This is a genomic window from Tropicimonas sp. S265A (genome assembly GCF_049800835.1).
Taxonomy (GTDB): Bacteria; Pseudomonadota; Alphaproteobacteria; order Rhodobacterales; family Rhodobacteraceae; genus Dinoroseobacter.
The window spans coordinates 1-219,622 of the sequence record NZ_JBNAFU010000006.1; the positions used below are offsets into that span (position 1 = coordinate 1).

227 protein-coding genes (1 of these 227 cut by a window edge) are annotated in these 219,622 nt (G+C 62.0%); 136 read left to right on the top strand and 91 right to left on the bottom strand.

Features of this window, described 5'->3' with window-relative positions:
• Positions 1 to 394: 394 nt before the first annotated feature.
• The 7 genes from paaB (at position 395) to ACP15N_RS14255 (ending at position 5,862) form a co-directional block, all read left to right on the top strand.
• On the top strand, positions 395 to 679 hold the full coding sequence (gene paaB, locus ACP15N_RS14225) for a 1,2-phenylacetyl-CoA epoxidase subunit PaaB (RefSeq protein ID WP_425092982.1): 285 nt from the start codon (positions 395 to 397) through the stop codon (positions 677 to 679).
• Entirely contained in the window at positions 679 to 1,419 is a 741-nt protein-coding gene (paaC, locus tag ACP15N_RS14230; protein ID WP_425092983.1) for a 1,2-phenylacetyl-CoA epoxidase subunit PaaC, read from the top strand. Before paaB ends, paaC begins: the two co-directional genes overlap by 1 nt.
• Complete coding sequence (paaD, locus tag ACP15N_RS14235; RefSeq protein ID WP_425092984.1) at positions 1,413 to 1,898, top strand: 1,2-phenylacetyl-CoA epoxidase subunit PaaD; 486 nt, start codon at positions 1,413 to 1,415, stop codon at positions 1,896 to 1,898. Before paaC ends, paaD begins: the two co-directional genes overlap by 7 nt.
• A 7-nt stretch (positions 1,899 to 1,905) precedes the next feature.
• The gene (locus ACP15N_RS14240) at positions 1,906 to 2,952 is read left to right on the top strand and encodes a 2Fe-2S iron-sulfur cluster-binding protein (RefSeq protein WP_425092985.1); all 1,047 of its coding nucleotides are present in this window, start codon (positions 1,906 to 1,908) and stop codon (positions 2,950 to 2,952) included.
• Between the two features lie 75 nt (positions 2,953 to 3,027).
• Positions 3,028 to 4,497: an AMP nucleosidase gene (locus ACP15N_RS14245; RefSeq protein WP_425092986.1), complete on the top strand. Its 1,470-nt coding sequence runs from the start codon at positions 3,028 to 3,030 to the stop codon at positions 4,495 to 4,497.
• Between the two features lie 132 nt (positions 4,498 to 4,629).
• The gene (locus ACP15N_RS14250) at positions 4,630 to 4,920 is read left to right on the top strand and encodes an HU family DNA-binding protein (protein ID WP_425092987.1); all 291 of its coding nucleotides are present in this window, start codon (positions 4,630 to 4,632) and stop codon (positions 4,918 to 4,920) included.
• A gap of 66 nt (positions 4,921 to 4,986) precedes the next feature.
• Positions 4,987 to 5,862: a DMT family transporter gene (locus ACP15N_RS14255; protein WP_425092988.1), complete on the top strand. Its 876-nt coding sequence runs from the start codon at positions 4,987 to 4,989 to the stop codon at positions 5,860 to 5,862.
• On the opposite strand, the gene ACP15N_RS14260 is transcribed toward ACP15N_RS14255, so the two are convergent.
• From ACP15N_RS14260 to ACP15N_RS14275, 4 genes are read right to left on the bottom strand one after another with little or no spacing between them, the layout of a single operon-like run.
• The gene (locus ACP15N_RS14260; RefSeq protein WP_425092989.1) at positions 5,859 to 6,338 is read right to left on the bottom strand and encodes a DUF6505 family protein; all 480 of its coding nucleotides are present in this window, start codon (positions 6,336 to 6,338) and stop codon (positions 5,859 to 5,861) included. The two genes, ACP15N_RS14255 and ACP15N_RS14260, sit on opposite strands and share 4 nt — an antisense overlap.
• A complete protein-coding gene (locus ACP15N_RS14265; RefSeq protein ID WP_425092990.1) occupies positions 6,335 to 7,084 on the bottom strand; it encodes a DUF4444 domain-containing protein in 750 nt (249 codons plus the stop codon). Before ACP15N_RS14265 ends, ACP15N_RS14260 begins: the two co-directional genes overlap by 4 nt.
• Positions 7,081 to 8,154: an Mrp/NBP35 family ATP-binding protein gene (locus ACP15N_RS14270; protein WP_425092991.1), complete on the bottom strand. Its 1,074-nt coding sequence runs from the start codon at positions 8,152 to 8,154 to the stop codon at positions 7,081 to 7,083. The genes ACP15N_RS14265 and ACP15N_RS14270 overlap by 4 nt, the downstream gene beginning before the upstream one ends.
• A complete protein-coding gene (locus ACP15N_RS14275) occupies positions 8,151 to 8,348 on the bottom strand; it encodes a DUF6494 family protein (protein ID WP_425092992.1) in 198 nt (65 codons plus the stop codon). The genes ACP15N_RS14270 and ACP15N_RS14275 overlap by 4 nt, the downstream gene beginning before the upstream one ends.
• An 88-nt stretch (positions 8,349 to 8,436) precedes the next feature.
• Between ACP15N_RS14275 and ACP15N_RS14280 the strand changes: the two genes are divergently transcribed.
• Positions 8,437 to 9,201, top strand: coding sequence for a hypothetical protein (locus ACP15N_RS14280; RefSeq protein ID WP_425092993.1), 765 nt, complete (start codon positions 8,437 to 8,439; stop codon positions 9,199 to 9,201).
• On the opposite strand, the gene ACP15N_RS14285 is transcribed toward ACP15N_RS14280, so the two are convergent.
• Positions 9,195 to 11,156 carry a 4Fe-4S binding protein gene (locus ACP15N_RS14285; RefSeq protein WP_425092994.1) on the bottom strand — a complete coding sequence of 654 codons (1,962 nt, stop codon included), beginning with the start codon at positions 11,154 to 11,156 and terminating at the stop codon, positions 9,195 to 9,197. The two genes, ACP15N_RS14280 and ACP15N_RS14285, sit on opposite strands and share 7 nt — an antisense overlap.
• 374 nt (positions 11,157 to 11,530) lie before the next feature.
• On the opposite strand from ACP15N_RS14285, the gene ACP15N_RS14290 reads away from it, so the two are divergent.
• The 10 genes from ACP15N_RS14290 to ACP15N_RS14335 all read left to right on the top strand — a co-directional run bounded on the left by ACP15N_RS14290 (position 11,531) and on the right by ACP15N_RS14335 (position 21,155).
• Positions 11,531 to 12,076, top strand: coding sequence for a DUF3305 domain-containing protein (locus ACP15N_RS14290; protein WP_425092995.1), 546 nt, complete (start codon positions 11,531 to 11,533; stop codon positions 12,074 to 12,076).
• Positions 12,073 to 12,720 carry a DUF3306 domain-containing protein gene (locus ACP15N_RS14295; protein ID WP_425092996.1) on the top strand — a complete coding sequence of 216 codons (648 nt, stop codon included), beginning with the start codon at positions 12,073 to 12,075 and terminating at the stop codon, positions 12,718 to 12,720. The genes ACP15N_RS14290 and ACP15N_RS14295 overlap by 4 nt, the downstream gene beginning before the upstream one ends.
• 29 nt (positions 12,721 to 12,749) lie before the next feature.
• Positions 12,750 to 13,358, top strand: a complete 609-nt coding sequence (locus ACP15N_RS14300; RefSeq protein WP_425092997.1) for a TorD/DmsD family molecular chaperone — start codon at positions 12,750 to 12,752, stop codon at positions 13,356 to 13,358.
• A gap of 50 nt (positions 13,359 to 13,408) precedes the next feature.
• Entirely contained in the window at positions 13,409 to 13,606 is a 198-nt protein-coding gene (locus ACP15N_RS14305) for a twin-arginine translocation signal domain-containing protein (protein ID WP_425092998.1), read from the top strand.
• Positions 13,607 to 13,754: 148 nt separating this feature from the next.
• Complete coding sequence (locus ACP15N_RS14310) at positions 13,755 to 16,649, top strand: formate dehydrogenase subunit alpha (protein WP_425092999.1); 2,895 nt, start codon at positions 13,755 to 13,757, stop codon at positions 16,647 to 16,649.
• A gap of 12 nt (positions 16,650 to 16,661) precedes the next feature.
• Positions 16,662 to 17,255 (top strand): formate dehydrogenase FDH3 subunit beta, encoded by a 594-nt coding sequence (gene fdh3B / locus ACP15N_RS14315; protein ID WP_425093000.1) that lies wholly within the window; start codon positions 16,662 to 16,664, stop codon positions 17,253 to 17,255.
• 158 nt (positions 17,256 to 17,413) lie between these two features.
• Complete coding sequence (locus ACP15N_RS14320) at positions 17,414 to 18,391, top strand: hypothetical protein (RefSeq protein ID WP_425093001.1); 978 nt, start codon at positions 17,414 to 17,416, stop codon at positions 18,389 to 18,391.
• A 115-nt stretch (positions 18,392 to 18,506) separates the two neighbouring features.
• Positions 18,507 to 19,715: a formate dehydrogenase subunit gamma gene (locus tag ACP15N_RS14325; protein ID WP_425093002.1), complete on the top strand. Its 1,209-nt coding sequence runs from the start codon at positions 18,507 to 18,509 to the stop codon at positions 19,713 to 19,715.
• Between the two features lie 7 nt (positions 19,716 to 19,722).
• On the top strand, positions 19,723 to 21,030 hold the full coding sequence (locus tag ACP15N_RS14330) for a c-type cytochrome (RefSeq protein ID WP_425093003.1): 1,308 nt from the start codon (positions 19,723 to 19,725) through the stop codon (positions 21,028 to 21,030).
• Entirely contained in the window at positions 21,027 to 21,155 is a 129-nt protein-coding gene (locus tag ACP15N_RS14335; RefSeq protein ID WP_425093004.1) for a hypothetical protein, read from the top strand. Before ACP15N_RS14330 ends, ACP15N_RS14335 begins: the two co-directional genes overlap by 4 nt.
• 75 nt (positions 21,156 to 21,230) lie before the next feature.
• Here ACP15N_RS14335 and ACP15N_RS14340 read toward each other — a convergent pair whose 3' ends face one another.
• Genes ACP15N_RS14340 through ACP15N_RS14350 form a run of 3 tightly spaced genes read right to left on the bottom strand, consistent with a single transcriptional unit; the run spans position 21,231 to position 24,474 of the window.
• Positions 21,231 to 23,012 (bottom strand): bifunctional molybdopterin-guanine dinucleotide biosynthesis adaptor protein MobB/molybdopterin molybdotransferase MoeA, encoded by a 1,782-nt coding sequence (locus ACP15N_RS14340; protein ID WP_425093005.1) that lies wholly within the window; start codon positions 23,010 to 23,012, stop codon positions 21,231 to 21,233.
• On the bottom strand, positions 23,009 to 23,635 hold the full coding sequence (gene mobA / locus ACP15N_RS14345) for a molybdenum cofactor guanylyltransferase MobA (protein WP_425093006.1): 627 nt from the start codon (positions 23,633 to 23,635) through the stop codon (positions 23,009 to 23,011). Before mobA ends, ACP15N_RS14340 begins: the two co-directional genes overlap by 4 nt.
• The gene (locus tag ACP15N_RS14350) at positions 23,632 to 24,474 is read right to left on the bottom strand and encodes a formate dehydrogenase accessory sulfurtransferase FdhD (protein WP_425093207.1); all 843 of its coding nucleotides are present in this window, start codon (positions 24,472 to 24,474) and stop codon (positions 23,632 to 23,634) included. Before ACP15N_RS14350 ends, mobA begins: the two co-directional genes overlap by 4 nt.
• A gap of 212 nt (positions 24,475 to 24,686) precedes the next feature.
• Between ACP15N_RS14350 and ACP15N_RS14355 the strand changes: the two genes are divergently transcribed.
• From ACP15N_RS14355 to ACP15N_RS14365, 3 genes are read left to right on the top strand one after another with little or no spacing between them, the layout of a single operon-like run.
• Positions 24,687 to 24,977 carry a hypothetical protein gene (locus tag ACP15N_RS14355; protein ID WP_425093007.1) on the top strand — a complete coding sequence of 97 codons (291 nt, stop codon included), beginning with the start codon at positions 24,687 to 24,689 and terminating at the stop codon, positions 24,975 to 24,977.
• The gene (locus ACP15N_RS14360) at positions 24,977 to 25,585 is read left to right on the top strand and encodes a glutathione S-transferase (protein ID WP_425093208.1); all 609 of its coding nucleotides are present in this window, start codon (positions 24,977 to 24,979) and stop codon (positions 25,583 to 25,585) included. The genes ACP15N_RS14355 and ACP15N_RS14360 overlap by 1 nt, the downstream gene beginning before the upstream one ends.
• On the top strand, positions 25,585 to 26,160 hold the full coding sequence (locus ACP15N_RS14365) for a PQQ-dependent catabolism-associated CXXCW motif protein (protein WP_425093008.1): 576 nt from the start codon (positions 25,585 to 25,587) through the stop codon (positions 26,158 to 26,160). The genes ACP15N_RS14360 and ACP15N_RS14365 overlap by 1 nt, the downstream gene beginning before the upstream one ends.
• Here ACP15N_RS14365 and ACP15N_RS14370 read toward each other — a convergent pair.
• Complete coding sequence (locus ACP15N_RS14370; protein WP_425093009.1) at positions 26,157 to 27,098, bottom strand: quinoprotein relay system zinc metallohydrolase 1; 942 nt, start codon at positions 27,096 to 27,098, stop codon at positions 26,157 to 26,159. The genes ACP15N_RS14365 and ACP15N_RS14370 overlap by 4 nt on opposite strands.
• On the bottom strand, positions 27,098 to 27,886 hold the full coding sequence (locus ACP15N_RS14375) for a quinoprotein dehydrogenase-associated SoxYZ-like carrier (RefSeq protein WP_425093010.1): 789 nt from the start codon (positions 27,884 to 27,886) through the stop codon (positions 27,098 to 27,100). Before ACP15N_RS14375 ends, ACP15N_RS14370 begins: the two co-directional genes overlap by 1 nt.
• Before the next feature lie 416 nt (positions 27,887 to 28,302).
• Between ACP15N_RS14375 and petA the strand changes: the two genes are divergently transcribed.
• The 6 genes from petA (at position 28,303) to ACP15N_RS14405 (ending at position 34,292) form a co-directional block, all read left to right on the top strand.
• Positions 28,303 to 28,878, top strand: coding sequence for a ubiquinol-cytochrome c reductase iron-sulfur subunit (gene petA, locus ACP15N_RS14380; protein WP_425093011.1), 576 nt, complete (start codon positions 28,303 to 28,305; stop codon positions 28,876 to 28,878).
• A gap of 15 nt (positions 28,879 to 28,893) precedes the next feature.
• Positions 28,894 to 30,243, top strand: a complete 1,350-nt coding sequence (locus ACP15N_RS14385; RefSeq protein WP_425093012.1) for a cytochrome b — start codon at positions 28,894 to 28,896, stop codon at positions 30,241 to 30,243.
• Positions 30,244 to 30,267: 24 nt separating this feature from the next.
• Positions 30,268 to 31,062, top strand: a complete 795-nt coding sequence (locus ACP15N_RS14390; protein ID WP_425093013.1) for a cytochrome c1 — start codon at positions 30,268 to 30,270, stop codon at positions 31,060 to 31,062.
• Positions 31,063 to 31,214: 152 nt separating this feature from the next.
• Entirely contained in the window at positions 31,215 to 32,318 is a 1,104-nt protein-coding gene (aroC, locus tag ACP15N_RS14395; RefSeq protein WP_425093014.1) for a chorismate synthase, read from the top strand.
• Between the two features lie 125 nt (positions 32,319 to 32,443).
• Entirely contained in the window at positions 32,444 to 33,136 is a 693-nt protein-coding gene (locus tag ACP15N_RS14400) for a Crp/Fnr family transcriptional regulator (RefSeq protein ID WP_425093015.1), read from the top strand.
• A gap of 52 nt (positions 33,137 to 33,188) precedes the next feature.
• Complete coding sequence (locus ACP15N_RS14405; RefSeq protein WP_425093016.1) at positions 33,189 to 34,292, top strand: CaiB/BaiF CoA transferase family protein; 1,104 nt, start codon at positions 33,189 to 33,191, stop codon at positions 34,290 to 34,292.
• Here ACP15N_RS14405 and ACP15N_RS14410 read toward each other — a convergent pair.
• From ACP15N_RS14410 to ACP15N_RS14430, 5 genes are read right to left on the bottom strand one after another with little or no spacing between them, the layout of a single operon-like run.
• On the bottom strand, positions 34,289 to 35,512 hold the full coding sequence (locus tag ACP15N_RS14410) for a Coenzyme F420 hydrogenase/dehydrogenase, beta subunit C-terminal domain (protein WP_425093017.1): 1,224 nt from the start codon (positions 35,510 to 35,512) through the stop codon (positions 34,289 to 34,291). The two genes, ACP15N_RS14405 and ACP15N_RS14410, sit on opposite strands and share 4 nt — an antisense overlap.
• A gap of 50 nt (positions 35,513 to 35,562) precedes the next feature.
• A complete protein-coding gene (locus ACP15N_RS14415; protein ID WP_425093018.1) occupies positions 35,563 to 36,327 on the bottom strand; it encodes a peptidase in 765 nt (254 codons plus the stop codon).
• A gap of 37 nt (positions 36,328 to 36,364) precedes the next feature.
• Positions 36,365 to 37,207 carry a transglutaminase family protein gene (locus ACP15N_RS14420; protein ID WP_425093019.1) on the bottom strand — a complete coding sequence of 281 codons (843 nt, stop codon included), beginning with the start codon at positions 37,205 to 37,207 and terminating at the stop codon, positions 36,365 to 36,367.
• Complete coding sequence (locus ACP15N_RS14425; protein ID WP_425093020.1) at positions 37,200 to 38,141, bottom strand: alpha-E domain-containing protein; 942 nt, start codon at positions 38,139 to 38,141, stop codon at positions 37,200 to 37,202. The genes ACP15N_RS14420 and ACP15N_RS14425 overlap by 8 nt, the downstream gene beginning before the upstream one ends.
• A gap of 2 nt (positions 38,142 to 38,143) precedes the next feature.
• Complete coding sequence (locus tag ACP15N_RS14430; protein WP_425093021.1) at positions 38,144 to 39,571, bottom strand: circularly permuted type 2 ATP-grasp protein; 1,428 nt, start codon at positions 39,569 to 39,571, stop codon at positions 38,144 to 38,146.
• A 174-nt stretch (positions 39,572 to 39,745) separates the two neighbouring features.
• Here ACP15N_RS14430 and ACP15N_RS14435 point away from each other — a divergent pair, with 174 nt between their 5' ends.
• The 4 genes from ACP15N_RS14435 (at position 39,746) to ACP15N_RS14450 (ending at position 43,316) form a co-directional block, all read left to right on the top strand.
• Positions 39,746 to 40,798, top strand: coding sequence for a glycosyltransferase family 4 protein (locus ACP15N_RS14435; protein WP_425093022.1), 1,053 nt, complete (start codon positions 39,746 to 39,748; stop codon positions 40,796 to 40,798).
• A gap of 77 nt (positions 40,799 to 40,875) precedes the next feature.
• Positions 40,876 to 41,898 carry an aspartate-semialdehyde dehydrogenase gene (locus ACP15N_RS14440; RefSeq protein WP_425093023.1) on the top strand — a complete coding sequence of 341 codons (1,023 nt, stop codon included), beginning with the start codon at positions 40,876 to 40,878 and terminating at the stop codon, positions 41,896 to 41,898.
• 18 nt (positions 41,899 to 41,916) lie between these two features.
• Positions 41,917 to 42,570, top strand: a complete 654-nt coding sequence (locus ACP15N_RS14445; protein WP_425093024.1) for a hypothetical protein — start codon at positions 41,917 to 41,919, stop codon at positions 42,568 to 42,570.
• Positions 42,571 to 42,704: 134 nt separating this feature from the next.
• Positions 42,705 to 43,316: a hypothetical protein gene (locus ACP15N_RS14450; RefSeq protein ID WP_425093025.1), complete on the top strand. Its 612-nt coding sequence runs from the start codon at positions 42,705 to 42,707 to the stop codon at positions 43,314 to 43,316.
• Positions 43,317 to 43,320: 4 nt separating this feature from the next.
• Here the strand turns inward: ACP15N_RS14450 and ACP15N_RS14455 are convergent, their stop codons facing one another.
• The 3 genes from ACP15N_RS14455 to ACP15N_RS14465 form a co-directional block, all read right to left on the bottom strand.
• Complete coding sequence (locus ACP15N_RS14455) at positions 43,321 to 43,632, bottom strand: P-II family nitrogen regulator (protein ID WP_425093026.1); 312 nt, start codon at positions 43,630 to 43,632, stop codon at positions 43,321 to 43,323.
• 4 nt (positions 43,633 to 43,636) lie between these two features.
• Positions 43,637 to 44,617, bottom strand: coding sequence for a sodium-dependent bicarbonate transport family permease (locus ACP15N_RS14460; protein ID WP_425093027.1), 981 nt, complete (start codon positions 44,615 to 44,617; stop codon positions 43,637 to 43,639).
• A 91-nt stretch (positions 44,618 to 44,708) separates the two neighbouring features.
• Positions 44,709 to 45,356 (bottom strand): carbonic anhydrase, encoded by a 648-nt coding sequence (locus ACP15N_RS14465; protein ID WP_425093028.1) that lies wholly within the window; start codon positions 45,354 to 45,356, stop codon positions 44,709 to 44,711.
• A 141-nt stretch (positions 45,357 to 45,497) separates the two neighbouring features.
• On the opposite strand from ACP15N_RS14465, the gene ACP15N_RS14470 reads away from it, so the two are divergent.
• The 3 genes from ACP15N_RS14470 (at position 45,498) to ACP15N_RS14480 (ending at position 48,212) form a co-directional block, all read left to right on the top strand.
• Entirely contained in the window at positions 45,498 to 45,920 is a 423-nt protein-coding gene (locus ACP15N_RS14470; protein ID WP_425093029.1) for a hypothetical protein, read from the top strand.
• Positions 45,921 to 46,005: 85 nt separating this feature from the next.
• Positions 46,006 to 47,391, top strand: a complete 1,386-nt coding sequence (locus ACP15N_RS14475) for a leucyl aminopeptidase family protein (RefSeq protein WP_425093030.1) — start codon at positions 46,006 to 46,008, stop codon at positions 47,389 to 47,391.
• A complete protein-coding gene (locus ACP15N_RS14480) occupies positions 47,388 to 48,212 on the top strand; it encodes a C40 family peptidase (RefSeq protein WP_425093031.1) in 825 nt (274 codons plus the stop codon). The genes ACP15N_RS14475 and ACP15N_RS14480 overlap by 4 nt, the downstream gene beginning before the upstream one ends.
• Here the strand turns inward: ACP15N_RS14480 and ACP15N_RS14485 are convergent.
• The 3 genes from ACP15N_RS14485 to paaZ all read right to left on the bottom strand — a co-directional run bounded on the left by ACP15N_RS14485 (position 48,209) and on the right by paaZ (position 51,667).
• A complete protein-coding gene (locus tag ACP15N_RS14485; protein ID WP_425093032.1) occupies positions 48,209 to 48,556 on the bottom strand; it encodes a DUF2794 domain-containing protein in 348 nt (115 codons plus the stop codon). The two genes, ACP15N_RS14480 and ACP15N_RS14485, sit on opposite strands and share 4 nt — an antisense overlap.
• Before the next feature lie 299 nt (positions 48,557 to 48,855).
• Positions 48,856 to 49,656: a hypothetical protein gene (locus tag ACP15N_RS14490; protein ID WP_425093033.1), complete on the bottom strand. Its 801-nt coding sequence runs from the start codon at positions 49,654 to 49,656 to the stop codon at positions 48,856 to 48,858.
• Positions 49,637 to 51,667, bottom strand: coding sequence for a phenylacetic acid degradation bifunctional protein PaaZ (paaZ, locus tag ACP15N_RS14495; protein WP_425093034.1), 2,031 nt, complete (start codon positions 51,665 to 51,667; stop codon positions 49,637 to 49,639). The genes ACP15N_RS14490 and paaZ overlap by 20 nt, the downstream gene beginning before the upstream one ends.
• 106 nt (positions 51,668 to 51,773) lie before the next feature.
• Here paaZ and paaI point away from each other — a divergent pair, with 106 nt between their 5' ends.
• From paaI to ACP15N_RS14520, 5 genes are all read left to right on the top strand, one after another.
• Complete coding sequence (gene paaI / locus ACP15N_RS14500) at positions 51,774 to 52,205, top strand: hydroxyphenylacetyl-CoA thioesterase PaaI (RefSeq protein ID WP_425093035.1); 432 nt, start codon at positions 51,774 to 51,776, stop codon at positions 52,203 to 52,205.
• Positions 52,206 to 53,507 carry a phenylacetate--CoA ligase PaaK gene (gene paaK, locus ACP15N_RS14505; protein WP_425093036.1) on the top strand — a complete coding sequence of 434 codons (1,302 nt, stop codon included), beginning with the start codon at positions 52,206 to 52,208 and terminating at the stop codon, positions 53,505 to 53,507.
• 257 nt (positions 53,508 to 53,764) lie between these two features.
• Positions 53,765 to 54,916: a helix-turn-helix transcriptional regulator gene (locus ACP15N_RS14510; RefSeq protein WP_425093037.1), complete on the top strand. Its 1,152-nt coding sequence runs from the start codon at positions 53,765 to 53,767 to the stop codon at positions 54,914 to 54,916.
• A 117-nt stretch (positions 54,917 to 55,033) separates the two neighbouring features.
• Positions 55,034 to 55,375, top strand: a complete 342-nt coding sequence (locus ACP15N_RS14515; RefSeq protein WP_425093038.1) for a hypothetical protein — start codon at positions 55,034 to 55,036, stop codon at positions 55,373 to 55,375.
• Between the two features lie 250 nt (positions 55,376 to 55,625).
• The gene (locus ACP15N_RS14520) at positions 55,626 to 56,015 is read left to right on the top strand and encodes a DUF1801 domain-containing protein (protein WP_425093039.1); all 390 of its coding nucleotides are present in this window, start codon (positions 55,626 to 55,628) and stop codon (positions 56,013 to 56,015) included.
• Between the two features lie 119 nt (positions 56,016 to 56,134).
• Here the strand turns inward: ACP15N_RS14520 and ACP15N_RS14525 are convergent, their stop codons facing one another.
• Entirely contained in the window at positions 56,135 to 57,637 is a 1,503-nt protein-coding gene (locus tag ACP15N_RS14525; RefSeq protein ID WP_425093040.1) for a caspase family protein, read from the bottom strand.
• Between the two features lie 242 nt (positions 57,638 to 57,879).
• On the opposite strand from ACP15N_RS14525, the gene ACP15N_RS14530 reads away from it, so the two are divergent.
• Both ACP15N_RS14530 and ACP15N_RS14535 read left to right on the top strand, forming a co-directional pair.
• Positions 57,880 to 58,404, top strand: a complete 525-nt coding sequence (locus ACP15N_RS14530; protein WP_425093041.1) for a hypothetical protein — start codon at positions 57,880 to 57,882, stop codon at positions 58,402 to 58,404.
• Complete coding sequence (locus ACP15N_RS14535; RefSeq protein ID WP_425093042.1) at positions 58,365 to 59,873, top strand: alpha/beta hydrolase; 1,509 nt, start codon at positions 58,365 to 58,367, stop codon at positions 59,871 to 59,873. Before ACP15N_RS14530 ends, ACP15N_RS14535 begins: the two co-directional genes overlap by 40 nt.
• Before the next feature lie 155 nt (positions 59,874 to 60,028).
• Here ACP15N_RS14535 and ACP15N_RS14540 read toward each other — a convergent pair whose 3' ends face one another.
• Both ACP15N_RS14540 and ACP15N_RS14545 read right to left on the bottom strand, forming a co-directional pair.
• Positions 60,029 to 63,418, bottom strand: coding sequence for a D-Ala-D-Ala carboxypeptidase family metallohydrolase (locus ACP15N_RS14540; protein WP_425093043.1), 3,390 nt, complete (start codon positions 63,416 to 63,418; stop codon positions 60,029 to 60,031).
• Between the two features lie 35 nt (positions 63,419 to 63,453).
• Complete coding sequence (locus ACP15N_RS14545; RefSeq protein ID WP_425093044.1) at positions 63,454 to 65,667, bottom strand: hypothetical protein; 2,214 nt, start codon at positions 65,665 to 65,667, stop codon at positions 63,454 to 63,456.
• Between the two features lie 381 nt (positions 65,668 to 66,048).
• Between ACP15N_RS14545 and ACP15N_RS14550 the strand changes: the two genes are divergently transcribed.
• A complete protein-coding gene (locus ACP15N_RS14550; protein WP_425093045.1) occupies positions 66,049 to 67,419 on the top strand; it encodes a uracil-xanthine permease family protein in 1,371 nt (456 codons plus the stop codon).
• A 54-nt stretch (positions 67,420 to 67,473) separates the two neighbouring features.
• On the opposite strand, the gene ACP15N_RS14555 is transcribed toward ACP15N_RS14550, so the two are convergent.
• From ACP15N_RS14555 to ACP15N_RS14565, 3 genes are all read right to left on the bottom strand, one after another.
• Positions 67,474 to 68,028, bottom strand: a complete 555-nt coding sequence (locus ACP15N_RS14555) for a tetratricopeptide repeat protein (protein ID WP_425093046.1) — start codon at positions 68,026 to 68,028, stop codon at positions 67,474 to 67,476.
• 171 nt (positions 68,029 to 68,199) lie between these two features.
• Positions 68,200 to 68,973 (bottom strand): winged helix-turn-helix domain-containing protein, encoded by a 774-nt coding sequence (locus ACP15N_RS14560; RefSeq protein WP_425093047.1) that lies wholly within the window; start codon positions 68,971 to 68,973, stop codon positions 68,200 to 68,202.
• A 219-nt stretch (positions 68,974 to 69,192) separates the two neighbouring features.
• Positions 69,193 to 70,188, bottom strand: coding sequence for a hypothetical protein (locus ACP15N_RS14565; protein WP_425093048.1), 996 nt, complete (start codon positions 70,186 to 70,188; stop codon positions 69,193 to 69,195).
• A gap of 313 nt (positions 70,189 to 70,501) precedes the next feature.
• On the opposite strand from ACP15N_RS14565, the gene ACP15N_RS14570 reads away from it, so the two are divergent.
• From ACP15N_RS14570 to rlmN, 3 genes are all read left to right on the top strand, one after another.
• The gene (locus tag ACP15N_RS14570; RefSeq protein WP_425093049.1) at positions 70,502 to 71,005 is read left to right on the top strand and encodes a phage tail protein; all 504 of its coding nucleotides are present in this window, start codon (positions 70,502 to 70,504) and stop codon (positions 71,003 to 71,005) included.
• A gap of 213 nt (positions 71,006 to 71,218) precedes the next feature.
• Positions 71,219 to 72,085 carry a cobalamin B12-binding domain-containing protein gene (locus ACP15N_RS14575; protein WP_425093050.1) on the top strand — a complete coding sequence of 289 codons (867 nt, stop codon included), beginning with the start codon at positions 71,219 to 71,221 and terminating at the stop codon, positions 72,083 to 72,085.
• A gap of 64 nt (positions 72,086 to 72,149) precedes the next feature.
• Positions 72,150 to 73,340 (top strand): 23S rRNA (adenine(2503)-C(2))-methyltransferase RlmN, encoded by a 1,191-nt coding sequence (rlmN, locus tag ACP15N_RS14580; protein ID WP_425093051.1) that lies wholly within the window; start codon positions 72,150 to 72,152, stop codon positions 73,338 to 73,340.
• 6 nt (positions 73,341 to 73,346) lie between these two features.
• On the opposite strand, the gene ACP15N_RS14585 is transcribed toward rlmN, so the two are convergent.
• Positions 73,347 to 74,195 (bottom strand): LOG family protein, encoded by an 849-nt coding sequence (locus tag ACP15N_RS14585; protein ID WP_425093052.1) that lies wholly within the window; start codon positions 74,193 to 74,195, stop codon positions 73,347 to 73,349.
• Positions 74,196 to 74,353: 158 nt separating this feature from the next.
• On the opposite strand from ACP15N_RS14585, the gene ACP15N_RS14590 reads away from it, so the two are divergent.
• The 13 genes from ACP15N_RS14590 to lpxK all read left to right on the top strand — a co-directional run bounded on the left by ACP15N_RS14590 (position 74,354) and on the right by lpxK (position 87,604).
• Positions 74,354 to 74,986: a hypothetical protein gene (locus tag ACP15N_RS14590; protein WP_425093053.1), complete on the top strand. Its 633-nt coding sequence runs from the start codon at positions 74,354 to 74,356 to the stop codon at positions 74,984 to 74,986.
• Positions 74,987 to 75,105: 119 nt separating this feature from the next.
• Positions 75,106 to 75,933, top strand: a complete 828-nt coding sequence (gene dapD / locus ACP15N_RS14595; protein WP_425093054.1) for a 2,3,4,5-tetrahydropyridine-2,6-dicarboxylate N-succinyltransferase — start codon at positions 75,106 to 75,108, stop codon at positions 75,931 to 75,933.
• Positions 75,934 to 75,959: 26 nt separating this feature from the next.
• Positions 75,960 to 76,592: a LysE family translocator gene (locus tag ACP15N_RS14600; RefSeq protein WP_425093055.1), complete on the top strand. Its 633-nt coding sequence runs from the start codon at positions 75,960 to 75,962 to the stop codon at positions 76,590 to 76,592.
• Entirely contained in the window at positions 76,589 to 76,924 is a 336-nt protein-coding gene (locus ACP15N_RS14605; protein ID WP_425093056.1) for a hypothetical protein, read from the top strand. The genes ACP15N_RS14600 and ACP15N_RS14605 overlap by 4 nt, the downstream gene beginning before the upstream one ends.
• 1 nt (position 76,925) lies before the next feature.
• Complete coding sequence (gene dapE, locus ACP15N_RS14610; RefSeq protein ID WP_425093057.1) at positions 76,926 to 78,068, top strand: succinyl-diaminopimelate desuccinylase; 1,143 nt, start codon at positions 76,926 to 76,928, stop codon at positions 78,066 to 78,068.
• A complete protein-coding gene (locus ACP15N_RS14615; RefSeq protein WP_425093058.1) occupies positions 78,065 to 78,493 on the top strand; it encodes a GNAT family N-acetyltransferase in 429 nt (142 codons plus the stop codon). Before dapE ends, ACP15N_RS14615 begins: the two co-directional genes overlap by 4 nt.
• 2 nt (positions 78,494 to 78,495) lie before the next feature.
• Positions 78,496 to 79,071, top strand: a complete 576-nt coding sequence (locus tag ACP15N_RS14620; RefSeq protein WP_425093059.1) for a TIGR04282 family arsenosugar biosynthesis glycosyltransferase — start codon at positions 78,496 to 78,498, stop codon at positions 79,069 to 79,071.
• A gap of 41 nt (positions 79,072 to 79,112) precedes the next feature.
• A complete protein-coding gene (gene rnr / locus ACP15N_RS14625) occupies positions 79,113 to 81,365 on the top strand; it encodes a ribonuclease R (protein WP_425093060.1) in 2,253 nt (750 codons plus the stop codon).
• Between the two features lie 115 nt (positions 81,366 to 81,480).
• Positions 81,481 to 82,773, top strand: a complete 1,293-nt coding sequence (locus tag ACP15N_RS14630) for a lytic murein transglycosylase (protein WP_425093061.1) — start codon at positions 81,481 to 81,483, stop codon at positions 82,771 to 82,773.
• Positions 82,773 to 83,243: a DM13 domain-containing protein gene (locus tag ACP15N_RS14635; protein WP_425093062.1), complete on the top strand. Its 471-nt coding sequence runs from the start codon at positions 82,773 to 82,775 to the stop codon at positions 83,241 to 83,243. The genes ACP15N_RS14630 and ACP15N_RS14635 overlap by 1 nt, the downstream gene beginning before the upstream one ends.
• Positions 83,244 to 83,328: 85 nt before the next feature.
• Positions 83,329 to 85,149 carry a translational GTPase TypA gene (gene typA, locus ACP15N_RS14640; RefSeq protein ID WP_425093063.1) on the top strand — a complete coding sequence of 607 codons (1,821 nt, stop codon included), beginning with the start codon at positions 83,329 to 83,331 and terminating at the stop codon, positions 85,147 to 85,149.
• Between the two features lie 128 nt (positions 85,150 to 85,277).
• On the top strand, positions 85,278 to 86,597 hold the full coding sequence (locus tag ACP15N_RS14645; RefSeq protein WP_425093064.1) for a 3-deoxy-D-manno-octulosonic acid transferase: 1,320 nt from the start codon (positions 85,278 to 85,280) through the stop codon (positions 86,595 to 86,597).
• On the top strand, positions 86,597 to 87,604 hold the full coding sequence (gene lpxK, locus ACP15N_RS14650) for a tetraacyldisaccharide 4'-kinase (RefSeq protein ID WP_425093065.1): 1,008 nt from the start codon (positions 86,597 to 86,599) through the stop codon (positions 87,602 to 87,604). The genes ACP15N_RS14645 and lpxK overlap by 1 nt, the downstream gene beginning before the upstream one ends.
• On the opposite strand, the gene ACP15N_RS14655 is transcribed toward lpxK, so the two are convergent.
• Together ACP15N_RS14655 and ACP15N_RS14660 are read right to left on the bottom strand one after the other, a co-directional pair.
• The gene (locus tag ACP15N_RS14655) at positions 87,601 to 88,269 is read right to left on the bottom strand and encodes a DsbA family protein (protein ID WP_425093066.1); all 669 of its coding nucleotides are present in this window, start codon (positions 88,267 to 88,269) and stop codon (positions 87,601 to 87,603) included. The two genes, lpxK and ACP15N_RS14655, sit on opposite strands and share 4 nt — an antisense overlap.
• A 17-nt stretch (positions 88,270 to 88,286) precedes the next feature.
• Positions 88,287 to 88,787 carry a DUF721 domain-containing protein gene (locus ACP15N_RS14660; protein ID WP_425093067.1) on the bottom strand — a complete coding sequence of 167 codons (501 nt, stop codon included), beginning with the start codon at positions 88,785 to 88,787 and terminating at the stop codon, positions 88,287 to 88,289.
• An 84-nt stretch (positions 88,788 to 88,871) separates the two neighbouring features.
• Here ACP15N_RS14660 and mutY point away from each other — a divergent pair, with 84 nt between their 5' ends.
• Together mutY and ACP15N_RS14670 are read left to right on the top strand one after the other, a co-directional pair.
• Entirely contained in the window at positions 88,872 to 89,954 is a 1,083-nt protein-coding gene (gene mutY, locus ACP15N_RS14665) for an A/G-specific adenine glycosylase (RefSeq protein ID WP_425093068.1), read from the top strand.
• Between the two features lie 49 nt (positions 89,955 to 90,003).
• Positions 90,004 to 91,137, top strand: coding sequence for an alkane 1-monooxygenase (locus tag ACP15N_RS14670; protein WP_425093069.1), 1,134 nt, complete (start codon positions 90,004 to 90,006; stop codon positions 91,135 to 91,137).
• Here the strand turns inward: ACP15N_RS14670 and ACP15N_RS14675 are convergent.
• From ACP15N_RS14675 to ACP15N_RS14695, 5 genes are all read right to left on the bottom strand, one after another.
• On the bottom strand, positions 91,134 to 91,775 hold the full coding sequence (locus ACP15N_RS14675; RefSeq protein WP_425093070.1) for an NAD(P)-dependent oxidoreductase: 642 nt from the start codon (positions 91,773 to 91,775) through the stop codon (positions 91,134 to 91,136). The two genes, ACP15N_RS14670 and ACP15N_RS14675, sit on opposite strands and share 4 nt — an antisense overlap.
• 96 nt (positions 91,776 to 91,871) lie before the next feature.
• Complete coding sequence (locus ACP15N_RS14680) at positions 91,872 to 92,543, bottom strand: cupin domain-containing protein (protein WP_425093071.1); 672 nt, start codon at positions 92,541 to 92,543, stop codon at positions 91,872 to 91,874.
• 146 nt (positions 92,544 to 92,689) lie between these two features.
• A complete protein-coding gene (locus tag ACP15N_RS14685) occupies positions 92,690 to 93,796 on the bottom strand; it encodes a site-specific DNA-methyltransferase (RefSeq protein ID WP_425093072.1) in 1,107 nt (368 codons plus the stop codon).
• 94 nt (positions 93,797 to 93,890) lie between these two features.
• Positions 93,891 to 94,508, bottom strand: a complete 618-nt coding sequence (locus ACP15N_RS14690; protein ID WP_425093073.1) for a ribonuclease HII — start codon at positions 94,506 to 94,508, stop codon at positions 93,891 to 93,893.
• Positions 94,509 to 94,606: 98 nt separating this feature from the next.
• Positions 94,607 to 95,104 (bottom strand): hypothetical protein, encoded by a 498-nt coding sequence (locus ACP15N_RS14695; protein WP_425093074.1) that lies wholly within the window; start codon positions 95,102 to 95,104, stop codon positions 94,607 to 94,609.
• Between the two features lie 123 nt (positions 95,105 to 95,227).
• Here ACP15N_RS14695 and ACP15N_RS14700 point away from each other — a divergent pair, with 123 nt between their 5' ends.
• Together ACP15N_RS14700 and ACP15N_RS14705 are read left to right on the top strand one after the other, a co-directional pair.
• Positions 95,228 to 95,512: a hypothetical protein gene (locus tag ACP15N_RS14700; RefSeq protein ID WP_425093075.1), complete on the top strand. Its 285-nt coding sequence runs from the start codon at positions 95,228 to 95,230 to the stop codon at positions 95,510 to 95,512.
• Positions 95,484 to 96,188: a winged helix-turn-helix domain-containing protein gene (locus ACP15N_RS14705; RefSeq protein WP_425093076.1), complete on the top strand. Its 705-nt coding sequence runs from the start codon at positions 95,484 to 95,486 to the stop codon at positions 96,186 to 96,188. The genes ACP15N_RS14700 and ACP15N_RS14705 overlap by 29 nt, the downstream gene beginning before the upstream one ends.
• A 3-nt stretch (positions 96,189 to 96,191) precedes the next feature.
• On the opposite strand, the gene ACP15N_RS14710 is transcribed toward ACP15N_RS14705, so the two are convergent.
• Both ACP15N_RS14710 and ACP15N_RS14715 read right to left on the bottom strand, forming a co-directional pair.
• Entirely contained in the window at positions 96,192 to 96,935 is a 744-nt protein-coding gene (locus ACP15N_RS14710) for an enoyl-CoA hydratase/isomerase family protein (protein ID WP_425093077.1), read from the bottom strand.
• Positions 96,932 to 97,690 (bottom strand): SDR family oxidoreductase, encoded by a 759-nt coding sequence (locus ACP15N_RS14715; RefSeq protein WP_425093078.1) that lies wholly within the window; start codon positions 97,688 to 97,690, stop codon positions 96,932 to 96,934. Before ACP15N_RS14715 ends, ACP15N_RS14710 begins: the two co-directional genes overlap by 4 nt.
• Positions 97,691 to 97,785: 95 nt before the next feature.
• Here ACP15N_RS14715 and ACP15N_RS14720 point away from each other — a divergent pair, with 95 nt between their 5' ends.
• The 3 genes from ACP15N_RS14720 (at position 97,786) to ACP15N_RS14730 (ending at position 101,493) form a co-directional block, all read left to right on the top strand.
• Complete coding sequence (locus ACP15N_RS14720; RefSeq protein WP_425093079.1) at positions 97,786 to 99,297, top strand: DUF2125 domain-containing protein; 1,512 nt, start codon at positions 97,786 to 97,788, stop codon at positions 99,295 to 99,297.
• Positions 99,298 to 99,365: 68 nt separating this feature from the next.
• The gene (locus ACP15N_RS14725; RefSeq protein WP_425093080.1) at positions 99,366 to 100,712 is read left to right on the top strand and encodes a TldD/PmbA family protein; all 1,347 of its coding nucleotides are present in this window, start codon (positions 99,366 to 99,368) and stop codon (positions 100,710 to 100,712) included.
• On the top strand, positions 100,699 to 101,493 hold the full coding sequence (locus tag ACP15N_RS14730) for a 3'(2'),5'-bisphosphate nucleotidase CysQ (protein ID WP_425093081.1): 795 nt from the start codon (positions 100,699 to 100,701) through the stop codon (positions 101,491 to 101,493). The genes ACP15N_RS14725 and ACP15N_RS14730 overlap by 14 nt, the downstream gene beginning before the upstream one ends.
• A 51-nt stretch (positions 101,494 to 101,544) precedes the next feature.
• Here ACP15N_RS14730 and ACP15N_RS14735 read toward each other — a convergent pair whose 3' ends face one another.
• Positions 101,545 to 101,871 carry an HNH endonuclease gene (locus tag ACP15N_RS14735; RefSeq protein ID WP_425093082.1) on the bottom strand — a complete coding sequence of 109 codons (327 nt, stop codon included), beginning with the start codon at positions 101,869 to 101,871 and terminating at the stop codon, positions 101,545 to 101,547.
• Between the two features lie 55 nt (positions 101,872 to 101,926).
• Between ACP15N_RS14735 and ACP15N_RS14740 the strand changes: the two genes are divergently transcribed.
• Entirely contained in the window at positions 101,927 to 103,108 is a 1,182-nt protein-coding gene (locus ACP15N_RS14740) for a TIGR03862 family flavoprotein (RefSeq protein WP_425093083.1), read from the top strand.
• On the opposite strand, the gene ACP15N_RS14745 is transcribed toward ACP15N_RS14740, so the two are convergent.
• From ACP15N_RS14745 to ACP15N_RS14765, 5 genes are all read right to left on the bottom strand, one after another.
• Positions 103,097 to 103,690 (bottom strand): glutathione S-transferase family protein, encoded by a 594-nt coding sequence (locus ACP15N_RS14745; RefSeq protein WP_425093084.1) that lies wholly within the window; start codon positions 103,688 to 103,690, stop codon positions 103,097 to 103,099. The genes ACP15N_RS14740 and ACP15N_RS14745 overlap by 12 nt on opposite strands.
• Positions 103,691 to 103,702: 12 nt before the next feature.
• Positions 103,703 to 104,734: a DNA polymerase III subunit delta gene (gene holA, locus ACP15N_RS14750; RefSeq protein WP_425093085.1), complete on the bottom strand. Its 1,032-nt coding sequence runs from the start codon at positions 104,732 to 104,734 to the stop codon at positions 103,703 to 103,705.
• Positions 104,731 to 105,234 carry an LPS assembly lipoprotein LptE gene (locus ACP15N_RS14755; RefSeq protein WP_425093086.1) on the bottom strand — a complete coding sequence of 168 codons (504 nt, stop codon included), beginning with the start codon at positions 105,232 to 105,234 and terminating at the stop codon, positions 104,731 to 104,733. Before ACP15N_RS14755 ends, holA begins: the two co-directional genes overlap by 4 nt.
• On the bottom strand, positions 105,221 to 107,782 hold the full coding sequence (gene leuS, locus ACP15N_RS14760; protein WP_425093087.1) for a leucine--tRNA ligase: 2,562 nt from the start codon (positions 107,780 to 107,782) through the stop codon (positions 105,221 to 105,223). Before leuS ends, ACP15N_RS14755 begins: the two co-directional genes overlap by 14 nt.
• A 174-nt stretch (positions 107,783 to 107,956) precedes the next feature.
• Positions 107,957 to 108,436: a DUF3576 domain-containing protein gene (locus ACP15N_RS14765; RefSeq protein WP_425093088.1), complete on the bottom strand. Its 480-nt coding sequence runs from the start codon at positions 108,434 to 108,436 to the stop codon at positions 107,957 to 107,959.
• Positions 108,437 to 108,719: 283 nt separating this feature from the next.
• Here ACP15N_RS14765 and ACP15N_RS14770 point away from each other — a divergent pair, with 283 nt between their 5' ends.
• Together ACP15N_RS14770 and ACP15N_RS14775 are read left to right on the top strand one after the other, a co-directional pair.
• Positions 108,720 to 109,721, top strand: a complete 1,002-nt coding sequence (locus tag ACP15N_RS14770) for a porin (RefSeq protein WP_425093089.1) — start codon at positions 108,720 to 108,722, stop codon at positions 109,719 to 109,721.
• Between the two features lie 91 nt (positions 109,722 to 109,812).
• On the top strand, positions 109,813 to 110,466 hold the full coding sequence (locus ACP15N_RS14775) for a YggS family pyridoxal phosphate-dependent enzyme (protein ID WP_425093090.1): 654 nt from the start codon (positions 109,813 to 109,815) through the stop codon (positions 110,464 to 110,466).
• A 34-nt stretch (positions 110,467 to 110,500) separates the two neighbouring features.
• Here ACP15N_RS14775 and ACP15N_RS14780 read toward each other — a convergent pair whose 3' ends face one another.
• The 4 genes from ACP15N_RS14780 to ACP15N_RS14795 form a co-directional block, all read right to left on the bottom strand.
• Entirely contained in the window at positions 110,501 to 111,280 is a 780-nt protein-coding gene (locus ACP15N_RS14780) for a transporter substrate-binding domain-containing protein (RefSeq protein ID WP_425093091.1), read from the bottom strand.
• Between the two features lie 26 nt (positions 111,281 to 111,306).
• Positions 111,307 to 112,014 (bottom strand): amino acid ABC transporter permease, encoded by a 708-nt coding sequence (locus ACP15N_RS14785; RefSeq protein WP_425093092.1) that lies wholly within the window; start codon positions 112,012 to 112,014, stop codon positions 111,307 to 111,309.
• Positions 112,011 to 112,688, bottom strand: coding sequence for an amino acid ABC transporter permease (locus tag ACP15N_RS14790; protein ID WP_425093093.1), 678 nt, complete (start codon positions 112,686 to 112,688; stop codon positions 112,011 to 112,013). Before ACP15N_RS14790 ends, ACP15N_RS14785 begins: the two co-directional genes overlap by 4 nt.
• 313 nt (positions 112,689 to 113,001) lie before the next feature.
• Complete coding sequence (locus ACP15N_RS14795) at positions 113,002 to 113,688, bottom strand: response regulator transcription factor (protein ID WP_425093094.1); 687 nt, start codon at positions 113,686 to 113,688, stop codon at positions 113,002 to 113,004.
• Positions 113,689 to 113,849: 161 nt separating this feature from the next.
• On the opposite strand from ACP15N_RS14795, the gene ribA reads away from it, so the two are divergent.
• From ribA to ACP15N_RS14815, 4 genes are read left to right on the top strand one after another with little or no spacing between them, the layout of a single operon-like run.
• Positions 113,850 to 114,935, top strand: coding sequence for a GTP cyclohydrolase II (ribA, locus tag ACP15N_RS14800; RefSeq protein WP_425093095.1), 1,086 nt, complete (start codon positions 113,850 to 113,852; stop codon positions 114,933 to 114,935).
• Between the two features lie 25 nt (positions 114,936 to 114,960).
• Entirely contained in the window at positions 114,961 to 115,374 is a 414-nt protein-coding gene (locus ACP15N_RS14805) for a GFA family protein (RefSeq protein WP_425093096.1), read from the top strand.
• Positions 115,371 to 115,868 carry a L,D-transpeptidase family protein gene (locus ACP15N_RS14810; RefSeq protein WP_425093097.1) on the top strand — a complete coding sequence of 166 codons (498 nt, stop codon included), beginning with the start codon at positions 115,371 to 115,373 and terminating at the stop codon, positions 115,866 to 115,868. Before ACP15N_RS14805 ends, ACP15N_RS14810 begins: the two co-directional genes overlap by 4 nt.
• Positions 115,869 to 115,925: 57 nt before the next feature.
• A complete protein-coding gene (locus ACP15N_RS14815; protein ID WP_425093098.1) occupies positions 115,926 to 116,714 on the top strand; it encodes an exodeoxyribonuclease III in 789 nt (262 codons plus the stop codon).
• Here ACP15N_RS14815 and ACP15N_RS14820 read toward each other — a convergent pair.
• The gene (locus ACP15N_RS14820; protein WP_425093099.1) at positions 116,711 to 117,229 is read right to left on the bottom strand and encodes a DUF6653 family protein; all 519 of its coding nucleotides are present in this window, start codon (positions 117,227 to 117,229) and stop codon (positions 116,711 to 116,713) included. The two genes, ACP15N_RS14815 and ACP15N_RS14820, sit on opposite strands and share 4 nt — an antisense overlap.
• 94 nt (positions 117,230 to 117,323) lie before the next feature.
• Here ACP15N_RS14820 and ACP15N_RS14825 point away from each other — a divergent pair, with 94 nt between their 5' ends.
• Genes ACP15N_RS14825 through ACP15N_RS14835 form a run of 3 tightly spaced genes read left to right on the top strand, consistent with a single transcriptional unit; the run spans position 117,324 to position 119,119 of the window.
• On the top strand, positions 117,324 to 118,247 hold the full coding sequence (locus ACP15N_RS14825; protein WP_425093100.1) for a tetratricopeptide repeat protein: 924 nt from the start codon (positions 117,324 to 117,326) through the stop codon (positions 118,245 to 118,247).
• Between the two features lie 27 nt (positions 118,248 to 118,274).
• Positions 118,275 to 118,922: an LON peptidase substrate-binding domain-containing protein gene (locus ACP15N_RS14830; protein ID WP_425093101.1), complete on the top strand. Its 648-nt coding sequence runs from the start codon at positions 118,275 to 118,277 to the stop codon at positions 118,920 to 118,922.
• On the top strand, positions 118,919 to 119,119 hold the full coding sequence (locus ACP15N_RS14835; RefSeq protein ID WP_425093102.1) for a Trm112 family protein: 201 nt from the start codon (positions 118,919 to 118,921) through the stop codon (positions 119,117 to 119,119). The genes ACP15N_RS14830 and ACP15N_RS14835 overlap by 4 nt, the downstream gene beginning before the upstream one ends.
• A gap of 16 nt (positions 119,120 to 119,135) precedes the next feature.
• Here the strand turns inward: ACP15N_RS14835 and ACP15N_RS14840 are convergent, their stop codons facing one another.
• Together ACP15N_RS14840 and ACP15N_RS14845 are read right to left on the bottom strand one after the other, a co-directional pair.
• Positions 119,136 to 120,464 (bottom strand): DUF3179 domain-containing (seleno)protein, encoded by a 1,329-nt coding sequence (locus ACP15N_RS14840; protein WP_425093103.1) that lies wholly within the window; start codon positions 120,462 to 120,464, stop codon positions 119,136 to 119,138.
• Between the two features lie 217 nt (positions 120,465 to 120,681).
• Positions 120,682 to 121,944: an FAD-dependent monooxygenase gene (locus tag ACP15N_RS14845; RefSeq protein WP_425093104.1), complete on the bottom strand. Its 1,263-nt coding sequence runs from the start codon at positions 121,942 to 121,944 to the stop codon at positions 120,682 to 120,684.
• Positions 121,945 to 122,003: 59 nt separating this feature from the next.
• Here ACP15N_RS14845 and ACP15N_RS14850 point away from each other — a divergent pair, with 59 nt between their 5' ends.
• The 5 genes from ACP15N_RS14850 to ACP15N_RS14870 all read left to right on the top strand — a co-directional run bounded on the left by ACP15N_RS14850 (position 122,004) and on the right by ACP15N_RS14870 (position 129,390).
• Positions 122,004 to 123,332 (top strand): amidase, encoded by a 1,329-nt coding sequence (locus ACP15N_RS14850; RefSeq protein ID WP_425093105.1) that lies wholly within the window; start codon positions 122,004 to 122,006, stop codon positions 123,330 to 123,332.
• Positions 123,333 to 123,450: 118 nt separating this feature from the next.
• Positions 123,451 to 124,635 (top strand): aminotransferase class I/II-fold pyridoxal phosphate-dependent enzyme, encoded by a 1,185-nt coding sequence (locus ACP15N_RS14855; RefSeq protein ID WP_425093209.1) that lies wholly within the window; start codon positions 123,451 to 123,453, stop codon positions 124,633 to 124,635.
• Between the two features lie 13 nt (positions 124,636 to 124,648).
• Positions 124,649 to 127,531, top strand: a complete 2,883-nt coding sequence (locus ACP15N_RS14860; protein ID WP_425093106.1) for a DNA translocase FtsK 4TM domain-containing protein — start codon at positions 124,649 to 124,651, stop codon at positions 127,529 to 127,531.
• A gap of 102 nt (positions 127,532 to 127,633) precedes the next feature.
• A complete protein-coding gene (locus tag ACP15N_RS14865) occupies positions 127,634 to 128,704 on the top strand; it encodes a Hint domain-containing protein (RefSeq protein ID WP_425093107.1) in 1,071 nt (356 codons plus the stop codon).
• Positions 128,705 to 128,784: 80 nt separating this feature from the next.
• Positions 128,785 to 129,390, top strand: a complete 606-nt coding sequence (locus ACP15N_RS14870) for a LolA family protein (protein WP_425093108.1) — start codon at positions 128,785 to 128,787, stop codon at positions 129,388 to 129,390.
• 13 nt (positions 129,391 to 129,403) lie between these two features.
• Here ACP15N_RS14870 and ACP15N_RS14875 read toward each other — a convergent pair whose 3' ends face one another.
• Complete coding sequence (locus ACP15N_RS14875) at positions 129,404 to 129,988, bottom strand: lytic transglycosylase (RefSeq protein ID WP_425093109.1); 585 nt, start codon at positions 129,986 to 129,988, stop codon at positions 129,404 to 129,406.
• 85 nt (positions 129,989 to 130,073) lie between these two features.
• Positions 130,074 to 130,955, bottom strand: a complete 882-nt coding sequence (locus ACP15N_RS14880; RefSeq protein WP_425093110.1) for an AEC family transporter — start codon at positions 130,953 to 130,955, stop codon at positions 130,074 to 130,076.
• 84 nt (positions 130,956 to 131,039) lie between these two features.
• Between ACP15N_RS14880 and hspQ the strand changes: the two genes are divergently transcribed.
• Positions 131,040 to 131,366, top strand: coding sequence for a heat shock protein HspQ (gene hspQ, locus ACP15N_RS14885; protein ID WP_425093111.1), 327 nt, complete (start codon positions 131,040 to 131,042; stop codon positions 131,364 to 131,366).
• A gap of 12 nt (positions 131,367 to 131,378) precedes the next feature.
• On the opposite strand, the gene ACP15N_RS14890 is transcribed toward hspQ, so the two are convergent.
• The 4 genes from ACP15N_RS14890 to ACP15N_RS14905 form a co-directional block, all read right to left on the bottom strand.
• Complete coding sequence (locus ACP15N_RS14890; protein WP_425093112.1) at positions 131,379 to 131,768, bottom strand: rhodanese-like domain-containing protein; 390 nt, start codon at positions 131,766 to 131,768, stop codon at positions 131,379 to 131,381.
• Between the two features lie 13 nt (positions 131,769 to 131,781).
• On the bottom strand, positions 131,782 to 133,365 hold the full coding sequence (locus ACP15N_RS14895; RefSeq protein WP_425093113.1) for a gamma-glutamyltransferase family protein: 1,584 nt from the start codon (positions 133,363 to 133,365) through the stop codon (positions 131,782 to 131,784).
• Between the two features lie 111 nt (positions 133,366 to 133,476).
• Positions 133,477 to 133,920, bottom strand: coding sequence for an ATP-binding protein (locus ACP15N_RS14900; protein ID WP_425093114.1), 444 nt, complete (start codon positions 133,918 to 133,920; stop codon positions 133,477 to 133,479).
• A 38-nt stretch (positions 133,921 to 133,958) separates the two neighbouring features.
• Entirely contained in the window at positions 133,959 to 134,288 is a 330-nt protein-coding gene (locus ACP15N_RS14905; RefSeq protein WP_425093115.1) for an STAS domain-containing protein, read from the bottom strand.
• 109 nt (positions 134,289 to 134,397) lie between these two features.
• Here ACP15N_RS14905 and ACP15N_RS14910 point away from each other — a divergent pair, with 109 nt between their 5' ends.
• Together ACP15N_RS14910 and ACP15N_RS14915 are read left to right on the top strand one after the other, a co-directional pair.
• Entirely contained in the window at positions 134,398 to 135,570 is a 1,173-nt protein-coding gene (locus ACP15N_RS14910; RefSeq protein WP_425093116.1) for an acetyl-CoA C-acyltransferase, read from the top strand.
• Entirely contained in the window at positions 135,567 to 136,031 is a 465-nt protein-coding gene (locus ACP15N_RS14915; RefSeq protein ID WP_425093117.1) for a GAF domain-containing protein, read from the top strand. Before ACP15N_RS14910 ends, ACP15N_RS14915 begins: the two co-directional genes overlap by 4 nt.
• On the opposite strand, the gene ACP15N_RS14920 is transcribed toward ACP15N_RS14915, so the two are convergent.
• Positions 136,016 to 136,627: a LysE family translocator gene (locus ACP15N_RS14920; RefSeq protein ID WP_425093118.1), complete on the bottom strand. Its 612-nt coding sequence runs from the start codon at positions 136,625 to 136,627 to the stop codon at positions 136,016 to 136,018. The two genes, ACP15N_RS14915 and ACP15N_RS14920, sit on opposite strands and share 16 nt — an antisense overlap.
• A gap of 59 nt (positions 136,628 to 136,686) precedes the next feature.
• On the opposite strand from ACP15N_RS14920, the gene ACP15N_RS14925 reads away from it, so the two are divergent.
• From ACP15N_RS14925 to ACP15N_RS14945, 5 genes are all read left to right on the top strand, one after another.
• Positions 136,687 to 137,346 carry an RluA family pseudouridine synthase gene (locus ACP15N_RS14925; RefSeq protein WP_425093119.1) on the top strand — a complete coding sequence of 220 codons (660 nt, stop codon included), beginning with the start codon at positions 136,687 to 136,689 and terminating at the stop codon, positions 137,344 to 137,346.
• A gap of 503 nt (positions 137,347 to 137,849) precedes the next feature.
• On the top strand, positions 137,850 to 138,515 hold the full coding sequence (gene pgsA, locus ACP15N_RS14930; RefSeq protein ID WP_425093120.1) for a CDP-diacylglycerol--glycerol-3-phosphate 3-phosphatidyltransferase: 666 nt from the start codon (positions 137,850 to 137,852) through the stop codon (positions 138,513 to 138,515).
• Positions 138,512 to 138,763 carry a molybdopterin converting factor subunit 1 gene (gene moaD / locus ACP15N_RS14935; protein WP_425093121.1) on the top strand — a complete coding sequence of 84 codons (252 nt, stop codon included), beginning with the start codon at positions 138,512 to 138,514 and terminating at the stop codon, positions 138,761 to 138,763. Before pgsA ends, moaD begins: the two co-directional genes overlap by 4 nt.
• A 1-nt stretch (position 138,764) precedes the next feature.
• Positions 138,765 to 139,211, top strand: coding sequence for a molybdenum cofactor biosynthesis protein MoaE (locus ACP15N_RS14940; RefSeq protein WP_425093122.1), 447 nt, complete (start codon positions 138,765 to 138,767; stop codon positions 139,209 to 139,211).
• A gap of 546 nt (positions 139,212 to 139,757) precedes the next feature.
• Positions 139,758 to 141,845, top strand: coding sequence for an autotransporter outer membrane beta-barrel domain-containing protein (locus tag ACP15N_RS14945; protein WP_425093123.1), 2,088 nt, complete (start codon positions 139,758 to 139,760; stop codon positions 141,843 to 141,845).
• Between the two features lie 602 nt (positions 141,846 to 142,447).
• Here ACP15N_RS14945 and ACP15N_RS14950 read toward each other — a convergent pair.
• Positions 142,448 to 142,858, bottom strand: a complete 411-nt coding sequence (locus tag ACP15N_RS14950; protein ID WP_425093124.1) for a hypothetical protein — start codon at positions 142,856 to 142,858, stop codon at positions 142,448 to 142,450.
• Positions 142,859 to 142,974: 116 nt separating this feature from the next.
• Between ACP15N_RS14950 and ACP15N_RS14955 the strand changes: the two genes are divergently transcribed.
• On the top strand, positions 142,975 to 143,652 hold the full coding sequence (locus tag ACP15N_RS14955; protein ID WP_425093125.1) for a winged helix-turn-helix transcriptional regulator: 678 nt from the start codon (positions 142,975 to 142,977) through the stop codon (positions 143,650 to 143,652).
• Positions 143,653 to 143,982: 330 nt separating this feature from the next.
• On the opposite strand, the gene ACP15N_RS14960 is transcribed toward ACP15N_RS14955, so the two are convergent.
• Positions 143,983 to 145,995, bottom strand: coding sequence for a molybdopterin-containing oxidoreductase family protein (locus tag ACP15N_RS14960; RefSeq protein ID WP_425093210.1), 2,013 nt, complete (start codon positions 145,993 to 145,995; stop codon positions 143,983 to 143,985).
• Between the two features lie 328 nt (positions 145,996 to 146,323).
• On the opposite strand from ACP15N_RS14960, the gene ACP15N_RS14965 reads away from it, so the two are divergent.
• The 3 genes from ACP15N_RS14965 to ACP15N_RS14975 all read left to right on the top strand — a co-directional run bounded on the left by ACP15N_RS14965 (position 146,324) and on the right by ACP15N_RS14975 (position 149,339).
• A complete protein-coding gene (locus tag ACP15N_RS14965) occupies positions 146,324 to 147,292 on the top strand; it encodes a TRAP transporter substrate-binding protein (protein ID WP_425093126.1) in 969 nt (322 codons plus the stop codon).
• A gap of 157 nt (positions 147,293 to 147,449) precedes the next feature.
• Positions 147,450 to 147,953, top strand: coding sequence for a TRAP transporter small permease (locus tag ACP15N_RS14970; RefSeq protein WP_425093127.1), 504 nt, complete (start codon positions 147,450 to 147,452; stop codon positions 147,951 to 147,953).
• 81 nt (positions 147,954 to 148,034) lie between these two features.
• Complete coding sequence (locus ACP15N_RS14975; RefSeq protein WP_425093128.1) at positions 148,035 to 149,339, top strand: TRAP transporter large permease; 1,305 nt, start codon at positions 148,035 to 148,037, stop codon at positions 149,337 to 149,339.
• A 218-nt stretch (positions 149,340 to 149,557) separates the two neighbouring features.
• Here the strand turns inward: ACP15N_RS14975 and ACP15N_RS14980 are convergent, their stop codons facing one another.
• From ACP15N_RS14980 to ubiA, 3 genes are all read right to left on the bottom strand, one after another.
• Positions 149,558 to 149,887 carry a hypothetical protein gene (locus ACP15N_RS14980; RefSeq protein ID WP_425093129.1) on the bottom strand — a complete coding sequence of 110 codons (330 nt, stop codon included), beginning with the start codon at positions 149,885 to 149,887 and terminating at the stop codon, positions 149,558 to 149,560.
• Complete coding sequence (locus ACP15N_RS14985) at positions 149,880 to 151,751, bottom strand: OmpA family protein (RefSeq protein WP_425093130.1); 1,872 nt, start codon at positions 151,749 to 151,751, stop codon at positions 149,880 to 149,882. The genes ACP15N_RS14980 and ACP15N_RS14985 overlap by 8 nt, the downstream gene beginning before the upstream one ends.
• Positions 151,752 to 151,813: 62 nt before the next feature.
• Complete coding sequence (ubiA, locus tag ACP15N_RS14990) at positions 151,814 to 152,779, bottom strand: 4-hydroxybenzoate octaprenyltransferase (protein ID WP_425093211.1); 966 nt, start codon at positions 152,777 to 152,779, stop codon at positions 151,814 to 151,816.
• A 13-nt stretch (positions 152,780 to 152,792) separates the two neighbouring features.
• Here ubiA and ACP15N_RS14995 point away from each other — a divergent pair, with 13 nt between their 5' ends.
• The 3 genes from ACP15N_RS14995 to ACP15N_RS15005 all read left to right on the top strand — a co-directional run bounded on the left by ACP15N_RS14995 (position 152,793) and on the right by ACP15N_RS15005 (position 155,593).
• Positions 152,793 to 153,527, top strand: coding sequence for a 16S rRNA (uracil(1498)-N(3))-methyltransferase (locus tag ACP15N_RS14995; protein ID WP_425093131.1), 735 nt, complete (start codon positions 152,793 to 152,795; stop codon positions 153,525 to 153,527).
• 115 nt (positions 153,528 to 153,642) lie between these two features.
• The gene (locus ACP15N_RS15000; RefSeq protein ID WP_425093132.1) at positions 153,643 to 154,191 is read left to right on the top strand and encodes a hypothetical protein; all 549 of its coding nucleotides are present in this window, start codon (positions 153,643 to 153,645) and stop codon (positions 154,189 to 154,191) included.
• A 31-nt stretch (positions 154,192 to 154,222) separates the two neighbouring features.
• Positions 154,223 to 155,593, top strand: a complete 1,371-nt coding sequence (locus tag ACP15N_RS15005; protein WP_425093133.1) for a glutamate--cysteine ligase — start codon at positions 154,223 to 154,225, stop codon at positions 155,591 to 155,593.
• Between the two features lie 9 nt (positions 155,594 to 155,602).
• Here the strand turns inward: ACP15N_RS15005 and ACP15N_RS15010 are convergent, their stop codons facing one another.
• From ACP15N_RS15010 to ACP15N_RS15035, 6 genes are all read right to left on the bottom strand, one after another.
• A complete protein-coding gene (locus ACP15N_RS15010; protein WP_425093134.1) occupies positions 155,603 to 156,130 on the bottom strand; it encodes a DUF805 domain-containing protein in 528 nt (175 codons plus the stop codon).
• Positions 156,131 to 156,291: 161 nt separating this feature from the next.
• Complete coding sequence (gene plsY / locus ACP15N_RS15015; RefSeq protein WP_425093135.1) at positions 156,292 to 156,897, bottom strand: glycerol-3-phosphate 1-O-acyltransferase PlsY; 606 nt, start codon at positions 156,895 to 156,897, stop codon at positions 156,292 to 156,294.
• On the bottom strand, positions 156,897 to 158,183 hold the full coding sequence (pyrC, locus tag ACP15N_RS15020) for a dihydroorotase (RefSeq protein ID WP_425093136.1): 1,287 nt from the start codon (positions 158,181 to 158,183) through the stop codon (positions 156,897 to 156,899). The genes plsY and pyrC overlap by 1 nt, the downstream gene beginning before the upstream one ends.
• Positions 158,180 to 158,758, bottom strand: a complete 579-nt coding sequence (locus ACP15N_RS15025) for a hypothetical protein (protein WP_425093137.1) — start codon at positions 158,756 to 158,758, stop codon at positions 158,180 to 158,182. Before ACP15N_RS15025 ends, pyrC begins: the two co-directional genes overlap by 4 nt.
• Positions 158,755 to 159,093, bottom strand: a complete 339-nt coding sequence (locus ACP15N_RS15030; protein ID WP_425093138.1) for a hypothetical protein — start codon at positions 159,091 to 159,093, stop codon at positions 158,755 to 158,757. The genes ACP15N_RS15025 and ACP15N_RS15030 overlap by 4 nt, the downstream gene beginning before the upstream one ends.
• A gap of 62 nt (positions 159,094 to 159,155) precedes the next feature.
• A complete protein-coding gene (locus ACP15N_RS15035; RefSeq protein WP_425093139.1) occupies positions 159,156 to 160,106 on the bottom strand; it encodes an aspartate carbamoyltransferase catalytic subunit in 951 nt (316 codons plus the stop codon).
• Between the two features lie 116 nt (positions 160,107 to 160,222).
• On the opposite strand from ACP15N_RS15035, the gene ACP15N_RS15040 reads away from it, so the two are divergent.
• Positions 160,223 to 161,005, top strand: a complete 783-nt coding sequence (locus ACP15N_RS15040; RefSeq protein ID WP_425093140.1) for a uracil-DNA glycosylase — start codon at positions 160,223 to 160,225, stop codon at positions 161,003 to 161,005.
• A gap of 15 nt (positions 161,006 to 161,020) precedes the next feature.
• On the top strand, positions 161,021 to 161,563 hold the full coding sequence (gene moaB / locus ACP15N_RS15045; protein WP_425093141.1) for a molybdenum cofactor biosynthesis protein B: 543 nt from the start codon (positions 161,021 to 161,023) through the stop codon (positions 161,561 to 161,563).
• A 4-nt stretch (positions 161,564 to 161,567) separates the two neighbouring features.
• Here the strand turns inward: moaB and ACP15N_RS15050 are convergent, their stop codons facing one another.
• The 4 genes from ACP15N_RS15050 to ACP15N_RS15065 form a co-directional block, all read right to left on the bottom strand.
• On the bottom strand, positions 161,568 to 162,167 hold the full coding sequence (locus ACP15N_RS15050; protein ID WP_425093142.1) for a hypothetical protein: 600 nt from the start codon (positions 162,165 to 162,167) through the stop codon (positions 161,568 to 161,570).
• 26 nt (positions 162,168 to 162,193) lie between these two features.
• Positions 162,194 to 162,328, bottom strand: coding sequence for an aa3-type cytochrome c oxidase subunit IV (locus tag ACP15N_RS15055; RefSeq protein ID WP_425093143.1), 135 nt, complete (start codon positions 162,326 to 162,328; stop codon positions 162,194 to 162,196).
• Between the two features lie 82 nt (positions 162,329 to 162,410).
• Positions 162,411 to 163,481, bottom strand: coding sequence for an MBL fold metallo-hydrolase (locus tag ACP15N_RS15060; RefSeq protein ID WP_425093144.1), 1,071 nt, complete (start codon positions 163,479 to 163,481; stop codon positions 162,411 to 162,413).
• Positions 163,481 to 165,196, bottom strand: a complete 1,716-nt coding sequence (locus ACP15N_RS15065) for an acyl-CoA dehydrogenase (protein ID WP_425093145.1) — start codon at positions 165,194 to 165,196, stop codon at positions 163,481 to 163,483. Before ACP15N_RS15065 ends, ACP15N_RS15060 begins: the two co-directional genes overlap by 1 nt.
• Before the next feature lie 150 nt (positions 165,197 to 165,346).
• Between ACP15N_RS15065 and ACP15N_RS15070 the strand changes: the two genes are divergently transcribed.
• Entirely contained in the window at positions 165,347 to 166,312 is a 966-nt protein-coding gene (locus ACP15N_RS15070; protein ID WP_425093212.1) for an L-threonylcarbamoyladenylate synthase, read from the top strand.
• On the opposite strand, the gene ACP15N_RS15075 is transcribed toward ACP15N_RS15070, so the two are convergent.
• Positions 166,309 to 166,809, bottom strand: a complete 501-nt coding sequence (locus tag ACP15N_RS15075; protein WP_425093146.1) for an Lrp/AsnC family transcriptional regulator — start codon at positions 166,807 to 166,809, stop codon at positions 166,309 to 166,311. The genes ACP15N_RS15070 and ACP15N_RS15075 overlap by 4 nt on opposite strands.
• Before the next feature lie 63 nt (positions 166,810 to 166,872).
• Here ACP15N_RS15075 and ACP15N_RS15080 point away from each other — a divergent pair, with 63 nt between their 5' ends.
• On the top strand, positions 166,873 to 167,082 hold the full coding sequence (locus tag ACP15N_RS15080) for a DUF6356 family protein (RefSeq protein WP_425093147.1): 210 nt from the start codon (positions 166,873 to 166,875) through the stop codon (positions 167,080 to 167,082).
• Positions 167,083 to 167,091: 9 nt separating this feature from the next.
• Here ACP15N_RS15080 and ACP15N_RS15085 read toward each other — a convergent pair whose 3' ends face one another.
• Positions 167,092 to 167,661: a YqgE/AlgH family protein gene (locus tag ACP15N_RS15085; RefSeq protein WP_425093213.1), complete on the bottom strand. Its 570-nt coding sequence runs from the start codon at positions 167,659 to 167,661 to the stop codon at positions 167,092 to 167,094.
• A gap of 133 nt (positions 167,662 to 167,794) precedes the next feature.
• Between ACP15N_RS15085 and ACP15N_RS15090 the strand changes: the two genes are divergently transcribed.
• The gene (locus tag ACP15N_RS15090; RefSeq protein ID WP_425093148.1) at positions 167,795 to 168,604 is read left to right on the top strand and encodes a protein-disulfide reductase DsbD domain-containing protein; all 810 of its coding nucleotides are present in this window, start codon (positions 167,795 to 167,797) and stop codon (positions 168,602 to 168,604) included.
• Here ACP15N_RS15090 and ACP15N_RS15095 read toward each other — a convergent pair.
• From ACP15N_RS15095 to greA, 6 genes are all read right to left on the bottom strand, one after another.
• The gene (locus ACP15N_RS15095) at positions 168,574 to 171,993 is read right to left on the bottom strand and encodes an efflux RND transporter permease subunit (RefSeq protein ID WP_425093149.1); all 3,420 of its coding nucleotides are present in this window, start codon (positions 171,991 to 171,993) and stop codon (positions 168,574 to 168,576) included. The genes ACP15N_RS15090 and ACP15N_RS15095 overlap by 31 nt on opposite strands.
• Entirely contained in the window at positions 171,971 to 173,449 is a 1,479-nt protein-coding gene (locus ACP15N_RS15100; protein ID WP_425093150.1) for an efflux RND transporter periplasmic adaptor subunit, read from the bottom strand. Before ACP15N_RS15100 ends, ACP15N_RS15095 begins: the two co-directional genes overlap by 23 nt.
• A gap of 76 nt (positions 173,450 to 173,525) precedes the next feature.
• A complete protein-coding gene (locus ACP15N_RS15105) occupies positions 173,526 to 173,858 on the bottom strand; it encodes an AzlD domain-containing protein (RefSeq protein ID WP_425093151.1) in 333 nt (110 codons plus the stop codon).
• A complete protein-coding gene (locus tag ACP15N_RS15110) occupies positions 173,855 to 174,559 on the bottom strand; it encodes an AzlC family ABC transporter permease (protein WP_425093152.1) in 705 nt (234 codons plus the stop codon). The genes ACP15N_RS15105 and ACP15N_RS15110 overlap by 4 nt, the downstream gene beginning before the upstream one ends.
• A gap of 52 nt (positions 174,560 to 174,611) precedes the next feature.
• Positions 174,612 to 175,655, bottom strand: coding sequence for a hypothetical protein (locus ACP15N_RS15115; protein WP_425093153.1), 1,044 nt, complete (start codon positions 175,653 to 175,655; stop codon positions 174,612 to 174,614).
• Between the two features lie 27 nt (positions 175,656 to 175,682).
• Positions 175,683 to 176,153 (bottom strand): transcription elongation factor GreA, encoded by a 471-nt coding sequence (greA, locus tag ACP15N_RS15120; protein ID WP_425093154.1) that lies wholly within the window; start codon positions 176,151 to 176,153, stop codon positions 175,683 to 175,685.
• A gap of 223 nt (positions 176,154 to 176,376) precedes the next feature.
• Between greA and ACP15N_RS15125 the strand changes: the two genes are divergently transcribed.
• From ACP15N_RS15125 to ACP15N_RS15135, 3 genes are all read left to right on the top strand, one after another.
• Positions 176,377 to 178,026 (top strand): electron transfer flavoprotein-ubiquinone oxidoreductase, encoded by a 1,650-nt coding sequence (locus ACP15N_RS15125; RefSeq protein WP_425093155.1) that lies wholly within the window; start codon positions 176,377 to 176,379, stop codon positions 178,024 to 178,026.
• A 114-nt stretch (positions 178,027 to 178,140) separates the two neighbouring features.
• Positions 178,141 to 179,829 (top strand): tetratricopeptide repeat protein, encoded by a 1,689-nt coding sequence (locus tag ACP15N_RS15130; RefSeq protein WP_425093156.1) that lies wholly within the window; start codon positions 178,141 to 178,143, stop codon positions 179,827 to 179,829.
• Positions 179,816 to 180,742 (top strand): 4-(cytidine 5'-diphospho)-2-C-methyl-D-erythritol kinase, encoded by a 927-nt coding sequence (locus tag ACP15N_RS15135; RefSeq protein WP_425093157.1) that lies wholly within the window; start codon positions 179,816 to 179,818, stop codon positions 180,740 to 180,742. The genes ACP15N_RS15130 and ACP15N_RS15135 overlap by 14 nt, the downstream gene beginning before the upstream one ends.
• A 5-nt stretch (positions 180,743 to 180,747) precedes the next feature.
• Here ACP15N_RS15135 and ACP15N_RS15140 read toward each other — a convergent pair whose 3' ends face one another.
• Complete coding sequence (locus ACP15N_RS15140) at positions 180,748 to 181,752, bottom strand: polyprenyl synthetase family protein (protein WP_425093158.1); 1,005 nt, start codon at positions 181,750 to 181,752, stop codon at positions 180,748 to 180,750.
• A 55-nt stretch (positions 181,753 to 181,807) separates the two neighbouring features.
• Between ACP15N_RS15140 and ACP15N_RS15145 the strand changes: the two genes are divergently transcribed.
• The 3 genes from ACP15N_RS15145 to ACP15N_RS15155 all read left to right on the top strand — a co-directional run bounded on the left by ACP15N_RS15145 (position 181,808) and on the right by ACP15N_RS15155 (position 183,053).
• Positions 181,808 to 182,029: a DUF2007 domain-containing protein gene (locus ACP15N_RS15145; protein ID WP_425093159.1), complete on the top strand. Its 222-nt coding sequence runs from the start codon at positions 181,808 to 181,810 to the stop codon at positions 182,027 to 182,029.
• Positions 182,026 to 182,793, top strand: coding sequence for a tRNA1(Val) (adenine(37)-N6)-methyltransferase (locus tag ACP15N_RS15150; RefSeq protein ID WP_425093160.1), 768 nt, complete (start codon positions 182,026 to 182,028; stop codon positions 182,791 to 182,793). The genes ACP15N_RS15145 and ACP15N_RS15150 overlap by 4 nt, the downstream gene beginning before the upstream one ends.
• Positions 182,794 to 182,885: 92 nt before the next feature.
• Positions 182,886 to 183,053, top strand: a complete 168-nt coding sequence (locus ACP15N_RS15155; RefSeq protein WP_425093161.1) for a YdcH family protein — start codon at positions 182,886 to 182,888, stop codon at positions 183,051 to 183,053.
• Between the two features lie 62 nt (positions 183,054 to 183,115).
• Here ACP15N_RS15155 and ACP15N_RS15160 read toward each other — a convergent pair whose 3' ends face one another.
• Positions 183,116 to 184,069, bottom strand: coding sequence for a transcriptional regulator GcvA (locus ACP15N_RS15160; RefSeq protein ID WP_425093162.1), 954 nt, complete (start codon positions 184,067 to 184,069; stop codon positions 183,116 to 183,118).
• Between ACP15N_RS15160 and ACP15N_RS15165 the strand changes: the two genes are divergently transcribed.
• The gene (locus ACP15N_RS15165) at positions 184,048 to 184,314 is read left to right on the top strand and encodes a hypothetical protein (RefSeq protein ID WP_425093163.1); all 267 of its coding nucleotides are present in this window, start codon (positions 184,048 to 184,050) and stop codon (positions 184,312 to 184,314) included. The genes ACP15N_RS15160 and ACP15N_RS15165 overlap by 22 nt on opposite strands.
• Before the next feature lie 52 nt (positions 184,315 to 184,366).
• On the opposite strand, the gene phbB is transcribed toward ACP15N_RS15165, so the two are convergent.
• From phbB to ACP15N_RS15180, 3 genes are all read right to left on the bottom strand, one after another.
• Positions 184,367 to 185,089: an acetoacetyl-CoA reductase gene (phbB, locus tag ACP15N_RS15170; protein WP_425093164.1), complete on the bottom strand. Its 723-nt coding sequence runs from the start codon at positions 185,087 to 185,089 to the stop codon at positions 184,367 to 184,369.
• A gap of 108 nt (positions 185,090 to 185,197) precedes the next feature.
• Complete coding sequence (locus tag ACP15N_RS15175; protein ID WP_425093165.1) at positions 185,198 to 186,373, bottom strand: acetyl-CoA C-acetyltransferase; 1,176 nt, start codon at positions 186,371 to 186,373, stop codon at positions 185,198 to 185,200.
• A gap of 327 nt (positions 186,374 to 186,700) precedes the next feature.
• On the bottom strand, positions 186,701 to 187,537 hold the full coding sequence (locus ACP15N_RS15180; protein WP_425093166.1) for an EAL domain-containing protein: 837 nt from the start codon (positions 187,535 to 187,537) through the stop codon (positions 186,701 to 186,703).
• A 123-nt stretch (positions 187,538 to 187,660) separates the two neighbouring features.
• Here ACP15N_RS15180 and ACP15N_RS15185 point away from each other — a divergent pair, with 123 nt between their 5' ends.
• Complete coding sequence (locus ACP15N_RS15185) at positions 187,661 to 188,224, top strand: DNA-3-methyladenine glycosylase I (RefSeq protein ID WP_425093167.1); 564 nt, start codon at positions 187,661 to 187,663, stop codon at positions 188,222 to 188,224.
• Here ACP15N_RS15185 and ACP15N_RS15190 read toward each other — a convergent pair.
• Complete coding sequence (locus ACP15N_RS15190; RefSeq protein WP_425093168.1) at positions 188,221 to 188,772, bottom strand: TlpA family protein disulfide reductase; 552 nt, start codon at positions 188,770 to 188,772, stop codon at positions 188,221 to 188,223. The two genes, ACP15N_RS15185 and ACP15N_RS15190, sit on opposite strands and share 4 nt — an antisense overlap.
• A gap of 32 nt (positions 188,773 to 188,804) precedes the next feature.
• Between ACP15N_RS15190 and argH the strand changes: the two genes are divergently transcribed.
• From argH to ACP15N_RS15215, 5 genes are all read left to right on the top strand, one after another.
• Positions 188,805 to 190,199 carry an argininosuccinate lyase gene (gene argH / locus ACP15N_RS15195; protein ID WP_425093169.1) on the top strand — a complete coding sequence of 465 codons (1,395 nt, stop codon included), beginning with the start codon at positions 188,805 to 188,807 and terminating at the stop codon, positions 190,197 to 190,199.
• Positions 190,196 to 190,342: a hypothetical protein gene (locus ACP15N_RS15200; RefSeq protein ID WP_425093170.1), complete on the top strand. Its 147-nt coding sequence runs from the start codon at positions 190,196 to 190,198 to the stop codon at positions 190,340 to 190,342. The genes argH and ACP15N_RS15200 overlap by 4 nt, the downstream gene beginning before the upstream one ends.
• A complete protein-coding gene (locus ACP15N_RS15205; protein ID WP_425093171.1) occupies positions 190,342 to 190,668 on the top strand; it encodes a DUF2834 domain-containing protein in 327 nt (108 codons plus the stop codon). Before ACP15N_RS15200 ends, ACP15N_RS15205 begins: the two co-directional genes overlap by 1 nt.
• Before the next feature lie 80 nt (positions 190,669 to 190,748).
• On the top strand, positions 190,749 to 192,014 hold the full coding sequence (lysA, locus tag ACP15N_RS15210; protein ID WP_425093172.1) for a diaminopimelate decarboxylase: 1,266 nt from the start codon (positions 190,749 to 190,751) through the stop codon (positions 192,012 to 192,014).
• A 32-nt stretch (positions 192,015 to 192,046) separates the two neighbouring features.
• Positions 192,047 to 194,725, top strand: a complete 2,679-nt coding sequence (locus tag ACP15N_RS15215; RefSeq protein WP_425093173.1) for a TIGR02302 family protein — start codon at positions 192,047 to 192,049, stop codon at positions 194,723 to 194,725.
• 14 nt (positions 194,726 to 194,739) lie between these two features.
• Here ACP15N_RS15215 and ACP15N_RS15220 read toward each other — a convergent pair whose 3' ends face one another.
• Positions 194,740 to 195,540: a zinc-ribbon domain-containing protein gene (locus ACP15N_RS15220; RefSeq protein ID WP_425093174.1), complete on the bottom strand. Its 801-nt coding sequence runs from the start codon at positions 195,538 to 195,540 to the stop codon at positions 194,740 to 194,742.
• A 173-nt stretch (positions 195,541 to 195,713) separates the two neighbouring features.
• On the opposite strand from ACP15N_RS15220, the gene ACP15N_RS15225 reads away from it, so the two are divergent.
• The 5 genes from ACP15N_RS15225 (at position 195,714) to ACP15N_RS15245 (ending at position 199,886) form a co-directional block, all read left to right on the top strand.
• Complete coding sequence (locus tag ACP15N_RS15225) at positions 195,714 to 196,385, top strand: cell division ATP-binding protein FtsE (protein ID WP_425093175.1); 672 nt, start codon at positions 195,714 to 195,716, stop codon at positions 196,383 to 196,385.
• A complete protein-coding gene (locus tag ACP15N_RS15230) occupies positions 196,382 to 197,263 on the top strand; it encodes a cell division protein FtsX (RefSeq protein ID WP_425093176.1) in 882 nt (293 codons plus the stop codon). Before ACP15N_RS15225 ends, ACP15N_RS15230 begins: the two co-directional genes overlap by 4 nt.
• The gene (locus ACP15N_RS15235; protein ID WP_425093177.1) at positions 197,263 to 198,018 is read left to right on the top strand and encodes a lysophospholipid acyltransferase family protein; all 756 of its coding nucleotides are present in this window, start codon (positions 197,263 to 197,265) and stop codon (positions 198,016 to 198,018) included. Before ACP15N_RS15230 ends, ACP15N_RS15235 begins: the two co-directional genes overlap by 1 nt.
• 110 nt (positions 198,019 to 198,128) lie before the next feature.
• A complete protein-coding gene (locus ACP15N_RS15240; protein WP_425093178.1) occupies positions 198,129 to 199,085 on the top strand; it encodes an L-malyl-CoA/beta-methylmalyl-CoA lyase in 957 nt (318 codons plus the stop codon).
• A gap of 147 nt (positions 199,086 to 199,232) precedes the next feature.
• Positions 199,233 to 199,886 (top strand): peroxiredoxin, encoded by a 654-nt coding sequence (locus ACP15N_RS15245; protein WP_425093180.1) that lies wholly within the window; start codon positions 199,233 to 199,235, stop codon positions 199,884 to 199,886.
• Here ACP15N_RS15245 and truB read toward each other — a convergent pair.
• Both truB and rbfA read right to left on the bottom strand, forming a co-directional pair.
• Positions 199,883 to 200,794 (bottom strand): tRNA pseudouridine(55) synthase TruB, encoded by a 912-nt coding sequence (gene truB, locus ACP15N_RS15250; RefSeq protein ID WP_425093181.1) that lies wholly within the window; start codon positions 200,792 to 200,794, stop codon positions 199,883 to 199,885. The two genes, ACP15N_RS15245 and truB, sit on opposite strands and share 4 nt — an antisense overlap.
• Before the next feature lie 3 nt (positions 200,795 to 200,797).
• Positions 200,798 to 201,208, bottom strand: a complete 411-nt coding sequence (rbfA, locus tag ACP15N_RS15255; protein WP_425093182.1) for a 30S ribosome-binding factor RbfA — start codon at positions 201,206 to 201,208, stop codon at positions 200,798 to 200,800.
• 122 nt (positions 201,209 to 201,330) lie between these two features.
• On the opposite strand from rbfA, the gene dapB reads away from it, so the two are divergent.
• Positions 201,331 to 202,140, top strand: a complete 810-nt coding sequence (dapB, locus tag ACP15N_RS15260; protein WP_425093183.1) for a 4-hydroxy-tetrahydrodipicolinate reductase — start codon at positions 201,331 to 201,333, stop codon at positions 202,138 to 202,140.
• Positions 202,141 to 202,266: 126 nt separating this feature from the next.
• Positions 202,267 to 202,644 carry a dihydrodipicolinate reductase gene (locus ACP15N_RS15265; RefSeq protein WP_425093184.1) on the top strand — a complete coding sequence of 126 codons (378 nt, stop codon included), beginning with the start codon at positions 202,267 to 202,269 and terminating at the stop codon, positions 202,642 to 202,644.
• Positions 202,645 to 202,655: 11 nt separating this feature from the next.
• On the opposite strand, the gene ACP15N_RS15270 is transcribed toward ACP15N_RS15265, so the two are convergent.
• On the bottom strand, positions 202,656 to 202,883 hold the full coding sequence (locus tag ACP15N_RS15270) for a DUF1674 domain-containing protein (protein ID WP_425093185.1): 228 nt from the start codon (positions 202,881 to 202,883) through the stop codon (positions 202,656 to 202,658).
• Positions 202,884 to 202,918: 35 nt separating this feature from the next.
• On the opposite strand from ACP15N_RS15270, the gene ACP15N_RS15275 reads away from it, so the two are divergent.
• From ACP15N_RS15275 to ACP15N_RS15315, 9 genes are all read left to right on the top strand, one after another.
• The gene (locus ACP15N_RS15275) at positions 202,919 to 204,244 is read left to right on the top strand and encodes an RsmB/NOP family class I SAM-dependent RNA methyltransferase (protein WP_425093186.1); all 1,326 of its coding nucleotides are present in this window, start codon (positions 202,919 to 202,921) and stop codon (positions 204,242 to 204,244) included.
• 82 nt (positions 204,245 to 204,326) lie between these two features.
• On the top strand, positions 204,327 to 206,042 hold the full coding sequence (locus ACP15N_RS15280; RefSeq protein ID WP_425093187.1) for a heparinase II/III family protein: 1,716 nt from the start codon (positions 204,327 to 204,329) through the stop codon (positions 206,040 to 206,042).
• 83 nt (positions 206,043 to 206,125) lie between these two features.
• Positions 206,126 to 207,715, top strand: a complete 1,590-nt coding sequence (gene purH / locus ACP15N_RS15285) for a bifunctional phosphoribosylaminoimidazolecarboxamide formyltransferase/IMP cyclohydrolase (RefSeq protein WP_425093188.1) — start codon at positions 206,126 to 206,128, stop codon at positions 207,713 to 207,715.
• A 4-nt stretch (positions 207,716 to 207,719) separates the two neighbouring features.
• Positions 207,720 to 208,193, top strand: coding sequence for a signal peptidase II (gene lspA, locus ACP15N_RS15290; protein ID WP_425093189.1), 474 nt, complete (start codon positions 207,720 to 207,722; stop codon positions 208,191 to 208,193).
• 50 nt (positions 208,194 to 208,243) lie between these two features.
• The gene (locus ACP15N_RS15295; RefSeq protein WP_425093190.1) at positions 208,244 to 208,789 is read left to right on the top strand and encodes a DUF3035 domain-containing protein; all 546 of its coding nucleotides are present in this window, start codon (positions 208,244 to 208,246) and stop codon (positions 208,787 to 208,789) included.
• A 77-nt stretch (positions 208,790 to 208,866) separates the two neighbouring features.
• Positions 208,867 to 210,216: a M16 family metallopeptidase gene (locus ACP15N_RS15300; protein ID WP_425093191.1), complete on the top strand. Its 1,350-nt coding sequence runs from the start codon at positions 208,867 to 208,869 to the stop codon at positions 210,214 to 210,216.
• Entirely contained in the window at positions 210,213 to 211,526 is a 1,314-nt protein-coding gene (locus ACP15N_RS15305) for a M16 family metallopeptidase (RefSeq protein WP_425093192.1), read from the top strand. The genes ACP15N_RS15300 and ACP15N_RS15305 overlap by 4 nt, the downstream gene beginning before the upstream one ends.
• A 39-nt stretch (positions 211,527 to 211,565) precedes the next feature.
• Positions 211,566 to 213,413 (top strand): DNA mismatch repair endonuclease MutL, encoded by a 1,848-nt coding sequence (gene mutL / locus ACP15N_RS15310; RefSeq protein WP_425093193.1) that lies wholly within the window; start codon positions 211,566 to 211,568, stop codon positions 213,411 to 213,413.
• Complete coding sequence (locus tag ACP15N_RS15315; protein WP_425093194.1) at positions 213,410 to 214,648, top strand: DNA recombination protein RmuC; 1,239 nt, start codon at positions 213,410 to 213,412, stop codon at positions 214,646 to 214,648. The genes mutL and ACP15N_RS15315 overlap by 4 nt, the downstream gene beginning before the upstream one ends.
• Here the strand turns inward: ACP15N_RS15315 and ACP15N_RS15320 are convergent.
• Positions 214,632 to 215,279 carry a ribonuclease T2 family protein gene (locus ACP15N_RS15320; RefSeq protein WP_425093195.1) on the bottom strand — a complete coding sequence of 216 codons (648 nt, stop codon included), beginning with the start codon at positions 215,277 to 215,279 and terminating at the stop codon, positions 214,632 to 214,634. The genes ACP15N_RS15315 and ACP15N_RS15320 overlap by 17 nt on opposite strands.
• Positions 215,280 to 215,438: 159 nt before the next feature.
• Here ACP15N_RS15320 and ACP15N_RS15325 point away from each other — a divergent pair, with 159 nt between their 5' ends.
• The 7 genes from ACP15N_RS15325 to rplL all read left to right on the top strand — a co-directional run.
• Positions 215,439 to 216,191, top strand: coding sequence for a DUF1013 domain-containing protein (locus tag ACP15N_RS15325; protein WP_425093196.1), 753 nt, complete (start codon positions 215,439 to 215,441; stop codon positions 216,189 to 216,191).
• A 73-nt stretch (positions 216,192 to 216,264) separates the two neighbouring features.
• Positions 216,265 to 216,465 carry a preprotein translocase subunit SecE gene (secE, locus tag ACP15N_RS15330; RefSeq protein ID WP_425093197.1) on the top strand — a complete coding sequence of 67 codons (201 nt, stop codon included), beginning with the start codon at positions 216,265 to 216,267 and terminating at the stop codon, positions 216,463 to 216,465.
• Positions 216,466 to 216,691: 226 nt separating this feature from the next.
• On the top strand, positions 216,692 to 217,225 hold the full coding sequence (nusG, locus tag ACP15N_RS15335; RefSeq protein WP_425093198.1) for a transcription termination/antitermination protein NusG: 534 nt from the start codon (positions 216,692 to 216,694) through the stop codon (positions 217,223 to 217,225).
• A gap of 105 nt (positions 217,226 to 217,330) precedes the next feature.
• On the top strand, positions 217,331 to 217,783 hold the full coding sequence (rplK, locus tag ACP15N_RS15340) for a 50S ribosomal protein L11 (RefSeq protein ID WP_425093199.1): 453 nt from the start codon (positions 217,331 to 217,333) through the stop codon (positions 217,781 to 217,783).
• Positions 217,784 to 217,786: 3 nt separating this feature from the next.
• A complete protein-coding gene (rplA, locus tag ACP15N_RS15345; protein ID WP_425093200.1) occupies positions 217,787 to 218,485 on the top strand; it encodes a 50S ribosomal protein L1 in 699 nt (232 codons plus the stop codon).
• Between the two features lie 461 nt (positions 218,486 to 218,946).
• The gene (gene rplJ, locus ACP15N_RS15350; RefSeq protein WP_425093201.1) at positions 218,947 to 219,465 is read left to right on the top strand and encodes a 50S ribosomal protein L10; all 519 of its coding nucleotides are present in this window, start codon (positions 218,947 to 218,949) and stop codon (positions 219,463 to 219,465) included.
• Positions 219,466 to 219,537: 72 nt separating this feature from the next.
• A protein-coding gene (gene rplL, locus ACP15N_RS15355; RefSeq protein ID WP_425093202.1) for a 50S ribosomal protein L7/L12 crosses the window boundary here: on the top strand, positions 219,538 to 219,622 show its beginning. It continues 299 nt past the right edge of the window; only the first 85 of its 384 coding nucleotides appear in the window; the start codon lies at positions 219,538 to 219,540; its stop codon lies off the right edge, out of view.

Genomic DNA, 219,622 nt, shown 5'->3' on the forward strand with positions numbered 1-219,622 from the left:
GCCCATGCGCGAACGCGCGCCGCCCGCACGGCAGCACTGGTGGCTGTGTTTGGTAAGCGTGGGGCGCTGCCCCTCGCGCTCCCCGAGGTATTTGGGCACAAAAGAAGGGACAGGGCATGGTTCAGGCAATGCGGAGTGCGATCCCGCTGTTGGAGGTGGCAGCGTCCGGTCCCAACCGCGAAGCCTGCGCCGGACCCGGGATTGTTTGGGGTGCGACCTTGGCTGACGATCGCCTTGGCGGCGCGCACCTTTGGTGCGCCCGGCACGGAGATCTCTTGCGAGGACCGCGAATGGCACGGATGCCAGAGGACGCGCCGCCTGTCGGCCGAGATGTTTCCACCGCGCACCGGGGCGGCCAAAGCGTCGGCCCGGGGGCGGACAGAGGAGCGGCTTAATGGCCGGGGATACGCCACTTTGGGAGGTTTTTATCCGTCCTCGCAACGGGCTCGCGCACAAGCATGTCGGGTCTTTGCATGCCGCCGATGAGGTGCTGGCCTTGCAGGCGGCACGCGATGTCTATACGCGCCGCGGGGAAGGCACGTCCATCTGGGTCGTACCTTCCGAGGCGATCACGGCCTCTGACCCGAACGCAGCGGAAGAGATGTTCGATCCGGCGGCGGACAAGGTTTATCGCCACCCGAGTTTCTACGACATACCCGACGACGTGGGGCACATGTGATGGTCCATCTTGCGCTGATCGAGTTGGCAGACGATCACCTGATTCTCGGGCACAGGTTGTCGGAATGGTGTGGCCACGCGCCGATGCTGGAAGAGGACCTCGCGCTGCCGAACATGGCGCTGGATCTGATCGGCACGGCGCGTACGCTCTACTCCCATGCGGCCGTGCTCGAAGGGGCAGGGCGGAGTGAGGATGATCTGGCGTTTCTGCGGGTGGAGCGGGAATATCGCAACCTGCTGCTGGTAGAGCGTCCCAACGGGGATTTCGCCCAGACGATGCTTCGGCAGCTCTACTTCGCGGCATTCATGGCTCCGTACTGGCACGCGGCACTGGACAGCCGTGATGACATTGTGCGCGGTGTTGCAGGGAAAGCCGCCAAAGAAATGGCTTACCATATCCGCCATGCGGGTGAATGGGTGATCCGCCTCGGCGATGGGACCGAGGAAAGTGCTTCGCGGATGGCCTTCGCGGTGGAGGAATTGCACCGTTTCACCGAAGAGTTGTTCGAGACATCCGACGTTGGCGGCGCTGCCCACCACGAGGGCGTTCTTCCGGACCGATCGGCTTTGCGCCCTGCATGGGCTGCGACCATTGCAGAAGTGTTCGACCAGTCCGGGCTGCAAGTTCCTGAGGTTTTTGCCCAGACCGGTGGACGCGTGGGTCTGCACGGGGAATGTCTTGGGCATCTTCTGGCGGAGATGCAGTACATGCAGCGCGTGTATCCGGGGGCGCAATGGTAGTGGTGTTGGATCAGGCCAGGGCGTGGGCCGCGGCAGCCGCGGTTCCCGACCCGGAGGTCCCCTGCGTGACCGTCGCTGAGCTGGGCATTTTGCGATGGGTTGAGCTGCGCGATGGAGTGGCAGTTGCGGGGGTGTCGCCGACCTACTCCGGGTGTCCGGCCGTTCTGGCGATCGAGCTGGCGATCGAAGCCGCCTTGCGGGAGGCCGGGTTCGAGGCGGAGGTGCAGCGCGTTCTAGCCCCGCCATGGACGACGGACTGGATCACCGAGACGGGTCGCGAAAAGCTTCGGAAATATGGAATTGCGCCCCCCGAAGGCACAGCTGGCAAGGGCGCACTTTTCGCCGATCCCATTGTGCCGTGTCCCCGCTGCGGCGCGCGTCAGACGGAAAAGATCAGCGCGTTCGGGTCGACAGCTTGCAAAGCACAGTACCGGTGCATGACCTGTGCCGAACCATTCGATTACTTCAAATGCATCTGAGGCACTTGTGTTCCATCCGTTGACCATATCGGAGGTGCGGGCAGAAGGGACCGAGGCGGTGGCCCTTACCTTCGACGTGCCGGAGAGTCTAACCCGGGCGTTTGCCTTTCAACCCGGGCAATTCCTGACACTGCGCGCCGAAATCGGTGGCGCTGACCTACGGCGCAGCTACTCGATCGCTGCCGCGCCGGGTGCGGGTTTGACTGTTGGCGTACGCCATGTCCTGGGCGGTGCCTTTTCAAGCTTCGCGCAGGGTTTGAAAGCGGGCGATACGCTCCAGGTAATGCCGCCGGAAGGGCGGTTTGTCTGGAACGGAGCACAGAATGTCCTGTTGATCGCGGCGGGCTCAGGCGTCACTCCCATGGTGTCGATTGCCGAGGCGGCCCTGGCGGACGGGGCCGAAGTCGCACTGGTCTATGGCAACCGCCGGACCGATACGATCATGTTTCGCAGCGCGCTCGAAGCGCTCAAGGACAAACATCTCGACCGTTTAAGCCTGATCCATGTCCTGAGCAGGGAACCTCAGGATGTGGCGCTGTTTTCCGGTCGCATCACATCTGACAGGATCCTGGCCCTTACCGACGCCGGGCTGATCGCGCCGTCCGACGCGGACGCGATCTATATTTGCGGCCCGCAAGCGATGACCGCGGGCGTGGAGAGCGCCTTGACCCGGCTGGACGTGCCAGAGGAGCGGATCAGGACCGAACTTTTCACGACGATGGACGGGTTTGTCTTGCCAACACCATCCGTCACGCGGGCCAGCGCGGAGGGCGACGTGCCCATCACCCTGAAACTGGACGGCGCCGAGCGGCAGATCACCATGACGCCGGAGGACGTATCCGTTCTTGCGGCTGCGGCGCGGGCGGGGCTGGAACTGCCGTATTCTTGCCGGGGGGGAATGTGTTGCACCTGCCGGTGCCGCGTGACCGAGGGCAGTACCGACATGGCCGCGAACTACTCGCTGGAGCCTTGGGAGCTTGAGGCCGGGTTCACGCTTGCCTGCCAGGCCCGGCCGACATCGGCAACGCTTGCGCTGGATTTCGACGCAGTTTGACCGACCGGCCAGTTTCGGGTTGCGAAGCCTGTCGTGCTGGCCTCATCCTGCACCCACCGGAACACGGAGCACGCCATGACCAGCCTGATCGAAACGCCGTCCTCTGCAGACCTGCAGAGCTTCGACGACGCTGAGGCAGCGGTCGCACAGCTTCAGAACCTCTATACCGAAGCAACGACATTCCTGAGCGACCGGTTCTCCGAGGCCGTAAAGGGGGGCGTGCCGGATCGCCGCTACAGGGCGTTCTACCCCGAGATCCGCGTCACAACGACTTCGTTTGGCCAGATCGACAGCCGTTTGTCTTTTGGCCATGTGGCGGAACCGGGCCGGTATTCGACCACCGTGACACGCCCGGATCTGTTCGCGAACTACCTGCGTCAGCAGATCGATCTGCTGATCAAGAACCACGGGATCACGGTAGAGGTTGGCCCTTCGACGACGCCGATCCCCTTGCATTTCGCGATGGGGGTCGGGGCCGAGGTGGCCGTGCCGCAAGAAGGTGTGCTGAGCTTCACCTTGCGGGACGTGTTCGATGTGCCAGACCTCTCCACAACCAACGACGCCATCGTCAATGGCTATGAGTTCGTACACGAGGACGGGTCCGGCCCCCTTGCTCCGTTCACCGCGCAGCGCATCGACTACTCACTGGCCCGCTTGCAGCACTATACCGCCACGGCGGCCGAGCACTTCCAGAACTACGTGCTGTTCACGAATTACCAGTTTTACGTCGACGAGTTCATCGCCTTCGCCCGCGCGGCTCTGGCCGATCCCGACAGCGGCTACACATCCTTCGTCGCCCCGGGCAATCAGGTGATCACCGACCCTGATGGCGTGATCGAGACGTTGCCGAAACCGCCACAGATGCCGACCTATCATCTGACCTGCGCAAAGGGTGCCGGGATCACCCTCGTCAATATCGGGGTGGGGCCGTCGAACGCGAAAACCGCCACGGACCATATTGCCGTGTTGCGCCCGCACGCCTGGTTGATGCTGGGACACTGTGCGGGTTTGCGAAACACGCAGAGTCTTGGGGATTTCGTTCTGGCACATGCCTATCTGCGCGAGGATCACGTGCTGGATGACGACCTGCCGATCTGGGTGCCGATCCCGGCGTTGGCGGAGATTCAGATCGCGCTGGAACACGCGGTCGAAGAGGTCAGCGAACTGACGGGTTACGATCTGAAACGGATCATGCGCACAGGCACGGTGGCTACCATCGACAACCGCAACTGGGAGTTGCGCGACCAGTCCGGCCCGGTGCAGCGGCTGAGCCAATCGCGCGCCATCGCCCTCGATATGGAAAGCGCCACGATCGCGGCAAATGGGTTCAGGTTTCGGGTCCCCTACGGAACGCTCTTGTGCGTTTCGGACAAGCCGCTCCATGGGGAGTTGAAGCTGCCGGGCATGGCCAGTGCGTTTTATACAACGCAGGTGCAACGCCATTTGAAAATCGGTATCCGCGCCATGGAGTCCCTACGTGAAACGCCGCTGGAGCGCATTCATTCCCGAAAACTGCGCAGCTTCACCGAGACCGCGTTCCTTTGACCTAGGGTAAAGCGCCAGAAACCGCGTTTTTCAGTGATTTTCGGCGAATCCGCTCTTGTTTCGCCTGCGAATCGCTTGTTTAGCTATGGCACCAGCTTCTGGATAAGAAGAATACGCTACAGGGAGAGACAGATGGCGCAGAAACCGCTCACAAAAACGCAACTCGTGGCTGCATTGGCCGAGGGTGCAGACATGGACAAGAAATCCGCAGGTGCGGCTCTTGATGCATTGATCAAGATCATCACGGATGAGGTGTCCGGCGGCGGCGCAGTCACCCTGCCCGGGATCGGCAAAGTCTATTGCCGCGAGCGCCCTGAGCGTATGGTCCGCAACCCAGCAACGGGTGAGCAGATCAAGAAAGACGCCGACAAGGTGGTCAAGGTGACCATCGCAAAGGCACTGAAAGACAGCGTCAACGGCTGATCCAGCCCGCATCACATGACGATCAAGGGGCCGCCATCGCGCGGCCCGTTTTTTTGGAAGACCGCGATGGACCTGCGTGCAATCGGAATGGGGTTTGCCTTTGCCCTTATGTGGTCGAGCGCGTTTACATCGGCTCGAATTATCGTGGCGGCCGCCCCCCCTCTGACCACGCTGTCGCTGCGGTTCTTCGCCTCCGGTCTGTTGGCGGTGCTGATTGCCCGCATGCTTGGCCAGAGCTTTCGCCTGACCCCGGCGCAATGGCGCGCGACCATCCTGTTCGGCATCTGCCAGAACGCGCTGTACCTCGGCATGAACTTCGTCGCGATGCAGACGGTGGAGGCGTCTCTGGCCGCGATCATCGCCTCCACGATGCCGTTGGTGGTGGGGTTGGTCGGCTGGCTGGTTCTCCGCGAACGGATCGGCTGGATGGGGCAGGCCGGTCTGATCCTGGGCGTCATCGGCGTTGTGATCATCATGGGCGCACGCCTGCAAGCCGGGGTCGACATCTGGGGTGTGGTGTTGTGCGTGATCGGGGTGCTGGCACTGGGCTTCGCCACGCTCGCCTTGCGCAGCGCCTCGTCCGGCGGAAACCTGATGGCCGTCGTCGGCTTGCAGATGCTGATCGGCGGGGCAGTTCTTGCCGTATTCGGTGCGCCGTTCGAGGCTTGGGAGGTTACCTGGAGTTGGCAACTGATCGCGGCGTTCACCTATACCACCCTCGTCCCCGGTTTGGCGGCGACGTTTGTGTGGTTCCTGTTGGTGGAGCGGATCGGCGCAGTTCGTGCGGCGACCTTTCACTTCCTCAACCCGGTCTTCGGCGTGGCTATCGCAGCGGCACTTCTGGGTGAAAGCCTGAGCCTGCGCGACGTGGTCGGGGTGGTCGTTGTGACGGTAGCAATCCTGCTGGTACAGCTCGCACGTGGGGATGCGAAACAGACCTAGTCGTCGAGCGATCCATGAATGGCAAACTGCTCAAGCCCGGCAGCCTCGGCCTGAATGGAGCGATAGCTTTCTCGCACGCCGGATTCCGTCAGTTCGCGCGCCACGGTCAGCAATGTGTTGGGGTCATGATCCTCGCACAACTCCACCATCTGCGCGATCTCGTCCTTGGCAACACCCATTGCCGCTTCGACCGACGGGGCTCCGTAGAGGTCCACGAAATGCCGGGCAAGAGCTTGTTCCAGCCATGTGATTTCGGCGGGTTCCACCTGCGTTACAGCCACAAATGTCACGCGGCCGAAGGTTTCCATCCCGAGCCACCCATTTGCGAAAGCCTGCCGCGCCTTTCCTTCCAGATCCGCTTCTGCCCAGTTGGAAAACTCGAACCCGCCCGAGATGCACCACTCGCCCGTGCGCGCAGGGCTGTGGAAGATGCGCGTGTCGCTCTCGTCAAAATGAATGGCACGGGCAAGTTTCATCTTTCGTTTCCTTTCTCAAGTAGCTTGCGCAGGGGCAGGACATGTGTGTCCTCCCCCTGCCGCAGCAGCATCCCGAAATGCTCGTCCACGCCCATGAACGTGCCCTTGTATCCCGTGCCCCCCAGCGTGAAATCCACGTCCTCTCCGACGCTGCGAGCCAGCCCGCGCCACTCGGTATGCAAGGCGCGGGGGCCCTCGGACTCGAGCCGGCTGATCCAGACAAGCGTATGGCGGACCCACGCCTCCAGCAGGTGGATCGTGTCCACCTCTGCGCAGCCTTCCTCGAAAAGACAGGTGTCCTCGGGCGTCAGACCGGGTGTGTCAGGATCGGGTGGCATGACCGGCAGCGTCAGACCGACCACGATCCAGTCTGGCTCTGCCGTGCCGTCGGATGTCGACGCGGCAACGCTCAACTGCCCGCAGCGCGCGCCGTTGACATAGATTTGACCGTCCCAGCTCAGGTGTACGCCAACCTCGGGCGGGGCAAGTGCGCCGAGCGCGTTCTGAAACCCGACGCCGCAGGCCTTGAACACCGGCATTGCCTCGTCCAGCGGTTGCTCGGGGGCGAAGACGATCGCCGCTTTCATGTCGGTCGCCGCAGGGGCGTAGACCACAAGCCCGGCATCGCACCCCAGCGCGGCTTCCGCGCAGGCCTTTGTGAACGGATCGATACCCGCCGAAACTTCCAGCCCGGAAAAAAGGGGCGGAAAGTGCGGCTCGGTGGGCTTGAGTTCCAGATCGCTCATGCGTTGCCGTCGACGATCAACTGTTTGGCGACCTTGCGGAAGGCCTCGGCCTGCGGTGATTGCGGCTGGCTGACCACCACCGGCGCCCCGCCATCGGCAGCCTGGCGGATCGCGATGTTCAGCGGGATTTCGGCCATGACCGGAACGCCGAGCTTTGCGGCTTCGGCCTTCACACCGCCATTGCCGAACACATGCTCCTCATGCCCGCAATTCGAACAGACATGGGTGGACATGTTTTCGATCATCCCGAGGATCGGTGTGCCAAGCTTGTTGAACATGTCGATCCCCTTGCGCGCATCCAGAAGCGCGATGTCCTGCGGGGTCGATACGATCACCGCGCCGGTCACATCGGCTTTCTGCGCAAGCGTCATCTGCACATCTCCGGTGCCGGGCGGCAGGTCGACCAGCAGGATATCGAGCGCGCCCCACTGCACCTGGTTCAGCATCTGCTGCAAGGCCCCCATCAACATCGGTCCACGCCAGACAACCGCTTCGTTCTCACCGGTCATCAGGCCAAGCGACATCATCGTGACGCCGTGGTTGCGCATCGGCAGGATGGTCTTGCCATCCGGGCTGGCCGGACGGCCCGAAATGCCCAGCATCCGCGGTTGGCTGGGGCCGTAGACATCCGCATCCAGCAGGCCCACGCGGCGGCCCTCTGCGGCCAGGGCGCAGGCGAGGTTTGCCGTGACGGTGGATTTGCCGACGCCACCCTTGCCCGAGGCGATTGCGACGATCCGATCAATGCCGGGGATCTTCTGCGGGCCCTTTGGCTCTGCCGCCTTCGCCTTGCCGGATTTCAGATCCGGTGGTGCCGCCGGAGAGGAGTGCGCGGTCAGCACGGCGGAGACCGACGCGACGCCCTCAAGCGCCTTCAATCTGGCTTCGGCCTCGGCCCGCGCGGGTTCGATCTGCTTGGCCCGGGTCGGGTCGACCTCGATCACGAAGCGCACCGCCCCGTCGTCGACTGTCAATGCGCGCACCATTCCCGACGAAACCAGATCGCCACCGCCTGTTGGATCCTGAACCTGTTTCAGGGTTTCCAGTACGTCCTCACGGGTCACGCTCATGCGGCCGGACCTTTGATCTTGCCGGTCACGACATGCTCCAGATCAAGGCCGTCAATGGTCAGCACGACCTTGGCCTCATAGGTTTTGCCCGTACCGCCATCTGCCCCGCGGATCGCGTCCTCGATCGCCTGTTGGGAGGTCACGCCGACCTGCTTGAGGAACTTCCGCATGCTCATGTTGAACTCGTCGCTCATCCGATTACCCCTTCTTTTCCACCCGTTGACGGGTCTTTGATCTGACGTTTAGTCTTGAGGCCCGCATCCCCGGAACGGGAGGTCCCCGATGCCCATATCCCGCTTGCGCAAGGTCCTTGCCACTATTGGTCTGAGTTGTGTGCTCGCGCAACCACTGGCCGCAGAGGACAAGGCGTTCACGTTGCAAGTCGCGCCCGACCTGATGGAGAGCGGACTCGTAAACTACATTGTGCCGCGTTTTTCGATGAAAACCGGTATTCGTGTGACGGTGGAGCCGCTGGATGCGGCACCGGGCAGCGCCGCGCAGTTCGGCCCGGATGTCGGGGCTCCCGTGATTGCCCGAGCCGGAACGGATTACGGGATTGCCGTGCCCGAAAACGACGCCGGGGCGGTGCGGTTCGAAGCGTGGCTGCGGGGGGAGGTCGGACAAAGAACCATGGCGGCTTTCGCTCCGGAAACAGGGGCGTCTTTTGAGCCGGTCACGGACCGGCCTGAGCCGGAGCCGGACCTCGACATGTCCGTCGATGTCAGCCGCGGGATTGAACTGTCTCTTGCCCATTGCGGGCGCTGCCACGTAATCGGCCCACAGAACAGGATGAACGGGATCGACAGCACGCCCTCGTTTGGCGTGTTGCGCACACTCTCGGACTGGCAGCGGCGGTTCGAAACGTTCTACTTGCTGAACCCGCACCCCGCCTTTACCCAGATCACGGAGGTGACCGAGGCGTTCCCCTTGAACCGCCCGTCGCCCATCGTTCCGGTGGAAATCACGTTGGAGGATCTGGACGAGATCCTTGCCTTCGTGGCCCGGATGGAACCGGCAGAGTTGGGCGCGCCGATCCGGCATCAGTGATCCTTGCGGTCGCTGTAGTAATCGTCGGTCGTGCGCACGCGCGGGCGCTCACCGCCTTCAAACGGATTGTTGGTGCTGTGGTACTGCGCCTGCACCCTGCAATTGTCGCACATACGGATCATCCGGCCCTGATCGGATGATGCGAACATCGGGTGTTTGCCCTCAAGCTGCGCGACGATCCTGTCGATGGTTGATTTCACGCCGAACAGTGCGCCGCACTCGATGCAGGCGGCGGGTTCTTCCTCGTTCTTGACGACTTCCTGCAACGCACTGTCAGCAAGGTTGAACTGCGGCACCAGTTCGATTGCATTCTCGGGGCAGATATTCGCGCAAAGACCGCATTGCAGGCAGGCGGCTTCCTGGAAGTTCAGTTGTGGTTTGTCTTCGGTGTCGGTCAGCGCGCCAGACGGGCACAGCGAGACGCAGGACAGGCACAGGGTGCAGCTGTCCTGATTGACCAGCACCGCGCCATAAGGGGACCCCGCAGGCAGTGGGAGGGTTTCGTCGGACCCGGGCCGCAGGGCCTGCGCGGCCAGTCGCGTGATCTGGCGCCGGTCCCCCATCGGCAACACGGGGGCGGCACCATTTGGCACAGGTACAGCCTCGTAGAAGGCTTCGGACATCGCATCCGGATCAGCTACATCCAGAAGCGCCATGCGCGGCGTATCACTCAGGGCGTTTGCAAGGTTGGTCTCCCGCTCCAGCGCCTCGCGCTCAGTCGTGGGCGACAGCAACACGGTCACGCCCGCGAACCCGGAGGCCAGCGCGCCCAGTGTTTCCGCATGCCCGAAGCCCGACACTTTTTCGAGGGCAAGGGGGATAATGTGGGCGGGCAGGCCCCGCCCGAACCGGGCGGCAAGACGGATCATCTCTGCCCCGTGCGTGTCGTCGTGCACCAGCAGGACGGGGTCCGTTCCACCGGCTTTTGCGTACGTCCCGGCGAGTGTCTGCACCCGCTGCATAAGGAACGGCACGGGCGGGTCCTGCGCGGTGATCGCGCCGGACGGGCACAAAGCGGCACAAGCCCCGCACCCTGCGCACACCATCGGGTCGATCGCCACGTGGTCCCCATTGGGCGTGATCGCGCCCGTGGGGCAGATGTCCAGACAGTTTGTACAGGCGGTCTGCTCGGCCCTCGAATGGGCGCACAGGTGTTCTGCCAACCCCACATAAAGCGGCTTTTCAAATGTGCCGATCAGATGACTGGCCGCCATGACGCTGGCCGCAACGGCGGCGGGGCTGCCGGGATCGGCGCGCAGATAGCCTTCGCGTTTTTCGGGGGCCGGGAACAGAGGCGTGCCACCGCGCAGATCGAGGATCAGGTCACAGGTGGACTGCGCGCCATCGCGCGGCTCGCTCAGTGTCAGGGCACCACGCCCACCGGGCCGTACTTGTTGCAACTGATCAATCCGCAGGGAAAACCCCCCAAGCGCCCCTGCTGCCGATTTGAGCTGCCCGACGATCACGTCGTAGCGCCGTGTCAGCGGCAACTCGACCGCCGGGTCCGTGACCAGCACGGTGACGCTCAGGTGATCCGCCACCTGTTCGGCAGCGGCAAATGCGGTCTCTTGCGCGCCAAGGATCAGGCACATGCCTTCGCTGATAACATCGACCGCCGGGGTCAACGGCGCCTCAAGGATAGCTTCGGCGGCAAGGGCGGCCATTTTCGGGCCGGCGTCCGCACCCTCGTCCGACCAGCCAGCCCGATCGCGCAGATCGACAAGCGCGGGTGCCTCCATGCCCAGTTCAGCGGCAATCTCGGTGAACAGTTCGGCTTCCTGTGTGCAGGCCACGAGCGCATCGCCAGAGTTGATCTCTGCCGCAAGCTGCTCTGTCTGGTGCATACACAGGCCCGTGTAAACCTTGGAGCAAGCCAACCCGGTTGCGTCTGCAACCATTTCTGCGTTCACGGTCTGGCTGCCAAGGCAGTCACACAAAACCAGTTTTTTGGTCATTCCATCCCCCTCGGGCCGGTCGTTCTGGCGTACAGGCGTACCGGCGCGTGGCACGGTAGCCACGATTTTCGCATGGGGTAAAGCCGTTTCACGTATCTGCGAATCGGCTTCTGCGCCGCAGCAGGGTTTGCCGCATTGCAGAAGCGATTCCTTAAACAGGTATACACAACTCAGCTTTTATCTGCAAAACCAGAACATTGGCCGTATACAGCGGTCGACAATTCGCAGCTGCGACGCCAAGTGCTTGATCACGGTCAAATTTTTGCTTTGCGATTGGGTGTGTTTCAGGCCAGTCTGGGACACGCGGGCTGCATGATCAGACCAATACAGCTCGAATCGGAGGGAAGATTCTGCCTACGAACGACAGATGCACGGTGATCCCGGTGGGCGTCGTTGTGCGCCGTGTGCCGGGTGTTACGCGCTGGGCGAAATGGTCATGGCGAGCAGTTGCTGTCTTGCCGGGCGCACCGGACGCTGACTGGGTCGAGCTGCGCCGCGAAGGCGACAGTGTCGAGTATCACGCGGCGACTGTCCCCATGGAATTGTGGCGCACGGATACGGACGCGTACCAGACAGCGCTCAACACCGACCAGCCATCGGTCTATATCGTGATGCGAGAAACCCCCGAAGCAGAAGAGGGGCAGCAACTGGCCGTTCATCTTGTCACGGCGTCGCCCTACGATGCACAGGATTACACTGACAGTGGCGAAGAGATCGTGGAGAGGGTGCCGATGCCCCCGCAACTGATCGCGTTTCTGCGTGACTTTATAGCAGAGCACCACGAGGACGAAGTTTTCGTGAAACGTCGGCGCGACAAGCACCGCATGGACCGCGTCGAAGACGGAAAGGGCGATGCGCGCATCTCGCAGATGTCCGACGTATTCCGGGCTCCTCGCCGCAAGGCCGGAGGGCTGCATTGACCGAGACCCGCTCAGATTTCTGGTCCCGTCGCAAGGCTCGGGTCGAGCAGGAGGTCGAAGACGACCGCCGCGCGGACGAGGCCGCGGCACGCGCAGCGCGCGAGGCCGAACTCGAAGAGAAGTCAGATGCGGAAATCCTCGCCGATCTTGACCTGCCCGATCCGGACACGCTGGAAAAAGGTGACGACTTCTCGGTATTCATGAAGCAGGTCGTGCCCGAACGTATTCGGCGCCGCGCGCTGCGCAAGCTGTGGCTGTCCAACCCCGTGCTCGCCAACCTCGATGCGCTGGTCGAGTACGGCGAGGATTATACGGACGCGGCAACCGTGGTGGAGAACTTGTCCACGACCTATCAGGTCGGCAAGGGCATGCTGGCCCATGTGCAGGAAATGGAGCGTCAGGCTGCCGCCAAGGAGGCTGCGGCCATTGCGCCCTCAGATGAGCCTGAGGCCGAAACCGAAGAATCCCAAGAACCCAAAGAAACGCTGACCGAACAGGTCGTTGACGCCGATCTGGACACGGATGAAGATGCTGCACCCGCGACTTTGGTCGCAGTTGATGAAACACCCATTAGCGCCGAAACCTGTGAGGATGGGTCATCTTTGATGGCCCGGCGTCGCATGCGCTTTGATTTCACGTCCTGATGGACAGGCGTGAGCAGGAGAGGACCGACATGACCGCAACGGCTGAAAATATCCAGATCGCCGAGGAGGACGCTCTGCGCGCCGATCTGTATGATTTTCTCGGCGTACTGCTCGCGCACCCGCCGTCCGCCGATCTGCTGAAGCAGGCAGAGGGTCTTACCGGTGATGACAGTGACCTCGGGCAAGCCATTCAGGCACTCTCCCGGATCGCCAAAGCCACCAATGCTCGCAGCGTCGAGTCGGAGTTCAACACGCTTTTCATCGGTCTGGGACGTGGGGAGCTTTTGCCCTACGCCAGCTACTACCTTACCGGGTTTTTGAACGAGAAACCCCTGGCCACGCTGCGGTCCGATATGGCGCGGCTCGCGATCACCCGGGCGCAGAACGTCTACGAGCCCGAAGACAATATCGCCAGCCTGATGGAGATGATGGCCGGCATGATCCGGGGGCGGTTTGGCAAGCCTGCGGACATCGCGCAGCAAAAAGAGTTTTTCAACAAGCACATCGGCCTCTGGGCCGGACATTTCTTTGCCGACCTCGAGGCGGCGAAGAACTCGGTGTTCTATGCGGCTGTCGGGGCGACCGGCAAGGCCTTCATGGAGATCGAGAGTCACGCGTTCCGGATGACAACGGAATAGGACCGGAGCAAGGCCGGGCGTCAGCCGGCTAGGACACACGGAGGAGACACATGAGCAAAGCCCCAAAAACTGGCGAAGCCGCCAGCCGCCGCGATTTTCTGAAATTCGCGTCGACATCGGTGCCAGCCGCAGCAGCCGCGGTCGCGCTTTCGCCCGATGCGGCCGAAGCCGCTACGGAGACAGCCGCAGGCGAAGGCCTGCGCGATACAGCGCACACCCGCGCGTATTTCGACAGCGCCCGCTTCTAGGCGCCCCATGACCGCCGTCGCCCGGGCCCCCGGACGCTGGCATGATCCGTTTCAGGCGACTGGTTGCGTGACGCCCGACTGTCTGAAGCCAACATGAGACCAAGCACGCCCACACGCAGACCGTGTGACGCACGCAAGGAGAACGCAAATGCTCAGGAAAAAGACCAACGGGGTTGCGCGACGCCCCCAGCGGACGACCCTCCTGTCCAATATCGCCGAGAAGACCGTCGACAGACGCAGCTTCCTGCGCACATCCGGACTGGCCATCGGTGGCCTGGCCGCGATCGGCGCGACCGGCGGGACAGTAACAAAGGCCAACGCAGCGACCGCCGCTGACGGGGCCGTAACGACCGTGAAATCAGTTTGCACCCACTGCTCGGTCGGGTGCACCGTCATTGCCGAAGTGCAGAATGGCGTCTGGACGGGCCAGGAACCCGGCTGGGACAGCCCGTTCAACCTCGGCGCGCACTGCGCCAAAGGCGCGGCCGTTCGCGAGCACGCCCATGGCGAGCGCCGCCTCAAGTATCCGATGAAAAAGGAGAACGGGGAATGGAAGCGCATCAGCTGGGAACAGGCGATCAACGAGATCGGCGACGGCATGATGAACATCCGCGAAGAGAGCGGACCTGACAGCGTCTACTGGCTCGGCTCGGCCAAGCACAACAACGAACAGGCCTACCTGTTCCGCAAGTTCGCTGCCTACTGGGGCACGAACAACGTGGATCACCAGGCCCGCATCTGTCACTCCACGACCGTTGCCGGTGTTGCGAATACATGGGGCTACGGCGCCATGACCAACTCCTACAATGACATCCACAACTCCAAGGCCATCTTCATCATCGGCGGCAACCCTGCCGAGGCGCACCCCGTCTCGCTGCTGCACGTTCTGAAGGCCAAGGAAGAGAACAACGCACCGCTGATCGTGTGCGACCCGCGCTTCACGCGCACGGCCGCGCATGCTGACGAGTATGTGCGCATGCGTCCGGGCTCGGACGTGGCCCTGGTCTGGGGTATCCTCTACCACATCTTCGAGAACGGCTGGGAGGACAAGGAGTTCATCCGCACCCGTGTGTGGGGCATGGACCAGATCAAGGAAGAAGTGGCCAAATGGACCCCGGAAGAGGTCGAGCGTGTCACCGACGTGCCGGGCAGCCAGCTGCGCCGGGTCGCCAAGACGCTCGCGAACAGCCGTCCGGGCACCGTGATCTGGTGTATGGGCGGAACGCAGCACACCACGGGCAACAACAACACCCGCGCCTACTGCATCCTTCAGCTTGCGCTGGGGAACATGGGCACCTCCGGTGGCGGTACCAACATCTTCCGCGGCCACGACAACGTGCAAGGCGCTACCGACCTTGGCGTTCTGTCCCACACACTGCCGGGCTACTACGGCCTGTCGGCAGGCGCTTGGGGCCACTGGAGCCGGGTCTGGGGTGAAGACCTCGACTGGCTGAAGGGTCAGTTCCAGACCGTTCAGGGCGCGGATGGCAAGGACAAGAACCTGATGAACCTGACGGGCATTCCGGTGTCCCGCTGGATCGACGGTATTCTTGAAGATGCCGAGAACATGGACCAGCCGAACAACGTGCGCGCGATGGTTCTGTGGGGTCACGCCCCGAACTCTCAGACCCGCATGAAGGAAATGAAGACGGCGATGGAAAAGCTCGACATGCTTGTCGTGATTGATCCCTTCCCGACTGTTTCCGCGGTGCTGCATGATCGGACCGATGGCGTTTACCTGCTGCCGGCGGCGACCCAGTTCGAGACGTATGGCTCGGTCACGGCGTCCAACCGCTCGATCCAGTGGCGCGACAAGATCATGGACCCGCTCTTTGAGTCCAAGACCGACCACGAGATCATCGGTCTGTTCGCCAACAAGTTCGGCTTTGCCGACCGGTTCTTCCGCAACATCGATATGGACGACGAGAACACGCCGAACATCGAAAGTGTCACGCGGGAGTTCAACTCCGGCATGTGGACGGTGGGGTACACCGGCCAGTCGCCAGAGCGGATCAAGCTGCACATGGCCAACCAGCACACGTTCGACAGAACCACGCTGAAGGCTCTGGGCGGACCCGCAGACGGCGATTACTACGGGATGCCGTGGCCGTGCTGGGGCACGCCCGAGATGAAGCACCCGGGTACGCCGAACCTCTATGACATGTCCAAGCCGGTGGCTGAGGGCGGTCTGACATTCCGGGCCCGTTTCGGCGTGGAACGGGACGGTGACAACCTGCTGGCCGAAGGCGTCTACTCGGTGGGATCGGAAATCCAGGACGGATATCCCGAATTCACCATGCAGATGCTGATGGATCTCGGCTGGGACGGTGACCTGACCGCGGACGAGAAAGCCGCGATCGATGCGGTCGCCGGTCCGAAGACCAACTGGAAGACCGACCTCTCGGGCGGCATCCAGCGGGTCGCCATCGAGCATGGCTGCGCGCCCTTCGGGAACGCCAAGGCCCGCGCGGTGGTCTGGACCTTCCCGGATCCGGTACCGGTGCACCGGGAGCCGCTGTATTCCAGCCGGCGCGATCTCGTGGCCGACTATCCGACCTACGAGGACCGGAAGTTCTATCGTCTTCCCACGATGTACGCATCGATCCAGAAGAACGATTACTCCAAGGACTATCCGATCATCCTCACCTCCGGTCGTCTGGTCGAATACGAAGGCGGCGGGGACGAGACCCGGTCGAACCCCTGGCTTGCCGAGCTTCAGCAGGACATGTTCGTCGAGATCAACCCGCGTGACGCCAACAACCTCGGGGTTCGTGACGGCGCGCAGGTCTGGGTCGAAGGCCCCGAAGGCGGCAAGGTCAAGGTCATGGCCATGGTCACCGAACGGGTCGGTGCGGGCGTTGCCTTCATGCCGTTCCACTTCGGTGGGCATTTCGAGGGTGACGATCTGCGGTCCAAGTACCCCGAAGGTGCGGATCCGTATGTGCTGGGTGAATCCACCAACACGGCACAGACCTACGGCTATGACTCAGTAACCCAGATGCAAGAGACGAAAGCCACGCTCTGCAAAATCTGGGCAGCGTAAGGAGAGAGAAGAATGGCTAGAGCTAAGTTCCTCTGTGACGCCGAGCGCTGCATCGAATGCAATGCCTGTGTCACGGCGTGCAAGAACGAGCATGAGGTGCCGTGGGGCATCAACCGCCGCCGGGTCGTTACCATCAATGATGGCAGCCCCGGGGAACGGTCGATCTCCGTCGCCTGTATGCACTGTTCTGATGCGCCTTGTATGGCAGTGTGCCCCGTGGACTGCTTCTACCAGACCGACGACGGTGTGGTGCTGCACTCCAAGGACCTCTGCATCGGGTGTGGTTACTGCTTCTACGCGTGCCCCTTCGGCGCGCCGCAGTTCCCGCAGGCCGGCAACTTCGGTAGCCGCGGCAAGATGGACAAGTGTACCTTCTGCGCCGGTGGCCCCGAAGAAACCCACTCCACTGCGGAGTTCGCCAAATACGGACGCAACCGGGTCGCGGAAGGCAAACTGCCGATCTGCGCCGAGATGTGCTCCACCAAGGCGCTTCTGGCAGGTGACGGCGACGTCGTCTCGGGCATCTACCGCGAACGCGTGGTGGCCCGCGGCTTCGGCTCCGGAGCATGGGGCTGGGGTACGGCCTATGACCAGAAAGACGGCTGATCCAGCCTGAGAGAAACGAGAAACGCCTCGGAGCAATCCGGGGCGTTTTTCTGTTTGCATACAGCATGTTGATAGACGCCGGGAAATACGTCAGTGTTTGTTAATACAAGATCTTCAGTGTCCCCGAATCCAGTATGTGAAGTCAGATCAAACCGCACATGACAGATCCCGCGCGCCCGTTTGCCGGGCCCGATCCCAAGTTTCTTGCCATCATGGCGTGGAATCAACGCTGGACGGAACGGCAAAAAAGCTGTGCGCTGGCGGAACAGGCCAAGGCGCTCAGCTCCACCGATGGACAGCAGGACCGCGCCACCATTGCAAGCGCGTTGCGCACCCTTGCGTGGCAGGCGAAGTGGCGGGGGGATTTCGACACGACAGCGCAACTGTGCATGCGCGGAAAGCGCTACGCGTCCCGCACGTCCTCCCCATACATTCTCGCAGACCTCTATTCGCTGCTCGGGGTCGTGCATTACTCGGCAGGGCGCCGGGACATCGCCTCCAACATGGTCAAACGGGGGTTCGAGTTGCTCGACGCTGGCGCACCTCCGGAGACCCGGGTTGACCTGCTTGTCACACGCTCGACCGTCTTGCGCTACCGTGGGCGCCTGTCTGAGGCGCGCGGGGCACTGGCCAGCGCGCGCGATCTTGCCGAAGGGATCGAATCTGCGCGCGTCGAACACAACTACGCGCGCATGCTCAACCACGAGGGCGCTCATGCCGAGGCGGCCATGCTGGGTGAAAAGGCCCTGGCCGTTGCAGAGTCCGCGCAGGCGGCCGTGCTTCTACCCTATATCTACGAAGTTCTTGGGACATCGTTGATCGCGCTCGATAGCTTGGAGCGCGCGGTGGTCATCCTCGAAAAAGGGCTGGATGTGGCAAGGGCTGGTCATGACTTGCGCGCGCAGTGTCAGATCCTGAACCAGTACGGCATCGCGGCAAAGAAGCTCGGCGATATCGATGCGGCCACCAAAGCGCTCAGCGACGGTATCGGGCTGGCGACCGAAATGGGCTACAGCCTCTGGAAGCGGGCTTTCGCGGTCGCGCTTGGTGAATTGTATGAAACGCAAGGGGCCTACCGCGACGCCGCGGAGGCATACAAGACCGCCTTGGAATTGCAGGAAAACATCCGCGATTGAAACCATGGTCGCGCTTGCCCGTGGGCCTGTTTTCTGTTGGTATGCGACGAGACGAAAAGCTTACTCTAGAGGGCAGCTTATGCCCCGCCCACCAGACAACAGAGGGAGGACACCCATGCTTCGTAGTCTCTTGGCGTTGATTGTGACCCTGACCATGGCCAGCGGCGCCTTTGCGCAGGACGCGCCGGCGGCAGCAGAGCCGGACCGCGCCGCGACGGGCGGGGCACCAACCCTTGAGGACATTCTCGCGCGTCAGCGCGGCGAGGATGTGGATTTCTCCTATCGTCTCGACAGTTCCGGAACCGCTTCGGCCGGAATCTCCGAGCAACTCGGCACGCTCGGCGGCGCCTCGGACAGCGATGTGTACCTCGCACTGCGCTACGGCACGGCGGACGTCACCGTGTCTTCACGCGCCCCGGCGGCCGGTGTTCTGATCCAGGATCGCGGCATGTGGTGGTACCAGTTCCGCGAAGGCCCGCTTCTGACTTACGGCGGCTGGCTGCTGCTTGGCACGCTTGGCCTACTGGCGCTGTTCTACCTGATCCGGGGCAAGATACGGATCGATGGGGAAAGAACCGGCCGCACGATCGAACGGTTCGATGCTCTCGAACGTTTCAGCCACTGGCTGCTGGCGGGCTCTTTCATCGTTTTGGGGATCACCGGCCTGATCTCGCTTTTCGGGCGGCTCTACATCATCCCGATCGTGGGCAGAGACAGCTTCTCAACGGTCGCTCTGGCCAGCAAATGGGTGCACAACAACATCTCCTGGGCGTTCATGCTGGCGGTTGTCATGGTCACCCTGCTCTGGATCCGTCACAACATCCCAAACAAGACCGATCTTGTCTGGCTCTCCAAGGGCGGTGGCATTTTCAAAAAGGGCGTGCACCCGCCTGCCAAGAAGTTCAATGCCGGTCAGAAGGTGATCTTCTGGTCCGTGGTGTTGCTGGGTGGATCGATCTCGGTCTCCGGTCTGTCTCTGCTTTTCCCGTTCGAATTGCCGATGTTCGCCGCCACGTTCGAGAAACTCAACGCGACCGGCATCCCGCAGATGATCGGCCTCGGCGTCTTGCCGGAGCAAATGGCCCCGCACGAAGAGATGCAGTACGCGCAGCTTTGGCATTCCATCGTCGCATTCATCATGATGGCGATCATCATTGCGCATATCTACATCGGCTCGGTCGGGATGGAGGGGGCCTATGACGCAATGGGCTCCGGACAGGTCGAAGAACAGTGGGCGAAGGAACACCACTCGCTGTGGGTCGAGGAGGTTCAGGCCAAGCAGGCCTCTCCGAAGGGTGGCGGTGCCGCAACCCCGGCAGAGTAGACCTGACATGACAATGCGGGCGATCTTCGCCGCGGTTCTGATCGCCTTGCCGGGGGGCACTTCGGCAGGCGATTTCTTCACGCTCAAGGGCCATGGCGGCCCGATCATGAGCGTGTCGGTCGCGCCTTCCGGCCAGATTGCGACCGCCAGTTTCGACAACTCCGTCGGGCTTTGGAACGACGGCGCGCCAAAATGGCTCGAAGGGCACGAGGCAGCGGTCAAATCCGTGCTGTTTCTAGATGATACCGCGCTGGTGTCGGCGGGCGATGACTTCGCGCTTTGGCTCTGGGATGCGCGCACGGGACAGGGCCGCGAACTCGGTCGCCACAAGGGGCAGGTGATCGGGTTGGCTGCTTCGCCCGGCGGAGACCTCGTGGCGACCGCCAGTTGGGACGGCACGATCGGCCTTTGGCCGCTCGATGGCGGCTCTGCCCGGTTTCTTGAGGGGCATGATGCCGGGGTCAACGATGTGGTTTTTGTCGAGGGGGGCGCTGCGCTCTTGTCGGCCTCCAGTGATGGAACCATCCGGCGTTGGGAGATATCGGATGCGCCAACGTCGCGCGTGATCCTCAAGCACGGGTTTGGCGTGAACCGTCTGATTGCGGACGAAGACGCAGGCTGGCTGGCCTACGGATCTGTGGATGGGGTGACGCGGATCGTGGATCTGGACACGCAGACCGAGGTGATCGACCTGACCCTCGGCCGCCGTCCGATCCTCGCATTGGCCCGTGCGCCGCGCGGGGATTTGCTGGCGACCGGAGATGGCGAAGGGTATATCACCGTCTTCAACACCGCCGACTGGTCCGTCGCCACAGACTTCCGCGCCACCACGCGGGGTCCGATCTGGGCGCTGGCGTTTTCGCTCGACGGGGGCAACATCCATGCGGGCGGTTTGGACGAGGCGATGTATTCCTGGCCATCGGACCGCGCGTCCGACAGCCCGCAGATGGACGTGGAGGGCAAGCCGTTCCTCCAAGGCACCCAGACCGCCAGCAACGGCGAGCGGCAGTTCAAGCGAAAATGCGCAATCTGCCATACGCTTACGCCCGATGGACAACGGCGGGCAGGGCCATCCCTGCATGCCGTGTTCGGCCGCCCTGCCGGAGCCGTGCCGGGCTATGCGTATTCCGACGCGCTGACGGACACGGACATCATTTGGGATGACACGACCATCGACAAGCTTTTCGATCTGGGACCGGATATCTATACACCGGGGTCGAAGATGCCAATGCAACGCATAACCGAGCCGCAGGACAGGCGCGACCTGATCGCGTATCTGCGGGTGCAAACGGATCCAGAGGGAGGGGAGCAATGAAACCAATCATGCTGGCAATGGTGGCCATGTGCGTCATCAGCGTGGGGGCGTATGTCGTGCTGGGCGAGGTCGGTGTGACCACCGAGAGCCAGGGGACAAGTTCGTCAAACGTGCGTCTGGATTGACAGGGGCCTGTGACCTGCGGCGCACAGGGCCCTCGACGAGGATTTTTTCGGATTTGAATGGGTGTCCGCCGCGCGTCAGCTCGAGAAGAGCGCGCTGTAAGGCAGGAACCGCACGGGGGTGCCGGGCGAGACATCGACCGCGTGGTCCGGCAGTTCTACAAGCCCGTCGGCCCAACTCAGACCGCTGATCCGGCCCGAGCCTTCGGACTTGAACACCTCGGCCCTGCCATCTTCGGTCAGGCGCGCGCGCAGGTATTCCCTTCGGCCCGGCTTCTTCGACTTCGCGAAAGCGGCGGGCACTTGTGTCGCATGCGGTCTGAGCCAGGTGCCACCGCCGAGCACGGACAGCGCCGGGCGCGCGAAGATCAGCGCGCAGACGAGGGCGGCAACCGGATTGCCCGGCAGGCCGAAAATCGGGACGCCCTGCCACTGGCCAAGCGCCAGTGGGCGCCCGGGCTTCAGCGCGATCCGCCATGCCGCCATCGCGCCCTCGTCGCGCAGGATAGCGGACATGTGGTCCTCGTCCCCGGCCGACGCGCCGCCGGACGTCAAGATCACATCCACCTCGTCCGCCGCGCGGTCGAGAATCTTGCGCAGGGTATCGCGGTCATCGGGCGCATGGCCCAGGTCAACCGGCGTTGCGTGCCAGCCAGCCGCCAGTGCCAGGAGCATTGGTCGGTTCGCGTCATAGGTGCGGGCAGGGTCCAGCGTGCTGCCGGGTGCGGCGAGTTCGTCCCCGGTGGAGAGTATGCCGACACGCAGGCGGCGCCAGACGGGGACCGACGCCAGACCCGTAGCCGCCAACAGCGCGAGGTCCGGCGCGCGCAGCCGGTGCCCGGCCGGCAAAAGGGGCGCGCCGGCATCCACGTCTTCGCCCGCGCGGCGCGTGTTGGCCCCGGCTTTCAGGCCGGCCTCGAACGCGATGTGGCCGTCCTTGGCGGTCACGTCTTCCTCAAGGATCACGGTGTCCACGCCCGGCGGCAGAGGCGCGCCGGTCAGGATACGCAGGGCGCTCCCCGGCGCCAGCACGCCGCCATAGGGCCCGCCGGCAGCCGCGCGCCCGTCCGCAAGGGGCAGAACCTGCGCGCCTGTGCTCAAGCTGTCGTGGGTGAACCCGTACCCATCCACGGCAGAGTTTGCGCAGGGCGGATTGGCCCGCACGGCTTGCACGTCCGACGCCAGTATGCGCCCGAGCGCGTCATGGGCCGGAAGCGTTTCCTGTCCGACCACCGGGGACAGCGTCTGCCGCAACCGATCCAACGCCACATCCACCGGAGTCCAGTCGACGCCGGGGGGCAGCGCAAAGCAATCGTTCTTGAGGCGTTGTGGCGGGGCAATCTCGGGCAGCGGTGGTGGGGTCTGTGCGAGCCCCGTCTCACGCAGGATGAAGTCTGCTATCTCGGCCGTATCGTCGAGGTTCAGAACCGGCACGGTCAGGCCCTCGGGCACTGAATTGCTGGCAACGGCGCGCACGGACGCGTCCTGTCTGGCCAGCAGGTCACGGCCGGTTTCCACGCGGTGCGCTTCGACCTTGGGGTGGTTGTGCCGCTTGTAGCCTTCGATAAGGATCAGATCTACGGGGCTCATCTTCGGCAGCAGAACATCGATCTCGGCTTCGGGCGCGTCGCGCAACTCGTGCATCATTGCCCACCGCTTGCGCGAGGCGAGCACCACCTCCACCGCGCCGGCCTGCCGGTGGCGGTGGCTGTCCTTGCCCGGCTGGTCCACATCGACGTTGTGGTGTGCATGCTTGACGGTCGACACCCGCAAGCCCCGGCCCGAGATCTCGGCCACAAGCCGTTCCATCAGCCCGGTCTTGCCCGAGTTCTTCCAGCCCACGACGCCGAAAACCTTCATGCTTGTGCTTTCTCCAGTCGGGCGCGAGCCGCGGTCAGATCGTCCGGCGTGTTCACATTGAAAAACGGGTCGGGGCCGGGCTCTTCGAACAACGCCGTGGCGCACCCGTGCCGGTCGGTCCAAAGCACGACCTTGCGGAGACCGCCCCCGAGTGCCGCGCGCAAGTCGTCTCGCAACGCCACCGGCCAAAGTCCAAAGGTCGGGTGGCGCCCAAGCCCGCTCTTGCGCCCGGCATCGGGGGAGGCGGCCAGTGCGATGGGCTGCCCGGTCTGGACGCGTGCGGCCTGTAACCGTGCCACAAGATCCGTTGGGAAAAACGGGGTGTCGGCGGCGACTGTCACGATTGCCTCCGCTCCCTGCCCGGCGGCCCAGTCTAGCCCGGCCAAAACTCCGGCCAGGGGGCCCGCGAACCCCTCTATGGTGTCCGGCAACACCGGAAGCCCCCAATCCGCGAAGCGGGCGGGGTCGCCATTCGCGTTCAAGGCCACGGGATTGGCCTGCGGGGCCAGTCGGTCGATCACATGGCCAAGGATCGGTTTGCCGCCCAGATCGCGCAAGCCCTTGTCGCCGCCACCCATGCGCGTGGCCAGGCCTCCGGCCAGAATGACGCCCGGCAGTGTCACGCGCGTGCGCTCTTGCGCCGGTGGCGTGGGTCTTCGTCTGCGGCAGCGTTCACATCGGCGTCCCAGATCAGGCGGTCCGCGCCTGAAAGACACGTGAACCGCTTGCCCCGCATCCGTCCGATCAGCGTCAGATCGATCTGCTGGGCGATCTCCACCCCCCAAGCGGTAAAGCCCGAGCGGGAGGCGAGGATCGGAATGCCCATCAAGGCCGTCTTGATCACCATTTCGGAGGTCAGCCGCCCGGTCGTGTAGAGGATCTTGTCCGCGCCCGACACCCCCTCGGCCCGCATCCAACCCGCGATCTTGTCCACTGCGTTATGGCGTCCGACATCCTCCATGTAGACCAGCGGCTGGTCGCCCTTGCACAGCACCGTTCCGTGGATCGCGCCGGCCTCAAGGTACAGCGACGGGGTCTGGTTGATCTTCGCCGACAGCGTGTAGAGCCACGAGGTCCGCAAGGTCGCGTCCGGCAGGGTCAGCCCCTCCAGACCTTCCATGATGTCGCCGAACACGGTGCCGACGGCACAGCCGGAGGTGCGCGTCTTTTTCGAAAGCTTTTCTTCGTAGTTGGTTTCTGTTTCGGTGCGGATGATGACGACGTCCAGATCCTCGTCATACTCGATCCCGGTCACGGTCTCGTCGTCCGACAGCATGCCCTGATTGCGCAGGAACCCAAGCGCCAGATACTCGGGGTAATCCCCGATGGTCATGGCAGTCACGATTTCCCGGCTGTTGAGGAAGATCGTCAACGGGCGCTCCTCGACCACGTTCACCTGACCCGTCGCGCCGGTTTGGTCCAGCCCCTCCACCGCGCGGGTCAGCCCGGCGCGCGCTGGCATCGGTGCGATGATGTACCCGTCGGTGTGGTCAGCCACGGTCGCCCCCTCGGCAAAATCCTGACAAGGAAACACAGGTTTCCAAGTGCGGGTCAACTAGGGCCACTCCGCGCGCGGGTGTCAAGCAGTCGACGCACTGCCGAAATCGCCAAGATTGGATTTCCCGCTTAACAGCGACGTTCCGGCTCCCTACATTGACGGGAGGAGGATCAAACATGGCTATCCCCATTCTGCCCATTGCGGGCGCAGTTCTGAAATACGGCCCCGTTGCGGCCGCCAGCCTCGCCGCACTGGCCTATATGCGGGCGCAACCCGCGCACGCGGATGAACGGGCCGAAGACCTGCTGGATGAGGTGGACGAGGGGCTCAATGCCACCCGGTCACACGAGGGTCGGCAACTCAATACCCGCGCCCGCACGCGCCGGGTGATCCGCGTCGGCTCCAAGGGGCCGGGGGTCGAGGTGGACGCAGCCTTTCTCGGACGGGTACGGATGCGCCGCGTATGATGCAACTGCTGGGCTCCCCGGCCTCTCCGTTCGTGCGAAAGGTGCGCGTTCTGCTCGCCGAGACGGGCCATGAAGACGAAGTGCAGATGGTTGGCGTGGTCGCTGCTGCCATCGGGCCTGTGGACGAGGCGCTGCTCGCGGCAAACCCTTTGGGCAAACTTCCAACGCTGCTGCGCGAAGATGGTCCTGCAATCTATGACAGCAGGGTGATCTGCCGCTATCTGGATGAAAAGTTCGGCCTCGATGCCTATCCGACCCACAGCAAATACGAGATGCTGACGCTCGAGGCGACGGCGGATGCGATCATGGATGCCGGTGTCGCGATGGTGTACGAGCGCCGACTGCGCCCCGCAGAGATCGTGTTTGAAGACTATATCGAAGGGCAGTGGCGCAAGATCGACCGCGCGCTTGACGCGGTGGAGGCCCGTTGGATGAGCCACCTGTCCGGCCCGGTGGACATGAGCCACATCGCCATGGGCTGCGCGCTCGGCTACCTCGATTTCCGCCACGCGGATCGGGACTGGCGCACCGGACGCCCCACTTTGGCGGCGTGGGCCGAGGGCTTTGCGGACCGCCCGTCCATGGTCGAGACGGCGCCCGAGGGCTGATGCTGCTGCGTGCGGTGTTGCTGTGCGCGTTTGCGCTGCCCGCCTCAGCGGAACCCTATGCCAGCATCCAGGACCGCCGCCCGGACCTTTTTCATCCAGAAACCGGCTACCGCATTGCACGGCAGCGCGCGCCCACGCCCGAGGATATTCCCGCACCCGCGCAGCTTGTCGATGCAGCAGAGGCCCGCGCATTGATCGAAGCAGGCGCGCTGGCGCTGGATGTCTATGGTGCCAGCTACTCACGATTTGACGAACTGGACGGGACGTGGCTTGTGTCCGAACAGCGGCTCAGCCTGCCGGGCGCGCTCTGGCTGCCCGAGACGGGGCGCGGCACGCTCAACGAGACGATGGAAAGCTACCTCCGCACGAATCTCGCCAAGGCGACGGCTGGCAACCGCGATCACCCTCTGGTGGTCTTTTGCATCGCAGATTGCTGGATGAGCTGGAACGCAGCGCAGCGCCTGTCCAACCTCGGCTACACACAGGTCTACTGGTATCGGCTCGGGACAGACGGTTGGCGCGATGAAGGGTGGGCGCTTGTGCCGATCGACCCGGTGCCCGTCACCGTGGACTAGTTCGCGCGCGGCAGAACCTCGCGCTCGATCCCCGGGAACAGATGCGCGACCGACCGCTCGAACTCCTGCGGCTGCGCGCCCATGGCCGCGTATTCCGCGGGCAGCGGGGCTTGCATGATCTCCACCATGTCCAGACCCGTTGCGGCCGCCGTGCGCAACGTGTCGTCCAGCCAAAGCAGGTATGCGCGTGTTTGTGCGAGTGCCGCGCCAGTGCGGTCCAGCGGGCCGTGGCCGGGCAGAATGGATGCGGCTTGTGCCTGCTCCAGCGTACCAAGCGCTTCCTGCCAGACCGCCAGATCGGCGTGGGGCGTGGTCGGCGCGCGGTCATGGAAAACCAGATCGCCGGTGATCAGCGTGCCCGTCTGACTGTCGAGCAGCGCCAGATCGGCCGTGGTGTGGCCCGCAAGCGGAAGCGTGGTGAAGCTGCGCCCGTCCAGGACCACGCCCCCGCCCATCAACACGTTGCGCGGGATAACGGGCTCTGTCCCGCGCATCCAGTCGCCCAGAAGCCGGTACATGTTGTCGGCAAACGCGTCCGCGTCGGCCTGCATGGCCGAAATCGTCTCGCCGAGCGCGTAGAGGGGGACATCCGCGAAGACCTGGTTACCGAAGAAATGGTCCGGGTGGTGATGCGTGTTCACAACTGCCGACACACCGCGAAAATCCAGCCCCTCGACCACCGCCTTCAACGCCTCGCCATAACGCAGCGACGACCCGGTATCGACGACGATGATGCCGGTGTCGCCCTGGACCAGCGCGATGTTCACGATGGCGCCGCCGTTTTCCATCGAGAAGTAGTCGCGCACGCCCTCGATCATCCACACCCCGTCGCCCACGGCCACAGGTGTCAGGTCGTAGGTCAGGGGGCGCGCGGCCTGAGCCGGGCGCACGAGTGCAGCGGCGCTCAGAAGCGCCAGCGCCTGCCGTCTGCTGGGCATCAGTGCGTCTCGGAGGTGGTCAAGGTGCCCTTGATCCGGTTGCCGTTGTTGTCGCGCCCGGCCACGTGCAGGACGTTCGGCGTTGCGTCGTCCTCGAAATAGAACGTGAAGGCCGGGTCCTCGTTCACCGGTTCGTACAGGTCCATGTGCGCGACCTGCGTGCCCGCGTCATCGGTCAGGGCAAGTCCTTCGATGATGAAAACCGGAATATCCCCGGCCAGCCCGGTATCCATCGGGTGGTCCACGATCATGCGCGCCCGGTCGGACCCTGCGAAGATCCGGCCGTGCATTTCGCCAAGCCGATCATACCAGTCGGCATTTGCATAAGCGACCGCAGGCGCGCTGCACCCGCCGCCCGCCGCATCGATATAGGTGGACCCGACATGCCAGACGCCATCCTCTGTCTGCACCGAGGCGCGGATCGCCGTGCCTTGATCCACCTTGAACCGCAGCGAGATTTTCGGGGCCGCGGTGTCGGGGTAATAGGTCATGATATGCGGGATCGGACCGTAATCAGCCGAAATCACCATCTTGACCACCTTTTGATCCAGCGCCGTGGCATCGACCAGCAAGGGTACGTTCACCGTGTCTTCGGCGACCTTGGGGGCATGCAGGACGACGCGGTCGTCGAACTGAATTGCCTCCGGGTCGTCCAGAAGATGCTTTTGATGGTAGCTCCACATGCCCGACTTCATCGGGTCTTCCAGCGGGACGCGTACCTCGTCGATCGCAAAGGCAGGGCCGGCCAACAGGCCAAGCAGGGCAAACGTGGATACAAAACGGCTCATGGGTCCCTCCGCAGCGTGTGCCGACCCGTCCTCGGACCGGCGCTTTGATCCGTGTATCAAATTTGCGGTCCGAACGCTACGAAACGAAGGTCTCAGACCCGCTAACGTCCGCGTGAGTATCTTGTATTTCAGAATCAGCTTGAATGGCAGCCGATTCCCTGAAAAGACGCGCGCCAGCATCGGGCGAGAGGGGGTCCCGGGGGTGCCGCACTGCGGCATGACGTCTTGCGCAACGCCGTTAGCGATAGCAACCCGGCGTTTTGACCTGTAATGGCCAAGCTGCGACAAAACTGCGCTCCTATGTCCCCTCGACGGGTGTCGACCCGCGCCTATAACCACCCATGAGTTGGGCCGCGCTATGGTGTGGCCCTCCGTCATTCAGGCGCCATCCCGCGCCCCCGAGAAGGAGAAACCACGTGTCCCACGCAGAAGACCACGAAGGCTCGCGGCGCGACTTTCTGTACTACGCGACCGCCGGGGCAGGCGCCGTTACCGCGGGCGCTGCAATCTGGCCGATGATCAACCAGATGAACCCGTCCGCTGATGTGCAGGCGCTGTCCTCGATCCAGGTGGACGTCGGCGGCGTCGCCGAAGGCACGCAGATTTCGGTCATGTTCCTCGGCAAGCCCGTGTTCATCCGGCTCCGCACGCCAACAGAAATCGACGAGGCGCGTGCTGTTTCGCTCGACGAGCTTCCCGACCAAAGCGCGCGCAACGCCAATGACGAGGCCGCGGATGCGCTGGATGAGAACCGCTCTTTTGGCGAGAACGGCGAATGGCTGATCATGCAGGGCGTGTGTACGCACCTCGGCTGCGTGCCGCTGAACGATGCCGGTGATTTCGTGGGCTCCGGCGGTGTCGGTGGCTGGTTCTGCCCCTGCCACGGCTCTCACTACGACACGTCCGGCCGCATCCGTCGCGGCCCCGCGCCCGAGAACCTGCCGGTTCCGATGGTGCAGTTCATCGACGAAACAACAATTCAACTCGGTTAAGGGAGAAGAATAGACATGTCTGGCATCCCGCACGACCATTACGAGCCGAAGACCGGCGGAGAGAAGTGGATTCACTCTCGTCTGCCGATCGTCGGTTTGATGTACGACACCATCATGATCCCCACCCCCAAGAACCTCAACTGGATGTGGATCTGGGGTATCGTGCTGACCTTCTGCCTCGTGTTGCAGATCGTCACCGGCATCATTCTCGTGATGCACTACACCCCGCACGTGGATCTTGCCTTCGCCTCCGTAGAGCACATCATGCGCAACGTGAATGGCGGCCACATGATCCGGTACCTGCACATGAACGGCGCGTCGTTGTTCTTCGTTGCAGTCTATCTGCACATTTTCCGCGGCCTCTACTACGGGTCCTACAAGGCCCCGCGCGAGATCACATGGATCATCGGCATGCTCATCTACCTGATGATGATGGGCACGGCGTTCATGGGCTACGTTCTGCCCTGGGGTCAGATGTCCTTCTGGGGCGCGACCGTGATCACCGGCCTCTTCGGCGCCATCCCGTTCGTGGGTGACGCGCTGCAGACATGGCTGCTGGGCGGACCGGCTGTGGACAACGCCACGCTGACGCGCTTCTTCTCGCTGCACTACCTGCTGCCCTTCGTGATTGCGGGCCTCGTGATCGTGCATATCTGGGCCTTCCACACCACGGGCAACAACAACCCGACGGGTGTCGAAGTGCGCCGCACCTCGAAGGAAGAAGCCGAACGTGACACGCTGCCGTTCTGGCCCTACTTCGTGATGAAGGACCTGTTCGCGCTGGCCGTGATCATGGTGGTATTCTTCGCCATCGTGGGCTTCATGCCGAACTACCTCGGCCACCCCGATAACTACATCGAGGCGAACCCGCTGGTCACGCCGGCGCACATCGTGCCCGAATGGTACTTCTTGCCGTTCTACGCGATCCTGCGCGCCTTTGACGACACGGTCTGGGTCGTCCAGCTGGCAGGCTTCCTGACAGGTGGCATCATCGATGCGAAGTTCTTCGGCGTGCTGGCCATGTTCGGGTCCATCGCGGTAATGGCTGTCGTGCCGTGGCTTGACACATCTTCCGTGCGGTCGGGCCGCTACCGTCCGATGTTCAAGGCATGGTTCTGGGTGTTTGTGGTGAACTTCTTCGTCCTGATGTGGGTCGGTGCAATGCCTGCCGAAGGCATCTATCCGATCATCGCCCTGATCGGTTCGGCCTACTGGTTCGCGTATTTTCTGATCATCCTCCCGCTTCTGGGTGTGATCGAGAAACCGCTGCCGCAGCCTGCCACCATCGAAGACGACTTCAAAGCCCATTACGGCAAGGCGGACTCCGCCGACGGGTCGGCCACCGCGCCGACGCCGGCCGAATAACCGGGCGAGAGAGAGGATCACACAATGATCAAACAACTCGCAATCGCAGCCACGGCGCTCTCCCTGTCCGGGGGGGCTGTCCTGGCCGCTGGCGGTGCGGGAGAGGTCGAAGACTACGCCTTCTCGTTCGAAGGCCCCTTCGGCACCTACGACACGATGCAACTTCAGCGTGGCCTTCAGGTCTACACCGAGGTCTGCGCAGCCTGCCATGGTCTGAAGCATGTCGCGTTCCGCAACCTGTCCGACGCAGGCGGCCCGGAACTGCCTGTGGACCAGATGCGCGCCTACGCTGAATTCTACGAAGTGTTCGACGAAGAACTGGATGACTTCCGTCCAGCCGGACCGACCGACCACTTCCCGGAATCCTCGCTTGAGAACGCACCGGACCTCAGCCTCATGGCGAAGGGACGCGCAGGCTTCTCCGGACCCTATGGCACCGGGATCAGCCAGCTGTTCAATGGCATGGGTGGCGCAGAATACATCGCTTCGCTGCTGGTCAAGTACACCGGCTCCGAAAAGGAAGAGGCGGGTACCGTACTCTACGGCAATGATGCCTACGGCGGATACTTTGCCATGGCACAACCGCTTTGGGGCGACGATGTCGAGTACCAGGACGGGACCGAAGCCACGATCGAACAGCAGGCCAAAGACGTCGCGGCCTTCCTGATGTGGACCGCTGAGCCCAAACTGAATGCGCGCAAGGAAGCTGGCTTTACCGCCGTGGCGTTTCTTGTGGTGCTGTCGGTCCTCTTGTACCTGACCAACAAGCGCATCTGGGCGCCGGTCAAGCGCAAGGTCAAAGGCCAGCCCGCAGAGTAATCTGCATCGCCTGTACCAGATCGAAACGCGCTCCGGATCCGGGGCGCGTTTTTTTCGTTGCGATCCGCCCGGGGCACACGCGGGCTTGAGGCCGCACCGCTTGACGGCTAGACCAAGCGCGCGCCCGTTCGCGCCCTCGTATCGGAGATCCCATGTCGCTTAACAGTTTTGGTCACTTGTTCCGCGTCACCACCTGGGGCGAAAGCCACGGGCCCGCGCTCGGGGCCACGGTGGATGGCTGCCCGCCCGGCGTGCCGGTGACGGCACAGGCGTTGCAGCACTGGCTGGACCAACGCAAGCCCGGTCAGAACAAGTATACCACTCAGCGCCGCGAGGCCGACGCGGTGGAGATCCTGTCCGGCGTGTTCGAAGGTCTCAGCACCGGCACCCCGATCCAGCTGATGATCCGCAACACCGACCAGCGCTCCAAGGATTACGGCGATATCGCCGAGAAATTCCGCCCCGGACATGCGGACATCACGTACTGGCAGAAATACGGTATCCGGGACTATCGAGGTGGGGGGCGGTCCAGCGCGCGTGAGACTGCTGCGCGTGTGGCTGCGGGCGGCGTTGCGCGCGCGGCTTTGGGGGTTTTGGCACCGGGGCTGAAGATTACCGGCTACATGACCCGCATGGGCACGCACGGCATAGACCGCGCCCGGTTCGACTGGGACGAGATCGCGCGCAACCCATTCTGGACGCCCGACCCGCAGGCGGCTCAGGACTGGGCCGAATACCTGGACGGTCTGCGCAAGTCCGGCAGTTCCGTCGGTGCCGTGATCGAGGTTGTCGCGCGGGGGGTGCCTGCGGGGCTTGGCGCGCCGATCTACGGCAAGCTCGACACCGACCTCGCCGCCGCGATGATGTCCATCAACGCCGTCAAGGGCGTGGAGATTGGCGAGGGCATGGCCGCAGCGGAACTGACGGGCGAGGCCAACGCCGACGAGATCTCAATGGGGCCCGACGGACCGGAATACAGCTCCAACCACGCGGGCGGCATTCTGGGCGGGATTTCGACCGGCCAGGATGTGGTCGTCCGGTTTGCGGTCAAACCGACCTCCTCGATCCTTCAAACGCGCAAAACGATTACCAAATCGGGTGATGCGGCCGAGATCATCACCAAGGGCCGCCATGACCCTTGCGTTGGTATTCGGGCTGTTCCGGTGGGCGAAGCGATGATGGCATGCGTGCTCCTCGACCACGTTTTGCTGCATCGCGGCCAAATCGGCGACGGTCCGCGCGGCAATATCGGATAATCAGTTACATAAGGGCCGCACACGACAAAAGTCTATAGTGCGGTGCGGGTTTTGTTGACTCAGGTCAAGGCGCATTTTGCAGGTGCAGCATTAGTCTGTCTCACGTGAAAACGAAGGGAAAGACGATGGGCCCAACCGTCGAGGAAACTGCAATCCGAAGTCTGCTGGCCGACAGCGGCTGGTCGCAACTGCCACAAGCCTGTCTCGAAGACGTTCTTGCAGCAGGTACGATCGTGCAACTGGCCCAAGACGATGTCTTGCCCGGGCGCGTCGCGATCGTGCTGCAAGGCGTGATCGGCGCCTTTCGGGGCGATGACCTTGCGCAAGCTGCCGTGACGGCCCTGTATTTCCCCCGCGATCTGATCGAGTTGGATGACTTGCCGGATGACGGGGTGGACATGCTCGTTGCGATGCGTCCTGCGCAGGTGCTCAGCCTGCCCGCATCCGCGTTGCATGCCGCAATGCACAAACACGCGCCGCTCGCACAGGAGGTTCTGACCCGCGTCAAGCGACAGGCCCACGACCTGCGGGAGCATGTCGCCGAACTCACGGGCAAGGCGCCCGAGCATCGGCTTGCCTCTTTCCTGATCTGGGTATCCGAAGTGACCGATCCGACCGGCGATCAATTGAGTTTCGAACTGCCGATGCGCCGCTACGACATGGCCCGCTATCTTGGGATGCAGCCTGAGACGCTCAGCCGCAAGATCAAGGCGCTGCTGGCGACGGGCGCGATTTCGTTGCGCACACCCAGCAACATGGTGATCGAGGATCGCGAAGCCCTTGTCAGTCTCGCCCGTTCGGCGCGCCGCGCCGCCTGAGCCCGGTTGCAACCGCCGGTCGCCGCGCTAGGCTGCGCTGCGGGGGGATGGCATGACACCATTGGAAGGACTGAAAGTCGTCGACATGGCGCGCATTCTTGCGGGGCCCTGGATCGGTCAGGCACTTGCGGACCTTGGGGCGGACGTGACCAAGATCGAAAGCCCGCAGGGCGACGACACACGACACTGGGGCCCGCCCTTCATCGAACGGGACGGGGATCGCTCAGCGGCCTACTTCTACGCCGCCAACCGTGGCAAGCGCAGCGTGATCGCCGATTTGCGTACCGAAGCCGGACAGCAGATCGTACGTGATCTGGTTGCAGGGGCCGATATCCTGATCGAGAATTTCAAGGTTGGCGGGCTTGCGAAATACGGCCTCGATTATGCCAGTCTCAGCGCGCTCAATCCCCGGCTGATCTATTGCTCTGTTACCGGGTTCGGGCAGGACGGCCCCTACGCGGATCGTGCGGGCTATGACTTTCTGTTGCAGGGCATGTCGGGGCTGATGTCCATCACCGGGGAACCTGACGGCATGCCCCAGAAATACGGCGTGGCGGTTACGGATCTCGCCACCGGGCTCTACGGCGCCGTGGGTATTCTGGCGGCGGTCGAACAGCGCCACCGCACCGGGCGCGGGCAATACATCGACATGTCGCTGCTGGACTGCGCGACAGCCTTGCTGGCCAATCAGGCGATGAACTATTTCGCCACCGGCACCGCGCCCACGCGCCACGGCAATGCACACATGAACATCGTCCCCTATCAGGTGTTCGAGACCGCCGATGGCCACATCATCATCACGGCGGGCAATGACGGGCAGTACGCGCGCCTGTGCGGTGTGCTGGGCATCGCCGTCGCGCCCGAGCACGCCACCAACCAGCAACGGGTGGAGGACCGCGCCGTTCTGGTCCCGCAACTTGCCCACCTGATCCGCACCTGGGCCTCGGCGGACCTGCTGGCCGCGCTGGAGGCTGCGACCGTGCCCGCAGGGCCGATCAACACGATCGATCAGGTTTTCGACGATCCCCAGATCAAGGCGCGCGGCCTTCAGATCGCGCCCGAAGACGTGCAGGGCGTGCGGGGCCCGTGGAAATTCTCGGACGCGCAGCTTGCGTTGGACCGCACAGCGCCGATCCTTCCGAAAGAGGGGCGCTAACGCTCCCCGTCCTGCGGGGTCAGGTCATAGGGTTCCGCCAGCTTCCAGACATGGTCGGGCACCATCGTGCGCATGCGTTTGGGTTTCTCGCGGCGCAGATGCAGAATTGTCTCGACCGCCTTCATCTCCACCCGGGCGCGGGCAAACTCCAGACCGCGTGGCCCGATCTTCGGCATCAGCCACGCCACGATCCCGCGCGCCCAGTCGGGCATCTTGCGCAAGGGAAGCCCCCCGGCGGCCCGCGCGGTGTTGGCGGCAAACCCCTTGACGGATCCGGCACGCTTGCCCGCACTACCGGGGTCAGACAGCGTCACCTCATCCTTGATCCGGTCCAGAATTTCCGCGCCACGCGCATTGCGCACGATCAGCCATTGCGCGCCAGTCCCCGCCATGTATCCCACGGTGATATCCGCCAGCGCATTGGTGTAATCCACACACGTACGGCAGGTCAGCGGAAAGAAATCGCGCGGCAGGTCCGACAAAGGCAGTTTCAGGAACGGCACCTCGCGCACGGTCCCGTCGTCAAAGCGCATCTCAACATGATAGTCGGCGCGAAACTCCAGATAGGACACGGTGTCCGGTGCATCGGTCAGGCGGCTCAGGAAGCCGTGAAAATTCTCGGTCGTGGTGTTGTCCGAACAGGGCGTCCCGATCACGTACAGCCGCTCCAGCCCCAGCTCTGCCTCGATCGCGCGCAGGGCGTAGACCTGACAGGGGATGCCGATCACCGCGATACGTTTGTGACCGGCGGCCTGTGCCGGTTCAAGCGCGGCCAGTAGCGGCGCGTACCCCATGCGCATGCCGCGCACATCAGCCATCCGCGCCGGGTCGGTGACGATCACCGGGCGCGGGCGCCAACGGTCCTGCGCGTCGGGCCCCATGCACAAGACCGCGTCTACCGCGCCATCCTCCAGCAGCTTCTGCGCGAGCCGTGTGGTGATCCCGGTCCATTGCGCCCCGGGCGCGGGCGGGGTCAGTGCGGCGCGGTACATGGCACGGTAGGGGCCGAAAAAGCGCTCATCCCCCCGCGTGATGTCGCGCGCGCGCCCATGTATACGGGTCTCTGCCGCCGGGTAATCGGGCTGGATGAACTGACAGGCTACGCCACACGATCCGGCCCGCGCGGTGCGCGACAACCCGCAATCCGTGCACATGTTGCGCTCAGCCGCCGGCGCGACGGATGGAACGACAAAGCCGGCGTCATGGGAGTGATCGAGCATGCGGGTACCTGTGGTCTGTCACACCACGATGATCCGTCCCCGGCAAACTGTCAAGACAAGTTGACAGTCTCGCTGTCGGAGGGCGCGCGCTTGTAATCCGGCAGGCTGAGGAACGCGGTTTTCAGTGCCTCGCCCCAGCCGTTGGAAATCAGTTCGAAATACGGGTCTCCGCGCTCGATCCGGGCGGCGTAGCCAAGTTCCAGCGCATCGGTTTCGATCACCTGCAGGTCGATCGGCAGATCCACCGACAGGTTGGCCTTGATTGTCGAATCGAAACTCACCAGCAGAAGCTTGATCGCGTCTTCGAAAGACATGGCCGGATCATAGGCGCGCAGAATGATCGGGCGGCCATACTTGGTCTCGCCGATCTGGAAGAACGGGGTGTCATCACTGGCCTCGACGAAATTGCCCTCGGGATAGACCAGAAACAGGCGCGGCTCGCCCCCGGCGATCTGGCCGCCGACGATCATCGTGGCGTTGAACGCGCTGTCTGCCGTCGCGCCGGTGTTGGCGTTCGCCTGGATAACCTCGCGCAGCGTGTCGCCGACAAGCCGGGCGACCTGGAACATCGACGGGGCCTCGAAAATCGACGGGGCGCGGTCGCCCGGCGCTTTCATCCGCTCGTCCAGCAGGCTGATCACCGATTGCGTGGTTGCCAGGTTTCCCGCCGTCATCACCGTGATGGCGCGTTCGCCGGGTTTTTCCCACGACATCATCTTGCGAAAGGTGGAAATGTTGTCGACCCCGGCATTGGTGCGCGTGTCCGACATAAACAGGATGCCCCGGTTCATCCGAAGCCCGACGCAGTACGTCATGTTTTCTCACGCCCCTCTGGTGGCTTTGAGACCGCCTTCACCCGGTCTGTGACTGAGTCTGTATCGACCCTGCCGTCTGAACCTGCAACGTGACTTTTAGGTCTTCTTTTGCCGATCCCAGACGCATGCCGGAAATGGGCGCGGCTTGCGCATAGTCAAGACCGGTGGCCACTCGCACATAGCGTGCATCGGGCGATTGCGCGTTGGCGATGTCGAACCCGACCCACCCCAGCCCGTCCACATGCGCCTCCGCCCACGCATGGGTGGCGTCCTGATCCACGCGGTCTTCCATCATCAGGTACCCCGAGACGTAGCGCGCCGGAACGCCAAGCGCGCGCGCGGCGGTCACAAAAATATGGGCGTGGTCCTGACAGACGCCCTGACCGGTCGTGATCGCCTCTTCGGCAGTGGTGCCGGAATGGGTCTCTCCGGGGGTATAGGCCACCTCGGACAGGATATGCGCGGACAAACGGTGCAACTGGTCCAGCACGGTCCCGCTTGTGTCGAACCCCTTCAGAAGTCGCCGCGTTGCCGGGCCAGCGGCGGTCAATTCGGTGCCGCGCAGAAACATCCACAGCGGCATGTACCCGCTGTGCTGGCCCACCACGCCGGACGTGTCGGTCACTTCCACCTCGCCTTCGCAGTGGATCAGGATTTCCGTTGCGCCACCGTCGAAACTGATCAGGTTCACGTGATTCATGTGAGCGTCATCGAATGTCACCTGCGCCGTCGCGCCTTCGAGCGTGACCGCCCAGGATTTCACCTGCTGCGTTTCGCGCGACTTTGGTGTCAGCCGCAACTGTTGCAAGGCATAGGGCACCGGTTCGTCGTAGTGATAAGACGTCCGGTGCGTGATCTTGAGGTTCAGAGTTTCAGCCATAGAAACGGTAATCCTGCTCAATCTGTTGCCCCAGCATGGCATTGAAGCGGAGGAAATCCTGGATGAATTCGTGCAAACCGCCTTCGAACACCATGTCGATGGAACTGGCGCGCATCCGGGTGCACATGGCTTCCGCCGTATCATGGCAGGGCAAGTTCGTGCCGTACTGCTCCTTGAGGTAGCCGAGATTGTCGTTCATCTTGCTGGCGCAGAATTTCAGCGACCGCGGCAGGCGCCCGTCGAGGATCAGAAACTCCGCGATCTCGGATGGGCCGATATCCGGGCCATAGGTGTGGCGGTATGCGCTTTCGGCAGAGACCGAGCGCAGGATCGTCTCCCACTGCACATTGTCCAGCGATGACCCAACAAAATGCGCCGATGGCAGCAGCACGTAGTATTTGACATCGAGGATGCGCGCGGTGTTGTCCGCGCGTTCGATGAAGGTGCCGATCCGGGCAAAGTCATAAATGTCGTTGCGCAGCATCGTGCCGTGCAACGCCCCCCGCACGAGGGCGGATCGCTGCCGGATGGTGCCCAGAACGTTCGGCAGGTCGCGATCAGGGATGCGGCGCGCCAGAACCTCCTTGAACACCAGAAAGCACTCGTTCACGGCCTCCCACACCTCGCGGGTCAGGGCGGTGCGCACCAGCCTGGCGTTGTCCCGTGCGGTGCTGATCACCGACAATACCGAAGAGGGGTTGTCGCGGTCACGCAGCAGGAAATCGACCACGTCGGGACCGTTATGCGCGTCGTATTTGGCGTCAAACCCCGCCCGGACCCCGGACGTCGCCAGCACGGAAGTCCACTCATTGCTGGAGGATGCGCCCCGTGTCAGCGCGATCCGGTGGCCTGCATCGACAAGCCGGGCCGTGTTCTCGGCGCGTTCCAGATACCGAAACATCCAGAACAGGCCACCTGCGGTTTTTCCCAACATGCTCAGTCCTCCAGCACCCAGGTGTCCTTGGTGCCGCCGCCCTGACTGGAATTGACGACCAGCGATCCCTTTTTCAGCGCCACGCGGGTCAGACCCCCGGGCGCAATGTGGATCTTCTTGGGCGAGACCAGAACAAAGGGCCGCAGATCGACGTGGCGCGGGGCCAGTCCGGCCTTGGTAAAGATTGGCACCGTGGACAGGCTCAGCGTGGGCTGGGCGATGTAATTGTCCGGCTTGGCGATCAGCTTGTCGCGGAAGGCCGCGATCTCCTTCTTGCTGGCGGCAGGGCCCACAAGCATGCCGTAGCCGCCTGACCCGTGCACCTCCTTCACGACCAACTCGGACAGATTGTCCAGGACATAGGCCAACGCCTCTGCCTCGTTGCACCGGTACGTCGGCACGTTTTTCAGGATCGCAGGCTCGCCGGTGTAGAACTCGACGATTTCCGGCATGTAGGAATAGATCGCCTTGTCATCGGCGATGCCTGTCCCCGGCGCATTGGCAATGGTGATCCCGCCCGCGCGGTAGACATCGAGGATTCCGGGCACGCCCAGCAAGCTGTCTGGGCGGAAGTTCAGCGGGTCGAGGTAATCGTCATCGACCCGACGATAGAGCACATCGATTGGCGTGTAGCCTTCGGTCGTGCGCATCGCGACGCGCCCGTCGATCACGCGCAGGTCATGGCCTTCGACCAGATCGCCGCCCATCTGGTCGGCCAGAAACGCGTGCTCGTAATACGCCGAATTATGAATTCCTGGCGTCAGCACCCCCACCACCGGGCGCCCGGTGCACGCAGGCGGTATGCAATCGGTCAGGGACCGACGCAGGTTCTGGGGGTAATCGCTGACCGACCGCACCCGGTTTGCGCTGAAAAGCTCCGGGAACATCTGAAGCATCGTCTCCCGGTTCTCCAGCATGTAGGACACGCCGGACGGGGTGCGCGCATTGTCTTCCAGCACATAGAAGTCATCCTCGCCGGTGCGCACCAGATCGGTGCCGACGATATGGGTATAGACCCCACCCGGCGGGCTCACCCCGATCATCTCGGGGATGAAGGCATCGTTGTTGGCGATCATCTCGGCGGGCAGGCGGCCTGCGCGGATGATCTCCTGCCGGTGGTAGATATCATGCAGGAACGCGTTGATCGCGCGCACGCGCTGCTCAATCCCACGCTCCAGCTTGGCCCATTCGCGGCCAGAGATGATGCGCGGCACGATGTCGAACGGGATCAGCCGTTCATTCGCCTCCTCGCGCCCGTAGACGTTGAACGTGATACCGGTCAGCCGGAACACGTCCTCTGCCTCGCGCGCTTTCTTGCGCAGCCGGGCCGTGTCTTCGGATGAAAACCATTGATTGAACTGGTGATACGGAGCGCGGGGATCCGAGCCGCCCCGCCCCATCATTTCGTCAAAATAGGTATCGTCTCCCATGGGATGACGCTAACGCCTTTTAACTAACTTGCAATAGGCAGGCCAAAGCCCGTCGGATGGGAATGGCTCCACAGGCGTGTCGATTAGTTTGTAGGCGAAGCGCCTGTTTATTACGCACCCGAAGCGCGCGAGATCGCGTTTGCGTGCCGTTCCGCGATGGCATAGGCACACGGCATGTCGGATGATCTGCCCCTGTCGGACCTTGCGGTTCTCGCCCCCAACCTGAAACGGCGCCTGTCCGGCGTAACCTCCACGATTGTGCGACTCGTGCCCATTCAGGCAGACCAGATCGGCATCCGTGCGACCGGTCCGGGCCTGCCTGCGGACGTGCCGCAATTTCCCCTGGCGCGGTGCTTTTCCCTGCCGCGTGATCGCTGGCGGGTCTGGCACGCACGGCGCAACACGGAAATGGCGCTGGGCCTGATCCTGCGTCGGGTCTTTCGGCGCAAATTCAAACTCTTGTTCACCTCCGCTGCGCAACGCCACCACACCGGGTTCACCAAGCACCTGATCGGACAGATGGACGCGGTGATCGCCACCACCAGCAAGGCCGCGTCCTATCTGGACCGTCCGGCGACCGTGATCATGCACGGGGTGGATACGCAGGTTTTTCAACCGGCCGAGGATCGCACCGTGCTGAAATCACGGCTTGGGCTGGGCGAGGGGCCCCTGATCGGCTGCTTCGGCCGTATCCGTCACCAGAAGGGCACCGATGTTCTGATCGATGCGCTCTGCGAGGTGCTGCCAGAGATACCGCAGGCACAGGCGGTCATTCTTGGGCGGGCCTTGCCCAAGGAGCAGGACTTTCTGGACGCCCTCAAGACGCAAGTGTCCGAGGCCGGCCTGTCCGACCGCATCCACTTCAAGGGCGAGGTGCCGTGGGATCAGGTCGTTGCGCATTACAAGGCGTTGGACCTCTATATCGCGCCACAACGCTGGGAGGGGTTCGGCCTTACCCCGCTGGAGGCGATGGCGTGCGGGGTGCCGGTTCTGGCCACCCCTGTCGGAGCGTTTGACGAGATCATCATGCCGGGTCAGACCGGGGACATTCTGCCCATTGCGGATGTCTCGGCTCTCGAAAGCGCGATGCGGGAGTGGTTGGGCGACCCGGACGCTCTGTCTGCCGCGCGCCCGCGATGCCGTGCCCACGTCACCGAGAATTACGCGATCGAAGGGGAAGCCGCGCGCATCATCGCCGTCTACCGCGAGCTTTTGGCCACGCCTTGAGTCCCGCGACGCCGCGCCTCTTCCCACCGGGCGTGGCTTCCGCTATCAGCGCCTCGTTAACCTGAGGAGACCCGAAAATGGGCTACAGAGTCGTCGTCGCAGGCGCCACGGGCAACGTGGGCCGCGAAATGCTAAACATCCTGGCCGAGCGCCAGTTTCCGGTGGATGAAATTGCCGTGTTGGCCAGCCGCAAGTCGCTGGGCACGGAAGTCACCTTTGGCGAGACGACCCTGAAAACCCAGGACCTGGACACGTTCGATTTCGCGGGCTGGGACATGGCGCTTTTTGCGATCGGCTCTGACGCCACGAAGAAGTACGCGCCCAAAGCCGCTAAGGTCGGCTGCGTGGTGATCGATAACTCCTCGCTCTATCGCTACGACCCCGACATCCCGCTCGTCGTGCCGGAGGTGAACCCCGAAGCCGTCGAGGATTACAAGAAAAAGGGCATCATCGCGAACCCGAACTGCTCCACCGCGCAGATGGTCGTGGCGCTCAAGCCGCTGCATGACCGGGCGCGGATCAAGCGGGTGGTGGTCAGCACCTATCAATCGGTGTCTGGCGCCGGCAAGCAGGGTATGGACGAGCTCTGGGATCAGACCAAGGCCGTCTACAATCCGACGGATGATCTCAAGGTCAACAAGTTCCAGAAGCAGATCGCCTTCAACGTGATCCCGCATATCGACGTTTTCCTTGATGACGGGTCAACGAAGGAAGAATGGAAGATGGTCGCCGAGACCAAGAAGATCGTCGACCCCAAGATCAAGGTCACCGCGACATGCGTGCGCGTACCGGTTTTTGTCGGCCATTCCGAGGCGATCAACATCGAGTTCGAAGACTTCATTGACGAAGACGAGGTCCGGGATATCCTTCGGGAAGCGCCGGGGATCATGGTCGTCGATAAGCGCGAAGATGGTGGGTATATCACGCCGGTGGAGTGTGTAGGGGACTTTGCGACGTTTATCAGCCGCATCCGTCAGGACAGCACGATCGACAACGGGATCAACCTGTGGTGCGTGTCTGACAACCTGCGCAAGGGTGCCGCGCTGAATGCCGTGCAAATCGCCGAAACACTGGGCAACCGGGTGCTGAAGAAAGCCTGATCGGGCAAGGGGGCGGAAGTGAAGCGTATCGTGTGGCGGGCCCTGTGCGGGCTGTCGTTTTCTGTGTGTGTAGCGGCTGCCGCCCCGGCATTTTCGGATACGCCTTCCCCGGCCCCCGAGGCCGTGGTCGTTTCGGATCCCGTCACGGACTCGGTGCGGCCCAACGGTCTGACCTATTACGCGTCCGTGTTTGCCGGAAACATCACCGATCAGGATTTCCACGAGATCCTGATCGAGCCCTGGGAGACCGATTTTCTGGACAGTCACATGGTCGGCGTTGCGCTCGGGTTTGAACGTCCGACCCGCTGGTCACGCGTCGATCTGGGCGGCGAGGTGCAGCTGGTCAAATGGTTCGGGGATCAGGATCACTGGGAATTCAACGTCATGCCGGTCGTCGGACGCTACCGGTTTGACGGGTCCGCCTGGCTCTTGCGCAGCCTGTCCTTCGGGCTTGGGTTCAGCTATGCCTCCGAAGTGCCCGTGGAAGAGGTAATCGACGACGGCGAAAGCAACCGGTTCATGATCTACTGGGCAGCGGAGGCCGAGTTTGGGCGCACCGATTCCAAATACACGCCCTTCATCAAGCTTCATCACCGGTCCAACGCCTTCGGACTGGTGGAAGAAGACGCAGGCTCCAACACGCTTGCTTTGGGTCTGCGCCGTCGGTTCTGACCCGTCGCCTGGCCAGTCATACAGCCGTTACATTTCGCCGACACGCTGTCAGCACCCCCGGTATTGGTCCGCTATGGCCGCGTGCCTCACGCGAGGTCGCGGTGGTGTTTTCAGGCGGATAACGGGGGTGAAGCATGTGGCGTATGCGTTGCGGTCATCTGGGTCTGTTGGGCCTTCTGGCCCTGCCATCCACGCTGGTGCACGCCAACACGTCGGGGGCAGACCGGTCCCGTGCGGATGACACGACGTTCTACGTGTCCGGCTTTGCCGGGCAACTCACCGAAAACGTTCATCATGAGGTGCTGCTGACCCCGTGGGACGTCGAGTTCCTCGACAGCTTCCTGCTTGGCGCGGCAGTCGGGGTTGAGCGCCCCAGCCCATGGGCGCAGGTCGATCTGGGCGCGGAACTGCAATTGGTGAAATGGACCGGCAATCAGCACCATTGGGAGCTGAACGCCATACCGATCATCGGGCGCTACCGCTTCGATGGCCGCGCCGGTCCGCTGCGCAGCCTCGCCTTCGGGGTGGGGTTCAGCTACGCCTCCGCGATCCCGACCGAAGAAGTGATCCGCGACGGTGAAAGCAACCGGTTCCTGATCTATTGGAAGGCAGAGGCCGAGTTCGGACCGCCCGATGCCGCGGTCAGCCCGTTCATCAAGTTGCACCACCGCTCCAACGCGTTCGGCCTGATCGAGGAAGAAGCCGGGTCAAACACCGTGGCCGTCGGGTTGCGTCGCCGCTTCTGAACGCTCAGAACCGCTCGGCCCGCAGGACCTCGCAATCGCCGACCGTGACCACGCCGATATGCTTGTCGACCACCTCGAACGCGGCCTCCAGCAGCGCGTCGAGCCGGTCGGGGCGAATGATGCAGACGACCTGCACCATGCCGCCCGCCCGGCCCACCTGACCCTCGCGGCTCCATTTGCCGGACCTGCCTGACCCGCCCAGAACCGGCAGGATCGAAAAGCCGGTCACGCCTGCCTTGATCAGCGCGTCGCTCAGGCGGCGCTCCATCGGGGCTTCGATGATGATCGCCACGCGTTTTGCTTTGTGGGTTTGCATGGGCTCAGCCTCCGGTCATGGCGGACGCGACAGCCACGTAGATCGGGATGCCAAGCGTCAGGTTGAATGGGAAGGTAACCCCGAGCGACAGGGTCAGATAAATCGATGGGTTCGCCTCGGGCAGGGCCACGCGCATCGCCGCCGGCACCGCGATATAGGAGGCGGAGGCCGAGAGCGTCATGAACAACACCACCCCGCCTGTCGACAGGCCGAGCAACAGCCCGACCATCAGGCCAAAGCTCGCGCCGATCAGCGGCATGATCAGCCCGAAACCGAACACAGGCGCGGTCATCACGCCGCGCGCCTGCCGCAGCCCACGCCCCGCAACCAGACCCATATCCAGCAGGAACAGGCACAAAACCCCCTGGAATGGCGAGATGATGAAGGGCGCGATCTGCTCCAGCCCGTCCGCGCCGGTGATCCAGCCGATGGCAAAGGCCCCGACCAGCAGCACGATGGATCCGTTCAGCAAGATTTCCCGCCACAGCTCCGCATCCATCCGGCCCCCGCCCCCCGATGTGCGGCTGACAAGGAACAGCGCTGCCACGATGGCCGGCGCCTCCATCACGGCGGCCACGGCCACCATGTACCCCTCGGACGCGATCCCTTGCCCGTTCAGGACCGAGGTCGCGGCCACAAACGTCACGATCGAGATGGAGCCGTAATGCGCCGCCACCGCCGCAGCATCGAGTGTGCTGAGTTTCGTCATCACCCGCAGCAGGCCAAAGGCCACGAACGGAATACAGAAAGACAGAACCGCCCCAGCCAGAAGCGCGCCGATCAGCGCCGCATCCAGCCCGTTCGCGGCCACCGCCGCCCCGCCCTTGAACCCGATGGCGAACAGCAGGTAGATCGACATCCCCTTCGCCACGGCCTCGGGCACGGTCAGTTCCGACCGCGCAAGGGCGGCCACCAGACCCAGCGCAAAACTCAGGATGATGGGCGAGCCGAGATTGTTCGCCGCCAGCGACAGGATGCCATCCATGCGTCACGTCCCCCGTGAAACTGCCCCGCGTTTTCGCGGAAATTTCACGCGGTATAGGGCCGCCCCCGACCAATGGCCAGCCCACCAAGGCTCAGACCGCCTCAAATTCCTTTTCGGGGCTGAGTTCGTAGAGCTTGCTCTCACCGATATCATTCCAGAGCCCGTGCAGCGTCAGGTCACCCCGTTCCACAGCCTCCCGGATGTAGGGAAACGTCATCAGGTTCTCGAGGCTGACCGCAATCCCCTCTTTCTCAAGGCGCTCGTTCGGCACCGCGTTCGCGCCGGGCTCTGTCACCCGTTCAAACCCGGGCCGCAGAATCTCCAGCCAGCGCCCGATGAAACTCTCGCGCTGCTCCAGTTCAGGCGCGTTGCCCGAACACATGTCGATACACCCGCGCACACCCCCGCAATCGGAATGGCCCATCACGATGATATGGGCGACTTTCAGATGCTTGACCGCGTATTCCAGCGCCGACGAGGTGCAGAAATGCTCCCCCTCGGGATTATAGGGCGGCACGAGGTTCGCGATGTTGCGGTGCACGAAAATCTCACCCGAGTCCGCGCCGAAAATATTCGGCAGGTGCACGCGGCTGTCGCAGCACGCCACCAGCATCGCGCGCGGGCGCTGCCCTTCCTCGGCCAATCGCTTGTACCAATACCGGTTCTCATCATGGGCGGTCGCACGCCAGCCATGATAGCGCTGCGCCAGGTATCCGGGCAGCGGTTTCGCAAGGAGCATTGGGGCCTCTCCTTCATGTTTCCTGTCCCTTCATAGCGCGGGTTTGCTGAAAATCCGATGGATTAAATCAGCGCGGGGAAAGGCGGCGTTCATTTTGGTGGGGCAGGGTGCGGCTCGTGGGCTAAAAAATACGAGGGTGCTATGCGACAGGCAAACGCTGCGCAGCAATTTTACACATGCGGGCGCGATCAGGTGATCGTGCTGCAACCATCCGAGCCAATCGTGCTGGATCAGGACCGGGTCGTCGAGATGTTCGTCGATCTGGGTGAACTGGGCGCACAGCAAACCGTGTCCGCCACGTTGGAGGATATCCGGGCCCGTGTGGACCAGATGTCCGCCGAATATGCGCAAGGCACGTGGCGGGGGCTGGTCGATCTGGCGACCGAGGTGTCGGCGCTGGCCGGGTCGATCGGCTTCATTTCCTGCAAGACCGTGGCGGAGTCCGTGATGACCTGTGCGGCGGACCGGCGGGCCAATGATGTGCCGTCGCTCATGGCGCGCCTGAACCGCGTATGTGCCATTCCGCGTGCGGACAACTGGGGCATGCAGGGGCTGTCGGGCTGATCTGACATCGCCCCGGTGTGCAGGGTTGGGCTTGCAGGAACCGGGGCAACATCTACTCTGGCGGCACGTCAATTTCGGAGCCGCCATGACATCCCTGACCTTTGCAGACGCTGATACCCCCGCCATTCCCGTGCACGTGGTGCCGGAGGCGGGGCTGGAGGCATGGCAAGCAGATGCGCCAGCGGCCTGGGTCACTCTGTCAGAGGCGCAGGGATTTTCCGGGAAACTGGGGCAAACCCTGATCCTGCCTGGGCAGGACGGCGCGATCGACGCTGTTCTTGCGGGCTACGGCACGGAGGCTGCGCGCGCGCGCAAGCGGTTCGCGTTGGCGTCGGTCGCGGCCAAGCTTCCTGCGGGCACGTACCGGTTGGCCGGGCTCGACGAAGTCGCAACGCTGGCAGAGGAAAGCCTGGGCTGGTTGCTGTCGGGTTACAAGTTCACGCGGTATGCGGGCAAACCGGCGGATGGCGCGCTGTTGCAGGCCGACCCGCGCCTTGACGCGCCCCGGCTTGAGGCGATCGCGGCGGGCGAAGTGCTCACCCGCGATCTGATCAACACGCCCGCCAACGACATGGGCCCAGAAGAGCTTGAAGCTGCCGCGCAAACCCTCGCGGATCGCACCGGGGCAACGTGTCACGTGATCCGCGATGGTGATCTTCTGGCCGAAAACCTGCCGCTGATCCACACGGTCGGGCGCGCCTCCCCGCGCCGCCCCCGGCTGATCGACCTGCGCTGGGGCGGAACGGGTCCGAAGCTGACGCTGGTGGGCAAGGGGGTGTGTTTCGACACCGGCGGGCTCAACCTCAAACCTGGCGGGTCGATGGCGTTGATGAAAAAGGACATGGGCGGGTCCGCAACGGTGCTGGGGCTGGCGCAGATGATCGTGGACACCAAACTGCCCGTACAGTTGCGCGTGCTCATCCCGGCGGTGGAAAACGCGGTCAGCGGCGCAGCCTTTCGGCCCGGCGATGTGCTGACGGCCCGCAACGGCCTGACGGTCGAGATTAACAACACCGACGCCGAAGGCCGCCTTGTGCTGGCCGATGCGTTGGCGCTCGCCGCCGAGGATGCGCCGGACCTGATCGTCTCAATGGCCACGCTGACCGGGGCCGCGCGGGTGGCCGTTGGCCCTGACCTTGCGCCGTACTACACCACCGATCCTGCCCATGCCGCAGCCCTGTCCGCGGCTGCGCACGACGTGCGCGACCCGGTCTGGCAACTCCCCTTCCACGCGCCCTATGAGGATATGATCGAACCCGGCATCGCCGATCTCGACAATGCCCCCTCGGGCGGGTTTGCAGGCTCGATCACCGCCGCGCTGTTCCTGCGCAGGTTCACCGGCGGGCTGGGCTACATGCATTTCGACATCTACGGCTGGCAACCCAGCGCCGCACCCGCGCGGCCCAAAGGCGGCGTGGGGCAGGGGGCCCGTGCACTGCTCGCCGCCTTGCCGAAAATCCTGAACCTGTGACCCGTGATCGGCGCCTCTGGCCCTGCAACGGGCGGGTCGCGCTGGACAGCCTGCGCGGGCAGGTGGACGCTGACATGTTCGTTCCCGGCACACCGGCCATGGTGGAGGTTGCAGAGGTTCCGCTCTGGCGCACGCCCGAAGGCGGTGTCGACAAGGTGCTGCTCCACGGGGAATCCGTCACGGTGATCGAGGACGCACCCATCGCCTTTGTCCGTTCGGACTGGGATGGGTATGTCGGCTATGTGCCCGAGATCGCACTTGCCCGCGCCGTGCAGGCCACGCACCGGATCACCGCGCCTGCCAGCCATATCTACACCGCACCTGATATCAAATCTCCCCCACGCATGGCGCTGTCACTGGGGGCGGAGCTGGCAGTCACGGCCACGACAGGCCGCTTTGCGGAAACCCGTGACGGCTTTGTTCCGACCCGGCACATCACGCCCGTGGACCGCAGCGTTCCAGCCCCGGAGACGCTGCGCGCGCTGATCGGCACACCCTATCTCTGGGGCGGCAACAGTTATCTGGGCATTGATTGTTCGGGGCTCGTGCAACTGGCTTTTCGCCTTGCGGGCATCGCCTGCCCGCGTGACAGCGACCAGCAGGAGGCGGCGTTCCCCGCCACGCAATCCGACCCGCGGGCGGGCGATCTGATATTCTGGCGCGGACATGTCGGGATCATGCTGACCGACACCGACCTGATCCACGCGAACGCATATCACATGGCCGTCGCCGTGGAGCCGCTGTCCCAGGCCCGCGCGCGTATCGCTGCAGGGGAATTCGGTCAGGTCACGTCGATCCGACGCATTCCGGGGTTTTTCTAGTCCACCGACCGGATGAGCTTTTTCTCAAGCACGCGCAGCACGGTGCGCAGATCATGCCCGCGCTTCAGAACACGCCCATCCATGCTGATCACTGCATATTGCCCCTGCTTGTTCGCGAGCTTGGGCCGTTTCTCTATCCGATACAGCGGGTTTTCCGCCGTGCGCCGAAACACCGAGAACACCGCGACCTCCCGCAGGCTGGAGATCCCGTAGTCCCGCCACTCGCCTGCCGCCACCATCCGCCCGTAAAGGGACAGAATCACCCCAAGCTCCTTGCGGTGAAAGGAAATCTGGTCAGGCGGCGGGGCGGGGCGCGTAAACGGGATAGGGGTCTGGATAACCATGGCAATGATGGTGGGCCTATCCGGGTGATAAATCAAGGTTCCGCAGCATTCGGAAACAATGCCCAGAAATTGCCGTAAAAAGACCCTTGGCCAGCCCCCGTCTGCCCCAGCCTCCGCCACGGTGGACCAGCATATTCAACTTATCGGAGCAGCGATGCTCCACCCCCCGGGGCCGGTGTTCTTTCATAGCCCCCACCCAGCACATCACCTCGGGGGAGGTTATTCACTGTAAGGCGCCTCGCTCCAACCAGCGGGGCGTCTTGCCATTCAGGGGGCGTCGACAGGGTTCGGTTTGCGCCTCAGACCCGTCCGAACCGCGGCGGGGAAACGGTCTTGAAGGGCACCATCGGGTCCAACCCGTCCGCCGCACTGTCCAGCCAGGCCTCCGACGCCGGAAACAAGGCCGCATAGGCCGCCGCCACCTCTGCGCGCGGGTCGGTTCCCGGCAGAGGCTGGGGAAACCGCAGCGCATAGCGCCGCCACCGATGCATCAGCAGTACGCGCGCGGCCATCGCCTCCAGCGGGGTCAGGTCGACCGCCTGTTCCGGTGGCAAAACGGCCAGATCCCTGACCAGCAGATCACGCGCCTGCCGATGTTCCGGCGACAGGATCGCGTCGGGCAGGGGGCGGGACGGCGTGTCCTGCAAATAGCCCGTTGTTGCAGGGGGCGAGGGGGCCTGCATCACGGGCGCCAGCCACGCGGCGGGCCCGATCTGCAGTGCGTGCCCGTTCGGGGCCGCACCAAGATGCAGCGCCCAGGTGTCAGAGGTTTCAGGGGGGGCGTAAATACGGTCCATCGCCTTCAGCGTTTCAGCGAGGGCGCGGTCCGACAGGTTATACAGGCTCGCGCGTCCGATCCTGCGCCGCGTGACCCAACCATCGCGTCCCAGCCGCGACAACGCGGTGCGCGTCGTGCCCGCCTCCACCCCGATACGCGCCATCAGAACCTGCAGGCGTGCCAAGGGCAACTCTCCGCCCCGTGGCACGATCGCATCCCCGAACACGGTGACGATCATCGACCAGACACGCGGTCGGCGGCCCTCGTGCAGGGTGGCGATCAGTGGGGCAAGCGGGTCGGGCTCAGCCGGTCGGTCGGTCATAGGCTACCATCGTCAAAAGCTCGTAGGTCGCAACCTCCGCGTCCTTGTGATTGACCAGAGTCACGTGCCAGCGCACCTCACCGTACTCCTCGGTCCGGCGGGTCTTGCGGCGCGCCACCAGCCGCACGCGGATGCGGTCTCCGGGGCTGACGGGTTGCTGGAAACTCAGCCCGTTCAGCCCGGTATTGGCCAGAACCGGCCCCGGGTCCGGTTGCACGAACAGCCCGGCGGCAAAAGACAGCAGCAAGTATCCATGCGCCACGCGGCCCGGAAAGAACGGGTTTGCCTGCGCGGCGTCCTCGTCCATGTGCGCGTAAAACGTATCGCCGGTGAAATGGGCGAAGGTCTCGATATCCGCAAGCGTCACCTCGCGCGGGTCGGTCCACAGGGTGTGGCCGATCTCGACCTCCGTGAAGGTCAGCTGGAAAGGATGTGCCGGAGGGTCCAGTTCCACCGCGCCGGGCACCCATTGGCCCGTGACCCCGGTCAGAATCTCTGGGCTGCCCTGCACGGCCACGCGCTGCATGTAATGCAGCACGCCACGGACGCCGCCCATCTCCTCGCCGCCGCCCGCGCGCCCCGGTCCGCCATGGGTCATGTGCGGCAACGGCGACCCATGGCCCGTCGCCTCCGCCGCGCTGTCGCGGTTGTTGATGTAGATCCGCCCGTGCCATGCGCCGATCTCCTGCACCACATGGGCGGCCACGTCCCGGTCATGGGTGAAGACCGACGCCACGAGCGAGCCGGCCCCGCGATTGGCCAGCGCGCAGGCATGGGGTAGATCGCGATAGGGCAACAGGGTGGAGACCGGGCCAAACGCCTCCGTCGCGTGGACATGGCGCGCGGCATCCGGATCATCGCAGGCAAAGAGCATGGGCGGCACAAACGCCCCGGCCTCCGGGTCTGCACCAAGGCAGTCAAACGCCGTCGCATCGCCGTGGACCGCGCGCGCCTCGGACCCGATCAACGCGGCCTTCTCCAACACGTCACGCCGCTGCGCGTCCGAGACGAGCGCGCCCATCGTCACCCCCTCAACCTCCGGGTCGCCGATCCGCACTTTGGCGAGCTTGGCGCTCAGCGCCTCGCCCACCGGGCCCAGCAGCCCTTCGGGCACGATCAGCCGCCGGGTTGCGGTGCATTTCTGACCGGCTTTCGTGGTGATTTCCCGCGCGGCCTCCTTGATGAACAGGTCAAACTCCGCGCTGCCCAGGCCCGCGTCCGGCCCAAGAACGGACGCGTTCAGACTGTCCTGCTCCGCAATAAACCGCGCGCCTGCGCCGACCTGCCCGCGCAGCAGCGCGGCCGTCGCGGCAGAACCGGTAAAACTCACCACGTCCTGTGGGCCCAGCCGGTCCAGCAGGTCGCCCGTGTCCCCCAGCACCAGCTGCAGCGCCCCCTCCGGCAGCAGGCCCGACCGCAGGATCAACCGCACTGCGGCTTCGGCCAGATACGCCGTGGTGGTGGCAGGTTTCACGATGCACGGGACACCCGCCAGCATCGCAGGCGCCAGCTTTTCCAGCATCCCCCAGACCGGGAAGTTGAACGCATTGATCTGCACCGCCACCCCCCGCAGCGGCACCGCGACGTGCTGGCCCAGAAACGTGCCATTGCGACTGAGTTGTTCCGTGGCTCCGTCGAGGTAGACATGCCCCTCCGGCATCTCCCGCCGCCCCTTGGAGGCAAAGACAAACACCGTCCCGATCCCGCCGTCGATGTCGATCCAGCCATCCTTGCGGGTCGCGCCGGACCACGGGTTTAGCGCATAGAGCGTCTCTTTCTCGGCGTCCAGAAACTGCGCCAATGCCTTGAGCATCCGCGCGCGCTGGTGGAAGTCCATGGCGCGCAGGGCCGGGCCGCCCACCTCGCGCGCGTGGCGCAACACAGCTTCTGCCTCCCAGCCTGCGCCGCCTGCGCGGGCCACGGCCACGCCAGTGACCGCAGATCGGATCTGACGGGCCGCTGCGCCCGGGCCAATCCACTGCCCCTCCAGATAACTCGCAAGATCCAGCATGTCCTTCCCTTCGGGCCACAGCCTAGGGGGCCGGTGCCGCCCGATGCAACCGGCTTGACCCGCGTGGCGCTCTGTCCCACGCTGCCCCCGACCTTGGGGAGAGGCCATGAAACCACAGGACAGAGCAGAAGCCAGCGCCGCCGCCCTGCTTGCGGAGGACGCAGCCAGCCGCAGCCTCGGGATCACGCTCGAACACGTGGCCCCGGGGTTTGCCGCGATGACCATGCGGGTGGAAGACTGGCTTCTGAATGGCCACGGCATCTGCCATGGCGGATTCGTCTTCACGCTCGCTGACACCGCCTTCGCGGTGGCCTGCAACTCCTACAACCGCCGCGTCGTCGCCCAGCACAACGTGATCACCTACCTTGCCCCGGGCCTGCGCGGCACCACCCTGCGCGCCGAAGCGATAGAGATTTCGCGCACGGGCCGCTCCGGCCTCTACGATGTCAGCGTCTGGGATGGCCAAACCAAGATCGCCGAGTTTCGCGGTGCTTCCCGCGAGGTCTCGGGCCGTCATTTCAACGAGGCGGAGGGGTAGATGGACGACCTCACACCCCCCCGTGACAGCCTCGATCCGATCGAGATCGCCTCCCGCGATGAAATCGAAGCGCTCCAGCTCGACCGCCTCAAATGGTCCCTGCGCCACGCCTATGACAACGTTGCCCACTACCGCGTGGGCTTCGACGCGGCCGGCGTCCACCCCGACGACCTGACCGACCTTTCGGACCTCGCCCGCTTCCCCTTCACCGAAAAACAGCACCTACGCGACAACTACCCGTTCGGCATGTTCGCCGTCCCGCAATCCCGCATTGCACGCCTCCACGCCTCCTCGGGCACCACCGGCAAACCCACCGTCGTCGGCTACACCGCCCGCGACATCGACACCTGGTCGCAGGTCGTCGCCCGCTCCATGCGCGCCGCGGGCACCCGCCCGGGCGACACCGTCCACATCGCCTACGGCTACGGCCTCTTCACCGGCGGGCTCGGGGCGCATTACGGCGCCGAACGCCTCGGCTGCACGGTCGTCCCGGTCTCCGGCGGCATGACCCCGCGCCAGGTGACCTTGATCGAGGATTTCGCCCCCACGACCCTCATGGTCACCCCGTCCTACGCGCTCTCCATCCTCGACGAATACCGCGCCCAGGGCCTCGACCCCCGCCAAAGCCCGCTCAAGGTCGGCATCTTCGGCGCTGAACCCTGGACCAACGCCATGCGCGCCGAGATCGAGCAGGCCTTCGACATGCACGCGGTCGACATCTACGGCCTGTCCGAGGTCATCGGCCCCGGTGTGGCCAACGAATGCGTCGAAACCAAAGACGGCCTGCACATCTGGGAAGACCACTTCTACCCCGAGATCATCGACCCCGACACCGGCGCCGTCCTGCCCGAGGGCGAACTGGGCGAGCTGGTCTTCACGTCGCTCACGAAAGAGGCGTTCCCGATCATCCGCTACCGCACCCGCGACCTCACCCGCCTCCTGCCCGGCACCGCGCGATCGATGCGCCGGATGGAGAAGGTCACGGGCCGCTCCGACGACATGATCATCCTGCGTGGCGTCAACGTTTTCCCCACCCAGATCGAGGAGCAACTGATCGCGACCGAGGGCCTCGCCCCCCACTTCCAACTCGAACTCACGCGAGAGGGCCGCATGGACACCATGACCGTCCACGTCGAACCCCTCCCCGGCGTCACCGACAACGCGCGATTGGTGCATCTGGCCGCGGAGCTGAAAGGCCGGATCAAGGATTATGTCGGGTTGAGCGTTGCCGTGAAGCTCCACGAGACCGGGCAGGTGGCAAGGTCACAGGGGAAGGCGGTCAGGGTTGTGGATGGGCGGTAGACTACAAGGGCGCAAGCCCCTTTCGCTCGCTCAAAAGGCCTCAGCATCCCCGCCATTCGGCCCTGAGATTAAGTGACAATGAGCATCAGTTCTTCGAGAAGCGCTCATTTTTGACACGCGAAACTCATTCGCTAGACTGGACGCTTAGGTCTTTGTTGGTCGAGATGCGCGTGAGGCGCTTTTTTTACCGATCAGGATGTGTGCCAACTTGGCGGTACAGCTGTGTGGCAAGGCTGAGAATAACGGATCGGTAAATTTTGTACGCACGAACAGTCACTTCAATTTATGACGCTGCTATTGATGGTAAGTACTGGCAAGGCGCTTTGGATTGTCTCGCTGGCCTAATCGATGCGCGCGCTATCATACTCTATGAATTTCCATCAATATCAGAGTTGAAATATAGACTCGAAGAAACGAATTCCTACGTTTCCAAAGTCTCAGATGTCTTACATGAATACAACGAGATGGTCGCCCAAGGTCGAGGGTCGGGATATGATCAGGAGGGTTTGGGCACCACGCACGCAACCGATGTTGGCACGGTGCTGTACGATACTGATGTTTGGACCCTCGACGACGTTCATCGAATGCGACCCGAGATGATTTTAAATATGCGCGCTGGCGTGTATCGTCGTGCCCTTGTGAATCTCTCGAATGATCCAAATTCGTTGCGTGGACTCGTACTGATGTACGGTCGCGAGAGGGACGCTGGTTTGCCGAGTAGTATCAAGAGCGTTGTTCCCGAACTCGTCCCTCATTTCGTGAAAGCGATTGAAGTAAATCGCTTCACTCATGAGCTACAGAGAAAGTATCAAGCTGTCCTGTCTGTTCTGGACAAGGTGGCGACCGGAGTAATGGTGCTTTCGCCTACCGGTGATGTCATCCTCTCGAACAGAACTGCCAAGGAGGTTGCTGAAGCAGACGAGGGAATAGCCATAACCAGATCTGGAAATCTGGCATTTCGCAACCCGGATACAGGTGCTGAATTCCGTGAAAAGGTCCGAAGCGTTAGTCAGACAGCGGCTGGCGAGAACTCTGATACCGGTAGGCGGGTCCTTATTGCAACGGCAAGCAATGACACGCCTATCATTGCACTGATCGCCCCCCTTCGCGATGCCAATATGGAGATTGAAAAGGGGCTCACCGGAGCGCTTGTGACGCTAATTGACCCAAAGCGCGAGGTCAAAATCGAACTCGAGACGTTGGCGCGCGCGTACAAACTTACACCTTCGGAGTTGCGAGCGGCCGGATACTTGGTCAAAGGCCTGTCAAACTCGGCAATTTCGGAGCGTTTGGATCGCAGTCCGGAGACCATAAAAACGCAACTGAGTTCAATCTATCAGAAATGTGGTTGCAAGAACCGAATTGAATTCCTCTGGAGGGTGTTTCAGCTCTCTCCTCCCATTCTCTAGGGACAGAAACCAGAGACATCAGCACAAGGACATCCCCCGACCGGGGGAAGCCCGGGCCTAAACTGTTGGCAATTATACCATCCACGAAATGTGCTCATGTCGGAGGTAAAGATAGTTATGAAAGTACAGGTTCGAATGGTGGTCGCTTGCAGCATGCTTGCTGCGTTAGCGGCATGCGAAACGCCACAGCCTTCTGCTCCTTTTGAAACAGTTCTGGACAGAACGATTACAGATGCTGAAGGCGTGACGCTCTCAATTGCGTCCGACGGCACGTATACGGGTACCGCACCAGGAAACGTCTCGTTTGGCGGCACGTGGGATCTTGAGGGTGGTCAATGGTGCGAAAACCTCAATCGCCGGTCAGGTGAAGTGAAGCGGACCTGCTATGACTACAATGTCCAATCCGGTGGCGTTGCATTCACGGAAGCGGGGGAAGCCCCACGGTTCTTTGCCTTTTGATCTGCCTTCCCAAGCATTGGCCTTACGCTTGCGAACCTCTCGGTGGGATTGGGTAACGCACGACTGAATTTGGTTCTATGCAAGGCTTGTAATCCGCCCCGTCGAAAAAGGACGCGGGCGGATTTCTTTCCACACCTCCAGAGCAGTGTCCAATACAGCACCCACACGTTGGCCGGTGGCAAAGCTCAGTTGTCAGGCATTGTCCGGTCATTAAACTCGTAGTTCCTGAAATGCTCTACCGTGTTGCCGGATGAAACCCACAACCATCCCCGCCTACCACGCCACGCTGTCCCCATCCGACCGGGCGATATGCGAGGTGTTGCGGGACCGGATTGATGCGGGTCTTTCCGAGGGCGTATCAAAGATGTGGCATGCCAATCCCGTTACCTTTCTCAACGAAAACCCTGTGGTCGGCTACTCCAAGCTCAAGACCTGCGTGCGGCTGTTCTTCTGGTCGGGGCAGTCTTTCACCACCCCCGGTCTGACCCCCTCCGGCAGTTTCAAGGCCGCCGAGGTGCGCTACACGGATGTCTCCCAGATCGACCAAGACGCCCTCACCGCGTGGCTCGCCGAGGCGCGGGAGGTGCAGTGGGATTACAAGAACATCACCCGCAACAAGGGGCGGCTGACCCGCCTTTGAGCCCCCAAGAGTTTTGCTACAAAAATTTAAAACGGCCCTCTCAGGACTGCCACAAAACGTACAAAACGCGCCCAAACCTTGCGGCGGGGTTAATTTTTCCGCGCCGCGCAGGCCAGCCGTCAGTTGCAGAAATACGGGTTGGTCGTCCGGACGTTTGAGTTCGAAATCATGCACCCTTCGCTATTGTCCGCCGGACGCGCCGGTTCTGCCGCCGGGGCCTGTGCAGGCGCGCGCGCCGGCGCCCGCGGGGTGCTGGGTTGCGCGGCCCGGCGTGCGGCAGCAGCGGCCGCCCGACGCGCCTCGGCTGCGGCTTCGGCCTTGCGTCGGTGCTCTCTCACCTGTGCTTCGGGCACAGCCAGCGCGATAGAGTCGAGGAGGAATTCATCAATTAAATCAAGGCCTCCAAGCCCGTTTTGGGACCGGTAGTCCAGCACCGCAGCGCGGGTGCGCGCGCCCACTAGGCCATCCTCCACGCCCGCGTCATGCCCCAGAATGTTCAGACGCGCCTGCAGGTCGCGCGCCTCTGCGCGGCTCAACTCGACCGGTTCGGGGTCCAGCAAGCGTTGCACCGGCAAGTCCACCGGCGGCAGCGCGGCCACTTCCGTCTCAGGCTCCGGCGCAGGCTGTGGAACCGGTGCGGGCACCACCTCCGCCGGCGGTGTCAGCGCCGCCAGTCGCACTTCCGCCAGCCGCCGGAACGACCCCTGCGGAAAGGTTTCCAGGTAAGCGCGCAACTCATTGGGATCATTGGTGTTTTGAATGGCTTCCCAGAAGGCGATCTCGGTCATTGGCTGCGCCACAGCCGGGGTTGGTTGCTCGATCTGGTCCGGGCATGGCCCCGCCAGACAGACCCGCCCCAGCACCTCGTCATAGTAGGCCGGGCGTTGGCCATGCCCGACGGACTGTGCCAACTGGTTCACCGCCCGCTGCGTAGTCTTGAAGGCCGTCTGGATGTCCTGATCCTTGCCCAACTCATCGATAAAGTGGCGTGAGAACACCGAGTACGGGCTCGTGTCATTCTCCGACAGGCGGTCGAGCGCCGTCTGCCCCGCCCCTGCGGAGAACGCGATGAACGTCCCCCTCGGGGCCTTCACCAGCGCAAGCCCACGTTCCATGCCCACCGAACGGCTTCCGTCCTCGTGCTTGAACGGGTTGTTGCGGCATGCGTCGATGATCGCGATGGCCAGGCTCGCTCCCCTGGACTTGATCTCGTCCACGACCCCGTTCACCCCGTTGCGCAGCGGGAAGCTTTCCGCCGCGATCAGCGTGGGCGAGGCGTAGGCGGGCACGTCCGTCGGGATCAGGTAATTCTCCCGACCGTCGCTCCATCCGTGCCCGGCGTAGACGAACGCCACGATATCACCGGCCATGATCGTGTCATAGAACGCCGACAGCGACCGCCGCATGCCCCGTGCATCGCGGTCTTCGACATGCGTGACCTCGAACCCCTTGCGCCGGAACAATTCGGCATATCCCGCCGCATCAGAGCGCGCTTTTTCGAGCGACTGGATCTCCAGATAGGTGTCGTTGCCGATGATCAGCGCGCGCCGCGTCTGCGCATCTGCCGCGGAGGATACGAAGACCACGGCAATCGCCAGGAGAAAGCACCAAAATCTATACATCGCCATCATAAATTGTTTGATCCGCGAAACCCTATCAACGTCAGGGACTTATGTCCAACACGGCCTGCGCGGAAACGCCCTTTGGTCGCGCATTCGTGTTTGCCAGCCCCGGGGGCATGGGTAGTGTCAAAGCCCGTTGCGACAGCCCTGACAGAGCCGGGCGACGTGACCGTGCCCCGCGGGTGTGCCGTGGTTCTTGACAGCGCGGTCACGCGCAGCTTGGCTGCATGGGGGATCGGAAGATGCATGCATGTACCCGCGCGCGCCGGTCTTCGAAGGAGATACTTTTGGAACTCGCAGCGCTTCTCGCACTGATTGCCGGTATCTCGGGGGAGCCGAATATCCCGGACCAGTTTGCCGCATACCTTCAGGGGGGGCCGACCGCTGGCTATCCAGTGACAGTCCGCGATTGTCCGGACCCGCTTGGCCGCGCCGAGATAGAGCTCGAAACAATCATCTGCGGCACAGTCAACGTGCCGGAAAAGCATGCCGAGCCCGACGGACGACGTATTGATCTGTTCTTTACGGTGTTGCGCGCGCAATCCAGCTACCCCGAACCGGACCCGGTCCTGCATCTTCACGGTGGCCCCGGCGGCGGCATCGTCTCCCGGATCGAACTTTTTGCAGACATTTTCGAACCCCTCCGGCGGACACGGGATATCATACGTTCGATCAGCGGGCGTCCGTCCTGTCGGCACAGTCCACGACCTGCCGGTCCGCGCTGGACATGTCGATCGCAGACGTGGTGGACGGGACATTCTCGATGACCGAGACCGAGGGGGACAAAACCCGCCCGTCCGATCTGTTGCATCGCTGCGTTAACGAGATTGAGGCAGCAGGTACCGACCTGTCCGCCTACAATACCTCGGAAAACGCCAACGACGTCGCCGCACTCATGTCGGCGCTTGGATATGAGACTTACAACATCCACGGCATTTCCTATGGGACGCGCCTGACACTGGAAGTCCTTCGGTCGCATCCAGATGCCGTGCGCGCCGCGATCATCGATGGCGTGGCGCCCCTGCAAGTCCCGCTCTACGAGACCTTGGCCGTGCCGGGATCCGAGGTCATCGAGCTGACCTTGCAACAATGCGCGGCAGATGCCGCCTGCAACGCCGCTTTCCCCGATTTTCGCGCGGTCCTGCGGGACACACTTGACCGCGCCGCCGCAGGGGAGCTGTTCGATGCGGACGGCGACCCGATTACGGTCGAACTTGTCTTGACGCCCTTTCTTGCGCGCAATGGCACCTACGCGGCCCCAAGCACCCTGACACCTTTCATTCCGTCAATGATCCATGAGATGGCTGATCCCGACAGCCCGTCGCCGCTACTGGACCATGTGATGCAGACCGATGGGCAACCGCAGCTTGCCGCGCCTCTGGACCGCGCACGCGAGGGCCTTTTGGACACGGAAGCCGCGGCGTTGGATGACGCGGTCCGAATGGCCGAAGGGCTGGTGCAGGCTGACGTGGATTTCGATCTGGCGATAGACACCCTGCGGCGGCGACTCCACGAGACCGACGTCCCCCTTGCGCGGATCTTCGATGACGAAATGGTCCGTTCGGCCACAGAGCTGCTGGAGGACGCGGATCGCCGCCGCGATGCCTTGCTGGCCTATGCGCGGCTGCGCGAAGGCCCGCCCGACGCGGACGCGTTGCGCGCTTACGTGCAGGCCACATTTCCACGCGACCGCCACTCGCGTCTCCTTGGTCTGATCGACGCCATGTCCACCGCCGAACTGGCGGCTGTTTTCTCCACCCTCTCGCGGCAGGTCAGCCAGACGCTGGAACCGGCCGGCGGGAACTTGCACCTGTGGATATATGCCTGTCAGGAAAGCATCCCGTTCAACAGCTATGCGGGCTTTCGGGAAACCACCGATGCCTTGCCCTGGCCGGAGGTTGGAACGCTCTACGACGATCTTGCGCAGGAGTTTTTCGCCGCTTGCGAGGCGTTTGCTCCGGCCCCGCGCCCGGGGTTTCATGATCCGGTGGCCTCCGCAGTGCCGGTCCTGTCCGTCGGCAGCACGTGGGATACGCAAACAGCGCCGGGCTGGCCTGCGCTGGCCTCCGAAACGCTGTCCAACGCGCAGACCTTTCTGATCGGCGAAGCCGGGCATGGTGCGATCGCGTATCAGCCGTGCGTGGCCGACCTCGTACTGGCCTTCCTGACCGATCCCTTGCGCACCTTGCCGGATACTTGCGAGCGTTCCACCGTGCCGCGCTTTCACATCCCGTAGCGTCCGACTGGGCGGCGGAGCGTTCCGCTCCGACCAAAAAAATCTGCTACAAAATGTAATTCCGGCCTGTAGGGCCTGCTACAAAACGTACAAAACCAGCCCCGGACCACGTTGCATGGTCCAGGGTCCGGTGGTTCGCGCAACGCCGGGGGCGCCTACCCCAGATCGATATCCGCGATCAGTGATTTGCGACTATCGGCGAGCTTGGTTTGCACCAGTTCCCGCACCGCGGCATAGACCGACGGGCTCAGCGACAGCTTCTGGGCGGACAACCAGTAGTCCAGTTCGTTGGTGCCCCACGATACGAACAGGATGTTCTTTTTCTTGTCTGTATGCGTGTAATTGAAGGCCCCGAGCGCAATGTTGATTACATCACCTGACGCCTCCGCGCTGCCGATCTGGAAGTTGCCCCCGGTCGTGTGTGACGTTTCAAAATCGAAAAGCTCGATCTTGCCGTCATCGTCCGCCAATCCGCTCAGGGCTTCGATCGCGCTGCGGAGGATCTCGAACTGGTTGCCGGTTGCGATTTGCGCCAGCGTTGACAGGATCACTTTGTCGAACCTGCCGTTCCCGGTCATTTTCTGGCTTGCAGTAAACGGCGCCGCTTCCCGGACCCAGCCCAGTAAGCTCATGGTTTGCATATATATTTCGTACCATGCTGCGCGTTCGGTAATGGGGTGCGCCTTGGCATCGGCCGCCCGCTGCGCGAACAGGGTCGATAGCAGGACATCTTCCTTCTGGCCGGGGGTCAGGTTCTCCACGAATGAAATGACACTGGACGCATTAACCGCTGCGGACAGGTCCTGTTGACGCGCCGCCAGGTCGGACGAAGGATCGAACGATCGCGCCGACCTCGTCACACCACCGGCGAAAACACTCAGGTCTTGCGGCGTGCTTCGTCTGCTGCGGGGCGCTGCGAGTTCCACCGCTTGCAGCAGCGCCAGCCGTTCCGCCATATCCCTCGGACCGGCTTGCAAAAGCGGCGGCTCCTTGGGCAAGGGGCTGTCGCGGAATTCCGGAGGCCATGTTGCGTTGTGATCGCGCGTATCAACATGGGTAAAGGAGTTGTAGCGCCCGATCCCACCTTTGAAGAGCCCCTCCTTGTCGCGCAGCCAGCGCAAGACCTCGGCCACGTCCGGAGCAGCCATGCCACTGACCCTGAAGTCGAGGGCGGAAAACTTCATATGGAGCGACTTCTTGGACGATTTCGGGATGCAGGCATTGTAGGCGGGGGAGCGGTAGGCATTTGTAATTACGATGGATTTCCCCAGCCGGTCGCGCAAATGGTCCAGCACGCGCGCAGTTGCGGCGATGTTCGACCAAAGCGCGCGGGGTGGGTAGGTATTCTTGCCGAAACACGCGCCCCCCGAGGTGTTGTGCGCCCCGCCCAGGATCAGGAACTCGTCTGTGTCGAAGTGCTTCAGCCCCAACGACGTGATGAACGCATCGAAATCGGCGTAGTCCGGCCAGGTCATCGCTGCCGTTGCGTCGCGCAAAGCCGTTCCGCGTTCCTTGAGCGCAAACAACGCCTCGACCTGCGCCTCGTTTGGCTGGTCGTCTTCGTCCCCCTCTTCTTCGGGCGTCGCTGCGGTCGGGGAGGCCGAGGGCCGTGTCGGGCCACTGGCGCTCGTGTGTGTCCTCCCTTCGGGTTGCACGGTGAAGGGGCGATCCGTGACGAACATCGGGTCGCGCAGGAGCCGTTCAAACAATTGCGGCGTCTGGCTGGGACTGCCGATCTGGGCATCGATCGCAGTGCGAAAATCCCGGTAGTCGCCCTTGAAGCGTCCGTCGTCCCACACTTTCAGTAGCGCTCCCGTGAAGGCACCGTGCTGCGGGCCATCCATTGCGAACTGCGTGTCCATGCATGCCCCGAGGTTCAGGATGGATGCTTTGATTGGCGTGGATAGCGGGTTCATCAACACGCTTTCCTTCAGCGCACTGAAGGATTTCGAGGTCTGGCGATAGATTGCTTCGTTTGCGCGCCACACTCGGTCTTCCACATGCAGCGGCATCGCACGCACGCTTGGCCCGACGTTCATGGGCTGGCCAAAGAGCGTTGCGGGCGCGGTCGGTCCGAACTTTACCATCGAGCCAGAATGACAGGTATCCGGGACCATCAAAACGCGTACGCCCGCGCGAAACTCCGACCAGAGCATATAGAGTTCGTCATCGGCCAGTTGGAAATCGAACAGACAGAGCGTTTCATCCATCTTTTCGTCGCCATCGTGATCTTCGTCTTGATTGAAGTCCGGGATACGTCCGCCGTGGCCTGAAACGGTCAACAGGAAGAAATCCCCGCCGTTCAGTTCGTCGGCCGCCTTCTTGATCTCTGCCACGACAGCGTCACGCGTGGCGGCCTCTGTCAGCAACCGGGTGGTTCTGAACCCCTCTGAAGCGGCAAGGGCTTCCATCGCGACGGCATCGGCTTCGCACGCTGCCAGCCGACCATCCCACCCGTCATAATGCGCCGGGTCGACCGTGTTCAGGCCGACGTGCAGAGACAACGCTTTCGATCTGCCGCCAGCAATCACGGGCGGGGCTGCGAGCGCCCTGGACAGGGTGGCTGCACTGCCGAAGGGACCCCCGATAACCAAGGGGGGGCCGCTGCGTGGTTCGTTGGCAATCGTTCTGATTTCTTGGGCAAACTTGTCCGCAACATCGCCGTATCCGGCGTTCGTCGGATGCAGCCCATCGTGCCAACGCCCGTCGCCTACGACGCCCCTGCAATCGATATACGTCACATGCGGCATCGATTTTGCCAACCGCCGCAGGCGCCGGTTGAAGTGATCCATCATGGCAACCGCGATGGACTTTTGCAGGGATCGGTCCCGGATGCCTCGACTGGCCATGGGCTTGCCCAGCCAGCGGTCATTGTTCGGCACCGGGTAGTCGTAGCCGTGGCAGAGGATGGAGACATGCGGAAAACTGTTGTGCACGCTTCGGCAGATACGCGCGTAGTGCTTGAGTGCATCATCGAGCAACCCATGGAACGATGGGAGCAAATAGTCCTCTGCTGACAAATAGGGGTCGAACTCCTCAAGGTGAGAGGCCAGCGCACCCCCTGCCACCAGATCGTTGCCGCCACCGGACAGAAGCAGAATCTCCGCCCCGGTTTCGCGTAGGGCTTCCAAATACTCCGCCTTGTCCGCCATGCGTTTCAGCAAGTCCCCGGCTGCGCCTAGGGAAAAGATCGCATAGTCATCCAGCAGGTGATCAATCGTGTCCTTCAAAAGTAGCGGATACTGAAACCAGCTATCGCCTTCAGACACGATGACCGGCCCGTCATACCCGTTCTCGAGCGCCTTGCGGAACCGGGCGCTGCGCCTCATCCGTGCCAGCCAATTGGCCGAGTTCATCGCAGCGGCTGTGCGTTGTGCGGCATCTTTGCCACGCGGGACCTGCACCGTGGCCGGGTTGATCTTGAGCCTTGGCGCGAACGCTCCGGACGCATCCTCATCCAAAATGAAATACTCGGCGATCTCGGTGTCCTCGACACTCGGGTCCGCCATCTTGGCCATCAGCTGTTCGACGGTAAGTTTTGCCATTGTCCAATTCCTCCCACAAAAAAAGACCCGGACGATCAACGCATCGACTGGATCGCTTCAAAAATACTTTGCGTAATGGTCTGATCCCGGATCAGGGCCGTTTGGGATACCTGGCCACCCCTTCGCGGCTGGTCCTTGATCCGGTTCAGTACGTAGATCGCCGACTTCGCCTCGAATGTTTCGTCGCCGGCAATCTCCGCCATGCCAAGAAATGTGCGCGCCTGCCCAAGGCATGGCTTATCAGGGTTTTCCGGGTCCGGCGCATCGTATCGATCTTCGAATGCGCGCGAGACCAACTGGAGCAGCGACTTGTCGTAATCTCCGAAGTGCAGGCACTCTTCCAGTTTCTTCCAAGGGACGTAAACACGCGCTCTGGACGGGCGTTTGGTTTTGATGAGTGGCTTGACACTGGCTGTTTCGGACCAGCGAATACGCGTGTTCGGCCCGGTCGACTTGCCGTTCATCGCCTTTAGTACCGGAACCAAGCGGCGGTTGGCGCGCGGCAGTCCTATGGCAGGGTGGACCAAGTGTAGCGTGTCGAAGACATCTGCCAGGTTGATGCCGACTTCTTCTTCGATGTAGGCGATCATTTCGTGCAGGACGAGCGCGCCTGCGCCTTCGGCAACCACGTGCAACTCACAGCCGTTGTTGGTCTTGAGTTGCCAGAGGTCATCGACGAACTTGGCAATGTATCCGGGTGCAAGCCGGTTGGTGGCGTCATCCGCACCTCTCTCTTCGGGCAGATCGTTGGTCCCCCAGACAGCACGCTGCGCGCTCAATTCCATCTCTCGCCAGAACGCGCGTCCGACCCCCTGCACCCGGCTTTCGATCAGGGAATCCAGATGCTCTGCATCCGGTCCGGCTTGCTCCTTGCAGCTCTCGAAAATAACGTTGAGCACTTCGAGCGACTTCTCCACAAAGCTGTTGCACCAGAAGATCGTGTAGGGATAGAGGCCGAGTTCCTTGATGTCGTTCTTGCGGGCAACAGCTGCCGAAAAGGTGTCCTTGATGCCCTCGAAGCTTCCGGGAAGCCATACCAGCATGCCACGGTACTTCTTTGCCTTTGCCTCCGGGGTCCGCGGCCGGGTCCGGAACTCGGTTTCGAGGTAGTCGAAAGTTTTCCCCCAACCGGAGGCAATGGATGGGTAGGACCCTGTACACACATGGAATCCATCGTCGAGATGCATGTAGTGCCCGACCAGTTCGAAACACGGGGTGGACCCCGTCTGGATCGGGCCGTGGGTGCCCTTCACCCCTTGTTCGCCGGTCGAGACGCCAAAAGCTTCGGGGGCCTTGACCCCAAGGCGCAGAACCCAGCTGTCGATGATGTTGGTGGCCCAATCCTTGTATCGCCACAGGCCAATCCCCGCCTGGCCCTTGTAGCCGCCCCACTCGGGTCCCCACGAGTTCAGAACGTGAAATCCCTTCTCGTCATATCCGGTCAGAACAACGGCGTGACTCCCCTCTTTCGTTCTTTTCGGGGGCCAGGTGATCTCGCCCTCGTTTTCCGGCGTGGCATCGTACCATCCATCATGAACATTGGCTGACACGAGGATCGCCTGTGCTTCGTTCAAGGCCGAGTGATAGTGGTTCAGCACAGACTCCAGCCGAAAATACGCGCCAAGACCGATCTCGCGTGCCTTCTTCGCCTGTTCGACCGAGGGAAAAATGCTGTCCTTATCGGGGCTGGCATGGAAATACGATGTGCTCTGCCATCGACCAGGGTCGTTTGGGGGCGCGCTGTGCGGCCAGTCGAGGCAGGCTCCGTGATGGTAGAAGCCCTTGATCGCTGATCTCAGTGACCGGATACCATCGGCGCGACGAAAGGAGTCTTCTGCGGAATACCGGTCGTGAAAGAACGCCATTTGGTACAGCATGTCAGCACTGGCGATGTCGAGCGCGGGTAGGCCACTGGTGCCTGCGGCCTTTACCTGGTCAGCCGTTTGCGGTGTTGTGCTTTCCTGCGACACGGCGGGTCCGGGCTGCCCGAGAGCCTGAAGACTTCGTTGAATGTCGATGAGAGCAGCAAGCGCATATCCAACACATTTCGGCGCAAAACCCTGGTTGCGCACACCAAAGACAGGGGTTTGGAGACCGGTCGCCTCGTCTGGCTTCAGAAGCCTCTGATCCAGCGAAACGCTGCCACGCAAGATCGACAGGTTCGGCATGTAGCGTTGATCGCGCAGGTCCGGCAGGTCATCGAGCGCATGGGTCTTGTTGATGAAAGTGAAAGAGCTCTCAACGGGCATCTGTCATTTGGTCAAATCTCGTCAGCAAAAAGGAATTCGAAAAAAGGCAACAAGGTAATAGGCGTTTCTAACACGGTTTGTCCGCATTTGCACGAATAACACTTCCATAAGGCGTCGGCCTGTGTGGACCAGAAATGCAGTTGGTCTGTTGGCAGATGCTTTGGTTCGGCTGTCATCCCAATGTCACGTACAGGCCGCTGCATTGGGCAGATACGCCCTTACCTGCTTAGGAAATAGGCAGCTTGCTGGGCCAGTGTGACAGGACCCTGCCGTCTTGTGGCGTCCAGCGACCGCTTGCGAGGAACATCGGTTGGTCCGGATTGCCATCTGGCCCGTGTTCCGTTGGGAGTACGGCAACAAAAGAAATCGACGAGGGACAGAATGACCGATCAAACCGCAAACACGCTGATCTACGGGCTCGAAGATGTCCCGCCACCGGGCCCGAGTGCCTTGGCGGCCGTGCAACATATCCTCGCGTCGATTGTCGGGATCGTCACGCCCAGCCTGATCATCGGCGGCGTGTTGGGGTTGGGCGACCTGATCCCGTACCTGATCGCCATGGCGTTCTTCGTCTCTGGCGTCTCGACGTTCATCCAATGCAAGACCATCGGTCCCGTCGGCTCTGGCCTGTTGAGCTTGCAAGGCACAAGCTTTGCGTTCCTTGGCGCGCTGTTGGCCGCTGGTTTTGCCGTCAAGGGGGCTGGTGGCACGCCAGAGGATATTCTTGCGATGCTTTTCGGCCTTTGCCTTGCCGGTTGCCTGGTGGAGATCGTGCTCAGCCAGTTCGTCGACAAGCTTGGAAAGATCATCACCCCGACCGTGACCGGCATCGTGATCACGGTGATCGGGCTAAGCCTCGTGAAGGTCGGGTTCACCGATTTCGCCGGTGGTGTCGGGGCGGGTGACGACCTTGGGTTGCCCATCAACCTGCTCATGGGGGCAGTCGTCGTTGTCACCATTCTGACCTTCACATTCTATGGCAGTCCGATGGTGCGTATCTCGGCTATCATGATCGGCCTTGTGGTGGGCTTCGTGCTGGCCACGATCCTCGGCAAGGTGGACTTCTCAAGTTTTGGCAACGCGCCCGCCTTCGCGGTGCCGGTGCCGCTGAAGTATGGTCTCGACTTCGACTTCTTCCTCTTCATTCCCATCGCATTCATCTACCTCGTCACTGCGATCGAGACATCCGGAGACCTCACCGCCAACTCGATCATCGCTGGCCAACCTGTCGAAGGGCCAACATACATGAAACGGATCAAGGGCGGTATTCTGGGCGACGGTATCAACTCGGGCATCGCCGCGTTGTTCAACACGTTCCCCAACACGACGTTTTCGCAGAACAACGGCGTGATCCAGATGACCGGCGTGGCAAGCCGTCATGTTGGTCTCTATATTGCGGGCATTTTGGTAATCATGGGTTTTTTCCCGATCATCGGATCTGCTTTCCTGCTGATCCCGAAACCGGTTCTCGGCGGGGCGACACTGGTCCTTTTTGGCACAATCGCCGTTGCTGGCATCCGCATCCTCGCCACGCAGGAGATGGATCGCCGCAAGGTCTACATCATGGCGATTTCGTTCGGACTGGGCCTCGGCGTGACGTTGGTGCCGGATGCAACCCAGCACATGCCGAACTTCCTCAAACAGGTTGTGGCCACTCCGATCACGCTTGCGGGCCTCTCCGCGATCATCCTGTCGTTGATCCTGCCCGAGGAGAAGCCGACCTCCGCGCCGGCGTCAACTGCGGCGGAGTGAGAAAACTCTCGCTGGCGGCTTCAACGCCTGACTTACACAAGGAACTCGCGCTGATCAGAACATCGGCGCGAACTTCCAGTTGTCGGCGTCCGGTGTCACCTCGTCCAGATCGTAATCCGCCCCCTGCAAGCGTTTTGCGATCTCCAGCCCGTCTTCGGCAGCTTCATCAACATAGCTTCGTCCCAATGCTTCGTCCTTGGCCACACCATGGCCGCGGATCAGGTCCAGACCATAGTTGAACTTCCCAACCGGATCCCCGGCTTCCGCTGCGCGACGGTCCCATTCGGCGGAGGCATCCGGGTTATAATCGCCGCCCATGGCGTTGTTTTCCATCTGGCTCATCCAGGTCATCGCCTTGGTGAAGCCCGCCTCGGCACAGCGGCGGGTCAGTTTCCTGGCAAGCTCCAAGTTGTCATACTTCGTCGCGTTGATCCCAAGCGAGCAGGTCACGGAATCGATGACACCCATTTCGATCATGCGCGTGAGCATTGCAACGCCGGTGTCTTGCGGGTTCAGAACACCATGATCGTCTTCGACCGGTGCTGGCGGTTGAGCGTGAGCCGCGCTTGCAAGGGCCAGAAAGATCAGGGTCTGTATTTGTCTTTTCATGGTCAAGCTTTCTCTCCCCAGCGCTTCGTATCAGAATGCGTTCTCCCAACCACCTCGCCGCTCGACGTTCAGAGCGGGCCAACGGGCAATGGTGCCGGTATGGAAGCCGAACTGAGATGCTGATGTGTGAGATTGATGCAAACCAATTGCAAAAAGTTCGCAAAATAGCGCCTAGCGCACCATGCGGTAGCCAACGCCGTGGACGGTCTCTATCACGACGGGACGCGATTTGTCCGGGTCCAGCTTGCGCCGCAGGTTTATGATGTGCTGATCCAATGCGCGGGAGTTCGGCGTGAACTCCCGGCCCCATCCGGCATCGTACAATTCGTCCTTGGTGACGACCGCTCCGTCCCGGTCTTGGAGCAGACAAAGCAACTTCATGTCCCTTGCGCTGAGCGGTATTTCAAGCAGTCCGCGCGTTGCGCTATGCCGCTCGGGATTGAGGGTGAGGTCTGGGGTGTTGCGTCTCGACCCCCGCGACAGCCAGATCGCCAGTCCTCCGAACATGGCTGCCAACCCTGCCAGAAGGCCGCTCCAGCGGTCAGATGTCCTGTCGGATAGCGCATCCCGTTTCAGCCCCACGACGTCTTCGAGGAGCGCGCGGTTATAGATCAGGCAAACGGCTGGCGCTGGTCGACAGTTCAGCAGCGTCTCGCCAGTTGTTTCGAATGGTTCCCATGAAGGCGCGTCAAGCGCAGTCTGTTTTTTGGTCAGGGCCCTGATCTCGGCCTCCGAGAATTCGTAGAGTTGGGGCGTTAGCCCCTCCGGCGGCGGGTATTGCCGAGTGCCGTCCGGAGCCCACAGCATGACGCGCTGAAGGGAAACATCTTCTGTCAATCGCCATCCGACACGGTCGGGTTGAGCGCTCAGGCTGGCGAAAAAATCCGCGTCACGCGCCGCCTTGGTATCTGCGGTTTCCCAAGGGTCCGGTCGCAGTGTCAGCACAACCGCGCTTGCGAGACAAATAAGGCCAAGTATCGTCGTCAACCGAGGCATCAGGGTAAATCTACACCAAAAGCTTTGACGGTTTAAGCGGGGCTTTGGTCCAGCCATTGCGCGAATTGCGGCGCGACGTCTTCGCGCGTATGCGCACCCGCCGATCGCGACGAAGGGACATCACCGAAATGGTGGATCGAAAGCTTGCGGCGCCGATGGTGGCGCGGCTTATGGAAAATTGGCGGTTCCAGCGGCATTCAGGTTCAGAAGAAACGCCTGGTAATTGACGAACCGACGCTGTGGCGGGGCGAAGTCGCGCACAATGCAATTCACCGCGAAGGGGGCGCCGACGTCGTTGACCAGCACTTTGAGCGCGGTTTGCAGGTTGAGCCGCGTGGGTTTGTAATGACCACTTTGATTGTCGATTTCCATGATGATCCCGTTCTGGATCACACAGGTGCCCGCGCAGATCACGTTTTGTCCGGCATTCAAGCTTGAGTGATTGTATTGGTTGCCGTTGGTCATTGCATTTGCGTTCGCAACCATCAGGTTCCCGTATTTGTCGAGCGCCCACATATCCAGGTTTTGCGTCGTATACGGCCCTCCGGTGGAATTGCGCAGGTGATTGTTCACGACCACCAGCATGTTGTTGTTCACGCGTTCGGTCTTGTCGACGTAATGAACAGGGAATTGCCCGGCCAGTTCATGACCTGTGAAATGGTTCGCCAGGACGTCGAATTCACCGGGTGTGAGGTTGTCAAAATCCTTTGCATTGTTCGCGAGGATCGCCTGCACATTTGCCGGCGGTGGCCCAAAAGCCTGCACTGCGCCCGCGGCATTGTTTCGATACGCGGCCATGTTCGCCTCCACGAGGCTCCCGCCGGGAAAGTTGGCTGTCTTGTTTCCGGTGGCTTTGTTGTGCGCGTAGACCGCGCGCTCCTGCGTGTGTCCTCCCTGCAGAGATCTGAGCCCGCCGGGTCCGGGAACATTCGGCATTGCATTGGCTTTGCGGTTCTTGAACACGTAGTAGCGCAGCAGTTGCATGGCCTGATCGTTCAGTTGTGTGACAACCGCCGCGCGGTTCGCTGTATTCTGCGAGAAATTTGCCAGATCGTTGGGGTTAAGCTTGGCGGCCTTGGCGACTTTCCAGTTGTGGCATTCCTGTACGATCGTGCGAAGGCGCGCGATCTTAGTTGAATCGTTCGCGAATAGCGTCGTGTCCATCTTTCGCAATGCCTTATCGAGCGCCTTGAAACTCGACCGAACGATCGTCCCACTTGTAGTGGTGCGTTTCAGGAAAGTGGCACTGTGCATCAAATCCGGTTTTGCCAAAGACACTGTTGAAATCCCCCCGTGCGAAAATAGGCGTCGATCTCGGTGCGACGCCGTGTGACCTGTCGAGAGAAACAGCGCGCCGATCTCATTGCAAACAAATTCGGCGGTTTGCCTCATCATCCTTTTTCAATCTCTTGGCGCTGCACCCTATCCATTTGAGCAGGGCCACTTTATGTTCGCCGCATTTCACGGAGGATTTTCAATGACGCAGTTTGCCGTAAACACGCACCGTCGCCATCCCTACAAGACCTTCAAGTTTCGCGTGATGTGTGACAACATGGTGATCCCCGGCGTTTCCAGGGTCAGCCCGCTGATCCGGTCTACGGGCGTTGTGCCGGTAAGGTCGGGTGGGGCGCTGAGCGCCAAGATCAAGTCACCCGGCCGTACCAGTTTCGAGCCTGTTACTTTGGAACGTGGCATCACACATGACAACGCGTTCGAGGAATGGGCCAACCTCGTTTTCAGTCTTGACGGTGACACCGCAATTTCTCTCAAGGAGATGCGCAAGGACGTGCGGATCGAACTGCTGAATCTCGCGGGGCAGATTGCTATTGCCTACAACATATTTGGCGCTTGGGTGTCGGAGTATCAGGCCCTGCCAGAGTTGGATGCCGAAGGCGATGAGCTGACAGCCATCGAGAGCATCACGCTTCAACATGAAGGCTGGGTCCGAGACTTTGCTATCCGAGAACCAGAGGAGTTCTGACGCCTCACCAAAGGCGCATCGCGATTCGCGCTGGCGTTCGGAGCGGTACAGTCCCGGCAGTCTTCCGCCAAGTGCGATATCCTGACGTCGCTCTTTGCGATCGAGAGCGGGAAAACTCCTGCGGCATCTTGGGGACTTACGGGCAGGGCACTGGGTCCGGCCATATTTGATCTGGGTCATGGCTCTGTGCAGTTTTTGTTGTAGCCTGAATACATGTTCACGCGGCTTGGGAATTTTGACGAACGGCGTGGAGGCCGGATAATCAGCTGGGCACCGCAGCGTGCTGCCCTGCGACACCGGTCTGACCGACTGGTGCAACGCCATGAGCTTGTGCATGTCGAAGGGCATAATCTCGATCACAAACCCAACCCGGAGGTCGCCCCGGATATTCGGTCTGCCTTGGATGAGGCGTGCAAGGGAGCGCGGCCGTCTGTCGTGCCGGGGCAGCCGGTGCCCCCTTATGTGCTGGAGGCCTTTGCGACGTTACTTATCGCCGATGATGCGCGAGCGGCTGAAGAGTTTCTGCGCGATGTGGTGCCGCGCGACATGGGCACAGCCGAACTATCGGATCGGATTCTTCGCGACACGCTCGGTCGCCTCGGGGACCGCTGGAGTGCGGACCAAATGTCCTTTGTCGATATGTCGGTGGCGGTTGCGCGGGTGAAAGGCCTCGGCCGGTCCTTCGCGTCGACGCGCGCGATCTGCTCGACCGCCGTCTCGAAAGGCCGCGCGCTTTTTGCAACCCTCATGAACCAGAGCCATGGTCTCGGACTGTCGCTAGCGGCCCAGGCGTTTCGAGAGACCGGTTGGGACGTTGATTTGCATCTGAACGAGGCACCTGACAGGGTCGTGCAGTCGGTAAAGACGACGCGCCCCTGGGTCGTTGGTCTGACAGTCGGATCGCGACGGGACGTGTCCGTTGTTCACAAGACCATCCTGAAGCTCAGGGCCCTGCCGTTCAGATGCAAGGTTCTGGTCGGTGGAAACGCGGCGCATCTCCTTGCGGGGAAAAGCAACAGCTTCCTTGTTGATGCTCTGGTGCCCGATATCGCAACGGCGTTGGCGCACGCGGAGGACTGACGCCTCTTCCCAGAGCGGGTTGCGCACTCTATATGACCGCGGTGTTTCCCGTTCGGAGTCAGTCATGACCAACCCAGCGCCCACCGCGCCGATCACGCAGGACGTGTTGACCATCCCCCGCAAAGCCGCGGCGGAGGCAAAGCGCAATCTTGTCGGATTGACGCGTCCTGACTTGCGGGCCGCGTTGATCGACGCCGGTACGCCTGAGAAACAGGCCAAGATGCGCGAGACTCAGGTTTGGCAGTGGATCTACGCGAAGGGCGTGCGCGACTTTTCTCAGATGACCAACCTCGCCAAGCCTTACAGGGCCTTGCTTGCGGAGAACTTCGAGATCCGGGTGCCAGAGGTCGTTGTGCGCAAGGTCTCCGAGGATGGCACGCGCAAGTACCTCGTGCGGATCGCTGGCGGCCACGAGGTCGAGGTTGTCTACATTCCCGAAGACGACCGGGGCACCTTGTGTGTATCGAGCCAGGTTGGCTGTACGCTTACCTGTTCATTCTGCCACACGGGCACCCAGAAGCTCGTGCGCAACCTGACAGCCTCGGAAATCATTGGTCAGGTAATGATCGCGCGAGACGATCTGGGCGAATGGCCCGAACCCGGTCGCAACCCCAAGGACGAAACGCGGCTCTTGTCGAACATCGTTCTGATGGGCATGGGCGAGCCGCTATATAACTTCGAGAACGTGCGGGACGCGATGAAGATCGCGATGGATCCCGAGGGCATCAGCCTGTCGCGCCGTCGCATCACGCTGTCGACATCCGGTGTCGTGCCTGAGATTGCCCGCACCGCCGAAGAGATCGGCTGTCAGCTTGCCGTCAGTTTTCATGCCACGACGGATGCCGTGCGCGACACACTCGTGCCGATCAACAAACGGTGGAACATTCAGGAACTGCTGGATGCCTTGCGCGAGTATCCAAAGGTCTCGAATTCCGAGCGGATCACTTTTGAATACGTGATGCTGAAGGATGTGAACGACAGTGACGAGGATGCGCGGCGTCTGATCGAACTGATCAAAGGGATACCGGCCAAGATCAACCTTATCCCTTTCAATGAATGGCCTGGTGCCCCCTACCAACGCTCCAGCAACAATCGCATCCGGCGGTTTGCGGACATCATATACAAGGCGGGCTATGCCTCCCCGATCCGAACCCCGCGTGGCGAAGACATTATGGCAGCCTGCGGTCAGCTCAAATCCGCGACCGAGCGTGCGCGCAAATCCCGCGCGCAGATCGCGGCTGAAACCGGCCTCTAGATGGGGTCAGCGGCCTGGTAGCGCATCGCGGGGAGGTAGTGGCTCCCATGTCTCGATGATCTCCACGGCGTCTTCAGCGGTATCGACGAAACGAAACAGCTGTAAATCCTCGGCGGAGATCGTGCCGGCATCGGCCAAGGCGTCCCAGTTGATGATTTCTTTCCAGAACTTCGTGCCGAACAGCAGAATGGGGATTTGTTCCATGCGGCCTGTCTGGATCAAGGTCAGCGCTTCAAATAGTTCATCCAGCGTGCCGAACCCGCCCGGAAAGACAGAGATCGCCTTGGCGCGCATCAGGAAGTGCATCTTGCGGATCGCGAAATAGTGGAAGTTGAAGCACAGGTCCGGCGTGACATACGCGTTCGGCGCCTGTTCGTGGGGCAACACGATGCTCAGACCGATGGACTGCCCGCCAGCTTCCTGAGCGCCCAGGTTGCCGGCCTCCATGACGCCGGGGCCACCGCCGGTGACGATCACATCTTCACGCCCGTAGCTCTCTAGGCTTTTCTCCGTGATCGCATACGCGAACTTGCGCGCCTCTTCGTAGTAATCTGCAAGTTCGTTGAGGGTCTGCGTGCGTGCGGTGTCCCGGGTCGCGGGGGATGGAATGCGCGCGCCGCCGAACATCACGACGGTGCTTTCCACACCGCGTTCGTCAAGGATCAGTTGAGGCTTGAGCAGTTCCAGTTGCAGGCGTACCGGGCGCAGTTCCTCGCGGCACAGAAAGTCCGGATCGTCAAACGCGAGGCGATAGGCGGGTGCCCTGGTTTGAGGCGTGTCAGGGATGCTGTCGGCGGTCTCAATATCCTGATGCGCGTCCCGGAACGGACCATGGTGCTTGGGATCGTCTTTCATAGGGAACCTGTTGTCTGTACGGCCACTGGCTGAGCGCTCACCCTATCGTCGGTTCTGCCGATGGCCAGTAGTTTTCTCTGCGGGAAGCCTGCAACGCAATTGCATGCGATCAGCGAATGCGGCAGGATCGTGGAATTATTGTGCAAGGGGTGTGCGGCGTGCGTGTTGAATTTCGCATTGGGGAAGTGGACTTCCACGGGATATCGTTCGAGCAATTCGATGATTTCCCGGTGTTTTCTGAAAGATGGGCCAAAAAAATGGTGCCTGGCCGTGCTCTTCTGGCGTCATGGGATCATACGTCCCAAAGCTGGTCGCGCCCGGTGGGACCCAAGAAACTGAAGATCGCACCCGGTTTACAATGCTTGCGTCTTGACGGGTTTGGTCAGCGAGACAGAACAGCCGAGGCCGCCACCCTGTCCCGCATTCTGACAGGGCTTGGCGTCGCGTTGCCTGCACTGAAATCTGCGATCACGGAGGCCGTCCCGCCAAGCCAGTTCACCTTCGACGCTTCGCGAGCCGTTCCCGAGGGCGCGCAGCGCAGCCAGTCGTGGCAAGTCCTCGGAGAGGCGCGATTTGATCATTTCGTTCTTCGCTTTCCGGTGGGCCGTGTTGATGACTGGGCCATCCTGTCAGTTGCGACCGATTTCGTCCTGTCGCGTCGCCGCATCGGGCAGGCTCTGCCCGTCGTGGAACAGCAGGTGAATGGCAAAGCCTCCAGTACGCTTGCGGAGCGTGTGTTCGACATGATGTCCGGCACGCGGCGCCCCGGGTCGATGGGCCGCCCGCACTGATCCCTCTGGCCGGGTGACCACTCGTTTTCTGAAGACCATAGACTGTGCGGCGATTGCGGGCCGGATGCGGACTGGGTATAGCCTGCGCGAACACAGGAATTGCTGCGCCGGAGGGGCCCATGTCGAACGCTCAACTAGAAACCGCCATCGAAGCGGCATGGGACGCCCGTGACACGATCACGCCTGCCACCACTGGTGACATGCGCGAGGCGATCGAAGATACGCTGAACGCCTTGGACAGCGGTGCGCTGCGGGTTGCAGAAAAGCAGGACGATGGCAGCTGGCATGTCAACCAGTGGGCCAAGAAGGCTGTGCTCCTGGGGTTTCGGATCAAGGATATGGAGCCGCAGTCCGGCGGGCCGCAAGGCGGCGGCTGGTGGGACAAGGTCGACAGCAAGTTTCTTGGCTGGAACGCCGGTGCGTGGGAAAGAGCCGGCTTCCGCGCTGTCCCCAACTGTGTGGTGCGCAAGTCCGCCTACATTGCGCCGGGCGTGGTTCTGATGCCCTCTTTCGTGAATCTTGGGGCTTATGTGGATAGTGGCACAATGGTCGACACATGGGCGACCGTCGGGTCGTGTGCACAAATCGGCAAGAACGTACACCTGTCCGGCGGTGTCGGCATTGGCGGCGTGCTGGAACCGATGCAGGCAGGCCCAACCATTATCGAGGATAACTGCTTCATTGGTGCCCGCTCCGAAGTGGTCGAAGGCTGCATCGTGAGAGAGGGATCGGTGCTCGGCATGGGCGTTTTCATCGGCCAATCGACCAAGATTGTGGATCGTGAGACGGGCGAGGTCATGTACGGCGAGGTTCCGCCGTATTCAGTTGTTGTGGCAGGCTCGATGCCATCCAAGAACGATGTGAACCTGTATTGCGCGGTAATCGTGAAGCGCGTTGACGAAAAGACCCGTTCCAAGACCGGGATCAACGAACTGTTGCGCGACTGATCGCGGAGTCTGTCGGGAGCGCCGGGGTGTTTGACTATTCGCTGGCCCATTGGGGGGCGTTCTTTGCGGCAGCGTTTGCCCTGAACCTGTCACCCGGGCCCGATATCGCGTTCATTCTGGGCCGCACCGTTCAGGCTGGACGCCGTGCGGGATTTGCGGCTATGGGCGGGCTCTGGACTGGGGCCTTGGGGCATGTCCTGTTTGCCACGCTCGGGCTCTCGGCTATCCTCGCTCAGTCGGCGTCGGTGTTCACGGCGGTAAAATGGGCCGGGGCAGGTTATCTGATCTGGCTTGGGATCAAGACGCTGCGCAACAGTGGCGGCAGCTACGTCGCAGGGAATGGTCCAGTGATGAGTATCGGGCAAAGCTACCGACAGGGTGTGCTCGTGAACCTGATGAACCCCAAGGTCGCGGTGTTCTTCCTCGCGTTTCTGCCACAATTCGTAGAGCCGTCCGCAGGGCCGGTCTGGGCGCAAATCTTTCTGCACGGCGTGCTGATCATTTTCGTTGCGGCCTGCGTCGAGCCGCTGGTGATACTCGCGGGCGACCGGCTGGCGCGAGGGTTGCGGGATCGTCCGCAGGTCGGCGTCTGGCTCGATCGCGTCGTGGGCGGTATTCTGATTGGCTTCGGCCTGAAACTGGCGGCGGCACGGTTATGACGGACAAGAAACCCAAGCGACCCCATCAGGTCTACACGCTTCTGGTGGAGGTTGGCCGCAAGGATGGGGACGGTTTGCCTAAATCCGCCACGGGCGCGGCGCTGATGTGCTATGCCGCCGGGGTTGACGAGGCCGAGGCCGTTCGCGAGACCGTTGCGCTGCTCAAGCAGGCTGACCTCAACCCGCTGGACGTCTCCGGTTACGGGTCACTGGAGGAGCGGCTTGCGGAAGGCCATGACATCCCCGACGAGGAACGCGATCTGATGGCGCGCGCACTGGCAGAGAATTCAGTCGTTGTGGCACAGACCACGGCCTTTTATGACAAAGACTGACATGACAACAGATCCCATTGCCCTGACTGCGGACCTGATCCGTTGTCCGTCCATCACGCCGGACGAGGGCGGCGCGTTGGTCCTGCTGGAGGCCCGGCTAAGGGCTGCCGGGTTCGACTGTACCCGCGTGGATCGTGGCGGGATCGCGAACCTGTTTGCGCGCTGGGGCGACAAGGGCCATGCAAGGACATTCGGGTTCAATGGGCACACCGATGTCGTTCCGTTGGGGGAAAGGTCCGATTGGGCTCATGACCCGTTCGGCGCAGAGATTGACGGAGCGTTCATGTACGGACGCGGCGCAGTGGACATGAAGTCCGGTGTGGCCGCTTTTGCCGCTGCGGCAATCGACTTTGTCCAAAGCAGTCCGCCGGATGGCGCGGTGGTCCTGGCGATCACGGGTGACGAGGAGGGCGACGCACACGACGGCACGAAGGCCTTGCTGGACTGGATGGATGCCGAGGGGGAGGCGATGACCGCCTGTCTTGTCGGAGAGCCGACTTGTCCGGACGAGATGGGCGAAATGATGAAGATCGGGCGTCGGGGATCAATGACGGCGTATTTCGAGGCGACGGGCGTGCAGGGGCATTCCGCCTATCCACACCGCGCCGGAAACCCGGTTCCCGCGCTCGCCCGGCTGGTGGACCGGTTGGCGGCCCACACGCTTGACGAGGGCACTGATCATTTCGACGCGTCAACGTTGGCGGTCACCACGTTCGATACAGGCAACCCGGCCAATAACGTGATCCCGGCAAGTTGCCGTGCGACGGTGAACATTCGTTTCAACGATGCCCACACGTCCCATGCGCTGACAAAGTGGTTGGCGGACGAGGCCGCAAAGGTCTCCGCCGAAACAGGTATCGATATCAAGCAGAGGGTTTCGGTTTCTGGTGAAAGCTTCGTTACGCCGCCCGGGGCACTCTCGGACCTTGTGGCGAACGCGGTCGCGGTTGAAACCGGCAGGACCCCGGTTCTGTCCACCTCTGGCGGGACGTCTGACGCGCGCTTTGTCAAAAATCACTGCCCGGTTGTGGAATTCGGTCTTGTAGGCAAGTCGATGCACCAGGTGGACGAGCGGGTCGAGATTGCGCAAATCCCCCAACTCAAGGCCATTTACATGCGGATACTGAGGGATTTCTTCGCGTGATCACCGTGCGCGAGATTGCCGGACCAAACGAGTTGGAGATCTGCCGTGCATTGCGGCGCACCGTGTTCATCGAAGAGCAGAACGTGGCAGAGGCGGAAGAATGGGATGGGCGCGACGGCGATGCGCGGCACATCCTGGTATTTGTCGGCGATACTCCGGTGGGTACTGCGCGCCTGCGGACGGTCGGGACACTTGGCAAGATCGAGCGGGTCTGCGTCTTGGCAGAGGCCCGCGGGTCGGGCGCTGGCCGGGCATTGATGCGTTTTGCTCTGGACCGGATGCAGGCCGACCCGGACTTGACCGGAGCCAAACTGGGCGCCCAGACGCACGCCATCCCGTTCTACGAGAGCTTCGGATTTGAAGCTTACGGGCCGGAGTACGACGATGCAGGCATCCCTCATCGCGACATGCAGGTCCACTTCTGATCATGCGGCCCACATTGGTCATCATGGTCAAGGAACCACGCCCGGGGCGTGTGAAAACGCGGTTGGGGCGGGACATCGGCATGGTCGCCGCCGCGTGGTGGTTTCGCCACCAGTCGGCACGCCTGATCCGCCGCCTGACCGATCGGCGCTGGCGGCTGGTGCTGGCAGTAAGCCCGGATGTTGAGGGGTTGGCCAGCCGTGTCTGGCCTGAAACGCTTGCCCGCGTGCCACAGGGCGCCGGGGACCTGGGTGATCGGATGGGGCGGGTGTTTCGGTCGTTGCCTCCTGGTCCGGTTGTGATCATCGGGGCGGATATCCCCGACATCGCACCGCCGCATATTGCCGAAGCCTTCAATGCGCTGGGGCAGGCCGATGCCGTTTTGGGCCCGGCACCGGATGGCGGCTACTGGCTGGTCGGTTTGGCCCGGCGACAGGCTGTTCCCGCGCGGCTTTTTGACGGCGTGCGCTGGTCTACCGCCCATGCCCGCTTGGATACCGAGGCGTCCATGTTCGGTTTGCGCATCGCCCGTGTCGCGACCTTGCGCGATGTCGACACGGCCGCTGACCTGTCGCGATAATTCCCTTCGACGCGGCTTGTCTGACATGCTACGGCGCAGGCATGGTACGCATCCCCTCCAAAGAAGAGATCCTGTCCTGGATCGAGGACAATCCGACCCAAACCGGCAAACGCGACATTGCTCGGGCTTTCGGGATCAAGGGCGCGGACAGGATCGAGCTGAAACGCGTTCTTCGGGCGCTTGAGGCGGAAGGACACCTTGAAAAACGCAAGCGAAGCTACCGCGACCCCGAGAGCCTGCCGCCGGTCTCTGTTTTGCAGGTTTTGCCGGCCGATGGGGATGGTGACCTCTTTGCGCGGCCTCTGGAATGGCAGGGCGAAGGGGCGGAACCCAGAATCCTGTTTGTCGCGCGCAAAGGCGATCCCGGTCTTGCGGAAGGGGACCGTATCCTGGCCCGCCTTGCCCGCGTAAAGGCCGATGACCATCAGTATGAAGCCCGTCTCATCCGCCGTATCGGGACAGGGCAGCGCAAGATTCTCGGAATTTTTCGAAAAACAGCCGAGGGCGGTCGGATCGTTCCCATCGACAAGGGGGCCGACCGCGAATGGCGCGTCAGCCCGGGCGCTGCACATGGTGCGCAGGACGGCGAGTTGGTCGAGGCAGAGCAGGCGGGGCCGAAATCGCGCATGGGGCTGCCGCTGGCGCGGGTCACACAGCGTCTTGGTGATCCGATGGCTGCAAAATCCGTCTCACTGATTGCAATCCATCAGCATGGAATTCCAGACGACTTTCCCGATGCGGTTATGGCCGAAGCTGAGGCCGCGACGCCCCCGGGGCTTGGGCAGCGCAAGGATCTGCGCGCGGTCCCGCTGATCACTATTGATCCGGCGGATGCGCGGGACCGTGACGATGCGGTCTGCGCCCAACCGGACCCGGACCCCAGGAATGATGGCGGCTTCATCCTCTGGGTCGCGATCGCGGACGTCGCCCATTTTGTCACGCCGGGCTCCGCGCTGGACCGAGAGGCGCGCAAGCGCGGCAACTCCACTTATTTTCCCGACCGGGTCGTGCCGATGCTGCCCGACACACTGTCAGGGGATCTGTGCTCGTTGCACGAGGACGTTCCGCGAGCCTGCCTCGCCGTGCGTATCATCATCGATGCAGAGGGCACCAAACTCAGCCACAAGTTTTATCGCGGGCTCATGCAGTCAAAAGCTTCGTTGTCCTATGAGGAGGCGCAAGCGGCCATTGATGGCCAGACGAGTTTGCGCACCGAAACGTTGCTGGAGCCGGTGTTGAAACCGCTTTTTGCAGTCTACGGTGCTTTGACCAAAGCGCGCGAGCGGCGCCAGCCACTGGATCTGGATCTGCCAGAACGGCGTATTGTTCTGTCCGAGCAGGGCGAGGTGTCGTCGATCAGCTTCCGCGATCGGTTTGATGCGCACCGGCTGATCGAGGAATGCATGGTGCTCGCCAACGTTTGCGCAGCAGAAACGCTTTCGAGAACCCGCACGCCGCTGCTGTATCGCGTCCACGAGGAACCCTCCGTCCAGAAACTCGATGCCCTCCGGGAGATTGTGCAGGCCTCAGGGCTTACGCTGGCCAAGGGACAGGTGCTGACCACTGCGCACTTGAATCGCCTGCTGGATCAGGCGGCGGGTCAGGACGAAGCGGAGTTGATAAATATCTCGACCCTGCGGGCCATGACGCAGGCTTATTACAGCCCCGAGAACTTCGGGCACTTCGGTCTTGCCTTGCAGAACTACGCGCATTTCACATCGCCGATCCGGCGTTATGCGGACTTGGTCGTGCATCGCGCCCTGATCTCGGCACATGGCTGGGACGACGATGGATTGAGCGGTGCGGAGATCGAACACCTCGATGAGACCGCGCAACATATTTCCGACACCGAGCGCCGGTCCATGGCGGCTGAGCGGGACACGATTGATCGCTACCTGGCCTCGTATCTGCAGGATCGCGTCGGCAACGAGTTCAGTGCGCGCATCTCCGGTGTGACGCGGTTCGGGGCCTTTGCGAAGCTGGACGAAACGGGAGCGGACGGATTGATCCCGATCCGGTCTATAGGCGCGGAGTATTTTCACTATTCGGGTGAAGAGCAGAGCCTCACCGGGTCCGAGACCGGTTTTACCCTGCGCATGGGGCAACGCGTGGTGGTACGTCTGGCCGAAGCCGTGCCCGTGACCGGTGGGCTGATGCTGGAACTGCTGTCGGTGGAGGGTACCGCCGTGCCGGTCGGTCCGCGCCGCAAATCACGGCCTGTGCGCCGGAAAATCGCTGCGAACAAGGCGAAGAAAGCCAAGCTCAAGAAAAAGCTCAAACGCAAGCGCGCCTGAGGCCAGGTTCGGCAAGACATTGCAAACGTGATCGCCGGGTGCCCAGACCATGCTTTGAGAAAAAGCCAGTTCGCGTTACCCTGCCCAAAAATGGCAAACGAGCAGGAGCCATACAATGCAGATCACCTACGCAGCCCTCGGGCTGGCTATGACAGCTATACTGTCCGCCCCAGCAGCGGCGCAGCAGGCCCGATCGGGTGACGCAGATGTCGTCAGCCGCGCTGCGCCAGTATTCAGTTTGCGCCCTGCGCCACGCACTGCAACACCGGTCGTGCAAACGGCCAACAGGCCTGCGCGCTTCGAAAACTGGATCGACGGATTTCGCCGCCGCGCCTTGGCACAGGGCATCCGTCCGGCAACGTTCGATCGCGCCTTTGCGGGGGTCGATTACCTGCCGGATGTCATCCGCCGCGACCGCAACCAGGCCGAATTCACCAAACAGCTTTGGGAATACCTGGATAGCGCGGTCTCGGATGCGCGTGTGCGCAATGGCAAAGCCGCATTCCGCGACAACGCGCGCGCGTTACAGCAGATCGAAGCCCGGTATGGCGTGGAGGCCGAAGTCGTCACCGCGATTTGGGGGCTAGAGAGCGCTTACGGCAGCTACCGTGGCAACACTCCGTTGATTTCGGCCCTCGCAACGCTGTCCTACGATGGCAGACGCGGCGCGTTTTTCGAAGACCAACTGATCGCCGCGTTGCGTATCCTGCAAGCCGGCGATGTTACCCCGCAGCGCATGACAGGTTCCTGGGCCGGGGCAATGGGGCATACGCAGTTCATTCCGACCTCCTATCTGGACTATGCCGTTGACTTCACCGGCGACGGCAAGCGCGATATCTGGTCCGACAATCCGATCGACGCTCTGGCCTCCACTGCCTCCTACCTCAAGAGTTTCGGCTGGACGAAAGGCCAGCCTTGGGGCGTGGAAGTGCGCTTGCCGCAAGGCTTCAACTACGCCCTTACGGGCGAGCGGATCAAGAAAAGCCCGAGTGAGTGGGCGCGGCTTGGCGTGCGGGATACCTCGGGCGCGCGGGTTCCGAACCACGGTCGTGCTTCGATCCTTCTGCCTGCCGGGGCGCAAGGGGTCGCCTTAATGATCTTTGACAACTTCCATGTGATCGAGCGGTATAACACCGCAGATGCCTATGTGATCGCGGTTGGACATCTGTCCGACAGGATCGTTGGAAAGCCTGATTTCAAAGCCTCCTGGCCGCGTGGGGATCGTGGATTGTCGCTGAGTGAAAAGAAGGAAATGCAGCGTCTTCTCAACCGGCGCGGCTTCGCTGTTGGAAAGATCGACGGGATCATCGGTCCGAACACCATCAACGCCGTGCGGGAGTACCAAGCCTCCATCGGGATTGTTCCGGATGGTTATGCCTCGCTTGATATCCTCAAGGAGTTGCGCTGATGCGGAAACTCGTTCTCCTCCTGATGACCCACGGCTTCGCGCTGGCGGTCGGGTTTGCTGCCGGGATCTATTTCCTGCCTATCCTGACCGCGCCCCCGGCACCCGATGCCGCTGTTCTTGAGGAAAGCGCCCAATCAGCGATGTTCACCGCTGAACTGACCCGTGACCTGCGTGGCTCCGATCGGCTGCACTGGGGGGAGGGCCAGATCAGCCTGACGCCGACGCAGATCGTACATCAGGGGCAGTTGGCACCGGGGCCGGACTACAAGCTCTATCTGGTCCCGGAGTTCGTCGAGCATGAGGAAGAGTTCGAGCCGGTCCGCAATAGTGCCTTGCAGCTTGGCGACGTGAAGACCTTTGATGGGTTCATCCTCGACCTGCCGGCCGGGGTCGATCTGGAGGCCTACACGACCGTATTGATCTGGTGCGAAGCGTTCTCGGAATTTATCACAGCCGCCCGCTATCGTTAGGGCTGCGGCGCATTTCCCGCTGGCCAAACCCGCCGTCGTGGGGTAGGGCGCGCGCAACTCTTCCCTTACTTCAAAGGCCTCCGCAATGGACCTTCGCAATATCGCGATCATCGCGCACGTTGACCACGGCAAGACGACACTGGTTGACGAACTGCTGAAACAGTCGGGTACCTATCGCGACAATCAGGCGACGACCGAACGCGCGATGGACAGCAACGATCTGGAACGTGAGCGCGGAATTACCATTCTTGCCAAGGCCACCTCCGTCGAATGGCACGGAACGCGGATCAACATTGTTGACACCCCTGGCCACGCGGATTTCGGCGGAGAGGTGGAGCGGATTCTGTCCATGGTAGATGGCGTCGTTCTGTTGGTGGACGCCGCCGAGGGCCCGATGCCGCAGACCAAGTTCGTAACCTCCAAGGCGCTGGCGCTGGGATTGCGGCCGATCGTGGTGCTGAACAAGGTAGACAAACCCGATGCCGAACCTGATCGCGCACTGGATGAGTGCTTTGACCTCTTCTCCAACCTCGACGCGGACGACGATCAGCTTGATTTCCCGCATCTCTATGCCTCCGGCAGGTCTGGCTGGGCGGATGCGGAACTTGACGGGCCGCGCAAGGACCTCGAGGCTCTGTTCAACCTGATCGTGCGCCACGTTCCGGCCCCGCGGCAGGTTGCCCGGCAGGGCGAGGATTTCCGGATGCTGGCGACCACACTCGGGTCGGACCCGTTCGTTGGTCGTTTGCTGACCGGGCGCGTGGAATCCGGCACGCTGAAGGTCGGGGCGACTGTTCAGGCGCTCAGCCGGATCGGTCAGAAGATCGAGCAGTTTCGCGTCACAAAGATTCGCGCCTTCCGTGGGTTGGCCACGCAGGACATCGATGAAGCACAGGCCGGTGACATCGTCTCCATTGCGGGGATGACAAAGGCGACTGTGGCGGACACGATCTGTGCGCTGGCGGTCGACGAGGCCCTGCCGGCGCAACCCATCGACCCGCCCACCATCACAGTGACTTTCGGGATCAATGACAGCCCGTTGGCCGGGCGCGATGGCAAGAAGGTGCAGTCCCGCGTGATCCGCGAACGCCTTATGAAAGAGGCAGAGTCGAATGTCGCCATCAAGATTACCGATACACCCGGCGGGGAGGCGTTCGAAGTTGCCGGTCGCGGCGAATTGCAGATGGGTGTTCTGATCGAGAACATGCGCCGTGAGGGTTTCGAGCTGAGCATTTCGCGCCCGCAGGTCTTGTTTCGGGAGATCGACGGGGTCACGCATGAGCCGATCGAGGAAGCCACCATCGACGTGGATGACGAATACACCGGGGCTGTGATCGAAAAGCTGACCGGTACGCGCAAGGGTGAGCTTGTCGAGATGAAACCGGCCGGCGCAGGCAAGACACGGATCATCGCGCATGTGCCGTCGCGCGGTCTGATCGGGTATCATGGCGAATTCCTGACAGATACACGCGGCACCGGGGTTCTAAACCGCGTCTTTCACGAGTGGGCCCCGCACAAGGGGGCCATTCCTGGTCGCCGTGCCGGCGTTCTGATCTCCATGGTGGACGGGGAGGCTGTGGCCTTTGCGCTCTGGAATCTCGAAGATCGCGGCCGCATGTTTATCGGCCCGCAAACCAAGGTCTACGAGGGTATGGTGATCGGCGAGCACAGCCGGGAAAACGATCTGGAAGTGAACCCGCTCAAAGGCAAGAAGCTGACGAACGTGCGCGCATCAGGCACGGATGAAGCAGTGCGTCTGACCCCGCACATCAACTTCTCGCTCGAAGAGGCGATTGCCTACATTGATGACGATGAACTGGTCGAAGTCACGCCCAATGCGATCCGACTGCGCAAGCGCTATCTGGACCCGCATGAACGCAAACGGCAGGCGCGCGCCGCTGTTTGACCGTGCGGCCGGGTTGACCAATTCAGATGGGCCGATAGGCTGCGCGCAGAGCCACCTGAGACCGGAGCTTGCTTTCATGATCTACTGGCCACAGACCATGTCTGCCTTGGCGGAACGGGCCTGATCCGGTGGGAATTCCACCGGGTCTTGCGTTATACCTTGGGCTGACTGCTCATGCGGGCAAATGGGCGGATCGCAAGCTGGCCCAACGTATGGAAGCTGGCAAGGAAGACCCTGAAAGGATCGGTGAACGGACCGGAACCGCCGGCAAGTCACGGCCCGAGGGGGCGTTGATCTGGATGCACGCTGCGTCTGTCGGAGAGGCGCTTTCGGTCCAGGAGTTGATCCGCCGCCTGACCGAGGAACGCCCCGATGCCACGATTCTTCTGACCACAGGCACCCGCACGTCTGCGGACCTCGTGGCCACGCGTTTGCCGCCGCAGGCCGTTCATCAGTTCGCGCCGGTCGACACGCGTGCGGCGGTGCAACGGTTCCTCGATCACTGGCGTCCGGACATGGCGGTCTGGGTCGAAAGCGAGCTTTGGCCACGTATGATCCATGACACGGCGGATCGCGGCATCCCGATGGCCCTGATCAACGCCCGCATGTCTGAGGACAGCTTCCGCAAATGGCGCTGGATGAAGGGAACCGCCAAGGCTCTTTTGTCGAAGTTCTCTGTCATTCTCGTGCAGGATCAGGCCACCGGGCGCCATCTGGCGGCACTGGGTGCGCCGGCAGATCGAATGCAAGTCGTGGGCACGCTGAAGGAAGGCGCGCAGGTTCTGCCCCATGACGAAGCCGCGCGCGAGAAATTCGTAGCAGCGACCGACACGCGGCCGCGCTGGCTTGCGGCATCGACCCACCCGGGGGAGGAGGAGGTTATCTCGGAGGCGCACAAGGCGCTCGTGCGCAAGATGCATCGCCTGCTTCTGATCCTCGTGCCGCGCCACCCGGAACGTGGACCGGAGGTTGCATCGATGCTGCGCGGCCAGGGGTGGGAAGTGGCCTTGCGCAGCGCCGATGAGCCGATCGAGTTCGATACCCAGATCTATGTGGCCGATACCTTGGGCGAGTTGGGACTGTGGTACCGCGTGGCGCCGGTCAGTTTCGTGGCCGGTTCGCTGGAGGAAATCGGCGGGCATAACCCCTTTGAACCTGCGGCTTTGGGGTCTGCCATCTTGCACGGTCCGCACGTCGCCAATTTCGCGGATATCTACCAACGATTGGCCGAAGCAGGGGCTGCGCGGCTTGCCAGCACGGCCGAAGGCCTCGCGGCCTCGGTCGAGGATCTTCTGTCGCCGGACAAGGCCGCCAGCATGGCTCATGCCGCGTGGGAGGTTTCGAGCCGCGGGGCCGAAGTGACCGACCTGGCGCTGAACGAAGTTCTTACCCTGCTGGAGGATGCCGAGGCGCGCAGCCTGCTTGCTGAAGCCAAAGCGGAGGCCTGATGCGACCGCCAGCGTTCTGGTATACCGCGCCCGATGCGCCGGACGTTCGGTCCCGATTGCTGTCCCCGCTTGGGGCGCTTTACGCGGCAGGGACAGCGCGGCGTTTGCGCAAAGGGGCGGCGTTCGACCCGGGTGTGCCGGTGATTTGCGTCGGCAACATCAATGCAGGTGGTACCGGGAAAACGCCAACAGTGATTGCCTTGCAGATGATGCTTGCGGCGCGAGGTCAGGCCGCTCACGTCGTCAGCCGCGGATACGGCGGCAAGCTCGACGGCCCGGTCCGGGTCGAAGAACGCGCTCATAGCGCCGCCGATGTTGGGGACGAACCTCTGCTGCTCGCCGCCTTCGGGCCCACCTGGGTGTCCAGAGATCGTGCCGCAGGGGCGGCCTGCGCGGTCGGGGAAGGCGCGTCGGTGGTTCTGCTGGATGACGGATTCCAGAACCCGAGTGTGGCAAAATCCTTGTCGATCGTGGTTGTGGACGCGTGGCGCGGGTTTGGAAATGGACGGGTCTTGCCGGCCGGCCCATTGCGCGAACCGGTGCAAACAGGATTGGCTCGGGCCGATCTGGTCCTGACCATCGGCCCTGAAGAGGCACAAGCCCGCTTCGATGCCACTTGGGCGCCCGTCGTGGGCGCGGTCCCGCGTCTGCGCGGATTGCTCAAACCGTTGCAAACCGGACTGATCTGGACCGGCCTGCGTGTGGTTGCCTTTGCCGGGATCGGCCATCCGGAGAAGTTCTTTGCCACCTTGCACGCGCTCGGGGCAGAGGTTGTCGCGACCCACCCGCTTGAGGATCATCAGCCGCTCGATGATCGACTTCTGGGCCGATTGATCGCCGATGCCAAAGCGCAGGGGGCCCAGCTTGTAACAACCGAGAAAGATGCTGTGCGCTTGCCGCAGACGTTGCGATCACAGGTGCTGAGCCTTCCTGTGCGTCTTGAGTTGGTGGACCCAGCGCCGCTGGAGACTGCGCTGGATCATCTCCTGACACGTCGCGACGATTAATCCGCCAGCAACTCGTCGAGCGTAGCCGCAAAGTCGCGGTAGTTCATGTTGGAGAACTTCTCTCCATTGATGATGAATGACGGCGTGCCGCTGATGTCATCTGCTTCGGCGTTTTGCTGATAGGACGCGACCAGCGCCTGGGCTTTGTCTGCGTCTTGAAGGCAGGCATCGATTGCGTCGTCACCCAGCCCGGCCAAACGGCCAATGCGGCGTAGGTTGTCCGCCACTTCGGCGGGGTTTCCGGACCCGATCCACTCGCGCTGCTGCTCGTACAGAAGATCGGCAATACCGAAATACCGCTCTGGACCGCCGCAGCGCGCGGTCATTCCGGCCCAGAGGCCCAGTCGGTCAAAATACACCTCCCGGTGCACGAACCGGATCTTGCCGGTGTCGATGTAGTTTTCTTTCAGTTCCTTGAAGACGGACTCATGAAAGTTCGCGCAGTGGGGACAGGTGAAGGAGGCATATTCGATAACCGTAACCGCTGCATCCTCTGGTCCCATCGCCATTTCGATGACGCCCGAGGTGTCAACCTCCTGTGCCTGTGCAGCGGAGACGGGGTTCAACGAGACCCCGTGTGCAGATGTGGTTTGGCTGTTCCAGACATAGGCGCCCCCGGCGACAAGCAGGATGGCGGCGACAGCGCTCAGAAGAAGGCGGGCCATGGAGGCTCCTTTCAAGGTCATGAAGGCGATTTGGACAGAATATGCGCACCCAGACGGGACAGGGCAGCGCGGAGTTCCGGGTTCTCGATCTCGCCGGCCTGTTCCGCAGCGCGCGCCGCGCACTCGGGACGTACTGCAGGTTTCGGAGCGGCGGCAAAAGCCGCCTGCGGATCGGCAAAACCGGTTGGTGCGGTTTGTGTCACGCGAATGCGGGAAATGGCATTGTACCCGTAGCAGGTGTTCACACGTTCCCGCAGGCGGGGCAGTTGTGCTTGCAACAGCGGGGCAAAGGCGCCGGTTGTCAGGACGGTCAGAGTTGCGCCAAAGCCCTTGCGCGCATAGCCGACATTCACTGGCCGGCAATTCGGAGCAAGGGCCGGGCCTGCGATCTCGTCCCAATGTGTCAGCAAGCGCGCCACGGCAAAGCCCCGGCCTTCGCCTGCCTTGCGGATGCGCTGTTCCAGCAGAACGCCTGTCTGTCTGAAGCCGTTGCGACGTGATCGGGATGGCGTGGTCATTCCGGCTCGCTTGTTTGCCCTGAGTGCCTAGTTTAGACGAGTTGACGGAAGGGGCCAGTGGGCAGCGATCAGGTAATCTCAAGAATGCGTGAAAAAATCGGCTCCGATGGGCTCAGCGCTGTGCTCTTGACGTGGTACGACGTCCACGCGCGTGAGATGCCGTGGCGTGTTGGCCCGTCGGATCGGGCAGCGGGTGTCCGCCCGGACCCGTATCGGGTCTGGCTGTCGGAAGTGATGTTGCAACAAACCACCGTGGCCGCTGTCCGCAGCTATTTCCGGACCTTCACGGAACGGTGGCCAACGGTTGCCCATTTGGCAGCTGCCGAGGATGCCGACGTCATGGCGGCCTGGGCCGGGCTTGGGTACTATGCCCGCGCGCGCAACTTGCTGAAATGCGCCCGGGTCGTGGCGCATGATTTCGGCGGTGTGTTTCCCGGCACTGCCGAAGACCTGCGCCGTCTGCCCGGTATTGGGCCATACACATCTGCCGCGATTGCCGCGATTGCGTTCGATCAGCCAGAAACCGTGGTGGATGGCAATGTCGAACGGGTCATGGCGCGCTTGCATGCGGTAGAAACCCCGCTGCCGACCGCCAAGGCGGGGTTGACCCAACTCGCGGCTGATTTGACCCCGGGCGCGCGGCCCGGTGATTATGCGCAGGCGGTCATGGATTTGGGGGCCACTGTGTGCACGCCTCGCAATCCGGCTTGCGGTATCTGCCCCCTGGTGCACTCCTGCGCGGGTCGCGCTGCCGGTATTGCGGCGGAGCTTCCGCGAAAACTACCAAAGAAGACCAAGCCGACCCGGCTGGGCTACGTTTATGTTCTGCGCAATTCGGCCGGAGACTGGCTGCTGGAGACCCGCCCTGACAAGGGCCTGCTCGGTGGGATGCTGGGTTGGCCGACCTCGGACTGGGTGGAAGAGGCCCCGACCGAGGCTCCGCCATTGCCAGCGGATTGGCACGACCCGCGTGCGGAAGTGCGCCACACTTTTACGCATTTTCACCTGAGGTTGGCGTTGCGCGTCGCGGTTTCGGACGCAGTGCCGGAACGTGGCGCGTTCGTGCCGGCGTCCGCATTCAGCCCCGCCAGCTTGCCGACGGTCATGCGCAAGGCGTTCGATCTGGCGCGTGATCCACTCGATGCATCGGTGATTGACAAAAAGTGAACGAAGCGGTTCATTTTTTGTCAAAATTCTGTGGTAAGAGACCCGCACGATGACCGCGATCCCGAACATAGACCACCTGTCGCCTGCTGCACCTTTCTGGCTGACCCTTGGGTTGGTCCCGGTGATCGTTTGCGGTGCGCTGCTCGGCGGGTGGTGGGTTTTGCTGACACCTTTGGCCAGCTGGGGACTGTTTTCGGTCCTCGATGCCGTGATTGGCGAAGACACGGCAAACGCGGACCCGCAAACTGCTGAGGCCGCGCTGGTCTGGCACCGGGCGATCACCATGCTTTGGTTCCCGGTGCAGGCGATGCTGTTGGTTTGGCTGCTCTGGTACGTCCCCGCTGCTGCCCATCTTGGAGGGTGGGAGAAATTGGGCGCGTTCTTTGGCATGGGCGTCGCGTCTGGCACTGTAGGGATCACCTATTCCCACGAGCTGATGCACCAGAAAAACACTTCGGAACGCTGGCTGGCCGATCTGCTTTTGTCGTCGGTCCTTTACAGTCATTTCCGGTCTGAACATCTGCTCGTGCACCATCGTTATATCGGCACGCCGCGTGACCCGGTTACAGCGCGCTACAACGAAGGGTTTCACCGTTTCTTCGCGCGAGTCCTGTGGCAATGCGCTGTCTCAAGCTGGAAAGCCGAGCGCGCAATGCTCGCGCGGAAGGGCCTGCCTGTCTGGAATCGCACCAACCCGTTCTGGCGCTATGCGGTGCTGCAAACCTCCTGGCTCCTGCTGGCTTTTGCTTTGGGCGGCTGGATCGGCCTCGGGCTTTTTGCGTTCCAAGCCTTCGTCGCCGTCTGGCAACTGGAGCTTGTGAATTACGTCGAACACTACGGCTTGACGCGAAAATATCTCGGCGAGGGCAGATACGAGCATGTTCGGCCGCACCACAGCTGGAATAACACGCAGCAGGCGTCGAACTGGTTGCTGATCAACTTGCAACGTCACTCCGATCATCACTACAAACCCGATCGACGGTTTCCGCTGTTGCAAACTTATGGCGAGAACGAGGCGCCACAGTTGCCATTTGGCTACCCGGTCATGACGATGGCGGCGATGGTTCCACCGATTTGGCGGCGCATGATGAACCCCCGCGTGCGGGCGTGGCGCAAGCTACACTATCCCGAGATTGCGGATTGGGGGCCCTACAAGCGGGCAGAGACCCCGATGCCGCGCTAGCGCACCAGAACCGGGGTCTGGTGGATATAGCTGCCGTCAACAAAGCTGGTCACCAGAAAATCGGCCACATCCGCGCGCGATATCAGCCCGTTGCGCCAATCCTTCGGTTCCGTCAGGATCTTGTAATCATGTGACGCGTGGTTGTATGTCAGCACCCCCGGCCGTGCGATCGTCCAGTCCAGATCGGAGGCTTTGATCAGGTCCTCCTGCACGCCTTTGTCTGCGTAGGCACGTCCGAAGATGGCCTTGAATGGCAGTTTTTCGAAGCTGCTGAGCGCCTGTTCGCCATCGCCCGCACCGTATCCGGTGACAACAAGCAATCTCTTAATCCCACGTGCTTGCATCCCCGGCAGGATCGCCCGGGTCGCATCCGAAAAAACCGTGGTTGGTTTGACGATGAAGCTCAGGTTCTTCGGTACGCCAAGCGCCATGATCACCCCGTCCACGCCATCTAGTGCAGGGTCCACATCCTCTGGCTTGGTAGCGTCCCCAGCAACGGCCTCGAAGTTCGGATCGCTGATGGTCATCTTGTCTGCACTGCGCGCAAACGCCCGCACCGACAGGTCGCGCGCCAGCGCTGTTTTCACGACCTCTTCGCCGATCCCTTTGCTGGCTCCGATCACAAGAATTTTCTGCATCATCCATCTCCTTCATGGCGAGACATAGGGCGACGGGCGTTCAGGAAAGCCCATGTCATGCAAAAGAGGCGGAGGACCGTTCGATCGACCCGCTTGTCAGGTGACCTCGTCCATCAGAAGGTGCCCTGTCTTGACGTAGATGAGACAGCCGTCGTCAGAAAAGGGCGTGTGCTGCGACAGGTGCGGGCTGCGGATCCATGTACCGGCCGGATAGTCGCCATGTTCGTCCTGAAATGTCCCTTCGAGTACAAAGATCTCCTCGCCGCCCCAATGGGTGTGGGTGTTGAACCGGGTGCCGGGGGCCCACCGCACCAAGGCAACGTTCTCGCCCGTGACGGAATGGAGCGGCAGAACGCTCAGCCCGGGGGCCGACCCTGGAACAAAGTCAGTGGTACGCGTATCGATCGCTTTCTGATCGGTGTCATCCGCGTCGAACTGGTGGAGCTTTACGAGAATCGTCGCGCCCTCGGCCCCGATATGCGGGGTATGGGAAGTTCCAATCGGGTTCCGCACATAGGTGCCCGCCGGATAGTCGGCGTGCTCGTCCGAAAAAACCCCAGCCAACACGAGGTACTCCTCGCCGCCGCCGTGGGTATGGGCATCAAAGCGGCTGTTTGGGGCGAACCGGACAATGGTCGTGGCCCGCGCCACCTCGTCGCCGATCCGGTCGAGCATCATACGCTGCACACCGTTTGCCGGGCTGTCGACCCAATTGTAGTCACCCGGGCGGATCACCACCCGTTCAGAGAAATCGGCGTTGAGTTTCATGCGGCTCCTCCGGTTCAGAGCCTTGCATTTGATCAATCGGACCTGGAAAATCAACCTGAAATGAAAAAACCCCGCCTGACCAGCAGGCGGGGTAAGTCATGTGCCATCGCGGCGGCGGGCCGCAGGCACAGGCGGTAACTCCAGTGTCAGTTGGCGCGCATCTCGGCGCGGATCTGCTGGCGCAGCAGATCGATGGGCACGGTTTTGCCCTCGCGCTTGAAGTGCCAATAGGTCCAGCCGTTGCAGGACGGTGCGTGTTCCAACGCAGCACCCACCTGGTGGATCGAACCGGTGATCTCGTCGGCGATCAGGGTCCCATCGGCGCGGACCTTGGCGTACTTGCCACCAGGCGAGACGAGCATCTCGCCCGGCCGCAACATCCCGCGTTCGACCAGTTGACCAAAGGGCACGCGCGGCTCTGCGCGCTTGGATTGCGTGACGGCAAGGCTCTGGCGGTCAAACTTTCGAATGTCCTTCAGCCGCTTCTCGGCGACCGTGCGATAGGCCTCTTCGCGTTCGATGCCGATGAAGTCGCGTCCCAACATCTTGGCCACAGCGCCGGTCGTGCCAGTGCCAAAGAACGGGTCGAGCACGACATCGCCCGGATTGGTCGTGCCCACCAACACCCGGTGCAGCAACGCTTCGGGCTTTTGCGTCGGGTGCGCCTTGTCGCCGGCCTCGTCTTTCAGCCGCTCATGCCCGGTGCAAATCGGGATCACCCAGTCGGAGCGCATCTGTACCCCGTCGTTCAGCTGTTTGAGCGCTTCGTAGTTGAATGTGTATTTCGCGCCTTCAGCCTTTGAGGCCCAGATCAGCGTCTCATGCGCGTTGGTGAACCGCTTGCCGCGGAAATTCGGCATCGGGTTCGACTTGCGCCACACCACATCATTCAGGATCCAGAAGCCCTGGTTTTGCAACTCAGCGCCCATGCGGAAGACGTTGTGATAGGATCCGATCACCCAGATCGCGCCATTGGGCTTGAGCAACCGACGCGCCGCCGCGAGCCAGTCGCGTGTAAACCGGTCATAGGTCCCAAAGCTGGAGAACTGGTCCCAAGCGTCGTCCACCGCATCGACCTTCGAGTTGTCGGGCCGGTGAAGATCACCCCTCAATTGAAGGTTATAGGGCGGGTCCGCAAAGATCAGATCCACCGATGCCTCGGGCAGGGAATTCATCACGTCGATGCAATCGCCCGCCAAAATCTGGTTGAGCGGAAGCCCCCCGGCTTCCGGCTTTTTGGTCTTGGTTTTCATCGTCTGCCTCGTTCACGCTAATGCGCTTGTTGTTGCGCTCAGGATGAGTCAAAGGCGATTCGCCGTCAAATTCTTTTTTGAATCAAGGGCTTAGTTATTTTTCTTGATACAAGATATTGTGGACAGGCTTGAAACTGCGTCTATGAACAGGGCTGACCCCAATATCTAGAAGTGCGGCGCGATGCATTTTTGTCGGGTAACCGGCGTTTTTCTCCCACCCATATCCCGGGAACTGCGCGGCCAGGGCCACCATCTGCGCATCGCGTGTCGTTTTGGCCACAATGGACGCGGCGGCGATGGACAGGCTTTGCGCGTCGCCCTTGATGATCGCGCGGCCGGGGCATGGCAGGTCCGCAGGAATGTCACGCCCGTCGATCAAAGCCGCATCGACGCCAGTCAATCCGGCCAGCGCCCGTTGCATGGCAAGATGCGAGGCGATCCGGATGTTCAAGCTGTCGATCTCGGCCACGCTGGCCTCGCCAACGGCCACGTCCGCGCATTCCCATAGGGCGGCGGTCAGTGCCTCGCGCCTTGCTGCGGTCAGTTTCTTGCTGTCATTCAATCCGTCAGGAATGTGTTCGGGGTCCAGAACCACCGCCGCGGCAACAACCGGTCCGGCCAGCGGACCGCGTCCCACTTCGTCCACCCCTGCCACGCGGGCAAAGCCGTCGCGGGCGAGGGCAGTTTCGAAACGGTAGTGCGGCTGCGTCATACCCTTTGATGCCCGCCCAGCGCCCCTCGCGGCAAGCGCAAAAAGGCAGGGTCGCCCCTGCCTTTTCACTCAGTCGGCCGAACGTGCAACCGATCCGTTCAGCGTACCTGCCCGTAGCGGGCAAGACACTGCCGACTGTAAACCTGACGCGCCTGACCCCGACCCCACCGGTCGCGCAGGCAAGCGTGCGGTACGCGCGGTCGGGCGCGCGGATGGTTCAGACAACGATCCGCGATGAACCGTACTTCACCGCGTCGCGTCGGCAGGACCTGCCGACAGGCCCTGCGCTTCTCTCGCGGGGACCAGCCCGGGCCGACATCTATTTCCCCATGACGCAGCCCACGGTTTGCCGCAGGGCGCTGCGACGGGCCTCGCAGCGCGCGTGCCTGCGGCGGTGCAGCTCGGTTCACGCTTGGAAGGGGGTTGGCAGCCGGGTGTGAGTTGTCGTAATCACGCAGGACCTGGTACGCGATCCCGGCGGCCACGGCTCCAAAAAGCAGTTGACCCAAAAGATCCTCGTTCGCCTGCGCGGGCCGGGTCGTGCCCGTGATCCCGAGCACAAGGCTCAGGCACAAGGCGGCGGTTGTTCTGATCATCGGGCCTCTCCATTTCTTTTGGATGGGGCGAGGATGGGTATGCCCGGTCCGGCCAGGCAATATCGCCGGACCGCTATTGAATATCGCCATCGGATCGGGGTTCATGGGACCATGCGAACCGCGATGAAAACCGGCTTTCTGGCGCTTGCGCTTCTGGCGATCACAAGTGTGGCGCAGGCGGCGTGCTATGCCGACTACAAGGCCAAGACAGAGCAGCCCTTGCGCCTGCATTACGGAGTGCTGCAACTCAGCGATGCCGCGTGCACCAACCGCAACGCAGCGGTGACCGAGGCAAAGGCCCGGCTGCAGGCATCCGGGTGGACATTGCTCAACATCGTCTCCACCTTCGGGGCGGAAGGTTTGGAAAGGCGCAAGGCCGATGCCGGACAATACTATCTCCGCTTCTGAGGCGAAGCGCGCGGGCACGCGGATTGTCGGTCTGGGCGTCGCGGCTATCGTCGTGATCCTGTCGCTGGCTGCCTTCGGCCTGTTTCGGACATTGCCCGATGCAAATGCGTTCAACGAACGGGTGGAGCGGATTTTCGTTGAGAACGATGCGCTGACGACATCCGATCAGATCAAGCTTCTGGAGATTCTCGCCCAGAGCGGCACGGCGTTCTCGGACACGCTGGCCTCCTACCGGGTCGTGATATTCGTTCTGCTGGTCTTCTCGACTGCGCTGCTTGTGGCGGCGCTGGTGTTCCTCGTGTCTCTGGTGATGATGAACCGCCGGATGTCCGAGATCGGTCGCAAGGGGATCGAGGTGTCGTCCCTGATGATCAGCCGGGAGGAAGGCATTGTCGTGTTGAACGACATGGAGTTCAAGCTGACCGCCGCTGCGATGGAAACCTTGTCGGTTCTGGCCGAGGCGCGGATGGACGGCGACATCCTGTCGGGTGCGGAGCTTGAAGGCGTCATTCAGGGCCGCGATGCCAGCACGTGCGAGGAAGCCGCCGGCGCCACCCGGATAAAGCGCCTGCGCGACGGGTTGGGCAACCAGATGGTTGCCGAACTGCTGGTCAAGAACATCTCTCGCAAGGGCTACCTGCTGGCAATCGACAAGACCGCCATCCGGATGCTCTGAGGGTCAGTCGCTCTTGGCGGCCACTGCGGAAAGACCGGATGCGCCAAACACCGCACGGGCGGTCGTGGGATGCGGGCTGAGTTGCTGGGCCGGAGCCGGGGCCGGGCCGGGCATCGCACGCCGCGGGCCGTCGCCGTGACACAGCGCCTTTATCTGTGCCAGCAATGTTGGATTGGCGTTGACGGCATCCGCGGAAAGATCGGTCACGACCTCAAGCAAGTCATCCGGTGTCGCGAGCGCATCGAACAGGCCCCAGGACAGGGCTGTTTGCGCATCGACTTTCTGACCGCCCAGCAGGATCATCTTGGCCCGGCTCAACCCGCACAGCGCTGCAAGGCGGCGGGGGTCCGAAGGTTGCGGCAGAAAGCCATTCTTCAGCACGGGGTAGAACACCTTGGCCTTGTCCACGGCCACCCTCAGGTCGCAGGCGAGCATCATCCCGAGCGCGCCACCCGCGCAGGTGCCATTCAGGGCGGCAATTGTCAGGCCCGGGTAACGCGCGATCCGTGTAGACAGCCGTTCCCAAACTGCGTTGGTCGTCAGCCCGTTGTGCACATCCTGCAAGTCCGCGCCAGCGCTGAAGACCTTTCCTGCACCGGTCAGGATAAGAACCGGCACCCCTGCGCCCTCGGCCTCCCCGACGCGGCGTTCCAGCATTTCCAGCATTTCGGCGGTCAGGGCATTGGCCTTGTCGGGCCGGTTGAGCGTGATGGTGCAGCGCGCACCATTGGTCTGGCTGGTGATCATGTGGCGTCTCCTATCCGGGCGCGAATGTCGGGGTCCCGCAGCGAAATTTCCTCGCCACAAAATTCATCGGCGTCTGCGCTGCACATCCACAACAACGCGCGTGCGGGAAAATCGGCCGGGATGTGATCAGACCAATCCAACTGGCTGACCGGGTTTATGCCCGAGGCTTTGATCTCCCGCTGCATGTGGGTTGCAACCGTTCCGGGGCTCAGGCCCATGACGCGCAGGCCACTTCCGGAGCCCTCGCGGTGGGCGGACCGGGTCAGCATGGCCGCGGCTGCCTTCGACGTGCAATACCCCGACCAGCCTTCCAATGCGTTATGCGCAGCGCCAGAACTGAGGGTCAGGATTGTCCCGCTGCCCCGTGCCAACATGTCCGGCAGAGCAAGGCGCATGCCGTAGAAAACGCCTTTCACGTTGATATCGATCAACTGGCTCCAGGCCTGCGCGTCAACTTCCGACAGCATCGCGATTGGCTCGATGACAGCGGCATTGTTGATCAGGATATCGATCGGACCATGCGCCGAGGTCGCTTGCAAGAACGCGCTCTGCATTGCGTCGAAGTCAGACACATCACACGGAAGGGCGAGCGCGCCTGTCTCGGCCGCAAGGGTGGCCAGCTTGTCGGCCGACCGCGCCGTGGCAGCCACGCGGGCGCCCGCTGCAGTGAAAATGCGCACGGCTTCTGCGCCAATGCCGGTACTTGCGCCTGTGATCAGGACGGATTGCCCGGAAACGGGGCTGTCTGGGCCCATATTCTCTCTCGTCGTTTGCCGTCGCTCCCCGGCAGGGTTGACCCTATACGCGCGGACAGGAACAAAGGAAGCGAATTTTGCGAGGAGTGCACCCAATGTCGATCCGTTTGTCCCTGACGGCCTGTGTCCTGTCGGGTTCTGTTCTTGCCGGGGTGACGCTGGCCACCACACCTGCAACGGCACTGACCGCGCCCGAGCTGTGGGAGGAGTGGCAAGAAGCCCTCACGTCCCTTGGGCAGGAGGTTGCGATTGCCAACCGCACTTACTCGAACGGAGTTTTGCGTCTGGAAGGGATCACGCAACGCATGCCAATCGACCCCGAGGTGGGCCGCAACATAACCGTCATTGATGGGCTGGTGCTGACAGAACAAACCGATGGCAGCGTCCGGATCGACCTCGATGGCGGGTACCGCATCGATTTCGGCGGCACGGCGGACGGGGAGCGGTCCGAAGGGACGTTGAACCTCGTGTTTACAGGGCTGGACTCGGTTGCGCGCGGGGAACCCGGCAGCCTGGTCTACGATTTCGCGGCCAACCTCGCGCAGCTGACACTTGATCGCTTGGCCGTGAACGACGAAGACCTCCCGATCACGTTTCAGATGGCGGCCAACGAACTTGCTTCGGTGACAACCCAGACCGGGCAGACCTATGCGGGGCAGGGCAGTATCGCAGCGGTCGCGCTTGCAGTGACCGCCGATGACCAACAGGGCAATGCCATCAAACTGGACTACGGATTGACGGACCTGACCTTCAGTGGCTCGGCGAACTACGCGGAGTTTGCCAGCATGGGGGTTGGTGATCCGGCGGCAGTGTTCCGGGCCGAGACACCAACCGCCCTGAAGACGCAACATGGCCCGGCGTCTTTTACACTTGATACGCGCGGGCCTTCAGGCGGCGGGACGATATCCGGGCGCGCCGAAAGCGGCGCATTGGAGGGGGAGTTCGGCAAAGGCCGCGCGCTCTATGCCGCGAACGTGAAAGGGATGATACTGGATGTCGCCAGCGCCGATTTGCCGGTACCGGTGAACCTGACCGCAGACGAAATCGGCTTTCGGGTGGATGGCCCGATGCTGGCCGGTGCCGAGCCCCAACCGTTTTCAGCCGCCCTTGCCTTGCTCGGGCTGAGCATTCCAGAGGCGCTTTGGGCCACCGTTGATCCCGGCGGGTTACTTGCCCGCGATCCGGCGAGCCTTGTCCTGGAATTGTCCGGGCTGGCGCAACTTGACAAGGACCTTACCGGTCCCGTTGACCCCGAAGATCCGGCCCCCGGCGATGTGCTGGCTCTTGCATTGGAGCAACTCGACCTGTCCGCAGCGGGGGCGCAGGCAACGGCAAACGGGGCCTTCGCCATGGACCCCAACGCCCCGCCCGCGATGCCGGGTATGCCGCCTCTGTCCGGCAAGCTGAACGTCGAGATGCGGGGGCTTTCAGGCTTCATCAACAACCTTATCACGCTTGGGCTGCTCGATCCGACCAACGCCATGGGGGCGCAGATGATGCTGGGGATGCTTGCGCGTCCGGCCCCGGGCGGCGGGGATGTCCTGACCTCCGAGATCGAGGTGAGCCCCTCAGGCGGGATTACGGCAAACGGTCAGCGCATCCGCTAGGCGGCCACCTGCTTGCACATGCGCAGCGCGCGGCCTAGGTCTTCGGGGAACCCAGACCGGAGCCGGCCATGCCTCAAGACCTCGCCACCCTGACAGATGCCTTGCTGAGCGCGGCGAAATCGGCAGGCGCCGATGCAGCTGACGCGATTGCGGTGCAAGGTACATCCCTGTCGATTGATGTCCGGGGGGGCGCGTTGGAACAGGCCGAAAGATCCGAAGGAATAGACCTCGGGTTGCGTGTCCTGATAGGTCAGAAGGCCGCGGTGGTCTCGTCGTCCGATGCAAGCCCGGACACGGTGGCCGAGATGGCAGCCCGCGCGGTTGCGATGGCCGGCGAGGCCCCGGATGACCCATGCATCGGCCTTGCTGATCCGGGTCAGCTGGCCCGCGACTGGGATACGGACGCCTTGGAACTGCACGATCCGGCCCCCGAGCCGTCACCATCCGACCTTCAGGAGGCTGCCACGCGCGCCGAGGCAGCGGCACAGGGCTTTGACGGCATCAGTCAGGTGCAGTCCGCCTCTGCTGGGTACGCGGCGCGGCAGGTGCACCTTGCAGCCTCCAACGGCTTTTCGGGCGGATACGGCCGCACGGATACGGGGTTGTCCGTCGTGGCAATCACCGGAAGCGGCACGGACATGGAACGCGACTACGCGGGCGAGAGCCGGATCCATGCCGCTGACCTGCCAACCCCTGAGGAGGTCGGTATCCTCGCGGCCGAGCGTACCCTTGCCCGCGCCGGGGCGCGCAAACCACCGACCGGGGCCTTTCCAGTCCTCTATGACGAGCGTATTTCCAGCGCGCTGATCGGTCATCTTCTGGCGGCGGCCAGCGGGGCGTCAGTTGCGCGCGGCGCCAGCTGGTTGCGCGATGCGTTGGGCGCTCAGGTGCTGCCCAAGGGGATGTCCTTGATCGAAGACCCGCACCGCCCCCGTGTGTCGGGGTCTCGACCCTTCGATGCCGAAGGCTTGCCGACCGCACGCCGCGCGATTGTCGATGACGGGGTGCTTATGGGGTGGACACTCGATCTGGGTACCGGGCGCAAGCTGGACATGCCCAGCACAGCAAATGCCGCGCGGGGTACCTCGTCGGGTCCGCAACCCTCGGTCACGAACGTTACACTGAGTCCCGGTACGGCGTCGCGCGATGACCTGATCGCGCAGATGGGCACGGGCCTGCTCGTCACCTCGATGATCGGGGCGTCCATCAACCCCACCACGGGCGACTACTCTCGCGGGGCGTCGGGGTTCTGGGTGGAAAACGGTGAAATCACCTATGCGGTCAACGAATGCACAATCGCGGGCAATCTGCGTGACATGCTTGTGCGCCTGACACCCGCGAATGACGCGCGCCCGCACCTGAGCCGTGTGGTCCCGAGTCTGCTCGTCGAGGGGTTGACGATTGCCGGAAGCTGATGCGCGCAGCGATCTCGCTCTGCTGATCGACGCCGCCCGCGCCGCAGGCAGGATCGCCGTCAAACACTGGCGCGCCGACCCTGAAACCTGGGACAAGGCGGATGGCGCCGGGCCCGTGACGGAGGCCGATCTCGAAGTCGACGCGATGCTGCATGCCGAACTTCTTGCGGCCCGCCCGGATTACGGCTGGCTTTCCGAAGAGACCGCCGATACGCCCGAGCGATTGCAGGCGGATCGTGTGTTCGTAGTGGACCCGATTGACGGCACGCGCTCGTTCATCGCGGGTCAACGGACGTTTGCCCATGCGCTGACCGTGGTCGAACAGGGTCGTCCGGTGGCCGGCGTGGTCTACTTGCCGCTGCGCGACAAGCTGTACGCAGCCGCGCTTGGCTATGGCGCGACGTTGAACGGCGCGCCGATCACGACCTCCGCACGCAGCCAACCCGGCGGGGCCTCCATGCTTGCGGCCAAACCGAATTTCGCGCCCGAGCACTGGGGCGGCACGCCCCCTGATCTGGCGCGTCATTTCCGGACCTCGCTTGCGTACCGGGTCTCCCTCGTCGCCGAAGGGCGCTTCGATGCGATGATGACAATCCGTGACGCATGGGAATGGGACATCGCGGCCGGATGCCTGATCGCCGCCGAAGCCGGTGCCAGGGTCACGGATAGGCTCGGCGCGCCGCTTGTGTTCAATAGTCCCGGTGCGAAAACGCCCGGAGCACTCGTGGCGAACCCGGTTCTGCATGAAAACCTCCGCGCTGCGATGACGCTCGCGTCCTGAGAACACGCGCCCGATCAGGTCGGAAAACAGTCCCGCCGGAGGCTCCTGTCCCTATCGCTTGCGGCCCCGTCCGGCGCGGCGCGCACCGGGTGTTCTGGAATGAAACTCCGTTGGTCGTTTCGCAACCCATAGAATGAACTTCGCCAGCCGGGGGTGGCCCTGCAAGGCCGGAATGGTGTGATAGCTGCGGGCAAGCTCCGCCTCTCTCAGTGTTGCATGGATTTCATTATGGCAGATCTGATGCAGCAAAACCGTCGGCCCGCCCTTGCCGCCGCGCAGTTTCGGGATCAGGTGATGCAGGCTTTGGCGGGCTTGCGGCGGAATCGGCCGCTCACAGAGCGGGCAGATAGGCAGTTCGTTCCCGTCATGCCTCGTCATCCTGCCGCTCCTTTCGCTTGAGCTTTTCCGCCACTGGCTTCAAGGATGCGGCACAATGGCGACAGGACAAGAGTGTGACGCGCTGATTATCGGTGCGGGCCCTGCCGGGCTGATGGCGGCATCGCGACTGGCGCAGGCCGGACGCCATGTGGTGATTACCGACCGCATGCCATCAGCGGGACGCAAGTTCCTGATGGCGGGCAAGTCCGGACTGAACCTGACAAAGCGCGAAAGCCCACAGGCATTTCACGCGGCCTACCGTGCAGCGGCCCCTCACCTTGCACCGATGCTGGCCGCATTCGGCCCGGCAGAGGTGGAAGCGTGGGCCGCATCCCTTGGGCAGTCGGTTTTCGCCGGGTCCACCGGACGGGTTTTTCCAGACGCTATGAAAGCGTCGCCTTTGCTGCGCGCATGGCTGGCGGATCTTGTTGCTCAGGGGGCGGAGTTCCGCGCGCGCTGGCGGTGGCTTGGCTGGGCCGGGTCAGGTGCCACATTTGCCACGCCGGATGGTCGGCGGACACTGCACCCGGATGTAACGGTGCTGGCCCTGGGGGGGGGCAGTTGGGCGCGTCTGGGGTCGGATGGCGCGTGGACGGATCAGCTTGGCCCGACAACGCCCTTTGCACCTGCAAACATGGGCGTCATGCGAGCCTGGTCGCCCCATATGACCCCGCACCTCGGTCAACCGCTCAAGGGCATCGCGCTGCGCGCCGGCGAGGTGGTCAGCCGGGGCGAGGTGATAGTCTCGGCGCGGGGGATCGAAGGTGGCGGCGTCTACGCGCTGTCGCCCGAGATACGGGCCGGAACCCCGATGACCGTGGATCTGAAACCTGATCTGGCAATCGCCGCTGTGGTGCAGCGTCTTGCGCGCCCAAGGGGCAAGGCCAGTCTTGCCACGCATCTGCGTAAGACGCTTGGCCTGTCGAAGCTGGCCATCGCTTTGGCGCAGGAAGTTGCGCGACCGCTGCCGTCGGACCCCAAGGCTCTCGCGGCGACGTTGAAGGCCCTGCCGCTCGACCATGACGGTCCGCGCCCGCTGGACGAGGCAATCTCGGTTGCCGGCGGATTGCGTTGGGATGTGCTCGATGCCGATCTGATGCTGACCGCCCGTCCGGGGACCTATGCGTGCGGTGAGATGCTCGATTGGGAGGCCCCAACCGGCGGGTATCTGCTGACGGCTTGCCTGGCGACCGGGTCCTGGGCCGGGGCAGCCGCCGCACGGCGCCTAGCGGGCTGAGGCGCGGATGAACGCGGGTCGTTCCCGCATGCGCCCAAGATAGTCCAGCAGGCTTGGGGCCTCTATCTCGAATTTGGCGTTGATGGCCCAGCCGAGGCAATGCGTGAGTATGATATCGGTGATCCGCATCTGGTCGCCGGCGGCAAAGGGCGCGTCGCCCATCCGCGTTGCCAGCCGCCTGCAATTGCGCGTGAATTCCCACCTGAGGCTGTCCTTGACCTCGGGAACCCGGCGGTCCTCTGGCAAGACGAAGCTGTGGCGCGCAGCGGCCCAGAGCAGGGCGTCGAGTTCATCGAGGACCAGGTGCGTAATGGCGTCCTGATGCGCCCGGGCCAATGTACCGGCGGGTTCTGTCAGCTGCGCATGGCTGTCGGCCAGATAGGTCAGGATCGCGGCGCTGTCGGTCAGAACTGCATCCCCCGCCAGCAACACGGGGACCTTGCCTGACGGATTGTGACCGCGGACCACCTGATCGCGCGGTGAAACGGCCACGTGGGTGTAGGGGGCCTGCAGTTCCTCCAGCATCCAGAGCACGCGAAAGGCTCGGCTCTTGGCTGTGCCGATGACGGTATAGTTGCCCATATCCCCTCCCGGTCAGGTGCGTCCGCGGCCCCCCAGCATGGCGAGGCGGATCAACGCGCGTTCCATGACCGCCATCTGCGGCGCTTTTTGTGCAGATCGCAAGGTCATGTCGGTTTCTGTCAGGATCGACAGCGCCTGCTCAAGCCTTGGAGCCCCCCAGCCTTGAGCCTGCCTGATCATCCTGTCACGCGCCGGGCCAAAGACCGGCGGACGGGCCCGTGCAAGGCCGCTGCCCGGCCCGCCGGGGTCGATCGCCCCCGTGTAAAGCCTGCGGAAATGCATGGTTGCTGCGATGCAAAGGCGTACGGCACCCTCGCCTTGTCCGGACAAACGCGCCATCAGCGGGCCGATGGCCTGTGCCTGCCCCTCGGCCACTGCGTGCAGCAGGCTGTCAAGCTCGGCCTCCGTCGTGGCAGGCGCAACGGCGGTGATGTCGCCGGGCGTCAGCGGGCTTGTATCCCCATGCTTGTAGAGCCCCAGTTTCTCGACGAACTGCGCAAAATCACCCGGATCCAGAGCGCGGGCGAGGGCGGTCAGATCGCCCATGGCATCCGGCGGGACGGCTGTCAGACCAGCGGACGTCAACGCTGCCTCGATCTCCTCGCGCCCCGGCGGATCGTTGTAAATCCCGGCGGCATAGGCATTCGCATGCTCTTCGAAGGCCTTTCGCAGTTTTGACGATTTTTTCAGGGGGCCTGCCGTGACGACAAGCGTTGCATCACCGGCTTGCCAATCCTCAAGCGCGGCGATCAAGGCTGGGGCGCCCTGATCGTTTGCGCCATCGACGAACACTGCGCGGGGGCCGGGAAAAAAGCTCTGGGCGCGCATGGCATCCCCCACGGCTGCCCCGTCACAGCGCAGATCTGATCCGGCCAGCCGCGTCAGGCGCATTTCCTCTTCGCCGTTCTCTCCGACCAACGCCTTCAGCAAGGCCTGTCGTCGCAGGGCCACCCGCATCGGATCGGCCCCGTAAAACAAAACGCCAGCCCGGTCCGGTTCCGGTCGTTTCACGTATCCCGGAAGGGCAGAGGCAGAGAGTTTCATTCCGGCAGCGTGTCCGCCGCCGCGATCAGGCGGACCAGAACCAGATCGGTGAGCGCAACCATCAACCGGCTGCGCGCCTCGCGCTGTGCTGACCGGGTGCTCACGGTCGTTCCTGTTGCGGAATAGGACGTGAAAGTATCGACCCGTCCGGACTGGATCGCCTGACCGGTGCGCAGGTCGGTCAGAGTGTAAGTCGCAATCCCGATGAGATCGAAGCGCGTGATGTCTTCTTCCGCGGCCACGGCGAGAGACTCGCTCCGGACACTCGGCAGGATCAACAGCCCGAACTTGGGGGCGGTCGCCGTGCCAAGGCGGCGTTCGACGTGCCGGGCAATGTCGAACTGATCCGGCGACCTCGGTTCCTGGTAGAGGACCGTGCGCTGCAATCGGGAGGCGGCCTCGCCTGGTGCGTAAACCGGTGTAAAGCCACACCCTGCCAGGACAAGCACGCAGGGCGCGCATTGCAGGACCTTGCGGCGGGTCAGATCAGATGACGACATTCACAATCCGGCCGGGCACGACGATCAGCTTCTTCGGGGCTCCTCCGGCAAGCGCCCTCTGCACAGCATCATCGGCCAGAGCCAGCTTTTCAACCTCTTCCTTCGGCATGTCTTTCGGAACGGTTATCTCCGACCGGCGTTTCCCGTTGACCTGGATGGGCAGGGTGACGCTGTCATCAACCAGCAGCGCCGGATCGGCCTCAGGCCAGGGTGCCTCGGCGACAAGCCCCGTTCCCCCGAGCATCGACCAGATTTCTTCGGCCAGATGCGGGGTCATCGGTGACATCAACTGGGCCATCACCCGCATCGCTGCGATCCGGTCGGACGCCGGTGCTTGAGACTTGGCAAGCGTGTTGGTGAATTCATAGAGCTTCGCGATGGACTTGTTGAAGGCGAACCCTTCGATCCCCGCAGTGACATCCGCGATCGCGCGCGCCGTGGCCCGGGCGAGCGGCACGTCGGAGCCCCCTGCGGGAGCCGCCTCCGCGCCGCTCTGGCGAAGGTCCTCCGCCAGGCGCCAGACCCGCCCTAGGTGCTTGTACGCGGCCTCGGCACCCGCGGCGGTCCATTCGACGTCACGCTCCGGCGGGCTGTCGGACATGACGAACCAACGCGCCGTATCCGCCCCGAACGCGTCGATGATCGACACCGGGTCCACCACATTCTTCTTTGATTTGGACATCTTGGCCGAGGGGATCACCTCCAACGGGGCACCCGTTGACAAAAGCGTGCGTGCCTCGACGTCCACGTCTTCCGGCAGGTGATAGACCGGACGGCCTTTTTCATCGCGCGTCAGGTAAATCTCGTGCGTGACCATGCCTTGCGTAAACAGCGCATCGAACGGCTCGATCGCCTTTTCCGGCAAATGCCCCGTGATTTGCATCGCACGTGCGAAGAAGCGCGCGTAGAGCAGATGCAGGATCGCGTGCTCCACGCCACCGATATACTGGTCGACATTCATCCAGTAGGACGCAGCCTCCAGATCGGTCGGTGTGGTCGCGTGGGGCGCGGTGAAGCGCGCATAGTACCAGGAACTGTCGGCGAACGTGTCCATCGTGTCCGTCTCGCGCCGGGCGGGCGCGCCGCAGGACGGGCAGGGCACATTGCGCCATGTGGGGTGCCGGTCCAGCGGATTTCCCGGCTGATCAAAGGAAACGTCGCGTGGCAACTCGACAGGCAGATTCTCTTTCTTCTCCGGAACAATGCCGCAGATCTCGCAATGCACCACCGGGATGGGGCATCCCCAGTAGCGCTGTCGCGAGACACCCCAGTCGCGCAGGCGGAACTTGGTTACCCCTTCGCCCCAGCCCGCCTGCTCGGCAAACGCGATGGTGGCGGCAATCGCCTCCTCGCCGGTGGCGACGTCCACACCCGCGAAATGGTTTTTGAAACGTACCTTCTCGGTCTTCGGTGGAACGTAGGCCTCGGCTTCCACCGGGGTGCCATCCTCGACTGCAACATAGGTATCGATCACCGGCAGGTCGTACTTCCTCGCGAAATCAAGGTCGCGCTGGTCATGGGCCGGGCAGGCGAAGATCGCGCCGGTGCCGTAGTCCATCAGGATGAAGTTCGCGACCCAGACCGGCAGTTCCCATTCGGGGTTCAGCGGATGACGCACCCGCAGCCCGGTGTCGAATCCTCGCTTTTCGGCTGTCTCCAGCGCTTCCTCGGTGGTGCCGCCCTTGCGAACATCCGCGCAGAAGGCGGCCAGGTCCGGATTGTCTGCCTCAAGCGCCTTGGTGATCGGGTGATCGGGCGACAGACCGACGAAAGATGCCCCCATCAGAGTATCGGGACGTGTCGTGTAAACCTCGACCTTGTCGTGTCCCGCCACCGGCTCTGTCAGGTCAAACGCCATTTGCAAACCACGCGACTTGCCGATCCAGTTGGCCTGCATGGTGCGAACCTTCTCCGGCCAGTCCTTCAGACCATCGAGCGCATCCAGCAGATCGCCTGCCATGTCCGAGATCGCAAAGAACCATTGCGTCAGTTCGCGCCGTTCAACCTCCGCGCCCGAACGCCAGCCCTTGCCATCGATCACCTGTTCGTTGGCCAGAACGGTCATGTCGACGGGGTCCCAGTTGACCACGGCGTTCTTGCGGTAGACCAGACCGGCCTCCATCATGTCGATGAAAAGCGCCTGCTGCTGCGCGTAGTACTCCGGGTCGCAGGTTGCAAACTCTCGTGACCAGTCGATGCTGAGCCCCAGCGGTTTCATCTGGTCGCGCATCACGGCGATGTTGTCATAGGTCCATTCCGCCGGGTGTCCGCCTGAGGCCATGGCCGCATTTTCCGCAGGCATTCCAAAGGCATCCCACCCCATCGGATGCAGCACGTTGTGCCCCGTGCTCAGTTTGTAGCGCGCGACCACGTCGCCCATCGTGTAGTTGCGCACATGCCCCATATGGATACGCCCCGAGGGATAGGGGAACATCTCCAGCACGTAGTACTTGGGGCGGGAACTGTCCTGCCGCGCCTCGAACGTGCGGGCGTCGGCCCATGCGGCCTGCCATTTGCTTTCAACTGCGCTCGGAGCGTAACGGGACATTGCGGATTTCCTTCTCGGCGGCTCTTGCCCGGCCACGCAGACCGGACGGGCAGCGGTGTAGCGGTCCGCTTGCGGAACGTCTAGGACCGAAGGCGGCGCCAACCGTTTTGGCCCTTTTCTTTTGTGCGAAAAATACCTCCGCCGGAGGCGCGCCGGGCCAGTGCCCTGCGGCGCTCAGAGTCCGGCGTCCCGCAACCGTAGCTGGCGCGCGCGGGTCAGGATCGCATCTTCGACCGCCAGAACGGTATCAGGGTCCGCTGGGCCGGACCGCGTTGCAAGCGCCAGGCGCAGTGACCGCGCATCAAGCGCCGGGTCCTGCACGAAAACCGTTGCGCGGTAGGCCCGGCCCGATCCGGGGGCTGTGCCAAACCCGGTGACGATCACGCCGGTAAACGGGTCCACCGTTTCGATCGGCAGGAAATCCAGCACCTCCAGCGAGGCGTTCCAGATATACTTGTTCACTTCGACGGTGGTGTTGGGGTCGATGTTGTTCTCGAAGATATCCCAGATCGTGTCTTGCTCCTGCGCCTCGAGCTGCGCCGTCGTCGGCTGTGCCTCGCCGCCCAGAGAATCCATCGAGTCGAACGCGCCGCAGGCCGACAGGAAACCCAGCACGATCAGCGATCCGACAGTGCGTGTGGAGCGTGCGGTCATGGGTGGGCATCCTTCGTCATCTCGGCCTGTTCGCGTCTTAGCGGACAGGGGTAACTGAGACAAGCCCGCCCTCATTCGCCAAGGAAAACGGCCGCTTGAGCCGCTGCTGAGGGGGCGCTGGTTGGGCGGTCCACATCACTGTGTCTTTGTTGCACCAATTCCGGGGCAGCTTTTCTGCAAGAAATGCCGCCGCTTGCAATCAAATGGGGAAAGATCGAAAGAGGGGCATACCCAGCCGGATGCACTGCGCTGGGGTGCACTGTTAACACACGAGGGAAACTCGATGAAAAAACTTCTCATCGCTTCGACCGCTCTGGTGGCAACGTCCGGCTTCGCATACGCCGACGTCACCCTCAGCGGCTCCGCGCAGTTCGGCGTGATCTATCAGGAAGACCGCACCGTCACCGACGGCAACGGCGACGCTGTTGATGACGAACTGTTCCTGGACTACGAACTGCAGTTCGACCTGGCTGGCTCCACCACCACAGACTCCGGTCTGACCTTCGGTGCGTCCGCTGACTTCGAGAACGACTCGAACGCAACTGCTGACTCCAACGATCAGGGCTTCGACCCGGAAATCTTCGTGTCCGGTGGCTTCGGCACCCTGACCATCGGTGACGTGGACGTCGCAACCGACACCGCGTTCGGTGGCAAGACCCGTGACCCCGGCTACGACGGCATCGGCATCGACAACAAGATCGACTCGCTGATCTTCGCTGACGCCGACGCAGGCTTCGACACTGGTGACGAGATCGACTCGAACATCATGTACGAACTGGCCGTTGCTGGTTTTGAACTGACTGTGACTGCAGACAGCTTCGAAGAAAACTACGCGGTCGCTCTGGGTTATGACTTCGGTTCCTTCGACGTTGGCATCGGCTACGTTGAAATCGAAGACTACCAGGACAACGTGAACTCCGACGGCCTGTCCCTGATCGGTGGCGGTGAGTCCATCTCGCTGTTCTTCGGCGGTGAACTGGCTGGCTTCGACTTCGACATCTACTATGCCGAGCACGAGAACGAGCCGACCGACCTCGACCTGAACGGTTACGGTGTGTCCGCATCCTACGACCTGGGTGGTTACACCCTGTCCTTCGCGGCCAACTACACCGAAGTTGAAGACACCAACATCGACGGTTGGGACTACGGTATCGGCGTGAACTACGACCTCGGCGGCGGTGCATCGCTCGACGCAGGTATCGGTCAGGTTTACACCATCGACTTCGCCAACAACGACACCGACGACCAGCTGGTCGCGTCGCTTGGTATGTCCTTCAAGTTCTAATCGACCCAAATCGATTGGATGGAAAGAGCGGGCCTTGTGCCCGCTCTTTTCTTTTGGGATGACCAATGCGGGCGCTGACGGAGAGGTCGCAATGGGATTGCCAGAGATTACCGAACGGGTTGAGACCGCCGCACGCAAAGCCGGAAGAGACCCCGCCGATATCCAGTTGATTGCCGTCTCAAAGGTGCAGCCGCTCGCGCGGGTGGAGGCCGTGCTGACCGCAGGCCACCGCGTGTTCGGCGAAAACCGCGTGCAGGAAGCCCAAGGCAAATGGCCGGAGTTCAAAGACCGGTTCGACGGCATTGATCTGCATCTGATCGGTCCATTGCAGTCCAACAAGACCCGCCCCGCAGTTGAATTGTTCGACGCCATCCATACCGTCGACCGCACCAAGCTCGCCCGCCGGCTTGCCGATCACGCGCAGGAACTTGGCCGTAGCCCGGATATCTTCGTGCAGGTGAACACCGGCGACGAGGGGCAAAAGGCCGGGTGCGCGCTGCCGGACGTCGATGCGCTTGTGGCGGAGTGCCGGGCACTCGATCTGCCGCTGAAGGGACTCATGTGCATCCCGCCCGTGGACGAGGAACCGTCGTTGCATTTCGCGTTGCTGGCCAAACTGGCTGCGCGCAATGGGCTGACCGGGTTGAGCATGGGCATGTCGCGGGATTTCGAAAGTGCGATCGCACAGGGGGCGACGCATATCCGTGTCGGGTCTGCGATCTTCGGAGACCGCGTGCCCGGATGACCTGCGCCCGGTTGGTCCGGGCGCAGACGGTTTCCTACAACGCCGGTAGCGGTGGCAGGGGCTGACCCAGCCAAGTCTCGGACAGGTCGTTCAACTGCCCGCCGAGGGTCTTGTGCAGGATGAAGACGTTCACCCATTGCAGCAGGTCGAAGTTGCCCTTCTTCACGCCGATGAACGCCGGGCTTTCCTTGATGATGAACTTGGTTTCCATATCCAGGTCAGGGTTGTCCGCCGACAGCCCCGCGGCGACCGTGTTGCCGGTCACCAGCACATCGACCTGACCCGAGGTGAACGCCGCCAGAGTGGCCGCGTTATCGCCGAACCGGATGATCTCCGTGCCCTCTGGGGCGCTGTCGGTCAGTTCCAGATCCTCAAGCGTGCCGCCAGTCAGACCTACCTTCAGTCCTGCCAGATCGGCGGCGCTCGCAACCGCGACACCCGACGCGGCGAAGGCACCGGAGTAGAACGGAGCATAGGCCGACGAGAACCAGATCGACTTCGCACGCTCCGGGTTGGCACCCATCGAGGAGATCACCAGATCCACACGGTCGGTTTCCAGAAACGGAATGCGCTGTTTGGAGGTAACGGGCACAAGCTCCAGCTCGACGCCCAGATCCTCCGCGATCAGTTTGGCAACGTCGACATCATAGCCAACATGTTCGCCCTCCGCCCCGAGGGAGCCGAAGGGCGGAAAGTTCTCGGGCACGGCGATCTGGATCGTGCCTTCGGACAGAATGTCCGACAGGTCCGCATGGGCTGGCACAGTCGCAAGGGCCAACGCGGCCCCGGCCAACAGGCTTTTGAGAAAGGTCATTTCTAGGTCTCCTCGGTTGAAAAAAATCAGGCCACTTCGGCCTTCGGGCGGTCGCTGATGCTGCCCAGGCGGCGTTCCAGCCTCCGGGCGATCAGCGAGAGCGGGTAGCAAAGCGAAAAGTAAACCAGGGCCATCAGCGGATAGATGATGAAGGGCTCCGTTCCCTCCACCGGCGCATTGGCCCATCTTCGCCCGATGGCCATCAGGTCGTGGAATCCGATGATGTAGGCCAGCGACGTGCCCTTGATGATCTGGACCATGAACCCGACCGTCGGTGCCAGCGCGACACGGATCGCCTGCGGCAGGATGATATGGCGCAGCGTCGCGCCAAACCGCAGGCCCAGTGCGCTGCCGCCCTCCCACTGGCCTTGGGGCAAGCTCTCGATCGCGCCGCGCCAGACATCCGCCATATAGGCCGAGGCATAGAGCGTCAGCGACACACCCGCCGCAATCCACGGGTTCACATCCTGCCCCATCAGGCGCGGTATGCCGAGCCCGGTCAGGAACAGCAGCATCAAAAGGGGTGTCGATTGGAACAGCCAGATGTACGAAATCGCCGCTTTCTTGAGCCACTTTTGCGGCGAGATACGCGCCAGCGTGATCAACCCGCCAAAAATGCCGCCGCCGATAAACGCCAGCAAAGACAGATAGATCGTAAACTGCGTCGCCTCCAGAAGCTGGAAAACGACGATCCCTTCGGGCTTGCCTAGAAGGGTTTCGAGCAGGGCCCTCATCGGGCATCGGTCCAGGCAAACGCATAGCGCGCTGTGGCGGCCATGAGGCTTTTGAACATCAGGGACAGGCCGATATAGATCGCCGTAAGCGTGATGAAGACTTCGAATGAGCGGAAGGTTCGGCTGTCTATGAATAGACCCGCCTGTGTCAGGTCATTGACCCCGATTTCCGAAACGACGCCGGTGGTCAGAAACAGGAAGATGAACTGGGACGACAGCGACGGAAACGTCGTTGCGATGGCCTGCGGCAGTGTCACCTTGAAGAAAATCGTGACCGGTTTCAGTCCCAGGGCGCGCGCGGCCTCAATCTGCCCCTGCCCCACGCCCAGGTAGCCCGCGCGCAAAATCTCCGCAAAGTAAGCGGAGAAGTTCAGGGTCAGCGCCAGCAACGCGTGCGCCCAAAACGGCCATTGATACCCCAGCAGCAACGGCAGCCCAAAGGCCACGAAGAACAACTGGACGAGCAAGGGTGTGTTGCGAATGAACTCTACGTAGGCAGTTGAAATCTGTGATAGAACCGGCAGTTTTGCCAAGCGGGACGCAGACAGTCCGAGCGCCAGGATGAAGCCGAGAATCCCGGCCAGAAATGTCAGCCCTGCGCTGAGCATCGCCCCTTCGGTCAGCAGCCAGAGGTACTCTGGCGAGCGTGTGATCTCAAAGAAGCGCAAGTCCATGCTGCGACGTCACCGCGTCACACATGGCCTGCCAAGCGTCGCCGCACAAAAATTGGCGAGTCGTGAAAACGGCGTGTAGCTTTGGCCCAAAAGCTGACCGCTGCGCTCAGCAATTGGGCGGCAGTGAATCGCCAGAGCAGGCGAAAGTTGCGTTCAATCAAAAAAATGCCGGGCACGGGGCCCGGCAAGTCCAACAGGGAGGTGCCGTTGCATAACCCCGTAACGGCGTGGGGTCGTTAGATGGTGCCAAGATACCGTGTCGGCAGCGTGTCCCAAATGGGACTTTTGGACACGACCTTTGGTACCGTGTCATTTATGCCACGAGGCGGTACCCCCCGCTCTCGGTCACGAGGATGCGGGCGTTGGAGGGGTCGGGCTCGATCTTCTGGCGCAGACGGTAAATGTGGGTCTCGAGAGTATGGGTGGTTACGCCCGCATTGTACCCCCAAACTTCGTGTAGAAGGATGTCCCGCGCGACCACGCCATCGGTGGCGCGATAAAGGAACTTGAGGATGTTGGTTTCCTTTTCCGTCAGGCGGATTTTGCGATCGTCTTCAGTCTCCAACATCTTCATCGCGGGCTTGAACGTATAGGGTCCAAGCTGGAAGATCGCGTCTTCGGACTGCTCATGCTGGCGCAACTGTGCGCGGATCCGGGCCAGAAGCACTGGCAGCTTGAACGGTTTCGTGACGTAGTCGTTCGCTCCGGCATCAAGGCCGAGGATCGTGTCCGCGTCGCTGTCATGGCCGGTCAGCATCAGCACCGGGCATTTCACGCCTTGCTTGCGCATCAGGCGGCACAATTCGCGGCCATCGGTGTCCGGCAGGCCCACGTCGAGAATGACCAGATCGTAGATCCCGGCCTTGGCCTTTTCCATTGCCTCGGCACCGGAGCCGGCTTCGAACACGTCGAAATCCTCAGTCATTACAAGCTGTTCGGACAGCGCCTCGCGCAGGTCTTCGTCGTCATCGACAAGCAGGATCTTTCTAAGGGTTGCCATTGGCTCCTCCGGGTTTCGATACCAAGGAGATGCGGTGCGGCGCGTCATTCAGCAAGGTTTCGAAACGCAAACTCACGGGCACGTGTCACGACATCGGGATATGTTTCAATTTCCGGCCCTCCGGGCTATGGGATAGGCCTGAGATGTTACAAGGTTTGCCGATGCCGCTGCGCCCTGATCCGGTCGAAAAGCTTGCGCGCGCCCGCGCGGACCTGCGCATGGGGCTGCCGGTGGTGCTGCTTTCGGGCGACCAGACCGTTCTGGCGCTGGCGGCAGAGACCCTTTCACCGGATCGCTTTGCCGCGCTGCGCGCGCTGGGGGCAACCCCGCACTTGGCCATCACCGCGCGCCGGGCGGAAACTTTGAAGGCGGCGGCCTATGACGGGGATCTGGCCCGTATCGCGCTGCCCGGGGATGCCGATTGCGCTTGGGTCCGGGCGGTCGCGGACCCCAAGGACGATCTGAGCACCCCGCTGAAGGGGCCGTTCCGGATGGCGCGGGGTGGTGATGTCCGACTTGTGCGCGCTGCTTTGCAACTGGCGAAGGATGCGCGGCTGATGCCTGCCGTGCTGTTCCTCGATGTACCGCCGGGCTTTGCCGCGTCCCATGACCTGACCGCGCTTGATCTGGACCGGATCGCCGATCATCTGGGTCATATGCCGGTGTTGCATCCGGTTGTGGCTGCGCGCGTTCCGCTCACCGTGTCGGAGGCCGGGCGTGTCCACGTCTTTCGTCCCGAGGACGGGGGCGAGGAGCATTACGCGGTTGAAATTGGCGCGCCGCCCCGGGATGCCCCAGTTCTGACCCGTCTGCACTCGGCCTGTTTCACCGGCGATCTACTGGGCAGCCTGAAGTGCGACTGCGGCCCACAATTGCGCGGCGCGCTGGCGCAGATGGGGGCAGAAGGGGCAGGGGTGCTCCTGTACCTCAATCAGGAGGGGCGCGGGATCGGTCTGGCCAACAAGATGCGCGCCTATGCCTTGCAGGACCAGGGGTTCGATACGGTGGAGGCAAACCACCGGCTGGGGTTCGAGGACGACGAACGGGACTTCCGCATCGGGGCAGAGATCCTGCGCCGCCTCGGGTTCTCCTCGGTGCGGTTGATGACCAACAACCCGGCAAAGGTCGCGATGATGCAGGGGTGCGGGATTGATGTTGCGGAAAGGGTGCCGCTCAAGGTCGGGCAAACACCGCAGAACGCCGCCTATCTGGCCACCAAGGCCGCAAAGTCGGGCCATCTGCTCTAGCCTGCACCCCGAGGGAGGACGCGCCATGAACGGTCACTGCTATTGCGGAGAGGTCCGCTACGAGATCACCGAAACGCCTGTGATGAAGGCACAATGCCATTGCCGCGAATGCCAGTATATCACCGGCGGAGGTCCGAATTTCTTCATGGCCGTGCCTGAAGACGGGTTTGCCATCACCCAGGGTACGCCCAAGACCTTCACACGGTCCGATCTTGAAAAACCGCGCACGCGGCAGTTCTGCGGCACCTGCGGGACGCATCTGACGACGCTGTTGCCGGGGCGGCCCTTGGTCATCGTCAAGGTCGGGACGCTCGATGATCCGGCGCGCGATTACGGGGCCTCGCAACTGGCGATCTTCACCAAGGACATCCAGCCGTTTCACGTGGTGGCCGAGGGCTTGCCGTGTTTCGAAGACCTGCCGCCGCAGCCGGTTAAATGAACGCGGACGATCTGATCCTGAGCCCGCAGGGCCTCTGGTTCCAGAACACAAGGTTGCCCTGCACCATCGGGCGCGGGGGCCTGCGAGCCGACAAGCGCGAAGGCGACGGGGCAACACCTTTGGGCACGCACCGGCTGATCGGAATGCTCTACCGTCCCGACCGCTTGGCGCGCCCTGCAAACTGGGCCCTGCCGATCCGGCCGCGTGATGGCTGGTCGGATGATCCCAAAGACCCCGACTACAACCTGATCGTCACCCGCCCTCATCCCTTCGGGCATGAGCGTTTGTGGCGCGCCGACCCGCTCTATGATCTGGTGATCCTGACCGACTGGAACTGGCCGCGAGCGCGCAAGGGCGCTGGTTCTGCCATTTTCATTCACCGCTGGCGCGCGCCGGGCAAGCCCACTGAAGGCTGCATTGCACTGCCGCCTGATGTCCTGCGCTGGCTCGCGCCGCGCATCCGGCTGTCCACCCGGTTGATCGTGCGCGGGTGATCGCGGCTGGTCATGACCGCGTGCATACCCTAGGATCGGCTCTCACGGGGGAGCCACATGTCATTTACACTTGCCACATGGAACATAAATTCCGTGCGCTTGCGCGCCGGTCTCGTCGAGAAGCTGCTGACGGAGGAGGCGCCGGACGTCCTGTGCCTCCAAGAGTGCAAGAGCCCGGTAAAGAAGATCCCGCTGGACGTGTTCGCGGCGGCTGGCTACGGCCACATGGTTGCCCGCGGGCAGAAGGGCTACAACGGCGTCGCCATCCTGTCGCGGCTTCCGCTGATCGATGCGGGCCACCGGGATTTCTGCGGCAAGGGGGATACGCGCCACGTGGCCGCCACGCTGGAGAACGGCGTGACTGTCCACAACTACTACATCCCCGCGGGCGGGGACGTGGCCGACCGCAACGTGAACGAGAAGTTTGGCCACAAGCTCGATTTCCTGACAGAGATGCGCGACTGGTTTCGTGACAGCCGTCCCGAACGCTCCATCCTCGTTGGCGACCTGAACATTGCCCCGCGGGAGGATGATGTCTGGTCTCACAAGCAGCTGCTGAAGGTGGTCAGCCACACACCGATCGAGGTTGACCACTTGACCGACGCGCAGGAGGCAGGCGGATGGGTGGACGTCACCCGCGCGGATATCCCCGAGGGCCAACTTTATTCGTGGTGGTCCTATCGCGCGCGCGATTGGGACGCCGCTGACAAGGGTCGCAGGCTCGATCACATCTGGGCATCGTCTGATATCGCGGCGTCGGGTCATGGCTCACGCGTGCTGCGCGAAGCGCGTGGCTGGACACAACCGTCGGATCACGCACCTGTTTTCGCGACCTTTGACCTCTAGGTAAACGCGCCGCGCTCCCATGCTTCGTAGGTGGGATCGGCGGCCTTCATGTCGGCCCAGAGCCACGCCATGCGGTCCACGAACCAGATCTTGCCACCCATTGTCAGGACAAGGCCGAGCAAGGTCCAACTTGGGTCGAAAACCCACAGACCCCACACCAAGGGCGGCAAGCCGGCCGCAGAGAGGGCCGTCAGCCAATAGGCCCATGTTTCATGGTGTTTCGGGATCGGAACCTGCTTGCGGTTCAGGAAAGCCCGCTCGCCGAGCACGCCTTGCGTGGCCCAGGCTGCGGTGGTGGCGGGCGGTGGAAAGGCGCGTGGATTGATCCATGCCCAGGCAAGGCACAGGACCACAGGCACCAGCGCGTACCATCCCAGCCAGATCCGAGCCCAGATCGCCATCACCAGCAATGGCAGAACGATAAACCGCGAATAGCCACTCCACGGATTGGCATGACGCGCCCAGGATGCGTCCGTCATGCCCATCAATCGTTCAGCACTGCGAAAAAGGCCCATTCCCAATCCTCCAAAGCGCTTGGTAGGCTTCATGCCCCTTGGCTCTGCACCTCGCAGCTTCCATATAAGGGCTAAGCGAGAAATGAGGGAACCGATGCTCGAATTTGGACAGGCCGATGCGGCCCCCGCGATGACCGACCTGATCAAGGACGGCACCGAGGCGACATTTATGGCCGACGTGGTGGAAATGAGCCAGACCGTGCCGGTGATCGTCGATTTCTGGGCAACGTGGTGCGGGCCGTGCAAGACCTTGGGCCCTATGCTGGAAGATGCGGTCAAGGCGGCCAAGGGCAAGGTGCGCATGGTCAAGATCGACGTGGACGCAGAACAGCGTCTCGCCGGGGCCCTCGCGCAGCAAGGCTTGCCATTGCAGTCGATCCCGACCGTTGTCGGGTTCTTCGAGGGCCGCCCGGTCGATATGTTTCAGGGCGCGGTTCCGCAAAGCCAGATCACCGAGTTTGTAAACAAGCTCGCGGCCCTGTCCGGTGACGGCGGGTTGGCGGAAGCGGTCGAGGCCGCCGAGACCATGATGACCGAAGGCGCATTCGACGATGCCGCCCAGATTTTTGCCGCCGTGCTTGGCGAGGAGCCCGAGAACGCGGCTGCATTGGGCGGTCTGGCCCGTGCCCATATCGAACTGGGCACGGCAGATCAGGCCGAAGCGTTGTTGAACAACGCCCCGCCCGCCATTGCCACCGCGCCGGAAGTCGAAGCCGCCCGCGCCCAACTGGAACTGTTCCGCCAGGCGGCTGATGCCGGTCCGGTCGCCGAATTGCGCGCGCAGGTCGAGGCGGACCCGGACAATCTGCAAGCCCGGTTCGACCTCGCGCAGGCGCTTCATGCCAGCGGCGAGGTGCAGGAAGCGGTCGACACTTTGCTTGAACTTTTCCGTAAGGATCAGGAATGGAACGAGGGGGCCGCCAAGGCCCAGCTCTTCACAATATTTGACGCGCTGGGCCCACAAGATCCGGTGGCGCTGAACGGTCGGCGGAAGTTGTCTTCGATCATCTTTGCCTGAGCGCGGCAACGGGCTAGCTGTTCTGTCATGAAAATCGCCACCGCCGACCTGCCGGAAACAATTCCCGTGTTTCCCCTGCCCGGGGCGCTTCTGTTGCCCCGTGCGCGTCTGCCACTGCATATATTCGAGCCGCGTTATCTGGCCATGCTCGACGATGCGCTCAAGACCCAGCACCGCCTGATCGGAATGGTTCAGCCGCGAGAGGTGCCAGGGTCCGCCGATCGACGCCTGCACACCATCGGCTGTGCGGGCCGGGTCACGGCGTTCTCCGAAACCGAGGATGGTCGCTACATGATCACGCTTGCCGGAGTGTCCCGATACCGCATCAATCGAGAGGTCTCGGGGTTCACGCCCTACCTCAAGGCGGACGTGGATTGGGCAGGCTTCGACAGGGACCAGGGCCCGGCAGAGAAAGACAGTGGATTTGATCGCAAGACGTTCCTCAAGCTGCTCAAAAGGTTTTTCGAGGCAGAGGAAATGCGCACTGACTGGGACAGCTTGCAAGAGGCCGAAGACGAGTTGCTGATCAACTCGCTCTCGATGCTGTGCCCGTTCGAGCCGGAAGACAAACAGGCACTTCTGGAGGCTCCGTCGCTGTCCACGCGCCGCGAAACGCTGGTCACGCTGATCGAGTTCGCCCTGCGGGGGGGCGCGAACGAGGAAATGCTCCAATGACCGAGGACAAGTCCACGCCCGACACGCCGGCCCATGACCGTCGCATGCTGGAGGCGCTGGTCTGTCCGGTGACCCATGCGCCGCTGAGCTATGATGCGGAGGCGGGCGAGCTGATTTCGCGCGCGGCACACCTGGCCTTTCCGATCCGCAACGGCATCCCGATCATGATCGCGGACGAAGCCCGCAAACTGGATTAAGCACAGAGGTCTCGGGCTATCCCTGCCACAACGCGGTGCCGGGGTGGAACTGCGACCAGGCAAACCAGAACGCCTGATGGCTGCCAAGATCGGCCCCGGTCGCATCGACGGCCTTTATCCCGCCCGCGTCCAGCGTCAGGCGCACGTTTTCGAAAGTCACCTCACGACCTGCCTTCAGCGCCACAAATGCCGTGCTGCGCGGAAACGCCACCGGAGTGCCAGAGGCAGCCACCACCCCGATGATATCCTCGTGGACCGGGAGGCGCGGATCGACATCGCCAACGGGGAAAATGGGGCCATCTGCATCTCGCCCGTTGCGAAAATCGAAATCTCGCCCAAGCGCCAGCGCTTCGACCAGAACCGTGGTTTCGGGATGTGCCTCTTTCCATGCTCCCCACGTACTCGTCACGACAGAGGCCTGTTCAAGCTGAACGCCCTTCTCCGCCAGAGGTCCCGTGACCGCCTTGCCGAGAAACGTGTCGAACACCGAGTAGGTCGTGATATCGTACATCACCTTGTTGGACCGGATCAGAAGCCCCGAAGTGCGCAGAACCGGGCGATCGACTCCTGCAGGCATCCGGTCGGTGAAATACGCCTGCGCCGCGCCGCATAGCGTGCAATACGGGATCCCCAGATCGCGCCCGCCTAAGGTGTCGTTCACCATTTCGCGCACCTCCATGATGCGGCGCGGATAGGCCCGGGCTTCGCCATTTACCTCGATCCCGAAGACGATGTCGTCATCCTTCAGCCATGTGGCGTCCTCGGCGCTGCTGACCTCGGGGTTGTCGGCGGCGGGAATGCAATTGCATGCGTCGTCGGTGGTGTCATAGGGGCGATCATCGATCAGCACACCGCCCCAGGACACGAGCCTCCAATCGATATCGCCTTCGACAAAGATCCTTTCCCAGCCGGGCACGATGCTGGTGAAGATGGTCCGCTTGGCGTCCAGGTAATCGGGCGGCGCCGGGATGCGCCATGCTATCAGATGATCAGTGGTCACCCCCCAATGATTGCGGGGGCCGATCTCCTTGCCCAACAGGTCCGAGGCCGCACCCGTCAACTTCGCGGCCAATTGCGACCCGGAGCCGAAGCGCATCAGATCGCTGATGATCCAAGCCAGCCGCGGGTCGCCGGACGCTGCGATCTCTCCCAGCGCGATGGTTTGATCCCGGCCCCAGGTTGAATTTGCGACACCGTCCACGACGATCGCGCGCACGGCGGCCGCAACATTTTCCGGCAAAGGGCCCTCAGGAACGTCTGGCGGGGTGCCGAACGCATCAATCACATGCGCGGGCAGGGGCTGGGTGTCCTGCGCGCGGGCCGTGTGGACCCAGATCACGGACATCATCAATACTGACAAAAGCCAAAAAAGGCGGGGCGTACGGAGTAAGGCACAAGCCATGACCGGTCCTTTCCAGATGACCTGACCCGGTGCATCGGGCCAACGCGGCGCGCGCGCTGTTGCACGGCGCGTCGTCAGTGTCTGCTGGAATACGTGCCGTCACCAATCACGATTGAACCAAAAGCCGTGAACAGCCCCGGGCCGGGACGGTCATCAGGTGCTAAAGTGCCTTGCCCTGAAGCAACCGGGGCACGTCGCCGGTCAATCCGGCGGCCTCGCGGATGAAGCGTCGCCGCGCGCCGGGCAGGGCATTGATGATCCCCATGCCGATGTCACGCCCCGCACGCAGGACCGGGTTGTCGTTGGAAAAAAGCCGGTTGAACGCATCGGTCGCCACGGCCAGCGTGGCGGTGTCGAACCGCCGCCAGCGCCCGTAGCGCTCCAGCACGTCGATCGCCGCGATATCCTCGCCGCGCCGCGCAGCGTCCGCCAACACTTCCGCCAACGCGCCGACATCCCGCAGGCCAAGGTTCAAGCCCTGACCGGCGATCGGATGCACACCGTGTGCGGCATCACCCACCAGCGCAAGGCGCGGGGCCACCAGTTTGTTCGCCAGCGTCAGGTTCAGCGGATAGGTGAACCGTGCCCCTGCAAGCGAGATTTCACCGAGAAAATCGCCAAAGGCCGGCCGCAGCGCCTCAAGATACCCAGCATCGTCCAACGCCGCGATGCGCGCAGCTTCGCTATCGCGCTCGGACCACACGATGGACGATCGGTTGCCCGGCAGCGGCAGGATCGCGAGCGGCCCACCGGGCATGAAAAACTGATGCGCGATGCCACTATGGGGCAATTCGTGTGCAATGGCCGACACCAGCGCGGTCTGCCCGTAGCCCCAACCGGTCCGCGTGATGCCTGCGCGCTCCGCAGTTCCACTCCCCCGGCCATCGCAGCCAACAAGCAGCCGCCCGCGCAGGGTTTCGCCCCGATCAAGGCTCAGGGTCACGCCCGTTGCGTCGATCTCCTGTGCCATGACCCGGGTTTCGGGGCGGTGCATGATCTGGCCGGCATCGGCCATTGCCGCGAGCAATGCTCGGCGCAGATAGCGATCCTCCATCATGAAACCCATTGGGCCTTCTTCGATTTCGGCATGGTCGAAATGCAGCCGGAACGGTCCAGCCCCTTCGCCCGCGCGACCATCGCTGACCTTGATCTCCAGCATCGGCTGGGCGTGATCCTCCAGACCGTCCCACAGCCCAAGTGCGGCAAGCATCCTTTGGGATGCCAGCGCAAGTGCATAGGCACGTCCGTCAAAGGTCGCGGCGCTTTGATCGCCCACGGCCTGCGCATCGATCGCGCAACTGGTGATCCCGGCTTGCGCCAGCGACAGGGCCAGGGCCGGGCCATTCAGCCCGCCGCCAACAATCAGGACGTCCGCATCATGTGTCATGGGGCTGAATATGGCTGCGTCCGGGTGATTGTCCATCGGGTCCGCGCGCGTTAGCCTCGCGGCGAAACGTCCCGCGCAGGCGGGTTGGGGGCAGGATGACAGACGACACAGACCAGACCGCAGCAGCGCTTGGGCGCGGGATCGAGGTGGGCAACATCGACCCGGTTGACCTGACAGAGGCGTTTCTGAGCAAGATCCACGATTGTCCGCACAGGGATCAGATTTATGCGCGCACCACGCCTGAACGCGCCCGCGCCGAAGCGCGCGCTGCGCGTGACCGCGCCCGGCTTGGCTTGCGCCGCAGCCCGCTCGACGGTGTGCCGGTCAGTTGGAAAGACCTGTTCGACACGGCAGGTGTCGCGACAGAGGCGGGCACGGCACTGCTTGCCGGCCGCACGCCCGACACCGACGCCGCAGTGCTGCAAAACGCGTCCGGCGCAGGGCTGGTGTGCCTTGGCAAGACGCATATGTCGGAACTGGCATTCTCGGGCATTGGCCTGAACCCGGTCACAGCGACGCCGCCCAACCGCCATGACGCGAACTGGGTGCCCGGTGGGTCCTCCTCCGGGGCGGCAGCCTCGGTTGCGTTCGATCTTGCGGCAGCCGGCATCGGATCAGATACCGGTGGGTCGGTCCGCATTCCCTCCGCCTGGAACGATCTGGTCGGGCTGAAAACCACCCATGGGTTGCTTTCGCTCAGCGGCGCTGTCCCGCTGGCCAGCGCATTCGACACGGTGGGCCCCCTGTGCCGCAGTGTCGCGGATGCAGCGCTTTTGCTCGGTGCGCTTTCCGGCACCAAAGCCCCCGACTTGCGCGGGGCGCAACTGGCGGGCGCACGGCTTGCCGTGCTCGATACTGTCGCTTTCGACGACATCCGCGACACCCCGCGCGCAGCCTTTGACGAGGCCGTGGCGAAGCTGGCCAAAGCTGGCGCGCATGTCAGCCATATCGACGCCCCCGAGGTGGCCGAAGCGATGGCCCTGTCCGGGGTGCTTTTCGCCACCGAGGCCTATGGCACCTGGGCCGAGGTGATCGAGGCCGCCCCCGAAAAGATGTTCCCGCCGATCCTTGAGAGGTTCCGCAGCGGTCAGGCTTTCAGCGCACCCGCTTACGTGGCCGCGTGGCGCGCTCTTGATCGCGCGCGCAAGCAGTGGGCCGCCCGGGTCGCGGGGGTCGACGCGGTTCTGACCCCGACCGCACCCATTCTGCCCCCCGACCGTGCGCGCCTGCTGACGGACGAGGCATATTATACCACCGAAAACCTGCTCGCGCTGCGCAACACCCGGATCGGCAACCTGATGGGGCTCTGCGGGATAAGCCTGCCCACCGGCACCCCGGCCTGTGGTCTGCAGGTGCTGGCCCCGGCCTTTGCCGAGGCCCGGCTGTTGCGGCTTGGGGCAGCGATGGAAAAGGTGCTGTCTTAACCAAGCGGCGCGAAAGCCACATCCCCCGCGCGCGGTGTCCTTTTCGTTGGACCCGCGCCGCGCCGCGCGGTATTCTGACAGCCAACAGGGGCAAAAGATCCCGAAACTTGAGGCAATTATGGTTTTTCCCGAGCGGTTTGCGTCGCTTCCGGAATATGCGTTCCCGCGTTTGCGGAGACTGCTCGACGCCCATGCGCCGGGTGGCGACCCAGTTGCCATGACCATCGGTGAGCCGCAGCACGCCTTTCCTGACTGGATCGCGGATGATCTGGCCGACGCGATGCGGCTCTTCAACAAGTATCCCCCGAACGAGGGGTCAGACGCGCTGCGCACGGCGATTACCAACTGGGTTGGCCTGCGCTACGGCGTGACACTCGATCCGGCGACCGAGGTGATGGCGCTGAATGGCACGCGCGAAGGGCTCTTTAACGCGATGCTGGCGCTTTGTCCCGAAACCAAAAACGGGGCGCGTCCACTGGTGGCCGTGCCGAACCCGTTCTATCAGGTGTACGCCGTGGCCGCCCAAGCCGTCGGAGCCGAGGTCTTGTACATGAACGCCACGGCGGATACCGGCTTTCTGCCCGACTACAGCGCGCTGGAGGCCGCGACGCTGGATCGGATCGCGGTTGCGTATCTGTGTTCCCCGTCCAACCCGCAAGGGGCCGTCGCCGATCGCGCCTATTGGGAGGCGCTGATCACGCTGGCTGAGCGGCACGATTTCCGCATCTTCGCCGACGAGTGCTATTCGGAGATCTACCGCGGCGAGACCGGCCCGACCGGCGCGCTGGAGGTGGCCGCTGCAATCGGGGCGACGCCCGGGCGCGTGGTGATCTTCCATTCGCTTTCGAAACGCTCCAACATGCCGGGTCTGCGGTCGGGGTTCGTGGCCACGGATGCCGCCTCCATCGCGCAGATCAAACAATTGCGCTCCTACGCCGGGGCGCCATTGCCCGGCCCGTTGCAGGCGGTCGCCACCAAGGTCTGGTCTGACGAGGCGCATGTGGTCGAGAACCGCCGCCTCTATGCCGAGAAATTCGAGATCGCGGACGAAGTTCTGGGGCAGGTCCCCGGCTACGTTTCGCCGGAGGCAGGTTTTTTCCTGTGGTTGCCCGTCGAGGACGGAGAGGCCGCGGCTCTGCGGCTCTGGCAGGAAACCGGCGTACGCGTCTTGCCCGGCGCGTACCTTGGACGCGACACCGATACCGGCAACCCCGGACATGGATTTATTCGCGTGGCGCTTGTCGCCCCCACCGATGATGTACGGCGCGGTCTGACCCGGATCGCCGCCTGTTTGTATAGCTGAAGGACCTGAGCGTATGGCGTATCACCCGGCCCGGCAACGAGACCCTCTTCTGGACACGACCACACAGGCCGCGCTGGAAAAACGCGGGCGAGAGATGCTGGGCGTGGTCTTGCTGGTGGTCGCGGGGCTGCTGGCGGCGGCGCTTTGGTCTTATAACCCGGATGATCCGGGCTGGATGACGTCGTCGGACGCACCGGCACAGAATTGGCTGGGCCGCACCGGCGCGGGCATTGCGGCCCCCTTGCATATCATCATCGGTATCGGCGGTTGGGTGCTGCCTGCGGTGTTGCTTGCATGGGGCGTGCGCTGCGTTCTGCATCGCGGGTCCGAGCGTCTGGTGGGGCGTCTGATCTTTGCGCCCATCGCTGTTGCCGTGGCGGCCGTTTACGCCGCCACACTGGTTCCGGGCGCGACCTGGGGCCATTCCTTTGGTCTCGGCGGCCTTTTTGGGGACACCGTGCTCGGGGCACTGCTGGGAATTTTGCCGCTGGGACTTGGGGTCAGCCTGAAACTCGTGTCGTTGATGCTGGGCGTCGTAATGGTTGCCATCGTCCTGTTTTCCGCAGGGTTCACGCGTCCCGAACTGGCGCGCATCGGAGTGTTCCTGCTTGTGGGGCTGCTGAAGGTATACGAGGCAACCTTGCGCTTGCTGGGTCGGGCCAAGACCCAGGCCGTGGCCGCCAGCGCGGCCGGGTGGGACGCCCGCAAGGCCCGTGCAGCGGAGCGTGCCGTGGCGGCTTCCCGTGCGCGGCGCGACCCGACCCTGACCGCAGAACCAAGTCTGACCGGAGCGCCCCGCGTGCGCCGCGCCGACCTGTTGATCGATCCGGTGCTGGATGACCCGCAAGCTGTCCCTCTGGTCGATGACACGACAGCCGTACCAGCCCCCAAACCCGGGCTATTGGCCCGCGTCCGTGCCCGTGCGCTCAAGATGCCGGAGCCGGAACTGGTGGAGCCTGATCCCCTGACCGGAGAGGTTCCCGATCCGGACGAGGCGCGCGTGCAATCGATGATTACCCAGGCCATCCGGCGCCGCAGCGACCGCGTCGCGGGCCGGTCCATGATGCTGCCCAAGCAACCAGCGCCTGCCGCCGTGGACGGATTGCCGCCCGAGCCGCCACTGGTGCGAGCCGAACCCCCGTTGACGGCCGGGTACGAGGTTGACGAAGACGCGCTGATCGACCCTGTGGACGTGGAAGGCGACGCCATGCCAGGCGCGGTATCCCCGGTCACGCTGGACCGGGCCCAGGTGTTTCAGCGCCCCCCTGCCGCCACCGCGGCAAAGGCCGTAGTGCAGCATCCGGTCCGCAAGGCCGTGACCCCGTCAAGGCAGGCCCGGGCCGAGGCGCAACCCGCCCTGCCACTGCAACCCACGCAAGCGGATGTCTATGAACACCCGCCCCTGTCCCTGCTGGAAAGCGCCGACACGGTCGAGCGCCACCACCTCAGCGATGAGGCGTTGGAGGAAAACGCCCGGATGCTCGAATCCGTGCTCGATGACTACGGCGTGAAGGGCGATATCGTCTCGGTCCGCCCGGGCCCCGTGGTGACGATGTACGAACTGGAACCGGCTCCGGGCCTCAAGGCGTCCCGTGTCATTGGTTTGGCCGATGACATCGCGCGGTCCATGTCGGCGTTGTCCGCCCGTGTGTCCACCGTGCCGGGGCGCTCGGTCATCGGGATCGAACTGCCCAACGCGCAGCGCGAAAAGGTGGTGCTGCGGGAGATCCTGTCGGGTCGTGATTTCGGCGATAGCAACCTGCGCCTGCCGCTTGCGCTGGGCAAAGATATTGGCGGTGAACCCGTCGTGGCGAACCTCGCCAAGATGCCCCACCTGCTGATCGCGGGGACCACGGGGTCCGGTAAGTCGGTGGCCATCAACACGATGATCCTGAGCCTGCTCTACAAGCTTACCCCCGAGGAATGTCGCCTGATCATGATCGATCCCAAGATGCTGGAACTCAGCGTCTATGACGGCATCCCGCATCTTTTGTCCCCCGTTGTCACCGACCCCAAAAAGGCCGTGGTGGCCCTGAAATGGGTCGTGGGCGAGATGGAGGAACGCTATCGCAAGATGTCCAAGATGGGCGTCCGCAACATCGAAGGCTACAACGGCCGCGTACGCGACGCGCTGTCGAAAGGGGAGATGTTCACCCGTACCGTCCAGACCGGATTTGACGAGGAAACCGGCGATCCGGTGTTCGAGACCGAGGAATCGGTGCCCGAGGCGCTGCCGTATATCGTCGTCATTGTCGACGAGATGGCTGACCTGATGATGGTCGCCGGTAAGGAGATCGAGGCCTGCATCCAGCGTCTTGCGCAGATGGCGCGGGCCTCGGGCATCCACCTGATCATGGCCACGCAGCGCCCCTCGGTCGATGTGATCACGGGCACAATTAAGGCAAACTTCCCCACGCGCATCTCTTTCCAGGTCACGTCCAAGATCGACAGCCGCACGATTCTGGGGGAAATGGGCGCCGAACAACTGCTCGGCATGGGCGATATGCTTTACATGGCGGGCGGCTCGCGCATCACTCGCGTTCACGGACCTTTCGTGTCGGATGAAGAAGTCGAAGAGGTCGTCAACCACCTGAAATCATTCGGTCCTGCAGAATACATCGGCGGTGTGGTCGACGGGCCGGACGAAGACAAGGAAAGCGATATCGACCTGGTACTCGGTCTGGGCGGCAACACTGATGGCGAGGATGCGCTCTATGATCAGGCCGTTGCGATCGTGATCAAGGATCGCAAATGCTCGACGTCATACATTCAACGTAAACTGGCGATAGGGTACAACAAGGCTGCGCGGCTCGTGGAGCAGATGGAGGAACAAGGCCTCGTCAGCCCGGCGAACCACGTCGGCAAACGCGAGATCCTGGTGCCGGAACAGGCATAGCGTTCGCGAAGTTTCGCGCATCATGGCGTAACCGGACAGAGTGGTTGCCGCCCTCGGATGTTTCGGGGTTCGGTATTGTGTGAGTTGAGATAGGTACGTGGTATGCCGTTTTTGTTTATCTACAGCCCGGATGACTTCGTCGAAGGCCTGCCCGCGGAATCCGGCGCACAGGCGGCGGGAACGCCTCCGTTTACGCTGACCCTGAAACCCGACGCGACGCCCACCCTGATCGAGGTGTCAGACGATGACACCATCTTCGACGAGGTTGATGCCACGCAAAACGTGGCCAGCACCATCAGTTTCGGCGGTGCGACCATCCCGGCAGGGACCACGATCAACTCGGCCTATGACCTGATCAATACTGTCTCCGGGCACCAGGTGACCAGTTTCCACTTCGGCGGTGACGGGTTCCAGCAGGGGGCTGTGGATGGCCTCGCATCCACGGTCGAACTGGTGCCGGGTACGTCTTACACGTTCAACACGGAACGTACGTCCCATCTGCAAGACAACCCTTATGTCGACTTCGTCTCCTGTTTCACCGCCGGCACGCGGATCGCAACGCCGAACGGGCCGGTCCTGGTGGAGGATCTGCGCAAGGGCGATCTGGTGCTGACCTCGGATCACGGTGCGCAACCTGTACGCGCGGTGCTCAGCCGCGCGGTGACCTTGGCAGAGCTTGAGGCGAACGCCAACCTTACGCCCGTGATGATCACCGCGGGCGCACTTGGTGCGAACCTGCCCGCGCAGGATCTGTGTGTGTCGCCGCAACACCGCATGCTCGTGGCCTCGCCCATTGTGGAGCGGATGTTCGGCACGGCGCAGGCGCTGGTCTCCGCCCGCAAACTCTGTGGGCTTCCGGGGATCTTCCCGACAGAGGCTCGGATCCCGATCACCTACTTTCACCTCGTCTTCGATCGACATGAGGTGATCTTTGCCAATGGCGCCCCGACCGAGAGCCTGTATGCCGGCCCCGGCGCTTTGGCTGCGTTGTCACCCGAGGCCGCGGAAGAACTGCGCACGCTTTTTCCCGAGTTGTTCCAGCGGCACGGCCGACCCTCCAGCGCACGGTTCATTCCCAGTGGCAAACAGCAACGCCGCCTGGCCTTCCGGCACGAGAAGAACGGCAAACCGCTGGTGATGGCGGGGCATGTGCCGCAACCCGCGCCGGTGTAATCCCGGGCGCGGTATCGCGCTCAGGTGAGCGGCCTGCTATGGCATAGCGACCCCGGTGCGCCTAAGTTCACCCCATGATGATGACACGACGCACCCTGATCGCGCTGCTGGGGGGCACGGCCCTTCTGCCCGCGTTGCCCGCAGTGGCCAACCCCGTCCCTCTGGCGCAAATATCGGCCTATCTGCAAACGCTTGGCGAGGCCCAGGCGCGCTTTACCCAGATCAATGCCGATGGCAGCCGGTCCAAAGGCACGCTGTACCTCAAGCGCCCCGGGCGCGCGCGGTTCGAATATGACCCTCCGGCGGAGGCGCTGGTCATGGTCGGAGGCGGCACGGTCGCCATTTTCGATGGGCGCGGGGACAGCTCCCCTGAAAGCTACCCGCTGCGTCGCACGCCGCTCAGTGTGCTGCTGTCGCGTCGGGTGGACCTGGCCGGGTCCGACATCATCACGGGGCATCGCCGGGACGGCGCGTTCACCACGGTCGTGGCGCGGGACCCCGAAAACCCCGAATACGGCACAATCGCCTTGCAGTTCGCGGAAAATCCCCTGCGCCTTGCCCGTTGGATCATTTTCGGCGAGAGCGGCGAACAGACCACGATTGAACTGGACACGCTCGAAGTGCCGGACCAGCTCTCTGCCTTCCTGTTCGATATCAATCACGAAAAGCGCCAGCGCGATCGCTGACGCCTGAGCCGCGTCAGATCTTGCCGCAGGATTTCAGCTGGAAATCATACATGACCGCGCGCGAGCCAACCTCGTTGGCCACCCGCATCAACCACTGTTTCTGGTTGTAGCTCCCGCGCCCATAGCCGGTGTGGCCTTCGTGATAGGCGAGGTAGTGCCGCCGCGCGTCCGTCTTGGGAATGCCGTGGCGACGGAATGTCTCGTCCATGTACCAGCCCATGAAATCCGTGGCATCGTCGATCTTGTTGCGACGTCCGGCATAGTTCCGGGTGTCATCTCGGTAGTCATCCCACGTTCCGTCCAGCGCCTGCGCATAGCCGAAGGCCGAGCTTTGGCGCCCCATGGGGATCACGCCCAACGAATACCGGTACGGCGTGCGCGCGTCCGACATGAACTTGCTTTCCTGATACAGCGTGGCCATCTGCACCGCGACGGGGGTGCCCCACTTCTTCTCGGCGCGCTTCATGGCCCGCAAATAGGCCGGGCGTTCATTCACGATCGAACACGCATCATCCAGTCGCGACGGCGGGGTGTTGGTGCCCGATCCGCACGCGGCCAACGTCATCAATACGATCGCGAGGCAAAGGTTTCTGCTCATCCTGCTCTCACATTTTTTGTTTTGCGGGCAGTATATCGCAAAGCGTGCATATGGCGAAAGAAAAACGCGCGGCAGAGCGGCGCGATCAGATCACGATTGCGAGCAACAGAGACAGAAGTGCCACGCTCATCAGGGTGGAGACGACCACCAGCCCCGCCACGGCGTCGCCATCGGCGTCGTACTTCTCGGCCAGAAGGTAGGATGTGACCGCAACGGGCGTCGCCAGTTGCAGGACCAGAACACCGAAGGCCGTGGCGTCGAGGTTGAAAAACAGCCCCGTGCCCCACCCGATGCCTGCACAGAGAACGAATTTGGCGAGTGACAGCCAGATCGCGCGCCCGATCCGTCCGGGGCTCAGGCGCGCGATGGCCACGCCCAGGGTGATCAGCATGATCGGAATCGCCATCTGTCCGATCAGATCCAGCGCATTTGTCAGGAAAACCGGGGTTTCCCAGCCCTGCCACAGGAACAGAGCGCCCAGCAGGGTTGCCGCCACCATGGGCTCGCGCACCAGTTTGCCAAGTCCGCCCCCGCCTGCGACGACCCAGATGCCGAAGCTGAACGACAACACGGCCATGACTGCGAAAACAACCACCGCATAGCTCAGCCCCAGATCTCCGAAGGCGAACAGCGCCAGCGGCAGGCCGAGGTTGCCGGTGTTGCCATAGGAGAGGGGGGCGAGGTACGTGCGCTGGTCCAGACCGCTCAGCTTCACCAGCAAGGCGATCGCGGCCGTGACGCCGACATAAGCCACCAGCGCCGCCAGCGAGAGCGCGCTCAACGCGGCCGGTTCGATCTCAGCCTGCATGAGCGCGACGAAGATCAGCGCAGGCACCGCAAGGGTCATCGATAGCCGTGTGACAAACTCCAACTGGTACTCGAACCCGAGCTTGACCCAGGCAAATCCGACGCTCGCGAGCAGGAAAACCGGCGCAACAACGTTAACGACTGTTAAGGTAAGGTTCACACTCTGTTTCCCGTCGCGACCGATTGTTCAATGGACATCAATTGGTGTCTTGCGTATTTTAGCTAAGTAGAAGGTTCCAGTGTGATGTTGAAAGCAAACGCCAAATACCACCTTGGACAAGTTGTCCGGCACCGCAAACATCCGTTTCGCGGCGTGGTATTCGATATCGATCCGGAGTTTTCGAACACCGATGAGTGGTATGCCGCGATCCCCGAGGAAAGCCGCCCGCACAAGGATCAGCCGTTTTATCACCTGCTCGCCGAGAATGATCAAAGCTACTACGTGGCCTATGTGTCAGAGCAGAACCTGATCCTCGACGGGGCGTCCGGACCGGTGGACCATCCCGACCTTCCGGACCTGTTCGGCGATTTCGACGGCGGAATCTACCCGCTTCATTTTCAGCTCAACTGAGCCGCGCAAGCCTCACTCCTTGATTTCGACTGGCATGTTTGCGGCTTTCCAGCCTTTGAACCCGTCCGCGATCTCGGCGATGTTCTCCACCCCCATCTGTTGCAGGGTTTGCACGCTCAGCGCAGACCGCCAGGCGCTGCCGCAGAACAGGATCAGCGTCTTGTCCGTGGTCAGCGCCGGTTTGTGATAGGGGCTTTCCGGATCGATCCAGAACTCCAGCATGCCGCGCGGAGCGTGAAACGCGCCGGGAATACGCCCGTCGCGGTTCAATTCCCGTACATCGCGGATATCAACCAGCAGCGCCGTGCCCGCCTCCGCCGCCGCGCGGGCTTCTTGCGGGCTCAGCGTTGTGATCTGCGTCTTGGCCTCCGCCACCATGTCGGCAACTGGTTTGATCGCCATGGCTCCCTCCGGCTCAGTAGCCCAATGCGCAGCCATCCTTGCGCGGATCGGAGGCGCCTTGCAAGACACCGGTCTCGGGGTCGATCCAGATCGCCTGCGCTCCGCCGATGGGCGTGTCCGGGATGGAAACCGGATGCCCCATCTCGGCAAGCTCCGCCCGGACCTGATCGGAATAGCCGCGTTCGACCAGCAGCCCTTTCGTAGGATCGGCAAAACTGCGCGGCGCATCAAGCGCGGCCTGCGGATGCAACCCGTAATCGATGAAGTTGGTCAGCACGCGCGCATGGCCACAGGGTTGGTACGCTCCGCCCATCACGCCGAACGGCATGACGACCTTGCCGTTCTGGCGCAGCATGGCGGGAATGATCGTGTGCAAGGGCCGCTTGCCGCCCATCGCCTCGTTCGGGTGGCCCTCTTCGAGAGTGAATCCCGCGCCGCGGTTCTGGAACAGGATGCCGAACTTGTCGGTCGCGATGCCCCCGCCGAACCCGTGGAAGACCGAGTAGATCAACGAGACCATCATGCGATCCTTGTCGACCACGGTGATGTAGATCGTCTCCTTGTGAACGGCCTCGGACACCGCATGCACGTCGGCAACCGCGCGGTTCGGATCGATCAGCGCGGCCAGATCGCATGCTGTTTCGTGGCAGAGCATATGTGCAAGCCGTGTGGTATGGTCGGCATCTGCAATGATCCTGTCGCGTGTGTTGTACGCCAGCTTTGCGGCCTCGGCCTCCAGATGCGCGCGCGCCGTCCCCCAGGGGTCCAGCCTCGGCAGATCGAACTCTGCAAGAATGTTTGCCATCAGGATCGCCGTGGCACCGTGCCCGTTGGGTGGATGTTCGACCAACTCCGTGCCCTTGTAGGTGCCGCTGATCGGATCGGATTGCGTGCACCGGGTCGCGGCGAAATCATCCAGCGTGTGCGTGCCGCCTGCCGCCTGCAACGCGGCCACCATATCCTCGGCCACCTCTCCGGTGTAGAAGCCGTCGCGCCCTTCGGCGGCGATACGGCGCAGAACCTCTGCCTGCCCGGGCGCACGGAAAATCTGCCCGGGTTTCGGTACCTTGCCGTTCAACAGGTAGAAGTCCCTGGCAACGCCCTGCAGGACTTCGGCATCCGATGCCCAGTCGAAGGCGGTGCGCGGGCCGACGGGGATGCCTGCCTCCGCATAATGGATCGACGGGGCGAGCACCTTGTCCATACCAAGCCTGCCCCATGTCGCGTTCATGTGGCAAAACGCGTCGATTGCGCCCGGCACCGTGACCGCGTGGGGCGATCCCAGAGGCATCGTCGTATGCCCTTGCGCGCGCAAGTCAGCGGCATTCAGTCCGGCGGGTCCGCGCCCCGATCCGTTGACACAGGTGATGTCTTCGGTGCCCGGCATCTTGATCAGCGCAAAGCAATCCCCGCCGATTCCGGTCATCTGCGGCTCACAAAGCCCCAGCAAAACCGCGGCGGACACCGCCGCGTCCACGGCATTGCCGCCCTGCTGCAGGATGTCGATGGCGACCTTGCTCGCCAGGGGTGTGGAGGTGGCACACATACCGTTCTCGGCGAAAACCGCCGAGCGCCCGGGCAGGTGAAAGTCACGCATGTCAGAAGTCCCTTCCGTCCCGGCCCCAAGGCCGGACTGTCGTCTCTTGTCCGACCCAGAGTCTAGACCGACGAACGAAAACGTCCAAGGGAACAGGAACGTATGGGCGGTCTAGCCTGTCGTGGGAATTGAAAAGCGCGTGACGTTCGTTCCGGCCATCCGACAGTAGCGCAGGTTTTCGGTCAGTGAGTGTAACAGGAACCAGCCAAAGCCGCCTTCGGGCAAGGTTTCCAACGGGCCGTCCGAAGATGGCAGTTTGCCTTCGGGCAGGACGTCCTGCGGCATCGCGCGCCCCCTGTCCGTCACCTCGAAACACAGGACCCCGTTGCAGAACCCGGCGCTGAGGCAAATCTCTCCCGTGGGGTCTTCCAAGTAGGCGTGTTCCACGATGTTGTTCAGCAACTCCGCCATGACAACCTCGGTGGTGGCACGGTCGTCTTCGCTGAAGTCCCGCGCGGTCAGAAAGGCGTTGATCCCTGACAGAGCGTCGCGGACCTTTTCCGGTGCACTGGCAAATCGCAAGGAGAGTTTCTCATTTGGGTCCGGGTCGCTCACTCGGCAGGGCTCCATTCCGCTCATTGCACGGTCGTCCGTTACGCGGCCAGGGCCTGGTCGGCGGATCCGTGGATGCGAAACACCTTGTCCATGCGTGTCAGGCGCAGAACCTTCTCGACGATCGGGCTGAGTGAGGCGAGTTCGAGCGTTTTGTCGGCCCCGTAAGCTTTCATCACAGACACCACGGCGCCAAGCCCGGAACTGTCCAGAAAATCAACCTGTGCCAGGTCCAGCACGACCCGGGCTTGCGGTTCGGACTTCAGCTTGACCATCGCATCCTTGAACGCCACCGCGCCCGCTGCGTCAATCCGGCTGTCCTCCACCGTCGCAACCAGAACATCACCGTGAACCATCGTCGTAATTGCCATGTCGCCGTCCTTATCTTGACTTGCACTCCCCCTGATTACGGCCAATCTCTTACCAGAAGGTGGACAGGCCCGGGGTTCGCTAAAATCCGGGAGATCTTGGGGGGAAAGCATGGACGAAGTGGTGATCTGCGGGGCCGCGCGCACGCCGATGGGGGGATTCCAGGGGGTCTTCTCCGACATGGACGCGCCCGCCCTGGGGGGTGTTGCGATCAAGTCGGCCCTATCACAGGCCGGCGTTGCCGGGGACCGGGTCGATGAAAACCTGATGGGCTGCGTTCTTCCGGCGGGGCAGGGGCAGGCCCCCGCGCGGCAGGCCGGGTACGCCGCCGGGCTGGGCGACGGTGTGCCGGCAACGACTCTCAACAAGATGTGCGGATCCGGGATGAAGGCCGCAATGATTGCGACCGACCGGCTGGCGCTGGGCCACGCGGATGTCGTGGTCGCAGGTGGTATGGAAAGCATGACCAACGCCCCCTACCTGCTGCCAAAAATGCGGCAGGGGGCGCGGATCGGGCACGGGCAGGTGATCGACCACATGTTCCTCGACGGGTTAGAGGATGCCTATGAAAATGGCCGTCTGATGGGCACCTTCGCCGAAGATTGCGCCGAAGCATTCCAGTTCACCCGCGAGGCACAGGACGCCTATGCGCTGGGGTCGCTCGAAAACGCGCTCTCCGCCCAGGCCTCGGGGGCGTTCCGGCATGAAATCGCTGCGGTCACGGTGTCTGACCGCAAGGGCGAAACGGTGGTGGCCCAGGACGAACAACCGGCCAATGCCCGCCCCGACAAGATCCCGCATCTGAAACCGGCTTTCCGCAAGGACGGGACCGTGACGCCCGCCAATTCCTCCTCGATTTCGGACGGGGCAGCCGCGCTTGTTCTGGCGCGGGCCGAGGCCGCCAAGGGGCTGGCGGTGCGGGCGCGGGTCGTCGGGCACGCCTCGCATGCGCAGGCACCCGGATGGTTCACCACCGCCCCGGTACCTGCCGCGCGCAAGCTGCTGGACCGGATCGGCTGGGCGCCCGAAGACGTTGACCTCTGGGAAGTGAACGAGGCGTTTGCCGTCGTCCCCATGGCCTTCATGCACGAGATGGGTCTGCCGCGCGGCCGGGTGAACGTGAACGGCGGCGCGTGCGCGCTCGGGCATCCGATCGGGGCGTCCGGCGCGCGCATCATGGTGACCCTGTTGAACGCGCTGGAAACCCGTGGCTTGAAACGTGGCGTTGCCGCCATTTGCATTGGCGGGGGCGAGGGCACGGCTATCGCGATCGAACGCCCGTGACGCGGGTGGATTACCCCGCGCTGGCCGCGACGGTTGCGTCCCTTGTCGAAGGGGTTCCAGACGACGTCGCGCGGATGGCGACCCTTGCTTGCGAGGTGTTCCATGCCGATGACCGCTTCGACTGGGTCGGTTTCTACCGGGTGACCGCACCACAGACGCTGACCATCGGCCCGTATCAGGGTGGTCACGGTTGCCTGACGATTCCATTCGCCCGCGGGGTCTGCGGGGCGGCGGCGCGCACCGGTCAGGTCCAGCTTGTCCCGGATGTCGATGCTTTCCCCGACCATATCGCCTGCGCGACCTCTACCCGATCGGAACTCGTGCTGCCGGTCTTCGGCCCGGACCGCAAGGTGATCGGCGTCTTCGATCTGGACAGCGACAAGCCCGACGCCTTTACCGATGCCGATGCGACCGCCCTTGCTGCGATCCTGCACGACACGTTCGCTCAGCCCGGCGCGTAGAGCGCCAGCGCCACCCCGTAAACAACAAAACACACCGCCAGCGCCCGCCGAACCCAGACGTTAAGCACCGCGCCGAGCGCCAGCTTGCCCAACCATGCCCCCAGCGCGGTGTACGTCACGTAGCTCAACGCGGTCAGCGTCAGGGCCGAGGGGAAGATCACCCGCATTTGCTCCCAGATCGGCACATCCGGCTGCACGAATTGCGAGAACGCCGCCAGGTATCCTGCGAGGGACTTCGCGTTGATCGTGGCGATCAGAAAGGCGCGCCCGTAAATCCCGTGTGCGGCGACCGGTTTCGGATCCATCGGCAGGCTGGCACGCAGCCATGCCCGTACCCCCAGCGCTATCAGCAAGAGCGCGCCCAGAAGTTTGACCGCGGCAAATACATCGGGCGCGGCGGTGATCAGGGCCGTGACGCCGGCGGCTGACAAGGTCAGGAACAGTGCAGCCTGCGTCAGGATTCCGGCCACCCCCCAGAGGGACCGTGCAAACCCATGCGTCATTCCGTTGCCAATGCAATTCACGGCATTCGGTCCCGGCGTCGTGACGAACAACGCCCAGAAAGTGACAAAGACGAGCCAGGCGTCGAAACTCATTGTACGGACCTCCGTTCCGCGCCCTAGCATGGCGGTTCGGGGCGCGCTAGACAGGCCCCATGCCGCCCCTTCCGCTCGACACCTATGCGCCTCCGACCGATCCGCTCGTCATCCTGCACGAGGACGCGCAGATCCTTCTGGTGGACAAGCCCTCCGGTCTGCTGAGCGTGCCGGGCAAGGGGCCGCATCTGGCCGACTGCCTGCTCAGCCGGGTGCAGGCGGCCTTTCCGGATGCACTTCTGGTCCACCGACTGGACCGCGATACGTCCGGGGTGATGGTGTTTGCGCTCACCCCGCATGCGCAGCGCCACCTCGGCCTCCAGTTCGAGAAGCGACAGACCCGAAAAACCTATGTCGCCCGGGTGGCGGGGCGGTTGGCAGCCGCGTCCGGCACGATAGACCTGCCGCTGATCGTCGACTGGCCCAACCGTCCGCTGCAAATGGTTGACCCGGAAAACGGCAAGCCGGCCGTGACCGACTGGCGGCGCCTGCGCGCCACTGACAGCGAAAGCCGGGTCCGGCTTTTTCCCAAGACCGGGCGGTCACACCAGCTGCGCGTGCACATGCTGGCCATCGGCCACCCGATCCTTGGTGACCCGTTCTATGCCACCGGTCCTGCCCGGGATTACCCGCGCCTTATGCTGCATTCCCAATCGCTGCGATTGCGGCATCCGGATGGTGGCATCGGCATGACCTTTACGGCACCCGTGCCCTTCTGATTGCGCCCGTTTCGGCGAAACTCCGCGCGCGTAAGAATTCTCGCTTGTCGCAAATTGCGAAGGTCTGCGGCTGATTCGCTGCATGCTGCATCGCAGCTTGGGGGTGACGCGGCGTTAAGCCCGCAAGATGTTGTGGCCCCACACCCATGAGTTGCGCGAACCGCCCTGCAAATAATGACTTTTTTGTGTCCTCCCGATCTTGTGCTACCACGATCATACCGCGGCATTCATTGCGCCGAGGGCAGACTATTCAGATCGGGGGCTGCGGCATGTTTGGCGTAGGGGGATGGTACAAAGCCTACTAGTAATTCAGCATGCCGCAGCTATTTCCCGCCGTGTTTTGTGGGTGGGGTATGTCGTAATTAGCCAAGTCCGAACGAGTCCGGCGCTCTCAAGGCAATGAATGACGCGGCCCTTCCGGGTCGCGTTTGCGTTTGTGACCCGCGTTCTGTCCGGGCGGCCCCGCCCCTTTCCGGCACGCGCCGGAGCGGTTATCAGGGGGCATGCACTGGACCTTGCCCAATATCCTGACCGTTGGCCGCCTGATCGCCGCACCTGCCGTTGCGTTGGTTTTCGCGCTTCTGCCGCGCCCTCTGGCCGACTGGGTGGCCCTCGCACTCTTCATCGGGGCCTCGCTCACCGATTTTCTGGATGGCTACCTTGCGCGAAAATGGAACCAGACCTCCAAATTCGGCGCGATGCTGGACCCAATCGCCGACAAGGCCATGGTGGTCACGGCGCTCGCCTTGCTGATCGCGCTGTCGGGGCTGGACCCTCTCGTGATGATCCCGACCGCGCTGATCCTGTTCCGTGAGGTCTTCGTCTCCGGCTTGAGAGAGTTTCTCGGCGCGGATGCCGGCAAGCTCGCCGTGACCAAACTGGCGAAGTGGAAAACCACCGCCCAGATGGTCGCCATCGCCGTCCTGCTGACCGCGATTGCCTTCGAAGCGACGCATCTGATGGCGTTCCAGACCATGACGCGCGAGGCTTATCAGGCTGCCCTCGACGCCGGGCCCACGGATGGAAACATGGTCTGGCGCTCGGGCGAATGGGGCGTCGGGCTTGGCATCGCCGGGCTCGCGCTCCTCTGGGTCGCGGCCGTGCTGACCTTGATCACCGGCGCAGATTACTTCAAGAAATCCCTGCCATTCCTGAGGGAGGAGACATGAAGCTCGACGTGCTTTATTTCGCGTGGCTGCGCGAACGGATCGGCCTGAACCGCGAGCAGGTGGAAACCGACGCCGCAACGGTCGCCGATCTGGTGGCCGAGTTGCGCGCGCGGGAAGATCGCTATGATCTGGCGTTCTCGGACCTCTCCGCCGTGCGGGTCGCGGTCGATCAGGACCTGACCGAGTTCGATGCCCCCCTGTCGGGTGCGCGCGAAGTGGCGTTCTTTCCGCCCATGACAGGCGGCTGACATGGCCACCGTCCGCGTGCAGGAGGCCCCGTTCGACATGGGCGCCGAGGTCGACGCCTTCGCCAAGGGGCGCACCGACATGGGCGCGCTCGTCACCTTCACCGGCGTGGTGCGCGACCTTGCCGACAGCGACCTCTCGGTGATGGAGATCGAGCATTACCCAGGCATGACAGAGCGCGCGATCGGCAAGATCGTGGACGAGGCGGTCACCCGCTGGTCCCTGGGCGATGCACTGGTCATCCACCGCTACGGGCGCATGGGGCCGGGAGACCGCATCATGATGGTCGCCACCGCCGCCCCCCACCGCGTTGACGCCTTCGCGGCGGCCGAGTTCCTGATGGACTACCTAAAATCGCGCGCGCCCTTCTGGAAAAAAGAGATCACGTCCGACGGCGCGGACTGGGTCGCCGCGACCGACGAGGACGAGGCTGCGCTTGGGCGTTGGTAGGCCGGTCGGTCGCAAGCCGCCGCGCACTGCGGGATCTCATTTCCCGAGAGGACAGCAGACTGATATCGAGGTGCGTTCGCCGTCGAACGTTGCGTGTCTGTTGGGCCACACCGGATCTGCAACCATGCACGGCGACGTTGCTTTGCCGCGTGCATTCTCTACTTTTGGTTGCCACTCAACGCCCCCTCCTGCGTCTTTGCAACGCTTGTCACGATGGGGCACCCACCGGGAACCAGGTGACAAATGACGTTTTCTCCTTTGGTGGTCGCAAGACCTGCCGCGTTTTTCCTGACTTTCACCTGCATATCCTTCTTCGCGGTAGCACTTTTGTTTCTGACACCTGGAAATGCGCATGCACAAAGCGGCATCTCCTGTGCGGAAGTGCCTGCGCCCTTTACGAGAGTGCCCGCGGGCACGGAAACAACTCGCGGAAATCAGACGATTTCGACGGTTGAGCGCACGTGTCTCCCCATTCCGAACGGTCCGATCACCGGCCTTACGGTCGGGAATTCTTCGATCACACCTACCGGAAAGATCGAGCTTTATGTGCCCGGACAAAGCACGGTGCCGGGCAATGCCTCTGTCCTGACGCTTCTGAACGTGGATGTCGCGGGGGGAAGCGGTGATTTCGTGTCGCGTGAAGCGTTGGTCACGAACATCAACGGCAAGCTGCGCGTCAACGTCATTGGAACGACCATCGGGTCGGGCAGATCGATGACATTCGCACCCGCCAACGGCGGAGATGTTGACCCGACCGAGGTCTATTTCCAGTCTGATACGCCACTCACCTACAGCGACCTGACCGTCACCAACGCGACCGAGATCGTTTTCGGGGCCATCAATATTCAAACACGGGTTGCGGACCCGTCCGACTTTACCCTGACCAACAGTTCTATGTCAGCAACAAGTGATATGGTGCTGGCCGGCGGTTCGACCCTGCGTCTCGATGGAACGACCACGCTGACGACGGTCGAGTTTGACAATTTTGGAACGCTGACTGGGACCGGAACGGTCAATGCGTTCAATTTCAACATGAAGGCTGGCAGTACCCTGTCGCCCGGGGCGTCGATCGGAACACTGAACATCAACAGCGCGATTTCCTTCGATCTCGGCGCAATCATCCTGTCCGAACTGGACCCCGCCGCGGGCCAGAAAGCCGACCTGATCGTCGCCACGGACGCGGTGAGCGGTATCAACAACGCGCAGATCCAGGTCGACGCCGCGCGCCCGGGCCTGACCGCGCAGGACTATGTTGCCGGAAACGACTATACCGTCTTCCAGGCGTCCAGTTTCGACGGGGACATGCCGTCCGTCGTGGCTGGCGCATCGCTGCCGGCGCTGGCCACACCACGGGTCGCCAACACACCCAGCACGGACGGGCGGATCGATATTGCCTTTGATGCCTTGCCAGTGACTGCGCTGCCGCTGCTGCCGGCGGTGTCTGGCTCGGCGAATGCCAGCAGTCTGGCGGGGGCTGTGGCCACCTCTGCCACTCAAGCGCCGGGAACTTCGCTCACGAGCGGCACTTCGTTGGGCAGTGCGTTGAGCACTCTGACGAATGCAGGTTTGGCTGGCTTCAACTCCGTCCATGCCGAACCCTATTCCTCGAACCTGACAATCGGGCTGGAGCAACTGGACCTGATCACCAATACGGTTCTGAGCCATGCCGACTGCCGAAAATACCAACCCGCCGGTCTTCCGGATCGGGCGCAGCCCCTCGCATCAGGTGCAATCGGAGCTGTGCAAACTGGTCCGGCCGCCGCCGCCGACGGCGCTTTGGCCTGTGCCCAACGTCGCTGGTGGGTCGATACGGCATATGTGAACGGCCGCGTTGATGGCCGCAACGGGTTGGGAACCTTCGATTACACCATCGGCACCATTGTTGCAGGTGCCGACCTCTTCAGTTTCGATGACAGCGTCATCGGGGTCTTTGCTGGCCTTGGCACATCGTCGATGGATGAGCACGACCAGGTAATTCAGGACTTCTCAACCGACAGCTTTCATGCCGGGATCTACGGGCGCACAGAGGTCGGCGCATGGGAAATCTCGGGCTTGCTGGGATACGTGTCAGGCGAAACGGATGCGCAGCGCAGCAATCCGTCTCTCGATGGATTTACGGGTGGCGACGCGGAGGCTGAACTCGATCAGGACGGGTTTCACGCGGGTCTTCAAGCACGGACTTATGCCACTCTTACTGATGGGGCGATTGTCGCGACCACCTTCGGGTTGACCTATGGACGCATTGGACAGGGTGCAGCCGTCGAGACGGGGAGTGGGGATTTCCTCTATGCAATCGACGAGGCCGATGCGGACGCTCTTGTGGGGTCGATCGGCGTGGATTACCGGAAAGACTTCGTCACAGGGTATGGCGTTCTCACGCCGATGGCCTTTGCGCGATACGAGTATGACTTTCTGGCCAACAACAGCAAAGAACACGAAATCACGGTGACAAGCCCGATCTTCGGCACGTTCACTCAAGTAGGGCAGAATCGGGGCGCGAGCGGACTGGTCCTTGGTGTGGGGCTCGGCTACGCGCTGTCTGATCGTGTCAGGTTCACGACTGGATACGGGTATTCAAAACGCTCCAACGGGCAGGAACATGCGTTTGGCGCAAACCTCAGTGTGCTTTTCTGACCGTTGAGCACCAGGTGTTCAAACCGCCTTCGTGATCCGCTCCAGATACGCACGCAGCTCCGCAGCCTCGGCCCGCGCTTCGCGGAGGCGGTCCATAGCGGCGGTGAGCTCGACTTCTTTCTGGGTCAGCATGTTCGACAGGTCCCGCTCGCGCGATGTTTAACCCGTGTGTCGCGCTCATCCTGGCTGACAAGCGGACAAAGCAGCCGTTCATCATCTCGTGACTCACGGTTGCCGTAACAGGCTTGGCTCAGCCAAGCTCGCAACGTTCCTGCCAAGCTGCGGCTGTGGCAAATGCAAATGATGGCTGGCGCTGTGGATTTTGGCGCGTTCCTTTCTGCACACTGTGTATCTGGAGCGCCAAACAACCTGCCATCAGGCACCCAAGCTCTGCAAAAGTCACCAAAGACACGGACCCAACCGTGACGCTGTCACCCAACCACCGCGCATTCCCTGTCGACTGCAAGCAGTTGCGAGACAAACCCTAGGCCATTGCCAAATCTCGGTTCCGCAGGCTGGCAACCAACTGTGGGATGGAGCTGACAAGAGTGATGGCACCTGCAGCAAACCCAAGCACTTCGATCATCATCAGCTCCATCACCTCAGTTCCAACGATAGTGAGGGGTGCGTTCGCCTTTTAAAAAGCGGGTCACATCCGTGGCATCGATCACAAAGGACACCGCGTTGGTAACTGCCAGCACCGCGATCCACACCTGCAACTCTGGATGAGCGGCGGTGCTGTCCCAGCGTGTCGCCAACCAAGCGAACATCGGGACCCAGAGTAAATGGCCGACGCCCAGAACGCGCGTGAAGCCGATCCGACCGTAGATCATCGCTTGACCAAATACCGACAGAAGTGTCGTGGCCAGAACCACCTGCGCTTCGAGATGCCCGATGAAATAAAGGCACAAAAGGTTGACCCCAACGAGCCAGACATTCCAAATCCGGGGCACCGGGCGGAACCGCAGAAACACGATCCCGAAGATCTTCAAGACGTTCGTCACAAAATCCATCATCGCTCTTCTCCTGTATTTGCGTTGATGAGCGAGGGGTAACTGTCGGATGGGTTGCGCCGATACTTCGCCAAGCGTAGCGTCGAACTACGTTTCGCGTAGTTAGGATTTGGACGATGCGGTATGGTCAGTTCTGCCCAGTGGCAAAATCCGCGGAGATTCTCGGGAACACGTGGTCCTTGCTGATCATCCGGGAACTTCTGTTGGGAAGCACGCGGTTCACCAAGCTGCAAAAAGGAATGCCACGGATTTCTCCGACCGTTCTCAACACGCGCCTGAAAGAACTTGAAGCCAACGGCGTCATCTTGAAACGCCCGATTAGCGGGCAGCGCGGATTTGAATACCACCTGACCCCGGCGGGCAAAGAACTCGCACCAGTCATCGAGTCTCTGGTCGTCTGGGGGATGCGTTGGGCGCGCGATGAGTTGCGAAGCGATGAAATGGACGTGGCATTCCTGATGTTCGACGTTGAGCGGAACATCAAGACCGAGGAACTGCCGGGCGGTGAATCCGTGCTTTGCTTCCAGTTCTCGGATTTGAACGAGTACAAGAAGTGGTGGATCGTTTGCGAAGGAAACACCCGCGACCTGTGCTACGAGGACCCCGGCAAGGACGTCTCTGCCTATATTTCCACGACGTCGCACGAACTGGTCCGCGTCTGGATGGGAGATGTATCTTTGTCAGACGCGATGGCGGATGAGCGGATCATCGTCCTTGGCGACAGCCTGATTTGCAAGCGCTTCAAGAGATGGTTCCCACTCTCTCCAGCGGCAGGAATACCGCGCCCAGCGTGAGCAGCGTGGTCAGAATTGGGTCGAGCCTTGCAGGCGGTTTCGGTAGTTTGCAGACCAACGCAAGGCAGACCACGCAAGAAATCGAAGCATCAGGCTCTCGTCGGCCAACAACAGACATCTGACCATTTCGATCAGGTCTTCGGCCTCAATTTACCTACGAACGTCTGCTTTGCGCACAAGAACACCCTGGAGCGATTTGAACGACTAGCGAAATTCGGGCGTCCCCCGCTTGCGTCATGCATCAAGAGCACTGCGCTCAACTCCTGCATCCTCGCATGTCTTCAAACGCCAGACATCCAGTCTTTCGAGTTTGGAACGCGCTTTCCTGAGTCAGCTATCCGCGCTGATAGGGCGAACCTCGACGCGTGCGCCGTAGTTGTTTTGACCGACCGAGAAGGGAAACTCTGAAAGTGCGGTTTCGGGCAGGACGGACTCGCCGTCGGTCAAAGCATTCAAGCCAGGCCACCCATCGCGTATCCAGACCGTGCCTTCGGGTACGCGTTGCGTGACCTTGGCGCGCGCATGGAAGGTGCCACGCGGATTTGAAATCTCTATCCAATCGCCATCTGCAATGCCACGGGCGGCCGCATCCTCGGGAGCAATCCAAAGGTCCGGGTCAGTTTCGCGGTTTGCGAGTGTCGGCAGGGCACGGCCATGATCAAAGAAGGCGTGAAACTGTGCGAACGTGCGCCCATGCGCGAGGGCCAGTCCGTCGTTCGGCCGCGCTTCGGGCGGCATTGGGAGTGGCGGCAGGCCCATTGATTGCGCGCGCTCGGAGAAGAACTCGATCTTTCCCGAAGGCGTGGAGAACTCAAGATTAGGATACGCCACGTGTGAGACGTTGAGCGGGACCCGCCCACTATTCGCGCGCAGGGTTTTGACCGTCGCGTGTCCCGTGGCCGGGTGATCCAGAGCAGCATTCATGGCGGCTTCCTGGTCGACCCAGGGGTATACGTCCCTGACACCAAGCCTGTCGCCGAGCCCCTTGTAGAGTTCATAGACGGGGCGCGCCTCGCCTGCCGGGGACAGCACCCGGTCGGACAGGTGGATATGGGTGTTTGTGGATTTTGCACCGATCTCCTCCAGCCAGATCGTGCCGGGCAGGACAATGTCAGCAACCTCGCGGATCGTTTGGTTTGGAAAAATGTCGTAAGCCACAACCAAATCGGCCTTGGCCAGCGCCGCGCGCGTCCGGTTGGTCTCCGCAAAACAGGACAGCACGTTTGAGCCGATCGTCACAAAGACTTTCACGGCTCCGCTTTCGAGCGCTTCGACAATGGCCTCCATCTGGTTGGGAATATACTCGCCAGGCGGTCGGCGATCAGCGGCAGAGACATCGTTGAAGCCCACTCCATGGCTGCGGCCACCGTGTCGCGGACCGATACCGCCGCCCTTAATGCCGAAATTTCCGGTCAGAGCGGGCAGACAGGAAATAGCCCGCGCAGCCTGCCAGGTGTTGTCGCCCTTATGCAGAGAAGATCCGCCGATCACGATCATCGCAGGTTTGGCGGTCGCATAAGCCTGCGCCAGCCAGGTGATTTGCTCGACGGGCACTCCAGTGAGGGTCTCTGCCCAGCTTGGGGTCATGGTCTCGACATGTGTCTTGAGGGCGTCGAACCCGACCGTGTGCTGCGCAACGAAGTCAGCGTCGTACGAGCCGGCGGCGATAATCACATGCATTATGGCCAGCGCGAGCACGGCGTCAGTTCCCGGCTTCAGCAGGATGACATCATCGGCAAGCGCGGAAGCCTCTGTACGGCGTATATCGACGACGACGATCCGCGCGCCACGCCGTTTCGCAATCTCGACATGGCGAAGCGTATTGGCCTGGCTAACCGTGTTCGCTCCCCATAGAACGACCAGCTCAGAATTCGCGCTGAGATCCTCCTTGCTCGACGTCTCAAGTGCTCCGGTGATCCCGACGCCAAACGCGCCAAGTCCCCAACAAATCATCGCCGGATTCCAGTACTGGCAGCCGAAGAGGTTCGCGAAGCGATCCATCTGTGCACGCTTCAGGCCAAAGGCGTAGTCGTTGCCCCAGTTGCCGTGAGCTTGCCAGAAACCCACCTTTTCGCGCCCCACTTCGCGCATCTTGTGCGCGATATGGTCCATGGCGGCTTCCCACGTCACGTCAGTCCAATCGTTAGAGCCGCGCACGTGGCGCATCCGAGGGCTCAAGAGGCGCTGCTTGTTGCCAACGATTTCGTGGACGGCCTTGCCGCGCATACACAGGAAGCCCTCACTATCCGGGTTCGTCTCATCCCCTTCGATGGAGATTTCCCCGGTGTCGGATTTAGTAACTGTCATCCCACAAAGCGTCGGGTGACAGTTCATCGGGCACATTGTCTTGAAGGTTTCCAACCCGAGTTCCGTCCTGTGGAATGAATAAGTTGTGAGAAACCTAGCCGAGTTCAGGGCATCGGAGAAGCAGCGCCTGGTCCTTGCGCTGCGGGGACATCTACAACCTTCGGTTCAGTGTCCGCTGCGCGGACAAGAGAGACAGGCTTGCGCCTGTCCAGCGCATGTGTCCAACTTATATGTATTGGTGTGCCACACTACTCGCGGCGCACAGCACCGACGGAATTGATGGGCACGCCCCGGTCCAAATACGCCGCCGGACACGACCCGTACTCAGGTGCGGGAGAACAAAACAGGGAGCCAAACAATGAGTATGATAAAATCCTTTGCTGCAATTTCTGCGGCGGCGATAGCGATTGGGCAGTCTGCACCTGTTCTCGCGCAGACCTCCTGGGATATGGCGACGCCGTATCCGGACGCGGAGTTCCACACACGCAATATCAACCAGTTCGCGGAAGAGATTGCTGCCGCAACATCCGGGGGGCTAAGCATCACCGTTCATTCCGGAGCGTCGCTTTTTAAGCATCCAGAGATCAAGCGAGCGGTGCAAAACCAGTTGGTGCCGATTGGTGAAGTTCTGATGGCGAACCTCTTTAACGACGACCCGATCTTCGGCGCAGACAACATTCCGTTCATTGCCTCCACCTACGAGGACGCAAAGGCGCTATGGGACGCGCAGCGCCCACTTGTTGAAGCCAAGCTGGCTGAAGACGGTATCCGCTTGCTTTATGCAGTGCCGTGGCCAGGACAGGGCTTCTATACCAACAAACCGCTAGCGGCGGGTAGCGACCTGGAAGGTCTTCGCTTCCGTACCTACAACGCAACGACCGCTCGTATGGCAGAACTGCTTGGTGCGTCGCCGACCACCATTGAGGCGGTTGAGATCCCCCAGGCCTTCTCCACCGGCATCGTCGACGCAATGGTGACCTCGGGCGCGACCGGAGCGCGCACCAAGGCTTGGGACTTCACAACGGAATTCTATGACCTTCAGGCATGGTTGCCCAAGAACATGATCATCGTAAACGAGTCGGCCTTCAGCAGCCTGCCAGAAGACCAGCAACAAGCGATTCTCGATGCGGCTGCCGCGGCCGAAACCCGGGGCTGGGAGATGAGCGAAAGCGTTGCGGCAGAGTCGGTAACTGTTCTGAAGGACAACATGACTGTTCACGCGGCCAGCGATGCGCTTGCGGCCGATCTTGCGGCCGTTGGTCAGCAGATGGCAACCGAGTGGGCGGAAAGCGTCGGCGCCGAAGGCCAAGCTATACTCGACGCACTGAACTAACGCGCGAGAAGCGCGGAGGGCGGGCGACACTCACGAGATGTCGCCCGTCTGCTGGAACGACTTCTGAACTTACGTCGGGTCGGTCTAAGCTGGTAGTTACGAGGAAACGCAACACATGCTCACTCGATCCCTGGACGCGATCTACAGGGCGGCAGGAGTGCTCGCCGGAATATTTCTTGTCGCGATTTGCGTCATCGTGGTTGCCCAGATTATTGCGCGGCAGATGGAAACGATTATTCCCTCGGCAGATCAGTTCGCCGGGTTCTGTCTCGCGGCGACATCCTTTCTGGGGCTTGCCTATAGTTTCCGAAGCGGAAGTCATATCCGGGTGACACTCTTCACACAGGCTTTGAAGGGGTTTGCGGCTCGCATGTTTGTTGTTATCGCGCTTGCTGTGGCTACGGCGATCAGCAGCCTGCTGGCTTGGGAAACGCTCAAGATGGTTGGCCAGAATGCGGCGCGCGGAGAAGTCACCTCTGGCTTGATACCGATTCCACTATGGCTTCCACAGCTCGGAATGGCCGTGGGGGTCACGCTTTTTGCCATCGCGATTGCCGAAGATCTCGTCTGTGCAGTGATGGGCCGTACCACGGCCTTTGAACAACATGAGCTGAACGACAGTGAACCGGACTCACCCGACAAAGCGCCGACCAATCAGTGATGAAATCCAATAAGACCCTGAATTGCGTAGTGTCCCGCCATCTTGCGATGCACCTAAACGAAAGCTCCGGAGTTTGAGGCAATGGACCCCAGTATCGTCTCTCTTTTCCTGATCGGTGCCATGCTGGTGATGCTCGCATCTGGCATCTGGGTCGCCTTGACCCTAATGGTCGTCGGCTATCTCGGGATTTCGTTGTTCTCAAGCGCGCCGGCCGGCGCGATCATGTCCACAACGATCTGGGCGCAATCCTGGTCGTGGGCGCTTACGGCCTTGCCGTTGTTTATATGGATGGGGGAAATCCTCTATCGTACAAAGCTTGCCTCGAACATGTTCAAGGGGCTGGCGCCGTGGATGAACGCACTTCCAGGACGTTTGCTACATGTGAATGTGGTGAGCTGTGGTCTGTTCGCGGCGGTCTCCGGATCTTCTGCAGCGACCACTGCCACGATTGGACGGATCACGATCCCTGAGCTTGAAAAGCGCGACTACGACCAGAAAATGATTGTCGGAAGCCTGGCCGGGTCCGCAACGCTTGGGTTTCTAATCCCGCCTTCCATTATCCTCATCGTCTATGGCGTGGCCGCCGAGGTTTCCATCAGTCGGCTTTTCATCGCCGGTATTCTGCCGGGCTTGATGCTGATGGTTCTGTTCATGGGCTACATCATGCTTTGGTCCCTGTGGAACCCGGACAAGACCCCGGCACCCGAGCGACGCATTCCTCTGTTCCAGCGACTCCGCGCGACCGCGGGCCTGTTTCCAATGCTCTTTCTGATCATTGCCGTAATCGGATCGATTTACGCGGGCATTGCAACCCCGACCGAGGCCGCCGCAGTGGGTGTTCTCGGAGCCCTGATGTTGTCTGCAGTCTCAGGCACACTGACCTGGTCATCGATCACCGAAAGCATTGCAGGCGCGACGAAAACGACCTGCATGATCACCTTGATCCTCGCAGGCGCAGCCTTCCTGTCAGTCTCGATGGGGTTCACCGGCATTCCGCGGGCGTTGGCGTCCTGGGTTGGCTCATTTGAACTGAGCCAGTTCGAATTGTTGCTCGCGCTTACGCTCCTTTTCGTGGTGATGGGCTGTTTTCTCGACGGAATTTCCATTGTTGTGCTGACCGCGTCAGTGATCATGCCAATGGTGCAAGCCGCTGGTATCGACCTGATCTGGTTCGGAATCTATCTCGTGGTCGTTATCGAGATGTCTCAGATCACACCGCCCGTGGGGATCAACCTGTTCATTCTCCAGTCGATGACGAAGCACGACCTATTGGCTGTAGCAAAAATGGCCTTTCCGTTCTTTCTCGTTCTCGTGCTCGCAACGTTGTTGCTCATTATTTTTCCCCAGATCGCCACCTATCTGCCTTCTCTGATGACGCGGGGATAGAACGACCGCATTCCATTCGAAGCCGGCATCTGAAGAGTCCTGTCAGGTCTCTCGCTCAACAGAAGGGGTGAGTGACCGCAATGCGGACCAAAGCAGCTTATTTCGCAAACGTAGCAAACTCACTCTACATCCGCAGTGTGGACAAGAACTTTTGCCACGTATGGCGCTAAGGAGTGTCGCGCTACAAGTCTGGGAAGACCCTGTACTCCTGGTGTTCCTCAAACCGCCTTCGTGATCCGTTCCAGATACGCCCGCAATTCCGAAACCTCAGCTCGCGCTTCGCGCAGGCCGTCCATGGCCGCGGCAAGCTCGGCTTCTTTCTGGGTCAGCATGTTCGACAGGTCCCGCTCGCGGTTTTCGGCATAGGTGATCGCCTGATCGCGCAGGTCTTCTGCCTCGTGGAGCTGATGCGCCATCTCCTCCAGATCGCTCATGTCGTCTTTCGTGACATGGGTGAAGCTCGTCACCACCCAGCGCATCACCCACCCAAGGGCAAAGGCCGCAAACAGGATCACCGCCGTCGCGATCACGATCTCGGTTCTATTCATCACCCTCTCCTGATGTCTCGGGCGCCTCGGCCCGGTCCGCCCCGCGATTGACCGGCGGGGTCGGGCGCGTGAACTCGATCCGGCGGTTTGCCTCGCGCCCCTCGGCGGTGTCGTTGTCGGCAATCGGAAGCGCCTCGCCATAGCCGCGCGCGACAAGGTTAGCCGTGGTCAGCCGCTGCGCCGACAGGGCCGCCAGAACCGCATCCGCCCGCTGCTGGCTGAGGTCGAGGTTCATGACCTCCCGCCCCTGGCTATCGGTGTGCCCGGCAATCTCCATCGGCACATGCGTGCACTCTGCCAGCACCTCGGCGATATCCTCGATCAGCCCGTAAGTGTCCGCGGCCAGTCGCGCCGACCCCGGATCGAAGGTGATCTTGCGTCCGTCCTTGACCAGTTCGATCCGCTCGAAACACGCCTCCTCGGTGGGGATTGCGGTCTTGGGGTCCAGCAGCGGGTCGTAGCGGACCTCAAGCCGGATATCCTCTGTCGCGCCCAGCCGGTCGGCCAGCAATTGCGCAATCTCCGCCGGGCCGTCCTCGGACCCGGTCCGGCCCGACACCTCCACGAAGCCCGGCGTGACGGTTGCCGCGCCGTTGTGCAAATGGCCCAACCCCTCCAGCGCTGCCAGCACGCGCACGGACCAGCCCTCTGGCGCGTTGTCGCTGACACTGGTGGCATTGTAGACATTCGCTCCCCCAAACAGCGCGCGCGCCATGGTCTCGGTCACTTCCTGACGGGCGGTGTCGGTCACATGCCCGCGCAACTGCGCCAGGCCTTCGGGGCTGAGCGTTGCGGTGAAGCGCAGGCTTTCGGGGTCGAAAATGCCCGGGCGTTCCTCTTCCTGTTCGGGCAGGACGGCAAAGACCGAAAACGGCTCCGGGACGGTGCCTTCCAGATCGGCGGTGACGCGGGCGAAGGTGGCCTCCGGCGTCGCCTCGGGGGCGATCAGCGTCACATCCGCGTCCGTTATGGTCAGCGTCCCGCCCCCCAGCGAGACGACGGCGCGAATGCCCGCTGTCGCCGCATCCGCCCACCGGGGCGATGGCGCGCCAAGGGCCAGCGTGCACTGGTTTCCGGGGGCCAGCCCGGCCTGTTCGGCGGCCGCCAGGATCCGGCCCCGATCGCGCGCGGTCTCCGCCGCGCAGCCTTCGAACCGCGCGCCGTTGCCATCCTTTGAAAACCGCAAGGTGTACGGGGCAAGAACCGGGCGCGGCGCTGCGATATCCAGCGTCACGACCACACCCGCCGGAGCTGTCCGCCGCAACCGGGTTTCCAGCCGGTCGCGGTCGTCGGTGCTCTCGGCAATTGCGGCCACATGGACCTTGCCCGCGCTCAGGCTGATCTTGGCTTTTGGCAGCAACTCGGCGGCCTCCAGCCCGAACTCGAGCGCCGCAATCCAGCGGGTCGGGATCGCGTGATCCGCCGTCTCGACCATGTCCACGATGCTCCCCAGGTCGCTCAGGCGCGCCACCAGCGCATCGCGCTCGGTCTCTGCCGGGACCAGCCCGATCAGCGAAATGCCATCCTCGTTGCGCAGCAACTCCAACGAAAATTGCGGCGGGGCCATGGGCTCTGCGGCGGCAACCTCCAGCGCGTCGATGATCCGGTCCGGCGCAATCGCGCGGCTGGCCGCTGAAATCGCGGCAAAGCGCGCGGCTTCATCGGGGGCAGTGCCGCTGATCGTCATGCGCAACCCGTCGGCTTCGGCAAACGTGAACTCGGTCGCCCCGGCCTCGTCCAACGCGGCGCCGACCGCCGCGACAGAGCGTTCTTCCAGAATGTCGGTCAGAACCGTGCTGGCAACCAGCGACCCTGCAGCGGCAGCTCCAAAGGCGAGCACAGTAAGAACAAGACGGCGGGCCATCCCAACGGTATCCCTGCTAACACGTGTCCCGAACTCCTACAAAAGCTGGGGCAGGGGTGCAATCATGCCGCGACGGCGGCGGCCAGAAACAGCGCAAAGATCAACCCGGCATCGCGGTTTGAGCGGAACAACCGCAGGCAGACTTCAGGGTTCTCCGGCTTCAGTTGCCGCAATTGCCACAGCAGATGCCACCCCAGCGCCCAGGCCCCGCCCAACCCCAGCGTGAGGGCCAGAACGCTGGCTTCGGCCACCAGCGCCAACATCACGGCAGCCCCTGCCAGCGTGACGGTTGCGACCAGGAACCATGACAGCCAGCGCGCCGTGTCCTCGCCAAACAGGCGCGCGGTGGATTTCACGCCGATCAGTGCGTCATCCTCGGTGTCCTGATGGGCGTAGATCGTGTCATAGAACAGCGTCCACGTGATCCCCGCGAGGTACAGGATCACCGCAGACCAGCCCAGGGTACCCGCTTCCGCCGTCCAGGCCAGCAGGGCGCCCCAGTTGAACGCCAGCCCCAGAAACACCTGCGGCCACCACGTGAACCGCTTGGCGAACGGATAAATGCACACGATGGCGAGCGAGGCGATGCCGAGTACGATCGCGTTCAGATTGAAGGTCAGCAGTATCCCGAACGCCAGCAGCGACTGGATCACCATCCAGATCAGCGCACCCTTCACCGTAACCTGCCCTGACGGAATGGGGCGCGACCGCGTGCGCGCCACTTGCGCGTCGAAGTCCCGGTCGGTGATGTCGTTCCACGTACACCCCGCTCCGCGCATCAGGAACGCGCCGATGGCGCAGCCGACGCAAATCCAAACCGTCTTGCCATCGAACCCGGTGCCCGAAGCTGCCGCCAGCAACGCGCCCCACCAGCAGGGCAGCAACAACAACCATGTGCCGATAGGCCGGTCCGCCCGGCTGAGGCGCAGATAGGGGCGCGACCACGCCGGGGCCAGCGTGTCCACCCAGTTGCCGCGCACGGCGTCGGCCACGCTGTCGCTGGCTGGCGTTTGCGGATCGTTGCTCATAAGGTCCGGGTCCATGTCGGCAGGTCAGATCAGGCTCTATGTAGACGATGCGCTGGGGGAGGGGCAAACCGTTCCGCTCACCCGTGAGCATGCGCACTACCTTGCCAATGTCATGCGTCGGAGCGCGGGCGATACGATCACGGTTTTCAACGGACGGGACGGCGCGTGGACCGCACGGATCAAGCTTGTCTCGAAGCGGGGCGGCGTTCTGGTGGTGACCGAACAGACCGCGCCGCAACAGGACCCGCCGGACCTCTGGCTGGTCTTTGCGCCAATCAAGAAGGCCCGCACCGATTTCATCGTCGAAAAGGCGGCAGAGATGGGCGCGGCCCGTATCCTGCCGGTGCAGACCGCCTTCACCAATGCGGAGCGGGTCCGGCAGGACCGATTGCAGGCTCATGCGGTGGAGGCCGCCGAACAGTGCGGCGGGACCTTCGTGCCCGAGGTGGCCGCCCTGCAAAAGCTCGACGCGCTGCTGGCCAACTGGCCTGCGGACCGGCATCTGATGTTCTGCGATGAAGCCTTGGCAGGGGACGCGGCGGCGCAGGCGCCACTGGACCCGACCACGCGCGGCGCACCCTGGGCGGTTCTGATCGGCCCCGAAGGCGGGTTCTCGGCAGCGGAGAGGACCCGCCTGCGCGCGATGGACCGCGCTGTTCCGGTCCAGCTCGGTCCCCGCATCCTGCGCGCCGATACCGCGGCGGTCGCCGCGCTGACGCTGTGGCAGTCCAGCCTGGGCGATTGGTAAACAGACTCTTTCCGAAACCGCTCGTCAGAAGTGCTACGTTTTGTAAAACCGGCCTTTTCAGAGTGCTACAAAACGTACAAAACTCCTGCAAACGCCGATGTTCCGGACCTCACCCATGCCATTCCTCCGTCCCGAAGCCCTCGCGCAGATCCTCCGCTGGCGCGAAGCGCTTGGCGCGCTCGGCGCGGTCGGGATCGGTCTCTGGATGTTGCTCGATCCCGGTCCGGTGGTGAAGGGAGTCGGGGCTGTCGTGACCCTTGTGGGCTTGGGGCTCCTCGTTAACGCGCTGCGCCGGATGCGCTTCGTTGCGGGTGATCAGGCACCCGGCGTTGTTCTGCTGAACGAAGGCCAGATCAGTTATCTTGGTCCGCTGACCGGCGGGGTCATGGGGCTGCGCGATCTGGTGACGCTGCGGTTGCGCACTGAAAACAAACAGAAAACCTGGGTGATGCAGGATGCCGAGGGCAACATGCTCTCTATTCCGCACGGTGCCAAGGGCGAGACGGTGCTGTTTGATGCCTTTGCCGCGCTGCCCGGGATGGACATGACCGCGTTGCTGGCAAATCTTAACGCACGGGCTGAGGGCTCGGTGGTTGTGTGGCAGCGCACAGCGGCTGCACCTTCCCTGCGCTTGACTTCCTCGTCCTCTCGCGACACTCCGTAACTTCCTGCCGTCGATCCGGAGCCCCAAGCGCATGTCCATACCCCAGTCCGGTGGCGGTCCCATCGAAAATCACGCGCAACTCGCCCAATACCTCGCCGACGGCTGCAAACCGAAAGAGGACTGGCGGATTGGGACCGAGCACGAAAAATTCGGATATTGCAAGGGCTTACAGAAGCCGCTGCCGTATGATGGCCCCTGTTCGATCAAGGCCATGCTCGAAGGGTTGCGCGATGCATACGGCTGGGCGCCCGTGCTCGAAGGCGGCAACATCATCGGGTTGGAAAAGGACGGTGCAAACGTCTCTCTGGAACCCGGCGGGCAGCTTGAGTTGTCCGGTGCACCTTTGCAAACCATCCATGAAACCTGCGATGAGGTGAACGCACATTTGCGCGAAGTCCAAGATATTGCTGATAAAATCGGTGCGGGCTTCATCGGGCTTGGGGCCGCGCCAATCTGGCGGCACGAGGATATGCCCGTCATGCCCAAGGGCCGCTACCGCCTGATGACGGACTACATGGATCGCGTCGGCACCATGGGCAAGACCATGATGTACCGGACGTGTACCGTGCAGGTGAATCTCGATTTCGCATCCGAGGCGGACATGGTTCAGAAACTGCGCGTCGCACTTGCCCTGCAGCCCGTTGCCACTGCTCTTTTTGCAAATTCGCCGTTCCTTGATGGCAAACCGAATGGTCAGAAAAGCTGGCGGTCGCGAGTGTGGCGCGATCTGGATGCCGACCGCACAGGCATGCTGCCATTTGTGTTCGACGATGGCTTCGGGTTCGAGGCGTGGGTGGACTATGCCCTTGATGTACCGATGTATTTTGTCTATCGCGATGGCCGGTATCTTGACGCGCTGGGGCAGTCATTCCGCGATTTTCTGGTTGGAAAGCTGCCGGCATTGCCCGGTGAAATCCCAACGCTCAGCGATTGGGCTGACCATCTGACAACGATCTTCCCCGAAGCGCGGATCAAGAAGTTCATCGAGATGCGCGGCGCGGATGGTGGCCCGTGGCGGAGGCTTTGTGCGCTGCCCGCGTTGTGGGTCGGGCTGACCTACGATCAGGGTGCGCTGGACGCGGCGTGGGACGTGGTCAAGGACTGGGATGCAGAAACCCGCGAGGCGCTGCGTATTGTGGCGGCCGCGGACGGTCTTCAGGCAGAAACCCACGGTATCAAGATGCAGGACCTTGCAGCTCGGGTCGTTGATATTGCCGAACAAGGCCTCAGGTCCCGGGCACGTCCCGGCGCAGGTGGCATGATCCCGGACGAGACGCATTTCCTGAACGCGCTGAAGGACAGTCTTGCCTCGGGCACCGTTCCGGCAGACGAACTTCTGTCACGCTACCACGGAGAGTGGGGGCAGGACCTGTCGCGCATCTATGCGGATTACAGCTACTGAACCCTGTTCTCAGGCGCCATAGACCGGGTTCTTGCTCAGCCCCGCAATGCGAGAGGCATAGAGCGCGCGAACATCGGCACTTGAACTGCGGCTTTCCACAGGGATGGGCGTCATCTGTGCTGTGGCACGCGTAGCGGGTCTTGGGTCAACCTTTTGCGCCGGGGTGTCGATATCGAAGCGGTTGACCGTAGGCTCGCTCGGTTGGATCAAAAGGACCAGCAGGGCCAATGCGCCGAAAACCGGGACGGCGGCGATCATCATCCACAATCCGCTGCGACCGGAGTCGTGCAAACGCCGGATCATCAGCGAGTATCCCGGCAATGCAAACAGCACAGCCGCCCCAAGCAGCACGTCCGTGTTGCCACCGACCATCGGAAGAACCTGCGCCATTCCGGACATGTTGAACAGCCAGTAGGCAACACCGCCCCCGACCAATGCCTGAAAGAGGAAAAAAGACCAGAAGTCTCCGACGGTCGCGCGTCCTCTGAAGGAGAAGACTTTGGCGTAGGCGGTAGCAACTGCACTCGGGAAACTCATAACGGATCTCCATGGGAACAACTCTGGTTAACCCTGAGAGAACCGCTGAAATGTGGTCTGACTACGGCCAGAACGCCACGTTTGAGAGGCTTATTCATGCAAATTCGACGGAAAATATGGCCAGTGTTTCGCCTGCTTCGCCAATTTGGGGCGCTGCGGGTCTATTTCCGTCCGATCCGTGGTTCTGACCCATCCAGCAAGCGCTGGATGTTCGGGCGGTGCCTGATCCAGACCAAGACGGCGAGGAACGCTGCCAAGGCGGACACACCGGCGTGTCCGAGACCCAGTGCCCAGACCGGAGCGGTTGCCGCCGCGACCAATGCTGCGAGCGAGGAGATGCGCAAGGCACCCGCAACCGCCAACCATGTGCCACATGCAGCCACCCCTACCGGCCAAGCCAGTGCCAGCAGTGTCCCGAGGAACGTCGCAACGCCCTTGCCTCCTTTAAACCGCAGGTAGATCGGAAAGCAGTGGCCGAGAAACGCCATAGCACCGGCAACTTGCGCTGCATCTTCGCCGATTAGCGCGCGCGCGAGCCAGACTGCTATCGCCCCCTTGCCCGCATCCAACACAAGCGTTGCTGCCGCTGCCGCCTTGTTGCCCGTGCGCAGGACGTTTGTCGCCCCAATATTGCCGGAACCGATCTGCCGCAAATCCCCAAGCCCGAGTGTTCGCGCGATCACCAGCCCGAACGGTACCGAGCCAAGCAAATACGCAAGGAGCGCAACCAGGGCGAGAATGCCCGGGGAGGTCACGAGCTCTGGCATCACGAATTCTCAGGCCCGAACACCTGTGCACCTCCGACGAATGTCCGCAAAACGCGGCCTTGCATGCGCGCGCCGTCAAAAGGTGTGTTCTTGGATTTCGAGTTGAGCTTGAAGCGGTCCAGAATGAAGGGGGCATCTGGATCGAACAACACCAGATCAGCGGGTGCGCCGATCGATAAACGCCCTCCCGGCAAGCCGAGGCGCAAAGCCGGGTTGAACGACAACGCGCGCCAAAGCTGCGGCAAGGTCATGTGACCGTTGTGGATCAATCGCATCGCAGCGGGCAAAAGCGTTTCCAGTCCGACCGCTCCTGATGCGGCCTCCTCGAACGGGAGGCGCTTGCTCTCTTCATCCTGGGGGGTGTGCATGGAACTGACCGTATCGATCAGGCCTTCGGCTACGGCCTTGATCACCGCCTGTCTGTCGTCCTCCGACCGGAGCGGCGGTTTGACTTTGAAGAACGTGCGGTAGTTGCCAACGTCGAATTCGTTCAGGGTCAGATGGTGGATCGACACACCAGCGGTGACATCGAGGCCACCTGCCTTGGCGCGTTTCAGCGCGGCAAGTGATTTCGCGGTCGTGATCTGATCGGCGTGGTAGCGCACGCCCGTCAGTTCAACGAGCGCCAGATCGCGTTCCAGACCCATCCGCTCTGCCATCGGCGATACCGCTGGCAGGCCACGCAGCGTCGCGAACTTGCCGGACGTCACGGCCGCGCCCTTGCTGAGGCCCGGGTCCTGTGGATGTGCCATGACCAATGCGTTGAGGCTTGCGGCATAGGTCAATGCCCGGGACAGGATCTTCGGATTTTCGGTCACCGCATCGCCATCCGAAAACGCGACCGCACCGGCATCCATCAAGAACCCCATTTCGACCATCTCGCGTCCCGACCGCCCCTTGGTCAGAGCCGCCATCGGGGCGATGCGCACGGGGCACACACCGGCTGCACGGCGGGTCACGAACTCCAGCGTTTCCGGGTCGTCGATTGCAGGAAGCGTATCTGCCCGAATGACCATCGTTGTTACTCCGCCCGCGGCGGCGGCCTTGCCCGCAGTCTTGAAGCTTTCCTTGTGACGTTCACCCGGCTCGCCGACCTTGACACCGATGTCCACGATCCCCGGTGCGAGGCATTTCCCCTGGCAATCCAGCATGGGCAGGTCAGGCCCGGTTTCCCCCGGTCCCAATCGCGCTGCGATTAAGCCATCGCGCAAAACAAGTCCGCCCGGCCCATCGGTGCCGGTTTCTGGGTCGATCAGGCGCGCATTGACAAGCACGATATCTGTCACGTGGAGCCTCCGGAAACAGCGAGAACCAGAGCAGCCGCTATGATCAGGGCAACAACGACGACCACTGCGATGGTGCCAGTGCCCAAACGCGCCGACTGAACTGGTGGCGCACGATCCGGCGGTGGCATGTTCGCTCGCTCTGGGGTTGGAAGCGGTTTCGCACCTGGCTGTGTCAATGGCGCGGTCGGATAGGTTCCGATCAGGGTGAGGTCCGGACCGGGGCGCAGTTGGACGGCGCGCCCGGCAAATGCCGCCGAAAGCACGAGCAGAACATATCCCTGCAACGCGTCAAGCTTTCCACGGTCTGCGATCACGCTGTCCTCAGTTACATCAAGGGCCTGCTGCAAATAGGCGGTCAGGCCCAGTTCCGCGACATCCGATGCGGGGAACAACTCCACATGGGAGGGATCAACATCAGGTGTGCCCAGCAGGTCTGAGATATACCCGGGGGGCGGGCGCTTCGCTGAGCTGTCCAATTGGCTCAGAAATGTCTGGCGGACGCCGGACAGATTCTGATCGCCATTAACGGCAAACACCCGCACGCGGTCTTTTTCATGGGCGGGCACCTCGATCATGTCCGCACTCGTTTCACGGCATTATCGATCTGTGCGCGGACGGCTTCCGCATCCGCCATATACTTCAAAAGGTGTTTGTCACCACTGCTTGTGATCACTTGAACGGACCCGCCCAGTGTGCGGATCGTGGTGATCTGGTCGAGGTCCATCTGGCGCCAGCCGGGCCCTTCGAGACGCGTGTTGGTCAGGCGCCACTCCACGCTGAGTTCGTCAGAGGAAAGATACCAGCCGCGCAGCGCAATTGCGGCCAGCCCCCCGACCGCTCCGGTCCAGGCGTGGGGGTTCCCCATGACCCAGAGCACACCCATGCCGATGGCCATCGCGATCGCTGCCATGATTGTGTATGCGCGGATATATGCGTCCCGCGAAGGGCGAAATACTGTTTCCTCCTGCGCGGTCACACCATCACTCCAGTGGTTGCGGGAAGGCGGTTGCGCGCCAGAAGGTCCATGGAAGCCATGCGCACCGCCACACCCATCTCCACCTGATCCTGAATGACAGATCGGTTGATGTCGTCGGCAAGAGTTCCATCAATCTCTACCCCGCGGTTCATGGGGCCGGGGTGCATGACGATCGCGTCGGGTTTCGCGTGGGCAAGCTTTTCCGCGTCCAGCCCGTAGCGGTGGTAATACTCCCGTTCGGACGGGATGAATCCACCATCCATACGTTCTCGCTGAAGGCGTAGCATCATGACTACATCGACATCGGCGAGGCCTTCGGTCATGTCTTCGTATACCTCGACACCGAGTTCGCCAACTTGCGAGGGCATCAGGGTGCGTGGCCCGACAAGGCGTACGCGGTTCTCCATCTTGCCCAGTAGCAGGATGTTGGACCGCGCAACCCGCGAATGGGCGATATCGCCACAGATTGCGATTTTGAGCCGGTGCAAGCGGCCCTTGGCACGCCGAATCGTCAGTGCATCCAGCAACGCTTGTGTGGGGTGTTCATGTCGTCCGTCACCAGCGTTCAAGACAGCACAGTTCACCTTTTCGGCCAGCAGATCTACGGCACCGGAATGCGGATGGCGGACCACCAGCAAATCGGGGTGCATCGCATTCAACGTCATCGCCGTATCGATGAGCGTTTCGCCTTTCTTGATCGAACTTGCCGCCATCGACATGTTCATCACGTCCGCACCAAGCCGTTTGCCCGCAATCTCGAAACTCGCCTGAGTCCGCGTCGAATTCTCGAAAAACATGTTGATTTGAGTGAGCCCGGCAAGCGCGTCGGCGTGTTTCACCGAACGGCGATTCAGATCAACATAGCTATCGGCCAAATCTAAAACCGTGACGATTTCGTCGGGGGCGAGGGTCTCGATCCCAAGGAGGTGGCGTGCACGAAAGGGCATGTCGGTCTCTGCTCTGTCTCGCGCCGCTTATAGGCCGCGCGGGGGGCATGAAACAAGTGCGGTTGCGATGGACGACCGCAGCGCTTGCGACTAGGTTGCTGAGCGGGATGCAGGACATGGATTTTCATACCGCGAAAGCGCTCTTGGACTGGCAACTGGAGATGGGCGCAACAGAGGCTATTGGCGATTTCCCGGTTGACCGGACCGCACTTGAGCCCGTTGCAACCAAGGCGCTAGCAAAAGCCGCCTCCGCACCCCTGGAGGCTGGACCGGCACAGGCTGACGCTGCTGATCAAGCTGTGTCAGATGCGCGCCTGTTGGCAGCGCGTGCCGGATCTCTGGCGGATTTGAAGGCAGGACTTGGCGCATTTGAGCATTGCGAATTGAAGCGCGGCGCGCGCAATCTGGTCTTTTCCGATGGTCTTCCCGGCGCTCGGGTCATGATCCTCGGCGAAGCACCCGGACGGGACGAGGACGCGCAGGGGCTCCCATTTGTGGGGCGCGCGGGGCAATTGCTGGACCGGATGCTGGCGGCTATTGACCTTTCGCGCACGTCGATGAACCCGACCGACGCCGTCTACATCACCAATGTCCTGCCGTGGCGGCCCCCGCAAAACCGTGATCCGCGCCCGGAGGAAATCGCGATGATGCTGCCCTTTGTCGAACGGCACATCGCGCTGGCTGGTCCGGAAATTCTGGTTCTGGTCGGGAACATTTCCTGTCAGGCGATGCTGGGGAGAAAGGGCATCACCCGGTTGCGCGGTCAGTGGACCGAAGCCGCTGGGTTGCCGGTCTTGCCTATGTTTCATCCTGCATATCTCTTGCGTAACCCTGCGATGAAGCGTGCGGCTTGGGATGATTTGCTGAGCATAAGGGCGCGGCTCGACGACATGCGCTGACAGACTGGAGGACCAATGAGCCGTATAGACGAAAACGCAGAGTTTGTGCCCATCGGCATTGCGGTGCTGACCGTATCCGACACCCGCTCAATCGAGGAAGATCGCTCGGGCCAGACACTCGTCGACCGCATCCATGCAGCGGGCCATACCCTTGCGGCGCGCAAGATCCTGCGCGACGAACGCGCCGAGATTGCCGCACAATTGCGCGAATGGTGTGCCGACCCGACGATCGACGTGATCCTGAGCACCGGCGGAACGGGCTTGACCGGTCGCGATGTCACTGTGGAGGCGCATCGCGACGTCTACGAGAAAGAGATCGAGGCGTTTGGCACCGTGTTTACCATCGTATCGATGAAAAAGATTGGCACGAGCGCGGTGCAATCGCGCGCCTGCGGCGGGGTGGCCAACGGCACCTATCTGTTCGCCCTGCCGGGCAGTCCGGGAGCGTGCAAGGACGCATGGGACGAAATCCTGCAATGGCAGTTCGACTACCGGCACCGCCCCTGCAACTTCGTGGAAATCCTGCCGCGTCTGGATGAACACATGCGCCGCAAATAGACGGTTAAAGGTCTTCGCGGCCGATGACTTCGGCGTCCGACAGGTCGAGTGTATCCTCGAAATACGTTGTCGTGATGACACCTGGCAGTTCTGCGAAGTCTTTCATCATGGTTTTCGGGAACCATGTTGTCCGCACTGACGAAAATTGCGCAAAATCGTTGATCACAGCAGAGGACGACCTCGTACAGTTTGCTTTGGCAACCGCCCCGTTCGCCTGATAGGCCGCTATGATCGCGTCTGCCGTTGCCTGACTGACGCTGACTTTTTGCTCGACCACGTGAAAATTATCGCGGACGTGGTAGTCGCGGTAATACGCTTCCATCCAGGGGGTGATCCCATAGTGCAGGTCATTGCGTTCCGGCGATTGCGGATGCCACCATGTGCCGGCCGGGTCCCAGATCACGCGTTGGCTGCCATCGATAAGCAGTGCCGTGTGACCACCTTCGTTTTTTTCGGTCTGTATCACAGTGATCAACGTGACGCTGGCCTCGCCACCGTCAGCATATGCCAGACGCTGCACATCCGCTTCGGGCGCCCATTCTGGTTCCGCCAGGCACGCAGACAACAAGAAAATAGCGCAAAGGCTCAGGCAAAGTCTGCGCATCTGGAACAGTCCGATGTGTTGGGGGATCAGCCGTTGATCATATACAACAGGATGACCGCGACGATGATCGCGATCGTTATGTTCTTCGTCAGCTTGATGAAGCCGTTGAAGGTTTTTTCCTGTTCGTCGATGTTCATCGAGCCATGCTCATGCTCTGCCATGGGTGCCTCCGGTCATTTCCTGACGCTTTGACTAGCCTATTGTTCCGGGCCTGTCACGAGGGCACGCGCGGTTGTGAGGTTGTCATTTTGGCGCGCCGGACTGGGGCGCTTGCCACAACCAGACCCCGTTCTCGTCGGCGCGCCGCGAAATCCGCCCTGCCTTGTGCAGATGATTAAGGTGCGCAACTGCTTCTACAAACGCGAGCCCGTATGTCTGGTCGGAGATGGTGCGTTTGAAGAGGAGCGGAAACGTCTCTGGCGCGCGTCGGGGCTCTGACAGAAAGGCCTCTAAGCGCTGGAGCGCGCTGTGATGGTTGTCCGCCAGTTGACGCAGGCGCATTGGAAGTCCGGTGAACGGTAGTTTGTGTCCCGGCAAGACCAGATGATCCTCGCGCGCGAAGGCCTTGAAGCGTTCGCAACTCTCCAACCAATCCGACACGGGATCCGCGTCCGGCTCGGTCACATAAACGCCGAGGTTCGGAGAGATCGTCGCAAGCAACTGGTCGCCCCCGAGGACGAGGCCATCTTCCTCACACCAGAGGGTTGCGTGCTCGGGCGCATGGCCGTTGCCGATTCGGACCGTCCATGACCGTTCGCCAAGCGTCAGAACGTCACCCTCGGCAATGCGGGTGAAGCCTAAGGGCAATGGCGCAACCGTGTCGGCGAAATTGAACGGGCGCTCGGCTTTGCGCTGTTCCAGAAGATGCGGGTCCATTCCATTGCGATGCCAGAAGGCCAGGGTCTCCGGTGCGGGCCTGTTCTGTTCATCCAGTTGCAGCATCCGGGCCATCAGCCATGCTGTGCGCGTCATCAGCAGTTCGCAGCCAAATTGCTCCATGAACCAACCAGCCAAGCCGACATGATCGGGGTGGTGGTGCGTGACCAGTACGCGCGCGATGGGTTTCCCGCCAAGAGGCCCCGCCAGCAGATCAGCCCAAAGCGCCCGAGACCGACGGCTGGCAATGCCGGTATCGATCAGCGTCCAACTGTCGCCTTCATCCAGCGCATAGACGTTCACATGATCCAAAGCCATCGGCAGCGGCAGGCGCATCCACAAGATGCCCGGAGCGATTTCCAGCGCGGTACCTTGGGCAGGGGGGCTCTCCACCGGAGATTGCAGCGGGGCAAACCCGGGTCGTGTGTCATCTGGCATCAGGCGCAAAACTCTTCGGGGCTCAGGGCGTACAGCGCCTTTTCTCCTGCAACGGCCTGCGCTGCAAGGGAGGTGTGTTCCGGCAGAAGCCTCTGCACGAAAAACCGCGCCAGCCCCGTTCGGGAACCTTTGCCGCCTTCTGCCATCGCGGCGGTCAGGTGAAAATGCCCGCCGAGAATACGCGCCGCGCACATCAAGTATGGAACTGCGCCCGCGAACCGCGCATTCATCCGGTCATGGCGTACCAGCGCCTCGGTCGTCTCGCGCAGAGTTTCGCTCGCCTGCCAAACGGGTTCTGCCAGGTCGGGCAACGCGGTTCGCCCACGCTCGGCGCCCGCTTCGATCTCGTCCAACAGGCGGAACATGGCGTCGCCGTCGTCCGCAAGCTTGCGCCCCACGAGGTCCATTGCCTGAATGCCGTTCGTGCCTTCGTAGATTGCGGTTACGCGCACATCGCGCAGGAATTGGGCGGCCCCGGTCTCCTCGATGAATCCCATGCCGCCGTGCACCTGAATGCCCAGATTGGCAACGCTTACACCCGTTTCTGTGCCATAAGCCTTGGTGATGGGGGTCAACAGCGCGGCGCGGGCTTTCGCCATCGCGTCGCCGGTCGCGCGCGACAGGTCGGTCGCCACGGCATTGCTCAGGGCAATGGCGCGGGCCGCGAACACCTCCGCTTTCATCGTCATAAGCATCCTGCGTACATCTGCATGATCAATAATCGCACCCGTCCCGGCAACAGGCGGTCGCCCCTGCTTGCGATCCAGGGCATAGGCCAGCGCGTGCTGGAATGCCGCCTCTGCGACCCCGATTCCCTGCACGCCAACGCCAAGCCGCGCATTATTCATCATGGTGAACATCGCCCGCATCCCATCGTGTGGCTCGCCAACCAGCCAGCCTTTGGCCGAGTCATACTGCATGACGGCCGTCGGGCTGCCGTGCAGCCCCATCTTGTGTTCCAGGCTGACGACCTTGAGGCTGTTGGCAATGCCGGGTTTCCCGGTTTCATCCGGAATGCGTTTGGGCACCAGAAACAGGCTGATACCCTTGGTGCCAGGCTCCGCGCCCGGAAGTCGCGCGAGCACCAGATGGCATACATTTTCCGTAAAGTCTGTATCCCCCCAGGAGATGTAGATTTTCTGACCCGAGATGTTGTAGGTGCCGTCCCCCGCCGCAGAAGCCTTTGCAGCCAGCGCGCCGACATCAGACCCGGCCTGAGGTTCGGTCAGGTTCATCGTGCCGGACCACTCGCCGGAGATCAGCTTGGGCAGGAACAACGCCTTGATGGCGTCGCTTGCATGGTGTTCAAGCGCATCGATTTGCCCTTGCGTCATTAGCGGGTTCAGCTGCAGCGACAAGCAGGCGCCTGACATCATTTCGTTGACAGATGTGGCCACTGCCATGGGCAGTCCCATGCCGCCATTTTCCGGGGTCGCAGCCATGCCGACCCATCCGCCAGAGGCGATCTCGCGGTACGCCTCGGCAAATCCGGGGGTGGACCGAACAACCCCATTCTCCAGAAGCGCGGGATGAAGGTCACCTGCGCGTTGGAGTGGGGCTATCACATCATCACACATTTTCCCGGCTTCGGTCAGTACGGCCTTTACCAGGTCCGGCGTCATTCCCGAATAACGCTCTGTTTCGGTGACGCGGTTCAGGCCAACAACGTTCGAAAGCAGGAACAGATGGTCAGATACCGGGGCTGAAAAACTCATATCGCCTCTTTCCTCGTCAGGTGCTTGCTTTGCAAAGCCGCGCTGGTCGGTCTATGGGCAGGTGTGTGTTTGCAATGACATTGCGTTCCGTGCTCTTGCGGCTCAAGGTGGACGCAGCGTCATTTGGCTTTTCAGGAGGCAGAGGCCCTGATCCGAACGACCCGGCTACTTCGTCCAGACCCTGACGGAATCGTTGCCGCAGCTGCGCTGTTGCGGTCCGGTGGACTCGTCGCATTTCCGACGGAGACAGTTTACGGGCTTGGCGGAGACGCCAGCAATCCGGATGCGGTGGCAGCGATCTACGCGGCCAAGGGCCGTCCGGCGCACAACCCCCTGATCGCACATGTGGTCGACGCGCACGCGGCAGCGCGCATCGCCCGGTTCGATCCGCGCGCCGCCGCCGTCGCCGATACTTTCTGGCCCGGCGCCCTGACACTGGTCCTGCCGGTCCGGGATGCACGGCTACTGGCTCCGGCAATGGTGCCCAAGGGGGCGGGAACCGTCGCTGTTCGTGTGCCGGCTCATCCCGTTGCGCGCGCATTGCTGGCGGCGTTCGGCGGACCCGTGGCTGCCCCTTCCGCCAACATATCGGGCCGGGTGAGCCCGACAACCGCACTACATGTTCGAGACGAACTAGGCGGTCGCATTGATGCGATACTGGATGCGGGACCCTGCGACGTGGGGGTCGAATCGACCATTCTGTCCTTGACCGGTCCTCGGGCGGTGCTGTTGCGCCCCGGCGGTGTAAGCCAGTCCGCCCTGTCTGAAGTGCTTGGTATTCCGATTGTGCAAACTCAGGAGACTGATGTTCTTACCGCTCCGGGACAGCTTGCGTCGCACTATGCGCCATCCTCGCCGGTGCGCCTTGATGCCAGGTCCCGGGGCGCGAACGAACTGTGGCTCGGTTTCGGGGCCGCGTGCGAGGGGGCGGATATGTCTCTGTCAGCGTCGGGCGACCTCGGAGAAGCTGCATCAAACCTGTTTGCGGCACTTCGACTCCTGGACCAACGCGCGAACGGGCGGCGCATCGCTGTCGCGCCGATCCCCGAACGCGGCATCGGAATCGCGATCAACGACCGACTGCGGCGCGCGGCGGCTCCGCGATCCGGTGACTAGATCGGCAATGCTGTCGTGTTCTTGATTTCTTCCATCACAAAACTGGCGGAGATATCCGATGCGGGAATGCGCGCGATGAGCCGCTGGTAGAAACGATCGTACCCCGCCACGTTCGCGACCTGAACCTGCAAGAGATAGTCCAGTTCACCACTCATCCGAAAAGCGCTGCGGATCTCGGGCATCAAGGAGACGGTATTCCGAAACTGCTCGAGCCAACCCGCTGTATGTTCCTTGGCGCGAAGGTGGACAAAGACCATCAGTCCGAGGTCCAGCTGTGCGGCATCCAGAACGGCAACCCGCTGTTTGACCACGCCGCTTTCTTCTAACTGGCGGACGCGCCGCCAACACGCATTGCGCGACAGGCCGACAATATCCGCAAGCGAATCCATGGACCGCGCTGCATCCATTTGAAGGCTTCTGAGGATTTTCAGGTCAAAATCGTCGAATTTTTCAGCCATACTTTGGAAATTATCCCAAATTTTTTGAACTCTCCACATAAATTTGGGACGTATCGCTGCAGGTTTTCGTCCATCTTGGCGACCACACTGAAGGAGGCTTACATGACCCGATTACTGACTCATATCTTCATCGATCATCCCGCGTCTGTGGAAGAGACTTACGCCCAGCACTTCTGGTTTGCCTTGCGCTTTGCTGCACTGCTCTTTGCGGCCTCGGGCGCTGCGTTGGTGCATGCCTTTGTGCCTTGCCTGTTCGAGAAGACCGCGAGCCGGATCTTGAAGACACTGTCTCAGCGCGTCGTCGACAGGTGATCAATCGGGTCAGGCTCGACCACCGGTTGCGGACAGCATCAACGGGTCAATGCCCAGCCGTTCAAGCGCTGTTTGCCACTTGCGTGAGGGTGGAACCTCAAACACCAATTCCGGATCGGCATCGCAGGTAAGCCATCCATTGCGTTGCAATTCTCCCTCCAACTGACCTGGTCCCCAGCCGGCATAGCCCAAGGCCAAGAGGCAGCTTGCAGGGCCAAGGCCACGCGCGAGGTCCTCAAGAATATCGAGAGTCGCAGTCATACCGATCTGAGGGTCGACCTGCAGGGTCGAGCTGTTGCCGTCATAATCAGAGCTGTGCAGAACGAAGCCGCGGCCTGTTTCGACCGGTCCACCGTAGTTGACTGAAACGTCGCGCGCAGTGGCGTCATGCTCGATTTTCAACTGTGAAAGCAGGTGTTCGAAGCGAACTTCGGGCGCCGGCTTGTTCACGATCAGCCCCATCGCGCCGTCCTCGCTATGGGCGCACATATAGACGACACTGTGGTCGAACCGCGTATCGCCCATGCCGGGCATCGCGATCAGGAGCTTTCCACTCAGGCCATCGGTGTTTTGCTGCATCTGCATAACCTATCATTTGATAGGCGCGCCGTGTGGATACAAGGCGCCCATTGTCTCAGGCCATACACCGCACGCAGGTGTTTCTTTTTTGTGATTTTCCACTTGGGTCCAACATCGCCTATGGTTCCGCGCGATGAACGATCTGACACGCACTTTCCGCCATGTCTGTCTTGGTATGATGCTCGGCTTTGCCGCGACTTCTGCGTCTGCGCAGTTTCCTGATATAGACGCGGTCCTGCAGGTCGATGTTCTGCCTGGTTGGCGCGAAGCCGACGGGCGCCACATTGCTGGACTTCGGCTTCAGCTTGAGGATGGGTGGAAAACCTATTGGCGCGTGCCTGGAGAGGGGGGGATCCCGCCTCAGTTCGATCTCAGCGGGTCCGAAAACATTTCCGCCATGGTGCCGCATCTGCCGAAGCCCAAAGTGTATCGCGATCTCAACATGATCTCGATCGGGTATGGCGGGTCAGTGGTCTTTCCGCTTGAGTTCAGGACCTTGGATGCGGATGCGCCGATCCAGCTGCGGGGTCACGTCCGGCTTGGCGTGTGCGAGGCGATCTGTATTCCCGTTGATGTCCCGTTGAATGTGACGCTTGCGGCACCTGGGCAGCCAAGCCCGTCGATCAGCAAGGCGCTCAAACAGGCTCCGACGCGCATTTCCGCCCAGCCGGACTGCCAGATCACTCCGATCGAGGACGGATTTCGGTTGAGCCTGAGCATGACTGTTCCTGCAAAGGCCGGAGAGTACCCGGTAATTGAACCGGCAAATCAAGCGGTCTGGGTCGCGACTTCGAAGACCTGGCGGGAAGGGACCGAATTGCGTGCCCAGGCGGATCTTTATCCGCCAGAGAACGTCCCTTATGTTTTCGACCGAAGCGCTCTGCGCGTCACAGTGATTTCCGAGACAGCGGCTTACGAGCTCTTGGGATGTGTTGCGCGCTGACTGACGAAGGCGCGCAACGCGGCTCCCATCGTCCACGCCAGCAAGATCGCGGTGCCCCCAAGCACGAGAAATCCAAACAGCGCTTGTAACGGCAGGCTCAACGCATCTGGAACATAGCACGAAATAGTGCCGGGCAGTTCGCCGCGCGCGGCGGCAGACCCGAACGTTGCTGCGAAGGCAGTAAGAACACCCAGTGCGGCCAGAACGGTGGCGCCTCCGGACGCCCCGGCGCGCAGCGGACGTCTCACGCTGCGCTGGAACGCCGATACCTGTCTGCGGATGTCGCTTTGCATGGCCATGACGGCAGGTACCAGCACCAAGACCAACACCATGCCGAACCCCAGCCCGTAAACCAACGTTATGACAGTCGGCAGCAGGAATTGTGCTTGCTGTGATCCCTCGTAAAGCAGGGGGGCAAGCCCGAGCACCGTGGTCAGAGTGGTCAAAAGAACGGGCCGCAGCCGATCGCTGGTTCCATCGATGATCGCCTGAGTGAGGCCGCGATCCACTCGGTATCGCTCGATCGACGTGATCAGCACGATCGAGTCATTTATGATAATCCCGGCCATGCCGATCAGCCCGACGATCGAGAACATGGAAATGGGCACATCCCAGATATAGTGCCCCCAGATGGCGCCTATGAATCCAAACGGGATGACGATCATCACCACAATTGGACGGGTCCAGCTGGAAAAGATCCAGGCCAGGCATAGGTAAATTCCCATCAAGCAGAGAATGTATCCCAGAGCGGCGTCGGACAGAAAATCGCTCTCTTGCTCTGCAAGCCCGGAATTGCGCCACCCGACACCGAAATCGCTCTCGATCCTTGGCATGATATCGGTTTCGATGGATCGTCTGATTTCCGCTGCGCGGCTCGCGTCATCCTGGTCAAGATCGCCGCTGACGGTGACAATGCGAAGCCCGTTTTCACGCCGGATGGTGGAGAATCCATCGCGCGTGGACACAGTCACCACGTCCGCAAGCGGGACATAATCTCCGGTGGCGGTTCGCAGAAGCGTACGTTCAAGAAAATCAGCATCGACATCGCTGTCGGGCAATTCCACGCGGATCGAAGCCGTCCTTGGCCCCAACGGATACGTCGCGGCCTCAATGCCGTTCAGGCGATTGCGAAGGACGCGGGCGAGATCCTCGACGGATATCCCGAGTTGCGCACCCCTTGGTGTCAGGTTGAGAAGCATTTCTTCCTTGTCGAAGGACAAACTGTCTTCGAGCGCCGAGGCCTCGGGGAAGCCAGACAATGCTGTTTTCAGGGCTTCGGATGCCTCTTTCAGGCGCGCGATATCTGCGCCAAAGAGTTCTATCGACAAGGCGTCGCCACCTCCGCCAGACCGCCAACCCCGGAAGCTGAGCGTTTCGAGCTTGGGGTGCCGTGGCACGCTTCGTTGCAACTCGCCCACGAAATCGAACGAGGAATATGGGCGCAAGTCTGCATCGATCAGTTCAATCGCGATCGAGCCCATGAGATCGCGGTTCTTGTTCTCTGTTCCCGCAAGGCCGCGACCCGTGGTGCCGCCAACCTCTGTCATCACGAATTGAAGTGGGTTCAGACCGTGTTCTTCTTCATACTTTTTTCCAAGTGCCTCTGTTGCGGCCTGAACGCTTCGCATCATTTCCAACGTTTCGGCGCGTGTGGCTCCGGGCAGCATGGCGAAGTTGCCGCTCACCGATCCGCGCTCTGGCGAGTTGAAAAAACGCCACGTGACGTCCCCTCGCACGAACAGGGCCGCCTGTGCCAGAAGAAGGACAACCGCCCCCGCGAACACCGGGTACCGCGCCCAGATCACGAGCCGCAACAGCTTGCGGAAGGGATAGGCGCGAACCCAGTCTAAGCCGCGGTTCACCTGCCGTGACGGCCAGTCGTACCAGTGTTCCTTGGCCGAATGGGCCAAGGCATGGGCCATGTGATTTGGCAGGATCAGAAAGCATTCCACCAAGGAGGCGATCAGAACCGCGATCACGGTAAAAGGGATGTCGCTGACCAGACGCCCGAACCAGCCATCGACAGATGTGAGGGCAAAGAATGCGATGATCGTCGTCAACGTTGCGGAGAAAACCGGCGCCGACATGATCTTGGCCGCATTTTCGGCGGCGACGACCGGAGCCTCCCCCAGGACGCGGGCGCGGTAATCCGCGTGTTCCCCCACAACGATCGCGTCGTCGACCACGATTCCCAAAGTGATGATCAACGCAAAAAGCGACACCATGTTGAGCGTCAGGCCGCCGAGATACATCAGACCGACCGCTGTCAGCATCGCGACCGGAATACCGGCCGCGACCCAGAAAGCCGTTCGCGCGTTCAGAAACAGGAACAACAGGCCGACAACCAGCGTGAGGCCGAGCAGTCCGTTGTCCAGCAGGATGTTCAGGCGCGCTGTGATCGCTTCCGCGCGGGTGCGGATCAGCTCGACACGTACGCCCTCAGGCAAGCTGGCTTCAAACTCTGCGGCAACCTCCTCGACCAGTTTCTGAACTCCGATCGCATCGCCTTGGGCATTGCGGTCGATCCGGATGGACATTGCGCGGTTCTCGCCGACGTAATAGGCGCGTTCCCGATCCACGGCACCCACCGAAACGCGGGCCACATCGCCAATTGTCAGAAGGCTTCCGTCCTCCTGAGTGCGCAGCACAATGGCTTCGATGGCTTCGGCACTTCGGGTGTCTGACCCGGTGCGGACGCGTGCAGCTCCATCCGCAACATCCCCTGACGGCGTACTGGTGGCCTCTGCCCGGATCGCGTCTGCGATCTCGGCCATGCTCAGGTCATACTGCAGTAAGGCAACTGTGGGGACTTCGACCACCGTTTCCGGGTCCGCGATACCGCGTATCGTGGCGCGCGTGACCCCTGCGCGGAACAGGTTCTGCACAAACTCGTCCGCGAAGCGTGCCAGTTGGTCAACGCCGACGGGTCCGTGAATCACGACGTCCGTAACCCGGTCCCGCCATGTCCCAAGGCGCACACTCGGGTCTTCCGCATCCTCGGGCAGGGTCGTTACGCCGTCGACGACCGTCTGAACATCGTCGGCAGCGCGGGTCATGTCCCAGTCTGGCTCGAACTCCAACTCGATCGAGGCACGGCCTTCTCTGGCGACAGAACTCACCCGCGTCACACCGTCCACGGCCAAAAGGTCCGCTTCGAGGACTTCGATGATCGCGGTATCGACATCTTCCGGTCCGGCCCCATCCCAGTTGACGGTGATGTCAACCTCGTCAGTGACAACGTCAGGGAAGAACTGGGCGCGCATTTGCGGCGCGAGGGCTGCTCCCATGCCAATCGACAAGAGCAGCAGCAAGTTCGCGGCGGTGCGGTGTCGGGTAAAGTAAGACAGAAGACCGCCGAGCACCGCGTTATCCGCCTTCTCGTGCTTCAATCCGAGTGATCAGTTCAGCGGGTACTTGCTCTGCACGGAGCCGCACGAGAAAACGGTCTTTCGCTGGTTGCTGCAACTGCGTGCTTGCCTCGACAATCGAAACCAGCTCGGCACGGCGCGCTGCGTCGAGCGTGATCATCGGTACGGCGCTGGCCTGATCGCCCGGAGCAGCTTGTGCCGTTTCCGCCAAGGGTCGGATCGGGCGGATCTTGATACCCGCGCCAAGCAGCGGGGTCAGCTGTGTCACGATTTCGAGGCCGTCCAAAGCCGCAGCGTCTATCAAGACCTCGTCCCCGATACGCCGCAGCAAGGACACCTGCATCTGCCGGAGGCGGTCATCCTCGCCAAGGACCATGACGTAACTGTCGGGCGTCAAGGCGCTGGCTGGCAGCTGCGCCACGTTCGCCAACGGCGGCTCACTGACCGTGATGGTGACGAAATCGCCGGGCTGGAATCCACGGCTTGTCGCAAGTGTCGCGAAGAGCTGTCGCCCTGTCTGGCCGTCGGCCACCTGCGCGGCAACTCCGGTCAGCGTGCCTTGTGTGACGATCTGCGATCCCTGAACATCCAGCGAGACCGTGACTTCCGTTGGCAAGAGCACGCCACGGTCGTCCAGCAAGCGCAGATACTGGGCCGAGGCGATGCGGAAGCTTGCCTCCAGAAGGTCTGGATCAATCAGGGTCGCGAGCCGCTCGTTCTCTGCCACCCGTGTTCCGGTTTCCGCCACGACCTCGGTAAAGGCCCCGTCGAACGGGGCACGAACCACCGTTTCCGACAAAAGCCTCTCCGCCTCTGCAAGATCGATCCGACGGCGGGACAGGTCTGTACCGGCTTGCTCGATCCGCGCTTCGGCATCGGCCACGGCCTGACGGCGTGAGAAAACTGTTTGGTTGATTGCGGCTTCCGCCAATGCTGCAGTTTCTACGGAAGCATCAGATCCGAAGCCACGATCGCGCAGGTCAATCTGACGGGCGAGTGCCTGAGATCGCAGATCCGCCTGAGACGTCGCCGAAGCCAATTCGTCCTGCGCGAGCAGATACGCGCGCTCCGCATCGATCAACTCGTTCTCGGCATCCTCAAGGTCGGCACGCGCCGTGGCCAGTTGCGTTTCTGCATCTGCGGGGTCGATACGGACAACAACGTCTCCGGCAGCAATCGAGCGGCCCTCCCGAAAGGCGGGGTGCGCTTCTTCGATCCAACCGCTGGTGGGGGCCCTCAGCTCCAGTTCGCGGAGACTGCGCAACTCCCCGTAAGCGATGAGTTTGGGGGTAATCTCTTGTGGGGTGATGCGTTGGACAGGCGCTGCATAAACGCGCTCTCGCTCGCTGCGCGGAGCGGCTTCGCGGGCGGCGCGATCTGCCAGTGCAGATTGCAGGTTGAGCACTCCGTACCCGATCAGCCCCAGTGTGAGGCCGAGCAGGGCAAGACCGATCAGGCTACGCGTAAGAAATCGCATCGCTGGGAAAGTCCACGTTAAGCTTGAACAAAGATAGGCTGCGAAACGTATTTGCACAACGAAACGCGCCGGTTTGTTACCCCAACAGGGCCAAAGCGCCGAACAATGTGACCGCCCCGCATAGGATTGAGAGCAGGGCGTTTTTTGACCAGACACCCACAGCAAGCGTTACAGCGGCTGCCGCAAGGCGTGCCGGATCGATCGCGCCGTTGGTCGCCTCCGGCCAGACCACCAGAGGGGCGATCAGCGCCGGCAACACCCCGACAGCCGTATACCGCAGATGCCTCAGCACCCATTCCGGCAAATCCCGTCCACCCAAGGCGCCCAGAAAGCTGTAGCGCAATCCGAGCGTTCCAATGCCGAGAAACACGATGATCATCCAGATCGTTGGCGCAGATAGTTCGATCATGCCCGCGCCGTTCGTGTTTGCCAAAGTTCCACGCGCGCTCCAACCAGGATCGCGATCAACGCCGCGACAATCGTCCCCAGGCTGAAGGGCAGGTTGACAAAGACCAGTGCGCCAATAACCGCTGTCACTGCGGCGGCTACGTGGGGCAGGCTGCGCAGAGCCGGTCCTATCAATGCCAGAAACGTAATGGGAATCGCAAAGTCGAGCGCGAAATCCTGTGGGATGCGTGTTCCCACCACGGCCCCGATCCAGGTTGCACCGTACCAGGGCAGGCAGACCGGGCACAGCGTACCTATGAAGAACGCGAACTTTTGATCCGCACTCATCTCAGGGTTTTCATCAAACTGTTGACTGGAGACGGCAAAGGTCTGGTCGACCATGAAGTAGGCTGCCAGAACCTTTTGCCACCCGACGCGCGTACCCAGATGCGGGGCTATCGCGGCAGAATACATCGCCATGCGCAGATTGACCGCGAGGGCGGATGCCAGAACCACGATCACCGGGGCCTGTTCCGTCATCAGTTGCACCGCGGTGAACTGTGCGGCCCCGGCGATGACAAGAACAGAGAACCCCATCACCTGCGCCAGATCGAGTCCGGCTTCGGTGCCGACCACGCCGAAAAGCATCCCGAATGGGACGACAACCAGAAGGAATGGGGCACCGGCACGAACGCCTGCCCAGAAATGGTTTGAAAGCGACATCTTGGACCTCGGGGCAACCGCTAGGCCATCCGGAAACCCGCTGCAAGACCTGCTATTCGAAGGTGCGCGTCACACGGCCCAGTAGCATGAAAGCGCGTGCGGAGCGGGTTTCGGCCAGTTTCGCGATCTCCTCGTCACTGGCCTGTTCCGCAAAAGCCGCGAAAGTCTTGTCGAAGTGACGCAGGAAGTGATGCGCTGTATCGCGAAAAATGGGATCGCTTTTCATGCGCGCGGCCGTCAGCGCAAGGCAGGACCGGTCGCGTATGCCCCCCAGCGCCGAAACCGCGCGTCCGCGTTCGCCTTCTGCAAACCGCCGCCAGACTTCGGGTTTGGCGCGATCCGGGCGCAGGTCGTCCATGTAGATTCCATCCTCGGACATCAGCGTCAGCATATCCTGCGCCGACCGGATCAAGGGGCCGACATTGCGATCCTCGAGGGCAAGCCGCAGGGCACGAAAGCCCTCGCGATCCTCGGTGGTTTCCGGAAAATTCGCGGCGCGGATGAACTCTGATACGGAGATCGGCTCACGCAGATCCTCCGACGGGACGCCAAGCGCCAGAGATGTCTGATCCTCTGTCTGACCCGGCGCCCGCGGAGGCGTCGGCAAGGCCGCCTTGCGTTCAGACACGGGCATGTCCATCCCGCGTCGACTGGCAAAGCTGACAAGCGCGGTTTCGGTGTGTTTTGCCACTTGCGCGATCTCATCAATCTTCTTTTCGACCTCGGGCTTCACGCCGCGGCTGGCAGAGCGGTTCTGTTCGACGACTGTTTCGCGCATCGCAGCGATAGCGCCTTGCAGACGGTCCGCCTCGTCCCGCATGACGCGGGCTGTGCGGGCCACCGAGGCCGCTACCCAGATCAGCGCAATGGGCAGGAAAACTGCCAGCAGGATCATGATCATGCCCAGCCCGGTGCCCCCAGATTGCGCAAGACTTTCACCGAGGTCGAGAGTGAAGAACAAAAACAGGATCGCGATGAGCCACAGCAGGCTCAGGCTGAGCGCAATGACTTCAATCGCGGTGATCGCGGGCTTTGATTGCGCAGGCGCAAGAGACGCGAGGTCGAGACGCGCAGAGGGTTCTTTCTGGTCTGGCATCCTGAGGCCTGTCCTGATGCGGTTCGCCTACTTGTACTCGATTTCGAGGATTTCGTAAGACTTAACGCCACCGGGTGTACGGACATCGACGCTGTCGCCCTCATCCTTGCCGATCAACGCGCGTGCGATGGGTGATTTCAGGTTCAGAAGCCCTTTCTCGATGTCCGCTTCGGCTTCGCCCACAATCTGATAGGTTTTCTCTTCGTCCGTGTCCTCATCCACAATGGTGATTGTGGCTCCGAACTTGATCGGACCTGACAGGGTTGCCGGATTGATGACCTGCGCAAGCGACAGCATGGCCTCAAGCTCCTTGATCCGGCCCTCGATAAAGCTCTGCTTTTCGCGCGCTGCGTGGTACTCGGCATTCTCCGACAGGTCGCCATGTTCGCGTGCTTCCGCAATCGCCTTGATCACGGCGGGCCGCTCCACGCTTTTCAGCGTCTTGAGTTCTGCATCCAGCGCCGCGTGACCTTTCTGGGTCATCGGGATCTTGTCCATTTGTCTTTCCTCTGACGAGAGCGTCACACCTGAAGACCTGACCTTAATGATGCCGTCGCCCGCCGCAAGGCCCAGAATTTTCTGCGACGTTGCGACAGTTGCCGGGGCGCCGTGGCGACACAATTGACCCCTTGAGCGCGCACCGTTACCTGTGTGCCGGATTTTGTAGACAGCCTCCCGCCGGGATTCCGCCCGGCTCCGAGCCAAAGCCGAGTGAGACCGAATGACCGAAGTGACACGCGAAGCCATGGAATACGATGTCGTGATCGTGGGTGCAGGCCCTGCTGGCCTGAGTGCAGCGATCCGATTGAAACAGCTCGACGCCGATCTGAATGTCGTGGTGCTGGAGAAGGGTTCAGAGGTTGGCGCACATATCCTGTCGGGTGCCGTGCTCGACCCGGTTGGTATCGATGCACTGATCCCCGACTGGAAAGACAAGGGCGCGCCGATCACCGTTCCGGTCAAGGATGACAAGTTCTACATGCTGGGCGAAGCGGGCCAGGTACGCATCCCCAATTTCCCGATGCCGCCCCTTATGAACAACCATGGGAATTACATCGTCTCGATGGGCAATGTCTGTCGCTGGATGGCGGAACAGGCCGAGGAACTGGGCGTGGAGGTCTTCCCCGGCATGGCCTGTTCAGAGCTGGTGTACGGTGACAAGGGAGAGGTCAAAGGGGTTGTCGCGGGCGAGTTTGGCAAGAACCCCGATGGTACCCCAGGCGACGCCTATGAACCGGGTATGGAGCTGCACGGCAAGTATGTCTTCCTCGGCGAAGGTGTACGCGGTTCGCTCAGCAAGCAGGTGATAGAGAAGTATGACCTGTCGATGGGGCGCGAGCCGCAGAAATACGGACTCGGCATGAAAGAAATCTGGGAGGTCGATCCGGCAAAACACCGCGAAGGGTCGGTCACGCACACGATGGGATGGCCGCTCGGGTCCAATGCCGGGGGTGGTTCATTCATTTATCACCTTGATAACAATCAGGTTTATGTTGGGTTCGTGGTGCACTTGAATTACCAGAATCCGCACTTCTTCCCCTACATGGAATTTCAGCGTTTCAAGCATCACCCGATGGTTGCGGAGCTCTTGAAGGGCGGCAAGCGGGTCGCATATGGCGCGCGTGCCATCTCGGAGGGCGGATACCAGTCCATGCCCAAATCGGTTTTTCCCGGCGGCGCTTTGCTGGGCTGCTCGGTGGGCCTCGTGAACGTGCCTCGGATCAAGGGCAATCATAACGCGATGCTGTCCGGCAAGGCAGCGGCAGAGGCTGCATTTGAGGCGATCAAGGCCGGGCGGTCTAGCGACGAGTTGAAATCCTATGAAGCGGAACTTCGCGACGGGCCTGTTGGCAAGGACCTCAAGCGTGTCCGCAACGTCAAGCCGCTCTGGTCCAAATACGGGCTGACGGCGTCCCTGATGCTTGGCGGGTTCGACATGTGGACCAACACAGCGGGCTTTTCGATCTTCGGAACACTCAAACATGGAAAATCCGACGCCGAGGCAACTGGCAAAGCGTCGGCATTCGAGCCCATTGACTATCCGAAGCCGGATGGCGTCTTGAGTTTCGACCGTCTGACAAATGTCTCGTTCTCTTTCACCAATCATGAAGAGCAACAACCAGCCCACTTGCAACTCGCCGATCCGGCCAAGGCAATCAGTGTTGACTGGTCAGATTACGCGGGTCCCTCGTCGCGCTACTGTCCGGCCGGCGTTTACGAGTTCGTGCAGGAAGAAAACAAGCCGACACGGTTTGTGATCAACTTTCAGAACTGCGTGCACTGCAAGACCTGCGATATCAAAGACCCGGCTCAGAATATCACCTGGACCACGCCTCAGGGTGGCGAAGGGCCGAATTATCCGAATATGTGAGTGAATTTCGCGTGAAACGTACGTTGGCGGCGCGTCCATTCGGGCGCGCCGCATTGCGTTACGGTCGGCCGGGGGCTACCTTTTTGCGAAGCTCACGCACCGAAAGGGTCCTTCATGCTGAGACAGGCGCGCTTCGCCCTCGGATTTATACTGGCCGCCGCGACCGGCGCCACCGGGCTGCCCGCAGCGGCGGACGGTCTGGCCGGAGCCTATCTGGCCGGTCGGCAGGCGAGCATCGCCTCGGATTATCAGGAGGCTGCGCGATATTTCGCGCGCGCCTTGATGCGGGACCGCGACAACCCGGTGCTCATGGAAAGTGCGGCGTTGGCGTTTCTGGGTATGGGCGATATTGCGCAAGCGTATCCAATTGCGTTGAAACTGATCGACCTCGACCCGCGCAATCAGGTCGCCTCGCTCGTCCTGGCTGCTGACACGCTGGGTCCGGAGGGCGACATTGATGCCGAGCTTCCCTCCGTCGGGCCTGCGGCGGATGGCCTGATAGAGGCATGGCGTGCGCTGGACCGCGGTGAAACGGACGAAGCGTTTGCAGCGTTCGATGCGTTGATCGAAGATCGGCGGCTGCAGGGGTTCGGGACCTATCACAAGGCGCTGGCCCTCGCGCAGGTCGGGGATTTTGAGGGCGCGGACGCTCTTTTGTCCGCGGATGGCGGCGAGGCTGCGTTTTTCACACGACGCGGGATTCTGGCCCACGCGCAAGTGATGAGCCAGCTTGGTCGGTTCGATGAAGCGAGCCTGCTGATTGCCGAAAGCCTCGGAACCGAAGACCCGCGTCTGCGCGGCCTGATTGCGGACCTCGCATCGGAAACACCTGTGCCGTTTGACATCGCGCCGACACCACAGGCTGGTTATGCAGAAGTGTTCTACACGGTTGCCATGGCGCTGAGCGGACAGGCCGCCGATGCGTTCACGCTGTTGTATGCGCGGGTCGCGCAGCACATTTCTCCGGGGCATGTGGATGCCATTCTCTTGGCGGCTGAATTGCTCGAAGAGCTGGAGCAATACGATCTTGCGAACAAGGCTTACGACAAGGTGCCGCGGGATGACCCAGCTTTCCTGACCGCCGAAATCGGTCGGGCCAATGTGCTTCGCGCAGATGACAAGGGTGATGCCGCAATCGAAGTGCTGCGACAATTGACCGAAACCCACAGCGATGTCGGGTTCGTGCACACCGCCCTGGGTGACGCGTTGCGCCGGATGGAGCGGTTTGAAGAGTCTGCCGACGCTTATGACCAAGCCATCGCGATGATCAGCGCGGAAAGCCCTCGTGATTGGGTTCTGTACTATGCGCGCGGGATCGCCCACGAACGGATCGACGACTGGGACGCGGCGGAAAGCGATTTGCGCAAGGCGCTTGAGTTGAACCCAGGCCAACCGATGGTCCTGAATTACCTCGGGTATTCATTTCTGGAACTTGGCACCAACTTTGACGAAGCGATGGGTATGATCGAAGAAGCCGTCGCTGCACGTCCGGACAATGGGTACATCACGGACAGCCTTGGGTGGGGCCTGTATCGACTGGGCCGTTTCGAGGAAGCGGTCGCGCCCATGGAAAAGGCGGTTGAACTGGAACCGCTTGATCCGATTATCAACGACCATCTGGGCGACGTCTATTATGCTGTCGGGCGCAAGTTGGAAGCAGAGTTTCAGTGGCGCCGTGCCCTGTCCTTCGACCCCGAACCCGAAGAAGCAGAGCGTATTCGGCGAAAACTGGATGTTGGACTGGATCAGGTTCTGATCGAAGAAGGCGAAGAGCCGGTCTCCGTCGCGAATGAAGAGGGTTAGCGTCCTCGCCCCTGCCAAGGTCAATCTGACACTGCATGTGACGGGCCGCCGGGGTGACGGGTACCATCTTCTGGATAGTCTTGTCGCGTTTGCGCCTGTCGGGGACCAACTCCAGATTGCCGCGGGCAACGTTCTGTCGCTGACGATCGAAGGGCCGGAGGCGGACGGGGTGCCTGCGGACATGGATAATCTGGCGCTGCGCGCGGCAGCACTGGTGGCCGGTGATACAGGAGCCGCGTTGACGCTCGTCAAGCATCTGCCAGCAGCGTCCGGCATCGGCGGCGGCTCTTCGGATGCTGCTGCCGCCTTGCGCGGCATGTTGGCTTTTGCCGACGCGCCGGGATTGGCGACGCTTCCGGACATGACGGATGCTGAACTTACACCGCTCGCACAGGATATCATCGCCCTCGGAGCGGATGTACCAATGTGCCTTGCGGCCGCTCCGTTGCGGGCCCGTGGGATCGGTGAGTCGTTGTCCTTTGCCAAACTTCCCGCCCTGCACGCAGTTCTGGTTAACCCGCGCGTTCCTGTTGCCACGCCAGATGTGTTTGCGCGCCTTCAGACACGGGAGAACCCGCCAATGCCAGCGGCAGCTCCGCAATTCGAAACCGCAAGGGAGGCAATCTCGTGGCTTGCCCTGCAACGCAATGACCTCGAAGCCGCGGCGATTGCTTTGCAACCTGTGATCGAAGACGTGCTGCGGGTTCTGCGTGGAACAAGCGGTTGCCAGCTTGCGCGCATGTCCGGATCCGGAGCGACCTGTTTTGGTTTGTTTCCTACTGCGGATGCGACCCGGGCTGCGGCACAGGCGATACATGCATCCTTCCCCGCCTGGTGGGTGCGCGCGACATGGCTCGGCAATTGCGCCGAACTCGCAATGCCCAGACTTCAACAGAACATGCCGACCGGCTGACTTGCCTAGTTCAGCCGGGCCACAACGTAGTCTGCCAAGTCTCGCAACATCGTTGTCAGGTCGTGCTCCGGAACGGTATCCAGCGAAGCCTTGGCTTTGGCGGCCCAAGCCATCGCCTCCGCACGTGTTGCCTCCAGCGCGTCGTGCTTGTGCAAAAGCGTTATCGCGTGCTCCAAGTCGCCGTCCCGCTGGTCACCTTTTTCGATCACGCGCTCCCAGAACTGGCGCTCTTCTGAGTTCGCTTTTGCAACGGCCTTGATCAGGGGCAGGGTCAGCTTCCGCTCGCGGAAGTCATCGCCGATATTCTTGCCGATCGCGCCGCCGCTGCCCCCATAGTCCAACAGGTCGTCTACGATCTGAAAGCTCACCCCGAGAGCGTCCCCGTAGGTGAACAGCGCTTGAACGACCGTCTCGTCAGCCTGCGCAATCACACCGCCCACCTCTGTCGCGGCCGAAAAGAGCGCCGCCGTCTTGCCCCGCACAACCTTCAGGTAGATGTCTTCGTTCGTTGCGAGGTCTTGCGCGGCAGTCAGCTGCAGAACCTCGCCTTCCGCGATGGTCGCCGATGCATTCGATAGAATGTCGAGCACCCGAAGCGACCCTGTCGCCACCATAAGTTGAAACGACCGTGCGAATAGATAGTCGCCAACCAGAACACTGGACTTGTTGTCCCACAACAGGTTCGCCGTGGGGCGGCCGCGGCGCTGACCGCTTTCATCCACGACATCGTCATGCAGAAGCGTTGCGGTGTGGATAAACTCGACCGTCGCGGCAAGATACTGATGGAAAACGCCTTCATAGCCACAAAGCCGCGCTGCGGCGAGTGTCAGCATGGGACGCAGGCGTTTGCCGCCCGCCTCCACCAGGTGCGCGGTGACTTCCGGAATGCGGGGGGCATGGTCGGAGGCCATCCGCTCGCGGATCAGGACATTTACAGCGTCCATATCCGTGGCCAGATAGCTGGCCAGTTGTTCATGCGGCTTGGTAGCGGCGGTTTGGTCCAAACTCATCACGGCTCCGTCAATCGGCTCGACATCCGAGCCACCCTGTCCTTAACTCTCGGTCATGAGAGAGCTGCTGCGCACAAACGATCCGACTTTGATCGCGTTCGCCTCTGCACTGCTGCAGGGCGAGGATATAGACTGCTTCCAGATGGACGTCCACATGAGCGTTCTCGAGGGGTCGATCGGCGTTTTGCCGCGGCGGCTGATGGTTCATCAGCGCGATCTCTTCCGGGCGCGCGCGGTGATGGTCGATCATGAGATCCCTGTGACCGAAGACAGATGACAGCAGACGCCGCGCTGACCCACGACCGGTTCCTTGGCGGTCGACTGCGCCTTTGGCAACCGCGTGGCGGATACCGTGCTGGTACCGATCCGGTGCTGATGGCTGCGGCGGTGCCTGTGCGCGCATCCGAGGATTTTCTGGAACTCGGGTGCGGCGTGGGAACCGCTGCCCTGTGTCTGGCTTATCGCTGTGGCGCCGCCGGCGTGGGGCTGGAGATGCAACCCCAGTATGCGGCCCTCGCGCGTCAGAATGCCCGCGAGAGTGGCCTTGCACTCGAGGTGGTCGAAGGCGACGTTCACGCAATGCCAGCGGAAATCAAGGCGCGCAGCTTTCACCATGTGATGCTGAACCCGCCCTATTTTTCCGAAGTGGCCGGGACCCCCGCTGCGGACGTTGGGCGCGACATCGCGCTCCGGGATCGGTCCGATCTGGCCGAATGGCTCGATGCGGCTGCTCGGAGGGTCCGCCCCAAAGGAAGCCTGACCGTGATCGTTCGCGCGGATCGGTTGCGACAGGTTCTTGCGGGGTTGCCCGAGGTGATCGGCACGCTGCGGGTGCTACCACTGTCGGCAAGGCGCGGGCGGCCTGCCAAGCGCGTTCTCGTGCAGGGGATAAAGGAAGGGAGAGGCCCATTGATATTGTTGCCTCCCTTTATCCTGCACGAAGGCTCGTCACATTCCGAGGATGGGGACGATTTTACCTCCGCTGCGGCGCGCATTTTGCGAGAGGGCGCCGCGCTCGATTTGCACAACGCCACGGGTTAACCTGATGCGGCATTGCGGCAACGGTTTTTCGTGACACGACTCGCATCCTGTGCTGGACTGTTGGAACTGTCCACATATACAGGAGGTAGGCCATGTCGTTGAGTTCGCATATTCAGGAACTCCGCAGGAAACACCAACACCTATCCGCACAAGTGGACGCTGCACAGCGACACGCGGGAACAGACAGCCTGGCTCTGGCGAGCCTCAAGAAGCAGAAGCTTCGGATCAAAGAAGAAATCGAGCGTTTGCAAACCGCTTGATGCTTTCGGCGCGGCTGCAAACCTGGGGAGGATTTGCGCCGCGCCACCCTTCCGAAATCAATCTATCGCTCCGCGATGTCCTCGGCGGAGACAAAGCGAACATCGCGTGCAACGTCGGTAGTGCCCGACACCGCTGATGTGATCCACTCCAAAAAGGCAGCGACTTGCGGCTTGGCCTCCATACCCTCGGGGCAGAGCACGCGGTAATGCGCTTGCGTGGTAATCGCAATCGGAAACGGCATGACAAGTCTTCCGTCGCGCAACGCCCCTGCCGTGAGCGAGATACGCCCGAGGACTGCTCCGGCGCCTGCCTCTGCTGCATCGATTGCGTGATCCGCTTGCGAAAACCTTGGCAAAATGCGCGGCGGGTCTGTAACACCTGCCGCGCGAAACCACGCCGCCCAATCCGCAGGCGGTTGGACAAACTGCAAGTTGTCATCATCAAGCAGCGTTTCCCGCGCCAGATCGGATGGGGTCTTGAGTTTGGAGGCGAGGGAAGGGGCAACCATGGGGCTGAGCCACTCCTTGATCAGCACTCGTGAGAAGAGCCCTTTGTCTTCGCCGCCCATGCCAAATCGGATCGCAACATCGATCCCATCTCGTTCGAAATCCATAAGACGCAGGCTTGCAGAGAACCGCAGATCAATATCTGGGTGCTTCTGCGCGAAGTCGAAAAGGCGAGGGGCCAGCCATTTTGCCGTGAAGGCCGGACCTGCGGTGACGGTTAAGGATGTTGTGTCGAGCCCGCGTTTTGTGGCGGTCCAGGCCCGCGACAACTCGGAAAAACCGCTGCTGCAGCCGGGGGCCAACGTTCTTCCGGCGTCCGTAAGTTCGACGGCCCGGTTCAGTCGTCGGAAAACCGGCGCTCCCAAATGCTCTTCGAGGGATTTGATCTGAAAGCTGAGCGCCGCCGGCGTCACGTTCAGTTCTGCCGCGGCTTGCGAGAAACTGAGGTGTCGTGCTGCGGCTTCGAATGCCCGCAGGGCGGTCAGGGGTGGAAGACGGGCGTCATTCATTCAAGAAAAACTTATCTGAAGCTCCAGAAAGTCTCGTTTGTAAGTTTAATGGCGCAGACCGATATTCATTTCAATTGAAAAAATCAAAACTGAAAGGAAAGATCATGATCCCGGAAAATGGTCACATCACTATGCAGGAAGCTCTGGACCGCGGGCGTCAGGCCCGTGCACAGGCGTTCCGCGATGTCATTTTGTCCCTCCGCGCCTTTCTTGCCGCTCGTCCACGCAAGGACGTTACGGCATGAAAAAGGGCCGGTCCCCGTGCACAGGGGCCGGCCCGTCTTGCTCATCGGGTTGTCAGACGAAGAATTGCGCGCCGTTCGCCGAAATGGTGGAGCCTGAAATGAAACCTGCATCGTCAGAGGCCAGAAAGGCCACGCAGCGTGCGATTTCTTCAGGTTCGCCAAGGCGGCCAACCGGGATTCCGGCAATGATCGACTCACGCACTTTTTCAGGGATTGCCATGACCATTTCCGTGGCAATGTAGCCGGGGCAGACCGCGTTTGCCGTGATGCCTGCGCGCGCGCCTTCCTGCGCGAGGGATTTGATGATGCCCAGATCACCCGCTTTGGTCGCGGCGTAGTTCACTTGCGCAAACTGGCCTTTCTGACCGTTGATCGAAGAAATGACCACAATCCGGCCGAACTTGCGTTCCCGCATCCCGGGCCAGACGGGGTGGATGGTGTTGAATACGCCCGTAAGGTTCGTATCGATCACTTCTTTCCACTGCTCGGGCGTCATCTTGTGGAACGGCGCATCGCGGGTGATGCCCGCATTTGCAACGACCACTTCAATCGGGCCGAGGTCGGCTTCTACCTGCGCGATGCCCGCCTTGCTGGAGTCGTAGTCAGCAACATTCCACTTGTAGGTCTTGATGCCTGTGGCTTCGGTAAAGGCAGCGGCCTTTTCATCGTTGCCTGCGTAGGTTGCCGCGACAGTGAAACCGTCCGCCAGCAATTTCTTGGAGATGGCCTCGCCGATCCCGCGCGAGCCGCCGGTCACAAGTGCTACACGTCCCATGATTATCCTCCTTCGGATGCTTGTTTTTGTTCGACCGGGCAGCTGTGTTTGCGGATGATCCCGGTGAAATGGACAAGGGCGGCCAGCGGGCCGCCCTTTGAGTTCAGGTCAGGGGCGTTCGACGCAGAGAGCGACGCCCATACCGCCACCGATACACAGCGTTGCAAGGCCCTTCTTGGCATCGCGACGCTTCATCTCGAACAGCAGTGTATTCAGGACGCGCGCTCCAGACGCGCCGATCGGGTGGCCGATTGCAATCGCGCCGCCGTTCACGTTCACGATTGACGGGTCCCATCCCATGTCCTTGTTCACGGCGCACGCCTGGGCAGCGAAGGCTTCGTTCGCCTCCACAAGGTCCAGGTCGTCGACTTTCCAGCCCGCCTTCTCAAGTGCCTTGCGAGAGGCATAGATCGGCCCAACGCCCATGATCGACGGATCGAGGCCTGCGGTGGCGTAGGACGCGATCCGCGCGAGGGGTTCAATGCCGCGTTTTTCGGCTTCGTCAGCGCTCATCAGCAAGGCACCCGCGGCCCCGTCGTTGAGCCCCGATGCGTTCGCCGCGGTGACCGAGCCATCCTTGGTGAATGCCGGGCGCAATTTTTGCATGTTCTCGAGCGTTGCGCCGTGACGAATGTATTCGTCCTTGTCGACAACGATGTCGCCTTTGCGGGTCTTCACGGTGAAGGGCACGACCTCTTCATCAAATTTGCCCGCCTTCTGCGCGGCTTCGGCCTTGTTCTGGCTGCCCACCGCGAACTCGTCCTGCATCTCTCGGCTGATCTGCCATTTCTCGGCGACATTCTCGGCGGTCTGGCCCATGTGGTAGCCGTTGAACGCATCCCAAAGGCCATCGCGGATCATGGAGTCGATAAATTTCATGTCGCCCATCTTGTGACCTGCGCGCAGGTTGGCCACGTGCGGGCTCATGGACATGTTCTCCTGACCGCCTGCGCAAACGATCGCGGCGTCGCCCAGTTGAATGTGCTGGGCGGCAAGGGCGACAGCCCGCAAGCCCGAGCCACAAACCTGGTTGAGACCCCAAGCGGCTGACTCGATCGGCAAACCGGCGTTCACGTGTGCCTGGCGTGCGGGGTTCTGACCCTGACCACCGGTGAGGACCTGGCCAAGAATGGTTTCAGACACGTCGGCCTTGTAGATGCCTGCGCGCTCTACCAGAGCTTCAAGGACGGTTGCGCCAAGATCATGTGCAGGCGTGTTTGCGAAAGAACCGCTGAAACTGCCCACTGCGGTGCGCGCTGCGGATGCGATTACGACGTTGGTCATCGGATGAATTCTCCCTCTGAATTCCTGCGCACGCCCGATCGCTTAGGACAAAAAGAGCGCGTCGAATTGGTGACACATCTCGTCTAGAGAGGGAAAATCATTGCGGCAACTGACATCGTGTCTCAGTCACCACACCAAATGGTCGCATTTACGAAGTGATTTCAGCCACCCCAGGTAACTTGGAAGCCTATGTAAAGAAGTCGTTTTTCGAGTCGCGCGGGAAGTCTGTGTGACAGGCATCCGACCCTTGCTGTCAGCGCAAACCCGCCATGCCTGACGAAACCAAGGGGAATCGCCAGCAAGGTACTGGTCCCTTCCTTGACAGTCTCAAGCTGTTTTGCGCAGGTCCGCTTTTTCGAGCCATCCGGGGCGTGTGGACGGTGCCGCGAAGTGGTATCCTTGCAGACAGTCCACACCCGCAGCAGTCAGAAACGCGACATCATCGGCAGTTTCCACCGACTCCGCGACCGTGAACATATCGAAATGCCGAGCGACGTCGACGAGGGCCTGAACGAGGACCTGGTTGTCTGCGCTGTGGGCGATGTTGCGAACGAACTGGCCGTCGATCTTGAGGATGTCGAAATAGAAGTCCCGAAGGTAGCGGAAAGAGGTATAGCCGGCGCCAAAGTCATCCAGCGCAAACGAGATACCTTGTCTTTGAAGCTCTTTCATGAAGACCGTGACGATCTCTGGCATGATCATCGCCGATTGCTCGGTAATCTCAAGGATCAGACGTTCCGCGGCAGTCGGATCTGCGGCCAAACCATCGCGCAGGGTCTTTGACCAGGGTTCATACCCGATGGACCGCGCGGACATATTGATCGCCAGCCGAAGGCCGGGCACCCGGCGCAGGGTATCGAGCCCGATCTCCAGCGCGAGGCAATCCAGTTGGCGCCCAAGTTCCTGGTTTTCGACCGTTTCTATGAACTCGCGGGCTGGAATGATCCGACCACGGTTGTCCATCACCCGGATCAAGCCCTCGTAGAATGCCGGGCGCCCCCGCTTGCGGGTCATCATGACCGGCTGGTATGCCAGAAGGACATTCTTGCGTGCCACGGCGTTGGCGACCATCTTCATGGTGTTGCGGTCGCGTTGCGCAACGGCTTCGTTCAACGGCGTCTTGTTGCCGGGTTTGCGTCCCTTGTTCCTATGGATCGGTGGCATTTGCAGCTCCTTCGCGTTGGGCTGACACTGGCGCCGAATCTTTTAAGATCGCGTGAATCTTCGCGATTTGTTCTAGTGTTGAATAAAATCCGAACGAAGCCATGAACCAAGCGGGGTCATTGAATGGGCGAGCGATGTGGATGGTGTGGTTCCGACCCGCTTTATGTGGCGTATCATGACACCGAATGGGGTGTTCCGGACTATGATCCGCGCGCCTTGTGGGAAAAACTGATCCTCGACGGGTTTCAGGCGGGGCTGAGCTGGATCACAATCCTGCGCAAGCGAGAGGCCTTTCGTGCTGCGTTCGAAGGGTTCCACCCGGAACACATTGCAACCTGGGGCCCGCCCGAAGTCGACCGGTTGCTGCGAGACCCCGGCATCGTCCGCCACCGAGGCAAGATCGAGGCAACGATTACAAACGCCCGCGCATACTTGGAGATCGAAGCGGACCAGGGTTTTTCGCCGTATCTGTGGGATTTTGTTGGCGGCGCGCCGATCAGGAACAGTTTTGCGACGCTGGCGGATGTGCCTGCCGAGACGCCGATCTCGCGCGCGCTGTCCAAGGACCTCAAGGCGCGCGGGTTCAAGTTCTGCGGTCCGACGATTGTCTACGCCTTCGTGCAGGCAACCGGTATGGTGAATGACCACCTGGTTTCCTGTCCCGCACGAGAACCGTCGCCGCGCTAATAGGTTGCCAGCAGGGCTGAGACGATTGCCTTGGCGGAGGGGGTGTCCCATTCCGCGTCGCCCAGAAGCCGCGCAATTTCGTCGCCCTCGCGGTTCAGGATCACCGTCACCGGCAGGCCAGGCACATCCATATCCTTGGCGATAGCCATGTCTTTGCTGTCGCGATACTCGGTCAGCGTTTCGACCCCTTCGTCGGCGAAGAACGTCTTGATGCCATGGACTGAGTTTCGCCCGGTGGCCAAAGTCACGACTGCGAAGTCTTCCTCCGGGAATGCCTGGTTCAACCTGTCCAGCGATGGCATCTCACGTCGACACGGACCACACCACGTCGCCCAGAAGTTCAGCACAACGATCTTGCCTTCATACGCTTCCAGCGTTTTCTCGACATCCTCATCGGTGACGAAGGGAATATCCGAGGCGGGCACGGGTTCTGCATGGAATTGCAGTTTCTTCATTTCGCCGTCCCGCAGAGTTTCAAGCGCGAAGGTATCCGCGTTTGCACCAAGTGAGAGGCCCAGATATAGGACAGCCGTTACAAGAAAGCGCATGTTGCGTGCGTACTCCAATCCGAGGGCCCGTTATGACCGAGACCAAATCCAACGCCATGTGGGGTGGCCGTTTCGCAGCAGGCCCGGATGCCATCATGGAAGCGATCAACGCATCCATTGATTTCGACAAGCGCTTGGCGCGCCAAGATGTCGAAGGCTCCCGTGCCCATGCGGCGATGCTCGCCCAGCAAGGTATCCTGTCTACTAAAGACGCCGAAGCGATCCGAGAAGGCCTGCTCACGGTGTTGTCAGAAATAGAGGCGGGGGAGTTTAAGTTCTCCCGGGCGTTGGAGGACATTCACATGAATGTTGAGGCGCGTCTGAAAGAGGTGATCGGCGCGCCTGCAGGGCGCCTGCACACGGGCCGCTCACGCAACGATCAGGTGGCCACGGATTTCAAGCTTTGGGTGCGGGATCAACTGGATGCAGCCGAAGCTGGCCTGCGGGCGCTGATGCGTGCCTTGCTCGCACAGGCAGAGGCGGGTGCGGATTGGGTCATGCCGGGCTTCACCCATCTTCAAACCGCCCAACCCGTCACATGGGGCCACCACATGATGGCCTATGTTGAAATGTTTGGTCGTGATCTGAGCCGAGTGCGCGACGCCCGAGCTCGGATGAACGAGAGTCCGCTTGGGGCCGCGGCACTTGCGGGCACCTCTTTTCCGATTGACCGGCACATGACGGCAGAGGCGCTTGGGTTCGATCGCCCTGCGGCGAACTCGCTGGATGCGGTTTCGGACCGGGACTTCGCACTGGAGTTCCTCTCCACAGCGTCGATAACCGCCATGCACCTTTCGCGCTTTGCCGAAGAACTTGTGATCTGGTCCTCGGCCCAGTTCCGGTTCGTGACGTTGTCTGACCGGTTTTCCACCGGATCGTCGATCATGCCTCAGAAGAAAAACCCCGACGCGGCAGAGTTGATCCGCGCCAAGATCGGGCGGATTTTCGGAGCCAACGTTGCTCTGATGACGGTGATGAAGGGACTGCCGCTGGCCTATTCGAAAGACATGCAGGAAGACAAGGAACAGCTCTTCGATGCGGCGGACAACCTGATGCTTGCCCTTGCGGCGATGGAAGGGATGGTACGTGACATGACCGCGAACCGGGCTGCATTGGCTGAGGCTGCGGGATCCGGCTTTTCCACCGCAACGGATCTTGCCGACTGGTTGGTGCGGGCATTGAATTTGCCTTTCCGGGATGCACATCACATCACGGGCAGCTTGGTGGCGATGGCTGAAGGAAAGGGCGTAGATCTGCCAGATCTGTCCCTTGAGGAGATGCAATCTGTGCATGACGCGATTACCGATGACGTCTTCACTGTGCTCGGGGTTGAGAACTCTGTGGCGAGCCGGACGAGTTATGGCGGCACCGCACCGGTCCGGGTGCGAGAGCAGGTCGCTCGCTGGAAACAGGACTTGAGGACATGAGGTTTGCGCCGATCCTGATGGCACTCGCGCTGACGGCTTGTGGGGTGGACGGCCCTCCGACACCACCGGAGCCAGAGCCGAAGCGTCAAGTTGTGCCGGGCGTGACGATCAGCGGGTCCGCTGGGATCGGGATCAAACGCTGATGGGGCCGTACACGCCGCTTAGAAGTGTTTACCTGCTGCTGGCCGTTTGGGGCACAGTGCATCCGATGTACTGGTTCATAAGCTACATGCGGGAAACCGGCACCGGCCTTTCGAGTTTGATTGATGCATGGTACGTCAACGCGTCGACCACAGGGTTGACGTGGGACCTGACGATTGCCGCCATCGCGTTGACCGTGTTCATCATCGCCGAGAGCGTACGCCAGAAAAACTGGATCGGTCTTGTCGCTGTCCCCGCGACCTATTGCATCGGGGTCAGTTGTGGATTGCCACTTTACCTGTTCTTGCGCTCGAGGGGGCGCGACTGAAGTGTCGTGACCTTCCAAATTGCATTTCCCGTTTGATCTGCTAAGTCGCCTCGACTGTTGCTCCGAAAGACGCACCTGAGATGGATCATTTTCTGTATCGCGACGGCATTCTGCATGCCGAAGACGTGGCATTGCCCGACGTTGCGGCGTTCGTCGGCACACCCTTTTATTGCTATTCCACCGCGACCCTGACGCGACACTTCACGCTGTTCGATGATGCGCTGAGTTGGGGGCCGCACCTGATCTGCTTTGCGATGAAGTCGAACTCCAATCAGGCCATCCTCAAGGTGCTGGCTGGGTTGGGCGCGGGGATGGATGTCGTCTCGGGCGGCGAATACGCGCGGGCCAAGGCAGCAGGTGTGCCCGGAGAGAGGATCGTCTTTTCCGGAGTAGGCAAGACGCGGGCGGAGATGCGCACCGCGCTGATTGGCGGCATCCGCCAGTTCAACGTTGAATCCGAACCGGAGATGCGGGCGCTGTCCGACGTGGCCGTCAGCCTTGGCGTGCATGCGCCGATCACGGTGCGAGTCAATCCTGATGTTGACGCCAAGACCCATGAGAAAATCTCGACCGGCAAGTCGGAGAACAAGTTTGGCGTACCGATCTCGCGCGCGCGGGAGGTCTATGCCGAGGCCGCAGCCCTGCCGGGGCTGAAGGTCGTTGGGGTCGATGTGCATATCGGCAGCCAGTTGACGGAATTGGAGCCCTTCGAATTGGCGTACCGGAAGGTTGCGGACCTTACGCGCGCCCTGCGCGAGGACGGGCACGAGATCTTGCGCCTTGATCTGGGCGGTGGGCTTGGCATCCCCTACGAGCGGACGAACGAGGCACCGCCGCTGCCGACCGACTACGGTGCATTGATCCAGCGTACGGTCGGTGACCTGGGCTGCGAGGTAGAGATCGAACCGGGACGTCTCATCTCGGGCAATGCCGGGATCATGGTGAGCAGGGTGATTTACGTGAAGCAGGGCGAAGACCGCAAATTCCTGATTCTGGACGGGGCGATGAACGACCTCGTACGCCCGTCGATGTATGGCGCGTATCACGACATCGTGCCGGTGGTCGAACCGGCGGCGGGCACCGAGTACACCAAGTACGACGTCGTCGGACCGGTTTGCGAAAGTGGGGATACATTCGCCAAAGCCCGGGAGATGGTGCCGTTATCCGAAGATGATCTGGTGGCGTTCCGGTCAGCGGGAGCCTACGGCGCTGTCATGTCGTCGGAGTACAACACGCGCCCGTTGATCCCCGAGGTTCTGGTTCAGGGTGATCAATTCGCGGTTATCCGCCAAAGGCCCACCTTTGACGAAATCATAAATCGCGATACCATCCCGGCGTGGCTCTAGCGCACTCCCGCGCGGCCTGTCAGGACCGACCTATGCCAGATCCCTCAGCGGCGCGTTCGGAACACCGTCCCGCAGCAACTGAAACTTCGGCGCTTGCAGCGCTTGAAATGCCTCGCAAACTGACCCAGGTCGGCATGTTCGCGGAACGCGTTTTCAGGTCATTCTGGCCGCTTTGGTCGGTTATGGCGCTGTCCCTGACCGTTTTTGTCTTTCTTGCCCCTCTGGGATTGCCGCTCGAGGCCTTCTGGGCTTTCGTCATCGTCGCTCTGGCCAGTGCCGGCGCGGCGGCTCTTTGGGGGTTGCGACGGTTTGCATTGCCAACCCGTTCGGAGGCGGAAACCCGGCTCGACCAAACGCTGCCCGGGCGACCGATCGAAACTTTGTCTGATGCCCAGGCGATCGGGTCTGGCGATTCGGCATCTCAAGCGGTCTGGCAGGCACATTTGCGCCGCGTCGCGGAGCGCGCGAAAGGGGCCAAGGCTGTTACGCCGGATTTGCGCCTGTCCGAGCGTGATCCTTATGCGCTCCGGTATGTTGCGGCCTGCGCACTTGCGATTGCGCTGCTGTTCGGCGGCATCGGGCAGGTTCGTGATCTCGGGCGCGATGCGGCGCCGGGTGGTCAGGCATTGGCAACCGGTCCGGCATGGGAGGGGTGGATCAACCCGCCCGCGTACACTGGCAAGCCCGGGCTTTATCTGAACGAAATCTCGCAAGCCGAACTTGAGATACCGGAGGGCAGTCGCATCACCTTGCGGCTCTATGATGGCGAAGGCCGCATTCGGATCACCGAAAGCGTGTCGGACACGCAGGTTGCCGAAGGGTCCGATGCGCCGGCGCAGGAATATACCGCTACCCGAACCGGCGCCCTGACCATCGGCGGAGAGGTCCCGCGCACATTCGAACTGCTCGTCACGCCGGACGCGCCACCTGCCATTGCCGTGGTCGGTGCAGTCTCGCGAAACGCGATGGGAGAAATGGAACTGCCGTTTCAGGCCACTGATGATTACGCTGTGGCAGGCGGGTACGCGACGCTCAGGCTCGATCTGCCGGAGGTCGAACGCATCTACGGGCTTCGCGCGGAGCCTGAGCCACGCGAAGATGTGGTGGTTAACATTCCGATGGCGCTCTCCGGGGATCGCTCGGATTTCACCGAAGTTCTGGTCGACAACTTTTCCGAACATCCATGGGCAAACCTGCCGGTGACGATCACCTTTACCGCTGAGGACGATCTGCGCCAAACCGGAAGTTCCGCGCCGTTTCAAATGGTGTTGCCGGGACGGCGGTTCTTCGACCCAATGGCCCGCGCGCTTGTCGAACAACGGCGTGATCTGCTGTGGACGCGGGACAACGCCACGCGGGTCAGTCAGGTTCTGCTGGCTATCAGTCATCTTCCCGAAGGGTTCATCACCAACGAGACCGGCTATCTGATGTTGCGTACGGCGCTGTCGCAACTGATTGTCGGGATTGAGACGGATGTCACCCCCGAACTTCAACAAGAGGTCGCGGATGCACTTTGGCAGGCCGCACTTCAGTTCGAAGAGGGCGATCTCGCGAACGCGTCGGAACGCCTGCGCCGCGCGCAGGAACAATTGTCCGAGGCCATGCGGAATGGGGCGACGCCGGAAGAGATCGAGCAGCTCATGCAGGAGTTGCGCGAGGCAATGCGCGACATGATGCGCGAGATGGCCGAGCAGTTTCAGCGCGACATGGAAAACGGCAACCTTGCCGAGAACCAGCAGAACCCCGAAGACATGCAGGAAATCACCGGGGATCAGATGCAGGACATGATGGACCGCCTGCAGGAGCTTATGGAACAGGGCCGCATGGACGAGGCTCAGGCCCTGCTCGATCAGATGATGCAGATGATGCAGAATATGCAGATGGCTCAGGGGCAGCAAGGCCAGCAAGGCCAAAGCCAAGGCGAACAGGCCATGGAAGGCCTGCAGGAAACCCTCCGTCAACAGCAAGAGCTTGCGGACGAGGCGTTTCGTGATCTGCAGAACCAGCAAGGTCAGCAACAGGGCCAACAGGGCCAGCAGCAAGGCCAAAACGGCCAGCAGCCGGGTCAGGGTCAGCAAGGGCAAGGTCAACCCGGCCAACCCGGGCAGGGCCAGCAACCGGGCCAAGGACAACAATTCGGTCAGGGTCAGCAACCCGGCGGACAAGGGCAAAATCAGCAACCGGGTCAAGGTCAGGGCGGCCTGCCGGATGCGGACACGCTCGCGCAGCGGCAGGAGCAATTGCGCGATCTTCTCGGTGAACAGGCCGAAAACCTGCCCGGACAGGGAACGGAACTTGGTGATGCCGCGCGCGATGCATTGGATCGCGCGGGCCGCTCGATGGAGGATGCTGCAGACTCACTGGAACAGGGTGATCTTGCGGAAGCGATGGACAATCAGTCCGACGCGATGGATGCGATCCGCGAGGGCATGCAGAACCTTGGCGAGCAAATGGCCCAGCAACAGCAGCAGCAACAGCCCGGCGGCCAGCAAGGCCGCGCCGAAGGCAATGCGCCGAATGCGCAACGCGACCCGCTTGGCCGTGAGGCCGGAAATCAGGGCCGCCTCGGTACGGATGAGAACATGTTGCAGGGCGAAGACCGGTATCGCCGCGCGCAAGAGTTGTTGGATGAAATCCGCCGTCGCTCTGGAGAGCAGGACCGTCCGGACGTTGAACTCGACTATCTCAAGCGGCTATTGGAACGGTTCTGACCCTCAGCGGGTTGTCAGTTTCCAGCGCCTTGCAAAACCCCGGAAATCGCGCGCGCACCGTTGGCCATTTGCCCGTCGAGCCATAGCCGCAATGCATTGATCTGGTCCACATACACTTCGACAGGCGCTCGCAAGCCCGGTGCTGCGACAACGATCCTGTCGGCGTAGCTGTACAACAAAAGCGCAAAGAGCACGACCAGAAGGATGCTGGAGAACCCCATGCGGAACCCCCGTCCTCGCCGCGCGCGTTCTTCGAGTTCTTCCTCGGTCAGCGCCTCGGCGGCGCTTGCGCGCAACACCGACTTCGCACGCAGGCTGGAGTTGATCTCTTCGATATCCGGCAGAAGATCGCGTCTCGGAACCTGTGATCTGCGTTTCTTCGGGGCTGCGGTCGGGTGCACCGCGACGTCCGTCGGGGGGCTGTCCATGCTGTCATGGTCCGGTTCCGGGTCCAGAGCGAATTCTTGTTGTGCTTCGAACGCTGCGCCGGCTTCCTGACGCCGTTCGCGGGCTTCCCGTGTGGCCTCTGCCCTGAGTATCTCCGCAACCGCAGGATCCAGTTCGCGCTTTGCGGGTGTCTGGATCGGAGCGTCTGCCTCGGCTTCGTCGTCCTGCTCACGCCCCGCGCGCATTGCAGCAGCCAGTGATGGCGGCTTGGGCGCGGGTCGGAGCACCGGTTTGGCTACAGCCGCGTCAGACGGACGTTCGAACCAGGCATGCCCACAGCTGGAGCACTGAACGTCACGACCGCGCGCTGGTATGGCGCTGTCGGCAACCTCATACTGTGCTCCGCAATTGGGGCATGTCAGCCGCATCGTACACCGGCCTCCGTTCGAGTTTGTTGCATGCCGTCGACGTACCCCGCCCGTTTTCGGGTTCGGTTTCCTCAATAACTTGATCCAGAGCATGATCACGGTCTTGAGCCGCAATTGCAACTGCCAACACGCAAGGGTAACAAAGCCGCGCATCATCAGGAGAGTGCACGTTCATGATCGAATTGGCCCATGTCGCATTTGGCTATGGCAAGCGGCGTTTGTTTTCGGACGTGAACCTCAGTTTGAACGAGGGTGACTTCTACTTTCTCACCGGGCCATCCGGCGCCGGCAAAACCACCTTCATGCGGCTCTGCTATCTCGACCTGCTCCCCGAGAAGGGAAACGTCACGGTTTTCGGGCGGCAAGCGGCCGAACTGGGGCGTGATCAGGTGGCCCTGACGCGACAACGCATCGGTGTGGTGCACCAGGATTGCCAGTTTCTCGAACATCTGAGCGTGGCTGACAACATTGCGCTGCCGCTGACCGTGGGCGGGCGCCCGGTGCCAACAGGTGATCTGGACGAATTGCTGAAATGGGTTGGTTTGGCAGACCACCGCAATGCGCTGCCCGCACAGTTGTCCGGTGGCGAGCGCCAGCGCGCGGCTTTGGCGCGTGCGGTGATGATGGATCCGGACGTGATCCTGGCGGATGAACCGACCGGCAACATCGACTGGGAGATGTCGCAACGTCTGCTTGCGCTGCTGGTAGAATTGAACCGGATGGGCAAGGCGATCCTTTTGGCGACGCATGACCTGGCGCTGATCCGACAGGCCAAGAGCCAGACTGCGACTCGGGTTATGCGGTTGGCGGGCGGCGAGTTGCAACTGGCGGGAGCGGGTCTGTGAGCGGCACTCCGATTGATCTGCGCATCAACGACATCGTGCCGCCCTCAGGTTTCACGGCACGCCTGACGCTATTCACCTCCGCAGCGATGGCATTTCTTGCAGTTTTTGCCGTTGCGCTTTCCCTGGCAAGTTCACAACTGGCGACGCGCTGGTCGGATGCGATGGCCCGCACAGCGACGGTGCGCCTGTCAGCGCCACCCGGCCAGGTGGAAGCGCAAACGCGCGCGGTTCTTGCCGCGCTCGAAACAACGCCGGGCGTGGCCGAAGCGCGGGTTCTGACCACCGAAGAGCAACAAGCGCTTCTCGCGCCATGGTTTGGCACGACGTTGCCAGTTGAGACATTGCCGATACCCCGGTTGATCGAAGTGCTCGAAACCGCAGAGGGTTTCGATCCGGATAACCTGCGGTTGCGCCTTGCGGCCGAAGCTCCGGGGGCTGCATTGGACGACCACACGCGGTGGCGCCGTCCGTTCGTTGCCGCGGCAGAGCATTTGCGGCTCGTCGGTCTGGTGGCGGTCGTGCTGATCGGAGGGGCGATGGCAGCGATGATCACGCTTGCTGCAAACTCGGCTCTGGCGGCAAATGCACAGGTCATCCGGGTGCTCCGGTTGGTCGGCGCTCGGGATATCACGATTGCCCGTGCCTTTGTACGTCGCTTTGCAACGCGCGCGCTTCTTGGGTCACTGGTTGGTGCCGGAACGGCTGTCGTCGCCCTGATGTTGTTGCCGAGCGGACATGGCGCCGAAACGATTTTTGATGGGTTGGGCTTTTCAGGAGCAAGCTGGCTCTTCGTTCCGATGATCCCCGTTGCAGCGATTGTCGTGGCCTATGTTGCAACTCGTTTTGCTGCGCTGCGGATGTTGCGGAGGATGGCGTGATGCAGTGGATCAGGTCTTTGTTTTTCATCGCTCAAATGTACCTGATGATGGCGTTGATGGCGCTCTTCTTCCTGCCGATTGTCTTCCTGCGCGACGACGGGGCCTATATCGCCCACAGGGTCTACTGCCGTTACGTGCGCTGGTCGGCGGCATGGATGGTCGGCTTGAGGTCCGAGATTCGTGGTGAGATACCTCAAGGCGAAGTGATCATTGCGGCCAAGCACCAAAGCTTTTTCGATATTCTTTTGATTGTGTCGGTCATTCCCCGCCCCCGCTTCGTCATGAAGAAGGAGTTGCGATACGCGCCCATCTTCGGATGGTACGTCGGGCGTATCGGCTGCATCCCGGTTGATCGCGGGAAGGGCGCAAAGGCGGTGCAGGACATGGTCGCAGCCGTGCTCGACCCGGACGCGCCAAAAGGCCAACTGGTGATTTACCCACAAGGTACGCGGGTCGGCGCAGGCGCTTACAAAACCTACAAGGTTGGTGTCGGAGCGCTTTATTCCGAGCTGGACCAGCAGGTTATTCCAGCAGCGACAAACGTCGGCGTTTTCTGGCCGCGTCATGGTATTCTGCGCAAACCCGGTTTGGCAGTGGTGGAGTTCTTGCCACCGATTGCGCCGGGCCAACCGCTCGATGCTTTCATGGCAGAAGTGGAGGATACCGTTGAGGCCGCCTCGAACCGGTTGATGGTGGAAGCGGGATTCCCCGAAGACCAACTGCCCGAAGGTCGAAACTCGAAAACGTCAGCCTGATCGCTGCGGATGCAATGCTGCGCGCGCAAATGTCACTTGCGGGCGTATGCGCAATATTCTATCTCCGCGCGTAGGCAAACGCGAAATATCCTTACTCTATGGAGTCCCCGATGAGCTTCCGCATACAACCGCAGGCCCCCTCCCGTCCAAATCGTTGCCAGTTGTTCGGTCCGGGCTCGCGTCCTGCGATTTTCGAGAAGATGGCGGGGTCAGCCGCAGATGTGATCAACCTGGACCTGGAGGATTCCGTCGCGCCTGATGACAAGCCCGAGGCACGCAAGAACATCATTCAGGCCATTGGTGATGTGGATTGGAACAGCAAGTACCTGAGTGTCCGGATCAACGGGTTGGACACGCCCTACTGGTATCGAGACGTCGTTGACCTTCTGGAAAACGCATCCGACCGGATTGATCAGATCATGATCCCGAAAGTCGGGTGTGCGGCGGATATCTACGCGGTCGATGCGCTGGTCACGGCGATCGAGACCGCCAAAGGCCGGACCAAACCGATCAGCTTCGAGGTGATCATTGAATCCGCAGCCGGTATCGCCCATGTCGAGGAAATCGCAGCTGCCTCTCCGCGCCTGCAGGCGATGAGCCTGGGGGCCGCAGATTTCGCGGCCAGCATGGGCATGCAGACCACCGGTATCGGCGGGACGCAGGAAAACTACTACATGATCCGCGAGGGTGTGAAGCACTGGTCAGACCCGTGGCACTGGGCGCAGGCGGCCATTGTCGCGGCCTGCCGGACCCATGGCGTGCTGCCGGTGGATGGTCCGTTTGGTGATTTCTCGGATGATGACGGGTTCGTCGCGCAGGCCAAACGCTCTGCGACACTTGGCATGGTCGGCAAATGGGCCATCCATCCCAAGCAGGTTGCGCTTGCGAACGAGGTTTTCACGCCCTCTGACGAAGCGGTGACTGAAGCGCGCGAAATCCTTGCCGCCATGGAACAGGCCAAAGCAGAAGGGGCCGGTGCGACCGTTTACAAAGGGCGCCTTGTGGACATCGCCTCTATCAAGCAGGCCGAGGTAATCGTGCGCCAGTCTGAAATGATCGCGGGCTGACACGCCCACCTTGACTGAAAAAGAGGCGCGGCGGTCAATCGGCGCGCCTCTTTTCGTTGGCGGCGCACAAAGTTGCGATCTGATCTACCGCTGTGCGAATGCACTCCCTAGGTTTTCAGCCATCGCCGAGTCCGAAGGAGGTTTACCATGGCCCTGCGCATCAATGATACCGTTCCCGATTTCACTGCCCAAACCAATCAAGGGGAGATCACGTTTCACGACTGGATTGGTGACAGCTGGGCGATCCTGTTCAGCCACCCAAAGGATTTCACGCCGGTTTGCACGACGGAGTTCGGTGCCGTAGCGCAACTGGCTGACGAATGGGCCAAGCGCAACACAAAAGTCATTGGGGTTTCAGTCGATGGTGTCGACGACCATCGCAAGTGGATCGGTGACATCGAGAAAGTTGGTGGAGCCGAAGTCGGATTTCCAATCATCGCGGACGAGGGGCTCGAAGTGTCCAAAGCGTTCGACATGCTGCCTGCCGAAGCGTACCTTCCCGATGGCCGGACACCAGCGGACAGCGCCACTGTACGGTCGGTCTTCATCATCGGGCCGGACAAACAGCTGAAGCTGTCGATGACCTATCCAATGACTGTTGGCCGGAACTTCGGAGAGATTGTCCGCGCGCTCGATGCCTTGCAGACCTCCGCGGGTCAGGGCGTGGCAACACCCGCAAACTGGGTCACGGGGCAGGACGTCATCGTGCCGCCCTCGGTCAGCGATGCGGACGCTAAGGCGAAGTTCGGCAGTTTCGAAGCTGTCTTGCCATACCTGCGAAAGGTGAAACTGGCCGGTTAGTCGGGCAGGTTGAACACCCGGGTGGGGTGCAAGAGACCCGCCCGGTATATGCCGACAGCTACAGGCTGGCCATCGCAGGAGGCCCACGCCTCCTCCCCATATTCGGCATCCGAGGTCAGAACCTCGGCCGGGTTGCCGTGCCTGATCCTGCTTGCGGCTTCGGCCGTGCACCGCAACTCGGGGAGAGTCGAAAGACCGGTTTCCAAAGGCAGCAAGAGACTGTCGAGTGCGCGGTCTTTCGCAAGATCCTCGATTGTATCGAGGGTCACAGCATCTGTCACTTCGAACGGACCCGACCATATTCTCCGTAACTCGCGGACATGAGCGAAGCATCCAAGCGTTTCGCCGAGATCGCGCGCGATTGAACGCACATAGCCCCCCTTGCCGCAGACGAGGTTCAACGTCACGTGATCTTCATCCGGGCGCGCAAGCATCGTCAAACTGTCCACATGCAGCGGGCGGGCGGCTATCTCGACATCCTCGCCAGCGCGGGCGCGGGCGTATGCGCGTGCGCCATCGATCTTGACGGCTGAGAATTGCGGTGGAACTTGCTGAATGTCGCCAACAAACGCAGGCAGTGCAGCGCGGATAGCCTCGTCATCCGGGCGTGCATCCGAGGTCTTGGTGACCTCGCCTTCGGCATCGTCGGTTTCTGTTGCCTGCCCGAGCCTCATGGTGAACGTGTAGGCTTTGAGCGCGTCGGTGATGTATGGCACGGTCTTCGTTGCCTCGCCCAGAGCAATGGCCAGCACGCCGGTGGCTTCCGGGTCAAGCGTTCCGGCATGCCCTGCCTTCCTTGCGTCGAATGCCCACCGCACCTTGTTGACGATCGCGTTCGAACTGAGACCGGCGGGTTTGTCGATGACCAGCCAGCCCGAAATATCGCGGCCTTTCTTGCGACGTGCCAAGGGTCAGTCCTCGGTCCGGTCCGATGCGAGATCCTGTTGAACCTTCTCCTCGTTCAGGAGGCGACGCGTTTCATCCATTCGGTCAAATGTCTCATCGATCTGGAACCGCAGTTCCGGTGAGAACTTGAGCGTCAGTTCCTTGGAAACAGCCCGACGCAGTTCGTGACGATTGCGACGGAGCGCGTCGAGGGCATCTTGCTTGCCGTCTCCGCCCAAGGGCAGGACGAAGGCGGTTGCGACCTTCAGGTCAGGCGAGGTGCGCACTTCGCCGACAGTGATCGACATTCGGTTCAGGTCAGGGTCGTGAATGTCACCCTGCGCCAGCACGGACGACAAGGTCCTGCGGATCAACTCGCCGACGCGAAGCTGCCGTTGTGACGGGCCGCCGCCCGTATCGAACCGTGATTTTGCCATGCCCTGATCCTTTTCAGAGCGCTCGTGTACCTTCACCGGCCGCGTCTGGCAACACACGCTGTTTGCGCCGGCAAAACTTGCGCGATAAGACGCAGTCTACACCGTTGTGGAAGGACAGGCGCATGGGCGAATTGCCGGGAATAGTCATCACGGGCGGCTCCGGCCGCATGGGTCAGATGTTGATCGAGACGGTGAATGCTTCTGACAAGGCAGAACTGGTGGGCGTGACCGAGCGTCCCGGTCATGACTGGATCGGGCAAGATATCGGCGTCGCAATGGGCGGAGCCGAGCGCGGCGTCAAAGTAACCGATGACCCGTTGGAGGCCTTCTCCAGTGCACAAGCGGTGATTGATTTTACTGCGCCAGCCGCGACGGTGGCGCATGCCGAGCTTACGGCTCAAGCGCGCGCTGTGCACGTGATCGGGACGACGGGCTTCTCGGCTCAGGATCTCAAGCATCTTGAAGCCGCTGCGCGTCATGCCGTTATGGTCCGGGCGGGCAACATGAGCCTCGGGGTCAATTTGCTCGTGAAACTGACCGAGCGCGTGGCTGCGGCTTTGGATGCGGATTACGATATCGAGGTGATCGAAGCCCACCACCGTCACAAGGTCGATGCGCCCTCTGGAACGGCGCTGATGTTGGGAGAGGCCGCTGCCAACGGACGAGGCGTCAAACTGGCGGATGTCGAAGATCGCGGACGCGACGGCATCACGGGCGCGCGGGCGCGCGGGGCGATCGGTTTCACGGCAATCCGGGGGGGCGATATTGTCGGCGAGCACGACGTCATGTTTGCCGCTGACGGAGAGCGGATCGTCCTGCGCCATATGGCTTCCGACCGGTCGGTATTCGCGCGCGGCGCCTTGAAAGCCGCGCTTTGGGGGCAGGACAAGGGCCCGGGCGCCTACGATATGATGGATGTGCTGGGTCTGTAAGTTTCCGCAGGCGCGCAGTTTTTGGCTGATCACAGGTCTGTGAGATGAAAAACTGATCTGTTGTCACAGGTTTCAGCGTACACTGGATGTCCCAACAAGAGGCCCTGGTTCGCTATGAAACACTCCATGAAGTTTGCTGCCAGCTTCGTCGCAGCGTCACTGACCTTGTGTGCGACGCCTGCTCTGGCTTTCGAACGTGTCACATCCGAAACGCGTTTTGTTGAATTGGTGGAGGGCAAGTCCCTCTCGCTCCTGCGCCCGATCCTGCTGCGCTCTGCAATCGTTCTGGAGGTGACGCGCGAGGGACAGATTACCGGTCGCGCGTTGCGAAAGCCTGTGACCGGGGCGTGGCAGTGGCGGAACGGATTGTTTTGTCGCGACCTCGCTTATGGGGATGAGGACCTTGGGCCCAACTGCCAGGTGGTTCAGGTGCAGGACGACCAGATCCGGTTTATCGCCGATGAAGGGGCCGGAGACCGCGCGGACTTCCGCTTGAAAGACTAGAAGACGCGCGATCAGAAATCTATCGCGATCCCTTTCTTTTCCCAGTCCCCATAGCGCACCGGTTCCGGTCCATCCCGGCCACCCAGTTCCGGCGGCAGGGCCGGTTTGGCGGCTTCTTTCGCTTTGCGCAGATCCGCTTCTTCCAACGCGCGGCGCGCCGTTTCCGGTAACGCGGCGCGGCGTTCCATTTCTGCGTCCGACAGGACGATATCAGCTCGGGTGGGTTCCTTGTCAGTCATAGGCTGTTGATATACGGCGCGGGGGGTGAAGGACAATGCCCAGAGCGCGAGGACCCGTTTTGCAAACCCCGGAAAAACACGCGGCGCGTGCGGCTGCGCTCTGGCTGATGACCGGCGTTCTAGAGGATGGTATCTCGCTTGCGGATCTTCTATCGCGTGGGTCCGGCCCGATGACAACGCTTGTCCCGGAAGATCGCGCGCGGGCGCAGCGCCTTGCCACCGAGACACTGCGCCACTTGCGGACGTGCGACCAGATGTTGGGACCGCACCTACGGCTTGCGCCGCGTCTTTTCGTGCATAATGCGCTTCGCCTCGCGACGTATGAGATAATGGGTACGGGTGCTGCGTCTCATGGGGTGGTGAACGCCGCCGTTGATCTGGTCCGCGCCGCCCAGCCAGACAGCAAGGCCCCCGGTCTTGTAAATGCCGTTTTGCGAAACATCGCGAGACGCGATCCAGCCGAGTGGCAGGCCGCAACGCCCGCGTCCTTGCCAAAGCCCTTTCGCAAGCCGTTGGTGGCGGCATGGGGCGGCAAGATCGTGACCGCGATGGAGGCCGTGCAAGTACACGTCCCGCCGCTCGACCTGACACTCAAGGCGCAAGAAGATGCTGCCACATGGGCCGAGACGTTGGGCGCGCGGGTTTTGCCAGGCGGCAGTTTGCGCCTGCCCGCAGGCCAACAGGTCAGCGCCTTGCCGGGTTATGCGGAAGGGGCATGGTGGGTTCAGGACGCAGCGGCTGCTCTACCAGCGCGCCTTCTGGCGGCACAATCATCAGAGCGGGTGCTGGACATGTGTGCGGCACCGGGCGGCAAGACCCTTCAACTTGCGGCAACCGGCGCGAAAGTTACCGCTTTGGATATCTCAGAGGCGCGCATGAGGCGGGTGTCTGAAAACCTCGCGCGCACCCGACTGGCGGCCAAACCCATTGTGGAGGACGCGCTGAATTACACGCCTCCAATGCTGTTTGACGCGATTTTGCTGGATGCCCCGTGTTCTGCGAGCGGAACGGTGAGACGTCATCCGGATTTGCCATATCTCAGGGATCTGTCGGACCTCGCGGACATCACCGCCTTGCAAGCACGCCTGTTTGACAGGGCGGTTGGTTTGCTGCGCCCCGGAGGACGGCTTGTCTTTGCCACCTGTTCGCTCATGCCGGAAGAGGGGGAGGCGCAGGCCGCAACCGCGCTGACACGCCACGCGAACCTGCGCGCGTGGGACCTAGAGCCCAAATGCGCCGAGATGGATTTGCCTGCGGAGTGGGTGACAGACGGCGGCGCGTTGCGTCTGCGCCCGGATCATTGGGCGGAAATCGGCGGAGTGGATGGCTTTTTCATCGCAGGTTTTACAAAAGCGTCCTGAACCGTGTTTTCAGCGATGACGTGGGAGGGTCTCGCTCCTACAGTCACCTCTGCGTTGGAAAACAGAGCAGACCGAATTTCGCATGGCAGGCAGTCTCAAGTACGATCTTGAGCGGTCCACGGGATCGCGCACGCTGCGCTATCGTATCGGAGATGGCCTGCAGGCGTGGCGCGCCGGATTGTCTCCACCGCCGACGACGCTTCACACCACCCCGCAGCCGCAAAGCTTCGGAGAGGTCGCGCGCGGCCGGCAGCTTCTGGCCGGAGTCGTGCGGCTGGACGGCGAGGTGGTCGAGGCCCCTGGGATCAGCCTGTGGGATATCGCGGATGGTGCCAGTGGGCCGGGGGCACAGGCCCTGCATGGCTTCAAGTGGCTGGACGATCTGGCGGCGTTGGGTGGCGCACAGGCCCAGGCGCTCGCACAGACCTGGCTTAGCGACTGGATCGCGCGATTTGGCCGTGGCGGTGGGCCGGGGTGGACACCCGACCTGACCGCGCAACGGATCACGCGGTGGATCGCGCACGCGCTCTTCCTGCTTGGGGGGCAGGGATCTTCTGTATCGCGATTGTACTTCCGTGCACTTGGACAGCAGGGCGTGTATTTGAGCCGCCGTTGGAAAACCGCACCTTCGGGGCGGCCGCGCTTCGATGCGCTGACCGGAATGATATATGCGGGAATGAGTTTGTCTGGCCTCGAGGGCAGCGTTGCCCCCGCAAAGGCCGAGTTGGACAAGGTCTGCGCGACCGAGATTGGACCCCAAGGCGGCATCGCCTCCCGAAATCCCGAAGACCTGCTCGAGGTGTTGATGCTGCTGACATGGGCCGCCGACGCTTTGGAAGAACGCGGAGAGTCACCCGGGATAGAGCACATCAGGGCAATCGGGCGAATCGCACCGACCCTGCGTGCGCTGCGCCATGCGGATGGCGGCCTCGTGCGGTGCCACGGCGGCACGCGGGGGACGGCAGGGCTGCTCGATGAGGCCTTGTCGCGCACAGGCGTATCTACCACGGCGACTGCCCCTGTGGTGATGGGGTATGCGCGTCTTTCCGGTGGGACATCGACGGTGATCGCCGATGCTGCGGCCCCTCCGCTCGGCGCGGGCGCGTTGACGGGACACGCAAGCACCCTGGCCTTCGAACTGACCTCCGGGCGATGCCCGCTGGTGGTCAACAGCGGGGCAGGGACGACCTTCGGGCCGGAATGGCAACGGGCCGCGCGGGCTACGGCGTCCCATTCGACACTGTGTCTTGACGGGACTTCGTCATCCCGGCTGACGACTACCAGCGCTGACCCCGATGCGCGAGAGGTCTTAGCGGACATCCCCTCTCTGGTCACGGCGCAACCGTTCGAAGACGCAGAAATGTCCGGGATGCTCATGACTCACAACGGCTACGTGCCCACGCATGGGTTGGTCCATGCGCGCCATCTGACACTGGCCGAAGACGGGAAGCTGTTGGAGGGTACCGACACGCTGGCCGCCCCGGAACCGGACGCGCGTCTGACCTGCGACAAGGCCCTGGCAGCTTCGGGCGGGCGAGGGATCGCGTTTCAGGTCCGGTTTCACTTGGCCCCCGGCGTCGATGCAGAGATCGACATGGGCGGGGCAGCTGTTTCACTCGTGCCGGACAGCGGCGAGGTGTGGGTGTTTCGCGCCAGCGGCGGCGAGATCGCGTTGGCGCCCAGTGTCTATCTGGAGCGCGCGCGTCTCAAGCCGCGCGCGACAAAACAGATCGTGTTGTTCGGAAGGCTTTTCGACTACGCAGCCGACATGCGGTGGAGCTTTACCCGCGTCGAGTAGCCATTTGCCCCAAGGGCAGCTATAGACCCGCCGTAACGCGCTCCGCGACCACTCAGATGCTGCCCGAAGGACCCGAAACTACCATGACCGATCTCGTTCCCCTGCGCCGTGCGTTGCTCTCTGTTTCCGACAAGACCGGACTGGTCGAACTTGGACAGGCTCTCGCTGCGCGGGGCGTGGACCTTCTATCGACAGGCGGCACGGCAAAAGCCTTGCGCGATGCCGGGCTGTCGGTGCGTGACGTCTCGGACCTGACCGAGTTTCCCGAGATGATGGACGGCCGGGTCAAGACGCTGCACCCCAAGGTGCATGGCGGCTTGCTGGCCCTGCGCGATAACGTGGCCCATGTTTCGGCGATGAACCGGCACGGGATCGAAGCGATCGACCTGCTGGTGGTGAACCTTTACCCGTTCGAGGAAACTGTTGCCAAAGACGGCGACTATGCCACCTGCATCGAGAATATCGACATCGGCGGACCTGCGATGATCCGGGCGGCGTCCAAGAACCACGGATTTGTCAGCGTCGTCACGGATGTCGATGACTATGAAGCTCTGCTGACAGAGCTTGAGGTCAATGATGGGTCAACCACCTATCCGTTTCGGCAGAAGCTGGCCCTGAATGCCTATGCGCGGACAGCTGCCTACGATGCCGCCGTTTCTAACTGGATGGCCGGTGCTCTGGACGAGCCTGCCCCGCGCCGGCGCGCTTTTGCCGGGACTTTGGCCCAGACCTTGCGCTACGGCGAGAACCCGCATCAGACAGCGGCCTTCTACACCGATGGGACGGCCCGTCCGGGTGTGGCGACAGCCAAACAGCATCAGGGCAAGGAACTGAGCTACAACAACATCAACGACACCGATGCTGCGTTCGAACTGGTCAGTGAGTTTGCGCCTTCCGATGGTCCGGCCTGCGCGATTATCAAGCACGCCAATCCCTGTGGCGTGGCGCGCGGAACAAGCCTCGCAGAGGCATACCGGGCCGCTTTCAATTGCGATCAAACCTCGGCCTTCGGGGGCATCATCGCGCTGAACCAACCGCTGGATGGCGAAACCGCCGAGGAAATTGCGAACATCTTCACCGAAGTAGTGATCGCGCCTGGTGCCGACGCCGACGCCATGAGTATTTTTGCAAAGAAGAAGAACCTGCGGCTGCTGACAACCGACGCTTTGGCTGATCCCAAGGCGGGGAATTTGACGGTACGACAGGTTTCAGGCGGATTGCTGGTACAGGACAAGGATAACGGCCATATCGGGCTGAAGGATCTGAAGGTCGTGACACAACGCGCCCCTTCGGACGCAGAACTTGCCGATCTGCTCTTCGCTTGGAAGGTGGCAAAACACGTGAAGTCGAACGCGATTGTTTACGTTAAGGACGGTGCGACCGTCGGGGTTGGCGCAGGGCAAATGAGCCGCGTGGACAGTGCGCGGATTGCAGCGCGCAAATCGGCGGATATGGCGGAAGCCCTCGGTCTGGATACACCCCTGATCCAAGGTTCCGTTGTGGCGTCTGACGCGTTTTTTCCCTTCCCCGACGGACTGCTGACTGCCGCCGAAGCAGGTGCTACGGCCGTGATCCAGCCGGGTGGGTCGATGCGGGACAACGAGGTCATTGCGGCCGCTGACGAGGCCGGGTTGGCGATGGTCTTTACCGGCATGCGGCATTTCCGGCACTGACCTGATGCGGGTGCTTTGGATCACTGCGGCGATTGCGTTCGTAATCGACCAGATATCGAAATGGCTGGTGGTCCATGTGTTGGAGCTCTCCCGCATCGGCTTTATCGAAGTGTTCCCGCCCTTCCTGACATTTCGGATGGGTTGGAATCGCGGGATCAACTTCGGACTGTTTGGCGATGGTGGCGATGCCTCGCGCTGGGTTCTTGTCGGGCTTGCGGTTCTGATTTCGATTGCAGTGGTGGTCTGGGTGCGCCGCGAACGCAGTGACCTGAAGGTAATGATCTGTACCGGATTGCTGGTCGGTGGCGCCATGGGCAACGTTCTGGATCGGCTGATTTACGGCGCTGTGGCGGATTTCTTGAACATGAGCTGTTGCGGGATTCGCAATCCGTATACGTTCAATGTGGCCGATATATCGATTTTCGCCGGGGCAATCGGCCTCGCGATCTGGTCCGGTGGCAAGAAGGAATCCACGTGACGCCGCCCCCCGGATCAGCTAGTCAAAGCCAAAAGCGTACGGAGGCGCGCATGCAGTGCAGGTTTGCTCGGATCGCCGTGGCGGTTGCCGCCCTGACGGGTATGGCAGCCTGTGGCGGGGGCGGGAATGAAGCACCCAATCTGATGAATATCCGCTCGTCCACCAATACACCGGACGAGTTTGGCATCATGCCCACCAAACCCATCGAAATGCCGGCTGACATGTCACAGTTGCCGCCGCCAACCCCCGGCGCCAGCAATCGCACGGATATCGACCCGCGCGCGGATGCAATCGTTGCGTTGGGCGGACGCCCGGAACGAGCAACACCGCAGGGGCAGATACCGGGGTCGGATGCAGGACTGGTCAATTACAGTTCGCGCTTTGGACGTGAAGCCGGGGTTCGCGAACAACTGGCCTCCGAAGACCTGGAGTTCCGGCAGAACAATCGTGGCAAGCCGCTGGAACGATGGGCCGGGTTGAATGTCTACTTCGATGCCTACGAAGATCAGTCTCTCGATCAGCATCAGGAATTACAACGAGTGCGCGGTGGTGGCGCCCGCAACGTATCGGCCCCGCCGGACTTCTCGGACAACTGATCGACCTCACATGCGCGTTGGCCGGACTTGAACCGGCGCACGAAGGCCGTACGTTCTGAGCAACAGTACGCCGGAGGATGACTATGCGGAAATGGATTGGTGCGGCTCTGATCACGTCTGTAGTGGCGAGCCCGCTCAAGGCGGATGAGGACGTGACGACCTACACGCTCGACAACGGGATGGACATCGTCGTGATCGAGGATCATCGCGCTGCGGCCGTGACCAACATGGTATGGTACCGCACCGGCGCTGCAGATGAGCCCCCAGGAAAATCCGGTATCGCGCATTTCCTGGAGCATCTTCTTTTCAAGGGCACCGACGAGTTGGGCCCGGGCGAATTCTCTGCCATCGTCGAGGCAAACGGTGGGTCTGACAATGCCTTCACCTCTTGGGATTATACCGGGTACTTCCAGCGGGTCGCAGCGGACCGACTTGAGTTGATGATCAAGATGGAAGCCGACCGGATGACCGATCTGGTCCTGACGGATGACGTTGTCCTGCCCGAGCGTGACGTGATCCTCGAAGAACGCAGCCAGCGTATCGACAGTTCGGCCGGGGGAATCCTTGGCGAACAAAGGCGCGCGGCGCAGTACCTGAACCATCCCTACGCGATCCCGATCATCGGCTGGCGGCATGAGATGGAACAACTGACCCGGCAGGATGCGCTTGATTTCTACGAGACATTCTACGCGCCCAACAACGCGATCCTGATTGTAGCGGGAGACGTGAAACCCGAAGAGGTTCTTCGACTTGCGCAGACCCATTTCGGCCCGATCCCGGCAAACCCCGACCTGCCGGAACGCGTCCGCCCGCAGGAACCGCCGCAAGTGGCCGAACGCCGGATTGCCTATGCCGACCCGCGTGTGGCGCAGCCTTACGTGTTGCAGACCTTTCTTGCGCCTGAGCGCGACCCGGGCGCCCAGGAAACCGCAGCAGCTCTGACCTTGCTGGCCGAGTTGCTGGGCGGGTCCAGCGCCACCTCTGTACTGGGTGGCAAGCTGGAATTTGAAGAACGCCGCTCGGTTTATACGTCTGCGTTCTATTCGGGCATGTCGCTTGATGATACGACCTTCGGATTCATCAACGTGCCTGCCGAAGGCATCTCGCTGGCCGAGGCGGAGGCTGATATCGACCGTGTGGTTGCCGAGTTCATGGAAGAGGGCGTTGACGAGGCCGCACTTGAGCGCATCAAGATGCAGATCCGCGCCTCGGAAATCTATGGCCGTGACAGCGTCGGCAGCCGCGCACGCCTGTATGGTACGGCCCTGACATCCGGGTTGACTGTCGAGGATGTTCAGGCGTGGCCCGACATTCTTCAAGCGACAACAGCGGATGACATAATGGCAACCGCCGCAACCTTGTTTGACAAAGGCAAGGCCGTGACCGGCTGGCTCATGCGCGAAGGCGCCGAGGAGGTGATGCAATGACCAGGTTTTTAGGAGCGCTTTCAGCTTTGATCCTTTCGGCGATGCCCGTCTGGGCCATCGTCGATATCCAGGAGGTGAAATCCCCTGGCGGAATTACCGCGTGGCTTGTGCAGGACGACTCGATCCCATTTGTCGCGCTGGAGATCCGTTTTCGGGGGGGGGCAGCGCTCGACCCCGAAGGAAAGCGGGGCGCCGGATACTACATGACCGGTCTGCTGGCCGAAGGGGCGGGGGAGTTCGACGCCCGTGCCTATGCGACGCGCAGCGAAGAGTTGGCCGCCAGTTTCGAGTTCGAGATTTTTGACGACGCGCTGTCCGTTTCAGCACGTTTTCTGACGGAAAATAGGGATGACGCGGTGGAGCATCTGCGCATTGCCCTGCAAGAGCCCCGGTTCGAAGAGGATGCGATCGAACGCCTGCGCGGCCAAATCCTGTCCGTGGTTGCTTCGGACGCCAAGGACCCCGAGGCCATCGCAGCAACCGCTTTTGATGCGCTGGCCTTTCCGGGGCACCCCTATGCGACGGCGCGTGAGGGCACAGCTGAGACGGTCGCGGTCATGACGCGTGAAGATATCGTCGAGGCGCACCGGAACACGCTCGCGCGGGACCGCATTTACGTTGGGGCTGCCGGAGATATTTCACCCGAAGAACTCGGTGCGCTTCTTGACACCTTGCTCGGTGATTTGCCGCAAAGCGGCGCGCCGCTGCCAGAGGATGCGACCTATGCGATGGAGGGCGGCGTTACCGTGCTGCCGTTCGAGACCCCGCAATCGGTCGCGCGCTTCGGGCATGAAGGCCTGAGCCGCGATGACCCGGATTTCTTTGCGGCATTCGTTTTGAACCAGATCGTCGGGGGAGGAGGGTTCAATAACCGTCTCATGGAAGAGGTGCGTGTCAAAAGGGGCCTTACCTATGGGATTGGCAGTTTCCTGATGCCGATGGACAACGCCGCCCTGTATCTCGGTCAGTTCAGTTCCGACAATTCCCGGATTGCCGAGGCCATCGACGTTATCAAGACGCAATGGGCGGATGTGGCCGAGAACGGGGTGACGCAGGAGGAGCTGGATGCCGCCAAGGTCTACCTGACCGGTGCCTATCCTTTGCGGTTCGATGGCAATGGCCGCATTGCCAGCATCATGGTCGGCATGCAGATGGATGATCTGGGGCTCGACTACATCCCGACCCGGAACGACAAGGTCCGCGCTGTCACGCTTGAGGATCTCAAACGTGTGGCGGGTCGCCTGCTGCGGCCCGACGACCTGCATTTCGTTGTGGTTGGGCAGCCCGTGGGGTTGGACGCCTCGAACTAACGCTATGCGACTCGCGGCTGGCCTGCTAGATAATGGGTTATGCCAGCAGCGACCCCCAAGATAGAGAGTTATCCACAGGATGTGGTGATCCGTCAGCTTGATGAGGCAGCGATCAACCGGATCGCGGCCGGGGAGGTGGTCGAGCGTCCAGCCTCTGCTGTCAAAGAGTTGGTCGAAAACGCACTTGATGCCGGGGCGCGTCGCATCGAAGTGGCTTATGCCGACGGCGGTAAAACCCTGTTGCGGGTCACAGATGACGGGATCGGCATTCCGGCTGGACAGCTTCCGCTCGCGTTGTCGCGGCACGCGACTTCCAAGATCGACGGCTCCGATCTTCTGAACATCCAATCCTTCGGCTTCCGCGGGGAGGCGTTGCCATCGCTCGGAGCGGTCGGGCGCTTGACGATTTCATCGCGTGCAAGAGGCGCGAACGAGGCGGCAGAGATTACCGTGCGTGGCGGTCAAACCGGGCCCGTTGTCCCGGCGGCACTGCCGGTCGGCACAGTCGTAACGCTGCGCGACTTGTTCTTCGCCACGCCCGCACGCCTGAAATTTCTGCGTTCGGACCGGGCAGAGGTTCAGGCGATCACCGAAACGGTCAAACGCCTTGCGATGGCGGAACCGTTTGTGGGCTTTGTCCTGCGCGATGTCTCCGGTGGCGGAGCAGGGCGCGAGACGTTCCGGGTAGAGCCGGAGAATGGTGATCTGTTTGACGCCCTGCACAGACGCCTTGCGCGGATTCTAGGGTCCGAGTTTGCCGAGAACGCGCTCAAGATCGACGCGGAACGCGAAGGTCTACGACTGACCGGGTACGCCGCCTTGCCGACCTATTCGCGGGGCGCTGCGGTGGCGCAATTTCTGTTCGTCAACGGACGGCCGGTGCGGGACAAGCTGTTGGTCGGTGCGCTGCGCGGGGCTTACGCGGATTTTCTGAGCCGGGAACGACATCCGGCTGCCGTGCTGTTCCTCGATTGTCCGCCAGACCGGGTAGATGTGAATGTCCATCCTGCGAAGTCCGAGGTGCGGTTTCGCGAACCCGGGGTGGCGCGTGGGCTGATCGTGACCGCTCTGCGCCATGCCCTCGCGAACGCCGGGCATCGCGCGTCCACGACTGTGGCTAAGGCCACACTCGGGGCGTTCACTCCGGAACCAACGGGTGCTGCGCGGGTGTACCAGATGGACCGGTCGTCCCAACCCAGCCTGACGCGCGCAACCGTCTGGCAGGCACCCGGCCTCGCGGAAGGCTTCGCTGAAGCCCCCGCCGCGCGGGTTGAGCCCGATGAGCAAACCGCGCCTGACCCGATCTCACGCCCGCTTGGGGCCGCTCGGGCGCAGGTGCACGAGAATTACATCGTGGCCCAAACCGAAACCGGGATGGTTCTGGTTGATCAGCACGCCGCACATGAGCGGTTGGTTTACGAACGGCTCAAGCGATTAATGGCCGACAACGGCGTCCCTTCCCAAGCTTTGCTAATCCCAGAGATCGTATCGCTTTCAGAAGGCGACTGTGCCCGGCTTCTGGCGCTCAGCGACGATCTTGCGCGTTTCGGGCTGGGGATTGAGGGATTCGGGCCCGGTGCGATTGCGGTGCGCGAGACGCCCGCAATCCTTGGAACTGTGAACGCGGAGTTGATTCTGCGGGATATTCTGGATGAGTTGGACGACACGGGCGGGTCCGATGCGCTGCAATCGAGGATCGAGGCGATCCTGTCGCGTATGGCGTGCCACGGGTCGGTCCGGTCCGGACGCCGGATGACAGCGGAAGAAATGAACGCCCTTTTGCGCGAAATGGAGGCGACCCCACATTCCGGCCAGTGCAACCACGGGCGTCCGACTTATGTGGAACTGCAACTCGCAGACATCGAAAAGCTGTTCGGGCGCACATGATTGAGGTTGCGGGATACGTTCTGGATCTGAGCGATCCGGTGACGCTGATTGCCCTGATTGCAGCGGGGTTTGCGGCGGTCATTCTCATCCTGATCATTGTGGCGTGGCGCGCAGCGGCCCGGTCTGCACGCGCCACGGAACCCCTCGTCGCACAACTTGGCGCGCTGGGGTCGGCTGTGCAGTCGCTCAACGAAGGTCAGCACGCGCTTGGTGGCGGCCTGAAATCGGTGTCCGAGGCGCAGGCCAATGCGCAACTGCAGATGGTCCAGACGATGGAGGCACGTCTGGCGCAGGTGCAGCAACAGATGTCTGATACGCTGCATGCCAACGCACTGAAATCTGCAAACTCGCTCTCGGATATGCAGACCCGGCTGAATGAAGTGCTGTCCGGCAATTCCGAGAAAACCGCAAAGTCTCTGACCCAGTTGCAGGAGCGTCTGGCGACCATCGACAAGGCGCAGACAAATATCGAGAAACTGTCAGGCGACGTGTTGAGCCTTCAGGATATCCTGTCAAACAAGCAGACGCGCGGGGCCTTCGGGGAAATTCAGCTGGCCGATATCGTGTCCAAAGCGCTGCCCGCCGGGTCCTATGCCATGCAGGCAACGCTCGGGAACGGCAAGCGTGCGGATTGCCTGATCCAGCTGCCAAACCCGCCTGGCCCCATTGTGATCGACAGCAAATTTCCGCTCGAAGCCTACGAGAAACTGCGCGCTGCGGAGGCGCAGGCGGACCTGACCCTTGCCGCGCGCGAGATGCGGACGGCGGTGCGCGCGCATATTAAGGCGATCTCGGAAAAATACATCATCGACGGGGAAACTGCCGATGGTGCGCTGATGTTCCTGCCGTCGGAGGCCGTCTATGCAGAGTTGCACGCGAACTTTCCCGAGGTTGTCCGCGAGGGGTTCGCAGCGCGGGTCTGGATCGTGTCACCCACCACATGCATGGCCACGCTCAACACCATGCGCGCGGTTCTCAAAGATGCGCGCATGCGCGAACAGACTGGCGCAATTCGCAAGACGCTCGGCCTCTTGCACCGGGATGTGGAGCTTGTGCTCACCCGCGTTGGCAAGCTCGAGACGCATTTCAATCAGGCCCGGCAGGATATCGACGATATCACTGTGGCGGCAGAGCGTGCGGGCAAGCGCGCCGTGAAGCTCGACAATTTTGATTTCGAAGAGTTGGAACGCGAACCCGCGCCAACGCTGACGGGGCCTGCTACCGCAGCGGAGTGAAAAGTGCGCGGTCTGCGGTGCAGTCCCGGATCACATCTGTACCGCAACGCCGAGGTATCAGGTCCTTGGTCAGGCAAATACGAACTTCCTGTATCTGGTTCGCTTTGCAAGTCACCGTGATCATGTCGGGGTCCAGGTCCGGGTTGGACTTCAGAAATGCCTCCTCCACCACGCCGGCGGGCAGCCGGATATCCTGATCCAAGGCGCGAAACACCACTGGTCGGGTCACAGCGGAATACGCTTCGCGTGCAAGATCGTAGTAGGCGGCTGATGACAGGCCGGAGCATGTCCCATGCTTCTTCCACTGATGCCAGGCGAGACCGGAGGACCCGTAGATGTCCGTCTCAGCGGCTGTATCCGAGCGCGAGGGACTGCGTGCGTTCGTGCGACAAAAGCTCGGCCAGCCACGTTCGTTTTGAGGCCACAGGCCATGCAGTCCCCATCCCCGCGCGGCCCCTTCGGCACATTCCGGCGCGCCGCGTGCATCCCCCTCGCGCAGGCACCAATTCGGGGACCAGCTGAGTGCGAGCACGTAATAATCAAATGCGCCGGCCTTCTCGCCCTCGGCCGTGGCGGGCGTGCCGAAGGTGGCAAGGGTCAGCAGGGCAATGACGGTGCGGCGGAACTGCATTTCGGGCTTCCCATAGTCAGGTTTGGCTTCTATATACCTCGCAAGTTCCCCAACAGCGAGAACCTGCATCGCCCGCGATGCCGCCGGTTTCCGGCGCTGGGAAAGGTATGGCTGGGGACAGCGTGGCATCTGGCCCGCGAGACATCAGGAGTGAAGAGAATGGCGAAACCTCTTATGACCAAAGCCACCGCCGTCTGGCTGGTGGACAACACGACGCTCAGCTTCAAACAGATCGCGGATTTCTGCGAACTGCACGAGTTGGAAGTGCAGGGGATTGCTGACGGGGATGTGGCCGCCGGGGTCAAAGGTTTCGATCCGATTGCAAACAATCAGCTTGATCAGTCCGAGATCGACAAGGCGGAAGCCGACCCGACCTATGCGCTGAAGCTTAAGCACAACCCGGCTGCTGCGGGCGAGGAAAAGCGCCGTGGGCCGCGTTACACGCCGCTGTCCAAGCGCCAGGACCGTCCGGCGTCGATCCTGTGGCTGGTGAAGTTCCACCCGGAACTGACCGATGGCCAGATTTCCAAGCTGGTCGGCACCACCAAGCCGACCATTCAGGCGATCCGGGAGCGCACGCACTGGAACATCCAGAACATCCAGCCGATTGATCCAGTTGCGCTGGGGCTGTGCAAGCAGACCGAACTTGATGCCGCTGTTCAGAAGGCCGCCGCCAAGAAAGCTCGCGATGGAGAGCTGATGAGCGATGACGAGCGCCGCAAGCTCGTGTCGACGGAGCAGAGCCTCGGCATGGAACCCGAGCCGAAAATCCCGACGGCCATTTCTGGCCTCGAAAGCTTCACATTGTTGGGTGATGAAGACGAGGAAGAAGACAAGAGTGATCTGGTGGATGCGGACAGCCTGTTCAATCTTCCGGGTGACGTGGAAAAAGACGAAGACGAGCAGCCCTGAGCCGCAAACCCTTGAACCGAGGGGCGGAACCACGTATCTGCCCCTCAGTCGGATGACGACAGGATAAAGAACCATGGCAACGACGAACCCCCTACAGTTCCTTCAGCAGGTACGTGCCGAAGTCTCCAAGGTGACTTGGCCGACCCGTCGGGAGGTCGCGCTGACATCGGTCATGGTGTTCATCATGGCGCTGCTGACGGCGATCTTCTTCTTTTTCGTGGATTGGATGATCCGCACCGGTCTGAACATGGTGCTCAGCTTTTTCGGAAGCTGATCGGCCAGATGTGCGCGGGCGGTAGTCTTGTCGGATATCGCTGTTGAAATCAGCCTGATCACGGTCTAAACGCCTCGGGCAACTGAAACAGCAGCGTGCTCCGATTCGGGCGGCACGCTGATTTTTGTTTAAGATACGCGTATTCTGACTGGTGATACGCACACATGACCCGGGGACTTTGGTCTCTGCAAGAAACACCCGTAACGGGCAGTGAGGAACGAGCGATATGGCGAAACGGTGGTATTCGGTGAGTGTTCTCTCGAATTTCGAGAAGAAGATTGCCGAGCAAATCCGTCATGCTGTCGAGGAAGCGCATCTCCAGGAGGAGATCGAAGAAGTGCTCGTGCCGACGGAAGAAGTGATCGAAGTGCGCCGGGGCAAGAAAGTGACCGCCGAACGCCGCTTCATGCCGGGCTACGTCCTGGTCCGCATGGAAATGACCGATCAAGGGTATCACCTGATCAACTCGATCAACCGCGTCACCGGCTTTCTGGGCCCGCAAGGGCGCCCAATGCCGATGCGTGACGAGGAAGTGAACCAGATCCTCAACCGGGTCGAAGAAGGGGCCGAAGCGCCGCGCTCGCTCATCACCTTCGACATCGGCGAAGAAGTGAACGTCACCGATGGTCCCTTTGAAGGGTTCTCTGGATCGGTGGAAGAGGTGGATGACGAGAACAGCCGTCTGAAGGTGACGGTATCTATCTTTGGCCGGGCGACCCCGGTCGAGCTGGAATTCACGCAGGTCTCCAAGCAGAGCTGACGTGATCGGACGTGGGAGGTGCGGCGCGCGCGCGTGACTGGCCGGACCACGACAACGCAGCCCCTCTGACGCGTCAGGGCGGGTGTTGGAAAAAGGAGAGGCCAGATGGCCAAGAAACTCGTTGGCAGCATGAAGCTGCAAATCCCCGCCGGTCAGGCCAACCCGTCGCCCCCGGTGGGCCCGGCGCTTGGTCAGCGTGGGATCAACATCATGGAATTCTGCAAGGCGTTTAACGCCAAGACGCAGGAGATGGAGCAGGGTGCACCTTGCCCGACGGTGATCCAGTATTACCAGGACAAGTCCTTCACCATGGACATCAAGACGCCGCCCGCGTCTTACTACCTCAAGAAAGCGGCTGGCCTTAAGCCGGTCGGCAAGCGGAACCGCCCGCGCGGGGCTGAGAACCCGGGTCGTGAGACCGTCGCTTCGGTCACTGTCGCGCAGGTGCGCGAGATCGCCGAAGCCAAGATGCGTGACCTGAACGCGAACGACGTCGAGGCCGCAATGCAGATCATCGTCGGCTCCGCGAAGTCGATGGGTATCGAGGTGAAAGGGTAGGTCATGGCAAAGCTCGGAAAACGTACCCGCGCCGCACGCGAAGCGTTCGCAGGCAAGCAGAATGTCACTGTCGAGGAAGCGGTCGACCTGATCAAAGCCGCCGCCAACGCGAAGTTCGATGAAACAGTCGAGATTGCGCTGAACCTTGGCGTCGATCCGCGCCACGCGGACCAGATGGTGCGCGGCGTGGTCAGCCTTCCCAACGGCACTGGCAAATCGGTGCGCGTTGCAGTGTTCGCGCGTGGCCCGAAGGCCGATGAGGCCAAAGAGGCCGGCGCCGATATCGTCGGTGCTGAAGACCTCATGGAAACGGTTCAGGGTGGCACGATCGAGTTTGATCGCTGCATTGCGACCCCGGACATGATGCCGATCGTCGGCCGTCTTGGTAAGGTGCTTGGCCCGCGGAACCTGATGCCGAACCCCAAGGTCGGCACGGTGACGATGGACGTCAAGCAGGCTGTCCAGGATGCCAAGGGCGGTCAGGTTCAGTTCAAGGCCGAGAAAGCTGGCGTGGTTCATGCCGGTGTTGGCAAAGCCTCGTTTGAGCCGGCCAAACTGGCAGAGAACGTGCGCGCCTTTGTGCAGGCGGTTCAGAAAGCCAAGCCGACCGGGGCAAAGGGTTCTTACATGCAGAAGATCGCACTCAGCTCCACAATGGGCCCGGGCGTAACGGTTGCCATCGACGACGCGACAGGCAACTAAGTCTGAACGAGATTGATTGCGATGGGGCGGCCCTTGGGGTCGCCCCGTCTGCGTTTTGGGCCACTGTCTATTGACGGAGACATCCGGAAAAGGACCGGCAGGGATCGGCAAAGCAATCTTTCCCTGGCGACGGATCAGAGGGTGTGCTGTCCCGTGCATCCTGCGGTTTTTCAAAACAGGCCTTGCTGTAGTCTCGGTTTCGGTCTAACCCGCCCTCGCTAGGCTTTGCGTGGATTCGCGAGGCAGAGCAGTCGTCCAAGACGGCGGGTTGGGTGCCGATTTAGTTGCCGCTCGATAATTCCTGCCTGAGACGGGAACAGTTATACTTCCCAGAGCTCATACATCGTTGAGCGCCTGGTGGTATTGGTGCCCGTAATCAAGGACCAAAACCGCCGGAGCGATCCGGTTGACTAGAGCCGGGGTCACCCAGAAATCCGGGGGCCCCAAATTGGAGTGAAACTGTGGATAGAGCCCAGAAAGAGAAAGTGGTCGAGGAACTCGGCCAGATCTTCGAAAGCTCTGGCGTTGTCGTAGTTGCACACTACGCAGGTCTCACGGTTGCCGAGATGCAGGACTTCCGCGCGCGCATGCGTGAGGCGGGAGCATCCGTACGCGTTGCCAAGAACAAGCTCGCCAAGATCGCCCTCGAAGGGAAACCGAACGCAAAGATCGGTGAACTGCTTGAGGGCATGACAGTGCTCGCCTTTTCCGAAGACCCTGTGGCAGCTGCCAAGGTCGCGGATGCCTATGCCAAGGACAACGAAAAGTATGTCGTCCTCGGCGGGGCCATGGGTGAGGACTATCTGGACCCAGCCGGTGTGAAAGCCGTCGCCTCCATGCCGTCGCGCGAAGAGCTTATCGCTCAGGTCGTGTCGTGCCTCGGGGCGCCTGCATCGAACATCGCCGGGGCGATTGGCGCGCCTGCTTCGAACATCGCAAGCATCCTGTCAACGATCGAGGAGAAGGCCGAAGCGGCCTGATCCTGGACATGAGATCTGCGCAGGTATGACTGCCTCGCGTTGGAACACACTTATACAGACGGAAACAGTAAAATGGCTGATCTGAAGAAACTCGCAGAAGAGATCGTCGGTCTGACGCTTCTCGAAGCACAAGAACTGAAAACCATCCTGAAGGACG

What these genes read in the sequence shown, in the direction of transcription:
- ACP15N_RS14850 (WP_425093105.1), top strand. Translation starts at nt 122,004, where the DNA reads ATGACAGACGACACAGACCAGACCGCAGCAGCGCTTGGGCGCGGGATC.
- leuS (WP_425093087.1), bottom strand. Translation starts at nt 107,782, where the DNA reads ATGTCCCGTTACGCTCCGAGCGCAGTTGAAAGCAAATGGCAGGCCGCA.
- ACP15N_RS14245 (WP_425092986.1), top strand. Translation starts at nt 3,028, where the DNA reads ATGACCAGCCTGATCGAAACGCCGTCCTCTGCAGACCTGCAGAGCTTC.
- ACP15N_RS15065 (WP_425093145.1), bottom strand. Translation starts at nt 165,196, where the DNA reads ATGAGTTTTTCAGCCCCGGTATCTGACCATCTGTTCCTGCTTTCGAAC.
- secE (WP_425093197.1), top strand. Translation starts at nt 216,265, where the DNA reads ATGGCAACGACGAACCCCCTACAGTTCCTTCAGCAGGTACGTGCCGAA.
- moaB (WP_425093141.1), top strand. Translation starts at nt 161,021, where the DNA reads ATGAGCCGTATAGACGAAAACGCAGAGTTTGTGCCCATCGGCATTGCG.
- ACP15N_RS14670 (WP_425093069.1), top strand. Translation starts at nt 90,004, where the DNA reads ATGACCGCGATCCCGAACATAGACCACCTGTCGCCTGCTGCACCTTTC.
- ACP15N_RS15110 (WP_425093152.1), bottom strand. Translation starts at nt 174,559, where the DNA reads ATGTCGCTTTCAAACCATTTCTGGGCAGGCGTTCGTGCCGGTGCCCCA.
- dapD (WP_425093054.1), top strand. Translation starts at nt 75,106, where the DNA reads ATGTCGAACGCTCAACTAGAAACCGCCATCGAAGCGGCATGGGACGCC.
- moaD (WP_425093121.1), top strand. Translation starts at nt 138,512, where the DNA reads ATGAAGCTCGACGTGCTTTATTTCGCGTGGCTGCGCGAACGGATCGGC.
- ACP15N_RS14795 (WP_425093094.1), bottom strand. Translation starts at nt 113,688, where the DNA reads ATGGCAACCCTTAGAAAGATCCTGCTTGTCGATGACGACGAAGACCTG.
- ACP15N_RS14965 (WP_425093126.1), top strand. Translation starts at nt 146,324, where the DNA reads ATGATAAAATCCTTTGCTGCAATTTCTGCGGCGGCGATAGCGATTGGG.
- ACP15N_RS14570 (WP_425093049.1), top strand. Translation starts at nt 70,502, where the DNA reads ATGACGCAGTTTGCCGTAAACACGCACCGTCGCCATCCCTACAAGACC.
- lspA (WP_425093189.1), top strand. Translation starts at nt 207,720, where the DNA reads ATGCGGGTGCTTTGGATCACTGCGGCGATTGCGTTCGTAATCGACCAG.
- ACP15N_RS14785 (WP_425093092.1), bottom strand. Translation starts at nt 112,014, where the DNA reads ATGAGGGCCCTGCTCGAAACCCTTCTAGGCAAGCCCGAAGGGATCGTC.
- ACP15N_RS15265 (WP_425093184.1), top strand. Translation starts at nt 202,267, where the DNA reads ATGAAGTTTGCTGCCAGCTTCGTCGCAGCGTCACTGACCTTGTGTGCG.
- ACP15N_RS14830 (WP_425093101.1), top strand. Translation starts at nt 118,275, where the DNA reads ATGAAAATCGCCACCGCCGACCTGCCGGAAACAATTCCCGTGTTTCCC.
- ACP15N_RS14365 (WP_425093008.1), top strand. Translation starts at nt 25,585, where the DNA reads ATGCTGCTGCGTGCGGTGTTGCTGTGCGCGTTTGCGCTGCCCGCCTCA.
- ACP15N_RS14815 (WP_425093098.1), top strand. Translation starts at nt 115,926, where the DNA reads ATGTCATTTACACTTGCCACATGGAACATAAATTCCGTGCGCTTGCGC.
- ACP15N_RS15315 (WP_425093194.1), top strand. Translation starts at nt 213,410, where the DNA reads ATGATTGAGGTTGCGGGATACGTTCTGGATCTGAGCGATCCGGTGACG.
- ACP15N_RS15180 (WP_425093166.1), bottom strand. Translation starts at nt 187,537, where the DNA reads ATGCCACCGATCCATAGGAACAAGGGACGCAAACCCGGCAACAAGACG.
- ACP15N_RS15215 (WP_425093173.1), top strand. Translation starts at nt 192,047, where the DNA reads ATGCCAGATCCCTCAGCGGCGCGTTCGGAACACCGTCCCGCAGCAACT.
- ACP15N_RS14790 (WP_425093093.1), bottom strand. Translation starts at nt 112,688, where the DNA reads ATGGACTTGCGCTTCTTTGAGATCACACGCTCGCCAGAGTACCTCTGG.
- ACP15N_RS14735 (WP_425093082.1), bottom strand. Translation starts at nt 101,871, where the DNA reads ATGACGAGGCATGACGGGAACGAACTGCCTATCTGCCCGCTCTGTGAG.
- ACP15N_RS14995 (WP_425093131.1), top strand. Translation starts at nt 152,793, where the DNA reads ATGTCGGCAGGTCAGATCAGGCTCTATGTAGACGATGCGCTGGGGGAG.
- paaZ (WP_425093034.1), bottom strand. Translation starts at nt 51,667, where the DNA reads ATGCTGGATCTTGCGAGTTATCTGGAGGGGCAGTGGATTGGCCCGGGC.
- argH (WP_425093169.1), top strand. Translation starts at nt 188,805, where the DNA reads ATGACCGAGACCAAATCCAACGCCATGTGGGGTGGCCGTTTCGCAGCA.
- rlmN (WP_425093051.1), top strand. Translation starts at nt 72,150, where the DNA reads ATGACCAACCCAGCGCCCACCGCGCCGATCACGCAGGACGTGTTGACC.
- ACP15N_RS15025 (WP_425093137.1), bottom strand. Translation starts at nt 158,758, where the DNA reads ATGATCGAGGTGCCCGCCCATGAAAAAGACCGCGTGCGGGTGTTTGCC.
- ACP15N_RS14425 (WP_425093020.1), bottom strand. Translation starts at nt 38,141, where the DNA reads ATGTTGGGAAAAACCGCAGGTGGCCTGTTCTGGATGTTTCGGTATCTG.
- ACP15N_RS15155 (WP_425093161.1), top strand. Translation starts at nt 182,886, where the DNA reads ATGTCGTTGAGTTCGCATATTCAGGAACTCCGCAGGAAACACCAACAC.
- ACP15N_RS15275 (WP_425093186.1), top strand. Translation starts at nt 202,919, where the DNA reads ATGCCCAGAGCGCGAGGACCCGTTTTGCAAACCCCGGAAAAACACGCG.
- ACP15N_RS14335 (WP_425093004.1), top strand. Translation starts at nt 21,027, where the DNA reads ATGAAACCAATCATGCTGGCAATGGTGGCCATGTGCGTCATCAGCGTG.
- ACP15N_RS14520 (WP_425093039.1), top strand. Translation starts at nt 55,626, where the DNA reads ATGAAACCCACAACCATCCCCGCCTACCACGCCACGCTGTCCCCATCC.
- ACP15N_RS14430 (WP_425093021.1), bottom strand. Translation starts at nt 39,571, where the DNA reads ATGGGAGACGATACCTATTTTGACGAAATGATGGGGCGGGGCGGCTCG.
- ACP15N_RS14980 (WP_425093129.1), bottom strand. Translation starts at nt 149,887, where the DNA reads ATGAATAGAACCGAGATCGTGATCGCGACGGCGGTGATCCTGTTTGCG.
- paaI (WP_425093035.1), top strand. Translation starts at nt 51,774, where the DNA reads ATGAAACCACAGGACAGAGCAGAAGCCAGCGCCGCCGCCCTGCTTGCG.
- ACP15N_RS14940 (WP_425093122.1), top strand. Translation starts at nt 138,765, where the DNA reads ATGGCCACCGTCCGCGTGCAGGAGGCCCCGTTCGACATGGGCGCCGAG.
- ACP15N_RS14250 (WP_425092987.1), top strand. Translation starts at nt 4,630, where the DNA reads ATGGCGCAGAAACCGCTCACAAAAACGCAACTCGTGGCTGCATTGGCC.
- ACP15N_RS14780 (WP_425093091.1), bottom strand. Translation starts at nt 111,280, where the DNA reads ATGACCTTTCTCAAAAGCCTGTTGGCCGGGGCCGCGTTGGCCCTTGCG.
- ACP15N_RS14385 (WP_425093012.1), top strand. Translation starts at nt 28,894, where the DNA reads ATGTCTGGCATCCCGCACGACCATTACGAGCCGAAGACCGGCGGAGAG.
- ribA (WP_425093095.1), top strand. Translation starts at nt 113,850, where the DNA reads ATGCCGCTGCGCCCTGATCCGGTCGAAAAGCTTGCGCGCGCCCGCGCG.
- ACP15N_RS14845 (WP_425093104.1), bottom strand. Translation starts at nt 121,944, where the DNA reads ATGGACAATCACCCGGACGCAGCCATATTCAGCCCCATGACACATGAT.
- pgsA (WP_425093120.1), top strand. Translation starts at nt 137,850, where the DNA reads ATGCACTGGACCTTGCCCAATATCCTGACCGTTGGCCGCCTGATCGCC.
- ACP15N_RS14485 (WP_425093032.1), bottom strand. Translation starts at nt 48,556, where the DNA reads ATGGTTATCCAGACCCCTATCCCGTTTACGCGCCCCGCCCCGCCGCCT.
- ACP15N_RS14955 (WP_425093125.1), top strand. Translation starts at nt 142,975, where the DNA reads ATGCGGTATGGTCAGTTCTGCCCAGTGGCAAAATCCGCGGAGATTCTC.
- ACP15N_RS14860 (WP_425093106.1), top strand. Translation starts at nt 124,649, where the DNA reads ATGGCGTATCACCCGGCCCGGCAACGAGACCCTCTTCTGGACACGACC.
- ACP15N_RS15140 (WP_425093158.1), bottom strand. Translation starts at nt 181,752, where the DNA reads ATGAGTTTGGACCAAACCGCCGCTACCAAGCCGCATGAACAACTGGCC.
- ACP15N_RS14355 (WP_425093007.1), top strand. Translation starts at nt 24,687, where the DNA reads ATGGCTATCCCCATTCTGCCCATTGCGGGCGCAGTTCTGAAATACGGC.
- ACP15N_RS14745 (WP_425093084.1), bottom strand. Translation starts at nt 103,690, where the DNA reads ATGGGCAACTATACCGTCATCGGCACAGCCAAGAGCCGAGCCTTTCGC.
- ACP15N_RS14300 (WP_425092997.1), top strand. Translation starts at nt 12,750, where the DNA reads ATGACCGCAACGGCTGAAAATATCCAGATCGCCGAGGAGGACGCTCTG.
- ACP15N_RS15305 (WP_425093192.1), top strand. Translation starts at nt 210,213, where the DNA reads ATGACCAGGTTTTTAGGAGCGCTTTCAGCTTTGATCCTTTCGGCGATG.
- ACP15N_RS15320 (WP_425093195.1), bottom strand. Translation starts at nt 215,279, where the DNA reads ATGCAGTTCCGCCGCACCGTCATTGCCCTGCTGACCCTTGCCACCTTC.
- ACP15N_RS14545 (WP_425093044.1), bottom strand. Translation starts at nt 65,667, where the DNA reads ATGCCCGTTGAGAGCTCTTTCACTTTCATCAACAAGACCCATGCGCTC.
- ACP15N_RS15035 (WP_425093139.1), bottom strand. Translation starts at nt 160,106, where the DNA reads ATGCCCTTTCGTGCACGCCACCTCCTTGGGATCGAGACCCTCGCCCCC.
- ACP15N_RS15280 (WP_425093187.1), top strand. Translation starts at nt 204,327, where the DNA reads ATGGCAGGCAGTCTCAAGTACGATCTTGAGCGGTCCACGGGATCGCGC.
- mutY (WP_425093068.1), top strand. Translation starts at nt 88,872, where the DNA reads ATGCGTGAAAAAATCGGCTCCGATGGGCTCAGCGCTGTGCTCTTGACG.
- ACP15N_RS14700 (WP_425093075.1), top strand. Translation starts at nt 95,228, where the DNA reads ATGAAAACCGGCTTTCTGGCGCTTGCGCTTCTGGCGATCACAAGTGTG.
- aroC (WP_425093014.1), top strand. Translation starts at nt 31,215, where the DNA reads ATGTCGCTTAACAGTTTTGGTCACTTGTTCCGCGTCACCACCTGGGGC.
- ACP15N_RS14840 (WP_425093103.1), bottom strand. Translation starts at nt 120,464, where the DNA reads ATGTCCGTGATCTGGGTCCACACGGCCCGCGCGCAGGACACCCAGCCC.
- ubiA (WP_425093211.1), bottom strand. Translation starts at nt 152,779, where the DNA reads ATGAGCAACGATCCGCAAACGCCAGCCAGCGACAGCGTGGCCGACGCC.
- ACP15N_RS14275 (WP_425092992.1), bottom strand. Translation starts at nt 8,348, where the DNA reads ATGAGCGACGAGTTCAACATGAGCATGCGGAAGTTCCTCAAGCAGGTC.
- ACP15N_RS14825 (WP_425093100.1), top strand. Translation starts at nt 117,324, where the DNA reads ATGCTCGAATTTGGACAGGCCGATGCGGCCCCCGCGATGACCGACCTG.
- rplK (WP_425093199.1), top strand. Translation starts at nt 217,331, where the DNA reads ATGGCCAAGAAACTCGTTGGCAGCATGAAGCTGCAAATCCCCGCCGGT.
- ACP15N_RS14465 (WP_425093028.1), bottom strand. Translation starts at nt 45,356, where the DNA reads ATGCTCCTTGCGAAACCGCTGCCCGGATACCTGGCGCAGCGCTATCAT.
- ACP15N_RS14525 (WP_425093040.1), bottom strand. Translation starts at nt 57,637, where the DNA reads ATGTATAGATTTTGGTGCTTTCTCCTGGCGATTGCCGTGGTCTTCGTA.
- ACP15N_RS14705 (WP_425093076.1), top strand. Translation starts at nt 95,484, where the DNA reads ATGCCGGACAATACTATCTCCGCTTCTGAGGCGAAGCGCGCGGGCACG.
- ACP15N_RS14515 (WP_425093038.1), top strand. Translation starts at nt 55,034, where the DNA reads ATGAAAGTACAGGTTCGAATGGTGGTCGCTTGCAGCATGCTTGCTGCG.
- ACP15N_RS14605 (WP_425093056.1), top strand. Translation starts at nt 76,589, where the DNA reads ATGACGGACAAGAAACCCAAGCGACCCCATCAGGTCTACACGCTTCTG.
- ACP15N_RS15075 (WP_425093146.1), bottom strand. Translation starts at nt 166,809, where the DNA reads ATGTGGAGAGTTCAAAAAATTTGGGATAATTTCCAAAGTATGGCTGAA.
- ACP15N_RS15130 (WP_425093156.1), top strand. Translation starts at nt 178,141, where the DNA reads ATGCTGAGACAGGCGCGCTTCGCCCTCGGATTTATACTGGCCGCCGCG.
- ACP15N_RS14765 (WP_425093088.1), bottom strand. Translation starts at nt 108,436, where the DNA reads ATGACCGCACGCTCCACACGCACTGTCGGATCGCTGATCGTGCTGGGT.
- plsY (WP_425093135.1), bottom strand. Translation starts at nt 156,897, where the DNA reads ATGCCAGAGCTCGTGACCTCCCCGGGCATTCTCGCCCTGGTTGCGCTC.
- ACP15N_RS14440 (WP_425093023.1), top strand. Translation starts at nt 40,876, where the DNA reads ATGGGCTACAGAGTCGTCGTCGCAGGCGCCACGGGCAACGTGGGCCGC.
- ACP15N_RS14370 (WP_425093009.1), bottom strand. Translation starts at nt 27,098, where the DNA reads ATGCCCAGCAGACGGCAGGCGCTGGCGCTTCTGAGCGCCGCTGCACTC.
- ACP15N_RS14920 (WP_425093118.1), bottom strand. Translation starts at nt 136,627, where the DNA reads ATGAGTTTCGACGCCTGGCTCGTCTTTGTCACTTTCTGGGCGTTGTTC.
- lysA (WP_425093172.1), top strand. Translation starts at nt 190,749, where the DNA reads ATGGATCATTTTCTGTATCGCGACGGCATTCTGCATGCCGAAGACGTG.
- paaB (WP_425092982.1), top strand. Translation starts at nt 395, where the DNA reads ATGGCCGGGGATACGCCACTTTGGGAGGTTTTTATCCGTCCTCGCAAC.
- ACP15N_RS14835 (WP_425093102.1), top strand. Translation starts at nt 118,919, where the DNA reads ATGACCGAGGACAAGTCCACGCCCGACACGCCGGCCCATGACCGTCGC.
- ACP15N_RS14555 (WP_425093046.1), bottom strand. Translation starts at nt 68,028, where the DNA reads ATGAAAAGACAAATACAGACCCTGATCTTTCTGGCCCTTGCAAGCGCG.
- ACP15N_RS15105 (WP_425093151.1), bottom strand. Translation starts at nt 173,858, where the DNA reads ATGATCGAACTATCTGCGCCAACGATCTGGATGATCATCGTGTTTCTC.
- ACP15N_RS15175 (WP_425093165.1), bottom strand. Translation starts at nt 186,373, where the DNA reads ATGACCAACGTCGTAATCGCATCCGCAGCGCGCACCGCAGTGGGCAGT.
- ACP15N_RS14910 (WP_425093116.1), top strand. Translation starts at nt 134,398, where the DNA reads ATGGACGAAGTGGTGATCTGCGGGGCCGCGCGCACGCCGATGGGGGGA.
- ACP15N_RS14865 (WP_425093107.1), top strand. Translation starts at nt 127,634, where the DNA reads ATGCCGTTTTTGTTTATCTACAGCCCGGATGACTTCGTCGAAGGCCTG.
- ACP15N_RS14855 (WP_425093209.1), top strand. Translation starts at nt 123,451, where the DNA reads ATGGTTTTTCCCGAGCGGTTTGCGTCGCTTCCGGAATATGCGTTCCCG.
- ACP15N_RS15010 (WP_425093134.1), bottom strand. Translation starts at nt 156,130, where the DNA reads ATGAGTTTCCCGAGTGCAGTTGCTACCGCCTACGCCAAAGTCTTCTCC.
- ACP15N_RS14715 (WP_425093078.1), bottom strand. Translation starts at nt 97,690, where the DNA reads ATGGGCCCAGACAGCCCCGTTTCCGGGCAATCCGTCCTGATCACAGGC.
- ACP15N_RS15090 (WP_425093148.1), top strand. Translation starts at nt 167,795, where the DNA reads ATGAACGATCTGACACGCACTTTCCGCCATGTCTGTCTTGGTATGATG.
- ACP15N_RS14435 (WP_425093022.1), top strand. Translation starts at nt 39,746, where the DNA reads ATGTCGGATGATCTGCCCCTGTCGGACCTTGCGGTTCTCGCCCCCAAC.
- typA (WP_425093063.1), top strand. Translation starts at nt 83,329, where the DNA reads ATGGACCTTCGCAATATCGCGATCATCGCGCACGTTGACCACGGCAAG.
- ACP15N_RS15000 (WP_425093132.1), top strand. Translation starts at nt 153,643, where the DNA reads ATGCCATTCCTCCGTCCCGAAGCCCTCGCGCAGATCCTCCGCTGGCGC.
- ACP15N_RS15245 (WP_425093180.1), top strand. Translation starts at nt 199,233, where the DNA reads ATGGCCCTGCGCATCAATGATACCGTTCCCGATTTCACTGCCCAAACC.
- ACP15N_RS14350 (WP_425093207.1), bottom strand. Translation starts at nt 24,474, where the DNA reads ATGCCAGCGCGCGCCGGGCTGACCCGCGCGGTGGAGGGGCTGGACCAA.
- ACP15N_RS14635 (WP_425093062.1), top strand. Translation starts at nt 82,773, where the DNA reads ATGCGGAAACTCGTTCTCCTCCTGATGACCCACGGCTTCGCGCTGGCG.
- ACP15N_RS14565 (WP_425093048.1), bottom strand. Translation starts at nt 70,188, where the DNA reads ATGGACACGACGCTATTCGCGAACGATTCAACTAAGATCGCGCGCCTT.
- ACP15N_RS15220 (WP_425093174.1), bottom strand. Translation starts at nt 195,540, where the DNA reads ATGCGGCTGACATGCCCCAATTGCGGAGCACAGTATGAGGTTGCCGAC.
- ACP15N_RS14890 (WP_425093112.1), bottom strand. Translation starts at nt 131,768, where the DNA reads ATGGCGATCAAACCAGTTGCCGACATGGTGGCGGAGGCCAAGACGCAG.
- ACP15N_RS14420 (WP_425093019.1), bottom strand. Translation starts at nt 37,207, where the DNA reads ATGGCTGAAACTCTGAACCTCAAGATCACGCACCGGACGTCTTATCAC.
- ACP15N_RS14280 (WP_425092993.1), top strand. Translation starts at nt 8,437, where the DNA reads ATGCCCATATCCCGCTTGCGCAAGGTCCTTGCCACTATTGGTCTGAGT.
- ACP15N_RS14740 (WP_425093083.1), top strand. Translation starts at nt 101,927, where the DNA reads ATGGCGACAGGACAAGAGTGTGACGCGCTGATTATCGGTGCGGGCCCT.
- ACP15N_RS15160 (WP_425093162.1), bottom strand. Translation starts at nt 184,069, where the DNA reads ATGAATGACGCCCGTCTTCCACCCCTGACCGCCCTGCGGGCATTCGAA.
- ACP15N_RS14720 (WP_425093079.1), top strand. Translation starts at nt 97,786, where the DNA reads ATGTCGATCCGTTTGTCCCTGACGGCCTGTGTCCTGTCGGGTTCTGTT.
- ACP15N_RS14630 (WP_425093061.1), top strand. Translation starts at nt 81,481, where the DNA reads ATGCAGATCACCTACGCAGCCCTCGGGCTGGCTATGACAGCTATACTG.
- dapB (WP_425093183.1), top strand. Translation starts at nt 201,331, where the DNA reads ATGGGCGAATTGCCGGGAATAGTCATCACGGGCGGCTCCGGCCGCATG.
- ACP15N_RS14470 (WP_425093029.1), top strand. Translation starts at nt 45,498, where the DNA reads ATGCGACAGGCAAACGCTGCGCAGCAATTTTACACATGCGGGCGCGAT.
- ACP15N_RS14675 (WP_425093070.1), bottom strand. Translation starts at nt 91,775, where the DNA reads ATGCAGAAAATTCTTGTGATCGGAGCCAGCAAAGGGATCGGCGAAGAG.
- ACP15N_RS15235 (WP_425093177.1), top strand. Translation starts at nt 197,263, where the DNA reads ATGCAGTGGATCAGGTCTTTGTTTTTCATCGCTCAAATGTACCTGATG.
- dapE (WP_425093057.1), top strand. Translation starts at nt 76,926, where the DNA reads ATGACAACAGATCCCATTGCCCTGACTGCGGACCTGATCCGTTGTCCG.
- ACP15N_RS15055 (WP_425093143.1), bottom strand. Translation starts at nt 162,328, where the DNA reads ATGGCAGAGCATGAGCATGGCTCGATGAACATCGACGAACAGGAAAAA.
- ACP15N_RS14340 (WP_425093005.1), bottom strand. Translation starts at nt 23,012, where the DNA reads ATGAAGGTTTTCGGCGTCGTGGGCTGGAAGAACTCGGGCAAGACCGGG.
- lpxK (WP_425093065.1), top strand. Translation starts at nt 86,597, where the DNA reads ATGCGACCGCCAGCGTTCTGGTATACCGCGCCCGATGCGCCGGACGTT.
- ACP15N_RS14655 (WP_425093066.1), bottom strand. Translation starts at nt 88,269, where the DNA reads ATGGCCCGCCTTCTTCTGAGCGCTGTCGCCGCCATCCTGCTTGTCGCC.
- ACP15N_RS14455 (WP_425093026.1), bottom strand. Translation starts at nt 43,632, where the DNA reads ATGCAAACCCACAAAGCAAAACGCGTGGCGATCATCATCGAAGCCCCG.
- ACP15N_RS14585 (WP_425093052.1), bottom strand. Translation starts at nt 74,195, where the DNA reads ATGAAAGACGATCCCAAGCACCATGGTCCGTTCCGGGACGCGCATCAG.
- ACP15N_RS14620 (WP_425093059.1), top strand. Translation starts at nt 78,496, where the DNA reads ATGCGGCCCACATTGGTCATCATGGTCAAGGAACCACGCCCGGGGCGT.
- greA (WP_425093154.1), bottom strand. Translation starts at nt 176,153, where the DNA reads ATGGACAAGATCCCGATGACCCAGAAAGGTCACGCGGCGCTGGATGCA.
- paaD (WP_425092984.1), top strand. Translation starts at nt 1,413, where the DNA reads ATGGTAGTGGTGTTGGATCAGGCCAGGGCGTGGGCCGCGGCAGCCGCG.
- ACP15N_RS14550 (WP_425093045.1), top strand. Translation starts at nt 66,049, where the DNA reads ATGACCGATCAAACCGCAAACACGCTGATCTACGGGCTCGAAGATGTC.
- ACP15N_RS14540 (WP_425093043.1), bottom strand. Translation starts at nt 63,418, where the DNA reads ATGGCAAAACTTACCGTCGAACAGCTGATGGCCAAGATGGCGGACCCG.
- ACP15N_RS14960 (WP_425093210.1), bottom strand. Translation starts at nt 145,995, where the DNA reads ATGTGCCCGATGAACTGTCACCCGACGCTTTGTGGGATGACAGTTACT.
- ACP15N_RS15240 (WP_425093178.1), top strand. Translation starts at nt 198,129, where the DNA reads ATGAGCTTCCGCATACAACCGCAGGCCCCCTCCCGTCCAAATCGTTGC.
- ACP15N_RS14725 (WP_425093080.1), top strand. Translation starts at nt 99,366, where the DNA reads ATGCCTCAAGACCTCGCCACCCTGACAGATGCCTTGCTGAGCGCGGCG.
- ACP15N_RS14405 (WP_425093016.1), top strand. Translation starts at nt 33,189, where the DNA reads ATGACACCATTGGAAGGACTGAAAGTCGTCGACATGGCGCGCATTCTT.
- ACP15N_RS14270 (WP_425092991.1), bottom strand. Translation starts at nt 8,154, where the DNA reads ATGAGCGTGACCCGTGAGGACGTACTGGAAACCCTGAAACAGGTTCAG.
- ACP15N_RS14680 (WP_425093071.1), bottom strand. Translation starts at nt 92,543, where the DNA reads ATGAAACTCAACGCCGATTTCTCTGAACGGGTGGTGATCCGCCCGGGT.
- ACP15N_RS15060 (WP_425093144.1), bottom strand. Translation starts at nt 163,481, where the DNA reads ATGCCAGATGACACACGACCCGGGTTTGCCCCGCTGCAATCTCCGGTG.
- ACP15N_RS14895 (WP_425093113.1), bottom strand. Translation starts at nt 133,365, where the DNA reads ATGCGTGACTTTCACCTGCCCGGGCGCTCGGCGGTTTTCGCCGAGAAC.
- purH (WP_425093188.1), top strand. Translation starts at nt 206,126, where the DNA reads ATGACCGATCTCGTTCCCCTGCGCCGTGCGTTGCTCTCTGTTTCCGAC.
- ACP15N_RS14985 (WP_425093130.1), bottom strand. Translation starts at nt 151,751, where the DNA reads ATGGCCCGCCGTCTTGTTCTTACTGTGCTCGCCTTTGGAGCTGCCGCT.
- ACP15N_RS14450 (WP_425093025.1), top strand. Translation starts at nt 42,705, where the DNA reads ATGTGGCGTATGCGTTGCGGTCATCTGGGTCTGTTGGGCCTTCTGGCC.
- ACP15N_RS14875 (WP_425093109.1), bottom strand. Translation starts at nt 129,988, where the DNA reads ATGAGCAGAAACCTTTGCCTCGCGATCGTATTGATGACGTTGGCCGCG.
- ACP15N_RS15040 (WP_425093140.1), top strand. Translation starts at nt 160,223, where the DNA reads ATGGATTTTCATACCGCGAAAGCGCTCTTGGACTGGCAACTGGAGATG.
- ACP15N_RS15050 (WP_425093142.1), bottom strand. Translation starts at nt 162,167, where the DNA reads ATGCGCAGACTTTGCCTGAGCCTTTGCGCTATTTTCTTGTTGTCTGCG.
- ACP15N_RS14255 (WP_425092988.1), top strand. Translation starts at nt 4,987, where the DNA reads ATGGACCTGCGTGCAATCGGAATGGGGTTTGCCTTTGCCCTTATGTGG.
- ACP15N_RS14820 (WP_425093099.1), bottom strand. Translation starts at nt 117,229, where the DNA reads ATGGGCCTTTTTCGCAGTGCTGAACGATTGATGGGCATGACGGACGCA.
- ACP15N_RS15185 (WP_425093167.1), top strand. Translation starts at nt 187,661, where the DNA reads ATGGGCGAGCGATGTGGATGGTGTGGTTCCGACCCGCTTTATGTGGCG.
- ACP15N_RS14810 (WP_425093097.1), top strand. Translation starts at nt 115,371, where the DNA reads ATGAACGCGGACGATCTGATCCTGAGCCCGCAGGGCCTCTGGTTCCAG.
- ACP15N_RS15205 (WP_425093171.1), top strand. Translation starts at nt 190,342, where the DNA reads ATGGGGCCGTACACGCCGCTTAGAAGTGTTTACCTGCTGCTGGCCGTT.
- ACP15N_RS14690 (WP_425093073.1), bottom strand. Translation starts at nt 94,508, where the DNA reads ATGACGCAGCCGCACTACCGTTTCGAAACTGCCCTCGCCCGCGACGGC.
- ACP15N_RS15295 (WP_425093190.1), top strand. Translation starts at nt 208,244, where the DNA reads ATGCAGTGCAGGTTTGCTCGGATCGCCGTGGCGGTTGCCGCCCTGACG.
- ACP15N_RS14575 (WP_425093050.1), top strand. Translation starts at nt 71,219, where the DNA reads ATGTTCACGCGGCTTGGGAATTTTGACGAACGGCGTGGAGGCCGGATA.
- ACP15N_RS14530 (WP_425093041.1), top strand. Translation starts at nt 57,880, where the DNA reads ATGCATGCATGTACCCGCGCGCGCCGGTCTTCGAAGGAGATACTTTTG.
- rbfA (WP_425093182.1), bottom strand. Translation starts at nt 201,208, where the DNA reads ATGGCAAAATCACGGTTCGATACGGGCGGCGGCCCGTCACAACGGCAG.
- ACP15N_RS15190 (WP_425093168.1), bottom strand. Translation starts at nt 188,772, where the DNA reads ATGCGCTTTCTTGTAACGGCTGTCCTATATCTGGGCCTCTCACTTGGT.
- ACP15N_RS14320 (WP_425093001.1), top strand. Translation starts at nt 17,414, where the DNA reads ATGACAGATCCCGCGCGCCCGTTTGCCGGGCCCGATCCCAAGTTTCTT.
- ACP15N_RS15135 (WP_425093157.1), top strand. Translation starts at nt 179,816, where the DNA reads ATGAAGAGGGTTAGCGTCCTCGCCCCTGCCAAGGTCAATCTGACACTG.
- fdh3B (WP_425093000.1), top strand. Translation starts at nt 16,662, where the DNA reads ATGGCTAGAGCTAAGTTCCTCTGTGACGCCGAGCGCTGCATCGAATGC.
- ACP15N_RS14260 (WP_425092989.1), bottom strand. Translation starts at nt 6,338, where the DNA reads ATGAAACTTGCCCGTGCCATTCATTTTGACGAGAGCGACACGCGCATC.
- ACP15N_RS14375 (WP_425093010.1), bottom strand. Translation starts at nt 27,886, where the DNA reads ATGAGCCGTTTTGTATCCACGTTTGCCCTGCTTGGCCTGTTGGCCGGC.
- mutL (WP_425093193.1), top strand. Translation starts at nt 211,566, where the DNA reads ATGCCAGCAGCGACCCCCAAGATAGAGAGTTATCCACAGGATGTGGTG.
- ACP15N_RS15125 (WP_425093155.1), top strand. Translation starts at nt 176,377, where the DNA reads ATGACCGAAGTGACACGCGAAGCCATGGAATACGATGTCGTGATCGTG.
- ACP15N_RS14685 (WP_425093072.1), bottom strand. Translation starts at nt 93,796, where the DNA reads ATGAAAACCAAGACCAAAAAGCCGGAAGCCGGGGGGCTTCCGCTCAAC.
- ACP15N_RS15145 (WP_425093159.1), top strand. Translation starts at nt 181,808, where the DNA reads ATGAGAGAGCTGCTGCGCACAAACGATCCGACTTTGATCGCGTTCGCC.
- ACP15N_RS14310 (WP_425092999.1), top strand. Translation starts at nt 13,755, where the DNA reads ATGCTCAGGAAAAAGACCAACGGGGTTGCGCGACGCCCCCAGCGGACG.
- ACP15N_RS14755 (WP_425093086.1), bottom strand. Translation starts at nt 105,234, where the DNA reads ATGTCGTCATCTGATCTGACCCGCCGCAAGGTCCTGCAATGCGCGCCC.
- paaC (WP_425092983.1), top strand. Translation starts at nt 679, where the DNA reads ATGGTCCATCTTGCGCTGATCGAGTTGGCAGACGATCACCTGATTCTC.
- ACP15N_RS14805 (WP_425093096.1), top strand. Translation starts at nt 114,961, where the DNA reads ATGAACGGTCACTGCTATTGCGGAGAGGTCCGCTACGAGATCACCGAA.
- ACP15N_RS15100 (WP_425093150.1), bottom strand. Translation starts at nt 173,449, where the DNA reads ATGCGATTTCTTACGCGTAGCCTGATCGGTCTTGCCCTGCTCGGCCTC.
- ACP15N_RS14660 (WP_425093067.1), bottom strand. Translation starts at nt 88,787, where the DNA reads ATGACCACGCCATCCCGATCACGTCGCAACGGCTTCAGACAGACAGGC.
- phbB (WP_425093164.1), bottom strand. Translation starts at nt 185,089, where the DNA reads ATGGGACGTGTAGCACTTGTGACCGGCGGCTCGCGCGGGATCGGCGAG.
- paaK (WP_425093036.1), top strand. Translation starts at nt 52,206, where the DNA reads ATGGACGACCTCACACCCCCCCGTGACAGCCTCGATCCGATCGAGATC.
- ACP15N_RS14400 (WP_425093015.1), top strand. Translation starts at nt 32,444, where the DNA reads ATGGGCCCAACCGTCGAGGAAACTGCAATCCGAAGTCTGCTGGCCGAC.
- ACP15N_RS14265 (WP_425092990.1), bottom strand. Translation starts at nt 7,084, where the DNA reads ATGAGCGATCTGGAACTCAAGCCCACCGAGCCGCACTTTCCGCCCCTT.
- ACP15N_RS14870 (WP_425093108.1), top strand. Translation starts at nt 128,785, where the DNA reads ATGACACGACGCACCCTGATCGCGCTGCTGGGGGGCACGGCCCTTCTG.
- ACP15N_RS15080 (WP_425093147.1), top strand. Translation starts at nt 166,873, where the DNA reads ATGACCCGATTACTGACTCATATCTTCATCGATCATCCCGCGTCTGTG.
- rplA (WP_425093200.1), top strand. Translation starts at nt 217,787, where the DNA reads ATGGCAAAGCTCGGAAAACGTACCCGCGCCGCACGCGAAGCGTTCGCA.
- ACP15N_RS14490 (WP_425093033.1), bottom strand. Translation starts at nt 49,656, where the DNA reads ATGACCGACCGACCGGCTGAGCCCGACCCGCTTGCCCCACTGATCGCC.
- ACP15N_RS14415 (WP_425093018.1), bottom strand. Translation starts at nt 36,327, where the DNA reads ATGACGTACTGCGTCGGGCTTCGGATGAACCGGGGCATCCTGTTTATG.
- ACP15N_RS14360 (WP_425093208.1), top strand. Translation starts at nt 24,977, where the DNA reads ATGCAACTGCTGGGCTCCCCGGCCTCTCCGTTCGTGCGAAAGGTGCGC.
- ACP15N_RS14775 (WP_425093090.1), top strand. Translation starts at nt 109,813, where the DNA reads ATGGGATTGCCAGAGATTACCGAACGGGTTGAGACCGCCGCACGCAAA.
- ACP15N_RS14905 (WP_425093115.1), bottom strand. Translation starts at nt 134,288, where the DNA reads ATGGCAATTACGACGATGGTTCACGGTGATGTTCTGGTTGCGACGGTG.
- ACP15N_RS14305 (WP_425092998.1), top strand. Translation starts at nt 13,409, where the DNA reads ATGAGCAAAGCCCCAAAAACTGGCGAAGCCGCCAGCCGCCGCGATTTT.
- ACP15N_RS14390 (WP_425093013.1), top strand. Translation starts at nt 30,268, where the DNA reads ATGATCAAACAACTCGCAATCGCAGCCACGGCGCTCTCCCTGTCCGGG.
- ACP15N_RS15225 (WP_425093175.1), top strand. Translation starts at nt 195,714, where the DNA reads ATGATCGAATTGGCCCATGTCGCATTTGGCTATGGCAAGCGGCGTTTG.
- ACP15N_RS15085 (WP_425093213.1), bottom strand. Translation starts at nt 167,661, where the DNA reads ATGCAGCAAAACACCGATGGCCTGAGTGGAAAGCTCCTGATCGCGATG.
- ACP15N_RS14925 (WP_425093119.1), top strand. Translation starts at nt 136,687, where the DNA reads ATGCCGCCCCTTCCGCTCGACACCTATGCGCCTCCGACCGATCCGCTC.
- ACP15N_RS15115 (WP_425093153.1), bottom strand. Translation starts at nt 175,655, where the DNA reads ATGCCAGACCAGAAAGAACCCTCTGCGCGTCTCGACCTCGCGTCTCTT.
- ACP15N_RS14460 (WP_425093027.1), bottom strand. Translation starts at nt 44,617, where the DNA reads ATGGATGGCATCCTGTCGCTGGCGGCGAACAATCTCGGCTCGCCCATC.
- hspQ (WP_425093111.1), top strand. Translation starts at nt 131,040, where the DNA reads ATGTTGAAAGCAAACGCCAAATACCACCTTGGACAAGTTGTCCGGCAC.
- ACP15N_RS14325 (WP_425093002.1), top strand. Translation starts at nt 18,507, where the DNA reads ATGCTTCGTAGTCTCTTGGCGTTGATTGTGACCCTGACCATGGCCAGC.
- ACP15N_RS15270 (WP_425093185.1), bottom strand. Translation starts at nt 202,883, where the DNA reads ATGACTGACAAGGAACCCACCCGAGCTGATATCGTCCTGTCGGACGCA.
- ACP15N_RS14710 (WP_425093077.1), bottom strand. Translation starts at nt 96,935, where the DNA reads ATGATCACCAGCCAGACCAATGGTGCGCGCTGCACCATCACGCTCAAC.
- ACP15N_RS15005 (WP_425093133.1), top strand. Translation starts at nt 154,223, where the DNA reads ATGTCCATACCCCAGTCCGGTGGCGGTCCCATCGAAAATCACGCGCAA.
- ACP15N_RS14535 (WP_425093042.1), top strand. Translation starts at nt 58,365, where the DNA reads ATGTCGATCGCAGACGTGGTGGACGGGACATTCTCGATGACCGAGACC.
- ACP15N_RS14950 (WP_425093124.1), bottom strand. Translation starts at nt 142,858, where the DNA reads ATGGATTTTGTGACGAACGTCTTGAAGATCTTCGGGATCGTGTTTCTG.
- ACP15N_RS15325 (WP_425093196.1), top strand. Translation starts at nt 215,439, where the DNA reads ATGGCGAAACCTCTTATGACCAAAGCCACCGCCGTCTGGCTGGTGGAC.
- holA (WP_425093085.1), bottom strand. Translation starts at nt 104,734, where the DNA reads ATGAAACTCTCTGCCTCTGCCCTTCCGGGATACGTGAAACGACCGGAA.
- ACP15N_RS15030 (WP_425093138.1), bottom strand. Translation starts at nt 159,093, where the DNA reads ATGGCAGCGATCGCGATGGCCATCGGCATGGGTGTGCTCTGGGTCATG.
- ACP15N_RS14330 (WP_425093003.1), top strand. Translation starts at nt 19,723, where the DNA reads ATGACAATGCGGGCGATCTTCGCCGCGGTTCTGATCGCCTTGCCGGGG.
- ACP15N_RS15300 (WP_425093191.1), top strand. Translation starts at nt 208,867, where the DNA reads ATGACTATGCGGAAATGGATTGGTGCGGCTCTGATCACGTCTGTAGTG.
- ACP15N_RS14475 (WP_425093030.1), top strand. Translation starts at nt 46,006, where the DNA reads ATGACATCCCTGACCTTTGCAGACGCTGATACCCCCGCCATTCCCGTG.
- ACP15N_RS15150 (WP_425093160.1), top strand. Translation starts at nt 182,026, where the DNA reads ATGACAGCAGACGCCGCGCTGACCCACGACCGGTTCCTTGGCGGTCGA.
- rnr (WP_425093060.1), top strand. Translation starts at nt 79,113, where the DNA reads ATGGTACGCATCCCCTCCAAAGAAGAGATCCTGTCCTGGATCGAGGAC.
- ACP15N_RS14285 (WP_425092994.1), bottom strand. Translation starts at nt 11,156, where the DNA reads ATGACCAAAAAACTGGTTTTGTGTGACTGCCTTGGCAGCCAGACCGTG.
- ACP15N_RS14410 (WP_425093017.1), bottom strand. Translation starts at nt 35,512, where the DNA reads ATGCTCGATCACTCCCATGACGCCGGCTTTGTCGTTCCATCCGTCGCG.
- ACP15N_RS14770 (WP_425093089.1), top strand. Translation starts at nt 108,720, where the DNA reads ATGAAAAAACTTCTCATCGCTTCGACCGCTCTGGTGGCAACGTCCGGC.
- ACP15N_RS15200 (WP_425093170.1), top strand. Translation starts at nt 190,196, where the DNA reads ATGAGGTTTGCGCCGATCCTGATGGCACTCGCGCTGACGGCTTGTGGG.
- nusG (WP_425093198.1), top strand. Translation starts at nt 216,692, where the DNA reads ATGGCGAAACGGTGGTATTCGGTGAGTGTTCTCTCGAATTTCGAGAAG.
- ACP15N_RS14695 (WP_425093074.1), bottom strand. Translation starts at nt 95,104, where the DNA reads ATGATCAGAACAACCGCCGCCTTGTGCCTGAGCCTTGTGCTCGGGATC.
- ACP15N_RS14975 (WP_425093128.1), top strand. Translation starts at nt 148,035, where the DNA reads ATGGACCCCAGTATCGTCTCTCTTTTCCTGATCGGTGCCATGCTGGTG.